Origin of the sequence: Janthinobacterium sp. UMAB-60 (assembly GCF_900095235.1) — a bacterium.
Classification (GTDB): domain Bacteria; phylum Pseudomonadota; class Gammaproteobacteria; order Burkholderiales; family Burkholderiaceae_D; genus Janthinobacterium.
In genome coordinates this window covers 1-230,686 of the sequence record NZ_LT607493.1, presented here as the reverse complement: position 1 = coordinate 230,686, position 230,686 = coordinate 1, and the positions used below count along the sequence as shown (strand labels likewise).

At 62.4% G+C, this 230,686-nt stretch carries 184 protein-coding genes, 4 tRNA genes and 3 pseudogenes (1 of these 191 cut by a window edge); 114 read left to right on the top strand and 77 right to left on the bottom strand.

Features of this window, described 5'->3' with window-relative positions; translation table 11 throughout:
* Positions 1-540, bottom strand: partial view of a nucleoside recognition domain-containing protein gene (locus K0F86_RS19445; RefSeq protein ID WP_219135896.1) — the start only. 699 nt of this gene lie to the left of the window's left edge; 540 of the gene's 1,239 nt are visible here — the first part of the coding sequence; its start codon is at positions 538-540; its stop codon lies beyond the left edge, outside the window.
* Between the two features lie 217 nt (positions 541-757).
* Between K0F86_RS19445 and K0F86_RS19440 the strand changes: the two genes are divergently transcribed.
* The 4 genes from K0F86_RS19440 (at position 758) to K0F86_RS19425 (ending at position 7,663) form a co-directional block, all read left to right on the top strand.
* Positions 758-2,560, top strand: a complete 1,803-nt coding sequence (locus tag K0F86_RS19440) for an ABC transporter substrate-binding protein (RefSeq protein ID WP_219135914.1) — start codon at positions 758-760, stop codon at positions 2,558-2,560.
* A 217-nt stretch (positions 2,561-2,777) separates the two neighbouring features.
* Positions 2,778-5,531, top strand: coding sequence for a TonB-dependent receptor (locus K0F86_RS19435; protein WP_257572244.1), 2,754 nt, complete (start codon positions 2,778-2,780; stop codon positions 5,529-5,531).
* Between the two features lie 73 nt (positions 5,532-5,604).
* Positions 5,605-6,684 carry an LD-carboxypeptidase gene (locus tag K0F86_RS19430; RefSeq protein WP_219135895.1) on the top strand — a complete coding sequence of 360 codons (1,080 nt, stop codon included), beginning with the start codon at positions 5,605-5,607 and terminating at the stop codon, positions 6,682-6,684.
* A gap of 85 nt (positions 6,685-6,769) precedes the next feature.
* Complete coding sequence (locus tag K0F86_RS19425; RefSeq protein ID WP_219135912.1) at positions 6,770-7,663, top strand: YihY/virulence factor BrkB family protein; 894 nt, start codon at positions 6,770-6,772, stop codon at positions 7,661-7,663.
* A gap of 463 nt (positions 7,664-8,126) precedes the next feature.
* On the opposite strand, the gene K0F86_RS19420 is transcribed toward K0F86_RS19425, so the two are convergent.
* From K0F86_RS19420 to K0F86_RS19395, 6 genes are all read right to left on the bottom strand, one after another.
* Positions 8,127-9,254, bottom strand: coding sequence for an acyl-CoA dehydrogenase family protein (locus K0F86_RS19420; RefSeq protein WP_219135894.1), 1,128 nt, complete (start codon positions 9,252-9,254; stop codon positions 8,127-8,129).
* Between the two features lie 39 nt (positions 9,255-9,293).
* The gene (locus K0F86_RS19415; RefSeq protein WP_219135893.1) at positions 9,294-9,962 is read right to left on the bottom strand and encodes an SDR family oxidoreductase; all 669 of its coding nucleotides are present in this window, start codon (positions 9,960-9,962) and stop codon (positions 9,294-9,296) included.
* Positions 9,963-10,040: 78 nt separating this feature from the next.
* The gene (locus tag K0F86_RS19410) at positions 10,041-11,237 is read right to left on the bottom strand and encodes an acetyl-CoA C-acyltransferase (RefSeq protein ID WP_219135892.1); all 1,197 of its coding nucleotides are present in this window, start codon (positions 11,235-11,237) and stop codon (positions 10,041-10,043) included.
* Positions 11,230-13,032, bottom strand: a complete 1,803-nt coding sequence (gene aceK / locus K0F86_RS19405) for a bifunctional isocitrate dehydrogenase kinase/phosphatase (protein WP_219135891.1) — start codon at positions 13,030-13,032, stop codon at positions 11,230-11,232. Before aceK ends, K0F86_RS19410 begins: the two co-directional genes overlap by 8 nt.
* A gap of 53 nt (positions 13,033-13,085) precedes the next feature.
* Entirely contained in the window at positions 13,086-14,270 is a 1,185-nt protein-coding gene (locus K0F86_RS19400) for an isovaleryl-CoA dehydrogenase (RefSeq protein WP_131689793.1), read from the bottom strand.
* A 126-nt stretch (positions 14,271-14,396) separates the two neighbouring features.
* The gene (locus K0F86_RS19395) at positions 14,397-14,801 is read right to left on the bottom strand and encodes a MerR family DNA-binding transcriptional regulator (protein ID WP_034753754.1); all 405 of its coding nucleotides are present in this window, start codon (positions 14,799-14,801) and stop codon (positions 14,397-14,399) included.
* 701 nt (positions 14,802-15,502) lie between these two features.
* Between K0F86_RS19395 and K0F86_RS19390 the strand changes: the two genes are divergently transcribed.
* Positions 15,503-15,910 (top strand): hypothetical protein, encoded by a 408-nt coding sequence (locus tag K0F86_RS19390; RefSeq protein ID WP_034753756.1) that lies wholly within the window; start codon positions 15,503-15,505, stop codon positions 15,908-15,910.
* 62 nt (positions 15,911-15,972) lie between these two features.
* Here the strand turns inward: K0F86_RS19390 and K0F86_RS19385 are convergent, their stop codons facing one another.
* From K0F86_RS19385 to K0F86_RS19365, 5 genes are all read right to left on the bottom strand, one after another.
* A complete protein-coding gene (locus K0F86_RS19385) occupies positions 15,973-16,308 on the bottom strand; it encodes a hypothetical protein (RefSeq protein ID WP_219135890.1) in 336 nt (111 codons plus the stop codon).
* A 167-nt stretch (positions 16,309-16,475) separates the two neighbouring features.
* On the bottom strand, positions 16,476-17,090 hold the full coding sequence (locus K0F86_RS19380; protein ID WP_219135889.1) for a UbiX family flavin prenyltransferase: 615 nt from the start codon (positions 17,088-17,090) through the stop codon (positions 16,476-16,478).
* A complete protein-coding gene (grxD, locus tag K0F86_RS19375) occupies positions 17,083-17,394 on the bottom strand; it encodes a Grx4 family monothiol glutaredoxin (protein WP_071074969.1) in 312 nt (103 codons plus the stop codon). Before grxD ends, K0F86_RS19380 begins: the two co-directional genes overlap by 8 nt.
* A 118-nt stretch (positions 17,395-17,512) precedes the next feature.
* A complete protein-coding gene (locus K0F86_RS19370) occupies positions 17,513-19,861 on the bottom strand; it encodes a Tex family protein (RefSeq protein ID WP_219135888.1) in 2,349 nt (782 codons plus the stop codon).
* Positions 19,862-19,953: 92 nt separating this feature from the next.
* Positions 19,954-20,319 carry a hypothetical protein gene (locus tag K0F86_RS19365; RefSeq protein WP_219135887.1) on the bottom strand — a complete coding sequence of 122 codons (366 nt, stop codon included), beginning with the start codon at positions 20,317-20,319 and terminating at the stop codon, positions 19,954-19,956.
* A gap of 267 nt (positions 20,320-20,586) precedes the next feature.
* On the opposite strand from K0F86_RS19365, the gene K0F86_RS19360 reads away from it, so the two are divergent.
* The 41 genes from K0F86_RS19360 to tatC all read left to right on the top strand — a co-directional run bounded on the left by K0F86_RS19360 (position 20,587) and on the right by tatC (position 74,662).
* Positions 20,587-21,240, top strand: a complete 654-nt coding sequence (locus K0F86_RS19360) for a secretin and TonB N-terminal domain-containing protein (RefSeq protein ID WP_219135886.1) — start codon at positions 20,587-20,589, stop codon at positions 21,238-21,240.
* Positions 21,207-21,800, top strand: coding sequence for an RNA polymerase sigma factor (locus K0F86_RS19355; protein ID WP_257572243.1), 594 nt, complete (start codon positions 21,207-21,209; stop codon positions 21,798-21,800). The genes K0F86_RS19360 and K0F86_RS19355 overlap by 34 nt, the downstream gene beginning before the upstream one ends.
* On the top strand, positions 21,793-22,740 hold the full coding sequence (locus tag K0F86_RS19350) for a FecR domain-containing protein (protein WP_219135885.1): 948 nt from the start codon (positions 21,793-21,795) through the stop codon (positions 22,738-22,740). The genes K0F86_RS19355 and K0F86_RS19350 overlap by 8 nt, the downstream gene beginning before the upstream one ends.
* A 160-nt stretch (positions 22,741-22,900) precedes the next feature.
* Positions 22,901-36,547: a filamentous haemagglutinin family protein gene (locus K0F86_RS19345; RefSeq protein WP_219135884.1), complete on the top strand. Its 13,647-nt coding sequence runs from the start codon at positions 22,901-22,903 to the stop codon at positions 36,545-36,547.
* A 198-nt stretch (positions 36,548-36,745) separates the two neighbouring features.
* Positions 36,746-38,371, top strand: a complete 1,626-nt coding sequence (locus K0F86_RS19340) for a ShlB/FhaC/HecB family hemolysin secretion/activation protein (RefSeq protein WP_257572242.1) — start codon at positions 36,746-36,748, stop codon at positions 38,369-38,371.
* Positions 38,372-38,427: 56 nt separating this feature from the next.
* Entirely contained in the window at positions 38,428-40,209 is a 1,782-nt protein-coding gene (locus K0F86_RS19335; RefSeq protein WP_219135882.1) for a DUF2341 domain-containing protein, read from the top strand.
* A gap of 13 nt (positions 40,210-40,222) precedes the next feature.
* Positions 40,223-40,633, top strand: a complete 411-nt coding sequence (locus tag K0F86_RS19330; RefSeq protein WP_034753784.1) for a biopolymer transporter ExbD — start codon at positions 40,223-40,225, stop codon at positions 40,631-40,633.
* A 10-nt stretch (positions 40,634-40,643) separates the two neighbouring features.
* Positions 40,644-41,360 (top strand): hypothetical protein, encoded by a 717-nt coding sequence (locus K0F86_RS19325; RefSeq protein ID WP_257572241.1) that lies wholly within the window; start codon positions 40,644-40,646, stop codon positions 41,358-41,360.
* A 36-nt stretch (positions 41,361-41,396) separates the two neighbouring features.
* Positions 41,397-43,130 carry a putative porin gene (locus K0F86_RS19320; protein WP_219135881.1) on the top strand — a complete coding sequence of 578 codons (1,734 nt, stop codon included), beginning with the start codon at positions 41,397-41,399 and terminating at the stop codon, positions 43,128-43,130.
* Positions 43,131-43,139: 9 nt separating this feature from the next.
* Positions 43,140-43,817 (top strand): hypothetical protein, encoded by a 678-nt coding sequence (locus K0F86_RS19315; protein WP_219135880.1) that lies wholly within the window; start codon positions 43,140-43,142, stop codon positions 43,815-43,817.
* Between the two features lie 30 nt (positions 43,818-43,847).
* The gene (locus K0F86_RS19310; protein ID WP_257572240.1) at positions 43,848-44,339 is read left to right on the top strand and encodes a YbjN domain-containing protein; all 492 of its coding nucleotides are present in this window, start codon (positions 43,848-43,850) and stop codon (positions 44,337-44,339) included.
* Between the two features lie 210 nt (positions 44,340-44,549).
* Entirely contained in the window at positions 44,550-47,654 is a 3,105-nt protein-coding gene (locus K0F86_RS19305; protein WP_219135878.1) for a DEAD/DEAH box helicase, read from the top strand.
* Between the two features lie 49 nt (positions 47,655-47,703).
* A complete protein-coding gene (locus K0F86_RS19300) occupies positions 47,704-48,831 on the top strand; it encodes a HAMP domain-containing sensor histidine kinase (protein ID WP_219135877.1) in 1,128 nt (375 codons plus the stop codon).
* Positions 48,832-48,968: 137 nt separating this feature from the next.
* Entirely contained in the window at positions 48,969-49,649 is a 681-nt protein-coding gene (locus K0F86_RS19295; RefSeq protein ID WP_099761503.1) for a response regulator transcription factor, read from the top strand.
* A gap of 155 nt (positions 49,650-49,804) precedes the next feature.
* A complete protein-coding gene (locus K0F86_RS19290) occupies positions 49,805-50,512 on the top strand; it encodes a transposase (protein WP_219135876.1) in 708 nt (235 codons plus the stop codon).
* A gap of 194 nt (positions 50,513-50,706) precedes the next feature.
* Positions 50,707-55,407: a glutamate synthase-related protein gene (locus K0F86_RS19285; RefSeq protein ID WP_219135875.1), complete on the top strand. Its 4,701-nt coding sequence runs from the start codon at positions 50,707-50,709 to the stop codon at positions 55,405-55,407.
* Between the two features lie 69 nt (positions 55,408-55,476).
* On the top strand, positions 55,477-56,940 hold the full coding sequence (locus K0F86_RS19280) for a glutamate synthase subunit beta (RefSeq protein WP_219135874.1): 1,464 nt from the start codon (positions 55,477-55,479) through the stop codon (positions 56,938-56,940).
* 259 nt (positions 56,941-57,199) lie between these two features.
* Positions 57,200-58,009, top strand: a complete 810-nt coding sequence (locus K0F86_RS19275; RefSeq protein ID WP_099764359.1) for an ABC transporter ATP-binding protein — start codon at positions 57,200-57,202, stop codon at positions 58,007-58,009.
* Positions 58,006-58,791 carry a lipid asymmetry maintenance ABC transporter permease subunit MlaE gene (gene mlaE, locus K0F86_RS19270; protein WP_219135873.1) on the top strand — a complete coding sequence of 262 codons (786 nt, stop codon included), beginning with the start codon at positions 58,006-58,008 and terminating at the stop codon, positions 58,789-58,791. The genes K0F86_RS19275 and mlaE overlap by 4 nt, the downstream gene beginning before the upstream one ends.
* A 79-nt stretch (positions 58,792-58,870) precedes the next feature.
* A complete protein-coding gene (gene mlaD / locus K0F86_RS19265; protein ID WP_100874915.1) occupies positions 58,871-59,341 on the top strand; it encodes an outer membrane lipid asymmetry maintenance protein MlaD in 471 nt (156 codons plus the stop codon).
* Positions 59,338-60,222 (top strand): VacJ family lipoprotein, encoded by an 885-nt coding sequence (locus tag K0F86_RS19260; protein ID WP_219135872.1) that lies wholly within the window; start codon positions 59,338-59,340, stop codon positions 60,220-60,222. The genes mlaD and K0F86_RS19260 overlap by 4 nt, the downstream gene beginning before the upstream one ends.
* 72 nt (positions 60,223-60,294) lie before the next feature.
* Positions 60,295-60,930 carry a phospholipid-binding protein MlaC gene (locus tag K0F86_RS19255; RefSeq protein ID WP_219135871.1) on the top strand — a complete coding sequence of 212 codons (636 nt, stop codon included), beginning with the start codon at positions 60,295-60,297 and terminating at the stop codon, positions 60,928-60,930.
* A 52-nt stretch (positions 60,931-60,982) separates the two neighbouring features.
* Positions 60,983-61,330, top strand: a complete 348-nt coding sequence (locus K0F86_RS19250; RefSeq protein WP_219135870.1) for a lipid asymmetry maintenance protein MlaB — start codon at positions 60,983-60,985, stop codon at positions 61,328-61,330.
* A 211-nt stretch (positions 61,331-61,541) separates the two neighbouring features.
* Positions 61,542-62,459 (top strand): ABC transporter ATP-binding protein, encoded by a 918-nt coding sequence (locus K0F86_RS19245; RefSeq protein WP_219135869.1) that lies wholly within the window; start codon positions 61,542-61,544, stop codon positions 62,457-62,459.
* Positions 62,456-63,217, top strand: coding sequence for an ABC transporter permease (locus tag K0F86_RS19240; RefSeq protein ID WP_070290316.1), 762 nt, complete (start codon positions 62,456-62,458; stop codon positions 63,215-63,217). The genes K0F86_RS19245 and K0F86_RS19240 overlap by 4 nt, the downstream gene beginning before the upstream one ends.
* Positions 63,218-63,263: 46 nt before the next feature.
* Positions 63,264-63,500, top strand: a complete 237-nt coding sequence (locus K0F86_RS19235) for a BolA family protein (RefSeq protein WP_034753824.1) — start codon at positions 63,264-63,266, stop codon at positions 63,498-63,500.
* 4 nt (positions 63,501-63,504) lie between these two features.
* On the top strand, positions 63,505-64,755 hold the full coding sequence (murA, locus tag K0F86_RS19230; protein ID WP_070257789.1) for a UDP-N-acetylglucosamine 1-carboxyvinyltransferase: 1,251 nt from the start codon (positions 63,505-63,507) through the stop codon (positions 64,753-64,755).
* A 20-nt stretch (positions 64,756-64,775) separates the two neighbouring features.
* Positions 64,776-65,444, top strand: a complete 669-nt coding sequence (hisG, locus tag K0F86_RS19225; protein WP_034753828.1) for an ATP phosphoribosyltransferase — start codon at positions 64,776-64,778, stop codon at positions 65,442-65,444.
* 26 nt (positions 65,445-65,470) lie between these two features.
* On the top strand, positions 65,471-66,796 hold the full coding sequence (gene hisD / locus K0F86_RS19220) for a histidinol dehydrogenase (RefSeq protein ID WP_219135868.1): 1,326 nt from the start codon (positions 65,471-65,473) through the stop codon (positions 66,794-66,796).
* Positions 66,793-67,731 (top strand): site-specific DNA-methyltransferase, encoded by a 939-nt coding sequence (locus K0F86_RS19215; protein ID WP_219135867.1) that lies wholly within the window; start codon positions 66,793-66,795, stop codon positions 67,729-67,731. Before hisD ends, K0F86_RS19215 begins: the two co-directional genes overlap by 4 nt.
* Positions 67,732-67,764: 33 nt before the next feature.
* The gene (gene hisC / locus K0F86_RS19210; RefSeq protein ID WP_219135866.1) at positions 67,765-68,859 is read left to right on the top strand and encodes a histidinol-phosphate transaminase; all 1,095 of its coding nucleotides are present in this window, start codon (positions 67,765-67,767) and stop codon (positions 68,857-68,859) included.
* A 19-nt stretch (positions 68,860-68,878) separates the two neighbouring features.
* The gene (gene hisB, locus K0F86_RS19205) at positions 68,879-69,469 is read left to right on the top strand and encodes an imidazoleglycerol-phosphate dehydratase HisB (protein ID WP_010402123.1); all 591 of its coding nucleotides are present in this window, start codon (positions 68,879-68,881) and stop codon (positions 69,467-69,469) included.
* Between the two features lie 38 nt (positions 69,470-69,507).
* Positions 69,508-70,146: an imidazole glycerol phosphate synthase subunit HisH gene (gene hisH / locus K0F86_RS19200; RefSeq protein ID WP_219135865.1), complete on the top strand. Its 639-nt coding sequence runs from the start codon at positions 69,508-69,510 to the stop codon at positions 70,144-70,146.
* 50 nt (positions 70,147-70,196) lie between these two features.
* Positions 70,197-70,970 (top strand): 1-(5-phosphoribosyl)-5-[(5-phosphoribosylamino)methylideneamino]imidazole-4-carboxamide isomerase, encoded by a 774-nt coding sequence (gene hisA, locus K0F86_RS19195; protein WP_219135864.1) that lies wholly within the window; start codon positions 70,197-70,199, stop codon positions 70,968-70,970.
* A 60-nt stretch (positions 70,971-71,030) separates the two neighbouring features.
* Complete coding sequence (gene hisF, locus K0F86_RS19190) at positions 71,031-71,792, top strand: imidazole glycerol phosphate synthase subunit HisF (RefSeq protein ID WP_096232613.1); 762 nt, start codon at positions 71,031-71,033, stop codon at positions 71,790-71,792.
* Between the two features lie 26 nt (positions 71,793-71,818).
* Positions 71,819-72,256: a phosphoribosyl-AMP cyclohydrolase gene (hisI, locus tag K0F86_RS19185; protein WP_070219635.1), complete on the top strand. Its 438-nt coding sequence runs from the start codon at positions 71,819-71,821 to the stop codon at positions 72,254-72,256.
* Entirely contained in the window at positions 72,253-72,624 is a 372-nt protein-coding gene (locus K0F86_RS19180; RefSeq protein ID WP_219135863.1) for a phosphoribosyl-ATP diphosphatase, read from the top strand. The genes hisI and K0F86_RS19180 overlap by 4 nt, the downstream gene beginning before the upstream one ends.
* 15 nt (positions 72,625-72,639) lie before the next feature.
* Positions 72,640-73,011: a histidine triad nucleotide-binding protein gene (locus K0F86_RS19175; protein ID WP_219135862.1), complete on the top strand. Its 372-nt coding sequence runs from the start codon at positions 72,640-72,642 to the stop codon at positions 73,009-73,011.
* Positions 73,012-73,091: 80 nt separating this feature from the next.
* Positions 73,092-73,328: a Sec-independent protein translocase subunit TatA gene (gene tatA, locus K0F86_RS19170; RefSeq protein WP_071075001.1), complete on the top strand. Its 237-nt coding sequence runs from the start codon at positions 73,092-73,094 to the stop codon at positions 73,326-73,328.
* A gap of 48 nt (positions 73,329-73,376) precedes the next feature.
* Positions 73,377-73,910, top strand: coding sequence for a Sec-independent protein translocase protein TatB (gene tatB / locus K0F86_RS19165; RefSeq protein ID WP_096232611.1), 534 nt, complete (start codon positions 73,377-73,379; stop codon positions 73,908-73,910).
* The gene (gene tatC / locus K0F86_RS19160; RefSeq protein ID WP_219135861.1) at positions 73,907-74,662 is read left to right on the top strand and encodes a twin-arginine translocase subunit TatC; all 756 of its coding nucleotides are present in this window, start codon (positions 73,907-73,909) and stop codon (positions 74,660-74,662) included. Before tatB ends, tatC begins: the two co-directional genes overlap by 4 nt.
* 84 nt (positions 74,663-74,746) lie before the next feature.
* On the opposite strand, the gene K0F86_RS19155 is transcribed toward tatC, so the two are convergent.
* From K0F86_RS19155 to K0F86_RS19135, 5 genes are all read right to left on the bottom strand, one after another.
* On the bottom strand, positions 74,747-75,379 hold the full coding sequence (locus K0F86_RS19155; RefSeq protein ID WP_219135860.1) for an apolipoprotein A1/A4/E family protein: 633 nt from the start codon (positions 75,377-75,379) through the stop codon (positions 74,747-74,749).
* A gap of 172 nt (positions 75,380-75,551) precedes the next feature.
* Positions 75,552-77,402, bottom strand: a complete 1,851-nt coding sequence (locus tag K0F86_RS19150) for a DUF885 domain-containing protein (protein WP_219135910.1) — start codon at positions 77,400-77,402, stop codon at positions 75,552-75,554.
* A 167-nt stretch (positions 77,403-77,569) separates the two neighbouring features.
* Entirely contained in the window at positions 77,570-78,058 is a 489-nt protein-coding gene (locus K0F86_RS19145; protein WP_219135859.1) for a hypothetical protein, read from the bottom strand.
* 69 nt (positions 78,059-78,127) lie between these two features.
* Positions 78,128-82,309: a DEAD/DEAH box helicase gene (locus K0F86_RS19140; RefSeq protein ID WP_219135858.1), complete on the bottom strand. Its 4,182-nt coding sequence runs from the start codon at positions 82,307-82,309 to the stop codon at positions 78,128-78,130.
* A complete protein-coding gene (locus K0F86_RS19135) occupies positions 82,306-84,249 on the bottom strand; it encodes a S9 family peptidase (RefSeq protein WP_219135857.1) in 1,944 nt (647 codons plus the stop codon). Before K0F86_RS19135 ends, K0F86_RS19140 begins: the two co-directional genes overlap by 4 nt.
* A gap of 199 nt (positions 84,250-84,448) precedes the next feature.
* On the opposite strand from K0F86_RS19135, the gene hemE reads away from it, so the two are divergent.
* Positions 84,449-85,534 carry a uroporphyrinogen decarboxylase gene (hemE, locus tag K0F86_RS19130; protein WP_072457493.1) on the top strand — a complete coding sequence of 362 codons (1,086 nt, stop codon included), beginning with the start codon at positions 84,449-84,451 and terminating at the stop codon, positions 85,532-85,534.
* Between the two features lie 573 nt (positions 85,535-86,107).
* Here the strand turns inward: hemE and K0F86_RS27645 are convergent.
* Positions 86,108-86,242 (bottom strand): hypothetical protein, encoded by a 135-nt coding sequence (locus tag K0F86_RS27645; protein WP_257572239.1) that lies wholly within the window; start codon positions 86,240-86,242, stop codon positions 86,108-86,110.
* 134 nt (positions 86,243-86,376) lie between these two features.
* On the opposite strand from K0F86_RS27645, the pseudogene K0F86_RS19125 reads away from it, so the two are divergent.
* Positions 86,377-88,436 (top strand): annotated as a pseudogene (locus K0F86_RS19125) (primosomal protein N').
* Here K0F86_RS19125 and K0F86_RS19120 read toward each other — a convergent pair.
* The gene (locus K0F86_RS19120; protein ID WP_219135856.1) at positions 88,437-89,327 is read right to left on the bottom strand and encodes an ArgP/LysG family DNA-binding transcriptional regulator; all 891 of its coding nucleotides are present in this window, start codon (positions 89,325-89,327) and stop codon (positions 88,437-88,439) included. It abuts the pseudogene before it with no gap.
* A gap of 129 nt (positions 89,328-89,456) precedes the next feature.
* Here K0F86_RS19120 and K0F86_RS19115 point away from each other — a divergent pair, with 129 nt between their 5' ends.
* Positions 89,457-90,905 carry a dihydrolipoyl dehydrogenase gene (locus K0F86_RS19115; protein WP_219135855.1) on the top strand — a complete coding sequence of 483 codons (1,449 nt, stop codon included), beginning with the start codon at positions 89,457-89,459 and terminating at the stop codon, positions 90,903-90,905.
* Positions 90,906-91,069: 164 nt separating this feature from the next.
* Positions 91,070-92,191 carry an HD-GYP domain-containing protein gene (locus tag K0F86_RS19110; protein WP_257572238.1) on the top strand — a complete coding sequence of 374 codons (1,122 nt, stop codon included), beginning with the start codon at positions 91,070-91,072 and terminating at the stop codon, positions 92,189-92,191.
* A gap of 1 nt (position 92,192) precedes the next feature.
* Here K0F86_RS19110 and K0F86_RS19105 read toward each other — a convergent pair whose 3' ends face one another.
* Positions 92,193-92,678 (bottom strand): SRPBCC family protein, encoded by a 486-nt coding sequence (locus tag K0F86_RS19105; RefSeq protein ID WP_219135854.1) that lies wholly within the window; start codon positions 92,676-92,678, stop codon positions 92,193-92,195.
* 210 nt (positions 92,679-92,888) lie between these two features.
* Here K0F86_RS19105 and K0F86_RS19100 point away from each other — a divergent pair, with 210 nt between their 5' ends.
* Positions 92,889-94,949 carry a UvrD-helicase domain-containing protein gene (locus K0F86_RS19100; RefSeq protein ID WP_219135853.1) on the top strand — a complete coding sequence of 687 codons (2,061 nt, stop codon included), beginning with the start codon at positions 92,889-92,891 and terminating at the stop codon, positions 94,947-94,949.
* Positions 94,950-94,960: 11 nt separating this feature from the next.
* Here K0F86_RS19100 and K0F86_RS19095 read toward each other — a convergent pair whose 3' ends face one another.
* Positions 94,961-95,317: an addiction module antidote protein gene (locus K0F86_RS19095; RefSeq protein ID WP_219135852.1), complete on the bottom strand. Its 357-nt coding sequence runs from the start codon at positions 95,315-95,317 to the stop codon at positions 94,961-94,963.
* Complete coding sequence (locus tag K0F86_RS19090; protein ID WP_219135851.1) at positions 95,263-95,691, bottom strand: type II toxin-antitoxin system RelE/ParE family toxin; 429 nt, start codon at positions 95,689-95,691, stop codon at positions 95,263-95,265. Before K0F86_RS19090 ends, K0F86_RS19095 begins: the two co-directional genes overlap by 55 nt.
* A 161-nt stretch (positions 95,692-95,852) precedes the next feature.
* Here K0F86_RS19090 and K0F86_RS19085 point away from each other — a divergent pair, with 161 nt between their 5' ends.
* Positions 95,853-96,071 (top strand): SlyX family protein, encoded by a 219-nt coding sequence (locus K0F86_RS19085; protein WP_219135850.1) that lies wholly within the window; start codon positions 95,853-95,855, stop codon positions 96,069-96,071.
* Here K0F86_RS19085 and K0F86_RS19080 read toward each other — a convergent pair.
* Entirely contained in the window at positions 96,068-96,562 is a 495-nt protein-coding gene (locus K0F86_RS19080; protein ID WP_219135849.1) for a DUF6404 family protein, read from the bottom strand. The two genes, K0F86_RS19085 and K0F86_RS19080, sit on opposite strands and share 4 nt — an antisense overlap.
* 116 nt (positions 96,563-96,678) lie before the next feature.
* On the opposite strand from K0F86_RS19080, the gene K0F86_RS19075 reads away from it, so the two are divergent.
* The 21 genes and pseudogenes from K0F86_RS19075 to ahpF all read left to right on the top strand — a co-directional run bounded on the left by K0F86_RS19075 (position 96,679) and on the right by ahpF (position 121,806).
* Positions 96,679-98,808, top strand: a complete 2,130-nt coding sequence (locus K0F86_RS19075) for a M3 family metallopeptidase (RefSeq protein WP_257572237.1) — start codon at positions 96,679-96,681, stop codon at positions 98,806-98,808.
* 238 nt (positions 98,809-99,046) lie between these two features.
* A complete protein-coding gene (locus tag K0F86_RS19070) occupies positions 99,047-101,188 on the top strand; it encodes a M3 family metallopeptidase (RefSeq protein WP_219135848.1) in 2,142 nt (713 codons plus the stop codon).
* 118 nt (positions 101,189-101,306) lie between these two features.
* Entirely contained in the window at positions 101,307-101,519 is a 213-nt protein-coding gene (locus K0F86_RS19065) for a VF530 family DNA-binding protein (RefSeq protein WP_070219603.1), read from the top strand.
* 12 nt (positions 101,520-101,531) lie between these two features.
* Positions 101,532-101,810 (top strand): DUF4404 family protein, encoded by a 279-nt coding sequence (locus tag K0F86_RS19060; protein WP_219135847.1) that lies wholly within the window; start codon positions 101,532-101,534, stop codon positions 101,808-101,810.
* Positions 101,811-102,047: 237 nt separating this feature from the next.
* The gene (locus tag K0F86_RS19055; protein ID WP_219135907.1) at positions 102,048-104,309 is read left to right on the top strand and encodes a YgiQ family radical SAM protein; all 2,262 of its coding nucleotides are present in this window, start codon (positions 102,048-102,050) and stop codon (positions 104,307-104,309) included.
* 282 nt (positions 104,310-104,591) lie between these two features.
* A pseudogene (locus K0F86_RS27950) lies at positions 104,592-104,699 on the top strand (zinc-ribbon domain-containing protein); the annotation flags it as partial.
* A gap of 75 nt (positions 104,700-104,774) precedes the next feature.
* The gene (locus K0F86_RS19050; protein ID WP_257572235.1) at positions 104,775-105,572 is read left to right on the top strand and encodes a hypothetical protein; all 798 of its coding nucleotides are present in this window, start codon (positions 104,775-104,777) and stop codon (positions 105,570-105,572) included.
* A 47-nt stretch (positions 105,573-105,619) separates the two neighbouring features.
* Entirely contained in the window at positions 105,620-106,342 is a 723-nt protein-coding gene (locus K0F86_RS19045) for a hypothetical protein (protein ID WP_219135845.1), read from the top strand.
* 65 nt (positions 106,343-106,407) lie between these two features.
* Positions 106,408-107,520 carry a zinc ribbon domain-containing protein gene (locus K0F86_RS19040; protein ID WP_219135844.1) on the top strand — a complete coding sequence of 371 codons (1,113 nt, stop codon included), beginning with the start codon at positions 106,408-106,410 and terminating at the stop codon, positions 107,518-107,520.
* A gap of 8 nt (positions 107,521-107,528) precedes the next feature.
* Entirely contained in the window at positions 107,529-108,629 is a 1,101-nt protein-coding gene (locus tag K0F86_RS19035; RefSeq protein ID WP_219135843.1) for a zinc ribbon domain-containing protein, read from the top strand.
* Positions 108,630-108,795: 166 nt separating this feature from the next.
* Positions 108,796-109,677: an EamA family transporter gene (locus K0F86_RS19030; RefSeq protein ID WP_219135842.1), complete on the top strand. Its 882-nt coding sequence runs from the start codon at positions 108,796-108,798 to the stop codon at positions 109,675-109,677.
* A gap of 208 nt (positions 109,678-109,885) precedes the next feature.
* The gene (locus K0F86_RS19025) at positions 109,886-110,845 is read left to right on the top strand and encodes a sugar ABC transporter substrate-binding protein (protein WP_219135841.1); all 960 of its coding nucleotides are present in this window, start codon (positions 109,886-109,888) and stop codon (positions 110,843-110,845) included.
* Between the two features lie 84 nt (positions 110,846-110,929).
* Complete coding sequence (locus K0F86_RS19020) at positions 110,930-112,480, top strand: sugar ABC transporter ATP-binding protein (protein WP_219135840.1); 1,551 nt, start codon at positions 110,930-110,932, stop codon at positions 112,478-112,480.
* Between the two features lie 18 nt (positions 112,481-112,498).
* The gene (locus K0F86_RS19015; RefSeq protein ID WP_219135839.1) at positions 112,499-113,470 is read left to right on the top strand and encodes an ABC transporter permease; all 972 of its coding nucleotides are present in this window, start codon (positions 112,499-112,501) and stop codon (positions 113,468-113,470) included.
* 21 nt (positions 113,471-113,491) lie between these two features.
* Complete coding sequence (locus tag K0F86_RS19010) at positions 113,492-114,541, top strand: LacI family DNA-binding transcriptional regulator (protein WP_219135838.1); 1,050 nt, start codon at positions 113,492-113,494, stop codon at positions 114,539-114,541.
* Positions 114,538-115,449, top strand: a complete 912-nt coding sequence (rbsK, locus tag K0F86_RS19005) for a ribokinase (RefSeq protein ID WP_219135837.1) — start codon at positions 114,538-114,540, stop codon at positions 115,447-115,449. The genes K0F86_RS19010 and rbsK overlap by 4 nt, the downstream gene beginning before the upstream one ends.
* Positions 115,450-115,453: 4 nt before the next feature.
* Positions 115,454-115,846, top strand: coding sequence for a D-ribose pyranase (gene rbsD / locus K0F86_RS19000; RefSeq protein WP_071075034.1), 393 nt, complete (start codon positions 115,454-115,456; stop codon positions 115,844-115,846).
* A gap of 133 nt (positions 115,847-115,979) precedes the next feature.
* The gene (locus K0F86_RS18995) at positions 115,980-118,787 is read left to right on the top strand and encodes an EAL domain-containing protein (RefSeq protein WP_257572234.1); all 2,808 of its coding nucleotides are present in this window, start codon (positions 115,980-115,982) and stop codon (positions 118,785-118,787) included.
* 176 nt (positions 118,788-118,963) lie between these two features.
* On the top strand, positions 118,964-119,359 hold the full coding sequence (locus tag K0F86_RS18990; protein ID WP_219135836.1) for a DUF3597 domain-containing protein: 396 nt from the start codon (positions 118,964-118,966) through the stop codon (positions 119,357-119,359).
* A 188-nt stretch (positions 119,360-119,547) separates the two neighbouring features.
* A complete protein-coding gene (ahpC, locus tag K0F86_RS18985) occupies positions 119,548-120,111 on the top strand; it encodes an alkyl hydroperoxide reductase subunit C (protein ID WP_034780873.1) in 564 nt (187 codons plus the stop codon).
* Between the two features lie 99 nt (positions 120,112-120,210).
* Positions 120,211-121,806 carry an alkyl hydroperoxide reductase subunit F gene (gene ahpF / locus K0F86_RS18980; RefSeq protein WP_219135835.1) on the top strand — a complete coding sequence of 532 codons (1,596 nt, stop codon included), beginning with the start codon at positions 120,211-120,213 and terminating at the stop codon, positions 121,804-121,806.
* Positions 121,807-122,040: 234 nt separating this feature from the next.
* Here ahpF and K0F86_RS18975 read toward each other — a convergent pair whose 3' ends face one another.
* From K0F86_RS18975 to K0F86_RS18945, 7 genes are all read right to left on the bottom strand, one after another.
* A complete protein-coding gene (locus tag K0F86_RS18975; protein ID WP_219135834.1) occupies positions 122,041-122,667 on the bottom strand; it encodes an ATP-binding cassette domain-containing protein in 627 nt (208 codons plus the stop codon).
* Entirely contained in the window at positions 122,658-123,761 is a 1,104-nt protein-coding gene (locus K0F86_RS18970) for a hypothetical protein (protein ID WP_257572233.1), read from the bottom strand. Before K0F86_RS18970 ends, K0F86_RS18975 begins: the two co-directional genes overlap by 10 nt.
* A 101-nt stretch (positions 123,762-123,862) precedes the next feature.
* Positions 123,863-123,939: transfer RNA gene (locus tag K0F86_RS18965), tRNA-Asp, on the bottom strand.
* 57 nt (positions 123,940-123,996) lie between these two features.
* A tRNA-Val gene (locus K0F86_RS18960) sits at positions 123,997-124,072 on the bottom strand.
* A 217-nt stretch (positions 124,073-124,289) separates the two neighbouring features.
* A tRNA-Asp gene (locus tag K0F86_RS18955) sits at positions 124,290-124,366 on the bottom strand.
* A gap of 54 nt (positions 124,367-124,420) precedes the next feature.
* Positions 124,421-124,496, bottom strand: a tRNA-Val gene (locus K0F86_RS18950).
* A 99-nt stretch (positions 124,497-124,595) separates the two neighbouring features.
* Positions 124,596-126,734 (bottom strand): S9 family peptidase, encoded by a 2,139-nt coding sequence (locus tag K0F86_RS18945; RefSeq protein WP_257572232.1) that lies wholly within the window; start codon positions 126,732-126,734, stop codon positions 124,596-124,598.
* Between the two features lie 141 nt (positions 126,735-126,875).
* On the opposite strand from K0F86_RS18945, the gene dinB reads away from it, so the two are divergent.
* A complete protein-coding gene (gene dinB / locus K0F86_RS18940) occupies positions 126,876-128,057 on the top strand; it encodes a DNA polymerase IV (RefSeq protein ID WP_257572231.1) in 1,182 nt (393 codons plus the stop codon).
* Positions 128,058-128,173: 116 nt separating this feature from the next.
* Positions 128,174-129,070: a recombination-associated protein RdgC gene (locus K0F86_RS18935; RefSeq protein ID WP_099761624.1), complete on the top strand. Its 897-nt coding sequence runs from the start codon at positions 128,174-128,176 to the stop codon at positions 129,068-129,070.
* Positions 129,071-129,210: 140 nt separating this feature from the next.
* On the opposite strand, the gene K0F86_RS18930 is transcribed toward K0F86_RS18935, so the two are convergent.
* Both K0F86_RS18930 and K0F86_RS18925 read right to left on the bottom strand, forming a co-directional pair.
* Complete coding sequence (locus K0F86_RS18930; protein WP_257572230.1) at positions 129,211-131,856, bottom strand: TonB-dependent receptor; 2,646 nt, start codon at positions 131,854-131,856, stop codon at positions 129,211-129,213.
* A 612-nt stretch (positions 131,857-132,468) separates the two neighbouring features.
* Positions 132,469-132,954 (bottom strand): asparaginase domain-containing protein, encoded by a 486-nt coding sequence (locus K0F86_RS18925; RefSeq protein ID WP_034781194.1) that lies wholly within the window; start codon positions 132,952-132,954, stop codon positions 132,469-132,471.
* Positions 132,955-133,115: 161 nt separating this feature from the next.
* On the opposite strand from K0F86_RS18925, the gene K0F86_RS18920 reads away from it, so the two are divergent.
* Entirely contained in the window at positions 133,116-133,889 is a 774-nt protein-coding gene (locus K0F86_RS18920) for an L-asparaginase (RefSeq protein ID WP_219135832.1), read from the top strand.
* Here the strand turns inward: K0F86_RS18920 and K0F86_RS18915 are convergent.
* Positions 133,877-134,890 carry a D-2-hydroxyacid dehydrogenase family protein gene (locus K0F86_RS18915; protein ID WP_219135831.1) on the bottom strand — a complete coding sequence of 338 codons (1,014 nt, stop codon included), beginning with the start codon at positions 134,888-134,890 and terminating at the stop codon, positions 133,877-133,879. The genes K0F86_RS18920 and K0F86_RS18915 overlap by 13 nt on opposite strands.
* Positions 134,891-135,218: 328 nt before the next feature.
* Between K0F86_RS18915 and K0F86_RS18910 the strand changes: the two genes are divergently transcribed.
* A complete protein-coding gene (locus K0F86_RS18910) occupies positions 135,219-137,090 on the top strand; it encodes a phosphoenolpyruvate carboxykinase (GTP) (protein WP_219135830.1) in 1,872 nt (623 codons plus the stop codon).
* Positions 137,091-137,232: 142 nt separating this feature from the next.
* Here K0F86_RS18910 and uvrA read toward each other — a convergent pair whose 3' ends face one another.
* On the bottom strand, positions 137,233-140,082 hold the full coding sequence (uvrA, locus tag K0F86_RS18905; protein ID WP_219135829.1) for an excinuclease ABC subunit UvrA: 2,850 nt from the start codon (positions 140,080-140,082) through the stop codon (positions 137,233-137,235).
* 381 nt (positions 140,083-140,463) lie between these two features.
* Between uvrA and ssb the strand changes: the two genes are divergently transcribed.
* The 4 genes from ssb (at position 140,464) to K0F86_RS18885 (ending at position 144,260) form a co-directional block, all read left to right on the top strand.
* Positions 140,464-140,982 (top strand): single-stranded DNA-binding protein, encoded by a 519-nt coding sequence (gene ssb / locus K0F86_RS18900; protein ID WP_071075050.1) that lies wholly within the window; start codon positions 140,464-140,466, stop codon positions 140,980-140,982.
* 223 nt (positions 140,983-141,205) lie between these two features.
* Complete coding sequence (locus tag K0F86_RS18895; RefSeq protein ID WP_257572229.1) at positions 141,206-142,657, top strand: UbiA family prenyltransferase; 1,452 nt, start codon at positions 141,206-141,208, stop codon at positions 142,655-142,657.
* Positions 142,654-143,019: an EamA family transporter gene (locus K0F86_RS18890; RefSeq protein ID WP_219135827.1), complete on the top strand. Its 366-nt coding sequence runs from the start codon at positions 142,654-142,656 to the stop codon at positions 143,017-143,019. Before K0F86_RS18895 ends, K0F86_RS18890 begins: the two co-directional genes overlap by 4 nt.
* Positions 143,019-144,260 (top strand): glycosyltransferase family 39 protein, encoded by a 1,242-nt coding sequence (locus tag K0F86_RS18885; protein WP_219135826.1) that lies wholly within the window; start codon positions 143,019-143,021, stop codon positions 144,258-144,260. Before K0F86_RS18890 ends, K0F86_RS18885 begins: the two co-directional genes overlap by 1 nt.
* 20 nt (positions 144,261-144,280) lie before the next feature.
* Here the strand turns inward: K0F86_RS18885 and K0F86_RS18880 are convergent, their stop codons facing one another.
* The 3 genes from K0F86_RS18880 to K0F86_RS18870 all read right to left on the bottom strand — a co-directional run bounded on the left by K0F86_RS18880 (position 144,281) and on the right by K0F86_RS18870 (position 149,402).
* A complete protein-coding gene (locus K0F86_RS18880) occupies positions 144,281-144,697 on the bottom strand; it encodes a hypothetical protein (RefSeq protein WP_219135825.1) in 417 nt (138 codons plus the stop codon).
* Positions 144,698-144,893: 196 nt separating this feature from the next.
* A complete protein-coding gene (locus tag K0F86_RS18875) occupies positions 144,894-148,475 on the bottom strand; it encodes a M1 family aminopeptidase (protein ID WP_219135824.1) in 3,582 nt (1,193 codons plus the stop codon).
* A 9-nt stretch (positions 148,476-148,484) separates the two neighbouring features.
* Positions 148,485-149,402 (bottom strand): ABC transporter ATP-binding protein, encoded by a 918-nt coding sequence (locus K0F86_RS18870; RefSeq protein WP_219135823.1) that lies wholly within the window; start codon positions 149,400-149,402, stop codon positions 148,485-148,487.
* A gap of 257 nt (positions 149,403-149,659) precedes the next feature.
* Here K0F86_RS18870 and K0F86_RS18865 point away from each other — a divergent pair, with 257 nt between their 5' ends.
* On the top strand, positions 149,660-150,169 hold the full coding sequence (locus tag K0F86_RS18865) for a GNAT family N-acetyltransferase (protein ID WP_219135822.1): 510 nt from the start codon (positions 149,660-149,662) through the stop codon (positions 150,167-150,169).
* 6 nt (positions 150,170-150,175) lie between these two features.
* Here the strand turns inward: K0F86_RS18865 and K0F86_RS18860 are convergent, their stop codons facing one another.
* Positions 150,176-151,024: an OprO/OprP family phosphate-selective porin gene (locus tag K0F86_RS18860; protein WP_219135821.1), complete on the bottom strand. Its 849-nt coding sequence runs from the start codon at positions 151,022-151,024 to the stop codon at positions 150,176-150,178.
* A 228-nt stretch (positions 151,025-151,252) separates the two neighbouring features.
* Here K0F86_RS18860 and K0F86_RS18855 point away from each other — a divergent pair, with 228 nt between their 5' ends.
* Complete coding sequence (locus tag K0F86_RS18855) at positions 151,253-151,996, top strand: metallophosphoesterase (RefSeq protein ID WP_219135820.1); 744 nt, start codon at positions 151,253-151,255, stop codon at positions 151,994-151,996.
* A 6-nt stretch (positions 151,997-152,002) separates the two neighbouring features.
* Here the strand turns inward: K0F86_RS18855 and K0F86_RS18850 are convergent, their stop codons facing one another.
* The 6 genes from K0F86_RS18850 to K0F86_RS18825 form a co-directional block, all read right to left on the bottom strand.
* Positions 152,003-152,638 (bottom strand): hypothetical protein, encoded by a 636-nt coding sequence (locus K0F86_RS18850; RefSeq protein ID WP_219135819.1) that lies wholly within the window; start codon positions 152,636-152,638, stop codon positions 152,003-152,005.
* A 90-nt stretch (positions 152,639-152,728) separates the two neighbouring features.
* A complete protein-coding gene (locus K0F86_RS18845; protein WP_219135818.1) occupies positions 152,729-154,072 on the bottom strand; it encodes a sigma-54 dependent transcriptional regulator in 1,344 nt (447 codons plus the stop codon).
* A complete protein-coding gene (locus K0F86_RS18840) occupies positions 154,065-155,972 on the bottom strand; it encodes an ATP-binding protein (protein WP_219135817.1) in 1,908 nt (635 codons plus the stop codon). The genes K0F86_RS18845 and K0F86_RS18840 overlap by 8 nt, the downstream gene beginning before the upstream one ends.
* Positions 155,973-156,081: 109 nt before the next feature.
* The gene (locus tag K0F86_RS18835; protein WP_219135816.1) at positions 156,082-157,077 is read right to left on the bottom strand and encodes a porin; all 996 of its coding nucleotides are present in this window, start codon (positions 157,075-157,077) and stop codon (positions 156,082-156,084) included.
* Positions 157,078-157,185: 108 nt separating this feature from the next.
* Positions 157,186-158,499, bottom strand: a complete 1,314-nt coding sequence (locus K0F86_RS18830; RefSeq protein WP_219135815.1) for a dicarboxylate/amino acid:cation symporter — start codon at positions 158,497-158,499, stop codon at positions 157,186-157,188.
* A 374-nt stretch (positions 158,500-158,873) separates the two neighbouring features.
* Positions 158,874-161,207, bottom strand: a complete 2,334-nt coding sequence (locus tag K0F86_RS18825) for a catecholate siderophore receptor Fiu (protein WP_219135814.1) — start codon at positions 161,205-161,207, stop codon at positions 158,874-158,876.
* Between the two features lie 296 nt (positions 161,208-161,503).
* On the opposite strand from K0F86_RS18825, the gene nudC reads away from it, so the two are divergent.
* Complete coding sequence (gene nudC, locus K0F86_RS18820) at positions 161,504-162,343, top strand: NAD(+) diphosphatase (protein WP_219135813.1); 840 nt, start codon at positions 161,504-161,506, stop codon at positions 162,341-162,343.
* 74 nt (positions 162,344-162,417) lie between these two features.
* Positions 162,418-162,984 (top strand): GTP cyclohydrolase I FolE, encoded by a 567-nt coding sequence (folE, locus tag K0F86_RS18815; RefSeq protein ID WP_035822985.1) that lies wholly within the window; start codon positions 162,418-162,420, stop codon positions 162,982-162,984.
* A gap of 47 nt (positions 162,985-163,031) precedes the next feature.
* Here the strand turns inward: folE and K0F86_RS18810 are convergent, their stop codons facing one another.
* Positions 163,032-163,850, bottom strand: a complete 819-nt coding sequence (locus K0F86_RS18810) for a helix-turn-helix transcriptional regulator (protein ID WP_219135902.1) — start codon at positions 163,848-163,850, stop codon at positions 163,032-163,034.
* A 192-nt stretch (positions 163,851-164,042) separates the two neighbouring features.
* On the opposite strand from K0F86_RS18810, the gene K0F86_RS18805 reads away from it, so the two are divergent.
* Positions 164,043-164,477 (top strand): hypothetical protein, encoded by a 435-nt coding sequence (locus K0F86_RS18805; RefSeq protein ID WP_219135812.1) that lies wholly within the window; start codon positions 164,043-164,045, stop codon positions 164,475-164,477.
* Here the strand turns inward: K0F86_RS18805 and K0F86_RS18800 are convergent.
* Together K0F86_RS18800 and K0F86_RS18795 are read right to left on the bottom strand one after the other, a co-directional pair.
* Positions 164,471-164,836: a hypothetical protein gene (locus K0F86_RS18800; RefSeq protein WP_099761670.1), complete on the bottom strand. Its 366-nt coding sequence runs from the start codon at positions 164,834-164,836 to the stop codon at positions 164,471-164,473. The genes K0F86_RS18805 and K0F86_RS18800 overlap by 7 nt on opposite strands.
* A 73-nt stretch (positions 164,837-164,909) precedes the next feature.
* A complete protein-coding gene (locus K0F86_RS18795; RefSeq protein WP_219118720.1) occupies positions 164,910-165,338 on the bottom strand; it encodes an EamA family transporter in 429 nt (142 codons plus the stop codon).
* Between the two features lie 290 nt (positions 165,339-165,628).
* On the opposite strand from K0F86_RS18795, the gene K0F86_RS18790 reads away from it, so the two are divergent.
* Positions 165,629-167,263 (top strand): methyl-accepting chemotaxis protein, encoded by a 1,635-nt coding sequence (locus K0F86_RS18790; RefSeq protein ID WP_219135810.1) that lies wholly within the window; start codon positions 165,629-165,631, stop codon positions 167,261-167,263.
* Between the two features lies 1 nt (position 167,264).
* Here the strand turns inward: K0F86_RS18790 and K0F86_RS18785 are convergent, their stop codons facing one another.
* Positions 167,265-167,690: a hypothetical protein gene (locus tag K0F86_RS18785; RefSeq protein ID WP_219135809.1), complete on the bottom strand. Its 426-nt coding sequence runs from the start codon at positions 167,688-167,690 to the stop codon at positions 167,265-167,267.
* A gap of 190 nt (positions 167,691-167,880) precedes the next feature.
* On the opposite strand from K0F86_RS18785, the gene K0F86_RS18780 reads away from it, so the two are divergent.
* Positions 167,881-168,579 (top strand): glutathione binding-like protein, encoded by a 699-nt coding sequence (locus K0F86_RS18780; protein ID WP_219135808.1) that lies wholly within the window; start codon positions 167,881-167,883, stop codon positions 168,577-168,579.
* 14 nt (positions 168,580-168,593) lie between these two features.
* On the opposite strand, the gene uraH is transcribed toward K0F86_RS18780, so the two are convergent.
* Together uraH and K0F86_RS18770 are read right to left on the bottom strand one after the other, a co-directional pair.
* Positions 168,594-169,001, bottom strand: coding sequence for a hydroxyisourate hydrolase (gene uraH, locus K0F86_RS18775; protein WP_219135807.1), 408 nt, complete (start codon positions 168,999-169,001; stop codon positions 168,594-168,596).
* Between the two features lie 11 nt (positions 169,002-169,012).
* Positions 169,013-169,507, bottom strand: a complete 495-nt coding sequence (locus K0F86_RS18770) for a heme-binding protein (protein ID WP_219135806.1) — start codon at positions 169,505-169,507, stop codon at positions 169,013-169,015.
* A gap of 138 nt (positions 169,508-169,645) precedes the next feature.
* Here K0F86_RS18770 and K0F86_RS18765 point away from each other — a divergent pair, with 138 nt between their 5' ends.
* Both K0F86_RS18765 and K0F86_RS18760 read left to right on the top strand, forming a co-directional pair.
* On the top strand, positions 169,646-170,356 hold the full coding sequence (locus K0F86_RS18765; protein WP_219135805.1) for a heavy metal response regulator transcription factor: 711 nt from the start codon (positions 169,646-169,648) through the stop codon (positions 170,354-170,356).
* Entirely contained in the window at positions 170,353-171,753 is a 1,401-nt protein-coding gene (locus K0F86_RS18760; RefSeq protein ID WP_219135804.1) for a heavy metal sensor histidine kinase, read from the top strand. Before K0F86_RS18765 ends, K0F86_RS18760 begins: the two co-directional genes overlap by 4 nt.
* 156 nt (positions 171,754-171,909) lie before the next feature.
* On the opposite strand, the gene K0F86_RS18755 is transcribed toward K0F86_RS18760, so the two are convergent.
* The 4 genes and pseudogenes from K0F86_RS18755 to K0F86_RS18745 all read right to left on the bottom strand — a co-directional run bounded on the left by K0F86_RS18755 (position 171,910) and on the right by K0F86_RS18745 (position 178,241).
* Positions 171,910-172,641 (bottom strand): DEAD/DEAH box helicase, encoded by a 732-nt coding sequence (locus K0F86_RS18755; RefSeq protein WP_257572246.1) that lies wholly within the window; start codon positions 172,639-172,641, stop codon positions 171,910-171,912.
* Positions 172,642-172,782: 141 nt separating this feature from the next.
* Positions 172,783-172,854: pseudogene (locus K0F86_RS27635) on the bottom strand (hypothetical protein); the annotation flags it as partial.
* 2,576 nt (positions 172,855-175,430) lie between these two features.
* Positions 175,431-177,146: a methyl-accepting chemotaxis protein gene (locus K0F86_RS18750; protein WP_219135802.1), complete on the bottom strand. Its 1,716-nt coding sequence runs from the start codon at positions 177,144-177,146 to the stop codon at positions 175,431-175,433.
* Between the two features lie 204 nt (positions 177,147-177,350).
* Positions 177,351-178,241, bottom strand: coding sequence for a LysR family transcriptional regulator (locus K0F86_RS18745; RefSeq protein ID WP_219135801.1), 891 nt, complete (start codon positions 178,239-178,241; stop codon positions 177,351-177,353).
* A gap of 113 nt (positions 178,242-178,354) precedes the next feature.
* Between K0F86_RS18745 and K0F86_RS18740 the strand changes: the two genes are divergently transcribed.
* A complete protein-coding gene (locus K0F86_RS18740; protein WP_219135800.1) occupies positions 178,355-179,536 on the top strand; it encodes a serine hydrolase in 1,182 nt (393 codons plus the stop codon).
* Positions 179,533-180,723, top strand: a complete 1,191-nt coding sequence (locus K0F86_RS18735) for an MFS transporter (protein ID WP_219135799.1) — start codon at positions 179,533-179,535, stop codon at positions 180,721-180,723. Before K0F86_RS18740 ends, K0F86_RS18735 begins: the two co-directional genes overlap by 4 nt.
* Here the strand turns inward: K0F86_RS18735 and K0F86_RS18730 are convergent.
* The 3 genes from K0F86_RS18730 to K0F86_RS18720 all read right to left on the bottom strand — a co-directional run bounded on the left by K0F86_RS18730 (position 180,688) and on the right by K0F86_RS18720 (position 182,771).
* Positions 180,688-181,233 carry a DinB family protein gene (locus K0F86_RS18730; protein WP_219135798.1) on the bottom strand — a complete coding sequence of 182 codons (546 nt, stop codon included), beginning with the start codon at positions 181,231-181,233 and terminating at the stop codon, positions 180,688-180,690. The two genes, K0F86_RS18735 and K0F86_RS18730, sit on opposite strands and share 36 nt — an antisense overlap.
* 33 nt (positions 181,234-181,266) lie before the next feature.
* Positions 181,267-181,866, bottom strand: coding sequence for a MarC family protein (locus K0F86_RS18725; RefSeq protein ID WP_071075094.1), 600 nt, complete (start codon positions 181,864-181,866; stop codon positions 181,267-181,269).
* Between the two features lie 116 nt (positions 181,867-181,982).
* Positions 181,983-182,771 carry a helix-turn-helix transcriptional regulator gene (locus K0F86_RS18720; protein ID WP_219135797.1) on the bottom strand — a complete coding sequence of 263 codons (789 nt, stop codon included), beginning with the start codon at positions 182,769-182,771 and terminating at the stop codon, positions 181,983-181,985.
* 102 nt (positions 182,772-182,873) lie between these two features.
* Between K0F86_RS18720 and K0F86_RS18715 the strand changes: the two genes are divergently transcribed.
* The 3 genes from K0F86_RS18715 (at position 182,874) to K0F86_RS18705 (ending at position 187,521) form a co-directional block, all read left to right on the top strand.
* The gene (locus K0F86_RS18715; RefSeq protein ID WP_219135796.1) at positions 182,874-183,791 is read left to right on the top strand and encodes a DMT family transporter; all 918 of its coding nucleotides are present in this window, start codon (positions 182,874-182,876) and stop codon (positions 183,789-183,791) included.
* A 40-nt stretch (positions 183,792-183,831) separates the two neighbouring features.
* On the top strand, positions 183,832-185,442 hold the full coding sequence (locus K0F86_RS18710; protein WP_219135795.1) for a toxin-antitoxin system YwqK family antitoxin: 1,611 nt from the start codon (positions 183,832-183,834) through the stop codon (positions 185,440-185,442).
* 348 nt (positions 185,443-185,790) lie between these two features.
* The gene (locus tag K0F86_RS18705; RefSeq protein WP_219135794.1) at positions 185,791-187,521 is read left to right on the top strand and encodes a methyl-accepting chemotaxis protein; all 1,731 of its coding nucleotides are present in this window, start codon (positions 185,791-185,793) and stop codon (positions 187,519-187,521) included.
* Positions 187,522-187,531: 10 nt separating this feature from the next.
* On the opposite strand, the gene K0F86_RS18700 is transcribed toward K0F86_RS18705, so the two are convergent.
* Both K0F86_RS18700 and K0F86_RS18695 read right to left on the bottom strand, forming a co-directional pair.
* Positions 187,532-188,674: an AI-2E family transporter gene (locus K0F86_RS18700; protein WP_219135793.1), complete on the bottom strand. Its 1,143-nt coding sequence runs from the start codon at positions 188,672-188,674 to the stop codon at positions 187,532-187,534.
* A 165-nt stretch (positions 188,675-188,839) separates the two neighbouring features.
* On the bottom strand, positions 188,840-189,760 hold the full coding sequence (locus tag K0F86_RS18695; RefSeq protein WP_219135792.1) for a hypothetical protein: 921 nt from the start codon (positions 189,758-189,760) through the stop codon (positions 188,840-188,842).
* Positions 189,761-189,931: 171 nt separating this feature from the next.
* Here K0F86_RS18695 and K0F86_RS18690 point away from each other — a divergent pair, with 171 nt between their 5' ends.
* Positions 189,932-190,252 (top strand): hypothetical protein, encoded by a 321-nt coding sequence (locus K0F86_RS18690; RefSeq protein ID WP_219135791.1) that lies wholly within the window; start codon positions 189,932-189,934, stop codon positions 190,250-190,252.
* On the opposite strand, the gene K0F86_RS18685 is transcribed toward K0F86_RS18690, so the two are convergent.
* The 5 genes from K0F86_RS18685 to dnaA all read right to left on the bottom strand — a co-directional run bounded on the left by K0F86_RS18685 (position 190,231) and on the right by dnaA (position 197,864).
* Positions 190,231-191,292, bottom strand: coding sequence for a GGDEF domain-containing protein (locus K0F86_RS18685; protein WP_219135790.1), 1,062 nt, complete (start codon positions 191,290-191,292; stop codon positions 190,231-190,233). The genes K0F86_RS18690 and K0F86_RS18685 overlap by 22 nt on opposite strands.
* A gap of 205 nt (positions 191,293-191,497) precedes the next feature.
* A complete protein-coding gene (locus tag K0F86_RS18680) occupies positions 191,498-192,418 on the bottom strand; it encodes a bifunctional helix-turn-helix transcriptional regulator/GNAT family N-acetyltransferase (protein ID WP_219135789.1) in 921 nt (306 codons plus the stop codon).
* 144 nt (positions 192,419-192,562) lie between these two features.
* Positions 192,563-195,061 carry a DNA topoisomerase (ATP-hydrolyzing) subunit B gene (gyrB, locus tag K0F86_RS18675; protein ID WP_219135788.1) on the bottom strand — a complete coding sequence of 833 codons (2,499 nt, stop codon included), beginning with the start codon at positions 195,059-195,061 and terminating at the stop codon, positions 192,563-192,565.
* A gap of 152 nt (positions 195,062-195,213) precedes the next feature.
* The gene (dnaN, locus tag K0F86_RS18670) at positions 195,214-196,320 is read right to left on the bottom strand and encodes a DNA polymerase III subunit beta (protein ID WP_034754341.1); all 1,107 of its coding nucleotides are present in this window, start codon (positions 196,318-196,320) and stop codon (positions 195,214-195,216) included.
* A gap of 149 nt (positions 196,321-196,469) precedes the next feature.
* Complete coding sequence (gene dnaA / locus K0F86_RS18665; protein ID WP_219135787.1) at positions 196,470-197,864, bottom strand: chromosomal replication initiator protein DnaA; 1,395 nt, start codon at positions 197,862-197,864, stop codon at positions 196,470-196,472.
* 513 nt (positions 197,865-198,377) lie between these two features.
* On the opposite strand from dnaA, the gene rpmH reads away from it, so the two are divergent.
* The 9 genes from rpmH (at position 198,378) to K0F86_RS18620 (ending at position 203,989) form a co-directional block, all read left to right on the top strand.
* The gene (rpmH, locus tag K0F86_RS18660; protein ID WP_010401996.1) at positions 198,378-198,512 is read left to right on the top strand and encodes a 50S ribosomal protein L34; all 135 of its coding nucleotides are present in this window, start codon (positions 198,378-198,380) and stop codon (positions 198,510-198,512) included.
* A gap of 8 nt (positions 198,513-198,520) precedes the next feature.
* A complete protein-coding gene (gene rnpA / locus K0F86_RS18655; RefSeq protein WP_257572227.1) occupies positions 198,521-198,973 on the top strand; it encodes a ribonuclease P protein component in 453 nt (150 codons plus the stop codon).
* Positions 198,970-199,230 carry a membrane protein insertion efficiency factor YidD gene (gene yidD / locus K0F86_RS18650; protein ID WP_010401993.1) on the top strand — a complete coding sequence of 87 codons (261 nt, stop codon included), beginning with the start codon at positions 198,970-198,972 and terminating at the stop codon, positions 199,228-199,230. Before rnpA ends, yidD begins: the two co-directional genes overlap by 4 nt.
* 11 nt (positions 199,231-199,241) lie before the next feature.
* Positions 199,242-200,978 carry a membrane protein insertase YidC gene (gene yidC, locus K0F86_RS18645; protein WP_219135786.1) on the top strand — a complete coding sequence of 579 codons (1,737 nt, stop codon included), beginning with the start codon at positions 199,242-199,244 and terminating at the stop codon, positions 200,976-200,978.
* Between the two features lie 185 nt (positions 200,979-201,163).
* Positions 201,164-202,543: a tRNA uridine-5-carboxymethylaminomethyl(34) synthesis GTPase MnmE gene (mnmE, locus tag K0F86_RS18640; protein ID WP_219135785.1), complete on the top strand. Its 1,380-nt coding sequence runs from the start codon at positions 201,164-201,166 to the stop codon at positions 202,541-202,543.
* A gap of 9 nt (positions 202,544-202,552) precedes the next feature.
* A complete protein-coding gene (locus K0F86_RS18635; protein WP_219135784.1) occupies positions 202,553-202,852 on the top strand; it encodes a hypothetical protein in 300 nt (99 codons plus the stop codon).
* Positions 202,853-202,869: 17 nt separating this feature from the next.
* Entirely contained in the window at positions 202,870-203,073 is a 204-nt protein-coding gene (locus K0F86_RS18630) for a hypothetical protein (RefSeq protein ID WP_219135915.1), read from the top strand.
* A gap of 25 nt (positions 203,074-203,098) precedes the next feature.
* Positions 203,099-203,668: a hypothetical protein gene (locus K0F86_RS18625; RefSeq protein WP_219135783.1), complete on the top strand. Its 570-nt coding sequence runs from the start codon at positions 203,099-203,101 to the stop codon at positions 203,666-203,668.
* A gap of 120 nt (positions 203,669-203,788) precedes the next feature.
* Positions 203,789-203,989 carry a hypothetical protein gene (locus K0F86_RS18620; RefSeq protein ID WP_219135782.1) on the top strand — a complete coding sequence of 67 codons (201 nt, stop codon included), beginning with the start codon at positions 203,789-203,791 and terminating at the stop codon, positions 203,987-203,989.
* Between the two features lie 3 nt (positions 203,990-203,992).
* Here K0F86_RS18620 and K0F86_RS18615 read toward each other — a convergent pair whose 3' ends face one another.
* Both K0F86_RS18615 and K0F86_RS18610 read right to left on the bottom strand, forming a co-directional pair.
* Positions 203,993-204,628, bottom strand: a complete 636-nt coding sequence (locus K0F86_RS18615; RefSeq protein WP_219135781.1) for an Hpt domain-containing protein — start codon at positions 204,626-204,628, stop codon at positions 203,993-203,995.
* A 103-nt stretch (positions 204,629-204,731) separates the two neighbouring features.
* Positions 204,732-205,688 carry a CAP domain-containing protein gene (locus K0F86_RS18610; protein ID WP_306823212.1) on the bottom strand — a complete coding sequence of 319 codons (957 nt, stop codon included), beginning with the start codon at positions 205,686-205,688 and terminating at the stop codon, positions 204,732-204,734.
* Between the two features lie 265 nt (positions 205,689-205,953).
* Between K0F86_RS18610 and pssA the strand changes: the two genes are divergently transcribed.
* On the top strand, positions 205,954-206,694 hold the full coding sequence (gene pssA / locus K0F86_RS18605; RefSeq protein ID WP_257572245.1) for a CDP-diacylglycerol--serine O-phosphatidyltransferase: 741 nt from the start codon (positions 205,954-205,956) through the stop codon (positions 206,692-206,694).
* Positions 206,695-206,696: 2 nt separating this feature from the next.
* On the opposite strand, the gene K0F86_RS18600 is transcribed toward pssA, so the two are convergent.
* Together K0F86_RS18600 and K0F86_RS18595 are read right to left on the bottom strand one after the other, a co-directional pair.
* A complete protein-coding gene (locus tag K0F86_RS18600) occupies positions 206,697-207,623 on the bottom strand; it encodes an aldo/keto reductase family oxidoreductase (RefSeq protein ID WP_219135780.1) in 927 nt (308 codons plus the stop codon).
* A 56-nt stretch (positions 207,624-207,679) separates the two neighbouring features.
* A complete protein-coding gene (locus K0F86_RS18595) occupies positions 207,680-208,243 on the bottom strand; it encodes a TetR/AcrR family transcriptional regulator (protein WP_219135779.1) in 564 nt (187 codons plus the stop codon).
* 225 nt (positions 208,244-208,468) lie between these two features.
* On the opposite strand from K0F86_RS18595, the gene K0F86_RS18590 reads away from it, so the two are divergent.
* The 3 genes from K0F86_RS18590 (at position 208,469) to K0F86_RS18580 (ending at position 212,478) form a co-directional block, all read left to right on the top strand.
* A complete protein-coding gene (locus K0F86_RS18590; RefSeq protein ID WP_219135778.1) occupies positions 208,469-209,161 on the top strand; it encodes a gluconate 2-dehydrogenase subunit 3 family protein in 693 nt (230 codons plus the stop codon).
* 117 nt (positions 209,162-209,278) lie between these two features.
* Positions 209,279-211,066 (top strand): GMC family oxidoreductase, encoded by a 1,788-nt coding sequence (locus K0F86_RS18585; protein ID WP_257572226.1) that lies wholly within the window; start codon positions 209,279-209,281, stop codon positions 211,064-211,066.
* A gap of 14 nt (positions 211,067-211,080) precedes the next feature.
* Complete coding sequence (locus K0F86_RS18580; RefSeq protein WP_219135777.1) at positions 211,081-212,478, top strand: cytochrome c; 1,398 nt, start codon at positions 211,081-211,083, stop codon at positions 212,476-212,478.
* A gap of 64 nt (positions 212,479-212,542) precedes the next feature.
* On the opposite strand, the gene K0F86_RS18575 is transcribed toward K0F86_RS18580, so the two are convergent.
* From K0F86_RS18575 to K0F86_RS18535, 9 genes are all read right to left on the bottom strand, one after another.
* A complete protein-coding gene (locus K0F86_RS18575; RefSeq protein WP_219135776.1) occupies positions 212,543-213,688 on the bottom strand; it encodes a D-alanyl-D-alanine carboxypeptidase family protein in 1,146 nt (381 codons plus the stop codon).
* Between the two features lie 113 nt (positions 213,689-213,801).
* Entirely contained in the window at positions 213,802-214,455 is a 654-nt protein-coding gene (locus K0F86_RS18570; protein WP_219135775.1) for an alpha/beta hydrolase, read from the bottom strand.
* A 35-nt stretch (positions 214,456-214,490) separates the two neighbouring features.
* Complete coding sequence (locus K0F86_RS18565) at positions 214,491-214,808, bottom strand: ferredoxin (RefSeq protein ID WP_034781335.1); 318 nt, start codon at positions 214,806-214,808, stop codon at positions 214,491-214,493.
* A 40-nt stretch (positions 214,809-214,848) separates the two neighbouring features.
* Positions 214,849-216,036: a VanZ family protein gene (locus K0F86_RS18560; protein WP_219135774.1), complete on the bottom strand. Its 1,188-nt coding sequence runs from the start codon at positions 216,034-216,036 to the stop codon at positions 214,849-214,851.
* Complete coding sequence (locus K0F86_RS18555) at positions 216,033-216,647, bottom strand: ABC-type transport auxiliary lipoprotein family protein (RefSeq protein ID WP_219135773.1); 615 nt, start codon at positions 216,645-216,647, stop codon at positions 216,033-216,035. Before K0F86_RS18555 ends, K0F86_RS18560 begins: the two co-directional genes overlap by 4 nt.
* Positions 216,648-216,659: 12 nt before the next feature.
* On the bottom strand, positions 216,660-217,619 hold the full coding sequence (locus K0F86_RS18550) for an MlaD family protein (RefSeq protein WP_219135772.1): 960 nt from the start codon (positions 217,617-217,619) through the stop codon (positions 216,660-216,662).
* Positions 217,619-218,524, bottom strand: a complete 906-nt coding sequence (locus K0F86_RS18545; protein ID WP_219135771.1) for an ABC transporter ATP-binding protein — start codon at positions 218,522-218,524, stop codon at positions 217,619-217,621. Before K0F86_RS18545 ends, K0F86_RS18550 begins: the two co-directional genes overlap by 1 nt.
* Positions 218,524-219,657, bottom strand: coding sequence for an ABC transporter permease (locus tag K0F86_RS18540; protein ID WP_219135770.1), 1,134 nt, complete (start codon positions 219,655-219,657; stop codon positions 218,524-218,526). Before K0F86_RS18540 ends, K0F86_RS18545 begins: the two co-directional genes overlap by 1 nt.
* 57 nt (positions 219,658-219,714) lie before the next feature.
* The gene (locus K0F86_RS18535; protein ID WP_219135769.1) at positions 219,715-221,223 is read right to left on the bottom strand and encodes a B12-binding domain-containing radical SAM protein; all 1,509 of its coding nucleotides are present in this window, start codon (positions 221,221-221,223) and stop codon (positions 219,715-219,717) included.
* A gap of 134 nt (positions 221,224-221,357) precedes the next feature.
* Here K0F86_RS18535 and K0F86_RS18530 point away from each other — a divergent pair, with 134 nt between their 5' ends.
* From K0F86_RS18530 to K0F86_RS18510, 5 genes are read left to right on the top strand one after another with little or no spacing between them, the layout of a single operon-like run.
* On the top strand, positions 221,358-222,965 hold the full coding sequence (locus K0F86_RS18530) for a DUF2138 family protein (protein WP_219135768.1): 1,608 nt from the start codon (positions 221,358-221,360) through the stop codon (positions 222,963-222,965).
* Positions 222,962-223,627 (top strand): DUF1175 domain-containing protein, encoded by a 666-nt coding sequence (locus K0F86_RS18525; protein WP_257572225.1) that lies wholly within the window; start codon positions 222,962-222,964, stop codon positions 223,625-223,627. Before K0F86_RS18530 ends, K0F86_RS18525 begins: the two co-directional genes overlap by 4 nt.
* Entirely contained in the window at positions 223,624-228,177 is a 4,554-nt protein-coding gene (locus tag K0F86_RS18520; protein WP_219135766.1) for an alpha-2-macroglobulin, read from the top strand. Before K0F86_RS18525 ends, K0F86_RS18520 begins: the two co-directional genes overlap by 4 nt.
* A 23-nt stretch (positions 228,178-228,200) precedes the next feature.
* Positions 228,201-229,859: a DUF2300 domain-containing protein gene (locus tag K0F86_RS18515; RefSeq protein ID WP_219135765.1), complete on the top strand. Its 1,659-nt coding sequence runs from the start codon at positions 228,201-228,203 to the stop codon at positions 229,857-229,859.
* 29 nt (positions 229,860-229,888) lie between these two features.
* Complete coding sequence (locus K0F86_RS18510) at positions 229,889-230,617, top strand: DUF2135 domain-containing protein (protein WP_219135764.1); 729 nt, start codon at positions 229,889-229,891, stop codon at positions 230,615-230,617.
* Positions 230,618-230,686: the final 69 nt, after the last annotated feature.

Here is a 230,686-nt window from a genome sequence, read left to right as displayed (position 1 = left end):
GATCATGCAGGGGATAAAGATGTCGGACGGGTCGGCTGCGCCAAGGATCGAGCGCTGCGCCATGATGGCCAGCGGAATCAGGGTCAGGCCCGAGGTGTGCAGCACCAAAAACATGATTTGCGCATTCGTCGCCTCTTCCTTGTTCGGGTTCAGGGTTTGCAGGCTTTCCATGGCTTTTAAACCGAACGGCGTGGCCGCATTGTCCAGGCCCAGCAGGTTGGCCGAGAAATTCATCACCATGTGTCCGGTCGCCGGATGGTCTTTCGGAATTTCCGGGAAGATGCGCGAAAAGAAGGGCGCGATCACTTTCGCCAGCCAGCCGACGATGCCCGCTTTTTCACCAATGTTCATGATGCCGAGCCACAAGGTCATCACGCCCGCCAGCGGCAGGGCGATATCCATCACGCCCATGCGCGCCGTTTCAAACGTGCCGTCGATGATGCGCTTGAAGATATCGTTATCGCCGAGAAACAGCCACTGCAGCACCGCGGCCAGGAAGCCAACGAGGAAAAAGCCGGACCAGATGTAATTAAGTGCCATATGCGATCAGTTCTGTGTATCGGGAGTGAAAAATGTCTGCAAACAAAGTATAGGGGCAGCCCGATACGAGTTGATGAAAGAATGCAGCAATCGCATGCCAAAAAGTTATAAGCTGGCAGCCTGTTTTCATTGGCGCCCCGTCGCTTGCCCGCGTAGTGTGGGGGATGCCTGTCGCTTATCGCTGTTCGTTACCCTTGTCTGCACTGGATCACTGATGATGTTTTTCCGCAAAACCGCCTGCGCCGCCGGCCTGGCCCTGTTGACGCTTTTTAGCGTGCCCGGCATTGCCGCCACCGATGCCCGCGCGAACAAGACCCTGCACTTGTTCTTGAGCACCAGCGAGACGGGCCTGGACCCGGCCGTGGCCTCGGACCTGGCCAGTTTAAATTTGATGGAAAACATTTTTGACCCGCTCTTGCGCTATGACTACCTGGCGCGTCCGGTGCAGCTGCAGGGCAATACGGCGCGCGGCTTGCCCACCGTGGAAGATGGCGGACGCACGTATCTGTTTCACTTGCAGCCTGGTATTTTCTTCACCCCCGATCCCGCCTTCAAGGGCCAGCCGCGCGAAGTGACGGCGCAGGATTATGTCTACAGCCTGACGCGGCTGTATGATCCCGGCCTGAAGTCGCCGTGGCTGTTCTTGCTGGAAGACAAGCTGGTGGGCGATGCGGCCCTGAAAGCCAAATTCAGCTACGACACGCCGATCGCCGGCTTGCAGGCGCTGGACAAATACACCTTGCGCATCCGCCTCAACGCCATCGACCCGAACTTCCTGTTTTACCTGGCCATGCCGGCGACAGCCGTGGTGGCGCGCGAAGTGGCCGAAGCGTACCCGGCGGCCGGGCAGATCGGTAATCACCCCGTGGGCACGGGGCCGTTCCTGGTAAAAGAGTGGAAACGCAGCGACAAGATCGTGCTGCAAGCCAATCCGACTTTCCGTTCCACCGTGTTCCATACGGAAACCAAGGCGCTGGCCGCCTTGCCGGCCGACGCGCGCGCCATCGCCGCCGCGCTGGAAGGCAAGCGCTTGCCGCTGGTCGAGCGCATCGAAGTGCGCATCGTTGAGGAATATCAATCGCGCATGCTGGGTTTCCTGAAAGGCGAATTCGACTACCTGGAGCAAGTGCCGGAATCGATGACGGACATGGTGCTGGAAAACGGCGCCCTGAAACCGGCATTGGCCGCCAAGGGCTTGCAACTGACGCGCTTTCCCGTGCTGCAGACGTATTACATGTGGATGAATATGGATGACCCCGTGCTGGGCGGCTACACCAAGGACAAGCTGGCCCTGCGGCGCGCCATCGCCCTCAGCTACAACAGCCGCGAAGACATCGCCTTATTAAAAAAGGGGCTGGCCTTGCCGGCGCAGTCGCCGCTGCCGCCGAATGTGCTCGGTTACGACAAGGCTTACCGCAGCCCCGTCGGCTACGATCCGGTGCTGGCGCACGCCTTGCTGGACCGCTTCGGCTACAAGGTGGGGGTCGATGGTTTCCGCACGCAGCCCGATGGCACGCCCTTGCTGCTGACCATGCACACGGAGCCGAGCACGGTGGGCCGGCTGCGCGATGAATTGTGGCGCCGCAACCTGAACGCCATCGGCCTGCGCGTGGAGTTCAAAAGCGACAAGAAGACGGAAATCATCAAGGCGTCGCGCCTGGGCAAGGTGCAGATGTTCGAGACCAACTGGATCGCCGACTTCCCCGATGGTGATAACTTTATGCAATTGTTGTATGGCGGCAACGTTGGCCGCGCCAACTATGCCCGCTTCAACTTGCCCGATTACAATAAACGCTATGAGGAGGCGCGCCTGCTATCCGATACGCCGCGCCGACGCAGTCTGTACTTCGACCTGTTTCAGCTGATCCACGCTTACACGCCGTGGGTGCTGCTGACGCATCCCATCTCTGCCGACCTGCAGCAACCGTGGCTAAAAAACTACAGGCGCCACCCCGTGGAATTCACGTCCTGGCGCTATCTGGACGTCGATCCCGCCAAGGGCCGCCCCGCAGGCAAGTGACCACGTCGCTGAAAAGGGCATTCATTCCAAAAAGTTATGGTTAGGAAAGCATTTTTCATTGGCTGGGCCTGGTTGCATCGCGCTACTCTGAAAATGAAAACAAATAAAGTAAAGCGCTGGCGTCATAAAAAAATGTACTGCGAGACAGACGCCGCGACCTTACAAAACAGCCTGGACTTGAGAACTCAAGTTTCGATTGCCCAACAAGGAGAGACCAGTGAAATTGAAGAAACTAGCGCAGTTGGTGGCATTGATGGGGGTGGTGGGGCCGGTGATGGCACAGGACGCGGCGGCGCCAGCGATGCAACGGGTTGAGGTGACGGGTAGCAGCATCAAGCGCGTGGCCAAGGAAGGCGCGCTGCCGGTGCAAGTCATCAGTTTTGAGCAGATGGAAAAGCAGGGCATTACGACGGCCGAGCAACTGGTGCGTACCTTGTCGGCGAATGGCACGGGCGCCGAGAACATGACTTCGGGCAATAACGTCTTTGGCGCCGACGCGGACCGCCTGGCCGGCGGCGCTTCGTTCGCCTCGCTGCGCGGGCTGGGACCGGGCGCGACCCTGGTGCTGCTGAACGGCCGCCGCGTCGCCACGCATGGCGCCAGTGGCCGCGCTGTCGACTTGAATTCCATTCCGCTCGGGGCAATCTCGCGCGTGGAAATCCTCAAGGATGGCGCCTCGGCCATCTACGGCACGGACGCGATCGGCGGCGTGATCAATTTCATTCTGAAAACCAATTACAGCGGGGTGGAAGCCTCCGTTTCTACCAACGACACGCAAGCGGGCGGCGGCGCCACGCGCCGCGCTTCCATCCTGGCCGGCACGGGCTCGCTGGAAGAAGGCCGCTACAACATCATGGTCAGTTTGACGGTCGACAAAGCACAGCGCCTGAACGGCAGCGACCGCTCCTTCGTCAATGGCTACCAGCCGGGCCGCGGCCTGTCGCCCGATACCACGGGCACGCCGTTCGCCAACCAGCTGGCGGGGGCCGGCACGGCGTTGGGCACCGCGTTCCAGCTGCCTGGCGACCCGAATCAATACCTGCAAGCCAATCCCCTGAGCTTCCAGGGCAAGTGCGACAGCGTCGCCGGCATGTCGCAATACCAGACGGCACTGTGGAAAGACGTGACGTCGCCGTTGCGCACCAAGTATTCCTGCGCCTACGACTATGGCGCCGACTATGTGCTGCAATTCCCTGTAGAACGGGCCAATTTCCTGTCGCGCGGCACGTTCAAGCTGGCGCCCGACCACCGCATGTTTGTCGAAGCGCTCGGTTCGCGCACCAAGGCCACGGCGATTTTGACGCCGATGCAGGTGCAGACGAGCATTGCCAACAAGGCCGTCTACCCCGTGGGCGGCGCGTATTACCAGGATTTGTCGGCCTACATCCCGTCTTTCGACAAGACCAAGCCGATTGCCTACAAATGGCGCGCGAATGACGTGGGCAACCGCACGCAGGAAAACACCACCGACAATGCGCGTGTACTGCTGGGTTTTGAAGGCAACTTCGGCAAGTGGGATTACAAGACTGGCGTTTCCTACGCACAGAGCACCACCAAGACCAAGCTGACCGATGGCTATTCCTACACGGACAAGTTGTACGCGGCCCTGGGGACAGGCATCATCAATCCGTGGGTGGGCGCGGGCCAGAGCCAGACGGAAGCGGCCAAACAATTGATCGAGTCGACCAAGTTCCGTGGCGCCTTCCAGCATGGCAAGACGACTCTCACCCAGATCGATGGCGCCGTTTCCGGTGAGCTGTTCCAGCTGCCGGCTGGCGCCGTGGCGATGGCGGCCGGTTTTGATTTGCGCCGCGAGGGCTACAGCTTCGAACAGGATGTCGATGCCAACCTGATTCTGTTGGCGCCAGGAAATGCCGCATTGAAGGATGTCAGCCGCAACGTCAAGGCCGTGTATGCCGAGTTGCTGGTACCCATCATGAAAGACCTGGAAATGCAGCTGGCCGTGCGTCGTGATGATTACAGCCAGGTGGGCGCCACGACGAATCCGAAGATTGCCTTGCGTTACCAGCCGGCCGACTTCATCCTGTTTCGTGCCTCGGCCAGCAAGGGTTTCCTGGCACCGAGTTTCGACCAGCTCTATTCAGGTGTATTGACGCAGGAATTGCCGAATGGTGTGAAAGATCCGGAAGGCTGTATCAAGCATCCCGGCGTGAAGGAATATTGCAGCATCGATCGTCTCAGCTACACGACGGGCGGCAACCTGAACCTGAAGCCGGAGACGTCGAAGCAGGGCAGCGTCGGCATCGTCATCGAGCCGGTGAAAGGTTACTCCGCCTCGTTCGATTACTGGGCCATCAATACCCAGGACCAGCTCCTGAAACGCACGCCGAAAGTCGTGCTGGACAATTACCAGGCGCTGAACCAGTATATTTTCCGCAAGGCCGATGGCACCATCGATTACGTACAGGCGGGTTGGTTCAATGCGGGCGGTAGCCGCGTGCGCGGCCTGGACGTGAGCTTGCGCGGCGAAGGCAAGGTCCAGGACGTGAAATGGACGGCGACCCTGGACGGCACCTACATGGACAGCTTTAAATTTGCCGAATACAAGGGGCAAGAATACAAGGAGCTGGTCGGCAATTTCTACACGCGTGATTTGTACTTGCGCTGGAAACACAACGCCAGCTTTAGCGTGTCGCACGGCGACTGGAGCGGCTTGCTGGTGCAGAGTTTTGCTTCCGGCTACAAGGACCAGGTACCGAATGACGGCAAGGGCACGCCGCCGCCGGGCTTCAAGGCCGATGTGTCCAGCTACACCACGTATAACTTGTCGGGCACGTACACGGGCTTCAAGAATACGACCTTGACCCTGGGCATCCAGAACCTGTTCGACCGCGATCCACCATTCACCGCGCACAACGTGGATGAAGTGGTGGGCGCCGGCTGGGATCCGCGCGTGGCCGACCCGCGCGGCCGCGCCTTCACCTTCCAGCTGAAGTACAAGTTCCTGTAAGGCGGCCATCTGGCATGCTAACCTCGTGCGGCGGCGCCTGGCGTCGCCGTTTTTTATTTCAGGAAAGGGCCGCATGTCGAGTCAGACCAATCTCAGCCGGCGCCGCTTCGGCGGCTTGCTGGCCGCCACCGTGGGGGCGGCAGGCACAACGGCGTGGGCGGGCGCCGCGCAAGGGAAGGGCAAACGCATGCAACAACACCACGCATTGATCAAACCGGCGCGCCTGCGCGACGGCGACCTGGTCGCCATTATCGCGCCGGGCGGTTTTACGGATGAAGACGCCATCGCCCAGGCCGTGCGCAATATCGAATCGCTGGGGCTGCGCGCCAGCCTGGGCGCGAATATCCGCGCCGTGCACGGCAACTATGCGGGCACGGTGCGGCAGCGCCTCGACGATCTGCACGCGGCGTTCGCCGATCCCGAGGTCAAGGCGATCTGGGCCATCCGTGGCGGCTCCGGCTGCATTTCGCTGCTGGCGCTGCTCGACTACGCCTTGATCCAGCGCAATCCGAAAGTGCTGATCGGCTATTCCGACATCACGGCCCTGCACCTGGCCATCGCCAGCCAGACGGGCCTGGTGACCTTCCACGGCCCCGTGGCCTCATCCACGTTTTCCGACTACACGGTGACGCAGCTGCGTAACGTGCTGATGACGCCGCAAGACAGCTACACGATTCCGATGGCCTTGGACAACCATCGCCGCGCGCAGACGCAGCCGAACTTCGCCATCCGCACCGTGCACGGCGGTCAGGCGACGGGACGCTTGACGGGTGGCAACCTGTGCCTGGTCAGCGCGCTGGCCGGGACGCCGTATGCGGCCGATTTCCGCGAGCATATCCTTTTCCTCGAAGAAATCAATGAAGTGCCGTACCGCATCGACAGGATGTTATGCCAGCTCGACCTGTCCGTCGGTTTCAAGCACGCGGCGGCCTTGATGCTGGGCATCTTCGAGCATTGCGAGGCGGCCGAGGGCGATACTGCGCTGAGCCTCGATGCCACGCTGGACCAGCATTTGCAGCCCTTGAGCGTGCCGGCCGTCAGCGGCTATTCGTTTGGTCACATCCGCCACCAGTTCACGCTACCGATGGGCATATTGGCGACCCTGGATGCGGACCGGCAAACCTTGACCTTGCTGGAGCCGGCCGTCTGCTAGCGCACGGTGCGGCAGGGCGATTGTCAGTATGCTAGTGTGATAAGGCGTGGCACGAGGCCGCGCCGTCTTCCTCACCGCACCCGACATGATCAACCGCCACGCCAGTACCTACATCCTCAGCCACCCGCTGGCCTTCGCGCTGCAGGTGCTGAAGGGTTTCCGCGCCAACCAGGGCTTGCTGCTGGCGGGCGCCGTCGCGTATTACTCGCTGCTGTCCATCGTGCCCTTGCTGATGCTGGTGGTGGTGGCCCTGTCGCACGTGATCGCGCAGGACGAATTGCTGCAAACAATCGGCCATTACCTGGAGTGGCTGGTGCCGGGACAATCGAAGGCCATCGTGGGCGAGATCGCACATTTTCTCGACAACCGGGGCGTGATGGGCTGGCTGTTGCTGCTGACCATGCTGTTTTTCAGTTCCTTGGCGTTTACCGTGCTGGAAAACGCCATGAGCGTGATTTTCATTCACCGCGTCGCCATCCGCCGCCGCCATTTCCTCATTTCCGCCGTGCTGCCGTACTGCTACATCCTGTGCCTGGGCGTGGGTATCCTGCTCATCACGCTGGTGGCGGGCGGCTTGCAGGTGATGGGCGAGGAAAGCGTGCGCTTCCTGCGCCACGACTGGGGCCTGGAAGGCGTGTCCGGCGTGCTGCTGTATCTGCTGGGGCTGGGGGGCGAAATCCTCGTGCTCAGCTCGATTTACCTGGTCATGCCGGTGGGAAGATTATCGATTACGCATGCGCTGATCGGCGGCGTGACGGCGGCCCTGCTGTGGGAAATCGCCCGCCATGTACTGGTCTGGTATTTTTCCACCTTGTCGCAGGTCAATGTCGTGTATGGCTCGATGACGACGGCCATCGTCGTTATGTTCAGCCTGGAAATTGGCGCCACCCTGCTGCTGCTGGGCGCGCAAGTGATTTCCGAATACGAAAGAGTGGCGCGTGGCGGCGAAGAGGACAAGCCGCTGGCGCTAAGGACTTGATTTAAAAAGAGTATTGCACCGCACAAAAAGCTGTGCTATACTCCGTTCAGTGATTGAGATTTGGCAGCAAATCATCTCACCATCCAGTTTCAGCGCGGCGACCGACAGGTGTAATGTCGATGGCGTGACAGAGCGAAGAGTGGATTTTGTAATTCCGGATACGATGGTCGATTTACACCTTGGAGTCACCATGCAGATAGCATGGGAGTCCGAAAATCAGGAGGCACTTTGCAGATAGCACTGGCGTCCATGACACGATTAAAGCATTGGTAATACATTGGAACGAAGCCCGCGCTAGCGGGCTTTTTTTTCGTCTGGTGGGCGCGTTTATAAACCTACTGCGCAGCCCGCTCTCGAATCGGCGTTACTCGCCGTACCGAAGTACGGCTGCGTTACTCAATCCGATATCGGGCTTGCTCGCTACGGTTTCTAAAAGCGCTGAGACTGTTACTTCCAAATACTTTTACAAAGCTCTGGCGATCAGGATTTTCTGAATATCGCTGGTCCCCTCGTAAATCTGGCATACGCGCACGTCGCGGTAGATGCGTTCGACGGGGAAATCGGACACATAACCGTAGCCGCCGTGCACCTGGATGGCGTCCGAACAGACCTTTTCCGCCATTTCCGACGCAAACAGCTTGGCCATGGCCGCTTCCTTCAGGCACGGCAGGCCCGCATCCTTCATGGCCGCCGCGTGGCGGATCAGCTGGCGCGCCGCTTCGATCTGCGTGGCCATGTCGGCCAGGCGGAATTGCACGGCCTGGTGTTCATAGATGGGTTTGCCGAAACTCTCGCGCTCGCGCGCGTAGCTCAAGGCCGCTTCGTACGCGGCGCGCGCCATGCCGACGGCTTGCGAAGCGATGCCGATGCGTCCGCCTTCCAGGCCGGACAGGGCGATCTTGTAGCCTTGTCCTTCTTCGCCTATTAAATTTTCCGCCGGGATGCGGCAGTTGTCGAACAGGATTTGCGCCGTGTCCGACGAATGCTGGCCCATCTTCTGTTCCAGTCCCGCCACGATGTAGCCTTGTGTGTTCGTCGGCACCCAGAAGGCGCTGATGCCGCGCTTGCCGGCCGCCTTGTCGGTGACGGCCATGACGATGGCCACGTCCGCATACTTGCCGCTGGTAATGAATTGTTTCGTGCCGTTGATGACGTATTCATTGCCGTCGCGCGTGGCCGTGGTGCGCAGGGCCGAGGCGTCGCTGCCCGTGTGCGGTTCTGTCAGGCAAAACGCCCCCAGCATGGCGCCTTGCGCCAGCGGACGCAGCCACTGTTGTTTCTGTGCATCGTTGGCGTACATCATGCCGATGCTGCACACGGGGCAGTTATTCACGGAAATGATGGTCGAGGTGCCGCCGTCACCGGCGGCGATTTCTTCCAGCACCAGGGCCAGCGACACGTAGTCGAGGCCGGCGCCACCGAGCGCTTCCGGCACGGCCACGCCAAAGGCGCCCAGCGCGGCCAGTTCCTGCAATTCTTCTTTCGGGAAATGATGTTCCTTGTCCCAGCGGGCCGCATTGGGCGCCAGGCGCTCGCGCGAAAAACTGCGCAGCGCTTCCTGGATCATCGATTGTTCTTCATTGAGTATCATGGGACGTCGTCTCGGTTATTTTTATAGTGGATGCGGGAATTACCAGGCGATGGGCTTGCCATCGTAGTTGCGGAACACGGCCTTGTCCGTGGCCGGCAGGCTGGCCAGCGTGGCGCGGATACCGGCTGCGCTTTCCTCGGGCGAAATATCCGCACCGGCGCCGCCCATGTCCGTGCGCACCCAGCCTGGGTGGAAAGCCACGCAGCTGACGCCTTGCGGGCCATGCACGAGGGCTGTGTCGATCAGTACGGAATTCAAGGCGGCCTTGCTGGCGCGGTACAGCGAACCGCTGGGGTTGCCCCGTTCGCTCAAGGAACCCATGTGCGAGGACAGCACGGCGAGTTTCCCTTTTGCATTGGCCACCAGCGGTGCCAGGATAGACAGCAGCCGCATGGCCGCCAGCACGTTCGTGTGCATGACGGCATCGAAATCTTCTTGCGTGGGGGTACCGTCGTGACGGGGGCCATACACGCCCGCGTTGAGGATGGCCACGTCGAGCTTTTCATCGTCGAGCTTCCAGCCCAGGGCGGCACAGCCGTCCACATCCGTCACGTCGAGCTGGTGCGCTTCCAAGCCCAGTTGCGCAAGGGCGTCGCAAGCGTCTTGTGTGCGCGCCGTGGCGATGACACGCCAGCCGTCGTGGCGGTATTGACGGACGATTGCGTGGCCGATGCCGCGCGAGGCGCCGATGATCAATGCGGTAGGCATGTGTTTTCTCCTGGGTAATCAATGAAAAGGCGCGCCGCAAACGTGTCCACGCCGCGCGCCTGTCGTCAACAGAGCCGCTTATACCAGTTCGATCGCCATCGCCGTCGCTTCGCCGCCGCCGATGCACAGGGCCGCCACGCCGCGCTTGCCGCCGGTTTTCTTCAAGGCGCCCAGCAGGGTCACGATGATGCGCGCGCCCGAGGCGCCGATCGGGTGGCCCAGCGCGCACGCGCCGCCGTGGATGTTGATCTTGCTGTGCGGAATGTCGAGGTCGTGCATGGCGGCCATGGGCACGGCGGCGAACGCTTCATTGATCTCGAACAAGTCCACCTTGCTGCTGCTCCAGCCCGTTTTCGCGTACAGCTTCTTGATGGCACCGATGGGCGCCGTGGTGAACTCGTTCGGCGCCTGCGCATGCGTGGCGTGGCCGTGAATTTTCGCGATGACGGTGCAGCCGAGCTTTTTCGCCGTCGATTCGCGCATCAGCACCAGGGCGGCCGCGCCATCGTTGATCGACGAAGACGAGGCGGCCGTGATGGTGCCATCCTTCTTGAACGCCGCTTTCAGGGTCGGAATTTTTTCCAGGCGGGCTTTTTGCGGGCCTTCATCGATGCTGACGATGGTGTCGCCGCCGCGGCCGGAAACGGTCACGGGCACGATTTCCCATTCGAAACTGCCATCCTTGGTGGCCGCTTGCGCGCGTTTCACCGAGTCGATGGCAAACGCATCCTGCGCTTCGCGCGTGAAGCCGTACTGGCTGGCGCACTCTTCGGCAAATGTGCCCATCGAGCGGGCATTGCCCTTTTCATCGCGGCTGTAGGCATCTTCCAGGCCATCCATCATCATGTGGTCATAGATCATGCCGTGGCCGATGCGGTAGCCGCCGCGCGCCTTCGGCACCAGGTAGGGAGCGTTGGTCATCGATTCCATGCCGCCCGCCACCACCACGTCGGCGCTGCCGGCGAGCAAGGTGTCGTGCGCGAACATGGTCGTCTGCATGGCCGAGCCGCACATTTTCGACAAGGTCACGGCGCCCGTGGAATCGGGCAAGCCAGCCTTGCGCAAGGCCTGGCGCGCGGGCGCCTGGCCCTGGCCAGCCATCAGGCAATTGCCGAAAAACACGTGTTCCACGGCATCCGGCGCCACGCCGGACCGTTCGACGGCGGCGCGGATGGCCACGGCGCCCAGGTCGCTGGCGGTGACGTTGGCAAAATCGCCCTGGAAGGCGCCCATGGGGGTGCGCGCGGCACCGACGATTACGACTGGATCATTCATGTTGGATCTCCGGTTGGGGGTGGGAAGGTGCTTGCTTACAAAAACGCAGGTGCTGCGGATACGGGAAGACGTCCTCGATATGGCCGTCTTCGATGCGCTGCTTGCGCGCCTGCCAATATTGCGCCGTCAGCAGGTCGGCATGGTGCTGCATGAAATAGTTGCGGATGCGGGGATTGCCGAGCAGGAAGGTGCCGAATTGTTCGGGAAACACATCGTGCTTGCCAATGGGATACCACGGTTCGGCCGACATTTCTTCCTCCTCCGTGCGGGCTTGCGGGATGACGCGGAACTGGCAATCGGTGATGTACTCGATTTCATCGTAATCGTAAAAAACGACACGCTGATGACGTGTCACGCCAAAGTTTTTATACAGCATGTCGCCCGGAAAAATATTCGCCGCCACCAGTTCCTTGATGGCGTTGCCGTACTCGATGATGGCGTGTTCCACCAGGTCGTCGCGGCCTTCCTTCTCGGCATTGCTCAGCCACATGTTCAGCGGCACCATGCGCCGCTCGATGTACAGGTGGCGGATGATGATCTGCTCGTGGTCTTCCTCGATCAGCGAGGGGGCGAACTGTTTCAGCTCGGCCAGCAGTTCCGCAGTAAAACGGGCGCGGGGAAAGGCCACGTTGGAATACTCGAGTGTGTCGGCCATGCGGCCTACGCGGTCGTGGTGTTTCACCAGCAAGTACTTTTGCTGGACTTGCGCGCGCGTGGTTTCCTTGGGCGGCGGGAAAAAATCCTTGATCACCTTGAAGACATATGGAAACGACGGCAGGGCAAACACCAGCATCACCAGGCCGCGGATGCCGGGCGCGCTTTCGAAGTGGTCCGACGAGTGTTTTAAATGCTGCAGGTAGTCGCGGTAAAACAAGGTCTTGCCCTGTTTTTGCAGGCCCAGTATCGTATAAATTTCGCTGCGCGGTTTGCGCGGCAGCAAACTTCGGAGAAATTGCACATAGGCCGACGGCACTTCCATATCCACCAGAAAATAGGCACGCGTAAACGAAAACAGCACGGCGATCTGTTGCTGCTCGAACAGTACCGTGTCGAGTACCAGCTTGCCGTGGCGGTTGTGCAGGATGGGCACGACGAACGGGTATTCGCGGTTGCCGTTGATGCCCTTGCCGACCAGGTAAGCGCCCTTGTTGCGGTAGAACAAACTGGTCAAGACCTGGAGCTGGTGGTTCGGCTCCAGCTTGTCGCCGCCGAACAGCTGCCGCAGGCGCGCTTCCACCTGGGCCACGTCGCGCTCCAGGTCGGCAAATGCGCAGTCCAGCTGGAAGTTGCCCAGCATGCGCGTCAGGGTATGGCGCAAGCCATCCTTGCCCGGGTAATACACGCGGTAGGTGGGCACCGGGTCTTGCGTCTCGATGTATTCCGTGGAAACGACGGGACGCACGAAAATATAGTCGTTATTGAAATAAGTGCGGTGCAGGATGTTGCAGCAGACGGAATTGAAGAAGGTTTCCGCCAGTTCCGGCTGCTTGTGCTCCGTCAGCATGCCGATGTAGTGCAGCTTGAGTTCGCGCCACACTTCGTCGCTCAACTCCGACTCTTCGTACTCATCTTCGAGCATCTGCACGCATTCCTGCACGCGCTTGTCATAAAAGTCGATGCGTTCGCGGGCCGCCATCTGGGCCGCGCTCCAGGCGCCTTGCTCGAAATACCGCTTGGCGTGCTGGCTCGTTTCGCGGAACAGACGGTAATGCTTGTCGAAGCCGTCGCGGATGGTGCGCGCGATATCGAATGCAATCTGGGAAGAGAGCAATTTGGGGAAGGCAATTTGCGTCATAGTTGTGCTCGCATGAATGGCTCATCACCCAGTCGATAACCGCGCGCCCGTGCTTACTTGGTTTCCGCAAACAATTCGCGGCCGATCAGCATGCGGCGGATTTCGCTGGTCCCGGCGCCGATTTCGTACAGCTTGGCATCGCGCCACAGGCGGCCGGCCGGATACTCATTGATGTAGCCGTTGCCGCCCAAAGCCTGGATCGCTTCGCCTGCCATCCAGGTCGCCTTCTCCGCACTATACAGAATGGCGCCGGCCGCATCCTTGCGCAACTGGCGCACGGCTTCCGGCGTGGTGGCGCGGTCGCAAGCCTGGCCCACGGCATACACATAGGCCTTGCACGCCATCATGGTCGAATACATATCGGCCAGTTTGCCTTGCATCAATTGGAATTCGCCGATGGCCTGGCCGAATTGCTTGCGGTCATGCACGTAAGGCACGACCAGGTCCATGCAGGCCTGCATGATGCCCAGCGGGCCGCCGGACAGCACGGTGCGCTCGAAATCGAGGCCCGACATCAGCACATTGACGCCCTTGCCCAGGCCACCGAGCACGTTTTCGGCCGGCACTTCGCAATCCTGGAACACCAGTTCGCCCGTGTGCGAGCCGCGCATGCCCAGCTTGTCGAGCTTTTGCGCGATGGAAAAGCCTTTGAAATTCTTTTCGATCAGGAACGCCGTCATGCCGCGCGCACCCGCTTCCAGGTCGTTTTTCGCGTACACCACCAGCACGTCCGCGTCGGGACCGTTGGTGATCCACATCTTGGTGCCGTTCAGAACCCAGCGGTCGCCCTTGAAGTCGGCGCGCAGCTTCATGCTGACGACGTCCGAGCCCGCGTTCGGCTCCGACATGGCCAAGGCGCCGATGTGCTCGCCCGTGATGAGTTTTGGCAGGTACTTCGCCTTTTGCTCGGCCGTGCCGTTGCGCTTGATCTGGTTCACGCACAGGTTCGAGTGGGCGCCGTAGGACAGGCCGACGGAGGCCGAGGCGCGCGAGATCTCTTCCATGGCGATGATGTGCGCCAGGTAGCCCATGCCGGCGCCGCCGTATTCTTCGCTGACGGTGATGCCGAGCAAGCCCATGTCGCCCATCTTGCGCCACAGGTCCATGGGGAACTGGTCGGTACGGTCGATTTCGGCCGCGCGCGGCGCGATTTCGGCAGCGGCAAATTGTTGGATCGCTTCGCGCAGGGAGGCGATGTCGTCGCCGTGGTCAAAGGTCAAGCCTGGGAGATGGAGCATGTCGTCCTCGTCGTCGTTATAAGTGTGGCGGTCATGGGTGCCGGGTCAGTAAAGCTATGATACTCAGTTGTGACGTTTACGTAAACGTAAAGTGGCGCGCGCGGCAGCTGTCCGCTGCCCGCGCCTTTAGTTGGTTTGCGCCTTATCAAGGTTCAAGTCCGCCAGCATGCGCGCGCACGCGTCTTCATGCGCGCTGATTTCCGCCAGCGCCATTTCGATATCGATGCGCTGCTGTTCCAGCGTTTGCCGGTGCTGCGCCAGCACGCCCAGGAAGCGGTCCATCTGCGCGCGCGTGTCCTTCGGCGACTCGTACATGTCGACCAGGCTCTTGATTTCCGACAACGCCAGGCCCAGGCGCTTGCCGCGCAGGGTCAGTTTCAAGCGGGTGCGGTCGCGCGGCGTGTAGACGCGGCTACGTCCGCCTGCGCCTTCGCGCTTCGGACTGAGCAAGCCCTGGTCTTCATAGAAACGGATGGCGCGTGCCGTGATGTCGAATTCCCGCGCCAGTTCGGTAATGGTATAGGTCGTCATTGCTGCGGGCGGTGTCGGTTGCATGGGTGATCGGTCGATAGATGGGTGCTGCGGGGCAGGCGGGTGGCAAAGTGCCGTTTACGTCAACGTCAATACTATTGTAGCGTGCCTTGCCCGTGCTGCAACAAAGAAAAAAACGCCTGTGGACAGGGGAATTTGGCGAATAAGACAACAGTTACTGAAAATAAATTGATTCTTCTTGCGCAAACACGCTTAAGATCGAGAGTTGGTGGCCAAGATGACACCAAAAAGAGCTTTCCTGGCATAACTGCGACATTCTTTTCGCTGCGATGGCAGTAAAATTTTTTGGGTAATAGGGACGATCAAAAAACAACGTTTCACTATGAGTACGTTGTATTGATTGTTTCCATATTGAAAACAAAATGGCCCTTCTGAAAACTTTGTCTACAAGAAATTGTATGACATGGGCATTGCGTGTATCGGTAGAGCAGGGCATTATCCGATACCGTACGTTGTAATGCCAAACCGAGGCTTTGAATCGTGCTGCAGTGCGAAAATCAAGGCCAGCCGCGAATTTGAACCGAAGCCACACAGAATCACAAGAGAAAATTTGGACCACTTTTTCACCTGAAAAGCCTGGCCGGAGTGTTAATTGTTAATTTATACTCTTTTCAAATGTAACAATCTGTATGGTCATTCAAGAAACTGACTTTCATGTTACAACATGAAATAGTACACCTATGAATTCTTCTAACGAACGCGAAAGCTTCAGCCAACGACTTCAGTTGGCTCTCAAAAACGCCCATTATTCTCCAGACAGCCCGACCAGACTGGCCCGGGAATTCAACATCCGTTTCGACGGACGCCCGATTACCGTGCATGCAGCTAGGAAATGGTTAGTAGGTGAAGCAATTCCCACGCAAGAGAAATTGCGCATGATTGCCCAATGGTTGGGCGTTCCTGCGGAATGGTTGCGTTTTGGCGGCCCGGAAAGCGCCACGCCGAATGGCGAAGCGGGCAGCGCTTTATCACGTTTTGAGTCCGCCGATGTGAAATTAATTGCCGATTTGCAAAGATTAGATGAACATCATCGTCAAATCGCGCGTGAATTTATTCGCATGCTGGTCAGAGTCAACTACCAAAAGTAAGCATTCAGGCCCTCCCCGGCCGGCGCCGTCCGCTTTTTGCTGGCGGTGCTCTCCCTGTCCTCTTATTTGCGCAAGGTCATACTGGAGACATGATTTTGCCGCACAATAAGACTTCGCATGTTGCGCTGCAGCGGAATTATTTGACAATAATCCCGTACGCAGCGGCGCAGCGGCCAATACCAGCGCATAATCACAGCAGAAGCAGCCAGTTCATCCACTACGGAGCCGAGCATTTGAGCCGTCTTATGAAAAGTAACTACAGCAATACCGCGCAGCTGAAGGACTTGATGACCGTGCCTCCCATGACCGCCGCGCAACATGCGGAAGTGATGCGTAAACGGATCGCCCACCGCAGGATGGTTGAAGAAGCCAGGGATTTGAAGCAGGCCAGTGCTCATCAGTTCGACAAGAGATGAGGGATGCCTGACCAAAGCTACTGCGCGTCGGCATAGGCGGTCTGCGATGCTCACCGTGCTAGAGCACGGTTGCGCTTCTCGACCACCTCTTCCTTCCGCTCGTTACGCTTTTGTCAGGCATCGTGACGTGCGTAGTTTTCAGTAGTTTTTCAGTTTGTTGTTGATGGATCTGGGGTTTTCAAACCATTCCACCGCGGCGCCAGGGCGTGCTCGATGCCGAGCAGGTCGATGACGCGCGCCACCGTATGGTCGACCATCTCCGCGATGCTGTGCGGATGGTGATAAAAGCTCGGTAATGGCGGGAAGATGATGCCGCCCATTTCGGTCACGGCGGTCATATTGCGCAGGTGCGCCAGGTTGAATGGCGTTTCGCGCACCATCAGGATCAGGCGCCGGCGCTCCTTGAGCACCACATCGGCGGCCCGCGTAATCAAATTATCCGACAAGCCATGCGCCACGGCCGCCAGGGTCTTCATCGAGCACGGCGCGACGACCATGCCATCCGATTGAAACGAGCCGCTGGCGATCGACGCGCCGATATCGCGCAGCTTGTGCACGACGTGCGCCTGCGCTTCGATTTCCTTGCGCCCCACGCCCGTTTCCTGGTGCAGGGTCAAAACAGCGGCATCGGACAGAACCAGATGCGTCTCGACGCCGGGCGTGGCGACCAGCAATTGCAGCAGCCGCAAGCCATACACGGCGCCCGTGGCACCCGTGATGGCCACGACGATACGGCGCGGCCGCGCAAGCTGGCTATCAGGCATCGATCAGGGTTTTCAGTTCGCCCGATTCAAACATTTCATTCATGATATCGGAACCACCGATGAACTCGCCTTTCACATACAGCTGCGGAATGGTCGGCCAGTTCGAATAATCCTTGATGCCCTGGCGCACTTCCGGGTCGTCCAGCACGTTGACTGTAGCGATGTTTTCCACGCCGCATGCCTTCAGGATCTGGATGGCGCGGCCGGAAAAGCCGCACTGCGGGAATTGGGCGGTGCCCTTCATGAACAGCACGACTGGCGTGCTCGTCACGGTTTCTTTGATCCAGGTTTGTACGTCGCTCATAGCTGCCTCTGATGGGGAAATAAATAGATGCCGTCATTTTATAAGAAAACGACGGCACGGGTATGCGCTCAGGTCATAAATCGGGCAAGTCAGCCACGCCGGCAAGCCGGCATGGCGCTTAGCCGCGCAGCTTGGCGAACGCGGCGGCCATGCTGCCGGCCGGCTCGGGCGCATTGCGCGACTGCGACTGGTGCTGCGCCAGGCCGCGGCGGTCGTTGCGGTCGCCCTTTTGCTCCGGCTTGCTGCCCGCCTGCGGCGCGCTGTCCGTCAGGCGCATGGTCAGCGCGATGCGCTTGCGCTTTTCATCGACTTCCAGCACTTTCACACGCACGACCTGGCCCGCCTTGACCACCGTGTGCGGGTCTTTCACAAACGTGCTCGACAGGGCCGAGATGTGCACCAGGCCATCCTGGTGCACGCCGATGTCGACGAAGGCGCCAAAGGCGGCCACGTTGGTGACCACGCCTTCTAAAATCATGTCCGGGCGCAAGTCGCGGATTTCTTCCACGCCTTCCTTGAATGTGGCCGTGGTGAACTCGGGACGCGGGTCGCGGCCCGGCTTTTCCAGTTCCTTCAAGATATCGGTAATGGTCGGCACGCCAAACGTTTCATCCGCATATTTTGCCGGGCTCAAAGTTTTCAGCAGGGCCGTTTCGCCGATGACGGCCTGGATGTCCTTCTTGATGTCCGCCAAAATCTTTTCCACCAGCGGGTACGATTCCGGGTGGACGGCCGAGGCGTCCAGCGGGTTCTCGCCGCCCATCACGCGCAAAAAGCCGGCCGCCTGTTCGAACGTTTTGTCGCCCAGGCGCGGCACGGCCTTTAACGCCGCGCGCGAGGTGAACGCACCCTTCATGTCGCGGTAGCTGACGATGCTTTGCGCCACGCTGGCCGACAGGCCGGAGACGCGCGCCAGCAGGGGAGCGGACGCGGTATTGACGTCCACGCCGACGGCATTCACGCAATCTTCCACCACGGCATCGAGCGAGCGGGCCAGCTGGCTTTGGCTCACGTCATGCTGGTACTGGCCCACGCCGATCGATTTCGGATCAATCTTGACCAGCTCGGCCAGCGGATCTTGCAGGCGGCGCGCGATCGACACGGCGCCGCGCAGCGACACATCCATGTCCGGCAACTCTTTCGAGGCGAATTCGGACGCCGAATACACCGACGCGCCCGCTTCCGAGACGACGATCTTCGTCATCTTCGCTTCCGGGTGCTGCTTGATCAGGTCCTGCGCCAGTTTATCGGTCTCGCGCGAGGCGGTGCCGTTGCCGATCGAAATCAGCGACACATTGTGCTTGGCTGCCAGACGGCCCAGCGTGTGCAGCGAGCCATCCCAGTCGTTCTTTGGCTGGTGCGGGTAGATCACGGCCGTGTCGACCACTTTACCGGTGGCATCGACCACGGCGACCTTGACGCCCGTGCGCAGGCCGGGATCGAGGCCCATGGTGGCGCGCTGGCCGGCCGGCGCGGCCAGCAGCAGCGCTTTCAGATTGGTGGCGAAGACGTTGATCGCATCGAGTTCCGAGCGTTCGCGCAGCGCGCCCATCAGTTCCGTTTCCAGGTGCATGAAGCTTTTCACGCGCCAGGTCCAGCGCGCCGTGTCCGCCAGCCATTTGTCGGCCGGACGGCCTTGTTGCTTGATGCCGAAGCGGACGGCGATGCGGCCTTCGCACGGATTGTGCGGCGCATCCCATTTCGGTTTTTCCGCTTCCGTGTCCAGGCGCAGGGTGACGTCGAGGATGCCTTCGCGGCGGCCGCGCAGCAGCGCCAGCGCGCGGTGCGATGGCACTGTGGAAATGGTTTCCGAGTATGCGAAATAATCGGCGAATTTTTCGCCTTCATCCTGCTTGCCTTCCACCACTTTCGATTCGACGATGCCATGTTCCTGCACGTATTCGCGCAAGGTTTGCAGCAACGTTGCGTCTTCGGCGAAGCGCTCCATCAAAATCTGGCGCGCGCCGTCGAGGGCTGCCTTGGTGTCAAGCACGCCCGGGTTGTTGCCGTCGGCACTAGTAAACGCGTCGCGCAGGAACTTGCCCGCTTCCATTTCCGGCGTCAGCTCCGGATTGTCCAGCAAACAGTCGGCCAGCGGCATCAAGCCCGCTTCGATGGCGATCTGCGCCTTCGTGCGGCGCTTCTGCTTGTACGGCAGATACAAATCTTCCAGGCGCGTCTTGTCTTCCGCGTGCATGACGGCGTCGAGCAGCTCAGGCGTCATCTTGTTCTGTTCCGTGATCGAGGCCACGATGGCGGCGCGCCGCTCTTCCAGTTCGCGCAGGTAGCGCAGGCGCTCTTCGAGCAGGCGCAGCTGGATATCGTCGAGGCCGCCGGTTGCTTCCTTGCGGTAACGGGCGATGAAGGGCACGGTGGCGCCTTCGTCGAGCAGTTCGATGGCGGCGGCAACTTGCACCGGTTTGGCGGCAAGTTCAAGGGCAAGGCGTTGTTCGATAGTGGGCAGCATGGTTGTTTCCAGAGCGATCAAGCTTGGAATGATACGCAATCGGCGCGATTGCGCAATCTTGACAGCGCAAATGGACTGTGCGTTGACGACCGCTAACGGGCTGGCAGCAGCGGGCTGGCGGGCGGCGCTGGCGTTGGCCTCTGTGGCGTGACGGACTTGCCAAAGGCATTGCCCATGCGGTGTTCGAGGGCGGCGCGGTTGTACAGGCCCAGCTGGTTCGACGGACGCTGCACGGTCGCTTCCGCCCCGGACAGGCTAGGCGGCGGCCGGTTCACGGTGTTGCTGTTGGGTAATAATTTTTCACTCAAGCAAGACATCGATGGCGCGCGCTTGCCGTTCACTTCCACCTCCACGCAGCCTTTCTGCGGCGCGGCGGCTGTCACGACGACGGTGTGCTCGTCCGCCTGCGCGGCCAGGGCGGCGCAGGTCAACAGCAATAGCAAGAACAGGCGTGCCATGGCGGCTCCCGGAACGGTGGAACAAGCGTTCAGCATAGCAAGGTCATATGTCGCAGCGATGACACGCCAGCGTGATCGCTAATGCCCCATGTCATACAGTTGTCATTTTATGAAGTTACCATCCTGCCATTCTGCAGACAACATTGCAGTCAAGACACTTCATGAGCAGGCTCTCGTTGATTTCCCTGGACAATGACACGAATCCACCGCCGCACCGCAACGGGCAATGCCCTGTCCGCCTGCTTGCTGATGACATTGATGACATTCATGACATTCGCGCGACCGGCTGCCAGTGCGGACGGCGTCGACGCGGCCGCGCACGCGACCCTGCGCTTCGACTTGCCCGCCCAGCCGCTCGATGCGGCCCTGGTGGCGTTTGGCGAAGTGACCGGGTATTCCGTGCTGGTCAGCAGCCAGCTGGCGGCGGGCAGAGTGGCGGCCCCCGTGCGCGGTAACTACACGCCGGCCGAGGCGCTGCGGCGCTTGCTGGCCGGTACCCGGCTGGCGGCGCGCTTCAGCGGCAGCAATGCCTTCACCTTGCTGGCGCTGGCCGACACCCCCGTGGCACCCGTGCCCGCGCCGGCCGAAGCGGCGCCCGCCACGCCGCCGTTGCAGGGCTATGCGGCCATCCTGCAGCGCTCGCTCACGCGCGCCCTGTGCCGCTTGCATCCGGACGCCTTCGGCCGCTACCGCCTGGCCTTCCAGTTGTGGCTCGACGAGCGGGGCAAGGTGCGCGACGTGCACGTGCTGGAAGGGAGCGGCGTGGAACAGCGCGACCGTGCCGTGCTGCAACGCTTGCGCAGCCTGCTGATGGATGGCGCGCCGCCGGCGGGCTTGCCGCAACCGCTGACGATTTTACTGACGCCGCGCCCCGACCCCGGCGCCGATTGCGCGCCCTACCTGATGGCCGGGGCACCCTGAGCATGTCGGATTTGCTGAAAGCCACCTTGCGCAAGCTGTTCCTGGAACGCTATGGACAGTTTCGCCGCCACCTGCAGCGCCGCCTGGGCTCGGAAGACCTGGCCAACGATGCGCTGCATGAAACGTATTTGCGGGTGGAACGGATGAACGCGCCCGAGGCGATCAGCTATCCGTCCGCCTACCTGATGCGCATCGCCATCAACATTGCGGAAGATCAACGCCGCGATAATGCACGCCTGCTCAGCCTGCCCGATATCGATGACTTGTACGAGATGGCCGATGAATTGGCCGACCCGGCCCGCACCTTCAGCGCGCGCGCCGAGCTGGAAGAACTGGAGCGGGCCTTGCAGGAGTTGCCGAAACGCCGGCGCGCCATCGTCATCGCCGCCCGCGTCGATCAGTTGCCGCACCGCGATATCGCCGAGCGCTTCGGCATTTCCGCCCGCACGGTGGAGAAGGAATTGCGCGCCGGACTCGAACATTGTTGCGAACGCATGGGACGCGATTTCATCCAGCGCTTCGGTCCCGGCGCGGGAAAAACGTCTAAACATCATGATTGAACAAGCGGAAGACGACATGGGTGTCATCCAGAAGGAAGCGCAGGCGTGGGTCGTGCGCCTGGCGTCGGGCCAGGTCAGCGAGCGCGACGCGCAAGTGTTTCGCCACTGGTGCGCGCGCAGCCGCAGGCATGCCAACGCCTTTGCCGAGGCGCGCGCCGTGTGGGGCGCGATGGCGCCGGCCGCGCGCGCCGTCAAGCGGGCGCAGCGGCCTGTGAACATGGCGCGGCGCGCCTGGCTCGGTGGCGCCGTGGCCGCCTCGCTGGGCTTGCTGGTGCTGCGCCCGCCGACGGACCTGTGGCCGGCCGTGGCGGGTCTTGCCGCCGACTATGCCACGGGCACGGGCGAGCAGCGCGAAGTGGCGCTCGATGGCGGCGTGCTGGTGCAGATGAATACGCAGACGCGCCTCGATGCGTCGCCCGTGCAGGACGGCGCCGCGGCGCTGGTGCTGCTGGCGGGCGAGGCGGAATTCCAGGCCGGCTTGCGCGGCGCGGCGCGCGTGCGCGTGCAGGCGGGCGACGGCACGGTGTCGGCCGGCAGCGCGCGCTTCAATATCCGTTTATTTGGCCAGGAAGTGTGCGTGACGTGCCTGGCGGGCCGCCTGCGCGTGGCGCAGGCCGGCAACGATGCGGAGCTGGCGGCCGGCCAGCAGCTGCGTTACCGGCCCGAGCATTTCGGCATCGCCCGTGTGGTGGCAAAAAGCGACGTCAGCGCGTGGCGCCAGCGGCTGCTGGTGTTCAAGCAAAGCACCCTGGCCGAGGTGGTGGACGAGGTGAACCGCTACCGTCCCGGCAAGCTGATCCTCAATGGCGACGCCTTGAAACATACGCGCGTGCAAGCGAGCTTTTCGCTCGACCGGCTCGACGACGTGATCGCCCTGATCCAGGATGCGTATGGCGCGCGCGTGACGCGGCTGCCGGGCGGCATCGTGCTGTTTGGCTGAGAGCGAATTATGACATTTTCATGACCTTTTGCAGTCCCGGATCTTGTTCCCTGTCAATGCTGCTGGAAGCCGCGAATCTGTGCCTGCCGCCCGCCCCGTGCGTGCCGCGTGCCCTTTCGCGATATCGGTCAGCAACGGAACATGAAAAGGGAATGTCGCCATGCAGCGAAGCAAGTCGGTCACGAAACACGCATCCTCCTCCGCCATGGCGGGCAACCGGAGCGGTCGCCCGGTGCGATTGAAACCGCTGGCGCTGGCCATCGCCCTGCTGTTGCAGACGGGTGGCGCGCAGGCGCAGCAGCCGTTCAGCGGTGCCTGGTTTGCGGGCAAGGGCGCCAACCAGGGTGCCGCCGCCAGTTCGGGACGCTTGCCGAATGGCCAACCGGCCACATCGCTGAACAATCCTTTGTTGCAACAGCAGAAGGCCGAAGGCAAGCTGCAGCAATCGCTGAGTAACCTGTTGCTGGCCGCGCGCGGCATCGCCGCCGAACAGGCGGTGCAGGCGGCCGCGCGCCAGGCGGCGCTGGCGGCGGGCGGCGCCCCCGATGGCTTGGCCAAAGGCGGCTTGCAGGTCGACACTAACAGCCTGACGGCGGGCTGGCTCAATGCCCAAGGACCCGTGCAGACCCAGGCCGATGGCAAGACTGTCGTGAAGGTCGTGCAGAACGACGACAAGGCGATCCTGAACTGGGAAAGCTTTAACGTCGGCAAGAACACCACCTTGCAATTCGAGCAGAAATCGCACTGGTCCGTATTGAACCGCGTGAATGATCCGCTGGCGCGCCCCAGCCAGATCCAGGGCCAGATCAAGGCCGACGGCACGGTGATGATCGTCAACCGCAACGGCATCGTGTTTACGGGCAGCAGCCAGGTCGATACGCGCAATCTGGCCGCCGCCGCCATGGGCATGAGCGACAGCCAGTTCAAGAGCGGCCTGTACGGCAAGGCGCAGGGCACGGGCGCCGTGCCGACCTTCGCGAATGACTTGCTGTTGGACCAGAATACCTACACGCACGGCAAGGCCGAGGCCGATGTCGTCGTCGCCGCCGGCGCGCGCATCGACACGCGCAAGCCGCAGACGGTGACCGAGGGCGGCGGCTATGTCTTGCTGGCTGGCCGCAGCGTTGAAAACGCGGGCGCCATCACCACGCCGAATGGCCAGACGACCCTGGCGGCCGGCGACGCCATCGTCGTGCGCCCGGGCCAGGGTTCGGACAAGAACCAGTTTTCTAGCACGCGCGGCAATGAAGTCGAGATGCTGCGCGTGGCCGGCAGCAGCGCCGGCAGCGTCGTCAACAACGGCGTGATCCAGGCGGCGACAGGCGACATTACGCTCAGCGGCAATAGCGTGCGCCAGGATGGTGTGCTGCTGTCGAGCACGACCGTCAATGGCCGCGGCAGCATCCACCTGACGGCGGCAGGCGAGAACGCCGGCGTCACCCTGGCGCGCGGCAGCGTCAGCGCCGTTGTCATCGATGACAACGGCGCCACGGCGCTGGACGTGCAGCGCGATACCTTGCTGAAAGATGCGGGCAAGGGCACGGAAGGCATCGGGGACCGGCGCGACCAATCGCTGGTGCGCATCGTCTCCGCCGGCAACGTCGAGCTCGAAGGCGACTCGCTGACCCTGGCCACGGGCGGCCAGGTGCTGGTCGACGCGGCCCGCCGCAGCCACGTGGCGCGCGACGCCGCCATCGACGTTTCCGGCGCCGTCGGCGTGAAGGTCGACATGAGCAGCAACAATGTGCTGATCAACGTGCAGGGCAACGAGCAGCGCGATGCACCCGGCAGCCGCGATGCCAAGTACCTCAACAACAGCGACGTGTGGGTCGACCGCCGCGACCTGGTGCTGGTGCCGGCCGGCACGAATGGCTACGCCACGGACCGCTGGTACACGGCTGGCGGCTTGCTGGAAGTGAGCGGCTACCTGAACACCAGCGGCCACGGTATCGGCGAGTGGGCGGCCCAGGGCGGCACCGTGGCCTTTGGCGGCGGCGAAGTGGTGACGCAGGCCGGTTCGCGCATCAACATCGCCGGCGGTTCGCTGGATGTGCAGACGGGCATGGTCAAGCAGACGTGGCTGAAGGGCGCCGATGGCGTGATGGTCAAGCTGAGCACGGCCCCCGCCGACAACCTGTACACGGGCCTGTACCGCGGCTATGAAAGCACGCATGCGCGCTGGGGCGCGAACACGACGGAGACGTACGCGAATGCCTTGATCGGCCCGCGCGAACGCCTGGAAAACGGCTATACGGTGGGCCGCGATGCGGGCCGCCTGATCGTCTCCACGGGCGCCGCCGTGCTGGAAGGCGATATCGATACCTCCGTGTTCCAGGGCGAGCGCCAGCAGCGCAAGCGCGATGACGGCATGGATAGCTACAAGCAGGCGCAGACGGCGGCGGCGCGTGCCGGTCAATTGATCGTGGGCAAAATGACGCCCGTCTTCGATACCAGGACGGGCCAGCTGCGCGACAGCCCGCAAGCCGTGCTGGAAAAGGTCGAGATCGGCAAGGTGGCGCCCGTCGCCGATGGCCAGCTGCTGAGCGAAGCCTTGCCGGCCGCGCGCAGCAAAACCTTGCGGCTCGATGCGGACTGGCTCAACGGACTGGAGCTGGGCGCGCTGAATATCTACGCTTACGACAAGCTCGACGTCAATGCCGACGTGCGCGTGGCCGATGGCGGCGACATCGCCCTGCACGCCACCGATGTGGCGATCAAGGCCAATGTGAGCGCGCGCAGCGGCAGCATCGCCGCCGGCAACATGGTGTCGCGCTATCTGGCGAACACGGGCGCCGTGTGGCTCGATGCACCCGTGTCGCCGGAAGGGCGTCCCACGGGTCCGGCCGGCGTGCGCGTGGCGCCCGGCGTGCGCCTCGATGCGCGCGGCCTGTGGAGCAACCTGGAACTGGACCCGGCTGCCAGCGGCGGTTTGCCGTATGTCAATGGCGGCAAGGTCGTTCTGAAGAGCTCCGGCGGCATCGAGCTGGCCGGCGGCAGCGTCATCGACGTCTCGTCCGGCGCCGCCCTGATGAGCAATGGCAGCCTGCAGGGCGGGCGTGGCGGCGATATCACCCTGGCGGTCGATTTGCCGCGCGAAAAGGCCGCCACCGGCGCCTTGCTCAAGCTCGACGGCGAGCTGCGCGGCCATGGCGTGAAGGGCGGCGGGCGCCTGGCGATCGATAGCGGCACGGCCGTCAGCATCGGCGGCACACTGCTCGAAGGCGACGTGCTGCCAGCGGGAAGCAGCGCCCCCGTCGGCCTGCGCCTGAGCGATGAATTTTTGATTGCCAAGGGCGAGAAGGTCCCCTTTGATTTCGCCATCGTCACCAGCCTGATCAAGCCGGGCCAGACCCTGACCAAGCCCGTGACGGCGGATGTGTCGACGCAGAAACCGCTGGTGCTGGGGGCCGACTTGCTGGTACCGCAGGGCGCGAACTTCTTCATCAACGGCACGATGTATGTCCAGGGCGGTTCCATCGCGCCCGCCGGCAGCGTGGTAACGGCCATCAACGGTCTCAATGCGGGATTCGTGGTCTCGGCGGAGGCCTTTCCCAACGGCTTGCCCATCCTGCCGCTGACGACGCAGTATGCGGCCGGCAGTATCGCCGCTGCCGACGTGCGCACGCCGCGCGGCGTGCTGCTGCCGACTGGCACCATGCTGGGACGCGACGTTGCCGTGCAGCCCATGCTGGCGCTGGGCGCCAGCCTGTTCCAGAGCGGCTTTGCCGATTACGCCGTCACGGGCCGCGACGGCGTCGTGGTGGCCAACAATGCGCAGATCGATGTGCGAATGCCCGTGCTGCGCTTCAATCCCGCCACCGGTCACACGGTGGCGGGCGGCACCGATCCGGGGGCCGCGCTGGAAGTGTGGACGCCGCAGCTGTACCAGGAAGATGCGCGCAAGGGCCGCTTGACGCAGCGCGCCGGCGCCGACCTGACGCTGACGGCCGGCAGCCCGTACGTGAAGGGCGCCCTGGCGGTGGCGCAAGGCGCCGTCGTCACGGTCGATCCGGGCCGTCAGATCAGCCTGACTGGCAATGGCCAGGTGAGCATCGATGGCCGCCTCGACGCCTGGGGCGGCAAGATCGCCATCCTGCCGGGCAGCTTCGGCACGGGCAATGACGTGGATGTGCCGAACGGCAAGGGACAAGCCACCTCGATCTGGATCGGCGAACATGCCGTGCTCGACGTCGCTGGCCGCGCCACCGTGGCCACCGACATGCGGGGCGGGCGCTATGGCCGCGCCGACAAGGGCGGCAGCATCGAAATCGGCGCCCGCTACAAGGCTGACGCCGCCAGCGTCGATGCGGCCGATGCCTTTGTCGTGGTGCGCCCCGGCGCCCTGCTCGACGCCAGCGGTGCGCAAGCCACGCTGGACTTGCCGAACCAGGGCGCCGTCAACGTGGCCGGCGGCGGCGGTTTGATTTCGCTCAGTTCGTACAACGGCATCTTTGCCGACGGCATCATGCGCGCGGCGGCCGGTGGTGCTGGCGCGGCAGGCGGCACCCTGGCGATGGCGCTGGACACGCCCAACTATGGCCAGGTGGACCGCCAGACGCTGCAAGGCGCCGCCGTCGACAATGCGGTGCGGGTGCCGCGCGAATTCGTGCTGGCGCAAGTGCAGGGCGACAGCGTCCTGCCGGCCGATCTGCGTGCCGGCCAGCAGGACGAGGCCTTGCGCTACGGCAGTGCGCGCCTGGGCGCCGACCGCGTGCAGGCCGGCGGCTTCGATAACCTGGCCATGCATGTGAACGGCATGCTCAGCATGGACGGTGACGTCAGGCTGGCGCTGGGCCAGAGCCTGCGCCTGAGCGCCAGTTCGCTGGGGCTGGCGCAAAAGCAGGCGCAGTTGGATGGGGAGGGCCAGGACAAGGCGAGCAGTCTCGCCAGCCAGGTGCACCTGGCGGCGCCGTATGTGCGCCTGGGTACGGCCATGCGCGGACAGAAGGACAATTACATCGTGCCCAATGCCGTGAAAGGGTCGAAAAATTCGGGCAAGGGGCGCGGCATGCTGGGCGTGCCGCTGGTGGCCGACGGCTCCCTGCTGCAGATCGATGCGGGCATGCTCGATCTTGCGGGCGAGGTCAACATGGGCACGCGCGGCGAGATCGTGCAAAGCAGCGGCAAGCCGCTGGCCGTCGAACGCGATGCCTTCGAGCAACTGACCCTCAACAGCCGCGGCGACTTGCGCATGTCGAACAACGCCGCCCTGTACCAGCCGGGCAACCTCACCCTGGCCGCCGCGCAGATTTACCCTGCCACGGGCGACAGCGGCATGGTCATGGTGGGCCAGAGCAGCCGGGTCGACGAGTTCGGCAATATCCGCGTCACGCTCGATCCCTTGCGTACCTTGAATATCGAGCGCAGCGGCGGCAGCGCCACGCCGAACCAGCCGTTTTCCGTCTTCGGCAGCCTGAACCTGGTCGCGCCCACCATCAAGCAGCGTGGCGTGCTGCGCGCGCCGCTGGGCCAGATCACCCTGGGTGCCGAAGGCTATGAAGCCTACACGGGCCATGTCAAGCTGTTGCCGGGCAGCCTGACGTCCGTCAGTGCGAAAGGCTTGACGATGCCGTATGGCGGCACCCTCGATGGCCTCAGCTACCTGTATGACGGCAACGATGTCGTGTTCAAGGGCGTGGGCAACGGCCCCGAGATCGCCTTGACGGGCGCCGCCGTCGACGTGCAACAAGGCGCCGTGCTCGACCTGTCGGGCGGTGGCACCTTGACGGGCGCGGCCTTCCTGGCCGGGCGCGGCGGCTCCACCGATGCGCGCCTCAATCCGCTGGTACAGATGAAGCCGAATGGCGGTTTTACCTTGCCCGGCCTGAATACCAACCCCGTGTACGCCATTATTCCCGGCGTGCAGCCGGACGTGGCGCCTTTGACGGCCGAGCAAGGCGCGGGCAAGCCCGCCGTGGGACGCCAGATCACCATCGCCGCGGGCGTGCCCGGCCTGGCGGCCGGCACCTACACCCTGCTGCCATCAAATTTTGCCTTGCTGCCGGGCGCCTTCCGCGTGGAGTTGAATGGCCTGGCCGGCGCCGTCGAGGCGGGCGGCACGGTGGCCATGCGCAACGGTTCGTATGCCACGGCGGCGCAGACGGGCATCGCCGGCACGGCCATCCGCGACGCCGTGCCCGGCCAGGCCATCCTGACGCCGGCCGAGGTGCTGCGCAGCTATTCGCAATACAATGAAACGGGCTATGCCGCCTTTGCCATGGCGCAAGCCACGCGCGACGGCGTGCCGCGCGCCATGCTGGAACGCGATGCCAAGGCCGTGCGGGTGCAGCTGATCGCCCCGTCCTTGCACAGCGTCGAGGATAACCACACGCCATTGATGATGGATGGCAGCGCCCTGTACGCGCCGGCCGAGGGCGGCTTTGGCGGCTCCCTGCTGCTGGGCACGGGCGGCCATGCATCGACCCGCTACGAAGTGCTGGGCGACGGCACGGCACCGCTGGCGGACTTCAATGGCGTGTCCGTGCACGCCTCGCAGATCAACGCCTTTGGCGCCCAGCGCCTGGGCATCGGCGGCTTGCCACGCGTCAGCTACAACGATTTCCTTACGGGCAGCAACCAGCGCGCCAATATCGCCGCCATCAACGAATCGGCGGGCGGCATCGTGCTGCGCGATGGTGCCGTGCTGAAGGCGGCCGAGGTGTTCCTGGTGACCACGAAAACCAACGATGGCATCTTCCTGGAGCAAGGATCGGGCATCAATACGCTGGGCCGCGGCAAGGCGGCCTGGGATTCGCGCGACGGCTATGTGTACCAGCCGATGGGCAGCGTGCTGGCCGTCTCGAACGGCTGGCTGGACATGCTGCCGGCCGTGCGCACGCCGTCCGATTCGGATGGCCCCGGCATCATCGACATCGGCGCGTGCGCGAAGACGATAGTCGCCTGCGGCGGCACGACCTCGCTGTATTCGGAAGGCACCATCGCCGCCGTGACGGAGCGCGCCTTTACCCTGCGCGACAATGTGCGCTACGGCACGCGCAACCTGGTGCTGGCGATGGGCTCGATCAATATCGGCAGCGCAGCCTCGCTGGCGGACGCCAGCGCCCGCGGCGCCTTGCCGGACGGCCTGGCATTGAACCAGGGCGTGCTCGACCGCCTGCTGCGCGGCGACATCAGTACGGGTGCGCCGGCGCTGGAAAGCCTGGGCTTGACGGCGCGCAACTCCTTCAACTTCTATGATTCGGCGCAACTGTCGACCATCGACGCGGCCACGGGCAAGTCCTCACTGTCGCGCCTGGTGCTCAATACGCCCGCCATCTACGGCTATGGCGGCACGGACGCGCTGGCGCGCATCCATACCGACACCCTGGTGTGGCAGGGCGCGACGAATGCGCCCGGCGCCGTCGTCGCGGCTGGCCCCGGCACTGGCAGCGGCCGCCTGCAGGTCGACGCCAAGCGCATCGAGTTCGGTTTCACGCCGGACAGCCGTCCCGACACCATCCATAAGCTGGACCGTTTGATACTGGGCTTCGGCCAGGTGGCGCTCAATGCCAGCGAGCAAGTCACCGCCAATAACAAGGGCAGCCTGTCCGTCTACCAGTCGCAGGGCGCCTGGGATACGGCCATCAACGGCTACCGCTACAGCGGTGGCGATGTGCTGATCAATACGCCGCTGCTGACGGGCGCGGCAGGTTCCGTCAACCGCATCACGGCAGGTGGCGAGCTGAAGGTGAGCGCGCCCGCAGGCGCCGCCGCCGCCACGCCGACGAATGCGGCGCTGGCCGGCGCCTTGGGCGCCGAAGTGGCGCTCAGCGGCAACAGCGTCAGCGTGGATACGTCGGTGGTCTTGCCGAGCGGAAAACTGACCCTGTCGGCCGAGCGCGATGTGTTGCTGGGTGACAAGGCCAAGCTGGACCTGGCGGGCCGCAAGATCGATTTCTACGACACCAGCAAGTACAGTTGGGGCGGCGACGTGATCCTCGACAGCCGCGAAGGCGATGTGCGCCAGGCGGCCGCCTCCGTGATCGACGTATCGGCCGTGAACAACCGCGCCGGCAAGCTGAGCGTGATCGCCACGGGCGACGCGGCCGGCACGGCCGACTTGCGCGGTACCTTGCTGGGAGGCGCCAGCGGCAGCTACGACGCGGGCGGCACCCAGGTAGCCTACGCGGCTGGCGGCGTGGAGATCCGCGCCCGGCATCTCGGCGACTTCGCCGGCCTGAACCAGCGCCTGAACACGGGCAAGGTATTCGGCAGCCGCAGCTTCCAGCTCAAGCAGGGCAATTTGAGCATCGGCGACGAGCTCAAGGCGCGCGAAGTGAGCGTGTCCGTCGATGGCGGCAGCTTGACGGTGAACGGCCGCATCGATGCCAGCGGCGAACAGGTGGGCAGCATCCGTCTGGCCGGCCGCGACGGCGTCACCATCCAATCCGGCGCCGTGCTCGACGCGCATGGCACGCTGCTGCGCACGGACAGCTACGGGCAAGTGATCGAGGCGCCGAACCGCGCCGTGATCGAACTGGCTGCGCCTGGCGGACGCCTGACCCTGGAAAGCGGCGCGCGCTTCGACCTGCGCAGCGGAGACAAGGGCGGCAACTATGGCAGCATCGACCTGAACGCGCGTCGCCTGGGCGGCGCCACGGGCGACGACATCGATATCGATGCGGCTGGCGCGCTGAACATCGCCGGCGCGCGCAACATCAACGTCAACGCCTTCTGGCAATACAAGGATGCGCCCGCCGGCACGGGCAAGGATGCGGATGGCCGCAGCTATCAGAGCATCGACCAGGCTTACCTGGACGGCAAGCATGCGGACAGCCAAGCCTTCATGGCCCACGCGCTGGCGAACGGCAACTTGATGAACAGCAAGCTGCGCGGCTTGCGCGGCGACGCCAACGCCTTCCACTTGCGTCCTGGCGTCGAGATCGTCAGCGCCACGCCGGGCGGCGATCTGCACATCGATGGCGACATCGACCTGTCCGGCCACCGTTATGACGGCGTCAATCCGCTGGCGCGCCTGAGCGGCGTGTACGGCTCGGGCGAGGCGGGCGCGCTGGTGCTGCGCGCCGGCGGCAAGCTCAGCGTCTTTGGCAGTATCACGGATGGCTTCGATACCCGCAGCTTGCCCGTCACGCCGGATGACAAGGGCTGGCAACTGGTGAAGGGCCGCTTGCCGTGGGGCGGCGAGGTCGTCGTGCCGCAAGCGGGCCTGGTGACCCTGGCCGAAGACACGTATTTCAAATCGGGCACGAGCGTCAATTTCGCCGTGCCGATGAAGCCGATGCAGTTGCGCGGCGGCACCTTGCTGGCGACGCGCGCCACCTTGACGGATGAGCTGAACTTGCCTGCCGGTAGCGTGCTGGGCGGCGCCGTGCGCAATCCCGACGGCAGTGTGCTGTACGCGGCCGGCAGCGTCTTGCAAAAGGCGCTGACCTTATCGAGCGGCATGCAGCTCGATCCTGGCCTGCGCCTGCCGGGCGCGGCCAAGGTGGCGGCCATGCTGTGGCCGGCGAATGTCGCCTTGCCCTTCCCGGAAGGCAAGCCCATGGACACGGGCGATAGTGTCAACCTTGTCAACGGCGTGGTGCTGGCCTCGGCGCTGGCGCTGGACAAGGGCAGCGTGCTGCCCGCCGGCACGCTGGTCAAGCTGCCTGGCGACGCGACCATGGTGTCGCTGCGCACCGAGGATGGCACGGGCAACCAGGGCCGCAACTGGGCGCTGGCGCCCATGCTGGCCCAGGGTTCGCAAGCGTGGTCGCTGCGCCTGGTGGGCGGCGCCGATACGGCCGCCGCCGATACGCGCGCGCTGCGGCCGCATGCGAAAGACGCCCATCTGATGCTGGCCGATACGCATTACGGCATGGGCGAACGGACATCGATCAAGCCGGGCACGGGCTTGCCGGGTACCTATATCTTCAACGATAACGCCATCAGCCAGGGATACCCGGAAGGCGAGGTCGATATTGTGGCTTGGTTTGGCAGCGAAGAGCTCTTGCTGCTATATGGCGCGGATCTGGTAACCAAGGTGGCCGACGGCACGCCACCCGAGTATGTGACCAAGGTGGAGCCGGCGCGCCAGCCCCTGTTCAGCGTGCTGCGCACGGGCACGGGCGACCTCGACTTGCTCGCTGCCGGCGACTTCGACATGCGGTCACTGTATGGCGTCTACACGGCGGGCACGCAGTCGGCCTCGCCGCTGGTCGATGGCAAGGATCTGTTCAACCTGCCGCGCGGCCTGAGCGCCAAGGGCAAGTTGCTCGGCGCGCTCGATGACAAGCTGACGCGCTTCGTCGATGGCGGCAGCGAGAGCCTGTACCGCGCCTGGTATCCCGAGCACGGCGGCAACCTGCTGCTGCGCGCCCAGGGCGACGTCAAGGGCGACACCGTGGGCACCGCCCTGCAGCGCCGCGAGGATGCCATCGGCACCCTGAACGCGCAGCAGGACACCAGCGACATCGGCACCTGGCTGTGGCGCCAGGGCAGCGGCAGCACGGGCGCGGGCGTGCCGACGGCATGGTGGATCAACTTCGGCACCTATGTCGCGCGCCCCGAAGGCTCTGACCTGTTTGCCGGCTTGCCGATCGTGTCGGGCTTTACGGGCATCGGTACCCTGGGCGGCGGCAACGTGCTGCTGCAGGCGGGTGGCGACGCCGGCATGCTGACCTCGCGCGCCGATCCGGGCGGCGCATACACGCCGCGCAGCCAGGGCCTGAACGTGGCCGTGGGCAGCACGGGCAGGGTGACGCCAGACGGCAAGCTGCTGCTGACGGGCGGCGGCGACCTCGACATCCGCATCGGCGGCGGACTCAACCCTGTCGCCGAAGTACGCAGCTTCGATGCCAACAGCGACTTCCCGAATGCCGATACGCGCTTCGAGCGCCAGTATCCCACGCTCAACAGCACTTTCACCAATCTGCGCGGCGCACTGCGCATGGAAGCGGGCGCGGTGGGTGGCGTCGAGCTGCGTTTCGACCGCGCCGATCCGAAGGAATCGCGGCCGTATGAAACCTATACGGCGGGCACGGCGATTGCCAGCGGCGGACCGATCCTGGTGCCCGGTGACAGCGGCGTGCGCATCGATGCGCGCGGCGACCTGGTGCTGGGCGGCACGGCCGATGCGGGCCGCGTGAAGCAGCTGACCAACGGCTCGCCGTTCAACTACCAGGGTGTGGAGCGCAAGGGCGAGGGCTGGAGCTGGTTCTCGCTGTGGACGCCGGCCACGGCCATCGACCTGTTCAGCGCCGGCGGCAATCTGACGCCGACGTCCGCCTGGATCCAATCGGTGACGGGCGACAATCACGCGCCGACGGACGGACGGTATGTCATGCCATCCGTGCTGCGCGCCGTGGCCGCCAGCGGCAGCTTGTACTACGGCAATGCCAGCCTGGGCAGGCTGGGCGAGGGCAGCAAGGTTGACATGCCGCAAAACGGCGTGATCCTCGCACCGTCGCCGGTGGCGCCGCAATTTGTCAGGACCGGCGCGGGCCAGCTGGAAATGCTGGCGGCCGATTCCATCCATGCGGCCGGCTATCCGATCACGCCATCGGGCGCCGATCCGCGCCTGTTGCCGAGCCCGTTCAACCCCGGCTTCGTCGGCGCGCTGGACCCAGTCTGGTTCGGCCTGCTGCCGCTGCATAACGTCAGCGCAAATGCGCTGGCTCCCTCGCCATTGCTATCGTTTGGTTCGAATCCCAACGGCGCCGGCGAGGCCGCACAGACCTATCCGCTGTTCAGCATGACGGCGCCGACGGTGTCGGACTATGTGCCGGTGGGCCAGGTGCCCGCGCATTTCTATGCCAACAGCGGCGACATCGTCGGCCTGCGCACGGGCGGCATCGTGTACCGGGCGACACTGAAGGGCGAAACGGGGCCGCTGGGCGTGTGGTACGAGGGCGGCGGCGCCGTGGCCGTGCGCGCCGGGCGCGACATCGTCAATGCTGGCACGCCGCTCGGCAGCGTCGAGGGCGTGCCCGATGGCACGGCGGGATGGACCAGCAAGGGCTTCGCCGGCCGGCCCGACTACCCGGACAAACCGCTCGTCACCGGCAGCTCGTCCGCGCGCGGCAACCTGTTCGTGCACCGCCATGCCGCCGACGTCTCCGTCGTCAGCGCCGGGCGCGATATCCGTTACAGCACTTTCTATGTGGCGGGGCCGGGCCAGCTGAACGTGAGCGCCGGGCGCGACCTGTACATGGCCGACAAGGCGCAATTGCGCAGCCTTGGTTCCATCGTCGGCACCCGCCCCGGTGAACACGGCAATGGCGCCGGCATCAGCGTGGCCGCCGGCGTGGGGCGCAATGGTCCCGATTATGCGGCTTTCGCGGCGCGCTACCTGGACCCGGCCAAGCTGGCCGACCCAGGCCGGCCGCTGGCCGACCAGGCCGGCAGCGCCGTGTATGTCTACGGTGGCAAGCTGACCCTGGCCGACTGGCTGCGCGGCCAGTTTGGCTACAAAGGCGACGAAGCGGGCGCAGCCGCCTTCCTCGGCACGAAGCAGGTCGAACTGGAGAAGGCCGGCCAGCAGACGGGTGGCGTGCGGCGCGACCTGGCGCGCGAATATGCGCTGGTCAGCCAGTTGCACCTGGTGAACTGGCTGACGACGCGCTTTGGCGGCGACAGCGGCCTGGGCATCCGCTATGACCCGGCCACCGATGCGCGCAGCTTCTTTGCCGCCTTGCCGAAGGAGCAGCAGCAGGTGTACCTGAGCAATGTCTACTTTGCCGAACTGAAGGCGGCCGGGCGCGAGTACAACGACCCGGACGGCATGCGCCGCGGCAGCTACCTGCGCGGCCGGGAAGCCATCGCCACCCTGTTCCCATCGCAGGACAAGGCCGGCAAGAAGATCGAGTACAAGGGCGACCTGACGATGTTCAGCAGCGCGCTGTACACGGTCGATGACTACGGGGGCATTTACACCAAGCGGCCGCTGGCGGGCGTGCGCTACCTGAGTCCGCAGGAGTGGGCCGAGGCGGGGTATCCGACGGTCAACGTGCCGCACGTGATCGTCAACGATGCCGGCATCCACACGGATTTCGGCGGCGATATCGGCATCACGGTGCCGGGCGGGCGCGCGCTGATCGGCGTCGACGGCGGCTATGCGCCGGGCGAAGGCTCGGGCGTGCTGACGCAGGGCGCCGGTGAAATTCAGATCTACGCCCGGGACAGCATCCTGCTGGGCCAGAGCCGCATCTTCACCACGTTCGGCGGCAACATCCTGGCCTGGTCGGCGCAGGGCGACATCAACGCGGGCCGCGGCTCGAAGTCCACCGTCGTCTACACGCCGCAGCGCCGCGCCTACGACGGCATCGGCCTGGTCAGCCTGTCGCCGAGCACGCCGAGCACGGGCGCCGGCATCGCCACCCTGAATCCGATCCCGGAGGTGCCGCCTGGCGACATCGACCTGATCGCCCCGCTGGGCACCATCGACGCGGGCGAGGCGGGTATCCGCGTCTCGGGCAACGTCAACCTGGCGGCCTTGCAGGTGGTCAACGCGGAAAACATCCAGGTGCAGGGCAAGTCCACGGGCATGCCGGTCATTGCCGCGGTGAACGTGGGTGCGCTCAGCAATGCCAGCGCGGCCGCCTCGCAAGCCGTGACGGCGGCGCAGGACGTGCTGCAGCGCGAACGGGCCGCCACGCGCCAGGCGCTGCCGTCGCTGTTCACGGTGAAGGTGCTGGGCTTTGGCAATGACTCGGCGGACGAGGGCGGTGTCGGCAAGCACAAGGGCGGTGAGCCGCAGGCATCGAGCTACCAGCCAGCCGGCGTGGTGCAGGTGCTGGGCGCGGGACCGTTGACGGCGCCGCAGCTGCAGGCGCTCACGCCCAACGAGCGTCGCGGCCTGCAGCCGTGACCGCTGTACGAGCTTGACGGGATGCCATTCCGGCCGCGGCGCCAGCGCCGTGGCCGGAGTTTTATGAACATTTGATGACAAACGTCAGTTCGTGCGTGCGGCGTTCGTCTAGGTACTGTCTTGCCGAGCATAGCGTTCGGCGCCGCGATACCGGGTAGGGCAACCGTTTGATTTTGAGGTGAATGGAATATGCGTGAGATGAAGAAACGAGGTAACGGCGCGCCGCAGGCGCCCGCGACCGCCTTGAGCCTGCTGTGCCTGGCCATGCTGGCGTTGCCCGGCATGGCGCGCGCCCAGGACGCCGTCCCGGCGGCGGCCCCCGTGGCCGCGCCGGAACGGCAAGTGACGATCGAGGAATACCTGGTGCGCGGCAATACCGTGCTCGACGCGCGTGCCATCGAAGAGGCGGTCACGCCGTTCCTGGGGCCGGGCCGCACCCTGAAGGACGTGGAAGGGGCACGCGACGCCCTTGTTGCGGCCTATCAAGCCCGGGGCTATCAGTCCGTCTACGTCGACTTGCCCGAGCAGCAGGTGGAGCAGGGCGTGGTGGTGCTGCAGGTGAGCGAAACCAAGGTGGGCCGCTTGCGCGTGGTCGGCGCGCAATACAACTCGCCGCTCGACGTGCGCCAGCAAGTGCCGGCACTGACGGAGGGCAAGGTGCCCGACTTTACCCAGGCGCAAGTGGAATTGACGGCCCTGAACCGCGGTCCCAAGCGTCAGGTGATGCCGCTGGTCAAGCAGGGCAGCCTGCCCGGCACCATGGACGTGGACTTGAAAGTGGAAGACAGCAGCCCGTGGCGCGCCAGCGTCGGCTTGAACAACGATTACAGCGCCGATACGAAGAAATTGCGTACCAGCATGTCGGTCGGCCACGACAATCTGTGGCAGCTCGGGCATAGCGCCACCATCAGCTTTTTCGGCACGCCGGGCGACCTGAACCAGACCAAGGTGTGGTCCGCCTCGTACGTGGCACCGATCGGCACGCAGGGCTGGAGCCTGGAAGCGACCGGCTACCAGTCGAACAGCAACGTCGCCAGCACGGGCGGCACCAGCGTGCTGGGCAAGGGCCATGCGCTGGGCATGAAAGTCAACTATACGGTGCCCAACAGCGGCATCTGGTGGCACAGTTTTTCCGCCGGCATCGATTTCAAGGATAACCAGGAAGCGCTCAAGCTCAATGGCGCGGGCAGCAGCATTCCCCTGAAATATGTGCCGCTGAGCGTGTCGTATAACGGCTTTGCGCAGACGGAGGCGGCAACCTACGGCCTGGGCCTGTCGCTGGTGGCCGGCACGCGCGCCTCGTTCGGCTATGGCAGCGACAGCGCGGCCTACGACAACAAGCGCTACAAGGCCTCGCCCAGCTTCCTCGTCCTGAAGGGCGACGCCAACGCCACGTATACCCTGGGCAGCGGCGCGCAGCTGTACGGCAAGCTGGCGGGCCAGCTGGCCGATGCGGCGCTGGTGTCGGGCGAACAGATGGCCGCCGGCGGCGCCAATTCCGTGCGCGGCTACCTGTCGGCCGAAGCGACGGGCGACTTCGGCGTGTCCGGCAGCGTCGAATGGCGCACGCCGCAGCTGACGTATTTCAGCCGCCTGGAAAACTGGCGTTTGTTTGCCTTTGCCGATGGCGCGCGCCTGCGCCTGCGCGATCCGATGATCGAGCAGAAAGACCTGTTCGGCCTGGCCTCCGTGGGCCTGGGCAGCAGTTTCCAGTTCCTGCGCTACCTGAATGGCCGCATCGACTTTTCGTATCCGCTGCGCGATGGCCCGCGCACGCACAAACACGTGCGCCGCATCAATTTCAACCTGTCGGCCAGCTACTGACGGCCCAGCCAACCAGCACTGCACTTTTTTAGACTTTTCTTCGGAGAATCACTGTCATGCAACGTTTTCTTTTTCTGCTCACGATCCTGGGCACGCTCGTTCCCGGCCTGGCGCACGCCTGGTGGCAGCCCGACTGGGCTTACCGCAAACCCGTCACCGTCGATGCCGGCCCGAAGGCTGGTGCCGTGGGCGGCGATCCCGGCCGCATTCCCGTGCTGTTGCGCTTGCATTCGGGTAACTTCAACTTCGAAGGCGTCAGCGACAACGGCGCCGACCTGCGCTTCGTGGCGGGCGACGATAAAACGGTGCTGAACCACCAGATCGAGCAATTCAATCCGCTCTTGGGCATCGCCCTGATCTGGGTCGACGTGCCGGCCCTGACGGCCGGCACGCCGCAGCAGCTGTGGATGTACTACGGCAATCCGAAGGCGCCCGCTTCCGGCAATGGCCAGCGTACGTTCGATCCCGACTACAGCCTCGTGTATCACTTCACCGAACCTGGCGTGCCTTCGCGCGACAGCACCGCCTACGGCAACCATGCGCAGACGGCCGTGCCGGCGCTCGACGGTTCCGTCATCGGCGCCGGCGCGCGCCTGGGCACGACGCCGTTGATGCTGCCCGCCTCGCCATCGCTGGCGCTGGCCGCTGGCGCGCCATTCACCTTCTCGGCCTGGGTCCGCCCGGACAGCCTGGGCGCGCAGCAAGTGCTGTATGCGCGCCGCGACGGCGCCAATGAATTGCTGATCGGTATAGACCAGGGCGTGCCGTTCGTGCAGGTGAATGGCCAGCGCAGCAAGCCGGGCCAGCCGATTCAGGCCGCGCAATGGTCGCACCTGGCGGTGAAAGCCGACAAAGCCAACGTGGCCCTGTACGTGGGTGGCCGTCCGGCCGTCTCGCTGGCCACCGCCCTGCCGGCTTTTACGACTGCCGCTTCGGTGGGCGCCGATGCGCCGCCGGTCGCCGCCGGCGCCGCCGCCCTGGCCAACTTCACGGGCGCCATCGACGAACTGCGCCTGTCGCGCACGGCCCGTCCCGATGCGTTGTTGCTGGCCGATGCCGTCTCGCAAGGTTCCGAATCGCGCCTGGCCGTGTTTGGCGCCGATGAACAGCAGGCCGGCAAAAGCCATTTCGGCTTCATCATTGCCGCCATGCCGCTCGACGCCTGGATCGTCGTCGGCCTGTTGGGCCTGATGATGGTCTTGTCGTGGATCATCATGATCGGCAAGGGCCGCAGCTATGGCGCCATCGCGCGCGCCAATGCGCAATTCATGCAGTCGTTCCACGAAGCGGCCGGCGCGCCGCTCGATCACCTGGCGCGCAATGGCAAGCTGAGCGCCTCCGTGAAGACGGATTCCTCGCTGTGGCGTTTGTATGACGTGGCCATCGACGAGATGCGCCGCCGCCACGACCGTGGCTACGACCTGAACGCCGTCTCGAACGCCACCATCGGCGCCATCCGCGCTGCCATGGATGGCGTGATGGTGCGCGAAAGCGAGCGCATGTCGAAACGCATGATCTGGCTCTCGACCACCATCGAAGGCGCGCCGTACGTCGGCCTGTTCGGCACCGTGATCGGCATCATGCTGGTGTTCGTCGTGGCGGCCATGGCCGGCGCCGTGGACATCAACTCGGTGGCGCCGGGCATGGCGGCAGCGCTGCTGTGTACGGCTGCCGGCCTGGGCGTGGCGATTCCCGCGCTGTTCGGCTACAACTGGCTGTCCTCGCGTTCCGACGCCATCGTCGCCGATATGGCTGTCTTCGTCGATGAATTTGCCACGCGCCTGGCTGAAGAGCAGGGCGACGGACGCCAGATGCGTCCCGTGCTGCAACAGGCGTGAGGGGTACATAACCATGGCCACCTCCGCCAAGTTTACCCCCCGCAAGCGTAGCGGCGGCATCAACATCACGCCCTTCGTCGACGTGCTGCTGGTGGTGCTGGTGATCTTCATCCTGACCAGCAATGCCAGCATTCCCGGCATCAAGGTCGACCTGCCCAAGGCCAGCTCGGCCATGGCGCTGGAAAAACCGAAGACCAAGGCCATCACCATCGACAACGCGGGCCAGGTCTTCCTCGATGCCTATCCCGTCACCCTGCCCGAGCTGGAAGAGCGCTTGCGCACGGAAAAGGCCTTGACGCCCGACTTTCCCGTGATCGTGCGCGGCGATGCTGCCGTGCAGTACGCGAAAGTGGTCGAAGTGCTCGACTTGCTGCGCCGCATAGACCTGAACCAGGTGGGCCTGGTGACCGGCAAGCCGGCATGAGGAGCGCAAGGTGAAGCGTGACGACATGATGAAGATGGCCGCCTCGGAACCGTCGGGCGCGGCGCAGTGGTGGCGCCGCTGGGGCGGCGTGGCCGGCGGCGCGCTGCTGGCCGCTGGTCTGGCCGCGCTGGTCTGGTATTTGCTGTCCGACACGGCGGCCACGAAGCGCGAAGTGGCGGCCCCGCCGATGCTGATGCTGCCACCGCCGCCCCCGCCGCCGCCGGAACCGGAAAAATTGCCGGAACCGACGCCCGACAAGGTGGTGCCGGAAGTGTCGGAGCCGGAACCGACGCCGGCCGACAAGCCCATGGATGACGCGCCGGAAAGCCCGTCGCCGGACAAGGGCGACCCCGTCACCATCGATGGCGCGGCGCAGGCCGGCAGCGACGCCTTCGGCATCCAGGCCGGGCGCGGCGGCGGCATGAGCGGCAGCGGCGGTGGCGGCGGCCTCGGCGCGGGATCGTATGGCCGCTATGTGGCCAACGCCCTGCAGATGGCCTTTGCCCGCGACCCGCGCACGCGTCAATTGGCGTTCGCCGACATCCGCGTCGACCTGTGGCTCGATACGGAAGGCCGGACGTCGAAGGTCCACCTTGTGCAAGGCACGGGCAATGCGCAGACGGATGAGCAGGTGCTGGCCATGGTGCGCGACTTCCGCGCCGATGAGCGGCCACCGGCGTCATTGCGTTTTCCCGCGAGAGTATCGATCAAGGGCCGCCGGCCGTAGCGCCCACATTCATATTAATTTTTTTCGAAAGAAACAATGAATTCCTTATTTTCTCCCTCACAGCGCCTGCGTCGCCTTCCGCTGGCGCTGGCCGCCTTCGCCCTGAGCGTGGCGGCAGGCGCGGTACAGGCACAAGCACCGGCCGACAGCACCATGGTCAAGCTGATCCGCGGCCTGATCCAGAGCGGCGCCCTCAACAAGGATGCCGGCGAGGCGCTGCTGGCGCAGGCGCAGAGCGAAGCGCTGGCCGCGGCGCAAGCCCGTCCGGCCGCCGCCTCCGCACCGCTGGCGCAAGCCCAGGCGGGCGACGTGCGCGTGCCGTATATTTCGCAAACCGTGCGCGAGCAGATCCGCGACGAGATCAAGGGGCAAGTGCTGGCCGAGGCGAAGGCGGGCGGCTGGGCGGCGCCGAATGAAACGCCGGCCTGGACCAAGCGCATCCGCGTCGAAGGCGATGTGCGCGCGCGCTACGAATCGCGCTACTACGACATGGCCAACAGCAATATCGAGATCGACTGGCGCTCGCTCAACAGCGGCAGCGGCTATGACGTCAATGCGAACACCAACCTGGCCCTGCCGGCGCTGCTGAACACGCGCCAGGATCGCAAGAATTTGCTGCGCGCGCGTGCCCGCCTGGGCATCCTGGCGGACATTTCCGACAGCACGCAAGCGGGTATCCGCCTGGCCAGCGGCAATGACGACAGCCCGGTTTCCACCACGCAAACCCTGGGTGGTGGCCTGGGCAAGAAAAACATCTGGCTGGATCAGGCCTGGCTGTCGTACCAGCCCGCTTCCTGGCTGAAACTGACGGCCGGCCGCTTCGACAATCCGTTCGTGTCGGGCGACGAACTGTTTTCCAGTGAGCTCAATTTCGACGGCATAGCCGCCAAGGTGCAGCAACCGGTCGGCGACAGCAAGGACGTCACCGTGTTCGGTACGCTGGGCCTGATTCCGCTCGAATATTCGTCCGACAATGCGCCGAGCCGCAGCCAGGCAAAAATGTCCAGCGAAAACAAATGGCTGCTGGGCGCGCAGGCTGGCGCCTCGTGGAAAATCAATAGCGACCACCAGTTGCGTGGCGCCCTGGCCTACTACAACTTCCGCAACATCAGCGGAGAATACTCGCAGCCGTGTGCGCTGTACGCGGGCGCCGATGGCTGCAGCACGGACTGGTCGCGTCCATCGAGCATGCAAAAGGGCAATAGCTTGATGCTGCTGCGCAATATCGCCTTGAACCCGCTCGACCCGGCGAACACGCCGCAGCCGCAATTCGTGGGCCTGGCGTCGAAGTTCCGTTTGGCCAATATCAATGCGCGCTGGGATAGCAAGGTGGCCGGCGGCACGGACTTGCGCATCGAAGGAGATTATGTGCGCAACATGGCCTACGACAAGAGTGAAATGTGGGCGCGCGCCAAGGGCGGCATCATGAACAACTTCGGCGGCACGGGCGGCGTCTCGCAAGCCGATTTCAGGAGCGGCGGCAATGCCTACATGCTGCAGGCGACTCTGGGCAAGGCCAGCCCGGCGGCGCGCGGCGACTGGAACGTGCTGCTCGGCTACAAGCGCATCGAACCGGATGCCTTGCCTGACGCCTACAACGATTCCACCTTCCACCTGGGCGGCACAAATGCGCGCGGCTACTACCTGGGCGGCGCGTATGCGCTCGACAAGAATACCTGGTTGAACGGTCGCTGGACGTCGAGCCGCGAAGTGTTCGGTTCGGCGCTGTCGATCGACACCCTGCAAATCGAATTGAACGCGCGTTTTTAAGGAGCCATGATGTTGAGATTCAACAAAACGCGCTTGCCGCTCCTGCTGCTGATGCTGCTGGCCGGTGGCGCCGCCCAGGCGCAGGGACAGAAGGGGCAAAGCATGGAAGAGCGCCTGCGGGCCGAATTGCGCAATGTCACGGCGCAATTGCAGCAGACGCGTGGCGAGCTGGAAGTGCTCAAAGCCAAGGGCGGGCCTGCCGCCAAGGCGACGCCCGCTGCTGCCGCCGCGCCCGCCAGCGATGGCTTGAAAAAGGAGCTGGCCCGCAGCCAGTCGCAGCTGGCGCAAGAGCGCGCGCAGCGGGAAAAGTTGGCAGCCGAGCAGCAGCGCGGCGCCGCTGCCGCACAGGAGGCCAGCGCCAGCCTGGCGCAGTACCGCCAGGCCAGCGAACAGCTGGCCGCCACGGGCAAGCAGATCGAAGCGGAACGGGCGCGCCTGGACGGCGAAGTGACATCGCAGCGCGGCGCCCTGGCACGCTGCGAAGCCAAGAATGCCCAGCTGTATGCGGCCGGGCAGGAAATCCTGCAAGCGTATGAAAGCCTGGACGTGCTCGGTGTCATGCAGGCGCGCCAGCCGTTCGCCGCGCAAAGCAGAGTCAAGCTGGAACAAATCGCCCAGCAATATGGTGACCAGCTGTACCAGGGGCGCTTTGATGCGCGTCAAACCGAAACACCTGCACCCCAATAATTTTACTTCTTTGAAATGAATGGAATGACGATGGAACACACCAACACCAACTTGCTGAGCACCCTGAATGCGGAACAAACGGCCGAGGCCATCAAGGCGGCCGGCTGCGCCGTGACGAGCATCGAACACGACGGCGTCGTGCGTCTGCACAGCGCCAGCCATGGCATCGGCTTTCAAGTGCTGTGGGGCAATGAAACGGCGCCTGGCCAGTATGCGGACCTGACCCTGAGCTGCCCGCTGCGCGTGCAGGGCGGCGACTTGCCGGCCGGCTTGCTGGCCGAATGGCACCGCAGCAAGCGTTTTGCCCGCGTGGCCCAGCATGGCGATTTCGTCGTGCTGGAAATGGATGTGCTGGTCGCCGGTGGCGTCAGCCGCGAGTACCTGAATATCAATCTGCAACTGTGGACGCAGATGATGGGCCAATTCTTCTTGTTTTTGCGCAACTTTACGCCAGCCGATACGAGCACGGCACCGGTAGTCGAGGCCGCCAGCGTGGTGGAAGAAGAAACTGTGCCGGCCTGATAAGAAGCTTGCACGGGCGGCGAAGATGGCCGGTAACGGACCTTTTTTGCCGCTGGCGGGCTCCAAGTGTCGTATTACATACTTATTTTTTAGGCATCGCGCATTAAAACTGTTCAAAGAGCGTGTGTGAATCAAGCCAGCAACGCCTGTATGGCGGATAATATTGCCTGTTGCCGATTTGGATACGACCTTTACACAAAAATGCGCCCCATGGATTTTACCCGCGACGAAACCAGTGAAACCCCAGTTGCCCCGGCCAGCGCGCCGGGAGCGCCTTTGCCGTATGCCGTCGCCACCTGGCTGCAGCGGGTGGAGGCTGCCGCCCATCCGAAGGCCGTGCTGACGATTGCCGAGCCAGACCCCAAACTCAACCAGCATCGATTGATCTACGTGCTGGCGCCCACCAGCGGTGGCCGCCACGTGGCCCTGTGCCTGTACAAGGCGCGGCTGCGGCCGAATGGCGACGTGGCGGCCGCTACTCCCATCAGCGAAATCTTTTCCTTGCTGTCGGCGCCGCCCACGTTTTTGACGCCGGCCGACGAAGACCTCGTGCGTTTCTTCGTGGCCATGCGCAGCGGACAGAATTCGCAGACGGGCAGCGCCACGGAGCCGAAGGGCAAGGTGGGCGCTGCCCTGCTGAAAATGCTGGCCGAGCAAGATAAACTGTTGTGGGCCAATTCCTGGGCAGACGTCGGCAATGGCCTCGTGTATCCGTTGAAGGAAGGTCCCGTGCGTCCCGCGCGCCTGTTCTGGCGCGACGAAGGCAAGACCATGCGCCTGGGCTGGCAAGTGGACCCGCCGGAAGGCGCGAAGCACCATGGCGCCGACCAGATCGACTACATGCTGCCCACCGATCCGCCGTGGTACATCGACAACCTGTCGTGCGGCGTGCTGGAACTGAACCAGGGCGGCTCCGACATTTCCCTCGCCGATCTGCAGGCGCTGGTGGCGCAGGCGCCGCCGTTGAACGCGAACGACAAGGTGCGCGTGTCGCAATTGCTGCTGGCGCAGGGCTTGCAGCATTTGATGCCGCTGCCGCAACCGTTGCCGCAGCGCTTGCGCAAGGACGTGCCGGCGCAACCGGTCTTGCTGCTCGACAGCGCCATGCTGGCCGATGGCAGCGCGCAGCGCTGGAGCGACTTCGCCGTGCTGTCCTACGACTACGATGGCGAAAGAGTCTCGTTCGACCCGTCGCAGCGCGTGGTGCGGCAAGTGGGCGAGGTGACGGAAATTATCCAGAGAAATACGCTCGATGAAGCGCGCGCCTTGGCCACTCTGGCCGAGCTGCAATTCAAGAAGCCGGGCTCTGCCCCCCTGAGCGGCTTGAAGGGCGCCTTGCAACTGCCTTCCCAGGCGGAATGGCTGCGTTTTGCCGAGTCCGGCATCGATGCCTTGCGGAAGCAGGGCTGGATCGTGGAAAAGACGGCCAAGTACCGCTACGACGTGAGCGACGTGGGCGACTGGTACGCGGAAATCGACGACCAGGATCCGGACAGCGGCAACGCCTGGTTCGAGCTGGAACTGGGCATCGTCGTGAATCACGAAAGAGTGCCGCTGCTGCCCGTGCTGGTGCAGCTGATCCGCAACGCGCCCAACGATTTCAACCCGAAAGTCATCGAGGCGCATGCCGATGATGACCAGATGCTGGCAACCTTGCCGGACGGCACGCGCGTGGCGCTGCCGTGGGGCCGTGTGCGCCCCATCCTGAACACCCTGGGCGAACTGTATTTCAGCGACAAGATCAAACATGCGGTGCGCATGTCGACCCTGGACGCGGCGCGCCTGGAAGAGCTGGCGCGGGGGCTGGAATTGCGCTGGACGGGCGGCGAGCAGTTGCGCGCCATGGGCCGCAAGCTGAGCCAGTTCGGTTCCGTACAAAAAGTGGCGGCGCCAGCGGGCCTGCAAGCCACCCTGCGCGATTACCAGGCCGATGGTCTGGCGTGGATGCAATTCCTGCGCGACCATGACCTGGCCGGGATTTTGGCCGATGACATGGGCTTAGGAAAAACCGTGCAAACCCTGGCGCACATCCTGGTGGAAAAGGAAGCGGGACGCCTCACGCATCCGGCGCTGGTGATTGCACCGACGAGTTTGATGGGCAACTGGCAGGACGAGGCGGCAAAATTTGCGCCCAGCCTGAAAGTGTTGCTGCTGCAAGGCAAGGATCGCGCCCAGCAATTCGACCAGATCGACCAATGCGACCTGGTGCTGACCACCTACGCGCTGTTGCCGCGCGATGAGGAAACCTTGCGCGAGCACGATTTCCACCTGGTCATCCTGGACGAATCGCACTACATCAAGAATACGCGCAGCAAGGCGGCGCAAAGCGCGGGCCTGCTGCGCGCGCGCCACCGCCTGTGCTTGTCCGGCACGCCGCTGGAAAATCACCTGGGCGAACTGTGGTCGCAATTCCACTTCCTGCTGCCGGGCTTGCTGGGCGACGAGAAGACGTTTAATACGCAGTTCCGCCATCCGATCGAGCGCCAGGACGACCCGCTGCGCCGCATGCTGCTGAACCGCCGCATCAAACCGTTCCTGCTGCGCCGCACGAAGGACAATGTGGCCAAAGAGCTCCCGCCGAAGACGGAAATGGTGCGCAAGGTGGAATTGACGGGGCCGCAGCGCGACTTGTATGAAACCGTGCGTCTTGCGATGGATCAAAAAGTGCGCGAAGAAATCGACAAGAAGGGCGTGGCGCGCAGCCAGATCGTCATCCTCGAAGCGCTGCTGAAACTGCGCCAGGTGTGTTGCGATCCCCGTCTGGTGAAATCCTTGCCGGCGAAGAAGCAGTCGGCCGGTTCGGCCAAGCTGCTCGACCTGATGCAGATGGTGGAAGACTTGCTCGATGAAGGGCGCAAGATCCTCGTCTTCTCGCAATTTACCAGCATGCTGGAATTGATCGAGGAAGAGCTGGAATCGCGCGACATTCCGTATGCCTTGCTGACGGGCGAGACGAAGGACCGGGGCGCGCAAGTGGCGGCCTTCCAGCAAGGCGCCGTGCCCATCTTCCTGATCAGCCTGAAAGCGGGTGGCGTGGGCTTGAACCTGACGGCCGCCGACACGGTGATCCACTACGATCCGTGGTGGAATCCGGCGGCGGAAAACCAGGCCACCGACCGCGCCTGGCGCATCGGCCAGGACAAGCCCGTGTTCGTGTATAAACTGATCGCCAAGGGCACCTTGGAAGAAAAAATCCAACTGCTGCAGCAAAAGAAATCGGAGCTGGCGCAATCGATCCTGGCCGAAGGCGAAGCGCAGAAGATGGCGCTCACGCAGGAAGACTTGCAGCAGATTTTCGCCCCACTGGAAGATTAAGGGCGCCGCACGCTTATACTTGGCGCTTCTTTCTTGCCAGGTATAAAGCATGCTGCCCTTCCTCCTTCTGCTGCTTGCCGGCGCCATCCTCATGGCGCTGCGTTTCGTCCAGTTGCGCCGCGCCCTGCTGCGCGCGCGGGCGGGCGAAGCGCAGTTCCGCCTGCTGGCCGAGCACGGCCGCGACGCGGCCTTCCTGCTCGACGCCACGACCCTCGAATTACTCTACATCAGCCCCGCCGTGCAGCGCATGAGCGGTTACGACCTGTCCGCCCTGCAGAGCCACGCGGCGCAGCTGGCGGCGGATCTGCCGGCCCGCTTGCAGCGCTGGCGCGCTGGCGACGCCAGCCGTTTATCCCTGCTGCGCGAAGTGGAGCTGCCACATGCCGACGGGCATCTATTGGCGCTGGAAATCAGCTCGACCATCGTGCCTGCCATATACGGGCGCGGCGTGACTCTTGTCGGCACGGTGCGCGACGTCAGCGCCGTCCTCGCGCAGGAAGCCGAGCGGGAAAAGGAGCAGAAGCGCTTCGCCTCGATGCTGTCGCATGAATTCCGCACGCCGCTGGCCACCATCGACGGCGCCATCCAGCGCCTCGTGTCGACGTCGAAAGACGCCGACGAGGCCACGCGCAAGCGCTACGTGAAAATCCAGACGGCCGTCGACCGCCTGCTGGGCATGATCGACGACTATCTGTCGCCCGAGCGCATGGCGGCCATTGGCCGCGAGCGGGCCGCCGACGGCATCGCGCCGCTGGCCTTGCTACAGCAGGCGGCCGCCACCGTGCCGGCCAGCCACACCGTGCAGCTGGAACTGGATGAAGACTTGCCCGCCAGGCTGCGCTGCGACGTGCCCGGCATGGCCCTGTGCCTGAAAATCCTGCTGGACAATGCCGTCAAGTTCAGCCCGCCGGGGAGCAGCATCACCGTATCGGCCAGGCTGGCGCCCGAGGGCGGCGTGGAACTGTGCGTGCGCGATGCGGGGTCCGGCTTGCGGGAAGAAGAACTGGCCCAGTTGTTCGCAAAAGGTTTCCGTGGAATCGATGCCACGCATCCGGGTGCGGGCCTGGGACTGTACATGGCGCGCGCCGTTGTCGAGGTGCATGGGGGGAGTTTGCAAGGGCATAATCTGCCCGAAGGAGGGGCGCTTTTCCGCATTTGGTTGCCGCTTCCTGTCTAGACAAGGAAAAGCCTTGCTTCCGCTGAAGGCAACCGTGATAATTCCTTGACGTAAACCTATTGTGCCGTCCATCATGGTGCAGAAGTGAATGGCATGGTTTGCCCACGGTAGCTCACTAACGGAAGAATGGCGTTGCAATGACGAAAATACTGATCGTCGAAGACAATCTGGAGTACGCCGAAGACATGGCGGAGTTTCTCGTTGAGCTCGAACATGAAGTCCATATCACCAGCTCCGCTGGCGGGATGTGGACGGCGTTGAGCCATGGCAATGTCGGCGTGGTCGTGCTGGACCTGGGCTTGCCTGACGAAGATGGCTTCAACGTCATCCCCCGCATGCGCCAGCTGTATCCGCAAATTGGCGTGCTGGTGCTGACGGGCCGTGTCGCTTTCGACAGCCGCATCCTCGGTTTGCGCTTGGGCGCCGACCACTATCTGACCAAGCCGATCAAGTTTCCCGAACTGGCCGCCCACATCGAGGCGCTCGACCGCCGCGTGGGGCCGCAAGATCCCGTGCCGGAACCGGGCAAGTGGACCTTGAAAGTAAGCGCCCGCCAACTTGAACTGATGGGCGCCGTCATCGCGCTGACGGAAAAGGAATTCAACTTCCTGCACTTGCTGACCATCAACACCCGCCCCGTGCCGCGCGACGTCATCGTGGCCGGCATGGGCGGCGAAGATCCCGATGCGGGCCGCCGGGTCGACATGCTCGTGTACCGGCTGCGCAAGAAAGCCAAGACGGGCCTGGGCCAGGACTTGCCGCTGCGCAGTGCGTATGGCGAGGGCTACAGCCTGTCAGCCAGCTTTAATCTGTCCTGATCGTGGATATTGCGCCGCCCGCAAGCGGGCGGCAGCATATAAGGGACAGAGTCCATCATTTTTCCGCGTATTTTCAATAAAACAGGGTCAGAGTCGCGTCCTGCGCGCGCAAGTGTGTAAAATCAAGGCCTTAGCCTTCCTTTTGCGATTCTGTCATGGCCCGTTTGCCCCGCCTCATCATTCCAGCACTGCCCCATTACGTGATCCAGCGCGGCGGCAACCGTCAGAGCGTGTTCCAGGATGCCGCCGACTACGCGCAATTCCTGTCCTGGCTGAAAGCGGGCGCGAAAATGTTCAAGGTGGCCATTCACGCCTATGTTTTGTTGCCTGATCAGCTACATTTGTTGGCCACGCCCGGCGATGCGACGGGCCTGGGCCAGCTGATGCAGTGGCTGGGACGCTATTACGTGCCGTATTTCAACCAGAAATACGGCCGTGAAGGCGCTTTGTGGCAGGGACGCTACAAAACCTCCGTCATCGATCCCGACAATTTCTTCCTTGCTTGCTGCCGTTACCTGGAGTGCGTGCCCGTGCAAACGGGACTGGTGGGCCAGGCATTGGACCATGCTTGGTCCAGCTATGCCCACCATGCGGGCGTGCGTCCCGATCCCCTCATCACCGACCATGCGCTGTACTGGGCGCTGGGCAACACGCCGTTCGACCGCGAGGCGGCGTATCTGCGCCTGTTCGAGCAGGGACTGGGCAGCAGCCAGGTGAAAACCCTAGAACAGGCTGTATTGAAGGGCTGGCCGCTCGGTTCCGACGCTTTCAAGCAGGCGCTGGAGCAGAAAATGCAGCGGCAAGTACTGCCTGCCAAGCGCGGCCGTCCCCGCAAAATCGTGGCCGCTGCGGACGCGAATTGAAAAGTATTCGCATTTAAAACAAAAAATGGTTTCTTTCTGACGTTTTATTGAAATTGGTTCGACTATGTCCCTATTAAATTTTTAGAGCGACGGAATGGAATTTAATTCGACTCCGACCCTGATTGTTGTAGTTGAGTTTTTTGTTGCGTTGCACTACTCTAGGTTTTCGATAGTCATATGCAGCGGAGAAGCCCATGAAAGCGCAAGGCCTGTACGACCCAGCCAATGAACACGATGCCTGCGGCGTCGGTTTCGTCGCCCATATCAAGGGCAACAAGACCCATTCGATCGTCGAACAGGGTTTGCTGATTCTGAAAAACCTCGATCACCGGGGCGCCGTGGGCGCCGATGCGCTGATGGGCGATGGCGCCGGCATCCTGATCCAGATTCCTGACCAGTACTACCGCGAAGAAATGGCCAAGCAGGGCGTGGAATTGCCGCCGCCTGGCGAATACGGCGTGGGCATGGTCTTCCTGCCGAAGGAACACGCGTCGCGCATCGCCTGCGAACAGGAAATCGAACGCGCCGTGCGCATCGAGGGCCAGGTCGTGCTGGGCTGGCGCAACGTGCCCATCGATACGGACATGCCGATGTCGCCCACCGTGCGCGCCAAGGAACCGGTCATCCGCCAGATCTTCATCGGCCGCGGCCCGGACATCATGGTCACCGACGCGCTCGAGCGCAAACTGTATGTGATCCGCAAATCGTCGGGCCACGCCATCCAGGCCTTGAAACTGCTGCACGGCAAGGAATTCTTCGTGCCGTCGATGTCGGCGCGCACGATTGTGTACAAGGGCTTGCTGCTGGCCGACCAGGTGGGCGTGTACTACAAGGACTTGCAGGATGCGCGCTGCATCTCGGCCCTGGCCCTCGTGCACCAGCGTTTCTCGACGAATACCTTCCCCGAATGGCCGCTGGCCCACCCGTACCGCTTGATCGCGCACAATGGCGAGATCAACACGGTGAAAGGCAACTTCAACTGGATGCGCGCGCGCGAAGGCGTGATGAAGTCGGCCGTGCTGGGCGACGACCTGCAGAAACTTTTTCCGCTGATCTATGAAGGCCAGTCCGACACGGCGTGCTTCGACAATGCGCTGGAATTGCTGCTGATGGCCGGTTATCCGATCGCCCAGGCGATGATGATGATGATTCCGGAAGCGTGGGAAAACCACACGACGATGGATGACAACCGCCGTGCCTTCTATGAATACCACGCGGCCATGATGGAACCATGGGACGGCCCTGCCGCCATGGCGTTTACGGATGGCCGCCACATCGGCGGCACCCTGGACCGCAACGGCTTGCGTCCGGCCCGCTACATCGTCACGGACGACGACCTGGTGGTGATGGCGTCGGAATCGGGCGTGCTGCCGATTCCCGAGTCGAAAATCATCCAGAAATGGCGCTTGCAGCCTGGCAAAATGTTCCTGATCGACCTGGAAGCGGGCCGCATCATCGACGACCAGGAACTGAAAAACACCTACGCCAACGCCAAACCGTATAAAGCGTGGATCAACTCGGTGCGCATCAAGCTCGACGAGATCAAGCTGGCCGAAGGACAAGCCAAGCAAGACCGCGCGCAGGGCGAAAAAGAGCAGCCATCGTTGCTGGACCGCCAGCAGGCGTTCGGCTACACGCAGGAAGACTTGAAATTCCTCATGGCGCCGATGGCCGTGGCCGGCGAAGAGGCGACGGGCTCGATGGGCAATGACTCGCCGCTGGCCGTCATGTCGAACAAGCTGAAACCGCTGTATAACTACTTCAAGCAACTGTTCGCGCAAGTGACGAACCCGCCGATCGACCCGATCCGCGAAGCGATGGTGATGTCGCTGGTGTCGTTCATCGGCCCGAAACCGAACTTGCTCGATACGAATAACGTCAACCCGCCGATGCGCCTGGAAGTGGCGCAGCCCGTGCTGGGCTTTGACGACATGGCGCGGCTGCGCAACATCAGCGCCCACACGGGCGGCAAGTTCAAGTCGTATGAGCTGGACATCTGCTACCCGCTGGCCTGGGGCAAGGAAGGCGTGGAAGCGTGCCTGGCCTCGCTGTGCGCCGAAGCCGTCGATGCCGTCAAGTCGGGTCACAACATCCTGATCGTCTCGGACCGCGCCATTTGCGCCGACCAGGTGGCGATCCCCGCGCTGCTGGCCACCTCGACCGTGCACCAGCACCTGGTGAGCAAGGGTTTACGGGCCTCCACCGGCCTCGTCGTGGAAACGGGCTCGGCCCGCGAAACGCACCACTTCGCCCTGCTCGCAGGTTATGGCGCGGAAGCCGTTCACCCGTATCTGGCCATGGAAACCCTGGCCGAGATGGCGCACGGCTTGCCCGGCGATTTGTCGGCCGAGAAAGCCATTTATAACTACACCAAGGCGGTCGGCAAGGGCTTGATGAAGGTCATGTCGAAGATGGGCATTTCGACCTACATGTCGTATTGCGGCGCGCAGATTTTCGAAGCCATCGGCCTGAACAAGTCGCTGGTGGACAAATACTTCAAGGGCACGGCCTCGAACGTGGAAGGCATCGGCGTGTTTGAAGTGGCGGAAGAAGCGCTGCGGCTGCACGCGCTGGCCTTCGGCAACGATCCCGTGCTGATGGATAAGCTCGACGCGGGTGGCGAATACGCATTCCGCGTGCGCGGCGAAGACCACATGTGGACGCCGGATGCGATTGCGAAGTTGCAGCATTCCACGCGCAGCAACAATTTCTCCAGCTATAAAGAGTATGCGCAAATCATCAACGACCAGAGCCGTCGCCACCTGACCCTGCGTGGCCTGTTCGAATTCAAGCTCGACCCGACCAAGGCCATCCCGCTCGACGAAGTGGAACCGGCCAAGGAAATCGTCAAGCGTTTCGCCACAGGCGCGATGTCGCTCGGTTCCATCAGCACGGAAGCGCACGCGACCCTGGCCGTGGCCATGAACCGCATCGGCGGCAAGTCGAACACGGGCGAGGGCGGCGAAGATCCGAACCGCTACACGCAGGAATTGAAGGGCATCCCGATCCGCCAGGGCGACACCATGGCGTCCATCGTGGGCGCCGAGCAGATCGTCGTCGATATTCCGCTGCAGGAAGGCGATTCCATGCGCTCGCGCATCAAGCAGGTGGCGTCGGGACGTTTCGGCGTCACGGCCGCCTACCTGAACTCGGCCGACCAGATCCAGATCAAGATGGCGCAAGGTGCGAAACCGGGCGAAGGCGGCCAGTTGCCGGGCCATAAAGTGTCTGAATACATCGCCAGCCTGCGCTTTTCCGTGCCGGGCGTGGGCCTGATTTCGCCACCGCCGCACCACGATATCTATTCGATCGAAGATCTGGCGCAGCTGATCCATGACTTGAAGAACGCCAATCCGCGCGCCTCGATTTCCGTGAAACTGGTGTCGGAAGTGGGCATCGGCACGGTGGCCGCCGGCGTCACCAAGGCTAAGGCAGACCACGTGGTGGTGGCCGGCCACGACGGCGGCACGGGCGCCTCGCCCTTGTCGTCCGTGAAGCATGCGGGCACGCCATGGGAGCTGGGTCTGGCGGAAACGCAACAAACGCTGGTCTTGAACGGCTTGCGCAGCCGCATCCGCGTGCAGGCCGACGGCCAGATGAAGACGGGCCGCGACGTGGTCATCGCCGCCCTGCTGGGCGCCGACGAGATCGGTTTCGCCACGGCGCCGCTGGTGGTCGAAGGCTGCATCATGATGCGCAAATGCCATTTGAACACCTGTCCGGTGGGCGTGGCCACGCAAGACCCGGTGCTGCGCGCCAAGTTCTCGGGCAAGCCCGAGTATGTCGTCAATTACTTCTTCTTCGTTGCCGAGGAAGCCCGTCAATTGATGGCGCAGCTGGGTATCCGCACGTATGACGAACTGATCGGCCGCGTCGACTTGCTCGATAAATCGAAGGCGATTTCGCACTGGAAGGCGCAGGGCCTGGACTTTTCTGCCATCTTCTACAAGCCGGAAACACCAAGCGGCCAAGCCTGCCGCCATGTGGAATTCCAGGACCATGCGCTGGAGAAAGCACTGGACCACAAGCTGATCGCGCAAGCGCGCGCGGCGCTGGAGAAGGGCGAACGCGTCTCCTTCATCTCGCCCGTGCGCAACGTCAACCGCACGGTGGGCACCATGCTGTCCGGCGAAGTGGCGAAGAAATATGGCCACGCCGGCTTGCCGGACGACACCATCCACATCCAGCTGCAAGGCACGGCGGGCCAGTCGGCCTGCGCCTTCCTGGCGCACGGCATCACGATCGACCTGGTGGGCGAGGGCAACGATTACGTGGGTAAAGGCTTATCCGGCGGACGCATCATCGTGCGGCCGAATACGGAATTCCGCGGCTGGGCCGTGGACAACATCATCATCGGCAACACGGTGTTGTACGGCGCCATCGCCGGCGAAGCCTTCTTCAATGGCGTGGCCGGTGAACGCTTTGCCGTGCGCAACTCGGGTGCCACCACGGTGGTCGAAGGCCTGGGCGACCATGGCTGCGAATACATGACGGGCGGCACGGTGGTGGTGCTGGGCAACACGGGGCGCAACTTCGCGGCCGGCATGTCGGGCGGCATCGCCTATGTATATGACCCGGCCGGCGACTTTGCCACCAAATGCAACACGGCCATGGTCAGCCTGGACAAGGTCGTGTCGGCGGCGGAACAGCATCTCGACCGCGATGCCTGGCATACCCAGCACCGCGACGGCGTGCCGGAAGCCGACGAGGTCATCCTCAAGCGCCTGATCGAGCGTCACTTCAAGCACACGGGCAGCACCCGCGCCCGCGTCCTGCTCGACGATTGGGCCGCGGCGCGCGGCAAGTTCGTGAAAGTCTTCCCGAACGAATACAAGCGTGCGCTGATTGAAATGGCTGCCGATGCCGCCATGGAAGTACAAGCCGTCGCCGCCTGAGCCAGCCGAGATGAATGTGAAGGGAGCGGCCGCGCCGCTCCCGCCAGCTAAAAATACAAAGGAACTATCGTGGGTAAAATTACCGGCTTCATGGAATTCAAGCGCCAGGACGAGCACTATCTGGAGCCTGCCGCGCGCCTGAAGAACTACAAGGAATTCGTGCTGCACCTGTCGGATGCGCAAGCTACCGTGCAAGGTGCGCGCTGCATGGATTGCGGCATTCCCTTCTGCACCACGGGTTGTCCCGTGAATAACATCATTCCTGACTGGAATGACCTGGTGTACCGCGGCGCCTACCGCGAAGCGCTCGACATCTTGCATTCGACCAACAACTTCCCGGAATTTACGGGCCGCATCTGCCCGGCGCCGTGCGAATCGGCTTGCACTCTGGGCATTCACGAAGATCCGGTCGGCATCAAGTCCATCGAGCATAAAATCATCGACATGGGCTGGGAGCACGGCTGGGTCACGCCGCAGCCGGCCCCTTTCAGCACGGGCAAGAAAGTGGCCATCGTCGGTTCCGGTCCTGCCGGCCTGGCGGCGGCGCAGCAGCTGGCGCGCGCCGGCCATGCCGTCACCGTGTTTGAAAAGAGCGACCGGGTCGGTGGCTTGCTGCGTTATGGCATCCCCGACTTCAAGATGGAAAAATCGCACATCGACTTGCGCGTAAAACAAATGGAAGCCGAAGGCGTGGTGTTCCGCACCAGCGTACTGGTTGGCAAGGATTTCCCTGCCCATGTGAACAACTGGGCCAAGGAAACCATTTTCCCGGAAGACCTGGAAAAAGAATTTGACGCCGTCATCATGGCCGGCGGCGCCGAGCAGCCGCGCGACTTGCCCGTGCCGGGCCGCGACTTGAAAGGCGTGCACTTCGCCATGGATTTCCTGCCGCTGCAAAACAAGGTCAACGCGGGCGACAAGCTCAAGGACCAGATCAAGGCGACGGGCAAGCATGTGGTGGTGATCGGCGGCGGCGACACGGGGTCCGACTGCGTGGGCACCTCGAACCGCCATGGCGCCGCCTCGGTGGCCCAGTTCGAACTGATGCCGCAGCCGCCGGAACAGGAAAACAAGCCGCTGGTGTGGCCGTACTGGCCGACCAAGCTGCGCACCTCGTCCTCGCACGAGGAAGGCTGCGAGCGCGACTGGGCCGTGGCCACCAAGCGATTCGAAGGCAAGGGCGGCAAGGTGGAAAAGCTGATCGCCTGCCGCGTGGAGTGGAAAGACGGCAAGATGAGCGAAGTGCCGAACTCGGAATTCGAGATGAAGGCCGACCTGGTCTTCCTGGCCATGGGTTTTGTTTCCCCTGTGCAACAAGTGCTGCAAGCGTTCGGTGTCGATACGGATGCGCGCGGCAACGTCAAGGCGACAACGGATGGCGCCGGCTGCTACCAGACTTCGGTGGCCAAGGTGTTTGCGGCCGGCGACATGCGCCGTGGCCAGTCGCTGGTGGTCTGGGCCATCCGCGAAGGGCGCCAGTGCGCGCGCGCCGTCGATGAGTTCCTGATGGGGGCATCCCTGCTGCCACGCTAATTAACGAGCAATTGTTCGTTTTTTTGACAGGGCCACGCGCGGATTGCGACGTGGCCTTTCTTATTTTTACTGCTCAAGTCGACAGCCGTGAACGCCATCGCAGGGGGGCACGATGCACAGGTCAAATTTCCACTACAATATCTGACTTTCGATTCATTAGTGTTGTATTCTTCCCCTTTCCGGTGCTGTCCCAAGGGGGGGCTCAGCAGAGGTTGGCGTTTCTGCACTACAATACGCCATTAAAATAGCGAGCTTCGTCGTGCCAAATCTTGTTGAGATCCGTGATTTACACTTTGCCTATGGAGAACGTTCGATTTTATCGGGCCTTCAAATGGATTTCCCACGTGGAAAAGTTGTGGCCGTCATGGGTGGCTCCGGCAGTGGCAAGACGACGGTATTGCGCCTGATCGGCGGGCAGCTGCGCCCCAGTTCCGGCTCCGTGAATATCGACGGCCAGATCGTGCATACGCTCAAAACCGACGAGCTATATCAAATGCGCCGCAAGATGGGCATGCTGTTCCAGCACGGCGCCCTGTTTACGGACTTGACGGCGTTCGAGAACGTGGCGTTTCCCCTGCGCGAACACACGGATCTGAATGAAGAGCTGATCCGCACCCTGGTGCTGATGAAGCTGCACGCCGTGGGGCTGCGCAACGCGGCGCAATTGAAGCCGGCCGAAATCTCGGGCGGCATGGGCCGCCGCGTGGCGCTGGCGCGCGCCATCGCGCTCGACCCCGAACTGATCATGTATGACGAGCCGTTCGCCGGCCTGGATCCGATTTCCATGGGCGTGACGGCCAATTTGATCCGCAATCTGAACGATGCGCTGGGTTCCACGTCTATCCTGGTATCGCACGACGTGAAGGAGTGTTTCGCCATCGCTGATTATGTGTATTTTCTATCATCGGGCAAGATCGTGGCGCACGGCACGCCGGCCCAGATGGCCGTGTCGACGCATCCGTACGTCAAGCAGTTCGTCAATGCCGAGGCCGATGGCCCCGTACCGTTCCACTATCCGGGCAAGTCGCTGGCTGACGACCTGGGCTTGCACGCGGGAGCAGGCCGATGATCGCGCGTTTCCTGGCGGCGATCGGAGCATGGTTGCGGCGGTCGGTACAAGACCTCGGCTTTGCCGTGCGTTCGTTTTTTATCATCATCGCTTCCTCGGGGGGCCTGTGGCGCCGTCCGGGCCTGGTAATCGAGCAACTGTTTTATCTCGGCAGCCGTTCGGTGGTGATCATCGCCGTGTCCGGCCTGTTCGTCGGCATGGTGCTGGGTTTGCAAGGTTATTACACACTGAGCACCTTTGGCGCGACGCAGTCGCTGGGGCAGTTGGTGGCGCTATCGTTGATGCGTGAACTGGGTCCGGTCGTCACGGCGCTGCTGTTCGCGGGCCGCGCCGGCACCTCGCTGACGGCGGAAATCGGCCTGATGAAGGCGGGCGAGCAATTGTCGGCCATGGAAATGATGGCCGTCAATCCGATCCAGCGCGTGCTGGCGCCCCGCTTCTGGGCCGGCGTGATCGCCATGCCTATCCTGGGCGGCATCTTCACGGCCGTCGGCGTCATCGGCAGCTACCTGGTGGGCGTCGTGCTGATCGGCGTCGATGAAGGCTCGTTCTGGTCGCAGATGCAGGGCGGTGTGAATGTCTGGAAAGATATCGCCAATGGTACCTATGTCAAAAGCATGGTCTTCGGCATCGCGGTGACGTTCATCGCGCTGTTCCAGGGGTATCAGGCACAGCCGACGCCGGAAGACGTCTCCGGCGCGACCACGCGCACGGTGGTGATTTCGTCGTTGATGGTGTGGTGGCTCGATTTCATGATGACGGCGTTGATGTTTAGCAAGTAATTTCCGATCAGCGACAAACAGCGGGCCTGGGCAGGATGTTGCGCAGGCGGCAGCAAGTAAAAATTATTTAGGATTGTTTATGCAACGCAAATCTATAGATGTCTGGGTCGGCTTGTTCGTCTTGCTCGGTGTGGCGGCATTGATGTTTCTGGCGCTTAAGGCCGGCAATATGAGCTCGCTGTCTTTCAGCAAGACGTATACCATTAGTGCCAAGTTCGACAATATTGGCGGCCTCAAGCCGCAGGCGCCCGTCAAGGGCGCTGGCGTGGTGGTGGGGCGCGTGGCGGAGATCCGCTTTGACGACAAGACGTACCAGGCGCTGGTGAAACTCGATATCGAAGATGGCTACAAATTTCCGAAAGACAGCTCGGCCAAGATTTTGACGGCCGGTTTGCTGGGTGAGCAGTATATCGGCCTGGAAGCAGGCGGAGATCTGGCGAACCTGGCAGAGGGCGACAAGATCGCCCGTACTCAATCGGCCACAGTGCTGGAAGACCTGATCAATCAGTTCATCTACAGCAAGGCAGCGGAAGGAAAGGACAGCAAATGAGCGAGTCGACCAAACAATATCAAGGCAGCCTGGCGCGTATCGGCCTGGCCCTGGCCATCGCCGCCAGCGTGAGCGCTTGCGCCACCGGCACCAATCCGCGCGACCCGCTGGAAGGGTATAACCGCGCCATGTTCAAGTTCAACGACACCGTCGACCAGGTGGCCCTGAAACCGGTCGCCACGGCCTACAAGAAGGTCACGCCATCGTTCGTGCAAACGGGTGTGGGCAACTTCTTCGGCAACTTGTCCGATGTGTGGAGCGCCGTGAACAACTTGCTGCAAGGCAAAGGCGAGGCGGGCTTGCAGGACGTCGTGCGCGTCGGCATGAACTCGACTTTCGGTATCTTCGGCCTGATCGACTTTGCCTCGCAGGCGGGCATTCCGAAGCATAACGAAGACTTTGGCCAGACCCTGGGCTGGTATGGCGTCCAGCCTGGTCCGTACGTGATGCTGCCGCTGCTGGGCCCATCGACCGTGCGCGACACGGTGGCCCTGCCGCTCGATATCACGGGCGACCCATGGCGCTACAAGGATCCGGTCAATGTACGCAATATCGGTACGGTGACGCGCGTGGTCGACAAGCGCGCCGCGCTGCTCGACGCGACCAACCTGATGGAAGCGGCCGCGCTGGACCGCTATGAATTCATCCGCGATGGCTTCCTGCAGGCGCGCGAAAGCAAGGTGTTCGATGGCGATACGGACCGCCGCGACCGCAAAGTGCCAAAAAACGACAGCAGCGATTATGCGCCGGGGTACGATATGAAACCCCAGGCGGCCCCTGTGGAAGCCCCACCAGCCACCGCTGCGGCCGACGTCGCGCCTGCGGACCTCGTAACATCTGGTAGCAATACCGTGGCCGCCGAGGCCAGGCCCCAGGAGTAAACTCCGGTACAGAAACACCACGGCTGCGATCAACGCCAGCCGGTGCATAGCAACACCATGAAAGGTAGAACCATGAAATTGATGAAACAACTGCTGGCGATGGCGACCATCGCCTTTGCCACCGCCGCCCAGGCCGCCCCCGCGACGGAAGCGCCGGACGTGTTGGTCAAACGCATCAGCCAGGACGTGATCGACACGGCCAAGGCCGACAAGGCGATCCAGGCGGGCGATATCAAGCGCGTCACCGAATTGGTGGAAAGCAAGATCTTGCCGTACGTGGATTTCCAGCGCATGACGGCCCTGGCTGCCGGCCGCTTCTGGCGCGACGCCACGCCGGACCAGCAAAAGCAGTTGTCTGCGGAATTTCGCACCTTGCTGATCTACACGTATTCGGGCGCCCTGTCGCAGATCAAGAACGAAACCGTGGAATTCAAGCCGATGCGCGCCGACCCTGGCGACACGGAAGTGGAAGTGCGCTCGCAGGTCAACGTGGCGCGCGGCGAACCCGTGCCCCTGAACTACCGCGTGGCGAAAACCCCGTCCGGCTGGAAGATCTATGACATCAACGTGCTGGGCGCGTGGCTGGTGGAAACGTATAAAAGCAGCTTCGCCAGCGAGATCAGCAAGGGCGGCATCGATGGCCTGATCAAGACTTTGCAGGCAAAAAACAAGGCCCTGGCCAGCCGTCCGACCGTTAAAGCCAAATAATCGGCTATCATATAGCTCCTGAACCAGCTCCAGACCAGCGCAGCCCGACGCCATGCCCGACTCTCTCGACACCTTGCAATCCCTGACTTCCCTGACCGTGCACAATGCCACCTCGGCATTGGAGCAGGGTCTGGATGCCATCCGCTCGGGTCAGACCAAGTTCGACTTGCGCAACATCAAGGCTGTCGATTCGGCCGCCGTGTCCGTCATGCTGACGTGGCAGCGCGCCGCGCAGGATGCGGGCGCCGTGCTGGAACTGAAAAACCTGCCGAACAACCTGAAAAACCTCACCAAGCTGTATGGCGTCTGCTCGCTCGTCTCGAGCACACTGAGCGCCGACGACTGCGCCAGCGCCGACGGCCACGCCGAACGCAGCCCGTCCGACCTGCATCATCATTGATCCTGTCCCACTCCCCGCATCAGTAGTAGCTTTCAAGCCGGCAGGCCAGCAGCGCCGCCGGATTGATCTCCAAGTGTTCCACGAATTTTCCAACTATAATTGACTGTTGCGCCGCCCTCGTCTGAAGGGGGCGCCCTGCACCGGCCAGCCGGCCTGGATGTCTCCGGCAACTGGCGCATCACACCTGACGCATTACACTTGAAACAAGCACATGACCGCAATTCAAATCACGAATGTAGAAAAGAGCTATAAATCGCTCAAGGCGCTGGGCGGCGTGTCGCTGGCCATCGAGGAAGGCGAGTTTTTCGGCCTGCTCGGCCCGAATGGCGCCGGCAAGACCACCCTCATTTCCATCATCGCCGGCCTGATACGCCCCGACGCGGGCACCGTCAAGATCCATGGCCACGATGTGGTCAAGGACTTCCGCAACGCGCGCCGCAACCTGGGCGTGGTGCCGCAGGAGCTGGTGTTCGACCCGTTTTTCACCGTGCGCGAAACCCTGCGCCTGCAGTCCGGCTATTTCGGCCTGCCGAACAACGACAAGTGGATCGACGAGGTCATGGAAAACCTCGACCTCACCGGCAAGGCCGACACGAATATGCGCGCGCTGTCCGGCGGCATGAAGCGCCGCGTGCTCGTGGCGCAAGCGCTGGTGCACAAGCCGCCCGTTATCGTGCTCGATGAGCCGACGGCCGGCGTCGACGTGGAACTGCGCCAGACCCTGTGGAAGTTCATCTCGCGCCTGAACCGCGAAGGTGGCCACACGGTCGTCCTGACCACCCACTACCTGGAAGAGGCGCAAGCCATGTGCCAGCGCGTCGCCATGCTGAAAACCGGCAAGGTGGTGGCGCTCGACACCATGTCGGCCCTGATCCGCCGCATCGCCGGCTCGCAGCTGCAGGTACACCTCAAGCACGGCAGCCTGCCGGCCGACCTGCGGCACCTGGTGCTGCACCCGGAAGAACAGCAGGCGCCGAACAAGTTCAGCCTGCGCGTCAACGAATACAGCGAAGTCGAGAAAATCCTCGCCCGCCTGCGCGAAGCGGGCGTCGAGATCGATGAAATGCAATTGCAACAAGCCGACCTGGAAGATATCTTCTTGCAGATCATGGATAAAGGTACCGTATGATTTCGACAGGATTTCGCACCCTCGTCTACAAAGAGACGCTGCGCTTCTGGAAAGTGGCGACGCAAACCGTGGCCGCGCCCGTGCTCACGTCGATGCTGTACCTGCTGGTGTTCGGCCATGTGCTCGACGGCCGCGTCGAGCCTAGCCCCGGCGTCAGCTACACGGCCTTTCTGATTCCCGGCCTGGTGATGATGAGCGTGCTGCAAAACGCGTTCGCCAATTCCTCGTCCTCGCTGATCCAGTCGAAGATCACGGGCAACCTGGTGTTCGTGCTGCTGACGCCCCTGTCGCACTGGGAAATCTTCTCGGCGTATGTACTCGCTTCCGTCGCGCGCGGCCTGGCCGTGGGCTTTGGCGTGTTTGCCATCACCTGCTGGTTCGCCGACCTGTCGTTTGTCGCACCGCTGTGGATCGTCATCTTCGCCTTCCTGGGCGCCGCCATGCTGGGCACCATGGGCCTGATCGCCGGCATCTGGGCCGAGAAATTCGACCAGCTGGCCGCCTTCCAGAACTTCCTGATCATGCCGGCCACCTTTTTGTCGGGCGTGTTCTATTCGATCCACTCACTGCCGCCGTTCTGGCAGACGGTATCGCACCTGAACCCCTTCTTTTACATGATCGACGGCTTCCGCTACGGCTTCTTCGGCGTGTCCGACGTCAGCCCCTGGCTCAGTCTTTCCATCGTCGCCGGCTTCCTCGTGATCCTGGCGCTGGCATCGATCCGCCTGCTGAAGAGCGGCTATCGTTTGCGCCACTAATTACGGCACATCACATCACTACATTATTCAATATCAAGGACTTATCGTGACCACCACTCCAGAACTGATCCACGGCTACCTGTCGGCCGGCCTCGAATGCACGCACCTCGAAGTGGAGGGCGACGGCCAGCACTTCCAGGCCGTGATCGTCTCGCCCGCGTTCGCCGGCAAGCGCCTGATTCAGCGCCACCAGATCGTCTATGCGGCGCTGGGCGACCGCATGCGCGAAGAAATCCACGCGCTGTCGATGAAAACCCTGACACCTGAAGAATTCCAAGGATAAGCACATGGACAAGCTCCTCATCAACGGCGGCAACCGCCTGAACGGCGACATCGCCATCTCCGGCGCGAAGAACGCCGCCCTGCCGATCCTGTGCGCGGGCCTGCTGACCGCGGGCGACCTGGACCTGACCAACGTGCCGCACCTGCACGACGTCGCGACCATGCTCAAACTGCTGGGCCAGACGGGCCTGAAAGTGCAGCAGGACGGTGACCGCGTGGTCTTGAACGGCAGCGCCATCGACACCCTGGAAGCGCCGTATGAACTGGTGAAAACCATGCGCGCCTCGATCCTCGTGCTGGGTCCCATGCTGGCGCGCTTCGGCGAAGCCAAGGTCTCGCTGCCGGGCGGCTGCGCCATCGGTTCGCGCCCCGTCGACCAGCACATCAAGGGTTTAGAGGCGCTGGGCGCCGAGATCCGCATCGAGGCCGGCTACATCTACGCCAAGTGCGCCAAGCTGAAAGGCGCGCGCATCGTCACCGACATGATCACCGTCACCGGCACCGAGAATCTGCTGATGGCCGCGACCCTGGCCGAAGGCGAGACCATCCTGGAAAACGCCGCCTGCGAGCCGGAAGTGACCGACCTGGCGCACCTGCTGGTGGCCATGGGCGCGAAGATCGACGGCATCGGCACCAGCCGCCTGGTGATCCAGGGCGTCGACGCCTTGCATGGCGCCTCGCACGCGGTGATCGCCGACCGCATCGAGACGGGCACTTTCCTGTGCGCCGTGGCGGCCACCGGCGGCGACATCACGCTGCGCAATGTGCGCACCGACATCCTCGACGCGGCGCTCGACAAGCTGCGCGCCATGGGCCTGACGATGACCTTCGGCGCCGACTGGATCCGCGCCGAGATGTCGGCCCGTCCGAACCCCGTCAGCTTCCGCACCACGGAGTATCCGGGCTTCCCGACCGACATGCAGGCGCAGTTCATGGCCGTCAATACGATCGCCAATGGCGCCAGCCGCGTCACCGAGACGATTTTCGAGAACCGCTTCATGCACGTGCAGGAAATGAACCGCCTGGGCGCCGACATCACCATCGAGGGCAACACGGCCATCATCGCCGGCGTCAAGCAGCTGCGCGGCGCGCCCGTGATGGCGACCGACCTGCGCGCCTCGGCGTCGCTGGTGATCGCGGCCCTGGCGGCCGATGGCGAAACGCTGATCGACCGCATCTACCACCTCGACCGCGGCTACGACCGCATGGAAGTGAAGTTGTCGGCCGTGGGCGCGAACATCGTGCGCATCAAGTAAAAACAAGAAAAGGAACGAGCATGAACGGATCGAACAACGGTGACAGCTCCCAGCTGATTTTGGCGCTGTCAAAAGGCCGCATTTTTGAGGACACCATGCCGCTGCTGGAAGCGGCCGGCATCAAGGTGCTGGAAAACCCGGAGACCTCGCGCAAGCTGATTTTGGCCACCAACGATCCGAACGTGCGCGTCATCATCGTGCGCGCCAGCGACGTGCCGACCTACGTGCAGTACGGCGCGGCCGATTTCGGCGTGGCGGGCAAGGACGTGCTGCTGGAACACGGCGGCGAAGGCCTGTACCAGCCGATCGACCTGAATATCGCCGCCTGCCGCATGTCGGTGGCGGTGCAGGCCGGTTTTGACTATGAAAAGGCCGTGCACCAGGGCGCGCGCTTGCGCGTGGCCACCAAGTTCGTGCACACGGCGCGCGAGCATTTCGCCGCCAAGGGCGTGCACGTCGACTTGATCAAGCTGTATGGCTCGATGGAGCTGGCACCGTTGGTCGGCCTGTCCGACGCCATCGTCGACCTGGTCAGCACGGGCAGCACCCTGCGCGCGAACAACCTCGTCGAGGTCGAGCACATCATGGAAATCTCGTCGCGCCTGGTGGTCAACCAGGCGGCATTAAAGCTCAAGCGCGAGCGCTTGCAGCCGATTATCGAGGCGTTTGAACGCGCTTCGCAAGCCTAGACACCTTCAGTAGCAGAAAGCCGATTATGCCGATACAGATACGCAAGCTCGATTCAAGCCAGGATGGTTTCCAACAATCGCTCGATACGCTGCTGGCGTTCGAGGCGGGCACCGATGCGGCGATTGAAACGTCGGTCGCGAAAATCCTGGCCGACGTGAAAACGCGCGGCGACGCCGCCGTGCTGGAATACACCAACCGTTTCGACCGCATCCCGCATGGCGGCGCGGCGGAAATGGCGGCCTTCGATATTTCGCAAGCCGAACTGCAGGCGGCCCTGAACGGCTTGCCGTCGGCGCAGCGCGAAGCGCTGCAGATCGCCGCGCAGCGCATCCGCGCCTTCCACGAACGCCAGCGCGAGGAATTGCGCGGTTTTAGCTACACCGAGCCCGATGGCACGGTGCTGGGCCAGAAGATCACGCCGCTGGACCGGGTCGGCATCTACGTCCCGGGCGGCAAGGCAGCGTATCCGTCGTCCGTGCTGATGAATGCCATTCCCGCGCATGTGGCGGGCGTGGGCGAAATCATCATGGTGGTGCCGACGCCCGATGGCGTGAAAAACCAGATGGTGCTGGCCGCCGCCGCGATCGCCGGCGTGACGCGCGTGATCACCATCGGCGGCGCGCAAGCCGTCGGCGCGCTGGCCTACGGTACTCAGACGATCGCCGCCGTGGATAAAATCGTCGGCCCTGGCAACGCCTATGTGGCCGCCGCCAAGCGCCGCGTGTTCGGCATCGTCGGCATCGACATGATCGCGGGGCCGTCCGAAATCCTCGTGCTGTGCGACGGCACCACGGACCCGGACTGGGTCGCGATGGATCTGTTTTCGCAGGCCGAGCACGACGAACTGGCGCAGGCGATCCTGCTGTGCCCGGACGCCGGGTACATCGCGCAAGTGGAAGAGAGCATCGCCAAGCTGCTGCCGACGATGCCGCGCCAGGCCACCATCAGCACCTCGCTGGCCGACCGCGGTGCGCTGATCAAGGTGCGCGACATGGAAGAAGCGTGCGAGATCGCCAACTCCATCGCCGCGGAACACCTGGAAATCTCGGCGGAAAACCCGCAGCAGTGGGCCGAGCGGATCCGCCATGCGGGCGCCATGTTCCTGGGTCGCTTTTCGTCCGAATCACTGGGCGACTATTGCTGCGGCCCCAATCACGTGCTGCCGACCTCGCGCACGGCGCGCTTTTCGTCGCCGCTGGGCGTGTACGACTTCCAGAAGCGCTCGTCCATCATTCACGTCAGTGAAGCGGGCGCGCAAACCTTGGGCCGTGTCGCCGCCACGCTGGCGTACGGCGAAGGCTTGCAGGCGCACGCGCGCAGCGCCGAACTGCGTCTGAAGCCGCAGCCATGACGCAGGTGGCGGAGCGGCCGGACTGGGTCAACCGGGTCTATTGCGAAGACGCGCTGGCGGGGCTGGCGCGCATTCCCGATGGCTCGGTGGACCTGATCCTGACGGATCCGCCGTACAACCTGGGCAAGGATTACGGCAACGCCTCGGACCAGCAGTCGGTGGCCGACTACCTGCGCTGGACGGAAGCGTGGATCGACGCGGCGCTGCCCAAGCTGAAAGCCAACGGCAGTCTGTATATCTTTTTGACCTGGCGCTATTCGCCGGAGATCTTCGTCATGCTGAAACAACGCATGGCGATGATGAATGAAATCATCTGGGACCGCCGCGTGCCGTCCATGGGCGGCAGCGTGCGCAGCTTTTCATCGGTGCACGACACCATCGGCTTCTTCGTCAAGCGCAAGGATTACTACTTCGACCTTGACGCGGTGCGCATCGCCTACGACGCGGCCACCAAGAAAGCCCGTTCGCGCTCGATCTTCATCGGCGCCAAATGGCTGGAAGTGGGCTACAACCCGAAAGACTTGTGGAGCGTCTCGCGCCTGCACAAGGAACACCCGGAACGGGCCGACCACCCGACGCAAAAGCCGCTCGAAATCATCGAGCGCATGCTCAAGGCGTCGTGCCCGCCCGGCGGCGTGGTGCTCGACCTGTTCATGGGCAGCGGCACCACGGCGCTGGCGGCCAAGCGCTGCGGGCGCGATTTCGTCGGTTTTGAACTGAATCCCGATTACTGCGCCATCATCGAACAGCGATTGGCGGCATTGGCGCAGGAGCTGGCCGAACCGGCTGCTCTCGCGCCGAAGGCCGCCAGGGCTGCGGCGAAGAAGCCGGCGGCGGTCAAGAAGCCTGCGGCGGCGAAAAAGCCGCCCGCCGTGAAAAAAACGCCGGCCCGCAAGGCGCGCAGCGCTAGCGTGCCGGAAGACGTCGTCATTTAGTCTCCATTTCATTTCATCAGGAGTGTTTGCAGCATGTCTTTCCTCGATCAGTTAATCAGCAACACCGTGCGTGCCGATGTGCGGGCCGTCAAGAGCTACCAGGTCGCCGATGCCAGCGGTTACATCAAGCTCGATGCGATGGAAAACCCGTATCCGCTGCCGCCGCATCTGCGCGAGGAACTGGGTGCGCGCCTGGCCGGCGTGGCGCTGAACCGCTATCCGCCGTCGTACGCCAGCCTGCAGGCGGCCATCTGCGCCAGGCTGGGCGTGCCCGCCGGCTACGACGTCATGCTGGGCAACGGTTCCGATGAACTGATTTCCATCCTGGCCATGGCCTGCGCCCGCCAGGAGCCGGGCCAGCGCGCCGTGCTGCTGGCGCCCGTGCCGGCCTTCGTCATGTATGCGCGTTCGGCGCAGTTTGCCGGCATGGATTTCGTCGGCGTGCCCCTGCAGGCCGACTTCAGTCTGGACATGCCGGCCATGCTGGCGGCGATTGAACAGCACCGCCCGGCGCTGGTCTTCCTCGCGTATCCGAACAACCCGACGGGCAACCTGTTTGCCAGCGCCGACATCGAACGCATCCTCGCCGCGCTGGGCGACACGGGCATCGCCGTCGTCGACGAAGCGTATGAGCCGTTCGCGCAGCACAGCTTCATGGGTCGCCTGCCTGAATATGAAAACCTGGTGGTGATGCGCACCGTGTCGAAACTGGGCCTGGCCGGCATCCGCCTCGGCTACATGTCGGCCGCGCCGGCCCTGCTGGCGCAATTCGAGAAAGTGCGTCCGCCGTACAATGTGAATGTGCTGACGCAGGCGGCGGCCGAATTCGCGCTCGAGCACCTCGACGTGCTCAACGCGCAGGCGGCACTGCTCAATAGCGCGCGCGACGCGCTGGCGCTGCGCCTGGCGGAACTGCCGGGCGTGACCGTGTTTCCGTCGAAGGCAAATTTTCTTCTGATTCGTGTGGCTGATTCCGACGATGTTTGTGCAAAACTGCTTGCCCGCAGGGTTTTAATTAAAAATATGAGTAAAATGCATGCTGCGCTGGCCAATTGCCTGCGCATCAGCGTCAGCACCCCGGAAGAGAATTCCCTTTTTTACGATGCCTTCACGGCATCCCTCGTTTAGCCTATCGCCAGAGCCTCCCATGAACCGCACCGCAGAAATCACGCGCAACACCAATGAGACGCAAGTTCGCGTCGCCCTCAACCTGGACGGCACGGGCCAGCAAAAGCTCAATACCGGCGTGCCCTTCCTCGACCATATGCTGGACCAGATCGCCCGCCACGGCTTGATCGACCTCGATATCGAAGCGACGGGCGACGTGCATATCGACAACCACCATACGGTGGAAGACGTGGGCATCACCCTGGGCATGGCCGTGGCCAAGGCCATCGGCGACAAGAAGGGCATCCGTCGCTACGGCCATGCGTATGTGCCGCTGGACGAGGCGCTGTCGCGCGTGGTGCTCGATTTCTCGGGCCGCCCGGGCATCGAATACCACATCCCGTTTACGCGCGCCATGATCGCCGGCTTCGACGTCGACCTGACCTTGGAATTTTTCCGCGGCTTCGTCAACCATGCGGGCGTGACCTTGCATATCGACAACCTGCGCGGCACGAATGCCCACCATCAGTGCGAGACCGTGTTCAAGGCCTTTGGCCGCGCGCTGCGCATGGCTGCCGAGCTCGACGAGCGCGCGGCCGGCATCATTCCATCGACCAAGGGCAGCCTGTAAGCGCCGCTCTCGCTATACTGTAGATTCCGGGATCAAACATGAATAAAATTGTGGTGGTGGATTACGGCATGGGCAATTTGCGCTCGGTGGCGCAGGCGCTGCGTGCCGTGGCGCCGGAAGCCGACGTGCGCATTTCCGGCCTCGCTGCCGACATCGACAGCGCCGACCGCATCGTCCTGCCGGGCCAAGGCGCCATGCCCGACTGCATGCGCAGCCTGCGCGAATCGGGTGTATTGGAGGCGCTGCTGCGCGCCGCCGACAGCAAGCCCGTGCTGGGCGTGTGCATCGGCGAGCAAATGCTGTTCGACGGCAGCGAAGAGGGCGATGCGGCCGGTCTGGGCTTGTTGCCAGGCAAAGTCGTGCGCTTCCAGCTTGACGGCCAGGTGCAGGAAGACGGCTCGCGCTTCAAGGTACCGCAAATGGGCTGGAACCAAGTGCGGCAAACGGCGTCCCATGCGATGTGGGAGGGCATTGCCGACAACGCCTATTTTTACTTTGTGCACAGCTATTTTGCTCAACCTCAAGAGGCGGCGCACACGGTGGGCGAGACTATCTATGGCGCGCCGTTCGCTTGCGCCGTCGCGCGTGATAATATTTTCGCGACACAGTTTCACCCTGAAAAAAGTGCTGCCGCTGGCTTGCAGCTATACAAGAACTTTGTTCACTGGCAACCTTAACGTTGGCTCTCCGGCTTCCGCCTCTCACTCACTTTTAAATCACACCGACCATGCTGCTTATTCCCGCCATCGACCTGAAAGACGGTCACTGCGTACGCCTGAAACAAGGCGATATGGAACTTGCCACCGTATTTTCCGAAGACCCGGCCGACATGGCCCGCCATTGGCTCAAGCAAGGCGCGCGCCGGCTGCATTTGGTCGACCTGAATGGCGCTTTTGCCGGCAAACCGAAGAACGAAGGCGCCGTGAAAGCCATCCTGAAGGCGGTGCAGGATTTTGCCGTGGAAAACGACATCGAGGAAATCCCCGTGCAGCTGGGCGGCGGCATCCGTGACCTCGACACCATCGAGCGCTATCTCGACGCCGGCATCACGTACATCATCATCGGCACGGCGGCCGTGAAAAGCCCCGGCTTCCTGCACGACGCCTGCAGCGCCTTCCCGGGCCACATCATCGTCGGCCTCGATGCCAAAGATGGCAAAGTGGCAACCGATGGCTGGAGCAAGATGTCGGGCCACGAAGTGATCGACCTGGCAAAAAAATTCGAAGCCTACGGCGTCGAATCGATCATTTACACGGACATCGGCCGCGACGGCATGATGGGCGGCATCAACATTGAAGCCACCGTCAAGCTGGCGCAAGCCGTCAAGATCCCCGTCATCGCCTCGGGCGGCCTGCACAATATCGGCGACGTGGAAGCGCTGTGCGCGGTCCAGGCCGAAGGCATCGAAGGCGTGATCTGCGGCCGCTCCATCTATGAAGGCACGATCGACCTGGCGCAGGCGCAGGAACGCGCCGACGCACTGACCGACGCCGCCGTTTAAGCCTGCCCGGCCGGGGCGCGCGCACACGCTCCCTGGCCTGGCGACAATCTGGAACCCATCATGCTTGCAAAACGTATCATCCCCTGCCTCGACGTGACCAATGGCCGCGTCGTCAAAGGCGTCAACTTCACGCAATTGCGCGACGCCGGCGATCCGGTGGAAATCGCCCGCCGTTATGATGAGCAGGGCGCCGATGAAATCACTTTCCTCGACATTACCGCATCGAGCGACAACCGCGGCCTGATCTTCGACATCATCGAAGCGGTGGCCTCGCAAGTGTTCATTCCGCTGACCGTGGGCGGCGGCGTGCGCGTGGTGGAAGACGTGCGCCGGCTGCTCAACGCGGGCGCCGACAAGGTCAGCATCAACACTTCGGCCGTGACGAATCCCCAGCTGGTGTTTGAGGCATCGCAAAAGCATGGCTCGCAATGCATCGTCGTGGCCATCGACGCCAAGCAGGTGTCGCCCGGCAAGTGGGAAGTGTTTACCCATGGCGGGCGCACGGCCACGGGCCTGGACGCCTTTGCATGGGCCAAAAAGATGGAAAGCCTGGGCGCCGGTGAAATCTTGCTCACCAGCATGGACCGCGATGGCACCAAGGTGGGCTTCGACCTGGGCCTGACGCGCGGCGTGTCCGACGCCGTCAGCATCCCCGTCATCGCTTCGGGTGGCGTGGGCGGCTTGCAAGACCTGGTCGACGGCATCAAGGTGGGCCGCGCGGACGCCGTGCTGGCCGCCAGCATCTTCCACTATGGCCAGCACACGGTACAGGAAGCCAAGCGTTTCATGGCGCAGCAGGGCATTCCCATGCGTCTGGCGTAAACAAAATAGTACCCAGGATATAGAACATGCAAAACGGAACCATCGTAGCAAGCAATGCGAAGTGGCTGAAAAAGGTCAAATGGGACGAGCACGGCCTGGTGCCCGTGATCGCGCAGGAAGCGGGCAGCAATGACGTGCTGATGTTCGCCTGGATGAACCGCGACGCGCTGGCGCGCACGGTGGAGCTGGGCGAAGCCGTGTACTGGAGCCGTTCGCGCAAGAAACTGTGGCACAAGGGCGAAGAATCGGGCCACACGCAAAAGGTGCTGGAAATCCGCCTCGATTGCGATGAAGACGTGGTCTTGCTGAAGATCGAGCAAGCGGGCGGCATCGCCTGCCATACGGGCCGCCATTCGTGCTTCTTCCAGAAATTCGAAGGCGACGAAAAAACGGGCGAATGGCAGATTACCGACCCCGTGTTGAAAGACCCTGAGACGATTTATGCGGAAAGCAAGAGCAAATGAGTGAAACGTTAAAACGCCTGGCCGCCGTGATCGAATCGCGCAAGCTGGCCAATGGCGGCGATCCCGCCACCTCGTATGTCGCGCGCCTGTTTGCCAAGGGCGATGACGCCATTTTGAAAAAAATCGGCGAAGAAGCGACGGAAACCGTGATGGCCGCCAAGGATGCGCGGCGCGACAACGACCCGTCGAAGGTCCTGTACGAATGCGCCGACCTGTGGTTTCACTCGCTGGTGATGCTGGCGCAGTTCGACCTGACGCCGCAGCAGGTGCTCGACGAGCTGGCGCGCCGCGAAGGCCTGTCCGGCCTGGAAGAGAAGGCGGCACGCAAGGATGCGCTGCGCGACGTCGGCGAAACAGACAAACACTGACCTACTGGAGCGTGCGTGGATAACTGTATTTTTTGCAAAATTGCTGCGAAACAAATTCCTTCTTCCATCGTGTATGAAGACGACGACTTGCTGGCCTTCAAGGACATCAACCCGGCCGCCCCCGTGCATTTGCTGCTGATTCCGAAGCGCCACGTGGCCAGCCTGTCCGACTGCGACGACAGCCACACGGACCTGCTGGGCAAGCTGCTGCGCCTGGCGCCGAAACTCGCTGCCGAATTCGGCTGCGCCGTCACGTATGAGGCCGATGGCACGCCCGCCGGCGGCTTCAAGACCATGATCAACAGCGGCCCGAACGGCGGGCAAGAGGTGTATCACTTGCACATGCATGTGTACGGCGGTCCCCGTCCCTGGCGCGGCCAGCACTGATTTCGCCGTGCGCCGGGTTCGCGTGTATACTACCGGCATTGGTTGATGCTATTCGGGCACCGTCCCGCAAGGAGAATGTGATGGGTTCATTGAGTATTTGGCACTGGGTGATCGTTCTGGTCATTGTGATGCTGGTCTTCGGCACCAAGAAACTGGGCAATATCGGCGGTGATATCGGCAAGGCCGTCAAAGGCTTCAAGGATGGCGTCAAGGGCGACGATGACGCTCCGGCAGCCAATACCCCTCCTGCTGCGCCATCGCAAGTGGCCGACAAAAGCACCATCGACGTCGAGACGAAAGAGAAAAGCAAGTTCTGATAGCGCGGCGGCGCCCCTGGCCCGCCCGGTAGACGCACTTGGACGCTTATGATCGATCTCGGTCTCTCTAAAATCGCCATCATCGGCGTGGTTGCGTTGATAGTCATCGGCCCTGAAAAGTTGCCGAGAGTGGCGCGCATGGCCGGTACCCTGTATGGCCGCGCGCAACGCTACCTGAACCAGGTGAAATCCGAAGTCTCGCGCGAAATTGAAATGGAAGAGCTGAAAAACCTGCAGAAGGAAGTGCAGGAGGCAGCCCATTCCGTCAAGCAAAGCGTGGAGAAATCCATGCATGGCGTGGAAAACTCGATCTCCGGCAACCTGGCCGAGGTGGAAAACGCCTGGCGCGGCGATTCCAGCTCGTATGAGGGGCACCACGATGCCCATGAAGCCATGCTGCGCGCCACCAATGAAGACCTGGCCCGCAAGGCGCGTGAATTCCGCCGCAAGAAGCTGGTGCGCAATTCCGCCATCCCTGGCTGGTACAAGCAGCGCCATGGCGGCAAGCAGCACGTGCAGTCGGCGGCCGCCCGCGTGGCACGTTTCCGTCCGCGCGCCAGTTCCTCCTCCTTTTACTCATGAGTAGCAAAGCCCCGGTGGAAGAAACCTTTATCTCGCATCTGGTCGAGCTGCGCAACCGCCTGGTCAAGGCCTCGATCGGTATCGCCGTCGTCTGCGCCGTGCTGTTCTATTGGCCCGGCCCTTCGCATATCTACGATTTTATTGCCGCGCCGATGATCGCCTCGCTGCCGGCCGGCTCGAAAATGATCGCCACCGGCGTCATCTCGCCGTTCCTGGTGCCGATGAAAGTGACGTTGGTGATCGCCTTCATCGTCGCCTTGCCCTGGGTGCTGTACCAGATGTGGGCGTTTATCGCGCCCGGCCTGTACGCGCATGAAAAGCGCCTGATCGCGCCGCTGGTCATTTCCTCGTCCCTGCTGTTCATCGCTGGCGTGGCCTTCTGCTATTTCTTTGTGTTTGGCCGCGTGTTCCACTTCATCAGCGATTTTTCGCCGTCGTCGATCGCGGTGATGCCCGATATTGAAAACTACCTCGATTTCGTCATGTCGATGTGCCTGGCCTTTGGCGCGACGTTCGAAGTGCCCGTGGTGGTGGTGATTCTCGTGCGCATGGGCCTTGTTTCCATTGCGAAACTCAAGGAAGTGCGTCCCTACATCATCGTCGGCGCCTTCGTGATTGCCGCCATCGTCACGCCGCCGGACGTCGTCAGCCAGTTCTCGCTGGCCATTCCGATGTGCCTGTTGTTCGAGCTGGGCCTGCTGGTGGCGCCCATCTTCGTCAAGGCCACCCAGGCGCCGGAAGAAGCATCCTAGGCTCTCTACTATACTCGCAAGCAAAAGCCGCTGACCTCTCCCGGGAGCAGCGGCTTTTTTATCGCCGGATGGGGAGGTGAGTGCTTACTGCAGCATCAGTTTGCTGAGGATGCCCAAGTTGAGCAGGATCAAGGTACTCATCATCCAGTAGACGTGTTTCATGTCCGCGCCCTGGCGCAAGTCCAGGCGTTCCAGGCGGGCGTCGAATTTTTGCTCGGAGTGATCGAATCTGGCATCGAATTTCTGTTCCAGGGTATCTATCCGAGTATTGAATTTGTGTTCCAAGGTATCTATCCGGGTATCAAATTTGTGTTCCAGGGTATCTATCCGGGTATCGAATTTCTGCTCCAATGCATCGAGCTTGGTATCGAATTTGTGTTCCAATGTATCTAATTTGGTATCGAATTGGCGTCCCAGCGCATCGATCCTGGTATCGAGTTTCAAGTCCAGCGCGTCTATCCGGGTAGCGAGTCTGAGCTCCAGCGCATCGATCTTCAACTCCAGGGCGCCAAACTTGGTGTCGACCTTTTGCGATACCAGCTTGATTTCCCCCAGCAGATTGCGTTCCAGCGCCGCCAGCTCACTATGCACGACGACAGCCGACCCCAGCACATCGCCCAAGGCCGCCGCATGGGCTTCTGCCTGCTGCGTGGGCACGCCTGCCGAGGCGAGGCGTTTGGCGTAATCGAGGGTGTCGAACTGGATGGGCATATGCATGGACGCTCCTGAAATCCAGCCTAGCAGGAAAATCGGCAATTGCCAGTGAGGAGAGCGGTGGCGCTTGCCTTCCCATCAGCCTAATGGACAAGGCAGCGAATCGTTTGCGGCGGCGCAAACGGATGCAAAAAGGGCGCCGCAGCGCCCTTTGCAAGGTGAGGATGCGTATCGCTTAATTCATCAGTTCCTTGATGACTTTCACGGGCGCGCTGCCGTAGCTGAGGAATTGCTCGTGGAAATCCTTCAGCACGAATTTGCTGCCCAGCGCTTGCTTGCGCTGTTCGCGCAAGTCCATGATTTCGCTATAGCCGCTGAAATAGCTGGTCAGTTGCACCGAACTCAGCTGCACGCGACGCCATTTTTCCGTCGCTTCACGCTTGGTCTGGAAGGCCTGGCGCGTCAGCAGGTCCAGCGCCTGCTCCTGCGTCATGCCCTGCACGTGCACGCTGTAGTCGAGGATGGTGTTGGTGACGCTGCGCAAGTTCCACTTCGAATACATCAGCCACATTTCCGGCGCATTGTTGCCATAGCCCGATTCCAGCATCATGCGTTCGCCATACACGGCCCAGCCTTCGATCATGGCACCGTTGCCGAAGATGGACTTGACCAGCGACGGCGATTTGTTGGCATACACGAGCTGCGTGTAGTGGCCAGGGATGGCTTCGTGGATGTTCAGGATCTGCAAGATCCAGTGGTTGTACTCGCGCAAGCTGCTTTCCGCCTGTTCCGCCGTCTCGCCGTCGAGCGGCGTCACGTTGTAATAGGTGCGGTCCTGCGGACGGTAGGGGCCGGGCGCCTCGATGCTGGCGCCGGCCACGCCGCGCTGGTAAGCGGGCGTTTCACGCACGACCAGCGGTTTTTTCGGGTCCATCGTCAGCAGGTTGTGGCTGGTCACCCATTCCTGCAATTCCGGGATCTGGCGGCGGATTTCCGGCACGAAATCGGCGGGCGCCACGTGATTGCTGGACAGCTTGTCGATCACCATGCCGATCTTCGCCGTGCGGTCCGCCGGCTTGGCCGTACTACCCATGGTTTTCACCCACAGCTCGTCGGACAGGCTATCCATGTGCTCAAGCAACTTTTCGCGGGCGGCCAGGGCTTTCTGATACATCTGCTCGGCGCTCACGCTGGCCTGGATATCGTAGGCGAACTTCTGTTCATATAAATCTTTGCCAATGCGGAAGGAACGCGCGTTGCCGTTCTGCGCCAGCGCCGCATCCTGCTCCGTCAGCCAGGTCGCATAGCCTTGCACGGCCGAGCGGGCCGCGGCGATGCGCGCGTTGTACAGCTGTTTTTCGAGCGGCGTCAGGATGGACGCCTGTGCCGTCTTGTTCAGGTCGTCAAGCACGCTGAGCACGCCGGCGCTCTGGGCGATAGCCAGCTGCGTGTGTTCGCGCGTGGGGTGATTGATACTGGCGCGCGCGGCCGCATAGTATTGCGGCACGCTGGCGATGCGCTTGAGCAGGGTGCGCAGGCGCTGCGGCTGCGCCGCGTATTCCGTGTTCAGGATGAAGTCGATGGAGCCGGCCACGTTGTACTGGGCGGGATTCCATTCGAATTCGCGGAAGGTGGTCAGATACCAGCGGTCCGATTGCAGTTTATTCGTCAGCAAGGCCAGGTCGGTACGTTGCTTGTCCGACATTTTGCTGGCATTCAGCTTGCCGAACTTGCCCAGCCATTCTTCGATGAAGGCCAGTTGCTTCTGGCGGCTGGCCGCGTCGGGAATGCTCAGGTTGGCGGCGCCATCGTACTTGCCGACCGAAATCGCGCTTTCCGGGTCCAAGCGCCACAGGGCCGTGAGGAACTGGCCACTCAGGTTATTCATGGAGCGGTCGCTGCTGTTCTCGCTGGCGACGGCGGCGACCGTGGCTGCCGTGACGACGGCCGCTTTCTTGGCGACGGTTTTTTTCTTACTGCTGCTGGTACTGGCCTTGCCGTTCTTCTGCGGCTTTTTGGCGGCGCTGGCCGGTGTCAGGGTAAAGGCCAGCATCAATGCGGCGAGCGCAACTTTATTTCTTGTCAGCATAGTTTATCTCTTGAATATTTTGTTGTTTGCTCTCATCAGAAAATAATAAACTGATAATATAAGTAACAAACAACTATTGAAAGGTTGGCTTTGCTTGCCAGGGCGGCCAAAGATTAGCATTAATTACCGCGCTTGCGCAGTTTTTTGCCAGCAAGCCAGCCTCGCTAGACGACGATGGCGCTGCCGTGCAGCAGCTCCTGATGGCGCGCATTGATGGCCGCCACGGCATCCTTGCCGCGCGCCATGCCGGTGGCGTGGATTTCGATGTCCTGCGTGTAGCGCTGGCTGACGCGCACCGTGTAGGACTGGAACAGCCAGCTCCAGAAATTGGTTTCGTAGACGGCTTCATCCATGTCGCGCCATTTGACGCCCATGAGTTTCTTTTTCCACGGCAAAATGCCGGACGCCAGCCACACGCCCGCCTCGTCGTAGTACAACTGATAGCTGCGGATGGTCAGCAGGCGGTAGCCGACGATCAGGGCCGAGCCGATCAGCACCACGAAGGCGGCGCGCGCGTTGTACTTGAAAGCCAGCGGCAGGGCGGCAAAGAACAGCAGCACGGCAATGACGAAAGTGCTGACATAGGCCGTCCAGGATTTGCCGCACAAAAAGGTGGCGCGCTGGCCGGCGCTGGTGGCGATGTAGTCGGTCATGGGGCAAGAAAGTAGAGCGGAAAAACGATCATCGCATGGAACGCGGTTTCCCCGTGCATTTTTTCAAGCTCATCGCTTCAACCCTTCCTGCAGCATGCCCAGCATGTCATTGGCCGACATGCGCGCTGCCGCGTCGCTGCCTTCCAGCAGACTGTCGGCCAGGTCGCGCTTGTGCTGGTGCAATTCGACGATGCCTTCCTCGATCGTGTGCTTCGCCACCAGCCGGTAGATGGTGACGGGACGCAATTGCCCCATGCGGTGGGCGCGGTCCGAGGCCTGGTCTTCCACGGCCGGATTCCACCACGGGTCCATGTGGATCACATAGTCGGCCGCCGTCAAGTTGATGCCCATGCCGCCCGCCTTCAGGCTGATCAGGAAAACATCGCCCTCTCCCGCCTGGAAGGCATCCACGCGGCGCTTGCGCTCCTGCATGGGCGTGCTGCCGTCCAGGTACTGATAGCTGACGCCATGCTGCTCCAGGTGCTTGCGGATGAGTGTTAAATGGTCGACGAACTGGCTGAAGACGAGCACCTTGTGGCGGTTTTCCAGCAAGCCCGACAGCAGCTCGGCGAAGGCCGCCAGCTTGCTGCTGGCCAGGCCCAGTTCCGGCGCCACCAGCTGCGGATTGCAGCAGGCGCGGCGCAGCTTCATGATTTCCGCCAGGATCTGGATGGCCTTTTTCGACGCCGGCCCTTCCACCATAGCCAACTTTTCCAGCGCTTCGCGGCGCAGCGATTCGTACAGCGCCGTTTCCGGCGGCGACAATGCCACTTCCAGCACGATTTCCGTGCGCGACGGCAATTCGGACAGCACTTGCGTCTTCGTGCGGCGCAGGATGAATGGCGCGATCAGGCGGCGCAAGCGCAGGCGCGCGCCGGCCGCCGCCCGCTTGTCCTGATCCTTTTCGATCGGTCCCGCAAAGCGCAAATTGAACTGGTCGAGGGTGCCCAGCAAACCCGGGTTAATGAAGCGGAACAGATTCCACAGTTCGCCCAAATGGTTTTCCAGCGGCGTGCCGCTGGCCACCATGCGGAAGTCCCCTTGCAAGGCCATCACGGCTTGCGAGCGCTTGGTGGCGCCATTCTTGATCGCCTGCGCTTCGTCGAGCACGATCGTATGCCAGCGCACGCCGGCAAACAGGGCCGCTTCCTGCTGCAGCAAGCCATAGCTGGCCACCACCACGTCGAACGGCTGCAAGGTATCGAGCATGTCGGCCCGGTCGCCGCTGCCGAACAGTTTGATGTTCAAGGTGGGCGCGAAGCGCTGCGCTTCGCTGATCCAGTTCATGCACACGGACGTGGGCGCGACCACCAGGGTGGGGCCGTTGGGCGCGCGCGCCAGGATCAGCGCCAGCGCCTGTAAAGTCTTGCCGAGTCCCATGTCGTCGGCCAGGCAGGCGCCCACGCCCCAGTGCGCCAATCGCGCCAGCCAGTTAAAACCGGCCAGCTGGTAGTCGCGCAGGTCGGCCTGCAGGGTGCTGGGCAGTTGCGGCTGATAATCGTCGAGGGCGCGCAGGCGCAGCAAGTGTTCGCGCCAGAGTTTGTCGGCTTTCACGCCGCCCGCATCGTTGGCCAGCTCTTCCAGCGCGAAGGCGGCCAGCGGGTGGATGTGCACGCCATCGGCATGCGCCTCGCCATACGCGGCCAGCTCGGACAGGCGGCGGTGCAATTCGTCGCTGAGCGCCAGGAACTGGTTGTCGCCCAGGGCCACGAAGCGGCTTTTATTGTTCTGCATCAAATCGAGCAGGGCACGCAAATCCATCACCTTGTCTTCGTCGATCTGCACTTCGCCGCTGGCGGCAAACCAGTCCTTTTCGCTCTTGATATTGAGGCGCATCTGGCCGCTGTCGATGCGTTTCGACACGCGCATGGTTTCACCCTCGGGCCAGGCCAGCACGATGCCGTTTGGCTCCAGCGCCTGTAACTCCACCAGCAACTGCAAGCCCAGGGCAGGCTGGCCCAGCAGCCACTCGCCGTGTTCCTCTTCCGCCTCTTCCAGCACCAGGCAACGTCCGATCAGCTGGCGCTGCGCTTCGCGTTCCGCATTCAGGTCGCGCCGCGCTTGCACGGCCCGGCCCGCCACATCGGCAAACACGCTTTCGGCACCGCTGCCCGGTGCGTAATAGGCGCCGTTGTCGAGCAGCGGGCGCACGAGAATTTGCATCTTCAAACCCTGCTGGTAGGGCAGCAGGTGCACGTGCAGGCGGTGGTCGGCCGTGATGACTTCCGCGTCGCCGGCGCCGCCGCCGATATCCGATTGCACGGTGACCATCGATGAAATGGCGCCGATCGCCTGCATCACCTGTTTTTCCGCATGCAGCGGCACGGACAGGCCCAGGCCCACGATGGCGCCGATGCGCCGGTGCTCGTCGAGGATGTGCACCACGCGCAGGCGCGTCGGCGTTTCACGCTGCACCACGACGTTGCCGCCGTTGTCGGGCAATGGCGGTTGCATGCCCAGCCACAGCTGCCCCTCGTGCGACTTGATGAGCAGCTCGGGCGCGCCGGCGATCAGTTCCACGCGGGTGTCGGGATGGTCGAGCCAGAACACGAGCGGGTGGCCCACCAGCAAGATGGCGGCCTTGTCCAGCTCGATTTCATAGCGCGGCGCCGACGAATAATACTGTTTGAACGGTGCGATGCTGCCCGCCGCGCGGGCGTCTTGCGGCGTGAGGAAATCGATGTCGCCCGCCTCTTCGGCCAGGCGTTTGAGGCCCATGGCGCGGCCCTTGCTCCAGCCACCGCGCGCGTCGCGTTTCTGCTCGCGCACTTCCACGGCCGTCAGGCCGAAGCGCGGGTCGAACGCCACCAGCCACACGAGGCGCGAGACGCTGCCGATGGCTTCGGCGGGCGCGTTCTGCTGCAGGTTGATCAGCGCGCTCAGCTGGCGCTGCCACGCTTCCTGGCGCTCGAACCACGGCGCCATGTCCGTCAAGCCGTGTTGCGCCCGCTTGGACGTGGCAAAGCGCTCCTGCTGTGGCTCGCCCATCAAGCCCAGCAAGCCGGCCGCCTGCGCCGCGATCAAATCATAGCCGGCCGCGTCGGCTTGCTGCACCAACAGGCGCAGTTGATCCTTGCGTTCGCTCAATTGCGGTAGCGCCAGCCAGTAGTACAGCAAGGCCTGGAACAGCTGCGCCTGCAAGCCCGTTTCCCAGCTGCGCGTGGGGATCGCATCGGCTTGCAGCACGCCCGCACGCACCAGGCGCAAGGTATTCAACTGCTGGTAGACGATGCTGTCGTGGTTCGGCTGCGCATGCAGCGCGATATCGAGATAGGTTTCCGCGCTTTTCAGCAGCTTGGCGTCGTTGCCGCGCAGCAGGGCCAGCACGTACAGGTGGCCGCCGATGCCCGTAAAGCACAGCTTGCGCTTGCCCGCCTCCTTGCGCAGTCCTTTCAGGGCCGTGTCGAAGCCCGCCACGGCGTGCGCATGTTCGCCGCGCAACAGGGCGATGCTGCTGTCGACAAACAGCGCCTGCGGCCCCTGCTGGCCCGCCAGGTAGCGCGCGGCGGCGTCGAGTTCGCCGCACAGCAGGGCGTCTTCCGCCAGGGCCAGCGGCAGGGCGGCGCCGATATGGTCGCCGGCCGCCGTCTGGCGTGCGTGGTGCGCGCGCGCATAGCTGCGGATGGCGTGCGCCGTGGCCGGCTCGCGCGGGGCGTTGCCCAGCAGCACGGCGAGGATGTCATCCTGCAGTTGCGGCATGACGAAAGACAGCATTTCCGGCTCGAACGGGCGGCCGAAAATCTCGATCAGCGGATGCAGCTGCTGCGCTTCATAGCACGCCATGCAGGCGGCCAGGATGGCGGCCACCTGGCGCACCTCGTCGTTGCGCAACAGGGCGATGCGCAGGCGCGCCACGCCTTGCCGGTAGCTGCGCAATTCCACATAGCCATCCCAGTTGCGGCGCACGGGGTTGATGGTTTCGATCGCCTGGCACAGGTCGCGGAACGCCAGGTGCTCGATGGCGGCGCGCATGGCGGGCCAGCGCAGCTTGGCTTCGCAGGCATAGCCGCGCCCTACCACCTCGGACGCCAGCGCGTGCCGCGTCAAATGCTGCAGCATGCCCGTGACGGTGAGCAGGGCAAACGGCGTGCCGTCCGGCTCGACGATATTGGCGCGCTGCAAGTGTTCATACACGGCATGCTTGCCCACCGGCTCGCCCGCGATGGCCAGCAAGGCCAGGATCATTCGTTCGTGCTGCTCCAGGGCGGCGAATTCGTCCAGCAAGAGCTGGTCTGCATGCGGATCGGTCATGCGGGCAAGTTGGCGATATGCACGGGAGGCTCGCCGGCCGCCACGGGCAGGCCGAACACGCGCTGGTAGAAATACAGTTCCGCGTCCAGCGTGCGCACGATGTTTTCCGCCTTGCGGAAGCCGTGGCCCTCGCCTTCGAGCGGCACGTACGCGACGGGCACGCCGCGCGCCTGCAGGGCGTCGACCATCTGTTGCGACTGCTGCGGCGGCACCACCTTGTCATCGAGGCCCTGGAAGAAGATCATCGGGCGCGACAGTTTGTCCGTGTGGTGGATGGGCGAGCGCTCAAGGTACAGCGCCTCGGCTTGCGGCTGCGGGGCGATCAGGTAATCGGTATAGCGCGATTCGAACTTGTGCGAATCGTCGTCCAGGCCCTTCAGGTCGGATACGCCATAGTAGCTGGCGCCCGCCTTGAAGACGTCGTGGAAGGTCAGCGCGCACAGGGTCGTCAGGCCGCCCGCGCTGCCGCCGCGCACGATCAGGCGCTCGGGGTCGGCCAGGCCGTTGGCGGCCAGATAGCGCGCGCCGGCGATGCAGTCTTCCACGTCGACGATGCCCCATTGCCCGCGCAGCGCGTCGCGGTATTCGCGGCCGAAGCCGCTGCTGCCGCCATAGTTGACGTCGAGCACGCCGATGCCGCGGCTGGTCCAGTACTGCGTCGCCAGTTTCAAGGTATTGCTGGCCATGCTGGTGGGGCCGCCATGGCTGATGACGATGACGGGTGGTAATGTGCCTGCGGGCGCTTGCACGTCGTCATTTTTCGGCGGATAAAAGAAGGCGTGCGCCGTGCGGCCGTTGCTGCTAGGAAAACTCAAGCTGCGCGGCACGGACAGGTAAGCCAGCGCGGGCAATTGCGCGATCGACTGCGCCAGCACTTCCAGTTCGTGGTTCGACAGGTCGATGCGCGCCAGTTCCAGCGCGATGGTGGGGCTGCCGCCCAGCAGCGCGACGAAGCCGGGCCCCACGCGCAGTTCGCGGATTTCCTGGTACGGATGCGGGATCGGCTCGAGTTTCGCCTCGGCCACGCTCAATTGCGCCAGGTAGCTGATGCCGGCCTGGATATACGTGCAGACGATCTCGTCGTTGGACAGAAAACCGTACATGCTGGCGCCGAAGGTCCAGTGCGGCGTGGCAAATTCCGCTTCCATCGGGCACAGCGCCTCGATGTCGGCGCCGTGCAGGCGGTACAGATTCCACCAGCCGCTGCTGTCGGAAACGAAGTGCAGCAAGCCGTTCGGCGACCATTCCGGCTGGCAGATCGACTCGCGCGCGCCGCCGGCGATCAGGCGTGGCGAACCCAGGCTGCCATCCGCGTGCACGTCGGCCAGCCACAGTTCCGTGCCTTGCCACGGCAGGCGCGGGTGATCCCAGCTGATCCAGGCCAGCTGGCTGCCGTCCGGCGATAAACGCGGCGCCGCATAAAAATCGTGGCCGCGCGCCAGCACCGTGTCGCGTCCGTCGAAGCCGACGGCGGCCAGGCAGTTTTCCGGATGCGCGTGGCCTGCATCCGGGTGCTGCTCGCGCACGGCGATCAGGCGGGAACGGGCCGCATCGACGACGAAGTCCGCATGGCGCGTGTTGCCGCCCGTGGTGAACGCTTCGGGCGCGGCGTCGCCGCTCACGCGGTACAGGCAATTGTCGGCGAAATGCGAAAAATACACGGTATCGCCGGCCACGGCATATGCGCCGCCGCCGTATTCATGCACGCGGGTGCGCACATTGAACGGCGCCGGCGTCAGTTCATCGACCCGCGCGCCGCGCTGGCGCAGCAGGGTGTTGCGGCCCGCCTCGCTGGCGCGCCCGGCCAGCCAGAACACGTCGGCGCCATCCGCGCCGCCCAGGGCCAGCTGCGTCAGCGGCGAGGCGCCAGCGGCGACGATGGCCGCGCTGATCGGCGATGGCCAGATGCCATAAGGGGTGCTGGATGCGGTCGAGGTCATGCGGGCTCCGTGTCGTGGTGGAAAGAGGGGGCCTCCAGGCGGCGTCAGGCAGCGCGGCGGCGTGCATCATCATAATGGAAGGGCAGGCACAACGAAAGTCATCGCTGTGCGTGGCAAATGCTGCAAAGCGGCACTGGAATCAATGAAATGGCAGCGATTGGATGCGATAATACCGCTTCTCCAAGCTCGATTGCCTGCCATGCCACAATTTGCTCCGCTCCAGAATGACACTTTCCTGCGCGCCCTGTTGCGCCAGCCGACCGAGCACACCCCTGTCTGGCTGATGCGCCAGGCGGGCCGCTACCTGCCCGAATACCGCGCCACGCGCGAGCGGGCCGGCTCCTTCCTGGGCCTGGCAAAGAATCCCGATTACGCCACCGAAGTCACCTTGCAGCCCCTGGAGCGCTTCCCGCTCGACGCGGCCATCCTGTTTTCCGACATCCTGACGGTGCCTGACGCGATGGGCCTGGGCTTGTATTTCGCCGATGGCGAAGGCCCGAAGTTCGAGCGTCCGCTGCGCACGGAGCAGGATGTGAAGGCCTTGCAAGTGCCGGACCTGGAGTCGCTCGACTACGTTTTCAAGGCCGTCACGCAAATCCGCACGGAACTCAATGGCCGCGTGCCGCTGATCGGTTTTTCCGGCAGTCCGTGGACCCTGGCGTGCTACATGGTGGAAGGCGGCGGCTCGAAAGAGTTCCATACCATCAAGAAGATGCTGTACAACCGCCCTGACCTGATGCACCACATCCTGGCGATTAACGCCACTTCCGTGGCGCAGTACCTGAATGCGCAAATCGATGCCGGCGCGCAAGCCGTGATGATTTTCGATTCCTGGGGCGGTGCGCTGGCCGATGGCGCCTATCAGGAATTCTCGCTGGCCTATATGCAGCAAGTGGTGGCGCAGCTGAAACGCGACAAGGATGGCGTCAAGATTCCCGCCATCGTGTTTACCAAGGGCGGCGGCCAGTGGATCGAGCAGATCGCCGATATCGGCGCCGATGCCGTGGGCCTGGACTGGACCGTCAACCTGACGCGCGCGCGCCAGCTGGTCGGGCATAAAGTGGGCTTGCAGGGCAATCTCGACCCGGCCATCCTGTTCGCCAGCCCGGAGCAGATCCGCGCCGAAGTGGCGAAAGTGCTCAACGCCTTTGGCGCGCCGTCGGCCGGTACGGGCCACGTATTCAACCTGGGCCATGGCATTTCCCAGTTCACGCCGCCGGAATCGGTCGAAGCGATGGTGGAAGCCGTGCACAGCATGAGCCGCGCCATGCGCAGCGGTCAGTAACGCAATACCGCTTCCCCTGGCGCAGGGGCAGAAAAGGCAGGCTTCCCAGCGGAAGCCTGCCTTTTTCTTTGCTGCGCCTTAGCAGGAAATACCGACTTATGCACAATTTTTTTTGCTGCGGAAATAAGAGGCAGTTGAAAAGCCATGCCCGGGGATGCTCTGCAAGTACTTGATTATTAAGAAATAAAAAATGTCTTGTCGGACGGACTTTGTTGCAATTGATAAGGTTATTCTTCCGTTTGCCAGCCTTATTCCTTCATTGTCCACAAAGTTATCAACAGATTCTGTGGATAAAATTGAAAAGTATTTTGTTAACCGATACTTAGCGTCGATGTTCAGGTTTCACCTGAAGTGCATGTTGCACTGCATGATAATTGAACAATGTTTCGCCGCCCCGCGGGTAAAACCGAACGCTTGCCCGGCAATTGTCAACTTTGCCTCATATGGTGGCGTTTTTTGCGCAGGGCATGCATCAAAACGGTGCTTATTCCTGTATAAAAAAATCAGAAATGGTTCAGTTATGCACAGCGGCGGAAATGCCCCACGGATTTATCGCCTTCCGGGGATCAATTTTTAAGTCATTGATTTTAAATAGTTAATTTTTCTTGCGTGCCCCTCTTGACGGCGGTCAAAATTTTCTGTCCACATTTTTATGAAAGTTAATTTTGCTTTGTCCACAAAGTTATCCACAGAATTTTCTTCAGGCATGATGGCACGCTGTCCTGCCTGCTGTTAGGCGTTTGACGGACGAAACAAGTATCATGGCCCGCTGGCTTGATGCCTGACATCGCGCCGCGCCATTGACCCTGCCGCGCGCTTTTTTATAAGATAGGCCAAACCCCATGTCGCAGTGCATTTTGACGTCGTGCATCCTGAAAATCGCGCTCGACACGCCCCTGAACGCCCTGTTCGACTACCGCTGGAATGCGGCGGCGGATGCGGACGTTGCCGTGCCGCTGCCGCAAGTGGGGCAGCTGGCGCTGGTGCCGTTCGGCCGGCGCGAANGCGCGAAGTGATGGGGCTGATCGTCGGCGTGTCCGACAGCACGGATGTGCCCGCCGCAAAATTGAAGGATGTGCTGGCCGTGCGCAGCCAGCTGGCGCCCTTGTCGGAACAGTGGCTGGCGCTGGCCGCCTTTGCCGCCGATTACTACCAGCGTCCGCTCGGTGAAGTGGCGCTGCCGGGTTTACCGAAGAACTTGCGCGTGCTCACCACCGTGGCGCTGGACCGCGCCATCAAGAAGCTGGCGAAGCTGGCCGACGCGCACGACGGCACGCCGCTGAACATGCCGGCGCTCAACCCGGCCCAGCAAGAGGCGGCCGACGCCATCGGCGGCGCCTTGGGTTTCAAGCCGACCCTGCTGTACGGCGTGACGGGCAGCGGCAAGACGGAAGTGTATCTGCAAGCCTGCGCCCAGGTGCTGGCGCGCGACGAGGCGGCGCAAATCCTGATTTTGGTGCCGGAAATTAACCTGACGCCCCAACTGGAAGGCAATATCCGCGCGCGCTTTCCCGGCGTCATGCTGGCCACCCTGCACAGCAGCCTGTCCGAAGGCGAGCGCATGCTGCACTGGCTGGCGGCCCACCAGGGCCAGGCGCGCATCGTGCTCGGCACGCGGCTGGCCATCCTGGCATCCTTGCCGAAACTCAAACTGATCGTCATCGACGAGGAACACGATCCTTCCTACAAGCAGCAGGAAGGCTTGCGCTATTCCGCGCGCGACCTGGCCGTGTGGCGCGCCTGGCAATTGCAGATTCCCATCGTGCTGGGCTCGGCCACGCCGTCGCTGGAAAGCTGGCACCACGCGCAGACGGGGCGCTACCGCAAGCTGGAATTGCGCGAGCGGGCCGTCAAGAATGCGGTGTTGCCACGCGTTAAGATCCTCGACATGGAGCGCGACAAGCCGAAGGACGGCCTGACCTCGCACCTGATCGCCGCCCTGAAACTGCGCATGGAACGGGGCGAACAGTCGCTGCTGTTTTTGAACCGGCGCGGCTATTCGCCCGTCATCTGCTGCGAATCGTGCGGCTGGATCAGCAATTGCACGCGCTGCACCTCGTTCATGGTGCTGCACAAGCCCGAACACCGCTTGCGCTGCCACCATTGCAGCCTGGAACTGCGCATTCCCCGCCATTGCCCCACCTGCGGCAACGTCGATTTGCAGCCGCTGGGACGCGGCACGCAGCGCGTGGAAGAGGGCTTGCAGCAATTGTTTCCAGAGGCGCGCATCTTGCGCATCGACGCCGATTCCACGCGCAAGAAGGGCAGCGCGCAGGAAGCGTTCGACACCGTGCACCGGGGCGAAGTGGACATTTTGATCGGCACGCAGATGGTGGCCAAGGGCCACGATTTCAAAAAGCTGACCTTGGTCGGCATCTTGAATCCGGACACGGCCCTGTTTTCCCAGGATTACCGGGCCAGCGAACGGTTGTTTGCCCAGCTGATGCAAGTGGCGGGCCGCGCCGGGCGGGCCGCGCAGACGGAAGGGGGCAGCGTCAGTGAGGTGCTGATCCAGACGCGCTATGCGCGCCATCCGCTGTACGACGCCGTCGTCCACCACGATTACGACCATTTCGCCACCACCTTGCTGGAAGAGCGGGCGCAGGCGGCGTTGCCGCCGTATCTGTTCCAGGCCCTGCTGCGCGCCGAGGCGCCCGAGCTGGCGACCGCCATCGAGTTCCTGCAGGCGGCCAAGGAATGCATGGCACACCCGCAGGTGACCATCAACGACCCGATTCCCATGAGCATGACGCGCGTCTACAACGTGGACCGCGCCCAGCTGCTGCTGGAATCGCCCTCGCGGCCGGCCCTGCAGGCGTTTTTGAAAGAATGGTTAGCGGAGTTGCGCGCCATGAAGTCGCGCGTGAAATGGTCGCTGGAAGTGGATCCGCTGGATATCTGATTAGTTCAGGTAATCGCGCGCCGACTTGACGATCTGCTCGGACAGCAGCTTGGTAAACGGCGTGTCCAGGGTCCACGCATGCCAGCTCAGCGGTACATCCAGGGTGCTGCCCGGCAGCAGATCCACGAGGCGGTCCGTCGCCAGCGCTGGCGCGGCCAGGCGCTGCGGCATCAGGCCGTAGGCCAGGCCATCCTGGACGCAGCCGCGGCGCGCCGTTTCCACCGGTAAGGTGTGGTGCGGAAACGGTTCACGCATATTGAGTTGTTCAGCAAGAAAACGCGCCAGCAAGCCGTGCTGGCCCACGACGGCGGGCGCCAGTTGCACCGCCTCGGCACTAAAACCATCGCCGAACCAGTGGCCCGCAAACACGGGCGTGGCCACGCAGACATAGCGCAGCATGCCCAGCGGCGTGACGCTGGTGGCGGCCGCCGCGTCGATCGCCGTGCCCGATTCTGCCGCCACGCAGCCGAACACGGAGCCGTCGCGCACCATCTGCAGGGCGCTGTCGCTGTCGGCCAGGCGCACGTCGAGCTGGCAGCGCGGCGGCGCCAGCAGGGCCGATAAAGTGTCGGGGAACCACGTGGCCAGGCTGTCGGCATCGATGGCGATGGCGATTTCCGGCATGCTGACGCTGTTGCCCAGGTCGATGTCGAGCGACGCTTCCATCAGCTTGACGTTGCGGTGATGCACGATCAATCGCTGGCCCAGGCCCGTCGGCACGGCCGGCTGGCCACGGATGATCAGCAGGCGCCCGCTGGCGTCTTCCAGCGCCTTGATGCGCTGCGAGACGGCCGACTGGGTGATGCCCAGCGCCAGGGCGGCCTTGTCGAAACTGCCATGGCTGGCCACGGCGTCCAGCACGGCCAGCGCGCGATAATCGAGTGATCCCATTAGCTCAGCTTATAAATTTTGAAAATGATTAGTTATACTAATACATATATTGCTGCAAAGTAAAACCTTATTTTCGGCAAACGGGTAGTATCGAATGCTGTGAGCAACCTCAGTGGGATGGACAGCACGATGAAAACGATACAAGTGGACGTGGCCGTGATCGGTAGCGGCACGGCCGGCATGACGGCGCACAAGGCGGCGCGCATGCAGGGCAAGCGCGTGCTGATGATCGAAAGCGGGCCGTACGGCACGACGTGCGCCAGGGTCGGCTGCATGCCCAGCAAACTCCTGATCGCGGCGGCCGAGGCGGCCCATGCGGTGGCCGCCGCGCCCGCTTTTGGCGTGCACCCAGGCCCCGTGCGCATCGACGGCCAGCAAGTGATGGCCCGGGTGCGCAGCGAGCGCGACCGCTTTGTCGGCTTCGTCCTCGACGGCGTCAACGCCATTGCCGACGAAGAAAAGCTGCGCGGCCATGCGCGTTTTATTTCCCCCGGCACATTGCAGGTGGATGAACACACGATTGTCGAAGCGGCCAGCGTGGTCATCGCCACCGGTTCCACGTCCATCGTGCCGCCCGAGTGGCAAGCTGCCGGCGACCGGGTCATCACCAGCGACGCCGTGTTCGAGTGGACGGACTTGCCGCGCTCGGTCGCCGTGGTCGGCGGCGGCGTCATCGGCCTGGAGCTGGGCCAGGCGCTGGCGCGGCTGGGCGTGCGCGTGACCCTGTTTGCGCGCGGCAATAAGGTCGCGCAGCTGACGGACCCGCTGGTGCTGCGGGAGGCGGGCGCCGTGCTGGCGCGCGAACTCGACATCCGCTTCCAGACCACGGTGGCGCATGTGGAAAAAACGCCGGATGGCAGCGGCATCGTGCTCACCAGCCGCGATGGCGATGGTCAGGAAAAAACCGAGCAGTTCGAGTATCTGCTGGCCGCCATCGGCCGCCGTCCGAACGTGGATCACATCGGCCTGGAGACGGCGCAAATCGAGCTCGACCGCCACGGCATTCCCCTGCATGACCCGCACACCATGCAGTGCGGCAAGAGCGCCATCTTCATCGCCGGGGATGCCGACAACGCCTTGCCGCTGCTGCCCGAAGCGGCCGACGAGGGCCGCATCGCGGGCGACAACGCGGCGCGCTTTCCTGACGTCAAACCGGGCTTGCGCCGCACGCCCTTGACCATCGCCTTCACGGAACCGCAGATCGCCACCCTGGGCGCCACCTACCAGCAACTGTGCGTGAGCCACGCGGGCCGCTTTGCCGTCGGTGCCGTGTCGTTCGGCAACCAGGGCCGCAGCCGCGTAATGCTGCAAAACCAGGGCTTGCTGCGCGTGTATGCGGAGTTCGGCAGCAAGCGCTTTCTCGGCGCCGAGCTGATCGGCCCACGGGCGGAACACCTGGGGCACTTGCTGGCCTGGGCGTGCCAGGCGCAGCTGACGGTGCCCGCCATGCTCGACATGCCGTTCTACCACCCCGTCATCGAGGAAGGCGTGCGCACGGCCTTGCGCGAGCTGGCGCTGCACCTGGAAAAAGACCCGGAACACGCAGCGGGCTGCGCCGATTGCTCGCCTGGCGTCTGATGCAATTTTGATATTTACACAATTTTGTAGACAAGCGCACATGATTGCGCGATCATCGCTGCCACATTGAAATATTGATTAAAAGCAAAAAACATTTCAATTGGTACTCGCCGCTGATGCCAGGATGGTAAAAACAAGCGGGTGAAGGCGATGATGGAGACGATGTGAAAATTCGGCGCATTTACGCGGGAGAACTCGCCCTGGGCGTGGCCCTGCCCTGGGACGTGCATGGCGAGACGGGCAGTTTGCTGGCCAGGTTGGGGCATGTCATCAGCAGCGAGAACCAGATCGCATTGCTGCTGGCGCGCGGCGTCATCGCCGATACCAGCGCCGACGTGCCGCGCACGGCCACGGAAGCACCGTCGGCCCTGCGTATGCTGAACCTGGTCACGGCTGGCCTGGCCCGCGTCTTGCCGGCCATTGCCGCCGGGCAGGCGGGCAGCCACGCATCGCTGGCGCTGCTGGCGCAGCTGGTGGAAGAGGCGGTGGCACTGGACGCCGACGTGGCGCTGGCCTGCATCCTGCACAACCAGGGCGCGGGCGACTTTGCCGTGCGCCACAGCGTCGACACGGCCGTCATCACGGCCCTGCTGGCGCGTGCCCTGAAACTCGATGACGATGTGATCCGCAGCGTGCTACTGGCAGCGCTGAGCATGAATGTGGGCATGCTGGAACGCCATGCGGATTTCCAGCACAAGGCGGGGCCGCTGGACGCGCAGGAACGCGCTTATTTGCGCGCCCATCCGCAAGCGGGTGTCGACTTGTTGCGCGCGGCCGGCGTCACGGACGCCGTCTGGCTGCAAGCCGTGCTGCAGCACCATGAAAATATCGATGGCAGCGGCTATCCGCTGGGCACGCAAGGCGAGGCGATCGGCATCGGCGCGCGCCTGATCATGCTGGCCGACCGCTATTGCGCGCGCGTGTCAAGGCGCAGCTACCGCCAACCCCTGCTGCCGAATGTGGCCCTGCGCGAAATGCTGATGGCCGACAAGGCCACGCTGGATGCGCCGCTGGCCTCGCTGCTGGTGCGCGAGCTGGGCATCTACCCGGTCGGCACCTTCGTCAAGCTGTTGAATGGCGAAATCGGCGTCGTCACGCGCAAGGGTTTGAATGCCACCACGCCCCACGTGCAGTCGCTGATCGGCCCGCGCGGCGCGCGCCTCGACGTGCCGCTGCGGCGCGACACGCGCGTGGACTTGCACGCCATCCGCGAAGTGCTCAGCGCGGAGCAGGCGGGGCTGCAGTTTCGCCCCGACCAGCTGTGGGGCCGCAGCGCACGAATTTAATCTAGTTCAGCAAGCCCGCATCCAGCCGTCCTTCGAGCGCCAGTTCGCGCATGATGCGCACCGTGTCGATGTCGGATTCCTTGTAGGCGGAGCGGCGGAAGTCGTCGTACAGGGCGTTGGCCGCATCGGTGGCCGCGTCGTGGCCGTCGTCGTACTGGAAGCGCACCCACAGGCTCGCCTCATCGGGCATCTCGATGGTCATCACCAGCGAGGAGGCGCTGATATCCTGTTGCGCCGGCACTTCGTAGCGCACTTGCAGTTGCGGCACCAGCACCACCTTGTCGTTGATGACCAGCTCGCCATAGCGCAGGCTGCGCGCGAAGCCGGCATCGCAGCGCTCGCTGATCCGGCACTCGTCCAGGTGCGGCACGAACAGCCTGGGCGATTCGGCGCGCAAGACGAGGCCGCGCCAGACCTGTTCCAGGCTCAAGGTGTCGATCAGCGGGTTCAAGGGATCGTTGATTTCAATCAGGTGTTCAAATTTCATGGGACTGTCATTCGGTAAGTGGGCGCGCACGGGCGATACAGGCGGAATGGTACTCCAGGCTTGGCATCGCCGCACGCATGGCATGGGCCAAGATGGCGGCAATTAGCGAGATATCAATGCCATTGCCTGTTTTTCAGGCATGGCCCGCCATGCAATTTGCCCATGCGACGCTGTTACAATGGGCTGCTGTTCCCTGCGGAAATACCCTCGATGTCCAAAGCACCACAGTTCGGTCTGAATGCGCCCCAAAGCGAAGCGGTTACCTACCTCGACGGCCCTTGCCTGGTGCTGGCGGGCGCCGGTTCGGGCAAGACGCGCGTGATCACGCAAAAGATCGCTCACCTGATCGAAGACCGGGGCTATGACCCGCGCACCATCGCCGCGCTGACCTTCACCAACAAGGCGGCGCTGGAAATGCAGGAACGCATCGCCAAACTCTTGAAGCAACCGCGCCAGGCCAAGCAGTTGACGGTGTCGACCTTCCACTCGCTGGGCGTGAAAATCCTGCGCCAGGAAGCCAATGGCGTGGGACTGAAGGACCGCTTTTCCATCATGGACAGCGACGACTGTTTTTCCCTCGTGCAAGACCTTGCCATTACCACCGATAAACAGGTGATACGCGGTATCCAGGGCGCCATGTCCTTGTGGAAAAACGGCCTGATCGACCCGGACATGGCGCTGGCGCAAGCCAAGGACGAGGACGAGGCGAACGCGGCGCGCATCTACCGCAGCTATGTGGCCACCTTGTCCGCCTACCAGGCCGTCGATTTCGACGATCTGATCCGCCTGCCCGTGGAACTGTTCCGCAACAACGGCCCCGTGCGTGACAAGTGGCAGCGCCGCCTGCGCTATCTGCTCGTCGACGAGTACCAGGATACGAACACCTGCCAGTACGAACTGGTGAAACTGATGGTGACGGGCATCGGCAAGAAGCCGATGTTTACGGCCGTGGGCGACGACGACCAGGCCATTTATGCCTGGCGCGGCGCCACCGTGGAAAACCTGAAAACGCTGGAGACGGATTTCCCCGACTTACGGGTCATCAAACTGGAGCAGAATTACCGCTCCACCATGCGCGTGCTGAACGCGGCCAATGCCGTCATCGGCAACAATCCTAAATTGTTTGAAAAGTCGCTGTGGTCGGAACACGGCCTGGGCGAGCCGATCAAGGTGCTGGGCATGCAGACGGACGAGCAGGAGGCGGAGCAGGTCGCCATCATGATCTCGGCCGACCATTTCGAACGGAAAAATAAATTTTCCGATTATGCGATTTTGTACCGGGGCAATCACCAGGCGCGCATCATCGAGCAGTGTCTGCGCAAGGAACGCATCCCGTACACGATCTCCGGTGGCCAGAGTTTCTTCGACAAGGCCGAGATCAAGGACATCATCAGCTACCTGCGCTTGCTGGCGAACGAAGACGACGACCCGGCCTTCATTCGTGCCGTGACGACGCCGCGCCGCGGCGTGGGGCAGTCGACTTTGGAAGTGCTGGGCGCGTTTTCGGGGCAGTGGCAGTGCTCGCTGTTCCAGGCCGTCTTTAAAGGCGGCATCGAGGCCAAGCTGACGGACCGCCAACTGGGGCCGCTGCGCGATTTCTGCAACTTCATCAACGATCTCGAATCGCGCGCCAGCCGCCCGGGTGCGGCAGGCAGCGGCGACAACGCGGCCGAAGTGCTGGACGACATGATGAAGGAAATCCACTACGAATCGTATCTGTACGATGCCTTCGAGGAACGGCAAGCGCAAAGCAAGTGGCAGAACGTGCTGGAATTCGTCAACTGGCTGAAGGAACGGGGCCGGGGCGGCAAGGACCGCGACGGCGAAGAAAAGAACGTGCTGGAACTGACGCAGATGGTGGCCCTGATGACCATGCTCGAAGGCAAGGACGAGGAGCAGGACGCCGTGCGCATGTCGACCCTGCACGCGTCAAAGGGTCTGGAATTTCCGCACGTGTTTCTGGTGGGCGTGGAAGAGGGGATCTTGCCGCACAAGGGCGACCCTGATGCGCCGGCCGAAACCATCGCCGCGCGCATCCAGGAAGAGCGGCGGCTGATGTATGTGGGCATCACGCGCGCCCAGCGCACCTTGCACGTCACCTGGTGCAAGAAGCGCAAGCGGGCGGGCGAGCAAGTTCATTGTGACCCGTCGCGTTTCATCAAGGAAATGCAACTCGATGTGGGCGACGCCGTGCCGACGGAAGCGGAAATCATTTCGCCGAAAGAACGTCTGGCGCGCATGAAGGCCTTGCTGGCCACGCCGAAAGTTTAATTAGAGAACGTTCAGGCTTCCACGGCGCCGTCCGGCGTGGTTTTGGGCACGATGGTCAGCTGCATGCCCAGCGCATCGAGCATCTTCAAAATGGTTTCGAAACGCGGCTTGCTGCCTTCGCGCAAGGCTTTATACGCGCCTTCGCGCGTGATGTCGGCCCTGGCCGCCACCTTGCCCATGCCGTAGGCGCGCACCACGTCGTTCATGGCGGACTGGAACAGCTCGGCGTTGCCGGTGGCGACGATTTCGCTCATGTAGGCGGCCACGGCGGCTTTGCTGGTCAGGTGTTGCGTTGGGTCAAATTTGCTCAGGCCTAATGCTTCCAGGTCGTCGAGGTCGAAGGTGTCATGGTCGCTATGTCGGTGCATTTTTTTCGTGCTCCTGTGGATGCCGCCGCCGCTTTCTTCAGGGCCGCCTGCCGGGCTTTCAAGTCCTTGAGTATCGCTTGCGCCTGCTTGATGTCGCGCCGCTGGCTCGATTTGTCGCCACCCAGCAGCAACAAGATCAGGGTGCCCCGATTGGTTTCGTGAAAGTACACGCGCCAGCCCGGTCCCGTCTGTAAAAAGTGCAGTTCGCACACGCCTTCGCCCACTGGCCGCCAGTCGCCCTTTTTACCATGTTGCAAATGCTTGATGCGCGCATCAATGGCGGCGGCCGCCACGTCATGCAGGGAATCTTCCCAGCGCCGGTATTCGGCCGTCTTGCGCGTATCGATCAGGTCAGGCAAAGTGGATACGTCCATTGTAATCGTTTGTTCTCATTCGTCAAGCGGTTTGATTCAGCCATCAGGGAAGAATAGGCAGAAATGGCCACCTGACCGATGGGGAATGGACGAGGTTTGTGCTGGCTCACGCCGCTGCGGCGGTAGAATGCCGCTTTCAGTCAGGAATCACCGAGAGCACCATGGACAATGCAGAACAGATGGAAACACGTTTCGTCGATATCGAAATCAAGCTGGCGCAGCAGGAAGACCTGGTCGAGTCGCTGAACCAGATGGTGTACCAGCAGGGCAAGCGCATCGATCAATTGGAAGCGATGCTGCACAAGCTGGGCGAACACGTGCGCGACGGGGCGCAGCAGGCAAACGGCGGACTGGTCAACGACCGTCCGCCGCACTATTAATCAAGGGAATTGCCTGGGGACTGTTGCTCGTCCAGCGCGATCCATGCCGGCAACTGGTGCTTGCGCCGGTCGCGGGCATAGACGCTGGCCATGGCGATGCCAAACAGGCTGCCTGCCGCACAGGCCGCCATCAGCGCCGCCAGGGGTGATAACGGGGTGGCGGCATCGGGCCGCGACCAGAAAAAAAACCACATGATCAGGCCCCAGAACATGCCGAACCAGAGTCCCATGCCGAGCGCGGTACGCAGGAAAGACTGGAAATGCGGCGGCGGAACCTGCACGCTGGCCTTCCACAACAGGCGTATCAGCGGCGGCGCATAGTGGCTGCGGGCCATGCCCGTGTTGCTCAACAGTTCCAGGGCGCGTGTCTTGCGCTGCTCAAAGCTCATGGATTCTCCGGTTGCCGAATGGATACTATATGCGATACAGGTCAGCTGAGTATTGATATTTTGCATTGCATATCCGGAGAGCCGGGCATGAAAACCTTTCATGTATGGGCGTATCGCTACCATCGGTAGTTGCGGGTGACGCAAGTGTGTCAGGCTGTTATTATTTCAGGCTGGCCCGCGACACAATCGCGGCTCTCTTGCGTTTCTTGAAAGAAGACATGACCCGTCCAACAATGCTCGTCATCGCCGCCAGCCTGATGCTGGCGCCAGCCGCCGCCGCTTTTGCCGCTACCGCGGCCTTGCCTGCCTCGAACCCGTTTGCGCAGGCCAGCAGCCTGCCATTTCACTATCCACCGTTCGACAAGGTGCAGGATGCCGATTACGCACCCGCCTTTACGGCAGGCATGGCCGCCAACCTGGCGGAAATCGACGCGATTGCGAATAACCGGAAGCCGGCCACGTTCGATAACACCATCGTCGCCATGGAACGCTCGGGCCAGCTGCTGAGCCGCGTGCGCACCGTGTTTTCCGTGATGTCCGGCTCGAACACGAATGAGACGATCCAGGGCCTGGAACGCGAACTGGCGCCGAAGATGGCGGCCCACAGCGACGCGGTCATGCTCAACGACAAACTCTTCAAGCGCGTCGACAGCCTGTACGCCAAGCGCGACAAGCTGGGCCTGGATGCCGAATCGAAACGCCTGCTGGAACGCTATCACACGGACTTCGTGCGCGCGGGCGCCAAGCTGTCGGCGGCGGACAAAGAAAAGCTGCGCGCCTACAACGGCCAGCTGGCGGCCCTGTCGACCAAGTTCGCGCAAAATGTACTGAAGGAATTGAACGCCTCGGCTGTCGTCGTCGATACGCGCGAAGAACTCGACGGCCTGTCGCCGGCCGCCATCGAAGTGGCCGCCGGCCTGGCCAAGAAGCGCGGCCTGGATGGCAAATACGTGATCGCCCTCGTCAACACGACGGGCCAGGCGCCGCTGTCGCTGCTGACCAACCGCGCCGTGCGCGAACGCATCATGGCCGCTTCGCAAGCGCGCGGCAGCCGTGGCGGCGAGTTCGACAATACCGCCGAAGTGCTGGCACTGGCAAAGCTGCGCGCCGAACGTGCCGCGCTGATGGGCTACCCGAACTACGCGGCGTATTCGCTGGAAGACCAGACGGCGCACGACACCACCGCCGTGAACGCCCTGCTGGGCGAATTGGCGAAGCCGGCCGTCGTCAATGCGCGCCGCGAAGCGGACGATATCCAGAAGGTCATCGATGCAGGCAAAGGCGGCTTCAAGGTGGGCGCCGCCGACTGGGCTTTCTATAGCGACAAGGTACGCGCCGAACGCTACAACTTCGATGAGACGCAATTAAAACCGTACTTTGAAATGCACAGCGTCTTGACCCGTGGCGTGTTCTTTGCCGCCGGTAAATTGTACGGCTTGACCTTCAAGCAGCGCACCGACTTGCCCGTCTACACGGCCGACATGCTGGTGTACGACGTCTTCAATGAAGACGGCACGCAGCTGGCCATTTTCACGCTGGACCCTTACGCGCGCAGCAACAAGCGCGGCGGCGCCTGGGCAAATGCCTACGTGGGCCAGTCGAGCTTGCTGAACCGCAAGCCGGTGATTGCGAATAACCTCAACATTCCGAAGCCGGAAGCGGGCCAGCCGACCCTGATGACGTTTGACGAAGTCAACACCATGTTCCACGAATTCGGCCATGCGCTGCATGGCATGTTTTCGAACGTGAAATACCCGCGCTTCGCCGGCACCAGCGTGCCGCGCGACTTCGTCGAATACCCGTCGCAAGTCAACGAAATGTGGGCGCTGTGGCCGGAAGTGCTGCAAAACTACGCCAAGCACTACCAGACGGGCGCGGCTATTCCCGCCGAACTGCTGGCCAAGGTGACGGCGGCCGACAATTTCAACCAGGGCTATAAAACCACGGAATACCTGGCGTCGGCCCTGCTGGACCAGCGCTGGCACCAGCTGACCCCGGCACAGATCCCCACCGACGTGCTGGCGTTTGAAAAAACCGCCTTGACGGACGCGGGCGTCGATTTCGCCCCGGCGCCGCCGCGCTACCGCACCACGTATTTTTCGCACGCGTTCGCGGGCGGTTATTCGGCCGGCTACTACGCGTATCTGTGGTCGGAAAAGCTCGATGCCGATACGGTCGAGTGGTTCAAGGAAAACGGCGGCCTGACGCGCAAGAATGGCGACTGGTTCAGAGCCAAGTTGCTGTCGCGCGGCGGCAGCGCCGATGCGCTCGACATCTACCGCAACTTCCGCGGCCGCGATGCGAAGATCGAGCCGCTGCTGCAACGCCGTGGCCTGAGCGTTAAATAAGCCGGCAAGTAATCGGGTGATGCCGGCGTCAAGGCCGGGTCAATGAAAAAATGGCTGCCAAGCAATTGGCGGCCATTTTTATTTGGCGATTTTAATTATAAACCGTGGTAAACCGCGCATTTGGCGTGCTGCACCACAGGATCACCCATGTTGGATGACGCCTGTGTAACAGACTGCTATGATCTGCCACTGGCCCGCGACGCGATCGCGGTTCTTCCCGCGCTTCCTGAAAGATGTCATGATCCGTCCACAACTGCTCGTCATCGCCGCCAGCGTCATGCTGGCCCACGCCGCTCCTTCCGCCCTGGCCGCCGCCGCACCTGCCGCCGCCATCAGCGCCCAGAATCCTTTGCTCAAAGTCAGTCCGCTGCCATTCCAGATGCCGCAGTTCGGCCTGATCAAGGATGCTCACTATGCGCCGGCGTTTGCCGAAGGCATGAAACGCCAGTTGGCCGAAGTCAACGCGATTGCCAGCAACCGCCAGCCGGCCACGTTTGAAAACACCATCGTCGCGCTGGAGCGCACGGGGCAGCTGCTGCACCGCGTACAAAGCATCTTCAGCAACATGACGTCGACCAATACCAATGCCGTGCTGGAAGCGGTGGAAGTGGATGTGTCGCCCAAGCTGGCCGCGCATGGCGACGCCATCACCCTGAACCCGAAACTGTTTGCCCGCATCGACACCCTGTACGCCAAGCGCGACAAGCTGGGCCTCGATGCCGAATCCTTGCGTCTGCTGGAACGTTATCACACGGATTTCGTGCGCGCCGGCGCCAAGCTGTCCGATGCGGACAAGGAAAAACTGAAAGCCTATAACGCCGAGCAGGCGGGCCTGGAAACGGCCTTCGCGCAAAACGTGCTGAAGGAAACGAATGCCAAGAGCCTCGTCGTCGACACCCGTGCCGAACTGGCCGGCATGACGGACAGCGATATCGATACGGCCGCCGCGGCCGCCAAGGAACGCGGCTTGACGGGCAAGTTCGTCATCGCCCTGGTCAACACCAGCGGCCAGCCGCCATTGGCCGTATTGACGGATCGCAAGACACGCCAGCGTTTGATGGACGCTTCGCTGAACCGGGGCAGCCAGGGCGGCGAGTTCGACAACCGCGCCATCGTGCTGAAACTGGCCAAATTGCGCGCCGAACGGGCCACCTTGCTCGGTTACGCCAATTACGCCGCCTATTCGCTGGAAGACCAGACGGCCAAGACGACGACCGCCGTCAACACCTTGCTGTCGGAACTGGCGAAACCGGCTGTCGCCAATGCGCGCCGCGAAGCGGCCGACCTGCAGCAAGTGGTCGATGCGGAAAAAGGCGGTTTCCAGGTAGCGGCGGCCGACTGGGCCATCTACACGGACAAGCTGCGCAAGCAACGTTTCAACTTTGATGAAAACGAGCTGAAACCGTATCTGGAACTCAACAGCGTGCTGAACAACGGCGTCTTCTTTGCCGCCAATAAACTGTACGGCATCAGCTTCAAGCAACGTACTGATTTACCGGTGTACAACCCGGACGTGCGCGTCTACGACGTTCTGGATGCCAACGGCAAGCCGCTGGCCCTGTTCATCGCCGACTTCTATGCGCGTGGCAACAAGCATGGCGGCGCGTGGATGAATGAATACGTGTCGCAATCATCGCTGATGGGCACGCATCCCGTTGTCGCCAACCAGTTGAATATTCCGAAGCCACCGGCCGGTCAGCCGACGCTATTGACGTTCGATGAAGTGACGACGATGTTCCACGAATTCGGCCATGCGCTGCACGGCATGTTCTCGAACGTGAAATACCCGCGCTTTGCCGGCACCAGCGTGCCGAGCGACTTCGTCGAGTATCCATCGCAAGTCAATGAAATGTGGGCCGTCTGGCCGGAAGTGCTGCAAAACTATGCCAAGCACTACCAGAGTGGCGCGGCCATGCCGCAGGAATTGCTCGACAAGGTCACGGCGGCGAAGAAATTCAACCAGGGCTTCATGACGACGGAATATCTGTCGGCGGCCCTGCTGGACCAGCGCTGGCACCAACTGGCGCCGAGCCAGATTCCGACCGACGTGCTGGCCTTTGAAGCGGCATCGCTGAAAGACGCGGGCGTCGACTACGCGCCCGTGCCGCCGCGCTACCGCACCAGCTACTTCTCGCACAGCTTCTCGGGCGGCTACTCGGCGGCATACTATGCCTACCTGTGGTCGGAAAAGCTGGACGCCGAATCGGTCAACTGGTTCAAGGAAAACGGCGGCCTGACGCGCAAGAATGGCGACTGGTTCCGCAGCAAATTGCTGTCGCGCGGCGGCAGCGTCGATGCGCTGCAACTGTTCCGCGACTTCCGCGGCCGAGATGCCACCGTGGAACCATTGCTGGAACGCCGCGGCTTGAACGCGAAGTAAGCCGTCCTCATCAGAAGCTTGCGTTGCGTTGACATGGCGCACGCAAGCTTTCTGTGCCGGCGGCGTAGAATTGAGTAAGATGTAAATGAAGACGTAACCAAGGCAGTCGAAAGAGTATATGAGTCAGCAAGATTTGAATGGCATCACCCTGGAAGGTATCGTGACGCGCCTGCACGCCCACTACGGTTGGGACGGCCTGGCCAAGCACATCGATATCAATTGCTTCATCAGCGATCCCAGCATCAAGTCGAGCCTGAAGTTTTTGCGCAAGACCCCGTGGGCCAGGAGCAAGGTGGAACAATTGTTCCTGGACACGCAATTTACTGACTGACAGGAAAAAGATATGGATAGCAAACTCAAGGAATCGCTGCAACAGCTGCATTCGACACTGGCAACCAGCGGCCCCGTCGATGAAGAGCTGCATGGTTTGCTGCAAAAACTCGATGTCGACATCAAGTTGCTGATGGAAAAGCGCGCCGCGCAGGCACAGGACGAAGAGTCGACCACGTATGGGCTGGCCGAGCGCAGCCAGGAATTGTCGGCCAAGTTTGCCGTCAAGCATCCGAAACTGGAGCCGGCGCTGCGGGAACTTGGCGAGATTCTCGCCAATATGGGGATCTGATGTAACCCGGGGAAAAGCTGGGGTCAGACCCCCGAAGGGTCTGACCCCAAGGGCCTTCTTTCCCCAAGTGATTGAAAAATAAACGTTTTTTGTACTGAAATCCAACAGTAAAAAGCAGGCCGTCAGGTTGGAAATGGCCAATTCCGGTACAATCCGTACCCTATGAGCTCCCCTACCAATTTATTCGCGACCGTTCCCAAGCGGTCTGCCCGCGCTGCCGTGGCGCCTTTCCTGCCGATGTCGCGTGCCGAGATGGACGTGCTGGGCTGGGACCAGTGCGACGTTATCCTCGTCACGGGCGACGCCTACATTGACCATCCGAGTTTCGGCATGGCCCTGGTTGGCCGCCTGCTCGAAGCGCAAGGTTACCGCGTTGGCATCATCAGCCAGCCGGACTGGCTGTCGGCCGACGCCTTCCGCATCCTCGGCAAGCCGCGTTTGTACTATGGCATTACCGCCGGCAACATGGATTCCATGGTCAACCAGTACACGGCCGACCGCAAGATCCGCTCCGACGACGCCTACACGGCGAATGCCGAACCGAATAAACGCCCGGACCGCGCCGTCACCGTGTACGCCCAGCGCGCGCGCGAAGCGTATCCCGACGTGCCGGTGGTCATCGGCAGCATCGAGGCGTCGTTGCGCCGCATCGCCCATTACGATTACTGGTCGGACAAGGTCCGCCGTTCCGTCTTGCCCGATTCCAAGGCCGATCTGTTGATCTTTGGCAATGCCGAACGGGCGCTGGTCGACCTGACGCACCGTCTGGCCGCCGGCGAAAACATCAAGGATATCCGCGACTTGCGCGGCACGGCCTTCATGGTGCCGGCCGGCTGGCTGCCTGGCGACGACTGGGGCGTGCACAACTCCACCCGCGTCGACGTGCCCGGCAAGGTCGATCCGCACTACAGCCCGTATGAGATGGTGCAGGAAGACAAGACCGCCTGCGCCACGGAAAATGCCTCGAAATCGGCCGAAGTCATCAAGCCTATCCGCATCATGAGCCGCGAAGAGCGCCTGGCCATGGCCAAGGAAAAGCATGACAAGACCGTCGTGCGCCTGCCTGCGTATGACGTCGTCAAGGATGACCCCGTCATGTATGCGCACGCGTCGCGCGTGTTCCACCTGGAATCGAATCCCGGCAATGCGCGCGCCATGGTGCAGGCGCACGGCGAACGCGACGTGTGGCTCAACCCGCCGCCGCTGCCGCTGGCCATGGACGAGATGGATGGCGTGTACGACATGAATTACGCGCGCGCCCCGCACCCAAGTTACGGCAAGGCGCACATTCCCGCCTGGGAAATGATCCGCTTCTCCGTCAACATCATGCGCGGCTGTTTCGGCGGCTGCACCTTCTGCTCGATCACGGAGCATGAAGGCCGCATCATCCAGAGCCGTTCGGAACCGTCGATCCTGCGCGAAATTGAGCATATCCGCGATAAAACCAAAGGCTTTACGGGCACCATTTCCGATATGGGTGGTCCGACGGCGAATATGTACCGCCTCGCTTGCAAGGACAAAGAGATCGAAGTGTCGTGCCGCCGCCTGTCCTGCGTGTATCCATCGATCTGCGTCAACCTGGGCACCGACCACAGCAAGCTCATTTCCCTGTACCGCAAGGCGCGCGCCATTCCCGGCATCAAGAAAGTGCTGATCAGCTCGGGCTTGCGCTACGATCTGGCCGTGCGTTCGCCCGAGTACGTGAAGGAACTGGTGACGCACCACGTCGGCGGTTTGCTGAAGATCGCGCCCGAGCACACGGAAGAGGGCACTTTGTCGAAGATGATGAAGCCCGGCATCGGCGCGTATGACGAATTCAAGGAAATGTTCGACCGTTTCTCGCTGGAAGCGGGCAAGAAGCAGTATTTGATCCCGTACTTCATCGCCGCCCATCCGGGCACGACGGACCTGGACATGCTGAACCTGGCCCTGTGGCTGAAGAAAAACAATTTCAAGCTGGACCAGGTGCAAACCTTCATGCCCACGCCGATGGCCATGGCCACGACCATGTATCACACACGCAAGAATCCCTTGCGCAAGGTCACGGCTGACTCGGAAGTGGTGGAAACGGCGCGCAGCGGCAAGATCCGCCGCACGCACAAGGCTTTCCTGCGCTACCAGGATCCGGCCAACTGGCCGATCCTGCGCGAAGCGCTGGTCAACATGGGGCGTGGCGACTTGATCGGCAATGGCGACAAGCACTTGATTCCTGCCTGGACCTCGTCCGAGTCGGGCGGCCTGGCCGCAGGCGAACGCAGCCGCCAGACGCATGGCGCCGGCACGCCGGACAAGTTCAAGGTCACGCCAGGCAAGAACCGCATCGCCCTGGGCGGCACGGCTGCCGCGCCGAAAGCCTCGGCTGCCGAATCGAAAGTGCGGCCCTCGATTTTGTCGACCATCAAGACGAAGGCCAAGCCGGCCGTCGTGCCGATGGGCCGTGGCAGCAAGCCGCCCGCCAAGGGCGGCCATGCTGCGCCGGCACGGGGCGGGCGCAAGTAAACTGCCCTCTGCGCCTCGGGCATCGCCTGAAAACCCGGCAACGCGGACTGCGTTGCCGGGTTTTTTGCTTTCCGCGCACCAAGGTGGTGCGCGAGATGTCCTTGGCGGCAGGATTTTTACCAATATTTAAAAATTGAATAGAGCAAAAGGCAATTTTCTCTTGTGGCAACTTGCTGTTTGAAAATATACTCGTTGCATATTTAGCCGTACGGCAACAAAGCTGCCATTCTGGCAAGCGATACAGGCGTACGGCGTCAGCGTTGATATGAAAAGAGATGCCAATTGAAATGCCTTTCCTGCCAGGCCGAGAATAAACCGGGCGCAAAATTCTGTTCTTCCTGTGGCACGACGTTTGCCGTTGCCACCACCGTTGCCGCCCCGATGCCAGGCAAATCCTGTGGCCAGTGCGGCCATGATTGCAAGGCCGATGCCAGATTCTGCCCCAAGTGCGCGTTCAGCTTTGCCGTGGCGCCGGTGACGGCGCCGGAGCCGGTCGCCGTACCAGTGGAAGACGTGGTCGCCGAAGCTGCCCCGGAACCCGTTCCCGTTTTCATCCCGGAACCGGTCGCGCCGCCACCGCCGGTGCTGGAAAAGCGCCGTGCCGATCCTGTGCCCGCCCCTGCGCCGGAACCGGAAGCCATTCCCGCACGCGTGCCGGACAGTGTTCCCGACACGCCGGTTGACAGCCCGACAGGCGGCAACCGCATGAAGCTGATCGCCGCGGCGGTCGCCGTGGTGGTGCTGCTGGGCGGTGCGGGCGCTTACTATTTCTTGTCAGGCAAGCCGCCTGTAGCGGCGCCGGAATCCGCGCCAGGCTTGCCGGGGCAGGAGGACGCCGCGTCTGCCGCCGAGCAGCCGCTGGCCATCAGCGACCCTGTGCTCGATGGCGCCGCGACGGCTGACTTTGCCGCGACACCTGCTGCGGCTGCGGACGAACCCGCGCCAGTGCCGGAGGCCGTTCCCGTTCCGGCGCCCGAGCCAGCACCCGAGCCAGCACCGGCACCCGTCGCGGAAAAGCCGGCAAAACCCGTCAAGGTGACACCGCCGGCCGCGCCTGTGAACAAGGCTGCCGGCCTGGAAAGCGTGATCACGGAGAGCCTGTCGGAAGCGAGCCACTGCATGAGCCAGCGCAAGTACGACTGTGCCATTGCCAACGCGAATGCCGTGTTGCGCATGGACAAGGGTAACCGTTACGCGCTCGACATCAAGCGCAAGGCGAAAGACGCGCAAGACAAGGCGCTGTCGCAAATCCAGATCGAGTAAGCCGCGCTGCTTGCCTTCCCCCTATTTTGTTCCTCCCGGAGAATAACGTGAAAAACTTGAAACAAATTGCCAAGCCCATGGTAGCCCTGCTGGTCGTGTCCTCGATGCTGGCCGGCTGCGCCGCGCCGGGTGGCCCTGGCGCCACCGGCACCACCACCGCAGGCACGGAAGCGGCCAGCGGTGAATGCAATACGGCCATGCTGGCCGGCATCGGCGCCGTCGTGGGCGGCTTGCTGGGCGGTGGCACGAATACCGTGCGCGGCGCGGCCCTGGGCGCCAGCCTGGGCGCACTCGCCTGCGTGGCCTTGAATTATCAAAGCCAGCAAGTCAAGACGTCGCAGCAAGTGCAGGCCGACTACAAGGTGGCCAACAAGGGCAAGCTGCCCGAGCAGTCGACACTGGTGAAGTATGAGACGGCCTTTACGCCGTCCTCCGTCCGTCCGGGCCAGAAGGCGCAGACCAATTCGTATATCGAAGTGGCCGCCGGCACGCGCGATCCGAATCCGCTGGTGGAAGAAGAATTGAGCCTGTACAAGCCAAATGGCGACCTGATCAAAACTGTGCGCAAGGTCGTCAGCAGCAATAATGGCAGCGGCGCCTACAAGGGCGGCTTCTCGATTCCCATGCCCGAAGGCGTACCGCAGGGCATTTACCCGGTGCGCACGGCCCTGTACCTGAATAGCAAGCGCGTCGGCGGCCAGGACGTCAAGCTGCAGATCGTCCAGCGCCAGGCGCCTGCGAGCGAGCTGCAACTGGCGCTGGCCTACTGACACATCAATACCACGGGACGGCCAGGCAGGCCGTCCCATCCCGATTTCCCCCTTCCAGGCCAGACATGACTATTTCCACAGAAGCACATAAACCTCTTCCCTTTTCCTCCGCCGTGGGTTCGCTGATCGAAGCGACCGATGCCATCAAGAACTTCCGCGCGATTGTCCTGCTGGCCCTGACCTTCATCGGTGCCGTGCTCGTCGGTGGCGTGCTGATGATGCTGGCCGGCGGCATGAACAGTGCCGTGCTGGCCTTTCTGGGCGGCCTGATGGCCTTCCTGGTGATGTTTTACGGTTCCAACGCCGTGGGCATCCTGCTGATGCGCGATGCGCAAGGCCAGCCTGGGATGAGCCTGGTTGATGCCGTGCTCGTTTCGCTGTACACCAGCCACCGCCTGATCGCGGTCGTCTTCCTGGAATTTCTGATCGTGCTGGCGGCCATGTTCGCCATCGCCATCATCTTGTTCGTTTGCAAGATTCCCGTGCTCGGCCCCGTGCTGTACGCGGTCGTCTTCCCCTTGTCGGCCATCGTGCTGGGCGTGCTGGTGTTTGCGCTGTTCTACGTGATGCTGCCGCTGGCCGGCCCTGCCGCCTGGTCGGGTGCCAGCGTGTTCCAGATCATTGCCCGCCTGAACCAGATCGTGCGCACCAAGCTGGTGTCGGTGATCCTGCTGGAAGTGCTGCTGTTCATGATGACCTCGTTTGTGGCCCTGCTGATCTTTGGCGTGCTCGGTGCCGGCGTGTCGCTGACCACGGGCATGTCGGCTGGCATCCTGGGCCTGGGCAGCCAGATGAACATGTACACGCTGGCCTCGGGCCTGGGTGGTGGCGGTGGTTCCGGCTATATCATCGCTGCCGGCCTGGGCGGCGGCTTGCTGATGGCGGCCGCGGCCGTTGTGCCTGGCCTGATTTTCACCAAGGGCGTATGCATCATTTACCTGAACGCCACGCGCAATGTCGATTTCAGCGCCTCGGAAGCGAGCCTGAACGAAGGCCTGGCCGTGGTCAAGAAAAAGGCCGAGGAAGCGCGTGAACGTGCGCGCACCCTGGCCGAGCAGGCGACGGCCCCAGCCGCTCCGGCAGCTGCGCCAGCTGACAGCCTGCAATGCCCGAACTGCAAGGCACCGGTCGCGTCCGATGACGTGTTCTGCGGCGAATGCGCGCATAAACTCAAGTAAGGCACACCATGGCTCACTTCTGCACCAAATGCGGCACCGCCCATGCCCCGGACGCGCGCTTTTGCGATGAATGCGGCAAGGCCGTCAACGCGGCACCGGCGCCTGCGCCCGCACCAGTACCGGCATCTGCAGCAGCCGCGACGCCGGTGCTGTCCGGCGTGAAGCGGCGCCACATCATGATCGCCGGCGGCGTGCTGGCGGTGGTCATCGTGGCCGGCGGCGCGCTGGCGTGGCTGCTGGCGCCGGAAGCGGCCTCGGCCGGCAGTTTCAGCCGCGCCATCGATGCCCATCTGGCGGCCGACGAGGCGGTGCGCGACAAGTTGCTGTGCCTCACCAACTTGCCGTACCAGAAGGAAGAGATCCGCGTGGCCTCGTACGACAGTTCCACTCGGCAATGGCTGGATATCCTCGTGCGTAGCGGACTGTACAGTGCACCCGTGGAACAAGGCAGCGGTGGTTGGGTTGCGCAATCGCAATTTGTCTACGCGCTGGCCGCACCGGGCAAGGCGGCTTTGCGCGGCGACAAGCTTTGCGTGGCCAAGGGCGTGAAAGTGGCCAAGGTCAGCGGCTACGATCAGGTGCGCGACCTGGGCGCACAGCACGTGGCGATGGCCAAGGCCACGCTGACGCTGACCGATGAGGCGGCGTGGTTCGCCAAATCGCCGGACCGCGCACTGATCCTGCAACGCCTGCCGGACGGCGACCTGGAAGTGCGGTTGCCGATGGCGCTGGTCGACAAGCAGTGGCAAGTCATCGACGAAACGCAGATGAGCCAGGCGGCCTTGACCGGTGCGATAGGCAAATCGCCGGCCGTGCAGGGCGCGGGCATGCTGGACAAGCTGAAAAGCGCGTTCAGCTTTGGCGGTCACCCGGCGGTGGGGAAATGGCAGGCGGCGATGGGCAATGTCCTGGAATTTACGCGCGACAGCGTGATCAATAACGGAACCTCGACCAAGGCCACCTTCACCACCAACGGCAATACCGTGACGATCACGCCGCAAGGCGCGGGCGATGCGGCCATGGATATTATCGTCAGTGACGATGGCAGCACGGCGCAGATCAGCATGGGCGGCATGCGGGTGACAACCCTGCGGCGCATGCGCGATTAAACGGCGAGCCAGGCGGCGCAGCGTGCCGCTTGGCAGCGTTCCTGAGCCCGGCCATGCCGGGTTTTTTTTCGCCCGCCCGCAGGCAACGGCGCGCACGCCAATTTATCTTGACATCAAGATAGTTCGCGCCCACACTGGACTTTTATCTTAATGTCGAGATAGTTGCATGGCCTCTTCTTCTGCCCGTCCCGCCTGGGGCGACATTCTGCTCACGGCGCTGGCGCCCCTGATCTGGGGTTCCACGTATATCGTCACGTCCGAACTGCTGCCGCCCGACCGGCCCTTCACGGCGGCCCTGATCCGCGTGCTGCCGGCCGGCCTGCTGTTGCTGCTGCTGATGCGGCGCCTGCCCGCGCGGCGCGACTGGGGCCGCGTGCTGATTCTTTCCGCGCTCAATATCGGCGTGTTCCAGGCGCTGCTGTTCGTCGCCGCCTACCGCTTGCCGGGCGGCCTGGCGGCTGTGGTGGGCGCCATCCAGCCGCTGCTGGTGATGGGCCTGGCCTGGGGCGTGGAAGGGCGCCGTCCGGCCCGCCTGGCCTTGCTGGCCAGCGTGCTGGGCGTGGCCGGCATGGGCGTTCTGTTATTGTCGCCGCGCACCGTGTGGGAACCCGTCGGCATCGCCGCCGCGCTGGGCGGCACGGCTTGCATGGCGGCCGGCACGTATCTGACACGGCGCTGGAAGCCGGACTTGCCCGTGCTGGCGCTGACGGGCTGGCAATTGCTGCTTGGCGGCCTGATGCTGGCGCCCGTCGCCTGGCTGGCCGACGCGCCGCTGCCGGCGTTATCCGTGCAGCAAGTGCTGGCCTACGCCTACCTGTGCCTGGCCGGCGCGCTGCTGGCGTATGCCTTGTGGTTCCGCGGCATCAGCCGCCTGTCGCCCGTGGCCGTGTCCTCGCTGGGCTTGCTCAGCCCCCTGATGGCTGTCGTGCTGGGCTGGGCCTTGCTGGGCCAGGCCATGACGGGTTGGTCGATGCTGGGTTTGCTGTTGGTGCTGGCCAGCGTGCTGGCCGTGCAGTGGGCCAGCGCCCGTCCCGCAACAAACGCCTGACCTCTGCGCATTTCCCCTCGGCAGGCCGATCGCATCGGCCTGCCTGCTTCCCTCTGAACGTATCCCTTTTGCTGCACCGCACATACTGTTTTGCTTGCACTGATGTGTGGCATTGAGGCACTATTCGCTTCGCGCAAACGTTTGCGCGCAATGAAATTCCATAAAAGCATGCTCTACACGTGCTTGACCAACAACTCTGGAGACGCCCATGACATCCCGTATTCGCCTGAAAATGATTGCCGCCGCTGTCCTCGTGTGTGCCTTGCCCGCCGTGCCGGCGATGGCGCAGACACCTGCCAAACCGAAGGTGGCGCTGGTGATGAAGTCGCTTGCCAATGAATTTTTCCTGACCATGGAAAATGGCGCCAAGGCGCACCAGAAGGCGAATGCCGCCAAGTACGACTTGCTGTCGAACGGCATCAAGGATGAAACGGATACGTCGAGCCAGATCAAGCTGGTCGAGCAAATGATCGTCTCGCGCGTCAACGCGCTGGTGATTGCCCCGGCCGACTCGAAAGCGCTGGTGCCGGTGCTGAAAAAAGCCATCGACGCGGGCATCATCGTCGTCAATATCGACAACAAGCTCGACGAGGGCGCCCTGAAAGAGAAGGGCATCAGCGTGCCGTTCGTCGGCCCGGACAACCGCAAGGGCGCCAAGGTGGTCGGCGACTTCCTGGCCAAGCAGATCAAGAAGGGCGATCCCGTCGGCATCATCGAAGGCGTCTCCACCACCTACAACGCGCAGCAGCGTACCCTGGGCTTCCAGGATGCGATGAACGCGGCCGGCGCCAAGGTCGTCAGCGTGCAGTCGGGCCAGTGGGAAATCGCCCCTGCCAACACGGTGGCCGCCGCCATGCTGAACGCCAACCCGAATATCAAGGCCTTGCTGTGCGGTAACGACAACATGGCCATCGGCGCCATTTCCGCCATCAAGGCGGCCGGCAAGACGGGCAAAGTGCTCGTCGTCGGCTATGACAACATCAACGCCATCAAGCCGATGCTGGCCGATGGCCGCGTGCTGGCCACCGCCGACCAGTTCGGTTCGCAGCAAGCCGTGTTCGGCATCGAGACCGTGCTGAAAGCCCTGGCGCAGAAGAAGAAACAGGCCGAGCTCGGTGGCGCCATCGAAACCAAGGTCGAACTGGTCGCCAAGGGCGCCAAGTCCTGATCGTTTGATCCCGCCGGGGTTGGCGCCCGCTTGCTCACCGAGCAGGCGCAGCCGGCCCCGCCGCCACTACCGCGGAGTTTTATCATGCCCATCGACATACCCCCGGCGCCAGCCGCCATTCCCCTGTTAACGCTCGATAACATCGGCAAGTCCTATGTCGGCCCCGTGCTGGGCGGCGTGGGCTTGCGCTTCGCCGCTGGTCAGGTGCTGGCGCTGACGGGCGAGAACGGCGCGGGCAAGAGTACCTTGTCGAAGATCATCTGCGGCCTGGAGCAAGCCACCACGGGCACCATGCTGCTCGACGGCAAGCCTTACCAGCCCGCCTCGCGCGGCGCCGCCGAGGCGCTGGGTATCCGCATGGTGATGCAGGAACTCAATCTGATTCCCACGCTGTCGATCGCGGAAAACCTGTACCTGAAAAACCTGCCGCAGCGTTTCGGCTTCATCGACCGCACCCGTCTTGAACGCGACGCGCGCGAACAGATGGACAAAGTGGGCCTGGGCGGCCTCGACCCGTGGACCTTGGTCGGCGAGCTGGGCATCGGCCACCAGCAAATGATCGAGATCGCGCGCAATTTGATTGGTTCCTGCCGCCTGCTGGTACTCGATGAACCGACGGCCATGCTGACGCACCGCGAAGTGGAATTGCTGTTCCTGCAAATCGAGCGCCTGAAGGCCGACGGCGTGTGCATCATCTATATTTCCCACCGCCTGGAAGAACTCAAGCGCGTGGCCGACCGCATCGCCGTGCTGCGCGACGGCCAGCTCGTGTGCGACGACGCTATCGCGGGCCACTCCGCCGCCGACCTGGTCAGCCTGATGGTGGGCCGCTCGGCCGACGATGCCGTCGACCTGAGCGGGCGCACGTTAGGGGCGCCGCTGCTGCGCGTGCGCGGCCTGGCGCGCGGCAAGGTGGTCAAGCCGACGTCGTTCGACTTGCGTGCCGGTGAAATCCTCGGCATCGCCGGCCTGATCGGCTCGGGCCGCACGGAATTGCTGCGTTTGATCTTCGGCGCCGACCGCGCCGACGCCGGTGACGTATTCCTCGGCGACAGCGAAGTACCCGCTGCCTTGCACTCGCCGCAGGCGGCCGTGAAAGCGGGCATCGCCATGATCACGGAAGACCGCAAGGGCCAAGGTTTGTTGTTGCGCCAGTCCATCGCCGTCAACACGACCCTGGCTTCGCTCGATACCGTCAGTGGCGCCGGCTGGCTCAACGACGCGGCCGAAGCGACGGTGGCCGACGATTACATTGAGCGCCTGGGCATCCGCTCGCGCAACAGCGCGCAAACGGTGGCGGAATTGTCCGGCGGCAACCAGCAAAAAGTGGTGATCGCCCGCTGGCTGTACCGCGACTGCCCCGTGATGTTGTTCGACGAGCCCACGCGCGGCATCGATATCGGCGCCAAGTTTGATATTTATCAGGTGCTGGCCGAACAGGCGCGCCAGGGCAAGGGTCTCGTCATCGTGTCGAGCGACTTGCGCGAACTGATGCTGATCTGCGACCGCATCGCCGTGATGAGCGCGGGCAGCATCGTCGACACCTTCGAGCGCGGCGCCTGGAGCCAGGACGCGCTGCTGTCGGCCGCCTTCTCCGGCTATTTGACCCCCACTTCCACTCCAGCTGCGGCCTGATCCGCCGGAAAGATTCCCATGACCACCCATTCCTCTCCTTCGTATCTGCAGCGCAGCCTGGCCGACCTGAAAAACTATGCGGGCCTGATCGGCGCCCTGGTCGCCATGTGCGTGCTGTTCTCGTTTGCCAGCGAAAACTTTTTTACTTTGGCTACCCTCAGCACCCTGTCGAACAACATCCCGACCCTGGTCGTGATGGCGGTCGGCATGACGTTTGTCCTGATCATCGGCGGCATCGACCTGTCCGTCGGCTCCGTGATGGCGCTGGCCGCTTCCGTGCTGTCGCTGGCCGTCGTGCACTGGGGCTGGCCCGTGTGGAGCGCGGCCCTGCTGGGCATGTTCGTCGCCGCCCTGTGCGGCGCGACGACGGGCCTCATTTCCGTCGGCTGGCGCATCCCCTCGTTCATCGTTTCGCTGGGCGTGCTGGAAATGGCACGGGGCTTGGCCTATCAAGTGACCAATTCGCGCACGGAATACATCGGCAGCGCCGTTGACGGCATCAGCTCGCCGATCGCCTTCGGCCTGTCGCCCGCCTTCATCGCTGCCATCGCCATCGTTGTGATCGGCCACCTGGTGCTCACGCGCACGGTGCTGGGACGCCACTGGATCGGCATCGGCACGAATGAAGAAGCCGTGCGTTTGTCCGGCATCAATACGAAGCCGTCAAAAGTGCTGGTGTTTGCATTGATGGGCTTTCTTGCCGGCGTGGGCGCGCTGTTCCAGGTCTCGCGCCTGGAAGCGGCCGACCCGAATGGCGGCGTGGGCATGGAATTGCAAGTGATCGCCGCCGTCGTGATCGGCGGCACCAGCCTGATGGGCGGGCGCGGTTCCGTCATCAGCACCTTCATTGGCGTGTTGATCATTTCCGTGCTGGAAGCGGGCCTGGCGCAAGTGGGTGTATCGGAACCCGTGAAACGCATCGTCACGGGCCTGGTGATCGTCGCCGCCGTGGTGCTCGACACTTACCGACGCCGCGGCGAACGCGCATAATCGCAACAGAAGGCGCGTTTCATGGCAACCATCAAGCAAGTGGCGCAGGCGGCGGGGGTGTCGTTTACCACCGTGTCGCACGTCCTCAACAATACCCGCCCCGTCAGCGACGCGGCGCGCCGCGCCGTGCTGGCGGCGGCGGAGCAATTGCATTACGTGCCCAGCGCGCTGGCGCGCTCCTTGCGCAGCCGCAGCACGGGCACCATTGGCCTGATCATTCCCAATAATACGAATCCGTATTTTTCGGAAGTGGCGCGCGGCATCGAGGACAGTTGCTACGCGGCCGGCTACAGCGTGATTTTGTGCAATTCCGATGACGACCCCGTCAAGCAGCGCGATTACCTGAACGTGCTGCTGACCAAGCGCTGCGACGGCCTGATCCTGTCCGCGCTGGCCGACAGCGATGGCGAATTGCTGCGCAAGATGAAGGTGCCGGCCGTGCTGCTCGACCGCGCGCCCAGCGACCTGTCCATCGATGCCGTGGCCGTCGACAACCGCGCCGGGGGATCCTTGGCCGCGCGCCATTTGCTGGGGCTGGGACGCCGGCGCCTCGCCTGCATCGCCGGTCCCCGCGAGGTGAGCATTTCCAACGAGCGCATCGCCGGCGCGCGCGGCGCCATGGCGGACGCGGGCGTGATCCTGGCCGATGCCCTGTGCCGCCATAGCGATTTTACGAGCGCGGGCGGTTATGCGGCGGCGCTGGACTTGCTGGCACTGCCCCAGGGCGAGCGCCCCGACGCCTTGTTCTGCTGCAATGATTTGATGGCCTTTGGCGCCTTGCGCGCCGCCGCCGAGCGCGGCATCGCTGTGCCGGCGGAACTGGCCGTCGTCGGCTTCGACGATATCGACCTGGCCAGCTTCGTGCATCCGGCCCTGAGCAGCGTGGCGCAAAATACGCGCGAGCTGGGCCGTATCACGGCCGCCTGCCTGCTGGCACGCATCGCCGACCCCGCCTTGCCGCGCCAGCAGCGCAGCATCGCCCCCGCATTGCACGTGCGCGGCTCCAGCGCGGCCGCCGCGCCTGTACCTTTTACTTCTCCTGCAACTGAACTGATGGGAATGACATCATGATCGTGGTTATCGGCAGCATCAATATGGACCTGGTCTTGCGCGTGCCGCGCATGCCCCTCCCCGGCGAAACCCTGACGGGCGGCGCGTTTCGCACCATTCCTGGTGGCAAGGGTGCCAACCAGGCCGTCGCTTGCGCGCGCCTGAGCGGCAAAGTGGCCGCCGGCGGCCAGCAAGTGGCCATGGTCGGCTGCGTGGGCGACGACGCGTTCGGCGCGACGTTGCGCGCGGCCCTCGTGGGTGACGGCATCATCGACAGCCACATCACCACCTTGCCGGGCGTCGCGTCCGGCATCGCTTCCATCCTGGTCGACGACAACGGCCAGAACAGCATCGTGATTGCCGGCGGCGCCAACGATTTACTGAGCCCCGCGCACATCGATGCGGCCAAAGGGCTGATCGAACAGGCGGACATCGTCGTGCTGCAGCTGGAAACGCCGATGGCCACCGTTGTGCACGCCATTAGACTGGCCCGCTCGCTGGGCAAGACGGTGGTGCTGAACCCGGCCCCGGCCGCCAGCCTGCCAGAAGGCGTGCTGGAACTGGTCGACTACCTGATTCCGAATGAAATCGAAGCGGCCATGCTGGCCGGCGTCAGTCCGGACGGCGCGGATGCCAAGGCGCTGGCGGCCGCGCTGCAAAAGCTGGGCAGCGACAACGTCATCATTACCCTCGGTTCCAAGGGCGTGCATGCGGCCCTGTATGGCGGCGATTTCACGTTCCCGGCCGAGGTGGTGCAAGCGGTCGACACGACGGCTGCCGGCGACACCTTCATCGGCGGTTTTGTGGCGGGCCTGGCGTCCGGCATGGACGAGGCCGAAGCGATTGGCCAAGGCCAGCGCGCGGCCGCCTGGAGCGTCACCAAGCCCGGTGCGCAAACCTCGATTCCCCACTTGCACGAGCTGTTCTGAGACCATGAAAAAAACACCGCTGCTCAATATTGCGCTGTCGCAACTGATCGCATCGCTCGGTCATGGCGACATGCTCGTCATCGGCGACGCGGGCTTGCCCTCGCAGCCGGGCGTGCCCCTGATCGACCTGGCCCTGACGCGCGGCATTCCCGGCTTCATCGATACCGTCAACACGGTATTGAGTGAAATGCAGGTGGAATACCATTTGCTGGCCAGCGAATTGCCGCAGCATAATCCGGCCATGGCGGCGCAGGTGGCGGCCCTGGCCTTGCCCGATGCGCGCCAGGTGACGCACGAGGAGTTCAAGCAATTGAGCAAGGGCGCGCGCGCCATCGTGCGTACGGGCGAATGCAGTCCGTATGCCAACATCATATTGGTGGCAGGCGTCGTGTTCTAGCGCAAACAAATGCCAGATTGTTTGCCAAAAACATCAACGTTATTGTTTTTAGTGAAATAATTATCCATCGGCAAAAGGGGCGGCTACAATAGCCGTACCCTGCCAGCCCGGCAGCTTCCTGTGGTGTCCTGCCATGCCGATGAAAGCATTCGACGCTTTCCGCTGCTGTTTCATTCTGCTGCTGTGCCTGGCCACACAAGCCCGCGCGCTGGAGCCTATCTCCCTGCAGCTCAATTTCACGCACCAGTTCCAGTTTGCCGGCTATTACGCGGCCATCGAGCAAGGTTATTACCGCGAGGCGGGCCTCGAGGTGACATTGGTCGAAGGCAGCGGCGTGCCGCTTGCCGAGGCGGCCGTGCTGACGGGCCAGGCCGACTATGGCGTAGGTAACAGCACCTTGTTGCTCAGCCGCATGGCCGGCAAGCCCGTGGTGGTGCTGGCCGTGGTGTTCCAGCATTCGCCCAGCGTGCTGCTGATGCGCCAGCATGGCGGTGCGCCCGATGTGCGCAAGCTGGTGGGGGCGCCCGTGATGATCGGTGCGGCCAGCGACGTGGCAGGCGCATTCGATGAAGTCTCGCTGTACCTGCGGAAAATGGGCGTCGCGCCGCAGCAGATGCGCCACTTGCCGCCCAGCTACCGGATCGGGGATTTGATCGATGGCAAGGTCGACGCGATTGCCGCCTATTCCACCAACGAACCGGACTACCTGGACCGGGCGGGCTTTCCCTATTACCAGTTTACGCCGCGCACGGCCGGCATCGATTTCTACGGCGACAATTTGTTTACCAGCGAGTACGAACTGCGCCGGCACCCTGAGCGCGTGAAAGCGTTCCGCGCGGCCAGCCTGCGCGGCTGGCAATACGCGATGGCGCACCGCGAGGAAATGGCGGATGTGATTCACGTCAAATACAGCCAGCGCCATGACCGCGATCACCTGCTGTACGAGGCGCAGCAGATGGAATTGCTGCTGCAGCCCGTGCTGGTGGAGCTCGGCTACATGAATCCCCAGCGCTGGCAGCACATTGCCGACACCTATGCCGCCATGGGCGTGCTGCCGCGCAATGCCACGGACAGCCGCGCCTACCAGGGTTTCCTGTACCACCCTGTGCCGGGCGCGGATCTCGGCTGGTTGTACCTGTCGCTGGGCGTGGCGGGCAGCTTGCTGGCCGTGTCGGCTGCCTTTCACTTCAGCAACCTGGCGCGCGAGCGCCGCCGTACCGAGGAAACCATCCGGCAAGGGGAATTGCGCTTTCGCACCATGTTCGAGGAAGCACCGATGGGCATCGCCCTGATCGATACCGTGAGCGGACAGTTTCTGGATATTAATCCGCGCTATCTGGCCATCGCCGGGCGCAGCCTGGAAAACATGAAGCAAACGAGCTGGATGGAGATCAGCCATCCCGACGACGTGGCGGGCGAGCAGGCACACGTGGCGCAGCTGCTGGCGCGGCGCATGCCGGGCTTCCGCCACGCCAAGCGCATCGTGCGTCCCGATGGCGACGTGGTGTGGGTCGATGCCTCGGTGACGGCCATCGCCACGGCGCGCCACGGTGGGCCGCACCACCTGTGCATGCTGGAAGACGTGACGGACAAGCGGCAAACGGAAGCGCTGATCTGGCAGCAAGCCAATTTCGATACCCTGACGCAACTGCCAAACCGGCGCATGTTCCACGAGCGTTTGCGCCTGGCGCTGGCCCAGGGCCGGCGCGATACGAGCCGCGTGGCCATCCTGTTCATCGACCTCGACCATTTCAAGGAAGTCAACGACACCCTCGGTCACCACCAGGGCGATATCTTGCTGATCGAAGCGGCGCGGCGCATCCGCGTGGGCGTGCGCGAGACGGATACGGTGGCGCGCCTGGGCGGCGATGAATTCACGGTGATCCTGTCCGATCTCGATGATCTGCAGCAAGTTGACCGCATCGCGCGGCAGATACTCGACGGCTTGCTGGCGCCGTTCTTGCTGGGGCAGGAGCAGGCGTTTGTCTCCGCCTCGATCGGCATCACCTTGTATCCGGACGACGCGGGCACTATCGAGGACTTGCTCAAGCATGCGGACCAGGCCATGTATGTGTCGAAAGGCGCGGGGCGCAACCGCTACAGCTATTTCACGCCCGCCATGCAGGTGGCGGCCGTCAACCGCATGCGCCTGGGGGCGGACTTGCGCACGGCCTTGCGCGAACAGCAGATGCAGCTGCATTACCAGCCCATCGTCGAGCTGCACAGCGGCAATATTGCCAAGGTGGAAGCCTTGCTGCGCTGGCACCATCCGCAGCGGGGTGTGGTATGCCCGCCGGATTTTCTGGCGCTGGCCGAGAGCAGCGGCTTGATCGTCGACATCGGCGACTGGGTGCTGCGCACGGCGGCCGCGCAACTGCTGCGCTGGCGCGCGCAGGGGCAGGCCATCGGCTTGCCGGGGCTGCAACTGTGCCTGAACCAGTCGCCGCTGGAGCTGCAGCGCGAAGTGGAGGCGCCCGGCACCTGGCTGCGCCAGTTGCTGGCGCTCGATGTGCCGGCTTCGGCCATCGTGCTCGACATGCGCGAAGATGCGCTGCTGGGCGCCGGCAGCGGCAGCGGCATGGCGCAGCGGCTGCAGCACTTGCGCGAGGCGGGCCTGCAGATCGCCTTGGACAACTTCGGCAGCGGCCCCGCTTCGCTGACCCAATTGCAGCAGTGCGGCATCGATTACCTGAAGCTCGACGGCGTGCTGGTGCGCAAGCTGGCGCCCGGGGCCAGCGAACTGGCGCTGTGCGAAGCCATCGTCACCATGGCGCATAAACTGGGCTTGCAGGTGATCGCCGAAGGGGTGGAGACGCCGGAGCAGCGCGCGCGGCTGCTGGAAATCGGCTGCGATTTTGCGCAAGGCGAGCTGTTTGCGCCGCCGCTGGCCATCGAAGCGTTCGATGCGCTGCTGCACGCCCGGCGGCCCTTGCACCCTTGAAACAGGCATGTCCTGCCACCAGATGTCCACTGGCCCTGCGGGACAGGGCTTCCGGTCTGAACGGGCTTATACTCGACGGGCTGGCGCCTGCACCCGGCTCCAGCTGTCACCGGTTCGCGTCATGAACCGGGCGCGCAGGCAACTCTTCTTCCATTCACTCAACTCGAGGTGACCTCATGGGCATTTTCAGCAATATCTACAATAAAATCTTCCACCATGCGTCCGACGCTGCCCCGGCAGCCACGCCAGCGGCCGCTACCGATGCGCCAGCGGCACCAGCAGCAGTTGCTGCTGCACCAGCGGTTGCCGTGCCGGTGGTGGACGTGGAAGTGGTGCTGGTCGACCTGGCCAGCAAGAACGCGGAAACACTCAATTGGCGCACGTCCATCGTCGACCTGATGAAACTGCTTCAACTCGATAGCAGCCTGGCTTCGCGCAAGGAACTGGCGCAAGAGCTGCACTTCACGGGCGACACCAACGATTCGGCCAGCATGAACATCTGGCTGCACCGCCAGGTGATGATCAAGCTGGCGGACAACGGCGGCAAAGTACCGGAAGAACTCAAAAATTAAAGACCCGGCGGCAGGAAGGGGAACCCTTTTTGTCGCTGTTCAATCCTGTGGGAACTGCCTATCATGGAGTTCCCATCATGTAGCGATAGCTAAAACCAATTGAAACTATTGTTACAATCAATTTTGCATATGGGCTAAAACCCCTTACACTAGAGTCTTACTGATTCACCACACGAGAGGAAATGATTATGTCGCTCATCAATACCCAAGTTAAACCATTCAAGGCAACCGCATTCCACAATGGCAAATTCGTCGACCTGACGGAAGCATCGCTGAAAGGCAAGTGGTCGGTATTCGTGTTCTACCCAGCCGACTTCACCTTCGTTTGCCCAACCGAACTGGAAGACCTGGCCGATCACCACGCTGAATTCCAGAAGCTGGGCGTCGATGTCTACGGCATCTCGACCGACTCGCATTTCGCGCACAAAGCATGGCACGATACCTCGGACGCGATCAAGAAAGTGCAATACGCACTGATCGGCGACCCGACCGGCACCCTGTCGCGCAATTTCGAAGTCATGATCGAAGAAGAAGGCATGGCACTGCGCGGTACCTTCGTCATCAATCCAGACGGCTTCATCAAAGTGCTGGAAGTGCATGACAACGGCATCGGCCGTGACGCGTCGGAACTGTTGCGCAAAGTCAAGGCAGCTCAATACGTTGCCGCTCACCCAGGCGAAGTTTGCCCAGCCAAATGGACGGAAGGCGCAGCAACGCTGACCCCATCGCTGGACCTGGTTGGCAAGATCTAAATCTTGAAGCAGCAAGCAGCAAACAAGTAGTTACCGCGATGCCGGACCGGGTGTCCGGCCCGGCATTCGCCTAAATATTTGTAGAAAAGGAAAAAAATCATGTTAGACGCAACCCTCAAAACCCAACTGAAATCCTACCTGGAAAAAGTGGTGTATCCGCTTGAGCTGGTCGCTTCTCTCGATGACAGCGCAAAAGCCCGCGAGATGAAGGAATTGCTCCAGGAGATAGTCCTGTTGAGCGACAAGATCACGCTGGTCGAGCGCCTTGACGCCGGCGTACGGGTCCCGTCGTTCAGCATCAACCGTACCGGCTCCGATATCGGCGTGCGTTTCGCCGGTGTGCCGTTGGGCCACGAATTTACCTCGCTGGTGCTGGCGCTGCTGCAAGTGGGCGGCCACACCATCAAGTTCGACGATGCCGTGATCGAGCAGATCCGCAACCTCGACGGCGATTACGAGTTTGAAACGTTTATTTCGCTCTCCTGCCATAACTGCCCGGAAGTGGTGCAGGCCTTGAATGCCATGGCGGTGATCAACCCGCGCATCAAGGTCACCACCATCGATGGCGGCGTGTTCCCGCAAGAAGTGGAAGAACGCCAGATCATGGCCGTGCCGATGATGTTCCTGAATGGCCAGCACTTCGGCCAGGGACGCACGAATGTCGAGGAAATCCTCGCCAAGCTCGACACCAATGCCGGCGCCCGCCAGGCGGAAGCTTTGAGCAAGAAAGATGTCTTTGATGTACTGATCGTCGGTGGCGGTCCTGCCGGCGCGGCAGCGGCCATCTACGCGGCCCGCAAAGGCATCAACACGGGCGTGCTGGCCGAGCGTTTCGGCGGCCAGACCCTCGACACCATGGCCATCGAGAATTTTATTTCCGTCAAGGAAACCGATGGTCCGAAGTTCGCCATGGCGCTGGAACAGCACGTCAAGACCTATGACGTCGACATCATGAACACCCAGCGCGCCACGAAGTTGACGCCGGGCAAGCTGATCGAGGTCGAAACGGCGAATGGCGCCGTGCTGAAAGCCAAGACCGTGATCCTGGCCACCGGCGCCCGCTGGCGCGAAATCAATGTGCCGGGCGAGAAGGAATACCGCAACCGCGGTGTCGCCTACTGCCCGCACTGCGATGGTCCCTTGTTCAAGGGCAAGCGCGTGGCCGTGATCGGCGGCGGCAACTCGGGCGTGGAAGCGGCGATCGACCTGGCCGGCCTGGTAAAACACGTGACCCTGATCGAGTTCGGCGCGGAATTGCGTGCCGATGCGGTGCTGCAACGCAAGCTGCACAGCCTGCCTAACGTGACCGTGATTACCTCGGCGCAAACCACCGAGATCCACGGCGACGGCAAGATCGTCAATGGCCTCAGCTACACGGACCGGGTCAGCGGCGAGTCGAAGAAGGTCGAGCTGGAAGGCGTCTTCGTGCAAATCGGCCTGGTGCCGAACACGGAGTGGCTGAAAGGCACGGTCGCGTTGTCGCGCCACGGTGAAATCGAAGTGGACGCCCGCGGCCAGACCTCGATCCCCGGCGTATTTGCGGCCGGCGACGTCACCACGGTGCCGTACAAGCAGATCATCATCGCCACCGGCGAAGGCGCCAAGGCAGCCCTGTCCGCCTTTGACCACCTGATCCGCTCGGACGACGAGGAAGTGGTTGAAGAAGCCGCAGTGAAAGAAGCGCTGACGGCGTAAGCTGTCCAGCCGCAAAAAAAACCGGAAGCACCGCAAGGCGCTTCCGGTTTTTTTACGTGTAGAGGGAACTTGGCTGCCCGCGTACAGGGGATTGGCGGCTACATACACCTGAACGCCGTCGACGGGCATGTCCTTCGGCGCCGTGTTGTGGTCGTGGCTGCACCGGGATCGCCGGTTTTTGCAACACGGCATCGTAAGCGGTCCTTGGCCGATCTGCAAAGTTGTATTTCCTGTCTATATTTCCACCGTGGCCGCCAGCGGCACGTCCGGCGCCAGGTGGCTGCTCAGCACGATGCACTGGCGCGCCAGGCGGGCCGGGTCGGACAGGCGCGCGCGCAGGTACGCCATGGCGGCCGCGTCTAGGCCATTGAACGGCTCGTCGATCAGCAGCAGGCGCACGGGCAAGGCCAGGGCCAAGGCCAGTTGCAGCTTTTTGTGCTGGCCCAGCGAGAGGGCGGTGATGCTTTGCTGCAAGGTTGGCAGCATGGCAAACGCGCTCAGCTCGTCGTTCAGCAGCGACTGGTCGCTGCCAGGGTACAGGGCCAGGTGCAGGTCGAGAAACTCGTGCACTTGCAGCCAGGGCAGGGTGGGTAGGTCGCCGCCGCAATAGAACGCTTGCGCGCGGTAGGCCAACGGCCTGAAACCGCTGTCGATGTCGTCCAGGCGGATGGCGCCGCGCGCGGGCAGCAGGGCGCCTCCCGCCAGCTTCAGCAGGGTCGTCTTGCCGGCCCCGTTCGCCCCCCGCAGCCAGGTGACGCCGGGGCCGAATTGCTGGTTGAACCCCTGGAAGACGCTGTGCGTGGGGAAATGAAAATCGAGGTGTTCGATGTGCAGCACGGGAGAAGAAACATTCAATTCCATAATTCGCTTCCGATGGCGCTCAAGGCAAGGATGGAGAAAACGATGAGGGCAACGCGGCCGCGCGCCGTGAGGCGGGGCAGGCCGACGATGGCCAGCAGGGCCGCGCTGGCCGTGAGGGCATACACGCTGGTGACGCGCTGCTGCAAGGCGGCGGGGTTCATGTTGTACAGCAAGACAGCGCCCGCCAGCAGCACGGCAAACGGCGGCAGCAGGCTGGCGGCGCAAGCCAGGCGCGTCAGGGCCGTGCTGGCCAGGGGCCAGGCGTTCAGCACGGGGCGCAGCACGGCGATCTGCTCGCGCACGGCCTTGTCGCCCCGGTCCGTCACAATGATCAGGCTGGCGCTGGCCAGCAAACCGAGCAGCGGCGCGGGCACCAGGGGCACACGCAGCAGCCAGGCCAGCATGCTGGCGCCAGCCATGACCAGCAGCACGCTTTGCTGGATGCCGATCACATTCTCGTTGCGCCAGAACGGCAGCCAGAACAGCTGGCGCCACACGAATACGCCGCGCCAGCGGGGCCGTTGCGGCACATAGGCCGTCATCGTGGGCGGGCGTGCGCCTTGTGCGGGACGCGGTGCGCGCAGGCGCTGCGCCACGATGAGCGTGCTCAGCAGCCAGGCCAGCAGCCAGGCGCCGATGGTGGCGGCCATGCCGGGCGCGACAACCGGGCGTAGCCAGGGCGGCGACTGCAGCAGCCAGATGCTGGCCGAGACGGCATAGGCGAGGCCCAGCGGCAGCATCAGCAGGCCGGCCACGGCGAAATCGGCTTGCCAGCGCAGGCGCGGCGGCAAGGGCAGCTGGCGCAGCCAGGCGGCGGTATGCGCCGGCAGCAATCGCTTGCGCAGCAGCCAGGCGGGCAGGCAGGTCAGCAGGACTTGCGCGCTGACCACGCCCAAGACGGCAGGCCAGGGCAGGCTCACGGCAAGAAAGCCGGGCAGGGCGATGACGCTGAGCAGACCCAGCAGGACGGGACCGGCCAGGAACACGAGGATTTCCATGGAACTGGTCACGCTGGCGGCAAATTGCAGCAGGGCGTGATGGGCCAGGCGCAAGCGCAGGGCGAGGTAGGGGGAAAAGCTGCGGGGCAGGCGCATTGTGGTGTAGCAAAGTCGGCGGTGCGACAGATTCTAGAGCATTTGCTGTCCAGAATGGGAAAAGCCCTTCGGTTCCAGGAACCAAAGGGCTTTTCTTTTATTGGCGGAGCGGACGGGACTCGAACCCGCGACCCCCGACGTGACAGGCCGGTATTCTAACCAACTGAACTACCACTCCAAGCTCGTATGATCTGTGTTGCTGATCCATGAAGCACTGGATAATTTTCTGTATTGGTGGTGGGTGCTGAGAGGCTCGAACTCCCGACCTACGCCTTGTAAGGGCGCCGCTCTACCAACTGAGCTAAGCACCCGCATACCCAGAAAACTATCCCGACGTTTGTCACCACGTCTGGAAGAGGCACTATTATAGGGGGCGCTTTCCTGCTTGTGCAACTATTCTTGGGGGCGAAAAGCAGTTTTTTTGCTGAAAAGCGCAAAAATGTTCAAGGGAGCGAGTATTGACGTGTTTTCTGGTTCGGAAATGGGAAAAGCCCTTCGGTTCTGGGAACCAAAGGGCTTTTCTTTTATTGGCGGAGCGGACGGGACTCGAACCCGCGACCCCCGACGTGACAGGCCGGTATTCTAACCAACTGAACTACCACTCCAAGCTCGTATGATCTGTATTGCTGATCCATGAAGCACTGGACAGTTTTCTGATTTGGTGGGTGCTGAGAGGCTCGAACTCCCGACCTACGCCTTGTAAGGGCGCCGCTCTACCAACTGAGCTAAGCACCCGTTGCTTGTCTCAGAAAACTATCCCGACGTTTGTCACCACGTCTGGAAGAGGCGCTATTATAGGATGGCTAAAATCCTTCTGCAAGCGCTTTTTTTACATTATTGGGTAATACCCCATTGCGACAGCATCCACGCCATATTGAACGCATTCTCGGCAATCGCGTTATAGCGCCCCGACGCACCGCCGTGGCCGGCGCCCATATTCGTTTTCAGCAGCAGGGGATTGCCGTCCGTTTTATACGCGCGCAGCTTGGCCACATATTTTGCCGGTTCCCAGTACATGACCTGGCTGTCGTTCAGGCCCGTCGTCACCAGCATGGCAGGATAATTCTTGCGCGCAATGTTGTCGTAAGGCGAGTAGCTGAGCATGTAGTCGTAGGCCGCCTTCTGGTTCGGGTCGCCCCATTCCAGGTATTCCCCTGTCGTCAGGGGCAGGCTGGCGTCCATCATGGTGTTCATCACGTCGACGAAGGGTACGGCCGCGTGCACGGCGTGGAACAGCTCGGGGCGCATGTTGACGACGGCGCCCATCAGGAGGCCGCCGGCGCTGCCGCCCTGGATGATGAGGCGATTCGGGCTGGTCCATTTTTCGCGCACCAGGTAGTCGGCGCTGTCGATGAAGTCATTGAAGGTGTTTTTCTTCTTCATCAGCATGCCGTCCTCATGCCAGGCTTCGCCCATGTCCGTGCCGCCGCGGATATGCGCTTGCGCATAGATGACACCGCGGTCCAGCAGACTGAGGCGGGCGAGGCCAAAGCTGGCTTCCGTCGAGATGCCGTAGGAACCATACGAGTACAGCAGCAGCGGCGCGGAACCGTCGAGCTTGACGCCTTTTTTGTAGATGACCCACAGCGGCACTTGCACGCCATCACGCGCCTTCACCCACAGGCGTTGCGTGGTGTAGCGGCTGCCATCATAGCCGCCGACGATTTCCTGCTGTTTCAGCACCGTGCGCTTGCCATCCTGCATGCTGACGTCAAGCACCGTGGGCGGCGTGACGGGCGACTGATACGACATGCGAAATTGCGTGGCGGTAAACTCTGGCGTGCCGGCCGCCGTGGCCAGGTAGACGGGGTCGTCGAACTGCACCGTTTTCCAGTTCTTGTGCGCAAAATCATAGATGCGCGCGCGGTTCAGGGCACGCGCCTTTTCCATCACCACCAGGTAGCCCTGGAACACGTCGATGGACTGGATCACGGCGTCCTTGTTGTGCGGCACGACGGGCTTCCAGTGCTTCGGCTGCGGGGCGCTCAATGGCGCGCTGACGACGCGGAAATTTTTCGCCTCCTTGTTGGTCAACATATACAGCTGGCCGTCGCGGTGCTCGACGACGTAGCGGTGGCCTTTTTCGCGTTTCAGCACACTCTGGAAACTGCCATCAGGCTTGTTCGTTGGCAACAGCAGCACTTCGCTGGTGTCCGTGCTGCCCGAGGTCAGCACGAAGAAGCGCTGGTCGTGCGTGCGGCCCACGTTGATGGCGAACTGCTCCACCGGCTCGTGGTAGACCTGCCGCGGTGTGCCACCCAGGGCCAGGCGGAACAAACGGTCCGAACGCTTGGTGGTGGCGTCTTCCTGCGCCAGCATCAGGGTGGCGTTGTCCGCCGACCAGGCCAGCGACGTCACGCGCGGCATGGTATCCGTGAGCAACTTGCCCGTCTTCAAATCCTTGACATGCAGCTCGTACTGGCGGAAACCCGTCGTGTCGGTGGTGTAGGCCAGCAATTGTTCATTCGGGCTGATGGCAAACGCGCGCACGGCAAAGAATTTGTGGCCTTCGGCCAATTGATTCTGGTCCAGCAAGATTTCTTCGATCGCCTGCGCATCGTAGGCGCCGCTGGCGCCGACAGGGCGGCGGCAATGCAGCGGGTATTGCTTGCCTGCTTCCGTGCGCGTGTAATAGTAGAAATTGCCCTGGCGTGCGGGCACGGACAGGTCCACTTCCTGCATGCGGCCCTTGACTTCCGCAGTCAGCTTGTCGGCCAGCGGCTGGATCGGGGCTGTGACGGCCGCCGTGTAGGCGTTTTCCGCATTCAGGTAGTCGATCACGGCAGGATCGGTCTTCTTTTGCAGCCAGCGGTAGTCGTCCGTGACGACCGTGCCGTGGCGTGTTTCCTGCCAGGCCGTCTTGGCGGCGACTGGCGCGGTGGCATCGGCGGCCAGCGCGGATGGCGCCAGCGTGGACAGCAGGATGGATGAGCAGACGGCCATGTGGCGCAAAGCTTGATGTGCTGTAGACAAGGCAACTCCTTTTATAGTCGTGTCAGGATTGTAATATTGCCATTGAGAAAAGCAACTATGGCGCGCATGCGTTTCAACTTGCATCCACGGGCATTTCCAGCGATACTGTATATAACTACAGTGTCCTGCCGCGAGGTGTCCTTGACCACATCTGCCTCCCCACTTCCCGAGCCACCCGCCCGCCGCTGGATAGCTCACCTGGACATGGATGCCTTCTTTGCCTCCGTGGAACTGCTGAAATATCCCGAATTGCGCGGCGAAGCCGTCGTCATCGGCGGCGGCCGGCTGCAGCAACCGGTGCTGCAGGAAGACGGTACGCGGCAGTTCGCGCGCATGCGCGACTACGTGGGGCGCGGCGTCGTCACCACGTCGACGTATGCGGCGCGCGCGTTCGGCGTGTTTTCCGCCATGGGCATCATGAAGGCGGCGAAACTGGCGCCCGACAGCATCCTGCTGCCCGCCGATTTCGAGGCCTACCGTGAATACTCCGCCCGCTTCAAGCAAGCCGTGGCCAATCTTGCCCCCATCATCCAGAACGTGGGCATCGATGAAATCTATGTCGACCTGACCGAACATGGCGAGCAGGCGCCGGCCATGGCGGCGCGCCTGAAGGCGGCCGTGTTCGAGGCGACTGGCCTGTCGTGCTCGGTCGGCCTGGCGCCCAACAAATTGTTGGCAAAAATCTGTTCCGACCTGGAAAAACCCGACGGGCTGACCATTTTGTCGCCCGAGGATGTGGAAACGCGGGTCTGGCCCTTGCCGGCAAAAAAGATCAATGGCATCGGCCCGAAGGCCACGGCCAAGCTCGAAGCGCTGGGCATCGTCAGCATCGGCGAGCTGGCGCAAGCCGACATGGCCATGCTGCGCACGCAGTTCGGCGACCTGTACACGGGCTGGCTGCGCCAGGCGGCGCTGGGCATCGACGAGCGGCCCGTGCAGACGAGCCGGGAAACCAAGTCCGTCAGCCGCGAGACGACGTTCGAGCGCGACTTGCAGGTGGTGCGCGACCGCGCCACCCTGTCGGAAAAGCTGGAAAGCCTGTGCACGCGCGTGGCGGGCGACCTCGATAAACAATCGCTGGCGGGGCGCACGGTGGGCATCAAGCTGCGCTTCGAGGATTTCAGCACCGTCACGCGCGACATCACCCTGCCCAGCGCCACGGCGGACGCCGCCGCCATCCTGCGCGCCAGCCGCGATTGCCTGCGGCGCGTGCCATTTGACAAGAAAATCCGCCTGCTGGGCGTGCGCATCTCGACCTTGTCCGATCCGGCCGTCGTGACGCGGCAGGCGCCGGCCCAGGCGGAGCTGTTTCCCGCCCTGTAGCGGCGTTTCCTACAAGATACATACCGCGCCAGACCGCGCTTTTGACGGCATTTTCACGTCGAAAGTGTAGAATGGCGTTCCCCTGGCACTACTGAAACAAACGGAAGACAAAAACTATGTGGTTCAAGAATCTTCAGATTTACCGCCTGCCCGCACCATGGGCTTATACGCCAGAACAACTGGAAGAGGCCTTGTCCTCGAACAAATTTACGCCGGCGACCAGCATGGATCTGATGCGCCAGGGCTGGGATACGCCACGCCCGAACGGTGGCCTGGTCCACGTGGTCAACAAGCAAATGTTGATCTTGCTGGGCACGGAAAAGAAACTCTTGCCAGCGACCGTCATCAACCAGGTGGCCAAGGCCCGCGCCGCCGAGATGGAAGAAGCGCAAGGCTTTGCGCCCGGTAAAAAGGCCATGAAGGAATTGAAGGAGCGCGTGGCCGACGAGTTGCTGCCGCGCGCCTTCAGCATCCGCAGCAACGTCTGGACGTGGATCGACCCCGTCAATGGCTGGCTGGTGGTCGATGCGGCCAGCCCGGCGAAAGCCGATGAAGTCATCAAGCTGCTGCTCAAAGCCGTGGATAAATTGCCGCTGGAAAGCCTGCGCGTGCAGCGCTCGCCCGTGGCGGTGATGACGGAATGGCTGCAGGCCGACGATGCGCCTGCCGGCTTCACGGTCGACATGGACACGGAATTGCGCGCCACGGGCGAAAGCAAGGCCACCGTGCGCTATGTGCGCCACACCCTGGAAGCGGACGACGTGCGCCGCCACATCGCGGCCGGCAAGCAGTGCACGCGCCTGGCCATGACGTGGAATGACAAGATCTCGTTCGTGCTGACGGAGTCGCTGGCCATCAAGAGTGTCAAGCCGCTCGACGTGATCAAGGAAACGGAATCGAGCACGAAGAACGACGACGAGCGTTTCGACGGCGACCTGATGCTGATGACGGGCGAGCTCTCCAAGCTGATGGCCGACGTGGTCGAAGCTTTGGGTGGTGAAGCAACTGCATAAAAGCAGCTGTGCAGGTACGAAAAAGGAGCTGCGGCTCCTTTTTTTTCGTCTCTCGCCTGGCATGGCGATCTTTGGACGAAAAAAAGGGCCTTGCGTTTGCAAGGCCCTTGGTCGGCTCAGCCTAGGTTGACGAGGTCAACTTAGAACTTGTACTGGGCCGTGAAGTAGAACGAACGCATCATTGGATCGGCATAGCGTGGATCGTAACCAACCTGGTGACCACGCGAGCTGCGCAGCGACAGTGGCGGTTCACGGTCGAACAGGTTTTTGATACCCGCGCGCAAGGTCACCGCTTTGCTGTAAGCATAGCGGCCCTGGAAGTCCACCGTCGTGTACGAAGGCACGTGCAGGCGGATTTTTTCCGTTGCACTGGTGGCCAGGTTGACCACTTCGGCCGAAGCGTCGGTGTAGCCATTACGGTAGCTCACGATGACCGTGTTGGTCAGCTTGCCCGATTCCAGGCTCATGTTGAGCTTCATCAGGTTACGGAACGTCACGGCATCGGAAATGCCGTAGTAGTTCATGTTGTTGGTCCACTGATTCTTGGTGCCTGGCACGGTGTAGTCGGCCTTGAGCATATAGGTGCCGCTCAGGTTAGCCGTGAAGTTACCGATATCAAGCTTCTTACGTGCCGTCGTGTCCCAGTCGATACCGCGGTTGTGCGTCTGGCCGATGTTCATCGACAGCGATTTGAACGCATAGTAGGGCTTGTTTGTCGTCGGTTCGATGTAAATACCGAACAGGTCGCGGTACATGCCTGGGTTGTTGAACGCTTGCGCTTCACTTACGGCCGAGACCGCGTCGGTGATTTTTACGTCCCACAGATCGGCGCCGAACGAGAATGCCGAGCTAGGTTCGATACGGAAACCGACGGTGAACTGTTTCGATTTTTCCGGCTTCAGGTTTTCGTTACCACCAGCCATTTTATTGTATTGGCTGTTAGGAGCACGGCACAGCGCATCGCCTGGGAATGGGCAATTCCAGTTAGCACCGGTAAAGCCGTTGTTGACCAGAGGCTGACCAATGCTCAGCATGTCCGGAGCCTTGAAGCCCGTGCCGTAGGAGCCGCGCAGCAACAGTTGCTGCACTGGCTGCCAGCGTGCCGTGACCTTGTAGGTATTGGCGTTGGCATCTTTGCCGATGGTCTTGTTGATGACGCCATTGTCGATCGCCGATACGGAGTCATAGCGGCCAGCCAGGCTCACTTCCACCGTTTTGGTGATCGGTGCCAGCAATTCGGCGAAGACGCCGTAGGTTGAACGGCTCAGGTCGTAACGTGGCGAGGTGTTGAAGCCGTAGATGGTGCTGGTGCTTGCGCCCGCATCCGGCGTCTGGCCGTAGTTGTACTCGCGGTAGTCGGCGCCGATACCGATGTTGGCTTTGCCGCCTGGCAAGGTGAACAGTTCACGCGAGCCGTGCGCATCGATGCCGCGCATGGTGGTCGATGCCGTGCGGATCGAGCCGTTGAATTGCGAATTGTTGATCAGCGCTTGCATTTGCGGCGTTGGTGTGCCGGCCGGCAGGAATGGGTCGAACGCCGGATTTTTCAGCAGGGCCTTCATATCGGCCGTTTTCGCATAGCCACCGATATAGTGTTCATTGATGGCATTTTGCGACCAGGTCAGGCCCGCATCGATGTTCCACGCGCCAATTTCGCCTTCGACGCCGACGACGAAGTGCTTGGTCTCGGTGACGGTGTTGGTGGTGCGGTTGCCCCAGTCGCTCATGCGATAGTTGGCCGTCACGGAGGTGATGTCCTTGACTTGCTCTGGTGTCAGGTAAGGCAGGACATACTTGTTGTACTGCGCACCGTCAATCTCAATCGGGATGGACACCGGATTGGCCGAGATGCGCGCGGTCAGGTCATAGCGCGAGTAGGCGACTTCGGCAAACGCGTTCAGCGAATCGTTGAGTTTGTAGCTGGCGCGGGTAAACAGGCTGTCGCGCTTCGATTCCGGCACGATTTCCACCGTCGAACCGCCATCGAAACCGCAAGCGAGCCGATTGGCTGCCAGTGGGGCATTGGTCACGGCGCCACAATTATTCTTCTTCGCCAGGTATGGATTGAAGAGGTAATCGTCTTTGCCTTTGACGGACACGGTGGCGTTGGCCGGTGCCGTGCCTATGGCGGTCTTGTCGTAGACGTATTGTTTGCCGTTAAAGCTCACTGGAATACGCGACGAACGGGCGAATGTGCGGTCGGTAGCGCGCAAGTTCGATTGCTCGTCATGGCGGTACGATACCAGCACGTTGAAACGGTCTTCGTCGATGTCGCCGAAGCCATAGGTCACGTTGGTGTTCCAGGCGTTGCCGCCCTTGTCTTCCGGGCCGCCGTAGGTGGCTTCCAGCGAGCCGCCTTGCTGGTTCTTCTTGAGAATGAAGTTAATCACGCCGGCGATGGCATCCGAGCCGTACAGGGCAGAAGCGCCGTCGGTCAGCACTTCGACGCGTTCAACGGCGCTCATCGGAATGGCGTTCAGGTTGACGGAAGTGCCCGAGCCTTGTGGCGCGATGCGGCGGCCGTTCAGCAGGACCAGGGTGTAGTCTTCGCCGATATCGTGGATCGACGCGCTGGTGCGGCCGCCCGAATTGGTGCCAGCCGCGGCGGCACCGACGGTAAAGCCTTGCATGGCGGGCAGGGCCTGGAGCAGGTCGGCGACCGTGGTGGCGCCCGTCTTGGCGATCGCTTCTTGCGTCAGGCGCTGCACTGGCAGTGCGCCTTCGACGGCGATACGCTTGATACTCGAACCGGTAATTTCAACTTTTTGAATTGCTTCGTCCGCCATGGATTGGCCAGAGAACAAGACGCTACCTGCCAGGACGGTCAGGGCCAGGCGTACGCTGCGTACGCCAATTTTTTCTTTAAATGCCATTGTAACAATTACTCCGTAGTAGTTTTAATAACGACAAGCGGTACACGAGCACCGATACAGCCATCGGATAGATGGCTTGCGGTGCTCGTGTACGGTAGGTGGAACCACGTCGGTGGGAGGTGGAAGACTACTTAGCGCAATATTGTTATAAATGCACTTATTGCTTGTCGAGGCGAACATTATGTCGTCTCAGCAAGAAAAAATGCACATCAACCGTGTCGGATTTGGCAATAAATTATAGATACAGAAGAATATTTAATTTAATTGTTAAATTACAGTTTTATATTTAACAATATCGGTGTTTTTAAAAATGATAGCTGGCGTTTTTTTACAACATAAAATTATTATATTGGCAATTCGATGTTTTACCTGCAATAATTCGATGAAAGCCGTTGCTTTGCAGAATTTATGAAAGGTCAGAAAACAAAAAAAAGCCCGTTGAAAACGGGCTGCTTGAATTGTGAAAAAGTGCTGATCAGAGCATTTGCCGGTCTGTGGTTTGCACCCTGCCTGCCATCGGCTCGCTTACAAGGGCTGGAACACGCCGGCGGCGCGGTTCTTTTGCACATTGTCCCAGGCGAAGATCTGGCCATTCATGGCCACGTACACCCCGGCTGGCAAGGTTTGCGCCACGCCGCAGGCAAAGCCCAGGTTGAACAGGGCATCGGAGTTGTCGATTTCGTAGGGAATCATCGCGCCCGTCAAAATCACCGTTTGCTGCAGGTTCGCCGCGCCCAGCACTTGCGCCGTTTCGCGCATGGTGTCGGTGCCGTGGATGATGACGATGGCTTTCTCCTGTGCCGCGCGGCACGAGGCCAGCACGCGCTGGCGGTCCGCATCCTGCATGTCGAGCGAATCGAGCAGGGGCAGTTGCTCCAAGGCCACGGGTGCCGTCATGCGCGCGCGGGCAATCGCTGCCGGCAAATGACTGTCGGAAAAGCCCAGGGTACCGTTCAATTCGTTGTAGTGTTTGTCGAAAGTGCCGCCAGTGGCGAGTATGCGCAAAGTCATGATGTGGTCACGATGTCAGTGGAGAATGACGCGCATGATAGCGTGGATTGTGTGCCTTGCGTGAATGGCGGGTCCGCTGCGGGCCGTTGCAGATCGCATCTGGAAAATTTGGCCATCTGTGAGTACACTGGTTTCTTTGTTTGCTGCCATCCCGACTCCGTATGAAAGCGCTCGCTCCCGGCACCGTCATTTTTCACCGCCACCGCGGCTATGGCGTCATCACGTCCGTCAATCTGCTGACGGGCTGGATCGCCGCCCGTTTCGGCAGCGAAGCGCGCACCCTGGACCTGAACCTGTCGACCGACGATGTGCAGTTTGCCGATGGCGAAGCGATCCTGTTTCGCCGCGCGCCGCCCGACCGCATGCCGCATGCGCGCCTGATGACCATGGTGCGCGAGCTGCACCAGGCCGGTTATCAAAAACTGTATCTGTATTCCTGGCCCAAGCCGTCCGGACTGCACTGGCGCTGGCATTTGTTTACGGGGCCGCGCGACTGGATGCAACGGCCCTGGCGCGAAGGCTGGTACGGTTCGGGCGCCGATTACAACGTCAACCCCGTGATGGGCTGGGGCGATACGCCCGGTGCCACCACCGGCGAGCTGATCGATGCCCTGGCGCGTTTCGATCCACAGGGGCTGGCGCAGGCGCTGGGGCGCGACGACGACCATAGCGCGTGGTTTGGCCGCGTCTGCGACGCTCTATTACCCAACTACATGTACAGCCTGGACATGCAGCGTACCCCCGGCGAGCCCTTGCAGGACATGCCGCCCGTGCCGGTCGTGGCCGTGCGCACCGGCGTGGCGCCGTACCGTGGACCGGACATCGCCTGGCCACCCGGCTGGGCCGGCCTGTGGCGCGGCCGGCACGCGCTGCCCGCGCCCGCCATCCGCATCACGGGCGAGCCTGACCTGCTCAAGGGGTTTCAGCGCTCCTGAGCGGTTTGCCGCGCGTGCTGCAACACCTCGGGATTGAGCAGGCGCGTGCATTCATGCTGCGCAAAATCGACGATGTTTTGCAAGGCGTAGCGAAAATACAGCTCATAGCTGTCACGCTCGACGTAGCCCAGGTGTGGCGTGGCCAGCACGTTCGGCAGCAGCAGCAATGGCGCGCCGGGCGGCAAGGGTTCATCCGTAAACACGTCCAGCGCGGCGGCGCCCGGACGTCCCATCTGCAGCGCCGCTTCCAGCGCGCCCTCGGCGACCAGTTCGGCGCGGCTGGTGTTGACGAAAAGCGCGTCTGGTTTCATGCGCGCCAGGTCTTCGCTTGTGACCAGGCCGCGTGTCGTTTCGGACAGGCGCAGGTGCAGGCTCAAGACGTCGGCCTGTTCAAAGAACGCTGCGCGTGAAACCGCCGCCGTATCGCCGGCCGCCACGGCCGCCGCGCGGCTCGCTTCGCTGCCCCACACGAGGATGGTCATGCCGAAGGCGCGGCCATAGCCGGCGATCAATTGACCGATCTTGCCGTAGCCCCAGATCGCCAGGGTGCGCCCTTTTAATACCGTCCCCAGCGTATTGCGCTTTGCTTCCAGCGACGAGGTCTGCCACAGCCCTTCCTGTAAATGTTGCGCGTATGGCACGATCTTGCGCTGCGCCGCCATGATCAGCGCCCACGTCAGTTCGGCCGGCGCCGTGGGTGAGCCGATGCCTTCCGCGATGGCGATGCCCAGTTCCGTGGCGGCCGCCACATCGATGTGGCCGCTGACCTTGCCCGTCTGCGAAATCAGTTTCAGGTTCGGCAGTTTCGACAGCAAGGCACGGTTGAAACTGCTGCGTTCGCGGATCAGCACCAGCGCGTCGAATGGCGCCAGGCGGATCGCCAGCTGACCCAGTCCCCGCGCCGTATTGCTGAACACTTTGACCTCGTGGCCATCGAGCAATTTGAAACAATCGAGGCTGCGCACGGCATCCTGATAATCATCGAGTATGGCAATTTTCATGGGAGATGGCCGATTTTAGTAAGAATTTGGTAGGGAAATAACAGGATACGGGAAATGCTGAATAGCCTACTACATTAGTCAAGCTATTCTCCTACATTTTTGCGAGAATAGCTGTTTTGCGGGTGTACAATCGCCGGCACTTTTGAAGCTTCCTGAGTATAGTTATAGCGCAAACTGTTCCCGCAGCCTGGGTGCATGATCCAGGTAAACGACACCAGAGCCCTGCCCGCGTGAAGACGCCGCCCGCAGTGAGCCGCAGCCACCTCTCAACGATGCTGCCTGTCTTGCCGGAATGACCAGAATTTCTTTTATTGGTATTGGAGGTAATATGAATCAGCCCGTCATGGGTGGCGTCGCCGCACTCAACGTCCCAGCTTATATTAAACAACAGAAACTGATCAACTGGGTGGCCGACATTGCCGCGCTGACCAAGCCGGAGCGTATTTACTGGTGCGATGGTTCGCAGGAAGAATACGAGCGCCTGTGTGCCGACATGGTTGCCAGCGGCACCATGAAAAAACTGAATGCCGACAAGCGTCCGAATTCCTACCTGGCCTGCTCGGACCCGAGCGACGTGGCCCGCGTCGAAGACCGCACGTATATCTGCTCGGCAACAAAAGAAGCGGCCGGCCCGACAAATAACTGGACCGAGCCTGGCGAAATGCGCCACACCCTGAACGGCCTGTTCGATGGCTGCATGCGCGGCCGCACCATGTACGTCGTGCCATTCTCGATGGGCCCGCTGGGCTCGCCGATCGCGCATATCGGCGTGGAACTGTCCGATTCGCCGTATGTCGCCGTCAACATGAAGGTCATGACCCGCATGGGCCGCGCCGTGTATGACGTGCTGGGTACCGATGGTGCATTCGTGCCGTGCGTGCACAGCGTGGGCGCACCGCTGGCTGCCGGTCAGCAAGATGTGAAATGGCCGTGCAACAGCACCAAGTACATCGTGCATTTCCCGGAAACGCGCGAAATCTGGTCTTTCGGCTCCGGCTACGGCGGCAACGCTTTGCTGGGCAAGAAATGTTTCGCCCTGCGCATCGCCTCGAACATGGGTTACCAGGAAGCGCAAGCGTCCGAGAACAACCCGGGCTGGCTGGCCGAACACATGCTGATCCTCGGTGTGGAATCGCCGGAAGGCAAGAAGCATTACGTCGCGGCAGCGTTCCCATCGGCTTGCGGCAAAACCAACTTCGCCATGCTGATCCCGCCGGCAAGTTTTAATGGCTGGAAAGTGACCACCATCGGCGACGATATCGCCTGGATCAAGCCCGGCGCCGATGGCCGCTTGTACGCGATCAACCCGGAAGCCGGTTACTTCGGCGTGGCGCCGGGCACCAATGAAAAAACCAATTACAACTGCATGGCGTCCATGCGCGACAACACGATTTTCACCAACGTGGCGCTGACGGACGACGGCGACGTCTGGTGGGAAGGCTTGACGAAAGAAGCGCCAAGCCACCTGATCGACTGGCAGGGCAAGGACTGGACGCCGGCGTCCGGCACCAAGGCGGCACACCCGAACGCACGCTTTACTGTTGCTGCCACGCAAAACCCCGTGATCGACGCGGCCTGGGACGATCCGGCCGGCGTGCCGATCTCGGCCTTCATCTTCGGTGGCCGCCGCTCCACCACCGTGCCGCTGGTGACCGAAGCGCGCAACTGGGTCGAAGGCGTCTACATGGCCGCCACCATGGGTTCGGAAACGACGGCCGCGGCCGTGGGCCAGATGGGCGTCGTGCGCCGCGATCCATTTGCCATGTTGCCGTTTATCGGCTATAACATGAGCGATTACTTCCAGCACTGGCTGGACATGGGGGTCAAGGTGGGCAAGGTCAACCCGGCCGCCCTGCCGAAGATCTACTGCGTCAACTGGTTCCGCACGGACGAGGCAGGCAAGTTCGTCTGGCCTGGCTTCGGCGACAATATGCGCGTGCTGAAGTGGATGCTGGAGCGTATCGAAGGCACGGCGGGCGGCGTGGAAAACCTGTTCGGCACGACGCCGCAGTATGACGACCTGAACTGGGATGGCTTGCCATTCACGCAGCAACAGTTCGATACCATCACGTCGATCGACAAGGCGGCGTGGCGGGAAGAATTGAAATTGCATACGCAGCTGTTTGAAAAACTCGCGTATCATCTGCCGCAAGAATTGGCAGATCACAAGGCTGCGCTGGAAAAGCGGCTGAGTGCATAAAGTTTAGTAGTGGGGGAGAAACACGCTGGCAAAGACTGGCGTGCGATAAATGACACGCCGGCAATGACTGGGGTGCTAGCAAAAAGAGAAACGGCGCGGATTGCATGAGCAATCCGCGCCGTTTTTTATGGCGCTGCCGTCGTTATTGCTTGAGCAGCGGCCCCAGGTATTTCCCCGTCACGCTGGCCGGGTTCAGCGCCACGTCTTCCGGCGTGCCCGTGGCGATGATCTGCCCGCCGCCGGCGCCGCCTTCCGGGCCCAGGTCGACCAGCCAGTCGGCCGTCTTGATGACGTCCAGGTTGTGCTCGATGATGACGAGGGTGTTGCCCTGGTCGCGCAGGCGGTGTATGACTTTCAGCAACAAATCGATGTCGTGGAAGTGCAAGCCCGTCGTCGGTTCATCGAGGATGTACAGGGTGCGGCCCGTGTCGCGCTTGGACAGTTCCAGCGACAGTTTGACGCGCTGCGCTTCGCCGCCGGACAAGGTGGTGGCGCTCTGGCCCAGCTTGATGTAGCCGAGGCCCACGTCGAGCAGGGTTTGCAGCTTGCGCGCGATCAAGGGCACGGGCTTGAAGAATTCATGCGCCTCTTCCACCGTCATGCCCAGCACTTCCGTGATGCTCTTGCCCTTGTAGTGCACTTCCAGCGTTTCGCGGTTGTAGCGCTTGCCGTGGCACACGTCGCACGGCACGTAGACGTCGGGCAAGAAGTGCATCTCGACCTTGATCACGCCATCGCCCTGGCACGCTTCGCAGCGGCCGCCCTTCACGTTGAACGAGAAGCGGCCCGCGCTGTAGCCGCGTTCCTTGGCCGTCGGCACGGTGGCGAACAGATCGCGGATCGGTGTAAACAAGCCCGTGTAGGTGGCGGGGTTCGAGCGCGGCGTGCGGCCGATCGGTGCCTGGTCGACGGAAATGACCTTGTCGAAGTGTTCCAGGCCGCTGATCGATTCGTGCGGCGCCGGTTCCGTCTGCGAACCATATAAATGGCGCGACAGGGCAGGGTACAGGGTATCGTTGACCAGCGACGATTTGCCCGAGCCGGATACGCCCGTCACGCACGTCATCAGGCCCACCGGCAAGCTCAGCGACACCTTCTTCAGGTTGTTGCCCGTCGCGCCAGTAATCACCAATTGCTTTTCCGGATTGCTGACATGGCGCTTGGCCGGCACGGCGATTTTCAGCTTGCCGTTCAGGTATTGCGCCGTCAGCGACTTCTTGTTCTTGAGAATGTCTTGCAGGGTGCCTTCGGCGATGATTTCGCCGCCGTGCACGCCTGCGCCGATGCCCATGTCGACGATGTAGTCGGCCGTGCGGATGGCGTCTTCATCGTGCTCGACCACCAGCACGCTGTTGCCGATGTCGCGCAAGTGTTTCAGCGTTTCGATCAGGCGGTCATTATCGCGCTGATGCAGGCCGATCGACGGTTCATCGAGCACATACATGACGCCCGTCAAACCGGAGCCGATTTGCGATGCCAGGCGGATGCGTTGTGCTTCGCCGCCCGACAGCGTGTCGGCGCTGCGGTCCAAGGACAGGTAATCGAGGCCCACGTTGTTGAGGAATTTCAGGCGCGAAATGATTTCCTTCACGACCCTGTCGGCGATTTCCTTCTTGGCGCCCGTCAGTTTCAGCTTTTCAAAAAATTCCAGCGTCTCGCGCAGCGGTTTGCCCGCCACTTCATAGATGGCGCGCTGCTGCTTGCCCGTGCCGACCTTGACGAAGCGCGCTTCCACGCGCAGGCGCGCGCCATCGCATGAGGGGCAGCATTTTTCATTGATGAACTTGGCCAGTTCTTCCTTGACGGCCATCGAGTCCGTCTCGCGGTAGCGGCGCTGCAGATTGTTGACCACGCCTTCGAACGTGTGTTCCTTGATGACGGTGCGGCCCCGCTCGTTGACATAGGTAAACGGAATCACTTGCTTGCCGGAACCGTACAGCACGGCTTGCTGTGCATTCAGTGCCAGCTGCTCGAACGGCATGTCCAGGTCGAATTCGTAAAACGCGGCCAGGTTCGACAGCATCTGGAAGTAAAACTGGTTGCGGCGGTCCCAGCCCTTGACGGCGCCCGACGCCAGCGACAGGTTCGGGAACGCGACGATGCGTTTCGGGTCAAAGAATTCAATGTGTCCCAGGCCGTCGCATTCAGGGCAGGCGCCCATCGGGTTGTTGAACGAGAACAGGCGCGGTTCCAGTTCCTGGAGGGAATAGCCGCACACATTGCAGGCGAATTTATTCGAATACACGTGTTCCTGGGCGGTATCCATTTCGTAGGCAATGGCGCGGCCATCGGCCAGGCGCAGGGCCGTTTCGAAACTTTCCGCCAGGCGCTGCTTGATTTCCTGGTTTACCTTGACCCGGTCGATGACGACGTCGATCGTATGTTTTTCCGTCTTCTTTAATTTCGGCAGGTCATCGACTTCATAGATCTTGGACGCATGCGTGCCGCTCTGTACGCGAAAGCGCACGAAGCCCTGCGCCTGCATCTGCTCGAACAGGTCGACGTGTTCGCCCTTGCGGTTGGCGACGACGGGCGCCAGTATCATCAGCTTGGTGTCTTCCGGCATGGCCAGCACGGCATCGACCATTTGCGACACGGACTGGGCGGCCAGCGCGTTTTCCGGGTGGTCGGGGCAGTACGGCGTGCCCACGCGCGCGTACAGCAGGCGCAGATAATCGTGGATTTCCGTCACGGTGCCCACCGTTGAACGCGGGTTGTGCGACGTTGCCTTCTGTTCGATGGAGATGGCCGGCGATAAGCCCTCGATCAGGTCGACGTCGGGCTTTTCCATCAGCTGCAAAAACTGGCGCGCGTAGGCCGACAGCGACTCGACATAGCGGCGCTGGCCTTCCGCGTACAGGGTGTCGAAGGCCAGCGACGACTTGCCGGAGCCGGACAGGCCGGTAATCACGATCAGCTTATTGCGCGGCAAATCGAGATTGATATTCTTGAGGTTATGCGTGCGAGCGCCGCGAATGCGGATCTGTTCCATGTGATTGCCTTGCTTTCAGTGAGTGGTGCGGCCGGCGCATTGTGCCTGGGTGCGGATGAGGAGCCACAACGGGTCAACCTATAACTATAGCCGGGTTTTGCTCTGCATGCCTGAGGCGTTCATGGGCGGATTGCGCCGCCAGGCGAACGTGCCCCGACAAAGTTTGATACAGATGCGTGCAGACGTTTAAACACTGTATATAATACCAGTATTCAAGTTTCTTGTTTTCACCTGCCGTGAAAAAAACGTGCTGCCGCGCGGGAGAGGGCGTCCGCCAGAAAGCGGATGCTTTGCGCCGCGTGGTCGCTTATAATCCTCGTTTAGTACACTAAACTACCGCGCGGGACACCGGCTCCCGCTGCAGTTCATCAGGAGTTATTCATGGCATCAGTCAACAAAGTCATCATCGTCGGCAATCTGGGCCGTGACCCGGAAATCCGCTACATGCCTAGCGGCGACGCGATCGCCAACATCGCCGTGGCCACTTCGTACAAATCGAAGGACCGCAACACGGGCGAACAAAAAGAATTGACAGAGTGGCACCGTATCTCGTTCTTCGGCCGCCTGGCGGAAATCGTCGGCCAATACCTGAAAAAAGGCTCGTCCGTCTACGTCGAAGGCCGTCTGCAAACCCGTAAATACACGGACAAGGACGGCGTCGAGAAGTACGCAACCGACATCATCGCGGAACAGATGCAAATGCTGGGCGGTCGCTCCGGCATGGGCGGCGACGCCGGCGGTGGCGATGACAGCTACGGCGGTGGTGGCGGTGGCGGCGGCTACGACGCCCCGGCCCCGCGCCAGGCGCCAGCCCCGCGTCCAGCTCCGGCCCCGGCACCACGCCCGGCACCGAAGCCAGCACCGAACTTCTCGGATATGGATGACGATATTCCGTTCTAAGACGCAATACGGCTCATCTGTAAATAACGCCTCGCGAATCTTTGATTTGCGAGGCGTTTTTATTGGATGTTTGGGTCTCTTTTCGGTGCTACCGGCCTTCAGTTCAAGCGGATAACCGCTCTCTTCCTTGATCTATGTTGGTGATCGCCATCATGGCCCCCCCTATAATTTAAGGACTGCTCTCAGCACGCCATCTGCAATGCCACACCAGAATAGGGAGACCATGGTGGCTATTTCGACCAAAGCGCCCCTGGTTGTCGATCTTGACGGCACGCTGACGCCAACCGATACCCTGCTTGAATCCGTCGTCAAGGTGGTGAAACAATCCCCGCTCAATGTGCTCCGCATGCCGTTCTGGCTCATGCGAGGGCGGGCAGGCTTCAAGGAAGCCATTGCGGCGCGTGCCAGCATCTCGGGCGAAGGCCTCCCTTACCGTGCGTCCCTGCTGGATTACCTGCGCGAGGAAAAGCGGAAGGGCCGCATGATTGTCCTGGCGACGGCGGCCCACCATTCGATTGCCTGCAACGTGGCCAGGCACCTGGGCCTGTTTGACAAGGTGCTGGCGACGCAAGCCGGTCACAACCTCAAGGGCAGGGCCAAGCTGCAAGCCATTCAGGAGCAGGTAGGGCCATGCTTTGTCTATGCCGGCGACAGCAAGGCAGATGTCCCCATCTGGCAAGCCGCCAAGGCGGCGGTGCTGGTCGATGTCGCCTGGCGTACGGGCCAGACCGTCCGACGGCATGTCCCGATTGAACGCGAGTTTCCAGGTGAGCGCTGCGGGCCTGGCGTGTGGATGAAAGCCCTGCGTGTCCACCAGTGGTTAAAGAATCTGTTGCTGTTCGTCCCCCTGCTGACGGCATTCTCCTTCCTCGACCTGGGCAAGATGCTCACCATGGCCGTGGCCTTCATGGCTTTCTCCCTGGCGGCCTCCGCCACCTACATGGTCAACGACCTGTGGGACCTGGAAAGCGACAGGGCACACCCCCGCAAGCGGCTGCGCCCTTTTGCCAGTGCCCGCCTGTCGATTCTGAAGGGCCTGGTCGTGGCGGCGGCGGCGTTGCTCCTGGCCCTCGTTCTGGCCTTCTCGGTGTCCCATGCCTTCCTCCTGATGCTCCTGCTTTACCTCGTGCTGACCAGCGCGTATAGCTGGGTGCTCAAGGAATACGTGCTGATTGACGTGCTCATGTTATCCCTGCTGTATACCTTGCGCATCCTGGCAGGTTCGGTTGCCATTGGTACCGCCACCAGTTCCTGGTTGTTGGCTTTCTCGGTCTTCATGTTCCTCAGCCTCGCCCTGGTGAAGCGCTGTGCGGAGCTGCTCACCCTGGAAGAGAATGGCAAGGCAGCCGCGCGTGGACGCGATTACCGGGTGACCGACCTGGCGGTGTTGTGGCCCCTGGGGGGCGGGGCGGCCCTCTCTGCCGTGGTGGTGTTCGGGCTGTTCATCAATGCGCCGGAAACGCAGGGGCGTTATGGCACCCCGCAGATGCTGTGGCTAGTCGCCCTGGGATTGATTTACTGGCTTGCGCGCCTGTGGGTGAAAACATCGCGGGGTGAAATGCACGATGACCCGGTGATTTACGCCCTCAAGGACCACGCTAGCCGCATGACCGTCTGCGCCATGGTGGCCATCATGCTGGGAGCGCATTTCCTCGTATTGGGTAGCTACCCATGAAAACGCTCTGCATTGCCATCCTGAGCATTGCGCTATCCGTCATGGCGCAGTTCTCATTGAAGACCGGCATGTCCGGTGCCGGGGTGAAGGCAATGATGGCAGAGCCCAAGTCCGTCATGACCCTCATCAATATCCTCACGGACAAGTATGTCCTGGGGGGCTTCCTCCTGTATGGCCTGGGAGCGCTGGCCTGGCTTGGCGTGCTGTCGCAATGGGATGTGAGCAAGGCCTATCCCCTGGTGGGCCTGGGATTCGTGCTCACCCTGCCAATCGCTTATCTGCTAGGCGAGCAGATAAGCATGCCCCGTGTGATTGGCGTGGCGCTGATTTGTACAGGGGTGCTGTTGGTGGGGAGGAGTTGATGAATGACAAATCTGATACCCAACAACAGCAAGATTGGCTGTGGCTGGCAATCATCGCAGGCCTCGGTTTTGCCCTGAGGGTTGCGGCGATGGCCTACTTCCAGCATGTGCCAGAAAGCGATGAACTTGCCTACAGGAGTATGGCGCTCAACTTGCTTGGCGGACACGGAATTGTCGACAGCATGGGCAACCATGCGATGTATAACGCGGGCTATTCCCTGTTTATCCTCGCCCCTGTCTTTTTCCTCTTTGGCGAAGACCTCCTGGCGGTTCGCCTGGTAAACATGTTCCTGGGAGCGGTGGCAATCATCCTGTGCTATCTGCTGGCCAAGGAAGCGGGCGCAGGCAGGTTGGGGCGTCTCATCGCCGCACTCGCCTGGGCGCTATACCTTCCGAACGCCATCTATGGGATGTATCTGGCCAAGGAAAACTTGATGATTCCCCTGATGCTGGGTGTCATGTGGTGCGCACTGAGATTGGCGCGTCAGTCCTCGAATACAGTGGCGATCGGCTGCGGGGCACTCTTGGGTCTGCTGGCATTGACTGGCAATGCCGCCTTGTCATTGCTGGCGGTCCTTGCCTTGGCGTTGCTGCTGTCTCCCGCATCGATGGCTCAGCGGCTAAGCATGGCCATGCTCGCGCTGTCAGTTGCGTTGGTGATGTCTGGCCCATGGCTGCTCAGGAACATGCAAGTGATAGGCGCACCTGTCTTGAACACCAATGGCGGCTTCAATCTGTATTTGGGTAACAACCCGGCTGCGACAGGCATGTTTGTTTCCATCTCGGAGACACCATGTGGCCCTACCTGGGATGCCCTTCGGAAAACGGGAGAAGTCCAGGCCTCCGAGACCTTGAAACAGGAAGCTATTTCTTGGGTGCAGGCCCATCCAACAGCGTTCCTGACGTTGGCCGTGAAGAAAGCGGCTTACTTCTGGACGCCGCCCTTCCATGAGGGCAAAGGAGATCCGTCGCCGGCAGAAAAGCTGGTTCGTCTCTTGTGGGCGCTACAGTTCCTGGTCCTGCTTGCCGCTGCGATTGGGACGCTGCTGATGCCAAGGCTCAGAAATCGGCAGGTCGGCCTGCTCTGGCTGGCGCTTGCGTGCTACACCGGCGTTCACATGTTGTTTTACGTGATATTCCGATACCGTGAACCCATCATGCCGGTCCTGGCAGTGATGGCGGGCCTGGTGCTTGAATCACTGGTGGCGGCCCGCCCCCCGGCGGCGAATCGGGCCAGATAAGCTGTCATGCTGCCGGAGACTCAATCGCGCAGCCGCATCTCCAGGCTGTAATTCGCCACCGCATTCCTGCGCGCCGCGTTGCGCATCAAATACACCTGCACCGTGTACTCGCCATCGGCCGGCAGTTTCGCCTGGTAACTGTTGCCGCTGGTCGAGCCGATGAACAGGGCTTCTTCCTGGCCTGGCTGGCGGATATTGAAGTAATTCGATGGCTGATTGGTTTTCAGCTTGACGCTGAGGGTCTGGCCGGCCTTGCCAGTGACCGTGTACTCGGCCGTGGCGTAGCCCTTGATCTTGCCTTTCACGCTGTGCGCGCTCTTGCCTGCCGTCAATTCGACGTTTTCCTTGTGGACAGGATCGGCGCTCCAGGCGGGCGTGGTGAAAACGAGGGCCGCCAGCAGCAGGCTGGCGCGGAGGGATAGTGGACGACGCGGCATAGGGCATTTCCTTTCAACGTGGACGAATAAGCTGGGATGGTGATGCCGCCCATCTTACGCCAGCGCTTGCCATGCGCCTGTACGGCAGCGCGCGCATGGCCAGTATTGCCCCGGCTTGATTGCACATAAAAAAACAGGCCGCGCACTCGTCGAATGCACTGCCTGTTTGCGTAGCATCAAGCGCCTTGAATCTAGCTTAATTGAAAGTGATTTCCTTGCGGTTATCGCGCGGGACGCGGTCGATCATTTTGTTGTAAGGATCAACACCTACTTCGAACGGTTTGTCCTTCACGGTGATGGTAATCACCGGGTCGCTGCCCGACACCCTGCGCTTGTCCGTGAACAGGACTGTTTCATCCTTTTCTTTGGCGCCAGGGGCGCGCGCGAAGATGGCGATTTCCACCGGCTCGTCATAGGCGCGCGCGCTTTCCTTGCCCTTGCCATCGGACTCCAGCTTGGCCAGGTGCAACTGCATGGTGACATCCCACTGGCCATCCTTGCGCTGTACGGCCGACGCTTGCGTCACGCGGTTGTCGTAGAAGACGATCTTCTCGAACAGGTCCGTGATCAGCGCCTGCTTGTCCTGCGGCGCTTCGGCGCGGATGTAGGCCAGCAGTTCCAGGGTGGTGGTGAACGGCGCCTGCTGATAGCCCTTGTCTTGCAGATAGCGTTTCAGGGCACGGTTCAGGGCTTCCTCGCCGAGCTCGTCGCGCAGGCGGTAGAACACCAGGCTGCCTTTGTTGTAGTGGATGTATTGCTGTCCTTCCACGCGCGCCAGCGGCTGTTCCTCGATGGCTTCGCCGCCGCGCCCGCTCAGGTAGCGGTCCAGTTCATAGCGCAGGAAGCGGCGCATTTTTTCGCGGCCATATTCCTTTTCCATCACCATCAGCGCCGAGTACTGCGACAGCGATTCCATCAGCATGGTGGCGCCCTGTACGTTGGCGCCGATCACCTGGTGGCCCCACCACTGGTGCGCCATTTCATGCGCCGTGACGTAGAACACGTAGTCGATGTCATCCTTGTCGCGCAGGTCGGCGATGAAGCCGATGCCTTCCGAATACGGAATCGTATTGGCAAACGACTGCGCGAAGCTCTGGTAGCCCGGAAACTCCAGGATGCGCACCTGCTTGTGCTGGTAGGGCGTGAACTGGGTGGTGTAGTAATCGAGCGACTTTTGCACGGAGGTAATCATGCGGTCCGTGTTGTAGCCATGCTTTTTATCAAAGTAAATTTCGATCGGCACGCCATGCCAGTCGCCTTTTTTGACTTCCCAGCGGGCCGACAGGTAGGCAAAGAACGGCATCATCGGCTGGTCCATCTTGTAGCGGTAATAGCGGCGGCCATCCTTTTCCCAGCTTGCCTGCAGGTAACCAGGCGCCAGCGCGATCTGCTCGCCGCTGGTGGAGACGGTGGTGTCGAAATTGATCCAGTCCGCTTCATTGCCAAAAACGGTGTTGCCGTAGGCCGACTTGTCTTCCAGCTTGGCCATGCGCTGCGGTTCGCCCAGGCCCCGTTTGCGCCGTTCGTTGCGATCCGTCAACTCCATTTCCTTCGCGTAGCCGAAGTGGGGGAAGAAGGCCTGGTTGTTGAAGAAGCTGCCGTTCAGGTTGACCTGGTCCGGCGCGCCGTCGTTGGTGAAACCCTGATGCGTGACGGCCACCGTGAAGTCCAGCGGCAGGGTGGCGCCCGGCACCAGGGGCCGGGCCAGCTTGAGGATGCTGAAGCCGAGTTCCTTGTCATCGAGCGCGACCTTGTGCTCAGGCAAGTTCAACCAGTGCGTTTCCAGGTCCGGGTTGAGCTGGATGCGCAGGGTGTCGAGCGGTTGCTGCGTCTTGTTTTGCAGCACGTAGTGACCCTTGATCAATACCTTGCGTTGCTCAGGATAGATATCCACATCGGCCTGGACGTCGGTGATCTTCAGCTGCGGCAAGCCCTTGTATTGCTTGTACAATTTCTCGTAGCGGGCTTGCTTGTCCATGCCGATGTCCGACGTCTCGTACTTGTTCAGCACGTTCGTGTTGTAGAAGATCCAGCCGCCCGTGCCTGCCCAGCACAGCACGACTACGGCCAGGGCGGCGCCGGCGCGGCCTTGCAGGCGCTGGCGGGCCAGGCGCACGCGCGCGCGCCAGTCGACGGACAGGCCGCGTACCCAGAACGCACGGGCCAGCATGACGAGGGCCACGGTAAACAGGCTCCAGTACAGCGCAAACCAGGACCAGCCAGCCAGGAAGTGGCCATAGCCATTCATGTCCGAATACTTGATGGCCGGCGTGCCGCCGAAGGCGTACAGATTGTGTTCCAGGTGCAGCATGCCCAGCACGGCTTGCGCCACCATCAGCAGGATCACCAGCAGGTAGCCGATGAACTTGTTATTCGACAGCACTTGCAGGGTGAGGGCGCACAATCCCATCAACACGAAGAAGAGGGAACCGAGCAGGGTGCCTTTCAGGTACAGGCCCAGTTCCACGGGCGCGCCGCCCTTGACGAGTTGGAAACCGATGGCGGTGATGACGCCCACCAGCAGGTAGCCGGCGATGACGCCGACCAGGGCCGTGCACTTGGCCAGCAGGGGCACCCAGCCGGGTACGGGCATGGCATCGCTGACGTCGGCGATCTTGACCTGGCGCTCCTTGAAGATCAGCTCACCCGCATAAAAGGTGACGATGATGATCAACAGGAAGCTGAAGCTGTTGTTGATACTTTGCAGCATCAAATGGGTCATCGGATACACGGCCGTGCCGTACATGTTCTTGCCCACGCTGGAGCCGGCGATCAGGTTGATGATGCCGAACAGCAGCATGACGAGGAAGGGCACGCTCTTGAAGACGCCGGCGGCATCGAAGCGCAGGATCTGCCACCACTGGCGCCAGGCCGTTGCCGGGGTAAAGGTGGGAATGCTGCGCGGCAGGTGCAGCGGCGCGGTGACGGCCGGCGCGGTCGCAGGCGTCTTGTGCTTGCCGAACAGGCGCTTGCCCGTGCCCGTGCGCTGCGGCTTGAAGAGGATAACGGTGGCGGCAAACAGCACGACGGTGATGCCCAGCCACAGCAAGCGGTTGGCCAGCAGGAAACCGGACAGTGGCGGCAGGCTGGCATTCGACTCGGCGGCCGTGAAGTAGCGCGTCATGCGGCCAAAGGCGCGCACGCCGAAGGGGTCGAGCAGCACGGCATACCATTCATTGTTGATGTCGCGCGTAAACACCCCGGCCATGGCCCACAGCACGAAAAAGCCCAGCACGCCCACGTACACGAGCATCATCGAACGCGTGGTGGCCGCCAGCAGCATCAGCAGGGCGCCGATGAAGAGCAGGTTGGGGATCACGATGACGGCGAAGCTCCAGGCATACGCCTGCAGCGAGAACGCGCCCACGCGCTGCGCATCGACCCAGGGCATGACGGGGCCGAGCATGGTGGCCAGGGCAATGGCGACGAAGATCACCAGGCAGGCGACAAAGCCGGCGGCGAAGCGGCCGAACAGGTAATCCCACTTGCGCATGGGCGTGGCGAACAGCATGTCGGCCATGCCCACTTCGCTGTCGCGCAGCACGGCGCCGGCGATGAAGACGGTGACGAGAAACATCGCCAGCAGGCTGAAGATGCCCAGCATCTGCGCCACCACCGTGGGAGCGTTGCGGTTGATGTTGCCGATGGCGCCACCGATCTGCACCGAGTCGCTGGTGGTGGCGCCAAAGGCCATCAGGGCCATGATGACGGCAAAGACCCACAGCAGCGGCTGTTTCAGCTGGTAGACGAGGTCAAACTTGAAAAATTCCTTCCACATGGCGGCCCCTTACGCTGCCACGGCGGACGGTGCCGCAGCGGGAGCCGCGGCGCCGTGGCGGGCGGCGTTGCGCACGTGCAGGAAATACACGTCTTCCAGATCGGCGGCGATCTGCACGAAGCCGCTGTCGGGCTGGCTGTCGGCATACACGTTGATTTGCGGCTTGCCGCCCACCAAGCGCGTCGACAGCACGTTCAGGGTTTGCTGGTACTGCGTCAGTTCTTCCGTCGTGACACTGCGGCGCCACACCTTGCCGTGCAAGGTATCGATGGCCGCCTGCGGCTCGCCCTGCACCAGCACCTGTCCCTTGACGATCATGGCCATGCGCGGGCACAGGTCCGTCACGTCATCGACGATGTGCGTCGACAGAATCACCACCACTTGCTCGCCGATCTTCGCCAGCAGGTTCAGGAAGCGGTTGCGTTCGTCCGGGTCCAGGCCGGCAGTGGGCTCATCGACGATCACCAGGCGCGGCGCGCCCAGCAGGGCCTGGGCGATGCCGAAGCGCTGGCGCATGCCGCCCGAATACGTGCCCAGGTTGCGCTTGCGCGCTTCCCACAGATTGGTTTGCTGCAGCAAGGCTTCCACGGCTTCCTTGCGCGGCCCCTTTTCCGTCAAACCTTTCAAGACGGCAAAGTGGTTGAGCAAGGTTTCCGCGCTGACCTTCGGATAGACGCCGAAATCCTGCGGCAAATAGCCGAGCTGGCGGCGCAGGCCGGCCTTGTCCTTGAGCACATCGAGGCCATCGAAATGGATGCTGCCGCTGTCGGGATCTTGCAAGGTGGCAATGGTACGCATCAACGAGGACTTGCCTGCGCCATTCGGTCCCAGCAAGCCGAACATTCCGTTGGGAATCTCCAGGCTGACATCATTGATGGCCTTGACGCCATTGGCATACGTTTTGTTCAGCTGTTTGATCGATAGCATGTGCGGCACTCTCCAGAGCTTGGGTCTAAAAAAGCCGGCAGATACCTGTCTGCCGGTCTGTGTAAGGGGATCGCCCTTGTTTGCGGTCAACCGCGATGGCGGATATTACTTAAAGGCAATAATATATAAGCAATTAGAAAAAAAGTAAGCTTTTTGCGACCGGAGGTGGAAAGACGGGCATGAAATGCCCCAGGCGGGGATGAGTGACGGTGATACCATCGCGCACTGGATCGACGCCACCGCGGAGGAAAGCTTTCATGCATGTCATAGACAAGATCATCGCCTTGCGCGCCATTGCCCCGGGCGAAGAGGAGGCACTGGCGCGGCTGTTTCAACTGTACTGTTATGACAATGCCGCCTGGAGCGGTGAGGCGCTGCTGGCCGATGGCCGCTACGACGTGTGCGATGCGGGGCTGGCGTCGTATGTGCATGCAGCCGGCCACACGGCCAGCTGGATCGAGGTCGATGGCGAACTGGCGGGCTTTTTCCTCACGGAGCCTGGCATGGCGGGCGGGCTGGCGGTGCAGGAGTTCAGCGACTTTTTTATTCTGAAGCAATACCGTCGCCGGGGCGTGGCGCTGGAAGTGGTGCGCAGGGTGCTGCTGGACAGCGGGCGGACGTGGCTGGTGGCAACGTTTCGCGACGATACCGCTGCCTGCGCGTTCTGGCGGCAGGCGTTTGCGCGCCTGCCGTTTGCCAGGGTCGAGGCGTACGATGATCCGGCCTTGCCGCAGTTCCAGCTGACCTTGCTGAAACCGGCGGCCTGAGCGCGTTTAGAAGCGCACTTTCACATACGCCGACGGTCCCGTCAGGCGAATGTTCAGGTCGGCATCGCGTTCGCTGTCGCGGTGCAGCTTGATTTTCGAGATGCCGTAATCGGCCACGAATCCGATGTTCTTGAACGGAAACCATTCCACGCCGACATTGCCGCCGTAGATGTGACCGTTGATGCGCCCGCCATTTTTCTTGATGCCCGACGCTTCCGCATACATGCGCAAGTCCGGCGTGAAGGCGTGGCGCCAGCCCACTTCCAGCAGCGGCGCAAACGCATGCTCGCCGATGGAATCGCGCGCCGTGGCCGTTTCGCCATTGACGACGCCGGTGGCCGTGCCGTTCAGGTTGGCATGGTAGTAGGCGGCGCCCAGGCCGATGCCGAAGGTGTCGTTGCCGCTGCCCAGCCACCATTTATAGGCCAGCTTGGCCAGGTCCAGCTTCAGATCCGCATTCGCCGTGGCCGTGCCCGTGACGGGCTGGCCATTGATGATGGTCTCGCCCGTCAAGCTTGGCGTGTAGGATTTGTCGTAACGGTAGTAGTCGAATGCCAGGCCATGGCGGTCGCCGATCAGCAAATCCGCCTTGATGCGGGGGATGGTCGTGTGGCTTTGCTTCGATTCGGGCGCGTCGATACGGCCAAACTGCGTGTCGGCGCCGATATTGATGCGCGGATCGGCGGAAAATGCGCCCACCGAGATGCTGACACGGTCCAGCGTGGGCGATGGCTCGGCCCGCGCCGTGGCGGCCGCCGTGGCCATGCCCAGCACACCCAGCATCATGGCGCCGCGCAAGGCGAGATGCTGAAAACGGAGTGGGGACAGGCGGGCGGGGACGGACGTAACAACCATGGGACAACTCCTCAAGATAAAGTGAAAACTGTTGCGACACATGGGTGGTCCACGCTGGGCAACAGTGCAATGTGGAAATGGTAGCAATTGTTACTTTTGGATTACGTAGCCGCACGGCGCAAATTCCCGTCGGATTTGTCCTACCGTGTGTAACAGCTGGTACACACCCCGGCATTGCCTGCAACGCGGGACGCGGGCAGAATGGTGTGCACAAGGAGGAGACATCGCATGAAAATCGCCGCCATTTCCGATATCCACGGCAACCTCGACGCGCTCGAGGCCGTGCTGGCCGACATCGCGCAACGGGGCGTGGACCTGACCGTCAACCTCGGCGATATCGTCTCGGGCCATCTGCAGCCGCGCGCCACGGCGGCGCGCCTGATGGCGCTGGACCTGCCCACCATCCGTGGCAACCATGAGCGCCAGTTGCTGGGCGACCCGGCCCGCATGGGCGCGTCGGACGCCTTTGCGCGCGCGCAACTGTTGCCCGAGCAACTCGCGTGGATGGACGCGCTGCCGGCCACCTTGCGCTTGCGCAAGGACGTGCTGCTCGTGCACGGCACGCCGACAAGCGACCTCGTGTATTTTCTCGACAGCGTCACGCCGCAAGGCAGCCGCGCCGCCACGCCGCAGGAGGTGGCGGAACGGGCCGGGACGGCCGACGCGGCCCTGATCCTGTGCGGCCACACGCACATGCCGCGCATGTTGCGCCTGGACGATGGGCGGCTGGTCGTCAATCCTGGCAGCGTGGGCTTGCAGGCCTACGATGACGATCACGGCTATCCGCACGTGATGGAGAACGGCACGCCGCACGCGCGCTACGCGATTGCCGAGCAGGGCGCGAACGGTGCCTGGACGGCGCAGTTGCACGCGGTCGAGTATGACTGGGACAAGGCGGCGCGGCTGGCGCTGGCCAACGGCCGGCCCGACTGGGTCACGCCCTTGCGCACGGGCTACGTCGGCACCGCCTGAGGTATATCAGCAGCTTGGCGCGCGGGTGACGGGCACGGGCACCAGTTCCGTCTTGCCGTCCCTGGCGATCACCCGATTGATGCTGATGCTGCAGCGCTTGCCTTCCCACGAGAACGCCGCTTCGTAATCCTCGCCGGCGCGCGGCGTGAAGGTGATGTCGCCACTGCAGCTGGGCGAGACGGTTTCATAGTTGATGCCGTTGACCACATAAAATGGCGAAACGTCCCGGAAGCCAATACGCAGGCTACTTGGCTTGTCGGCTGGAACTTCATATTCACGGAAATAGGCTTTCGAGAAAATCCCATCTTTGCGCGACAGGTTTTTCGACGTTTCCGTCTCGGCGATGCCCAGGCTGGTATTGCTGACGCTGCCGATGAAGGAGCCGAAGGCGGAGCTCATGCCGCCGCTGGCCTTTTCCACGCCATCGCTGAACATGCCGCGGATGCAGCTGCTGTCGCGGTACAGGAAGGCGGTGGCGCCATTCTGGCCGAACAGGCGCAGACGGCTGACGGTGGATATTGCCGGCGCCGCTGGCGTGCTGGCCGCCTCGGCAGCGGCAGCGGGTGTTTCGGTGGTGGCGATATCCTGGGCAAAGCTGGTGGCGCTGAGCAAGAGGGAAAAAAGGAAAGCAGGTTTTTTCATTGGTTTAAAGAAATTATCAAAAAGAAACAATATATACCATAAGGCAATACATTACTGCTCTTTTTAACAAGCTTGTCACCGTGCCTTACCTTAGCGGAACTCTTCCGCCACCAGGTTGTACTTCTGCATCTTGTGATACAGGGTTTGTTTCGGCAAGCCGAGCACCGTGCTCACTTCGCTGACGTTGCCGGAATATGCGCGCAGTTCCTGTTCGATCAGCGCGCGTTCGAAGCCGTTCACCTGCTCCGCCAGCGACAGGGGGCTGGCCTGATTGCCCGCCAGCAGGCTCGAAGCGCCGCCGGCGATACCGAGCACGAAGCGGTCGGCGATATTGCGCAGTTCGCGCACATTGCCGGGCCAGGAATGGGCCATCAGGTTGCGCATCTGTGCGCTGGAGACCACGGGCGCGGCGCGGTTGTAGCGGGTGGCGGCGGCCAGCACGAAGTGCTCGAACAGGATGGGAATGTCTTCGCGCCGTTCGCGCAAGGGCGGCAAATGCAGCACGATCAGATTCAGGCGGTAGTACAGGTCGCTGCGGAATTTCTGCTGCTGCGACAAGTCTTCCAGGTCCAGCTTGGCCGCCGCGATGACGCGCACGTCGACGGGCGTGGGCACGTTGGAACCAAGCCGTTCGATATAGCGTTCCTGCAGCACGCGCAGCAATTTGACTTGCAGGGACAGGGGCAGGCTTTCGATTTCGTCGAGGAAAAAAGTGCCGTGGTCCGCGTGCTCGATCTTGCCCACCTGCCGCTTGGCCGCGCCCGTGAATGCGCCCGGTTCGTGGCCGAAGACTTCGCTTTCAAATATGCTTTCGGGAATCGCGCCGCAGTTGACGGCGACAAAGTTGTGCTTGCGGCGGTGGCTGAAGTCGTGCAGGCAGCGGGCCACCATTTCCTTGCCCGTGCCCGTGTCGCCATAGATCAGTACGTCGGCCGGTTCGTCGGCAACGTCGAGTATCAAACGCCGTATGTCGCGCATCGCCACGGAATTACCCAATAAGCGCGCCTCGATGCCACCGCCGTCTTCCAACTGGCGGCGCAGGCTGTGCACTTCCAGCGTCAGCCGCCGTGTTTCCAGCGCGCGCAGGATGACGTCGACCAGTTGCTCGGACGAATACGGCTTTTCGATGAAATCGTAGGCGCCCGTGCGCATGGCGTGCACGGCCATCGTGATGTCGCCGTGGCCCGTGACGAGGATCACGGGCAGGTTGGCATCGAGCGTCTTGACCGCTTGCAGCAATTCCAGGCCGCTCATGCCGGGCAGGCGCACGTCGCTGACGACGATGCCGGGGAAATCCGGCGTCAGCAGTTTATAGGCCAGCTCGGCCGAGTGGAAGGCCAGCACGTCCAGGCCGGCCAGCTGCAGTGCCTGCTCGCTGCCTTCGCGTACGGTGGGGTCGTCTTCGACCAGCAAGACCTTCAAGCCGTCAAACATGTTTTTCCTCCTGCGTTGCAATCTGTAGTTCGATGGTGAAGATGGCGCCGCCGCCGGGGGCGTTTTCGGCGCGCAGCATGCCGCCGAACTGGCGCGTGATCTGTTCGGAAATGGCCAGGCCCAGGCCCAGTCCCAGTCCTTGCGGCTTGGTCGTGAAGAACGGTTCGAACAGGTGTTCGTACACTTCCGTCGACAGGCCCGGCCCCGTGTCGGCCACATGGATCAGCACGTGCTCCGGCGTGCATTCGACGGCCACGCGCAGGCTGCGCACGTCGCTGCCGTTCATGGCATCGAGCGCATTCGCGTACAGGTTCACCAGCACCTGCTCCAGGCGGTTGCTTTCGCACATGGCGAAGATGTCTTCGGGCGGCAGTTGCAAAGTGAAACGCACATTTTCCACCTGCAGGCGGCGCTCGACCAGGAACAGGGCATTGCTGATCGCCGTGGGTATCGAGACGGAGGTCAGGCTGGTCGTCGATTTGCGCGCGAAAATCTTCAATTGACCCGTAATGGTCCCCATCCTGGCCGCAATTTGCGAGATCTTCGCCAGGTTGCGCCGCGCATCGTCGAGCCGTCCCCGCTCGAGCAGGATGACGGCATTGTCGGACATGGTGCGCAGCGCCGTCAGTGGCTGGTTGAGCTCATGCGTGATGCTGGCCGACATTTGTCCCAGCACGGCCATCTTACCTGCTTGAAACAATTCGTTTTGCGTGATGTGGAGCTTTTGCTCGGCCTTGCTGCGCACCTCGATTTCCTGGCTCAGGCTTTGCGTCATGGCATTGAGTTCCGAGGTGCGTTCCTCGACCATGGCTTCCAGGTTGTCGTAGGCATGTTGCAAGTCTTCGCGGGCGCGCAGTTTTTGCGCCACGGCTGCGCGGCGCTGGCGCAGGTAAAAGAACAGCAGCATGAAAAAGCCCAGCAGCACGCAAGAGAAGGCGGCCGCCGCGCGCGCGCTGGCTTTCGCCTGTGCCAGGTCGGACAGGTAAATGAAAGTCCAGCCTTGCGGCGACTTGAGCTTGATCTGCGTCATCACGCTGGAGCTGATCTTCGGTGGCGTGTCGGCGTGTTCCTGCTCGCGCACGCTGATCACGCGCGCGCCATTGCCCAGCTGGCGGTCCGAGACGAAGGGGATGGCTTCCAGCTGCTTCGAGTAATACTGGCGCGTGCGGTTGAGTTCCTCAACGATGGCGGGCGACAGCGGCGCCAGGGTCTTGTATTTCCAGTCGGCCATGGAACTGAGGAAGATCACGCCGTGCTCGTCGGCCAGCATCACCTTGTCGGCGCCTTGCACCCAGCGTTTTTCCAGGGTTTCCAGGTTCACCTTCACCGTTGCCAGGCCCAGCATGTGGCCATTCTGGTAGATGCCATGGGCAAAGAAGTAGCCGGGCTCCAGCCGCGTCGTGCCGACGCCATAAAAACGTCCCGGCGTGCCCCGCAGGGCGTCCTGGGCATACGGGCGGAACGAGATATTGTCGCCAATAAAGCTGTCGGGCCCCTGCCAGTTGCTGGCGGCCCGCGTGTTGCCGTCGAGGTTGCTAATGAAAATGGTCGACGATTTCGCCTGGGCATTCATCTGCTCCAGGTAATGGTTGACCGTATCGACCAGCACCGGGTCTTCCGGGTGCTGCAGCAGGCGGATCACGTCGCGGTTCAGCTCCAGCGTCTTGGGCAGGAAGTCGTATTTCTCCAGCGCATTTTCCAGGCTGCTGACATACACTTCCAGGCGCTGTACGCCGCTCGCCTGCAGCTTGCCGATGGCGATGCGCTCCGTCCAGAAATACACGAGCCAGACGGTCGTCAGGCAGGCGGCCAGCACCACGCCCCAGGCCAGCGTTTCGCGGCCCGACCGTTGCGCCAGGCGCTGGCGCCAGGAAAGGGAGGGTTTACTACTGCTATTCATAAAATCAGCTGCCAACTTGCAAGAACCCACAGTATCGCATTTAAGTAATCGCGGAAATAAAAAAGCCGCCGGACATGCATCCGGCGGCCTGCGCTGTAACTAGCCGCGATCAGAATGTATGACGCATGCCCAAGTTGAAACCGCTGTTACCGGTGCCATCGTCGGTGGCATTGCCGACCTTGTAGGTCGCGCCATTCTTGTTGCTGATGTGGCCGTAACCTGTGTACAGGTCGCTGCGCTTGGACAGCGCATAGAAGGCGCCGATGGCCCACTGCTGGGCGTCACGGTTGGCACTGCTCTTGTCGTTGTGGTGGATGTACGACGCGACCAGCTTGGTGGCGCCGAACGGGGCGCTGAAGCCGACCAGGATGTCGTTGCTCTTGCTGTTGTCCAGGGCGCGGTTGTCGGCATAGCCGAAGTTGCCTTGCACAACGCCAAAGTCGTAGCGCGTGGCCAGCAGGGTGTTGCGCGTTTGCGCGGTCGCCAGCGGATTTTCCTGGCGGTGGTGCGTCAGGGTCACGTTCAGCGGACCGTCGATGTAGTGCACGGCGCCGCCCATGCTGCGGCTTTTCGCATTGTCGCCGGGCACTTCGCCAAAGCCATACGCCAGGTCGGCCGACAGCTTGCTCCAGGTCGGCGTGCTGTATTGCACCATATTATCGACGCGGTAATTCGTCGTCGACATAATGTTCGACGCCGTGCCGGCCAGGCCGATGACGAACGGATCGGCCACGTCGCGCAGGGCCAGGTAGTACGGCGTGTATTGGCGACCCAAGGTGACGGCGCCGGCGTTGCCGGTCAGGCCGACGTACGACTGGCGGCCGAACAGCCGGCCGCCCTGGCCCGAGGTGCCGGTATCGATGTTGAAACCACTTTCCAGCACGAAAATGGCGGCCAGGCCACCACCCAGGTCTTCCTTGCCCTTGAAGCCGATGCGCGAGCCGGAAGCGACGCCGGAAGCGACGCGGTTCAGGCGGTTTCCAGCCGCATCCTTGTCGAACACCAGGCCGGCGTCAGCCACGCCATACATGGTGACGCTCGATTGGGCCATGGCGCCGGTGGAGGCTACGCCAAGGGTCAGCAGGGTAAACAGGACTTTTTTCATGAAAATCTCTCTAATAAGTTGGAATGACTACTGATCGCACTACCTGACTGCTTGTTACTCAACATGGACAACAAATAAATGGCCCGCTTGTGGCGGGCCATGGCGCTATCAGGCTTTGCTAGCGTGATCCGCTTCGCCCCAATGGCTTTCCGTGTTCTGGTTGGCGGCGTTGGCCGCGGCGGCTTCTTCCTCGGTGGCCAGGCCACCTTCCCACTTGGCGACGACGGCCGTGGCGACGGCATTGCCGACCGCGTTGGTGGCCGAACGGCCCATGTCGAGGAATTGGTCGACACCCATCAGCAGCAGCAAGCCCGCTTCCGGGATATTGAATTGGTTCAGGGTCGCGGCAATTACCACCAGCGAGGCGCGCGGCACGCCGGCCATGCCTTTCGAGGTCAGCATCAGCAGCAGCAGCATGGTGATCTGCGTGCCGATCGACAGGTCGATACCGTAGGCTTGCGCGATGAACAGCACGGCAAAGGTGCAGTACATCATCGAGCCATCGAGATTGAAGGAGTAGCCCATTGGCAACACAAAACTGGAAATCTTGCGGTCCACGCCGAACTGGTCGAGCGCCGTCAGCAGTTTTGGATACGCTGCTTCCGAGCTGGCCGTCGAGAATGCCAGCAGGAATGGTTCGCGGATCAGGCCGACGAGCTTGAAGATGCGCGGGCCGATGACGACGAAGCCGGCGCCGATCAGCAGGGTCCACAGGCACAGCAGGCCCAGGTAGAAACCGCCCATGAATTTGGCAAACGTGACCAGCACGCCCAGGCCGTGGGTGGTGATGACGGAGGCCATCGCGGCGAACACGGCCAGCGGGGCCAGGTTCATGATGGTGCCGGTGATGCGCAGCATGACTTGCGCCAGCTGGTCGACGACGGCCGTCAGGGTCTTGCCCGATTCGCCCAGGCCGGCCAGTGCGCCGCCGAAGAAGATCGAGAATACCAGCACTTGCAGGATTTCATTGTTGGCCATGGCCTCGATCGGCGACTTCGGCACCAGGTGCGTGAAGAAATCTTTCAAGGTGAAGGCGGCCGTTTTCAAATTGGTCGAAGCGTGTACGTCCGGCAGTGGCAGGCCCAGGTTGGTACCCAGTTGCATCAGGTTCGACAGCACCATGCCCAGCGCCAGCGAGACCAGCGAGGCGACGACGAACCAGCACATGGCTTTCAAGCCGATGCGGCCCGCCGTCTTGCCGTCGCCCATGTGGGCGATACCGACCGTCAGGGTGGAGAACACCAGCAGCGCGATGATCATCTTGATCAGGCGCAGGAAGACGTCGGTGACGATGGAAATATTGCCAGCGATCTGAGCGCTGAGCTTGGCATCAGGGAAGGCGGTGTTGCATCCATAGCCCACGGCAATGCCGAGGATCATGGCAATCAGGATGTACAGGGTTAATGGCCGTTTCTTTTTCATTTTGACTCCTCCGGTGAAACGCCGCTGTGAGCGGATTATTGATAGCGAGCAACTCAAGCTTGGAGTCAGTATTTCTCAAAAACAAGCCTTTGCGTGCCAGCGATTATTTGCAGCAAAACCTGTACATAGCAAAGGATATGCCTGAAATGGGAATTTGCGACCTAACTTCTTAAGTTGTTGATTTAAGGAAGCTTTTTTGTTGCTTAGATGTCGCAATTTTGCACGCTTGCGCGAAATATTGGACGGGGCGGGCTATCGCTGTATGACTTTTCATACGCTAGTCGCGGCAGGGTGGCGGTGCGGCAAAAAGACAAGATTATCAGGACAATAAAAAAGCCCCTCCGAAGAGGGGCTTGAAATGGCGCAATGCGTGTTTAGAACTTGATATTGGCCGTCAGGCTGAACGAACGGGGCTGGCCCGGGGTGTAGCGGAAGCCGGACTTGTTGATGGCTGCCACATAGGTCTTGTCGGCCAGGTTGTAGGCGTTCAACTGCAAGTCGAGGTTCTTGTTGACGGTGTAGGTTGCCATGGCGTCGAAGACCCAGTAGGCATCCACGCGGGCCGGCGTGCCGACGGCGCCATCGGTGCCGCGCAACATTTCACCCACGTAACGCGCGCCGCCACCGATCTTCAGGCCAAACGGCAAGGTGTACGAAGTCCAGCTGGTGAACGCCTGTTTAGGCGTGTAGGTGAGGTTATTGGCGCCGCTGGCCGTGAAGACCTTGTTCGACTCGACCTTGGTATTCATGCGCGTGTAGCCGGCGCTGACCAGCCAGTTCGGCATGATCTCGCCCACCATGCCAATCTCGACGCCTTGCACGCGCTTCTTGCCGGTCTGGTAATAAATGGTCGAGATGACAGGATCCTGTTCCACTTCATTCTTGACGGTGGTCTGGTAGACGGCGGCCGACAGCGACAGTTTTTGCTTCAGGAAGTCCCACTTGGTGCCGATTTCCTTGGTGGTGGTTTCTTGCGGGTCATAGTTCGGGTTTTGTGCGCTGCTGGCGCCCGTGCTCAGGGCGAAGTTGGTGCCCGGTGGCGCCTTCGACGTGGCCAGCAAGGCGTACACGCTGCTGTCCGGCGTCGGCTTGTACAGGGCCGAGATCTTGCCGTTGGCCAGGGTGTCGCTCAGGGTCAGGTGAGTGGGAATTGGTGTGCCCACTGGCAATGGCTGTACCGCCGGCGGCTTGACGGCTGTTTGCAGGGTGACGGCGTCATAGGTGGTGTTGAAGTGGTCGAAGCGCACGCCGCCATTGAAGATCCACTTGTCGCCGAACTTGATGGTGTCAAAGACATATGCGCTTTGCGTGTTGACTTCGCCTTCGGTGAAGGCGCCGCTGCGCACGGGCTGGTAGCCGGTGACGGGGTCGCGCGGGTTCGGGTGGTACAGATTGGCGTCCGGCAAGGTGCCCAGGCTGGCAGGCACATAGCCGTAGTTGGTCTGTTTTTCGCTGGTGAACTCGGCACCGGCCACCACGGAGTGTTTCAGCACGCCCGTGTCGAATTGCGCGCTGACGACGGTCTGGTTGGTCAGGATCGTGTTTTCCTGGTCCTTCACGGTGCGCAGCGAGCGCGCCAGGGTCCAGGTCGACGGATCGGTGACGACCGGCGTCTTCAGGTTGTCCATGCTGCCCATGAAGGCCGTCAGCAGGTAATCCTGCTTGGTCTTGCCGTAGCGCGTGGTGTTTTGCAGTTGCAGCGTAGGCGAAAAATCATGGTCGATGCGCAAGGTGCCCATGTCGGCCTTGACCTTGTCGTGGTCTGCGGTGGAACCGTAGAAATTCTTTGGATCGACCCGCGCCGCGCTGTTCAGGAAGGTGCGCACGACCGGTTTCTCTTTCGTGGCGACGTCCGGCGCCGAGTAGCCTGGCAAGCCGATGGTCGGCACGAAGCCGTCGGGTACGTTGTTTTGATCCACGTGCAGGTAGCTGGCCGTGATGCGCGTCGGCTTGCCGATGCCGAAGGTGACGGTAGGCGCGAAGGCCCAGCGCTTGTTGGTGACTTCATCGCGCGCCGGGTTGCCGCTGTCCTGCGTCATCAGGTTCAGGCGCAAGGCCGTGCCCGAGTCGCTGTCGAGGATGCGGTTCCAGTCGGCCGTGGCGCGTTTCTGCTTGCCGCTGCCCACCGTCAGCAGGGAATTGAATTTGTTTTCCATGCTGGCCGTTTTGCTGACCAGGTTGATCGAACCGGTGGGCGAACCGCGGCCGCTGTCCGTGCCCGCCGGGCCCTTCAGCACATCGATCTGTTCGATGTTGAAGACGTCGCGCGAGATGGAACCCACGTCGCGCACGCCATCGACATAGATGCTGCCCGAGGCATCGAAGCCGCGCATGTAGACGGCATCGCCCGTGTTCGTGTTGCCGTTTTCGCCGAGGAAGAAGGTACCGACGCCTGGCGTGTTGCGCAGCGCATCCGTCAGGGTCAGCGCGCCTTGCTGTTCGATCAATTCCTTCTTGATCACGACGATGGTTTGCGGCGTATTGACCAGCTCTTCCGTGTATTTCGGCGACGAGGCTTTTTCGGCCTTGAAATCATTTTCCTTGGAGCCCACGACCTTGATTTCGTTCAGGGTTTGCTGCGATGCCGGGGCACTTTGGCCGGCCGGGTCGGCCGCCTGGGCGGCGACGGGCAGCAGCATCACGGCCAGGGCGGCGCCGATGTGCTGGTTGAAACGGGTTGGGGCGTGTTTGCGGCTCTTGATTGCCATCTTGCTCTCTCGATAAGTTCAGGGTGGTGGTTCCTGGCTGGCTCTGCGCCGCTGTGCTTGGGCACGCGGGCAAGTGGCTGGCGATGGAGACGGAATAGGCGGTATTGTAATAACTGGGCGCTATTTCGTAAATGAGAATCGTTATCAGTATCGTTTACGCAACGGATTGGGCGTGCCGCAAAAAAAATACGCGCATGGCGCATGAATGCTTGCTTTGCGGCCCCGCCGCTGCTATGCGCGCAAGCGTCCGGCGGCGGGAGTATGATGAGCAACCTTTACAAATTTCTTCCCAGCACATGCTGCACACTCCCCTTGCCTTCGTTCCCCTGATCGACACGCCCGAACCGGCCCCGGCCGCCACCGAGACGCTGACATTCGTCTTTCACCGCGGGCGTTTATTGTTGCGTACGCCCGGGCTGACCTTGCCCACGGCCGCCGAGGCGGCCGCGCTCGATATCGACCTGAGTCGCGCCCAGCCCGTGGGCCTGTGGCAAGGCCGCTATTGCCAGACGGTCTGGACAGATGCGGAGTTGTTGCCCGCCGATAGCGGCTTGGCGTATCACGGCATGCGTTCGCTGTTCAACGCCGTCGACGATGGCTTCCTGGGCCTGGCCAGCCGCGCCGTGCAGCTGGCCGAGTGGGCGCGCACGCACCGCCATTGCGGCGTGTGCGCCACGCCCATGCAGCGCACGCGCGGCGAACGCTGTTTTACGTGCGCCGCCTGCGGCATGCTCGCGTATCCGCGCATCTCGCCGGCCATGATGGTGCTGATCCGCAAGGGCGACCAGGTGCTGCTGGCCATGCATAAAAACTCGCCATCGCAGCGCTTCAGCCCGCTGGCCGGTTTCCTGGAAGCGGGCGAATCGATCGAGGAAGCCGTGCACCGCGAAGTGATGGAAGAGGTGGGCTTGCGCGTGCATAACTTGCAGTACTTCATGAGCCAGTCCTGGCCGTTTCCCCATTCGCTGATGATTGCGTTTACGGCCGATTACCTCGACGGCGAGATCCGTCTGGACGAGAACGAGATCGCCGAGGCGCGCTGGTTCGGGCCCGGCGATGCCTGGCCGGAAGCGAGTTCCAGCGTGTCGATCTCGGCGCTGCTGGTGAGAGCGCACCGCCCGCCGGCAGTGTCGTAAAGCGGGGGCTGCTCAGGCAGCTTGCCGCATTTTCTATATACTGGCGGCAATTGAAAATTTTAGGGTGGTGTAGCATGTCTCAAGAAGAATTCTCCGAAAACGACTGGCGCCGGCTGATCAGCAGCTTTGGCGAAGACCCGCAGCGTCCTGGCCTGCTGGAAACGCCGGCGCGCGTGGCCAAGGCGTGGAAGCACTGGACGTCCGGCTATGGCCAGGACCCGGTGGACTTGCTGAAAGCCTTTGAAGATGGCGCGGAACAGTACAACGAGCTGATCGTCGTGCGCGGCATCCCTGTCTACAGCCATTGCGAACACCACCTGGCGCCGTTCTTTGGCAAGGCCACCATCGGTTATGTGCCCAACGGCAAGATCGTCGGCTTGTCGAAATTGACGCGCCTGGTCGATTGTTTCTCCAAGCGCCTGCAAGTGCAGGAACGCATGACGATGCAGATCGCCAATGCCCTGATGGAAGTGCTGGAACCGAAATCGGTGGGTGTGGTCGTACGCTGCCGCCACCTGTGCATGGAAAGCCGCGGCATCCGCACGCCGGGCGAAGAAACCATCACCTCGGCGATGCTGGGCGAGATGCAGCCGAACCTGGCGCTGCGCACGGAATTTTTGGCCCTGGCGCGCGAAGTTTGATTATTTCGGCGACGATGCGGGACGAAGGCGGCTGATGCCGCCTTTTTTTATATTCTTCCGGATTCCCGTTCCGCCAGATAACGCGCTGGCGGCTTGCCCACTGCCTTGCGGAACATGGTGACAAAACCGCTGGTATTTTCATAGCCCAGTTCCAGCGCCACCGCTTTCACGCTGCGCCCTTGCGCCAGCCGCTGCAAGGCAAGGATGACGTGCAATTGCCGGCGCCAGCGGCCCACGCTCATGCCCATTTCCGCCAGTGACTGGCGGGTCATGCTGCGCTCGCTCATGCCGATGCGGCTGGCCCACTCGGCCAGCGTGCTTGTATCGGCTGGTTGCGCCAGCAGCAGGGCCGCCAGGCGGCGCAGGCGCGCGTCGCGCGGCATCGGCAAATGCAAGTCTTCCACCGGCGCCGTGGCCAACTCATCGAGCAGTGTGGCCACCAAGCGTTCCTGCGCGCCGTGCAGCGCGGTCAGGGTGGGGAAGCAGGCCGCCTTGGCGATCAGTTCGCGCAGCAGGGGCGAGACGGCCACCGTGCAGCAGACGGCGGGCAAGGCCGGCGCCATGGCCGGCTCGACAAACAGGCAATAGCACTCGGCCTCGCCCACGCCGTGCGCCGAATGCATCAGGCCGCCCGGTATCCACACGGCGCACTGGGGCGGCACGATCCACACCCCGCTTTCCACTTCGCAATGTATGACGCCCCGCGTGGCGTACAGCAGCTGCCCCTTGCGGTGCTGGTGCGGCGCATGCTCCTCGTCCTCGTGCACACTGGCCAGGCCCACGGCCAGCAGCGGACGCAGCACGCCGTCGACGTCGAAATCGATGATGGAGGCGCCGGCGTCCAGCCCCAGATGGGCCGTCAGCATGCTGGGCAAGAGAGGATGGGGCATGGGAGTATGTTGGCCGGATTGAATAATATTGTGGCTATTGTATGCAATGACGTCCGGCGCCGCCATCGGTATCGTATGCTTATCCGCAGCCCCGCTTCAACGGCAACCGCCGCCGCCAGTGTTCTGATGAAGGTAAGGAGGAACGGCAACCCCCGAAGGAGTCACACCATGCAACTTGATTTATCCACTTTCCCCCTCGTCTGGATGCGCCGCGAGGCAGCGCCTGACCAGCCCGATATGCTGTTTGCCCAGTTTGACGCCTTGCTGGCGCGCCGCCAGGCATGTGTCATCCTCAGCGAGGAAGGCTTGGCCGAGGACGGGCATGCGCACCCGCAGGAAGAGCGCAAGCGGGCCGCGCTCTGGATGAAGCAGAACAAGGCGGCCATCCGCGCGTATATCCAGGGCATGGTGCTGGTCGAACCGAGCGCCGCCAAGCGCCTGGCCGGCAAGGCCTTCGCCGTCATGTTCGGCAAGTTCTGGGGCTATCCCCTGCATTTCGGCACCAGCCGCGACGACGCGCTCGACATCGCGCAGCATTTGATCAAGGCGTGGCTGCCGCCGCGGCTACCGCCAGGCGACGGCAGCACGGCCGCGCATCAGTAACGATAATCGTTGACGAAATGCTTGGTGAAGTTGTACTTGCTGCCGCCGTCGAGCAAGTCGACCAGGCGTTTCGGTGCCGAGGCCGACATGAAGGCGTCGGCGGCACCGCCCGTGCTGCGGAACCTCATGCCGGGGCTGAGGATCTGGCTGGCGCCGATTTTCAGGTGCTGGAAGCTTTTCGTTTTCTCATTGTTGAGGATGAAATGCAATTCCTGCTTGAAGGTCAGGAAGGGAATCTTCAGCCACCAGCCTTCGTCCGTGCCATAGCTGGCGACGCTGGCAAAATGCGTGTTCTTGTCCGTCAGCGTGGGTTTGCCCAGGCGGTCGTTGATGCGTTTCATGGCTTCATTCTTGGTCATGCTGTTCTTTCGTGATTCGATCTATGCGGCGTGCATTCTGACACAGGCGCGCCGCCGCGTGCCATCGAATGCCTCACAGTAGCAAAATCAGCGAGCCGAGCACGATCAAGCCACCGCCGAGGGCCGCTTTCACGGTGAACGGCTCGCCCAGCACCAGCCAGCCGGCCAGCATCACCAGCGCCACGCTGAGCTTGTCGACGGGCGCCACCAGCGAGACGGGGCCCAGTTGCAGCGCGCGGAAATAGCAGAGCCACGACAGTCCCGTGGCCACGCCCGAGGCGATCAGGCAAGTCCAGCCCACCCAGTTGCCGCCGCTGGGGCGCTGCCACTCCGCGCGCAGCGAGATGATGGCTGCCGTCACCAGGAGGATGACGCCCGTGCGTATCAAGGTGGCCATGTTGCTGTTCAGATGGGCCACGCCCAGCTTGCCCAGGATGGCCGTCAGGGCCGCGAATACGGCCGACAGGATGGCAAAGCCTTGCCAGGTAAAGGTGGTCGACACGGGACTCCCTGCGCGCTGAATAATTGCAGTGACTGTAGCGTAAAAGCATGGCGGCCGCTGCCAATAATTTTTATTGCAACGCAGCATCAATTCTCATCAATTGTCGCAGCCCATTAACAACACTGTGTAAAAAACATTGCTTCCCGGCATTGTAAATATCGGTAGTTCGAGCGTATGCTGGAGTCGTCTGAACGGTGCCGCCAGAGCACCGTCGCCGCCGCATTCCTGGCCTGTCGAGCTGGAAGCGGGATACGCCCCACCGCCGCACAATAGAGAGTTGGAGACATAGAATGAAGAAATTGACGTTCCAGCAGAAGTTATGGATCCCCCTGCTTTGCAGCCTGTTGTGCATCACCGTTATTTTTGTCTATAACGCCCTGGAAATTCGCAAGATCCGTATCGAAGAGCGCAGCGCCGACCTGAGCAATGCCGCCGACCTGGGCCTGGGCGCCGTCAAGATGTTCGGCGACCTGGCCGCCAGCGGCGCCCTGACGCAGGAAGAGGCGCAGAAGCAGGCCACCGCCGTCATCAAGAGCATGCGCTTTGGCGAGACCGGTTATTTGTCCATCATCAACCTCGATGCCGTCGTCGTGATGAATCCCGCCGCGCCGCAAACCAACGGCAAGAACATGGCGGATTTTAAAGATGCCAATGGCACCTATCTGTACCGCGACATCGTTGCCGTCGGCAAGAGCGATGCGGGCAAGGGCTTCGTCCACTATTACTTCCCCCGTCCCGGCCAGAAGAACGCCGAACCGAAGATGAGCCGCGTGGTGGCCTACAAGCCGTGGAGCTGGACCATCGTGGTGGGCGTGTACATGGACGATATCGACGCGGCCTTCCGCCAGTCGCTGATCACCTCGCTGGGCGTACTGTTGCTGGTGTGCGGCTTGCTGGCCGCCGTCGTCGTGGCGATCAACCGCAGCCTGCGCCATGCGCTGGGCGGCGATCCCGAATATGCGGCCGACGTGGCTGCCCAGATCGCGAATAACGACTTGAGCGGCGCCGTGCGCACGCATGCCAACGACCGCCACAGCGTGCTGTACGCGATGAAAACCATGCAGGCCAACCTGGTCGATGCGATCAGCGAAATCCGCCACAGCGCCGAAACGATCGCCACGGCATCGAGCGAGATTGCCAGCGGCAATATGGACTTGTCGGCACGCACGGAAATGCAGGCCAGTTCGCTGGAAGAAACGGCGGCCTCGATGGAGGAATTGACCTCCACCGTGACGCAAAACGCGGGCAATGCCGTGCAGGCGAATGAACTGGCACAGTCCGCTTCCGCCGTGGCGCGCCAGGGCGGCGCCGTGGTGGCGCAAGTGATCGGCACCATGGACACCATCAACGCCTCCTCGCGCAAGATCGTCGACATCATCGGCGTCATCGACGGCATCGCCTTCCAGACGAATATCCTGGCACTGAATGCGGCGGTGGAAGCGGCACGCGCGGGCGAGCAGGGCCGCGGCTTTGCCGTGGTGGCGTCGGAAGTGCGCAACCTGGCGCAGCGCTCGGCGGGCGCGGCGAAGGAAATCAAGGAACTCATCGGCGCTTCCGTCGACAGCATCGCGGCCGGCAGCGCCCTCGTCGCACAGGCGGGCACGACCATGGATCAGGTGGTGGCTTCCGTGTCGCGCGTGACCGACATCATGGCCGATATCACGGCCGCCTCGCACGAGCAAAGCACGGGCATCGGCCACGTCAATCAGGCGATCACGGAAATGGACAGCGTGACGCAGCAAAATGCGGCACTGGTGGAAGAGGCGGCGGCAGCGGCGGCCAGCATGCAGGACCAGGCGGCCGTGCTGGCGCAGCTGGTGGCGCGCTTCAAGCTGTCGGCGCAGGAACCGGCGACGGCGTCGCGCTCGGCTGGCGCGCCACGCGCCGTGGCGAAAAAGCCGCTGCGCAGCCTGGCGGCGCGCTGAGTTACTGGGCTGGCGCCGCCGTTGGCGGCGCCGGCTCGAATTCCAGCTTGTCATCGACGACCACGAATTGCCCGAGCGGCTGGCCCAGGTCGGCTTTCGGGTCGTTTTCCATTTCCGTCAGCGCATTGCAAGTCGTCGTTTCCGCCTGCCACAACTGCTTGCCCATGCGGATATTCCACAGGCCATCACCGGCCGCAAACAGCTCCACCTTGATGTCGGCCGGCGCATCGGTGGACAGGATATGCAGGCGCTGGCATTGCGGCAAGTTGGTCGCCATCAGCTGCACTTCCACGGTATCTTGCCAAAAATAACGCTGCTGGCGGCGCACGGTCAGGGAATGGTCCTGGCCGTCGAACATATAGATGGCGAAGTCCTGGACACAGCCTGACAGCAGGACGGACAGCATGACGATCAGGAGTTTGCGCATGGTCGGCTTTCTTTGGTGGTTCTCGGGAATGGCGGAGTTCAATTCTTGCGGCGAGAGTGGGCGCTTGCTGGCATGGCAAGCGGGGCACGCGCCGTCTTGTTTTTCGCTTACGTGGCATTATATCCATGCACACCAGTTGCGGCGCGACAATAGTTACGCCCTCCCTATGCCAACGAGCTGAAAGACGACGATGATCGACCTGTATTACTGGACCACGCCCAACGGGCACAAAGTGACGATGTTCCTGGAAGAAGCGGGCATCCCCTACAACATCATTCCCGTGCATATCGGCAAGGGTGAGCAGTTCACGCCCGAGTTTCTTGCCATCGCGCCCAACAACCGCATCCCCGCCATCGTCGACCAGGCACCGGCAGATGGCGGCGCACCCCTGTCGCTGTTCGAGTCGGGGGCGATTTTGCAATACCTGGCCGAGAAAAGCGGGCAATTCCTGCCGGACGACGTGCGCGGCCGCGCCGAGGTGATGCAATGGCTGTTCTGGCAAATGGGCGGCCTTGGCCCGATGGCCGGACAAAACCACCATTTCGTGCAATACGCGCCCGAGCCCATCGACTACGCCATCACGCGCTACGTGAACGAAACGAACCGGCTATACGGCGTGCTGAACAAGCGCCTGGCGGACCGCGCATTCGTTGCTGGCGACACGTATTCCATCGCCGACATGGCGATCTACCCATGGATCGTGCCGCACGAACGCCAGCGCCAGAAGCTGGAAGATTTCCCGCACCTGGCGCGCTGGTTCGCGGCCATCGCCGCCCGTCCCGCCACCGTGCGCGCGTATGCCCGCGCGGCCGAAATCAACGTGCAGCCCACCGTCAGCGGCGACGCGAAAAGCGTGCTGTTCGGCCAGACGGCGAAGACACTCGGCTAAGTTTCAGTTGCCCCTCAGTTACCCCGATACGTGGAAAAGCCGAAAGGACTGAGCAGCAACGGAATGTGATAGTGCTGCTCGGTCTTTTCCACATGAAATTGCACGGGGATTTCCGGGAAGAAGGTTTCCTGTTTCAGCCGCGCATAGTGTTCTCCCGTCTTGAACACGATGCGGTAGTCGCCCGCCTGCATGGCTTGATTTTCCGGATACATGGCCGCGATGCGCCCCTGCGCATTCGTCACGGCGCTGCTTAATTGTTTCCAGTCGTTGTCCTTCTTTTGCTCCAGGGTCACCGTCACGCCCGCCGTCGGCTGGCCGCTCTGCAAGTCGAGGATGTGCACGCTCAAGGGATTGGCGGCCAGCGCCATGGCAGACAGGCTGGCGAACGCCAGGGCGGCAGCGGTTTTTTTCAAATAGCTCATCGTCGTTGCTTTCACAGGGTGGGGGAATCGAGTTCAGGGATGGCGGCCAGGGCGGCCAGGGCGCAGGCGCGGTCTTGCAGGGCGCCACCGCCGCCAGCCACGCCGATGGCGCCGACGACTTCTCCCTTGGCGCGCAAGGGCAGGCCGCCGCCCAGCAGCAGCAGTTCCGGCAGTGTCGTCAAATTGGCCATGTCAGGATTGCCGCGCGCGGCCACGGCCAGCGCCTGGGTATCATTTTTCGTCGACAGGGCCGTGTAGGCCTTGCGCCGGCTGGCCTGCGTGTTGTGCGGCCCGACGCCATCGGCGCGCTGCACGGCCACGACATTGCCGCCACGGTCCAGCACGCTGACGACGATGTGCCGGCCTTGCGCCTGGCAAGCGGCGATGGCCGCATTCGCCAGCGTGTTGGCCATTGCCAGAGAAAGGTCATCGACCTGGCGCAACTGGGCGTGGGCGGGGCTGGCCAGCAGGCACAGCAGAGTACTGCCGAAAAGTAGGGTTTTCATGTGGCGGTCCGTTGATAAGGTGGCGCCAGTATGGCCAGTGTTACCCTACGAGAAGATGATCGACGCATGACATTTTTATCATCCGCAGTACCCGGCGCGCGGCGTAGAATGGTTTTATATTCTACTTAGAAAGCGGCCATGCGCATCCTGGTAATCGAAGACGAGCCGAAGACGGGCGACTATTTGCTGCGTGGCCTGGCCGAGTCCGGCTTTACGGTGAGCCTGGCACGCAATGGCCGCGACGGCTTGCACATGGCAAGTACGGAGTCACCCGATCTCATCGTGCTCGACGTGATGCTGCCCATCATGGATGGCTGGCAAGTCTTGCGCGCGCTGCGCCTGCAAGAGGGCGGTGCGGATGTGCCCGTGATTTTTCTCACGGCGCGCGACGAGGTGCAGGACCGCGTGAAAGGGTTGGAACTGGGCGCCGACGATTACCTGGTGAAACCGTTCGCCTTTGCCGAACTGGTGGCGCGCATCCGCACCCTGCTGCGGCGCGGGCCACCGCGTGAAGACGACGTCATCCGCATCGGCGACATGGAAATCGATGTGATGAAACGCAAGGTCAGCCGGCAAGGCCAGCGCATCACCCTGACGGCCAAGGAATTCGGCTTGCTGCATTTGTTGGCGCGGCGCCAGGGCGAGGTCTTGTCGCGCTCCATCATCGCCTCGCAAGTGTGGGACATCAATTTCGAGAGCGACACCAACGTGATCGACGCGGCCATCCGCCGCCTGCGCAGCAAGCTCGACGACCCGTTCGAACCCAAGCTGATCCACACTCTGCGGGGCATGGGCTATGTCTGCGAATTGCGCGCGCCATCCGCTCCAGACAGCGGCGCGGCCGCATGAAGCTGGCGAAACTGCGGCGCTCGCTGACCCTGCGCGTCACGCTCGTCTTCGTATTGATCGTGGCGCTCGTGTCGGCGGGACTGGGCATGCATCTGTACCGTTCATTCGTCGCGGAAATCGAGCGCCGCGACGATATTTTATTGCTGGGCAAACTGCGACAGATCCAGCAATTACTCGGCAATGCGGGCACGCTCGATATCATCCGCGAGCGGCCCCAGTATTTCCGCGACACCATGAGCGGACAGGAGAACTCCCTGGTGCGCATCGTGCGCGCCGATGGCACGCGTTTGATCGATGTCAATCCGCATGGCGAGACGGTGGCGCATCCTGTTCCCGTGGCCGTCGATGCGCCCGTCACTGCCAACGACATCGCCAGCTGGACCAGCCGCGACGGCTATCCGGCCCGGGTCGTGGCGGCCAGCGCGCGCATCGGCGATCCGGCGCAGATGGCCGACATTTCCGTCGCCCGCGTCTACGGCGACCGCACGGCCATGTTTGCCGCCTACCGCTGGCAGATTGTCGTCTCCGTGGCCGTCAGCGCGCTGGTGGCGGCCTTGCTTGCCAGCGTGATGCTGCTGCGGGGACTGCGGCCGCTGCGCAATATCGCCGCCCATGCGGCTTTGGTGCGGCCCGGCAAACTGGGCCAGCAGCTGGAGGCGCGCGATGCGCCCACGGAATTGTTGCCCCTGATCCAGGCCTTGAACGCCATGCTGGCGCGGCTGCAGGAAGGGTATGCGCGGCTGTCGCAGTTTTCCGCCGACCTCGCGCATGAATTTCGCACGCCCGTCACGAATCTGCTGGGACAAAGCCAGGTCATGCTGGCCCGCCCCCGCAGCGCGCACGAGTATGAACAGCTGGTGTCGTCGAACGTGGAAGAGCTGGAACGGCTGTCGCGCATGATCGACAGCATGCTGTTTCTGGCGCGCGCGCAGCAGGACGAGATGATCCTTGTCAAGCAAGCCTTGCCCGTGCAGGACGAATTCTTGCGCCTGGCCGATTTCTTTGAAGGCCTGGCCGAAGAGCGCGAGCTGGCGCTGGCCTGCCACGGCAGCGGCATGGTGACGGCCGAGCCGCAACTGCTGCGCCGCGCGCTCGGCAACCTGCTGTCGAACGCGATCCGCCACGCGGCGCCGGGCAGCACAATTTTATTGCGTTCGCACGCGACGAACGAGGGCGTGGAACTAAGCGTGAGTAACCTCGGCCCCGCCATCCCCGCGCGCCACTTGCCCCACCTGTTCGAGCGTTTTTATCGCGCCGACCCGGCCCGCAGCGACTCGGCCGCCTCCACAGGATTAGGGCTGGCCATCGTCACGGCCATCATGCAATTGCATGGCGGCAGCGCGAGCGTGGCGTCCGACGCGGCCGCCACGACGTTTACCCTGGTTTTTCCGGCGTAATTGACTGGGGTGGTGTCGGATTACGCTACGCTAATCCGACCTACGCCGCATTCCGGCGCAGGGTAGGTCGGATTCGCGAGGCGAAGCCACGCGTAATCCGACAAGAGCCGTCAATAATATTGTCGGATTACGTGGTTCCGCATGGTCTCGGGGCCGTCAGCCCATCTCCACCAAAAACTCATGCATGCCCGTATGCGGCAATTGCGCGCAGGCGGGCGCAAAGTGCGGCAACTGTCCCCACAGCAAGGGGTTGCCGACGATGTACACATAATGTTGTGCGCGCGTCAGGGCCACGTTGAGCAAATTCGGCGTGGCCGCCGCCCATTGCGCGGCGCCGGCCGTGCTGTCGTCGGCGCCCAGGACCAGCATCACCACGCTTTGTTCCTTGCCCTGGAAGGTGTGCACGGTGCCCACCATCTGGCTGCTCCACTGGCGCAATTCGCGCGCCGTCGGCGCCTTGCCATAGCCGAGGCGGCGGTCCCAGTCCATGTCGACGATGCGCGAGCGCAATTCGTTGCGCACGGCCTTGAACGGCGTAATCACATACATGTCGGGCAGCTTGCCATCGCGGCGATACAGTTTCAGCAGCACTTCCAGCACGAAATCGAGCTGCACGGGCACCACCTGCTTGTAGCTGACGGGGCCAGCAGCGTCGATCCAGCGGCTGGGCCCCCGCGTCAGGCCGCGCGCGCCGGCCGGCGGCGTGCGGTCGGTTAGCCCGTAGACCATCTTGTCTTCGTAGGCGATGCTGTTGGCCAGCGAGAACATCGGTTCCACGCAGCGGCGGTGCACGCGCAGGGGGCTGCCGATCCACAGCGGCTGCGCGCTGCCGGCACCGACGACGGCGCCATAGCGGTTGGCCTTGTCGGCCAGGGTCTGCACGGACACGGAAGTCGGCGCGTAACTGCCATCCTGCGTATGCGGCGACAGCGCGGACAGGGCTTGCACGAGGCGGCCCGGCACCGTGAACACGGGTTCGATCTGCAGCGGGTCGCCCACGATGACAGCACGTTTGGCGCGCCACAGGCTGCCCAGCGCCGCTTGCGGCACGGCCTGGCCCGCTTCATCGATGAACAGCCAGCCCAGCGATTCGGGGCCCATGCCCTGGAACTGGCGGGCGAACGAGGCGAACGTGGTCGACACGACANNACGACAGGCACCACCATGAACAGGCTGTGCCAGACCATGGCGATGTGCGACTGGTCATACGCGCGCTTGTTTTTCAGCAATTTCGACACGGCCAGCAAGTTGCCGCCAAAGCCGGGGCCGCCCTTTTTCGCCACTTCCGCCAGCCACGCTTCATGCAGGGCCAGTGCCTTGGCGAACAGGCGCGAGCGCAGGCGCGCCAGCGCCGGTTCATGCCACAGGCCGCCAATTTGCAGCGCGTCACCGTCCAGCTCGTCCAGGGTGGCCGGGGCGATGATGGTGGGGAAGCGCATGCGCGCGCGGCGCAGCAGTTCCGTGCTGTCATCCCATTCGCGCTGGCGCGATTGCGCCGTGCGCAGGGCGATGTGCAGGCTGTTGCGGGCGCGCTCGCAGCGTGGCTCCAGCTCGCCCTTCAGCAGCAGTTTGATGGCGGACACGTCGCGCGCGGCCTGGCGCTGCGCCTCGGCGTTGGCGATGACGGCCTCCTTGTAGGCGCGCGCCGGGGCCGTGCGGAACAGGCGGGCGAAAAAGCCGGGCTGCGTCAGCGCCACCAAGCGTTCCTCTTCCAGCAATTCCTTCTTGCTGGCGAGCAGGGTGTCCTGCTGCGCCAGCGCGCCGGACAGGGCGCCATTCGCCGTATCCATTTCTTGCTCGGCTGCAATCAACGCCTGCTGGCTGGCCTGGATAAAATCGGCTTCCGTGCACGTGCCCACGGCTTGCCACAGGGCAGCGTACTGGGCGTGTTCGGCCAGCGCTTTTTCCACCACGTGTTCCGTCTCGCGAAATTCGCGCGCGGCCTGGGCGAAGCTGACGCCCTGGTAGCTGGCCAGCCACTGGCGGATATTTTGCGCGTTCGGCGTCTTGCGCGCCGTGGTTTTGTCCCAGTCGTCGTCATAGAAATTGCTGATGAAGCGGCGGCGGTTGGCGCTATTGCCCAGCGCGCAGGACATCAAGCCCCATGGCGCCTCTTGTTCGGCCAAAGCGCGGTTGGCACCATTGCCGTCGGCCACGACCCGGCGCGCCACGCTTTCAAAGTAACGCGTGCGCGCCCATTCCTTGCCCAGCTGTTTCGGTTTCGGGAGGTCGCCGGAAATGTTTTCCACCGCCGCATTGTTCGACGAGGCGACGACCATTTCAAAGCCCGTCAGTTCGGGCCGCAAGCGGGCAATGGTGATGGGGTCGCGCACGCCTTCGAAGGCCACTGCCACCTTGCCGATGAAGGCATCGCCGGCACGGTCCAGGCAGGACAGCACGGCCGCGCGGCGCACGATGTTGTCGGCGAATAATTCGCGCAACAAGGTCGTCTTGCCCGTGCCCGGCGGACCGTTGACGGAAAAGATGCCGCGCTCGCTCAAGCCCGTGCGCGCGCCGTGGATGGCGAACTGCTGCATCAGGCTCATGGCGTAGCTGGCGTCTTCCAGCCAGTGCCCGCGGTTCATATTGCCCGGATTGAGCATGGCGGCCAGCGCCTGGCGTCCGGCCGGGCTGTACAGGTCGATGCGCTCATCCTGCGCCAGCGGCGTCAGGTAGGCGGCGACCGTGGCCGGCAGCTTGCCGCCGCGCACGGCGCGGATGATCTGTTCCAGGTCATCGAGGTAAAAACTGTTGAGGATATCGATCGACGGTTCCACCGCGTCGTCGAAGTTCAGGCTGCGGTTCTGGCTGGCCTCAGCCAGGTTGCCTTCCGCCACGGCGGCGCGTTTCTTGCGCGTGCGCAATTCCAGCACGGCCAGCGGCTGGCCGGCGGCCGGGTGGAAACCGGCCCAGTCGCGCAACAGGTCGGCCAGGGCCGCGATTTCCATGCCCGACAGGGGAGACGACACATTGCCCGCCTCGTCCGTCACTTGTTGCGGGGCGCGGCTTGCCGCGAAATTGCGCAAACTGTCTTGCAGCACCAGCTGGCTGTCGCTGAAGGCGTCCAGGCTCAGGCCCGACCAGTCCGGCGTGCGCGCGCGGCCCAGCGCCCACGGTAACGTCGACACGGAGACGGGGTCGAACTGCGGCTCGCCCAGCGCATTGAGATTCAGGCGGGCAAAGCACGAGCGTCCCAGCAGCTCTGTTTTTTCTGTTTCGGCGATGTTTTCCGGGCCGTTGGCCGGCGGACAAGCCTTGTTGATTTCCGCCTTGTCGAACACGCCGAGGAACAGCGAAAAGCCGTCGATCTCGCGGTCGGACGGCACTTGCCATTGCGTGGCGAACTGCAGCGGCAATTGCGCCAGCTGTTCGCGCTGCAGGAGACGCACGGTGGACTGGTCTTCAACGTCCGTGATTTGATTCAGGTCAAACGGGATAAAGAATTCGATCTTGTGCCAATACTCCAGGATAGCCAGGAGGCGCTGCTGTTCTGCCTGATTCATGATGACCAATATTTTGTAAAGCGAGCGGGGATTGTAAAGGGTATGCGCGGCGCGTGTTTTGCACTTTCGCCTATTGCGCGGGCTTTGCGGCAAAAAAAGTGGCGATTGCGGACGAAAAAAAGCCAGGCAGCAACTTCCTGCCTGGCTTTCGTGTGGCGAGGATGTTGCTATTAGTTAAAACTCTTCCCATTCGCTTTCGGCGCCGGCATTGCTGCGGCGCGCCGGCGCGGCCGGCGCGGCCGCCACGGCCTTGCGCACGGGCGCTGGCCGGGCCGCAGGGCGTGCGATGGCTGGCGCTGGCGCTGCTGCGCGCGCCGGGCTCAGCTTGCTTACGCTGGCAACATGGTTGCCCGTCTTGAAGAAGCCCACCACGTGCGCCAGCTCGCCCGCCTGTTCCTGCATGCTTTGCGAGGCGGCCGCCGCTTCTTCCACCAGGGCCGCGTTTTGCTGCGTCACTTCATCCATCTGGGCAATGGCCATGTTGATCTGCTCGATGCCGATGGTTTGCTCGTGCGTGGCGGAGGTAATCTCTCCCATGATGTCGGTCACGCGCACGATGCTGTCGACGATGTCGCCCATGGTCTGGCCCGCTTCATTGACGAGGCGCGAACCCGTGTCCACGTTGGCGACGGAGGCGGCGATCAGTTCCTTGATTTCTTTTGCTGCGCCAGCCGATCTTTGGGCAAGATTACGCACCTCGGTGGCGACGACGGCAAAGCCGCGTCCCTGCTCGCCCGCGCGCGCCGCTTCCACGGCCGCGTTCAAGGCAAGAATGTTGGTCTGGAAGGCGATGCCGTCGATGACGCCGATGATGTCGACGATTTTCTTCGACGACGCGTTAATGGTGCCCATGGTGTCGACCACTTGCGAGACAATGCTGCCGCCGCGCACGGCCACTTCCGATGCGCTTTTCGCCAGCTGGTTCGCCTGGCGCGCGTTGTCCGCGTTCTGTTTCACGGTGGAAGTCAGTTCTTCCATGGCCGACGCCGTTTCTTCCAGCGAACTGGCTTGCTCTTCCGTGCGGGAAGACAGGTCGAGGTTGCCGGCGGCAATTTCGCTCGATGCCGTGGAAATCGCCTCCGTGCCATGGCGCACCTGCGCCACCACGCCCAGCAGGCTGGTGTTCATGGCTTTCAGCGCGCCCAGCAGGCGTCCCGTTTCATCGCTGGAATTGACGACGATGTGCGACGACAAGTCGCCGGAGGCCACGGTTTCGGCCACGCTGACGGCCGCATTGATGGGCTGGGTGATCGAGCGCGTGATGATCCAGGCAACAAAAGCGCCCAGCAGCACGGCCACGCTGCCCAGGATGATCATGTAGGCGCGCGCGCTGGCGCTCAGCGTTTCGGTATCCGTTGCCGCCTGCGCCGCCTGTTCGCCTTCATACGCGACCAGGCTGTCGAGCGCGCCCAGCACGATCTTCAGGCTCGGTGCCGCCTGCTGCGTCAAAAAGGCGATCGCCTCTTCCGTCTGGCCCGCATTGCGCAGCTCGATGACCTTGTTGTTCAGCGGCGCGCCCGATTTCAGGGCCGCGTCGAGTTCGGCCATCAGCGCCGTTTCCTTGTCCGTCGAGATTTTCTTTTGCAAGGTTTCCTTGGCGGCACCGTATTTCTTGCGCGCTTCGCCGATCTTTGCCAGTTCCGCCTGCACCAGCGCTTCCGTCGGCGCCACTACAATGCTCGTGATCGCCAGGGTAATGTTGCGCACGTTGTCGCTCATGGTGTTGGCGGCCGCCATCTTGACGTTCTTGTCGGCCACGATGTCGTGGGTGCGCGCGCTCAGTTGACCCATGGAATACAGGCCGACGAGCAAGACGGCCACCAGCAGGCCGAGGACGACAGCAAACCCGATTCCGAGACGGGTGCCGATTTTGAATTGTGTGAGTGACATGATTGCTTTCGTGGTGCGGAAGTGAGGGAAAACGTCGACAGGCCAAGGCTACGGGTTTGTACGTAGGGGCGACCAGCCTGTAATTGTTCCTCAAAATTTCGCACCGCAATACAAAAACTTGTATCAAGTCCTCAGAAATTTGAAAATTGGTAGCAAATTGAATAAGTTGTCGTGTGGAAACAACGAGCGCAAGCGCAGGAAACATCAGCGCTGGGGAAACACGTGGGCAGTGAGGAAGTCGATGAAGGCGCGCAGTTTCGGCGTCAGGTGGCGGCTGCTGGGCCACAGGATGCGGAAGGCGCCGTCGTGCCGGTGGTGCGCATCCAGCACCGGCTGCAAGCGGCCCGCGTGCAGCGCCGCGCGCACGGCAAAGTCAGGCAGGGCGGCGATGCCCAGGCCGCTTTCGGCAAAGTGCAGCAGGGTCTCGACATTGTTGCAGTTCAGTAGCGCCGGCAAGCCCGCCGCATGCAGGGCGGGCCACTCGGGCAGCGGCCACGCTTCGACCTTGCCGCTGCTGGGAAATTTGTACAGCAAACAAGTGTGCTGCGCCAGGTCGGCGGGCAGCGCGGGCGTGCCGTGCTGCGCCAGATAGGCGGGCGCGGCCACCAGCTGCAGCTGGAACTGGCCCAGCTGGCGGCTCATCAGGCGGCTGTCGGCGCTCTCTCCCGCCCGCACGACGGCGTCGTAGCCTTCCTCGATCACGTCGACCCGGCGGTCGCTGAAATCGAGATCGAGTTCCACCTGCGGATAGGCACGCGCAAAGGCCGCCAGCACGGGATTGAGCAAGCTGCCCACCAGCGGCAGGCTGACGCGCAAGCGGCCTTGCGGTGCGCTCTTGCTGTTGGATAACTCCAACTCGGCCGCTTCGATCTCGCCCAGGATGCGACGGCAGCGTTCGAGAAACACCGTGCCTTCGCTGGTCAGCGCAATGCTGCGCGTGCTGCGGTGAAACAGGCGCACACCGAGGCGCTCTTCCAGCCGCGCGATGCTCTTGCCCACGGCCGAGGCGGAAATGCCCAGCACGCGGCCCGCCGCGACAAAACTGCGCAGCTCCGCCGCCTGCACGAAGGCAGTGAATCCCGCCAGGTTATCCATATTTTCCCTTTTGATTGCGGATGCCAACGTCCGCACAGACAGAAACTATAGCCTGTTTTTCTTTGATCGCGCCTGCCTTACCTTGGCAGCCTGATCATTTGAAAGGCTACGCCATGATGTACCACTTCTCTCCTGCGGCCTTGTCCGCCCGCATCGATCCCTTGCTCGATGCCGTCTTGCAGCAGCAACGCCTGGTGGGCGCCGTGGTGCTGGTGCGCCAGCGTGGCCAGGAAATCTATCGGCGCGTCGCCGGCCACCTGGACCGCGAGGCGGGCACGCCCATGGTTGAAGACGCCGTCTTCCGCCTGGCGTCCGTCAGCAAACCCATCGTCTCCACGGCCGCGCTGGCGCTGGTGGGACAGGGGTGCCTGGGCCTGGACGACCCGGTGGCGCGCTGGCTGCCGTATTTTGCGCCGCGCCAGCCGGACGGCACGGTGGCGGCGATGACCGTGCGCCACTTGCTCACGCACACGGCCGGGCTCGACTACGGCTTTTTCCAGCCGCCGGGCGGCGCGTATGCGCAGGCGGGGGTGTCGGACGGCATGGATGCGTCCCGTACTTCTCTGGAAGACAACCTGCGCCGCCTGGCCACCGTGCCGCTTGCATACGCGCCAGGCACGCGCTGGGCGTATTCGATCGCCACCGACGTGCTGGGCGGCGTGATCGAAGCGGTGACTGGTTTGCCGCTGGCGCAAGCCGTGGCACAGCTGGTGACGGCGCCGCTGGCCATGCGCGACACGGGTTTTATCAGCACGGACGGGGCGCGCCTGGCCGTCGCGTATGCGGACCGCGCAGCGGGAGAAGCCCGGCCGCGGCGTTTGCTCGATGCGGGGGAAGACCATCTGCCGTTTCTCGACGGTATGGCAGGCTTTACGTTATCTCCGGCAAGGGCGCTCGACGCGCAGGCGTACCCGTCCGGCGGCGCCGGCATGCTCGGCTCGGCCCCCGACTTCATGCACCTGCTGGAAACCTTGCGCCTGGGCGGCGCGCCGCTGCTGCCGCCAGCGCTGGCGCGCCAGATGGGAGAAAGCCAGACGAACGGCTTCGACTTGCCGTTCTGGCCCGGCCGTGGCTTCGGCCTGGGGTTTACGGTGTTGACCGATCCGCAACTGGCCGCCACGCCGGAATCGGCGGGCAGCTGGCGCATGGGCGGCACGTATGGCCACTCGTGGTTTGTCGACCCGGCGCAGGAATTGTCGGTGGTGGCGTTCACGAATACGGCATTGGAGGGCATGGCGGGGCCGTTTGTGACGGAACTGTGCCAGGCCGTGTATGGCGCCAAGGAAATGCCATGACGCGCCCGCATCCCATCGTCTTTCTCGCGCTGGGCCTGTTTGGCGTGTATTGCATCGAGTTTGGCGTGGTCGGCATCTTGCCGATGATCATGCAGCGCTTTGGCGTGACGGCCGCGCAGGCGGGCTCATTGGTGAGCCTGTTCGCGCTGGTGATCGCCGTGGGCGGTCCTTTCCTCGTGCTGCTGGCCACGCGCTGGCGCCGCAAACCGGCGCTGATCGTCTCCCTGCTGGTGTTTGCGCTGGCCAGCGTGGCCTCGGCGTATGCACCGCGCTTCGGGTTGCTGCTGGCGCTGCGCGTGGTGCCAGCCCTGTTCCACCCCGTATATTTTTCGCTGGCCATGGTGGCGGCCGCCGCCCTGTATCCGCCGCAGCAGGCGGCGCGGGCGGGCGCGCATGCGTTTACGGGCACCAGCATGGGCATGGTGCTGGGCATCCCGCTGACCACCTGGATCGCCGCGCAAGTTGGCTATGAGGCATCGTTTTTGGCTTGCGCCCTGGTCAACGTGCTGGCGGCGCTGGGGCTATACCTGTTCTTGCCGGACACGCCGCGCGAGGCGCCGCTGGCGTATGGCCGTCAGCTGGCCGTGCTGCGCAAACCCGCCCTGTGGTTCACCATTGCCGCCGCCGTGCTGGTGTTTGCCGCCATGTTTGCCGTGTATGCGTATGCGGCCGCGTATCTGCAGCAGGTGGCGGGCTTGTCGGCGCGCAAGACGGGGCTGGCGCTGGTGGTGTTTGGCGTGGGTGGCGTGGCGGGCAATCTGTTCGCGGGGCGCCAGCTGGGCACGCACGTGCTGCGCACGGTGTTGCTGCAACCCCTGCTGCTGGGACTGGCGTACTGGTTGCTGTACCGGCATGTGGGCAGCGACATCGGCTGGCTGGCCCTGGCCGTGTTGCTGCTGTTCTGGGGCGCCGCGCATACGAGCGGACTGATCGTGACGCAAGTGTGGCTCAGCAGTGAAGCGCGCGAGGCACCCGCGTTCGCCATCGGCGTGTATATCGCCGCCATCAACCTGGGCGTGACGCTGGGCGCGCTGGCCGGTGGCATGGCCATCGAGTCCTATGGCATGCGGGGGGCGCTGGCCTGCGGCGCGCTGCTGGTGGTGCTGGCGCTGGCAGCGATTGCGGTGAAAGCGTGGCTGTACCGCCCGCCGTCAGTCCTCGATATGGTTGGGGATGCGAAACAGTAAATCCGTATCGCCGATGTCCACGCCCGCCTGCGACAGCAGGGTACTCGCCTGGCCCCGGTGATGCGTCTGGTGATTGAAGAAATGCATGAGCAGGCTGAAGAACTCGCGCCGGTTCGGCCCCTTGCTGTTGCGGTAGTCGAGCAAATGGTCGAGGTCTTCTTCGCGGATGGAGGCGGCCCAGTCGATGATGACCTGGTCCAGCCACAGCCGGTGCGCGTGCATGGCGGCAAAATCCTCGGCCGCGAACAGCGGGTGTGTCAGCGAGGTGGGCGGCGTAATGGCGCGGATGGGGTCGAGCAGGGGAAAGCCGGCCGGGTGTTTGGCGTAGCGCTGCAGCCACAGGGTGTCGCCCACCATCAGGTGGTTCAAGGTGGCCAGCAGGGAGCCGAAAAAGGCGCCCCGCTCGCGTTGCAGCTCGCCGGGCGGCAGGCTGGCCGCCGCCGCGTAGACCTTGGCATTCATCCACTGGTTGTAATCGGCCATCAGGCAAATGTGGGCGCAACGGCTCATGGACAAACCTCCGTGAATGAATGAAAGGCTATTTTATACAGACTTCAAAAACGCGCGTATGCCGGCCAGCAGCATTTCAATCGCCATCGCCGTCAGGATCAGGCCCATCAGGCGCTCGAACGCCGTCATGACCCTTGGACCGAGCGCCCGCTGCAAGCGTTCGGCGCACAGGAAGACGGCCAGCCAGACGACGGCCACGGCCGTCAAGCCCGCCACGTGGGCGATCACTTCATTGACTTCATGCGAGGAAAACAGCAGCACGGTGGCCAGGGCCGACGGGCCGGCCAGCGCGGGGATGGCCAGCGGCACGATGAACGGTTCGCCGCCCATCTCGTGGTCGCTATTGCCCGCGTTGGGTTGTGGAAACACCATGCGCATGGCGATCAGGAACAAAATGACGCCGCCGCCGATGCGCAGCGCCACTTCCGACAATTGCAAGGCGTTCAGGAAATGGCGGCCAAAGAACATGAACAGCAGCAAGATACCGAAGGCGATCATGCATTCGCGCACCACGACTTTCCAGCGCCGCTCGACCGGTACCCGTTTCAGGGCATTGACGAACAGGGAAACGTTGCCGAACGGGTCGGTGACGAGCAAGAGCAGGATAAAAGTCTGGAAGAAATTCTGTGTCATGGTGGTGTGATTGAGGTCAACACCGCTGCCAGGATGGGCGCGGTGCGATAAGGCTTGCGATGATAACAAGAGCGGCGACTCTCGCCCATGATTATTGATGCATAGCAGCATTTTTTTTACGCGGCGATGACTTTTGCCTGGTAAAACGCCGTCGGCGTGGTGCCGAAATGTTTCTTGAACATGGCCGTAAACGCACTCTGGCTGGTGTAGCCATTGTCCATGGCCACATCGATGACCTTGCTGCCGCGCGCCAATTGCTCCAGCGCCCGCAGCAATCGCGCCTGCTGGCGCCACTGGCCGAAGCGCATGCCCGTCTGCTTCTGGAACAAGCGGTGCAGGCTGCGCTCGGTGATTGCCAGTTCCTGCGCCCAGTGCGCTACCGTCTGCTGTTCGCCCGGTTGCGCCATCAGCCGCGCGCAAATGCCGCGCAGGCGCGCGTCAAAGGGCAGCGGCAGATGCAGGGGCAGCACGGGCAGGCTATTTAGCTCGTGCAACAGCAATTGCAGCAGATGCCAGTCGCGGCTGCCTTCCGTGAAATCGGGCGCGATGTCGACGGCCGCCACGATCAGTTGCCGCAGCAGCGGGCTGATGTCGAGCACGCAGCTGTGGTCAGGCAGCAATGGAGAATTGGCGCAGTTGACGAACACCGTGCGCATCTTGACGGCGCCGCTCATGCGCACCTGATGCGCGATGCCGGGCTGCAGCCATACGCCGCGCGTGGGCGGCACCACCCAGCGCCCGCCCTGCGCCTCGATGGTCATCACGCCCTCGATGGCGTACAGCAATTGCGCATGCGTGTGGCGGTGCACGGAAATCACGTGACCGTGCGCATAGTCGACGGCCAGCGCCATGGCGCGCGCTGTGACGGGCAGCAATTCCTGAAAGGCGGCGGAGGTGCAATCCATAAAAGAGGGTCAGTTTTGCGATAGGTATGGACATCTTAGCGCGAGAAAGCGCGGCGCGCCTGCGGCATGATGGTTCTCCCGCAATTATTTATGGAGCTACGCATGCCTGTGCGCGCCTATCTGTATCCGTTTCTGGCCATGCTGCTGTGGGCTGGCAACGTCGTCGTCTCGAAGCTGGCCGCGTCCAGCATCGCCCCCACGGCCATCACCTTTTACCGCCTGGTGCTGGTCTTGCTGGTGATGACGCCGTTTATCGCCCGCCCCCTGTGGCGCAACCGCGCCGCCATCCGGCGCCAGTGGTGGCAGCTGGCGCTGTGCGGCGTGATGTCGATGGCGCTGTTCCAGAGCCTGTCCTACCGCGCTGCCGAATCGACGACGGCGACGAACATGGCCATCGTCACGGCGCTGGCGCCGCTGATGACGGCCATGCTCAGCGTGCTGCTGCTGGGCGAGCGCTTGACGGTGGGCATGGCGGCCGGCGGCGTGCTGTCGTTTGGCGGCTTGCTGTACCTGGTGGGGCGCGGCGACGTGCTGGCCTTGCTGCAGCAGGGCGTGCATGCGGGCGACGCGCTGATGCTGCTGGCCTGCCTGATCTTCGCTTTGTACGGCGTGCTGCTGCGCCGCTGGCGTTTAACGATTCCCGCCTGGCAAGCCATTTATTGCCAGGCGCTGGCCGCCCTGGCCTGCATGCTGCCGCTGTTCCTGCTGCTGCCGCCCGGCAGCGCCAGGCTGGACGCCACCACCGTGCCCCTGATCGGCTATGCGGGCATCGGCTCGTCCATCGTGCTGTCCTATTTGTGGATCGAAGGCGTGAAACTGCTGGGGCCGAACCGTTGCAGCATCTACGTCAACCTGCTGCCCCTGCTGACGGCCTTGCTGGCCATCGTCTGGCTGCATGAGCGCATGCATATATATCACCTGGTCGGCGGCGGTATCTCGCTGCTGGGCGTGCTGCTGGCGCAGACGGTGCAGCGGCCCCTGTTTGGCCGCTACCGTCCTGGGGTGTCCGGGATTGCCTGAATGGCCATGCATAATGGCGGTTTTCGGCAGTGGAGTTGACATGCGGCAAACATTTTGGATGAGCACGATGGCGGCGCTGCTGGCGCTGGGCGCCCTGGCCCCGGCACAGGCGGCGCCGCGTTTTTATGCAGGCGTCCCCATGGCCACCGCCAGCGCCATCGAGCGCCGCGATGGCGGCGTGGTGCTGGCCTTCCTGCGGGAAAATGGCGAGGTCAACGGCTACTACTGCCAGTGCAACGAGGGCAGCGAGAAACGCATGAACCTGGACAGGTACGGCAAGGCCAGCATCGAAGCCGTATTCCAGCTCGACCTCGACAGCGAAGGTGAAACCACCTTGGTGCTCAGCCGCAGTGCGAATGCCTATGGCTTGCATGCCTACCGCTACGAGCGCAGCGGCGGCAAGATGTTCAAGGTGGCCACCTTGCAACCGGCGCTGGACGCCATCGTGCACGGTGCCAAGGTCATGGATGAAGCGCGGGTACGCGCGGCGCTGACGTCCCTGCAACTGATCGATTACAGCATCGCGTATGCGCCCTCGGGCGTGGCCGAATTCGACGCCATCGAGCATGCGCACGGCGCCCTGGTCGGCTATTTCAATATCGATGGCGAGTTACTGCCGGGCAAACCGGCCGACGCGCCCGCGTTTGCCTATAAAAAGACGTACCAGGAAAAGGATGGCCATTCCCTGACCGTCACGTATCTGCTGGGCAAGGGGTGGGAAGGGGGCCATGCGCCCAGTTATCACGTCAAGTGGATCACCTGGGAAACGCAGCCGCAGCGCTTTGCCGCCAGCCAGGATGGCTTGTTTATCGAATATGACGTCAACTGCTGCGTGGGCAGCATGTTTGCCCGCGGCCTGTATGCGCAGGGCAAGCGCACCGGCGTATGGCACTTCGAAGAGCCGGAGACCATTCGCTCGTCTGGCGCCTTTGTCGACGACAAGGCCGAGGGGCCATGGACGTATGAAAGTGGCGACGAAACGACCACGGGCATGATGCAGCGGGGCCAGCGCACGGGCCGTTGGGAAGTGAGCCCGGGCGTGGCCGAATGGCGCGCAGCGGACATGCACAGCTTCACCGGTTACGACCATTTTGTGAAAGACCGTTTGAACGGTCCCAGCGAGCGCCGCGTCGATGGTGTGGTGCAATGGCAGGGCAACTATGTGAATGGCAAGAAGCAGGGCCTATGGGTCGAACCTGGCGGTGGCGGCAACTACGTCGATGACATCAAGCAGGGGCCATGGAAGAAGGCGACGCCGGATGGCGGCCGGCAAGTGCTGACCATGCTCGATGGCAAACCGGAAGGCAAGCTGGAACAATATGCGGCCGATGGCCAGCTGGAGCTGGTCGAACATTACCGCCTCGGCGTGCTTGAGGGGCCGATGGAAAGTTTTTATCCGGATGGCAAGCGGCGTTACCAGGGCAGCTTTGCCGACGGCAAGCGCGATGGTGTGGAAACCCTGTTTTATCCCGATGGCGAAGTGCCGCAATTTCACCGCAATTGGCACAAGGGTGTGCTGCATGGCGTCAACATCGAACATTTCCAGAACGGGAAACCGAAGCAGATCGGCGCCTACAACATGGGCAATAAAACGGGCCGCTTCCAGTATTTTCGCGACGACGGCCAACTGATCGAAGAAACCGTCTATTAACATAATTGGCATTCCGGTGCGACCGCGCACGTCAGCGGAATGCCAGTTCTGCGCAAAAAACATCATCCGCTTGTTACAAAGTGTGAAAATTCCAGACGGATATTGCTACTGGTAATCTTTCCCTGTATCTTGCAATCAGGAAATTAAAAAGTACAGGAAACCTCAACCCTGTTGCCCTGTATTTCACTCCTGACGATGATGAGCGGGCCGCCTTCCCCCCAGCCGCCAGTCACGCTCCATCGACCAAATTTTGTCCTGAACAATGAAGAACTGCCTCGCCCATCTGGCGCTTGCCGTTATCCGTCCGGCATGCACAGGCACGGTCGCGCCCTTACCAAGGAAAACTGCATGCTGTCCAATTTAACAATAAAAATGCGTCTGATCGCCACCATGAGTGTGCTGGGCGTGTTGATCGCCTTGCTGGGTGTGATGAGCATCATCAGCCTGAAATCGGCCAACAACAGCCTCAACGAGGTCTACAGCAATCAGCTGGCATCGACGCAAGCGATCGGCGAATCGCAAATTGCCCTGGGCCGTGCGCGTTTCACGATGGACCGCGTGATGGTGCACCCGGATGCGTCCGATGCCAAGGATACCCTGGCGCGCTCGGAACAATTCCTGGAAGCGTCCAACAAGGCCTGGAAGGTGTATCTGACCTTGCCGCAAAGCACGGACGAAAAGCGCCTGTCCGACGACATGGACAAGAAACGCAGCGACTATATCAATAATGGCGTGCTGGCCATGGGCAAGGCTTTGCGCGAAAATAATATCGAGCAGGCGGACAAGCTGATGATGACGGGCCTGTCTCCCCTCTACCGCACCCTGGACCAGGCCGCCGAAACTTTGACGCAATACCAGGTCAGCTCGGCCGCCAGCATGTATGCGGAGAGCCAGTCCAGCTATCACACGCAAGTGACCATGGCCATCATCGGCATGATAGTGGGCGCCTTGCTGACGATTATTTCCAGCTTCTTGCTGCTGCGCGCCATCTTCGGCCCGCTGGACCAGGCCCTGCGTCATTTCGGCGCCATTTCGGACGGCAACCTGGCCAACGACATCGTCATCACGCGCAACGACGAAATGGGCGCCCTGCTGGGCGGCCTGAAACAGATGCAGGAACGCCTGTCGAACACCGTGCGCGGCGTGCGCGACGGCAGCGGCGCCATCGCCACGGCCAGCAACGAAATCGCCTCGGGTAACCTGGACCTGTCCAGCCGCACGGAACAGCAGGCGTCCAGTCTGGAAGAAACGGCCTCGTCGCTGGAAGAGCTGACCTCGACCGTCAAGCAGAATTCTGACAATGCGCGCCAGGCGAATCAGCTGGCCGTCTCCGCCTCGGACGTGGCGGTGAAAGGGGGCGCGCTGGTGGCGCAAGTGGTCGATACCATGGGCACCATCAGCGAATCGTCGAAAAAGATCGCCGACATCATCGGCGTGATCGATGGCATCGCTTTCCAGACGAATATTTTGGCTCTGAACGCGGCCGTGGAAGCGGCGCGTGCCGGTGAGCAAGGCCGTGGCTTTGCCGTCGTCGCCACGGAAGTGCGCAACCTGGCGCACCGCTCGGCTTCCGCCGCCAAGGATATCAAGGTGCTCATCGAAGCGTCGGTGCAGAACGTGGGTGCCGGCAGCGCGCTGGTCAGCCAGACGGGCACGACGATGGACGAAATCGTTTCCAGCATCCGCCGCGTGACGGACATCATGGGCGAAATCAGCGCCGCCGGTCGCGAGCAGGAACTGGGCATCGGCCAGATCAATCAAGCCGTGGCGGAAATGGATACCGTGACGCAACAAAATGCGGCACTGGTGGAAGAAGCGGCAGCCGCTTCGGAATCGATGCAGGAGCAGGCGGCGGCGCTGGCCGAAATGGTCAGCATCTTCAAGCTCGACGCCGCCCATAGTGGCCCGGCTGCGGCCAAGCCCGCCTTGCGCAAGCCTGTCGTGGCCGCCGCCAGCACGGCCTTGAAACGCCCGGCGTTGCGCCTGACGCCAAGCCGCAGCGCCTCGGCAGCCGCTCCGGCCCAGCCACGTACTGCCAAGCCCGCCGCCGACAGCAGCGGCGAATGGGAAGAGTTTTAATCTAGCGAGGTTACAGGGCCACCTTGCTGCCCTGTTCCTGCAATAGCGCCGCCTCGGCCAAGGCCTGGGCGCGCGCTTCCTCCGCCGCCTGTTCCGCTTTCTCCAGCGCATCATGGCGCGCCTGCAAGGCCGCTCGCGCACGCACGAAGACGATCTTGATGGCCGCCATCACGGGCACGGACAGGAAGATGCCCACCACGCCCCCCAACTGGTCGCCGGCCAGCAAGCCGACGATCACCATCAGCGGGCTCACTTCCACGCCTTCGCTCATCAAATACGGGTTGAGCACGTAATCCTGGAACAAACGGTAGGCGGCGATAAAGCCGATCAGCCAGAACACGTGATCGAAGCCGCTGAAACCGGCCACGACCACGGCGATGACGGCGGCCGCCAGCGGGCCGGCAAACGGGATGAATTCCAGCAAGGCGGCGGCGCCCGCCAGCAGCAGGCTGTACGGCACGCCCATCAGGGAAAAGGCGATGCTGTAGGAGACAAACGTGGCGATCGACAGCAGCAGCAGGGCGCGGACATAGCGCGACAGCAAGATGTCGAGGTCATCGATGATGGCGCCCCAGAGCTTCTTGTTCGGGCGGTTCAGCAGGGACAGCAAGCCGTCGCGCATGTCCGGCCCCTCCTTGATCAGCAAAAAGCTCAGCACGGGTACCAGCACCAGATAGATCAGGTTGCTGGCCGCATGCATGACGGTCAAGCCCAGTTCCTTCGCCAGCGGCATGGCTTGTCCCGTACCGCTGCTCAGCTGTGTCTGCATGAACGACAGCAGGCGCGCGCGCAGCGGTTCCATGAATTCCGGCAAGGGGATGCGCTCGGCAAAATTATTGCCTTTAAGTAGTGTTGGCAATTGATCACTGAGCTTGATCGCCTCTTCCTCGATGCGCGCCCCGAAGATGGAGCCCAGTATCGCCACCAGCAAGATCACCACCAGAAAAACGATGCCGATATTGGCCGTGCGCGGCAGGCGCTTCGGCCCATGGCGCTCCAGCAGCCCGATCAGTGGATACACGAGATAGCTGAAGAAAATGGCAAAGACCACCACGATCAGGGTCGAGGAGACCTTATAGGTGAGAAAGAGCAGGAAGGCGATGAGGAAAGCCGTCCACACCATCTTGGCAACACGCAAGTTAAAACCGAACATATGAATTCCTTAGGGCAGGATGCTACGCAAGCGTGGCAGGCTTGAAGGGCAAGGTGGGCAAGGCAGGGATGAGGCCGCGCCGCACGGCCGGAAATCATACCGCAAAATGCCAAAATGCCATGCTCTTGTGCGTAATGGCAATGCTTTCCTTCTGTTTTCGCTTGCTTACTTTTTCTGCCAGCTGGCCACGGTGATCAACACGCCGTTTTCCTTGTCGGGCTCGCGCAAGGTCACCGTGTAGCGGCCGCTCGTATCGTTGCCCGTGAACACGACCTTGTCGTCATGGCCCTGCACTTGCGCACCCTTGGCCAGCTTGGCGTAGGTGTTGAGCACCCAGTGGAAATCGGCATAGCTGCGCAGGGTGATGCTGGTGGCATCGGGCATGGCTTCGTCGCCGCTGGAACTGCTGTTCAGTTCCGCATTCGGCAGCAGCAGGTGCAGCAGGCTGGCGGGAAAGCCGGGTGGCACGTCGCGCTGTTCCCAGCCGGGCTGGCCGGGGCGCGTGGTGATGTATTCCACCGCAGCAATGCTTTGTCGCTGCTCCGGCGCAGCCTGTGCCAGCATCGGTGGCAGTTGCCGCGCCCACACCAGCAGCGGCGCGGCCATCTCGTCCTCCGCGCCCGGCGGCAGGAACAAGGTCAGCACGGCATGCGTGGACGGCAGGCAAGCGGGGGCGCAATGGCCATTGACGAGGCCCAGCGCCAACAGCTTGCGTTGCGGATCGAACAGCATGGCGGCGCGCCATGCACCGCGCGTGCCGGCATCGATGGAGGCCAGCACCGAGCGCCCGTCGGGCAGCAGGGTGCGCGAGATGTCGTCCAGTGACTGCATGCTGTCGAGCACCTGGCGCGCGATCAGGGTGTTGCCCTGCGTATAGCTGCCGCGCGCATAGCCGAGCAGCCTGAAGACGTCGGCGCGGATCTCGGGATGCGCGCTCAGACGCAGCGGCGGCGAGGGCACGGGCACGGTGGCGGCCACGAAGGCGGCATCCTCGGCAGACATGGCTTGCGCGATGCTTGAAAGCGGCAGGCACAGGGTAGCGCACAGCGACAGCATGCGCAGAGTGAATTTTCCTCGGGTGTTCAATGGCAATCCTTGTCGAGACGCCATGCCGATCCGCTTGCCGGCATGCGCACGCCGCGATCTTAGCATTCCAGGAATGAAACGCTTTCTGCTAAGCTAGACTATTGAATCACGGTCCCTCTTGCCATGGCCAAGATCACCATTTCCTGCAGTATTCCCGTTGACGATGAAGTCGTGACTGAGTTCTTGCACAAGTACGTGCTCTACTCGCGTGTCGGCGCGGCCAGGAGATTGCGCATGGGAGAGAAGGGCTGCTTCTATACCTGTTCCTTGTATACGGACGAGCACGCCAAGGTGAGCCGTTTGATTCGCCGCATGCTGGCCTTCTTTGAAAGCAAGGACATCCCCTTGACCATCCTCAAGATCGGCGCCCTGGACAGCTGGTACGAGGTGGACCCCGAGCAGCGCGATCCCTGGAAGATTGCACCGCAAGCCTTGCTGGCGCTGCTCGATGCAGCGCCGGACGGCGTTGTTCAGGCGGCGTTGAGCACGTAGCGGTTCTTGCCGCTTTTCTTGGCCTGGTACAAGGATTCATCGGCACGCCGGTAGCTGTGCGACAAGTCCGTTTCCTTGAGCATTTCCGCCATGCCGATGCTGACGGACACCTTGCGTTCCGGTACGAAAGCCGCCTCGACGCTATCGACCAGTTGCGCGGCAAAGGCGCAGGCCGCGTTCTTTTCGCCCAGGTAAATGATGGCAAATTCCTCACCGCCCAGGCGGCCGCACAGGTGTTCGCCACACAGCCCCGCGATGACATCGGCGATCTTTTTCAGTACCTCGTCGCCCGCGTCATGGCCGTACACGTCGTTGATTTGCTTGAAGTCGTCGATGTCGATCATTAAAAAATACGCGGGTGTGTGCGCCGTGCGCTGCAGGATGCGGGCGCTTTGGGTAAACATGCGCCGGTTGTTGAGTCCGGTCAAGCCATCCTTGTAGGCCATCGTCGCCAGTTCGCGCTGGGAACGGTAGTTATGGATGCGCAAGACGAGAAAATAGATATTCAGCGCCAGGCCGATGATCACGCTGATGGTGACGGCCAGCACGGGCCAATGCTGGTCGGCCTGGCCCGCATGCACGGGAAACTGCCCCAGCCCCACGATGGCCCATACGCCCAGCGAGACGCCCAGGTAATACGCGATGCCGCTGAAGATGGGTGCCGTCGTCAAGGTGATCATCACGCCCAGTGGCAACACCCAAAAAGCGGGGTCTTCCGTGCCCAGTATCAGCACGCGAAAGCCGAAAGCGATGAACAGCACGCTGATGGTGCCGCTGACGATGATCGCCTGCAGCGATCTGGCATAGACGGTCAGCAGCAGCCCCACCAGCATACCCGCCACGCCCAGCGCCGCCTGCGCATGATCGAGCGAAGCGCGCGACAAGGTCAGGCTGAACGTGACCAGCCAGCAAGCCAGGCCAAACGTCAGGATCGCTATCGAAATGAAATGCAGTTCCTTGAAAAAGCGCTGCTGCTGCTCCCGTTCTCCTGAAAAGAACAGGTAATAGAAGGCAGGAGACAGGCTGCGCGAAGTGAACATTGCATTTGTCCAGGCAGACAACAAGCCTTGCGGCAGGGAAGCCTCCCGGCAACGGCAGGCGGCATGGCGCGCGTACAAAAGTAGTTGCGCTCAGGAACTAGTGTACTGGTTTCTTGGGGGGATTGGTGATCCAGACGAGGAAATTGGCAGCCAGTGTCCTAGCGCCGCCACAGTCGCTGCCACGCCAGGGGGCAGCTGCACCTGCTTACAGCTCGCGCGCCAGCACCTGGCCGACCAAGTCCTTGCCAAAGCTGTGATGCGCCTCTTCCTCGACCAGCTCGAAGCCAGCCCTGTCGTAGATCCGGCGCGCACCGGTGAGGATGTTATTGGTCCACAACACCATTTTCGTGTAGCCCACCTGGCGGCTGAAGCGCAGGCATTCGTCGACCAGACGGCTGCCGATGCCCAGGCCGCGTGCGCAGGGATCGACATACAGCAGGCGCAGCTTGGCCGTCGTATCGTCCTGGCGCACGATGAAGACGGAACCGATCACCTTGCCGTCCTTCTCGGCGATCCAGCAGCGCTCACGGGCCGGGTCGAATTCCCGCACGAACTTGGCGAGGATGTCGGCAACGAGTGCCTCGTACTCGTTGTTCCAGCCATATTCCTGCGCATACAGCACGGCTTGCCGGTGGATGATCCAGCCCATGTCGCCCGGTTGCGGGTTGCGCAGGATATAACTGGGCGATGCTTCCCCCAGCAAGCCCTGGATTTGTCCCATGGCAGCGACCAGTTCCTGCTGCGCCGTTGGCGGCAAGCGTTCCAGCATGGCCGTCACTTCGCGCCGCGAGGCATCGACCAGGGGCGCAAGCGTGTGCTGTCCCTGTTCGGTCAGCTGCAATCGGGCCGCGCGCGCATCCGTGGGCGAGCGCGTCTTGGCGATCAGCCCCTGCTTTTCAAACCCGGCAATGACCCGACTCAGATAGCCAGCGTTCAAGCCCAGTTCGCGGCACAAGTCCGCACTGGTCAGTTGTTCCCGGTGCGCCAATTCATACAGGATGCGCACCTCCGTCAGCGAAAACGCGCTATCCAGCAAATGTTCATGCAGCACGCCAATCTGGCGCGTATAGAAACGGTTGAAACGACGCACGATCTCCGTGCGCTCGCTGAGTTGATCCGCCTGCATGTGACACCTCCCATTTGCTTGCTTATGGCAGATTATTGCTTGCTTTTAGCAAGTATGTCAATATGCTGGCAAGATACTGCCGTGCATAAAAAAGCGGCCCTGAAAAGGGCCGCCTTGGCAGACACGGAAACCAGGGAAGCTGGCTTATACGTCGATATTGCCCGCGCGCAGTGCGTTGTTTTCGATGAAGGCGCGGCGTGGTTCCACGTCGTCGCCCATCAACGTCGTGAAGATTTGATCCGCCGCAATGGCGTCTTCGATCTGTACCTTCAGCAAACGGCGCACGGTTGGGTCCATCGTGGTTTCCCACAGTTGATCCGGGTTCATCTCGCCCAGACCTTTGTAGCGCTGTTTCGAGACCGTGCGTTCGGCTTCGTCGCGCAGCCATTGCATGGCCTGGTGGAAGTCGACCACGGCGATTTCCTTCATGCGCTCGCCTTCGCCGCGGCGCACGAAGGCGCCTTCGCCGATCAGGCCTTCGAAGGTGGCGGCGCCGCTGCTCAGCACGGCGTAGTCGGGGCCTTGCACGAAGTCGGCGTCGATGGCCGTCACTTTGATGTTGCCGTGGTGCATGCGCTCGATGCGCAGCATGTGTTTTTCCGACAAGTCGTCGGAACGCACATGCACGCGCACGGCACTGTCGTTGATGGCCGTCTGCAGGGCCAGGGCGGAGGTTTCCGCCAGGTCCAGCGTCGACAGGTCCAGCTGCACGCCCGTCATGATGGCCGTCAGGGCGGCGCGGTCGATGACGCGCGTCAGACGCGTCATAATGGTGTTCGACAGGTTGAACTTGCGCACCAGTTCCGTCAGCGTTTCGCCGGAAATGCCTTCAGCGCCCGTGCGCGGCACCAGCACGGCCGTGTTCAGCGCCACCGTCATCATGTAGCTCGCTTCTTCGGCGTCATCTTTCAGATAGCGCTCGTCGCGGCCCGATTTCACTTTGTACAGCGGCGGTTGCGCGATGTAGATGTGGCCGCGTTCGACCAGTTGCGGCATCTGGCGGTAGAACAGGGTCAGCAGCAGGGTACGGATGTGGGCGCCGTCGACGTCCGCGTCGGTCATGATGATGATGCGGTGGTAGCGCAGCTTTTCGACGTTGAATTCGTCCGGTCCGATCGAGGTGCCGAGGGTGGCGATCAGGGTGGTGATCTGCTCGGACGACAGCATTTTCTCGAAACGGGCTTTTTCCACGTTCAGCACTTTACCGCGCAGCGGCAGAATCGCCTGGAACTTGCGGTCGCGCCCTTGTTTTGCCGAGCCACCTGCCGAGTCACCCTCGACGATGTACAGTTCGCACAGGGCCGGGTCTTTTTCCTGGCAGTCGGCCAGCTTGGCCGACAGGCCCAGGCCATCCATGATGCCTTTGCGGCGCGTCAAGTCGCGGGCCTTGCGGGCCGCTTCACGGGCGCGTGCCGCTTCGACGATCTTGCCGCAAATGATCTTGGCGTCGTTCGGTTTTTCTTGCAGGTAATCGGCCAGGGTCTTGGCGACGATCTCTTCGACGGGACCGCGCACTTCGCTTGATACCAGCTTGTCTTTCGTCTGCGACGAGAATTTCGGTTCCGGCACTTTGACCGACAAGACGCAGGTCAGGCCTTCGCGCATGTCGTCGCCGCTGATTTCCACTTTCGCCTTTTTGGCGAACTCGTGTTCATCGATGTATTTGTTGATCACGCGCGTCATGGCCGCGCGCAAGCCCGTCAGGTGGGTGCCGCCGTCGCGTTGCGGGATGTTATTCGTAAAGCACAACACCTGTTCGTTGTAGGCATCGTTCCACTGCATCGACACGTCGACCGAGATGTTCGTGCCCTGGTCCGAGAGGCGCTCGCCCGTGGCCTGGAAAATGGTCGGGTGCAAGACCGACTTGGCCTTGTTGATGTACTCGACGAAACCGCGCGTGCCGCCTTCGAAGGCGAAGATTTCTTCCTTGCCCGTGCGTTGGTCCGACAATTTGATCTTGACGCCATTGTTCAGGAAGGACAGTTCGCGGATGCGCTTGGCCAGGATTTCGTAGTGGAATTCCACGTGCGTGAAAATCTCTTCGTCGGCCCAGAAATGCACGTCGGTGCCGCGCTTGTCCGTTTCGCCGATGACCTTGATCGGCGAGGTGGCGATGTCGCCCACCATGACGATCTGGCGGTCTTGCGGCACGCCGCGCACGAATTCCATGTGATGCACTTTGCCATCGCGGCGGATGGTCAGTTTCAGCAATTTCGACAGGCCATTGACGCAGGACACGCCCACGCCATGCAGACCGCCCGATACCTTGTACGAGTTCTGGTCGAACTTGCCGCCCGCGTGCAGCTCGGTCATGACGATTTCCGCCGCCGAACGCTTCGGATCGTGCTTGTCGTCCATTTTCAGGCCGGTCGGCACGCCGCGGCCATTGTCGGTGATCGAGATCGAATTGTCGCTGTGGATGGTGACGTGGATGTCGGTGCAGTGGCCAGCCAGCGATTCATCGATGGAGTTGTCCAGCACTTCGAATACCAGATGGTGCAAGCCGGTGCCGTCCGAGGTGTCGCCAATGTACATGCCCGGGCGTTTGCGCACGGCTTCCAGGCCTTCCAGGATCTGGATGGAGGAGGCGCCGTATTCTTCCGTGATGGCCTGGATCGGGGTGTCTTGTGGATTCTCGGACATGGACTGCTTTCTCAAATAACGATTGCTGATTGATTCGGGGCTGCTCGCTGATGACGGTAGGTCGGGTTAGCCGGAACGGCGTAACCCGACAGACGGCGCTCAGCATGTCGGATTACGCTGCGCTAATCCGACCTACGTCACTGCTGTGGTCTTTAGATCCGCATCGGCATGACGACATACTTGAAGTCGGCATTGTCCGGGATGGAGATCAGGGCGGACGAGTTCGAGTCGCCCAGCGCGATGTTGACGTATTCGCATTTCAGGTTGTTCAGCACGTCCAGCAGATACGTCACGTTGAAGCCGATGTCGACGGAATCGCCGCCGTAGTCGATTTCCAGCTCTTCGACGGCTTCTTCCTGATCCGCATTGGTCGAGCTGATCTTCATGCTGCCCGGGGTGATGATGCAGCGCACGCCCTTGAACTTGTCGCTGGTCATGATGGCGGCACGTTGCAGCGAGCGCAGCAGTTCATCGCGGCCGATGGTGAAGTCGTTTTTGTAGCCTTTTGGAATCACGCGCGTGTAGTCGGGGAACTTGCCTTCCACCAGCTTCGAGATCAGCTCGATGTCGGCAAAGGTCAGTTTCACCTGATTGGCGGCGATGTCCAGCTGCACCGGTTCATCGTTCTCTTCCAGCAGGCGCTGCAGTTCGATGATGGTCTTGCGCGGAATAATCACTTCCTGGCGCGCAAACGTCTGCTCGGTGGCGACCTGGCAAAACGCCAGGCGGTGGCCATCGGTGGCCACGGCGATGACATTATTGCCATCCAGAACCAGCAGCAAGCCGTTCAGGTAGTAGCGGATGTCTTGCTGCGCCATCGAGAAATGCACCATGTTGAACAGGTGCTTCAGCGTTTTTTGCGGCAGGGTGACGGAAGCGTTGTAGCTTTCCGCCTGTTGCACGGTAGGAAACTCTTCCGCCGCCAGGGTTTGCAGCGCGAAGCGCGACTTGCCCGTTTGCACGGTCAGGCGCTTGTTCAGCAGGGTCATCGTGACGTCGCCCGATTCGGGCAGGGCGCGCAAAATGTCCAGCAGCTTGCGCGCGGCCACGGTGGTGCCGGTCACGTCCGCGCCGGAACCGATTTCCGCGTGCGTGGTGATCTGCACTTCGGTGTCGGTCGACAGGAAGGAGACATTTTCACCGTCTTTGCGGATGAGGATATTGGCCAGAATCGGCATAGTGTGCCGACGCTCGACAATACCGCTCACGATCTGCAGTGGCCGGAGAAGGGTATCTCGGGTGGTTTTGACCAATTGCATATTTATCCTCAATGTATAGGTTGAACAGTACGACGTTTAACGTATTAATTTAACAATTGTTGCCATAGGGAGCCCCGACAGACCGGCTGCGGCGCCCTCCCAGATGATAAGGGTAAAGCACGTTTTGAGCCAGTCTTGCCAAATGGTGCTTAGCCCTTCAACGTTTGCTCCAGCACATGCAATTCGTGGTTGCATTCCGGGTTCTTGGTGCGGTCCAGCGCGATCTTGCGCACGGCATGCAGCACCGTGGTGTGGTCGCGGCCGCCGAACAGCTCGCCGATTTCGGGCAGGCTCTTCTGTGTCAATTCCTTGGCCAGGTACATGGCGATCTGGCGCGGCCGGGCGATATTCGCGGGCCGGCGCTTGGAATACATGTCGGCGACCTTGATATTGAAGAAGTCGGCCACCGTTTTCTGGATGTTTTCCACGGAAATCTGGCGGTTTTGCACCGACAGCAAGTCCTTCAGGGCTTCCTTGACGATATCGATAGTTATATCTTTGCCATGGAAACGCGAGTACGCCAGAATTTTGCGCAGCGCGCCTTCGAGCTCGCGCACGTTCGAGCGCAAGTGCTTGGCGACAAAGAAGGCCACGTCGTCCGAGAAGGTCACGCCTTCCTGCTTGGCTTTTTTCAGCAGAATCGCCACGCGCATTTCCAGTTCCGGCGGTTCGATGGCTACCGTCAGGCCAGAGTCGAAGCGCGAAATCAGGCGGTCGTCCATGCCCGTGATTTCCTTCGGATAGGTATCCGAGGTGATGATGATCTGTTTCTTCGCAGCAATCAATGCCTCGAACGCATAGAAAAACTCTTCCTGCGTGCGGCTCTTGCCGCCAAAGAACTGGATATCATCGATCAGCAGCATGTCGAGCGAGTGATAGTAATGCTTGAAGTCGTCGAAACCCTTGCGCTGGTAAGCGGTCACTACGTCGCGAACGTACTGTTCCGCGTGGATGTAGCGGATCTTCGCGCCCGGATTGTCGGCCATCACCTGGTTGCCGATGGCGTGGATCAAGTGGGTCTTACCCAGGCCGACGCCGCCGTAGAAGAACAGCGGGTTGTACGACACGCCCGGATTGTTCGCCACCTGGATGGCGGCGGCGCGCGCCAGCTGGTTGGCCTTGCCCGTCACGAAACTGTCGAAGGTCAGGTCGGTGTTGATGCGGCTCTGCTCGCGGCGCGGCGCGGCGCCGATGCTCAGTTCCGGCACGCTGGGCTGCGGTTCCGCGGCGCGCGCGCTGGGCGCGCCGCCATTCGGATCGCTGGCCGGGGTGCTGGCGGTGACGGGTTTCTTCGGCAGGGCCAGGCGCGGGTCGAGCACGAACTGCACTTCCGTGGGCGCTTCGAAGTACTGTATGGCCAGCGCAGTGATGCGGTTGGCGAACTGGGTCTTGACCCAATCGAGCTTGAAGCGATTGGGCGCAGCAATGCGCAGCTTGCCCTCTTCGTAATCGAGAGGGATAAGCGGTTTGATCCACGCACTGAATTGTTGCGGTGTCAGCTCCAGTTCCAACTGCGCGGAACAGGCCTGCCAGAAATTATCCATGTATGTCTATGTGAAAAGGTGTGGGAGGGCGTATCGATTCTGCCCTGCGTTCACCGTGTTGCAAGGCCGGCGTCGCGCGAGGGCTCGCCACACGTAACGCGCTATTCTACTCCCGACTGCCAAAGTTATCCACAGGCACGGCTGTTATTTTTCTGTGGCGGGGTGGGGCGCCGTGTGTATAAGAGGCGACTTATCCCCCGGTTATCCCGTTGCAGGCAGTGCTGGCGCGGCCTGTGGCGGGGGCTTGCCGGCGGATGGGGTTCGATGCGAAAATTTCCGGGCGATCACGGCAATCCTTGACAAGAGGGGGGCATATGCTGAATAATTCAGGGTTCCCCGCCCGTATTCCGTGTTTATTCATTTGGAACGACAATATGGACTAAGCGTGGATTAAGCGGGCGATGAGATTGGCCAGCTTGTGCCTTGGCATAAGTGCGCGATTGTCATTGGCACCAAAAACTGACGGGACGTCAGACCCGATTTTGCATTTTTTTTGTTTTTAGCGAGACCAACATGAAACGTACTTACCAACCTTCCGTCGTTCGCCGCAAGCGTACGCACGGCTTCCGCGCTCGTATGGCTACCCGTGGTGGCCGTGATGTGCTCAACGCACGTCGCGCAAAGGGCCGCAAACGTCTGGCCGTATAGGCTTGTCGTTGACAGCTGATCGCGTGGCTAGCTGTACTCCAGTCGGCAATCAACGCGAAGGTTCACACGACTTCGCGCGCGTTCGGCGTATCGTTAAAACGGATGAATTTTCATCCGTTTTTCGTTTGCGCCCTTCGCAAAAAACAGCGCATTTTGTGCTGTACACCCGACACAATCAATTGCCGCATGCGCGGCTGGGCGTCGTTGTGGCGAAGCGTTTCGCGCCACGCGCGGCGACCCGCAACACGATCAAGCGCGTCACGCGCGAGCTGTTTCGCAACAGCGCGATGCCGCCGGTCGACTGCGTGGTGCGTTTATCGCGCGCCGTCAACAGCAAGGATGGCCCGGCCACCACGACTCGGCTCAAAGCCGAGCTGCGTGAAGAATTGGGCCGCCTGTTCGCGGCGCAAATCGCCGCCCAGGCCCGTTCTGTTGCTGCGCCACCACCGTCCGCGCCATGAAAACCCTGCTGCTGTTCCTGCTGCGTGCTTATCAGTTGCTGATCAGCCCCATGCTGGGACAGAATTGCCGTTTCTATCCGAGCTGTTCGCATTACGCGATGGAAGCGCTGCGCGTGCACGGTACTGCCAAGGGCAGCCTGCTGGCTGCCAAGCGGCTGTGCCGTTGCCACCCCTGGAATGAAGGGGGCGTCGACCCGGTGCCGCCGGCCGATTGCAAACAATCTTCAACGACCGCTTGCGGTTGCAACCACTCCTGACAAATACCCTAATGGATATCAATAAACGTACCATCCTGTGGATCGTGTTTTCCGTCTCGCTGGTAATTCTCTGGAACGAATGGATGATCTCGAACGGCAAGCCGTCGATGTTCTCCGCGAACACGGAACAAACCGCCAAGGCGCCTGCGACCCCTGCCAAGACGGATGCCCTGGCTGCTTCGGCTGCGGCAGGCGTGCCTGCCCTGCCGGGTGACGCTGTCGATCCCGCCGCGTTCAAGCGCGAAGTGATTACCATCACCACCGACGTCATCAAGGTCGATATCGACACCCTGGGCGGCCAGGTCAAGCGTCTGGAATTGCTGAAATTCAAGGGCGCGGGCAATCCGGGCTGGTTCGGCGGCTGCTTCGGCCTGTTCAAATGGTGCCAGCCTGACGAAGGCAAGCAAAACGAAGTGCTGTTCGACGAGGGCGCGAACCACACCTACCTGGCGCAATCGGGCCTGGTTGGCGGTCCTTTCCCCACCCATGCGAGCGGTTTCACCGTACAGCCTGGCGTGCGCACCATCGGTGACGGCAAGCAAGTGCAACTGGTGATGGAAGCGGTCGAAGGCGGCGTCAAGCTGACCAAGACGTTTACGTTCAAGCGCGGCGACTACGTCATCGACGTGCGTCACGACGTGGCCAACGTGGGCGCGGCGCCTGTCACGCCACAGCTGTATCTGCAACTGACGCATGATGGCAACAAGCCGGTCGGCGACTCGTTCTTCAACAGCAGCTTCACGGGTCCGACCCTGTACACGCCGCAAGACAAGTACCAGAAGCTGACGTTCGAGAAAATCGAAAAAGCCGCCGCGGAAGACGAGAAGAAGGGCAACGACAACGCCATGAAGGGCCTGCATCCGGCCACGGCGAATGGCGGCTGGTTTGCGATTTCGCAACATTTCTTCGTTTCCGCCTTTGTTCCGCCTGAAAACGTCAAGCGCGACATCTTCACCAAGAAGGTCGGCCCGAACCTGTACGCCATCGGCAACGTGCTGCCATTGCCTACCCTGGCGCCAGGCGCCACGGCCAGCATGGACAGCAAGCTGTACTCGGGTCCGCAAATCGCGCACCTGCTGGAAAACGTTTCGCCTGGCCTGGAACTGGTCAAGGATTACGGCTGGCTGACCATCATCGCCAAGCCGATCTTCTGGGTCATGGAACATATCCACAGCGTGCTGGGCAACTGGGGCTGGACCATCATCGCCTTCACGATCCTGATCAAGCTGGCGTTCTTCCCCCTGTCGGCCGCCGGCTACCGCAGCATGGCCAAGATGAAACTGGTCACGCCGAAGATGCAGGCGATCCGCGAGCGCTACAAAGGCGACCCGCAAAAGATGAACCAAGCCACGATGGAGCTGTACAAGACGGAAAAGATCAATCCGCTGGGCGGCTGCCTGCCGATCCTGATCCAGATGCCCGTCTTTATCGCCCTGTACTGGGTACTGAACGCGTCCGTGGAAATCCGCGGCGCGCCATGGATCGGCTGGATCACCGACCTGGCCCAGCATGACCCATGGTGCATCCTGCCGGTGCTGTACGCGATCTCGATGTACATCACGACCAAGCTGAACCCGGCCCCGGCCGATCCGATGCAAGCGAAGATGATGCTGTTCATGCCGTTGGCATTCTCGGTGATGTTCTTCTTCTTCCCGTCGGGCTTGGTACTCTACTGGGTCGTCAACAACGTCCTGTCGATCGGCCAGCAATGGGTGATCACCAAGAAATACGCGCCTGCCGCCAAGTAATTCTGGCCAGCGAACAGAAAGCCCGCCTAGTGCGGGCTTTTTAATTCTTGTAGGTCGGATTAGCGTGGCAAGGCCACGCGTAATCCGACACTATCGCCAGCGTGTGCTGCGTCGGCTTACGCGCTGCGCGCTAAGCCGACCTACGTTGCTGCACCTTCCCTTGCCGTACCTATTACAATATCCCCATGAAACTCGACTCTTCCCCTATCGCCGCCATCGCCACCGCCCCCGGGCGCGGCGGCATTGGCGTGGTACGCGCCTCCGGCAAAAACCTCGCGCCTTTGATGACGGCCCTGTTCGGCGCGCAGCAGCTGAAACCGCGCCATGCCACCTATCTGCCCTTCACGGAAAGTGACGGCAGCATCATCGACCAGGGCATCGCCATCCACTTCAAGGGCCCGCATTCGTACACGGGCGAAGACGTGCTGGAATTGCAGGGCCATGGCGGCCCCATCGTGCTGCAGCTGCTGCTGGCGCGCGTGCTCGAAGCGGGCAAGGACAACGGCTTGCGCCTGGCCGAACCGGGCGAATTCACGCGCCGCGCCTTTTTGAATGACAAGCTGGACCTGGCGCAAGCCGAAGCCGTGGCCGACCTGATCGACGCTTCCACGGAAGCGGCCGCCAAGTCCGCCTCGCAATCGCTGTCGGGCGCATTTTCGAAGACCATCCACGCGCTGGTGGAACAGGTGACGGGTTTAAGGATGCTGGTCGAGGCGACCCTGGACTTCCCGGAAGAGGAAATCGACTTCCTGGAAAAATCGAATGCGCGTGGTCAATTGAAAGCCGTCATCGAAGCGCTGAATAAAGTGTTTGCGCAGGCGGCGCAGGGCGCGCTGCTGCGCGAAGGCCTGAACGTGGTGCTGGCGGGCCAGCCGAACGTGGGCAAATCGTCGCTGCTGAACGCGCTGGCCGGTGCCGACGTGGCGATTGTCACGCCGATCGCCGGCACCACGCGCGACAAGGTCAGCGAAACCATCCAGATCGAAGGCATTCCGCTCAACATCATCGACACGGCCGGCATCCGCAGCGCGGGCGACACCATCGACGCCGTCGAGCGCATCGGCATCGAGCGCACCTGGGGCGAGATCGGCAAGGCCGACGTCATCCTGCACCTGTTGGATGCCGACCATGGCCCCACGCTGGCCGATGAAACCATCGTCGCCGCCTTCCCCGCAGGCGTGCCCGTGGTGCGCGTGTGGAACAAGATTGATCTTTCTGGCCACAAGCCCGGCGTGGATGCCTTGCCGGATGCCACGCACGTGTATCTGTCGGCGCACGAGCACATCGGCATCGACTTGCTGCGCGCCGAACTCTTGCGCATCGCCGGCTGGCAGCAGACGGGCGAATCGCTGTACCTGGCGCGCGAACGCCATTTGATCGCCTTGAAATCGGCCGGCAAGCACCTGGACATCGCCGCCGCGCACGCGGCGCAGGATGACCAGTCGCTGGACCTGTTCGCCGAAGAACTGCGCCTGGCGCAGGTGCAGTTGTCGAGCATCACGGGCGAATTCTCACCTGACGATCTGCTGGGCGTGATCTTCAGCCGCTTCTGCATCGGCAAATAAGGAGGTTCGATGAAGCTGGTGCCTGTTCTGCTGTTCAGTTGTCTGCCCCTGCTGGCTGGTGCGCAGGAAAAATTGCCGCAGGACGTGGCGCAGTTTGTCGATAACGCCCAGATGTGCGAGCATTTTGCCGGCGAGTGGGATGACAACGACAAGGCGCGCCAGCGCGAGATCACGCAAGCCATTGAACAATCGTGCGGCCAGGCGCAGAAGCAGTGGAAACGGCTGTCTGCCAAGTATGCTGGACAGCCGGCGCTTAAGAAACTCATCGCCGAGCATGCGAATGATGCCGTCAGGAGCTTTCGGAAATAAGTATCAGAGGTGTTTTTTTGCATACACCTCGAACGGCGAAAAGACCGGCGCTTGATCTGTTCGCCGAAGAGCTGCGCCTGGCGCAGATGCAACTGTCGAGCGCCACGGACGAATTTTCGCCTGATGATTTATTGGATGTGGTTTTCAGCCGGCTCTGTATCCGCAAGCAAATTCATATTGATTGCGGAACAGCAATAGCTTGCCATGTGACGGTTTTATAGTCGGAATTCCCAACCAGGAGTTCCTATGACATATCCTTCATTCCCGCGTAGCACCGCTATTGTTTTTTTCGCATTGGCGCTTGTTTCTCCTATCGCGGTTTTGGCTGCCGCCCCATTGCAATTGACGATCGACACTGTGCCACCACCTGATCCTGGTGCTGCTGGCAAACAAACGCTTGCCGGTATTGATAGCAATGATAATGGCGTGCGCGATGATGTCGAGTTGTTTCTGCTGCGGCATTTTTCGCGAGATGCCCGGCTTCTGCGAGGCATGGCAAATGTTGCCATCAGCAATCAGGCGGCTATTCTGGCAACCACACCCTGGGAATCGTCACATGCGCATTCGATGGCGATACGCAGCAGTGAATGCCTGGCTGGCCTTGGCGAACTGGTCCCCGAGGATGAAAACAAGGTAGGTCAAGTGATGGCCTTGCTTGTCAATACACCCCAGCGCAAGGAAGCCATCCAAGCGCACGGTGCGCGTCTTGCCAATATGACTTTCGTCATGCGGCAGGAGACAGCGTGGGAGCCTTACTGCATGGAACGGGCCGATCTTGTGGGGCCGAGTGTGCAAACCCAGCCTCGCCGCGAATAGCTCCATTTGCTGCCATGTATCCCACGGGAGCGCGGTCTATTGAGCATGCTCATACCGCCTCAACTTTAATGACGTAATCTTGCTGAGCGGCCTTGAAGTGCCGCTAGGAAAGGAAGCGCCATGGACAGCAAACAGCCGGATGTCGTGGAATGCGAGGATGAGGTAATGGCGCGACCACTGCCTGCCATGCCGGAATTGATCGCCTCCTTGCCGCCGAAAGGTGCATGTTGGTATTGCGACAAGCCGCTCGATGCCGTGCGCCGTTTCTGTTGCAAGAGTTGTGGCGTGGCGTATGCGGAAGAGGCGCAGTACAACAGCTGAGCGCTAGCGGCGCCGCAGCAGCGCCGCCAGGGCGCCGTCGAAATCGAACTCGTGCGCGGCGGCCGCCACTTCCTGGTAGACGTGCACGCCCAGGCTGGCGGCCAGCAGGCTGGCCGAGTTTTCCAGGATGTCGATGGCCGCGCCATCGCCTTCGCGCAGATGGCTGGCCAGGCGCGCCAGCAGCAGCTGGATGGCGGGCGCGGCCGGGTCGGGCGCCACGTCCTGCGCCGCCGTGTGGGTGCTCTCCGGCGTGCCCAGCATGCTGCTGACCGCGCCGAGCAATTGATCCTGCGCCAGTTCCAGTTGCAGCATCTGCCGGGCCAGGTCGGGCGCCTGCGCACGCAGTGCCGACTCCAGGGTTGTCGCCAGGCCGTGTACGTGGTGCGCGCCGATCATGCCGGCGGCGCCTTTCAGGGTATGCGCCTTCAGGCGCGCGGAAGCATAGTTGCCGGTATCGAATTCGGCGCGGATCTGGCACGGCGTGGTGCCGTGGTCATGCAGGAAGCGGCGCAGGATTTTCAGGTACAGGATGCGGTCGCCCATGATGCGGCCCAGTCCGTTCTCGACGTCGAGAATACGGACCATGTCGGATGCCGCTACGGCGGCATCATCATCGCAAGTGGCGTGTGGTTTCAGCATGCTGTGCAGAGAGCCCCAAAACTTGTCACTGTCGTAAAGCAGGAACCGCTATTTTACATCCTGTCGTGCTCGACACCGCGCCCGCTTGGCGCCAGCCTGCCGTCTAGCGTGTCGTGAAGGACCAGCTGCGCGTGACGTTCGCGCCATTGACTTTGCCGATGAAACTCACGTCATAGGTGGTGGCCGCCAGCAGGGGGGCCAGCGGGATGATGGCGGCCACCGAGCGTGATGTATTGCTGGCATCGGTTTCCTTGCTGAGCAGGCGTACCGTCAGGTCCGTTCCTGCGCCATGCTGGCGCACGGTGAACGCCGTCACGCTGAGGGTGGCATCGAAATTCGCATGGACGCTGATGGGGTAGCCGACCACGTCCTGGTTGGGCACGGGATCGGGTTCCTCTTCATTGCTGGAGAAACTGGTGGCGACCTTGGTCTGTCCGTTGAACGGGTAGCTGATGATCTGTCCGGCCGGCAAGCCGGGGCCATAGCGGCTATTGCCCGCCAGGTCGGTAGTGAAATAGGCGTAGCCGCTGTTGTTGACGGCCGCACCGGCGCCGCCTTCCTTGAACGTCGGTTCAAAGATGAGGAAGCGGTGGTACACGGCCGTGATCAGGTTTTCCGCCATGTAGAAACCGGAGTTGGTCGCCACGCCGGCGATGACTTCGCCCCAGACGGAAGTGACGCCATAGCCTGACGCGGTCAGGCGGTCGTACAGTGTTTCGCCGGTAAAGCCGGGTTTGCCTTTAGTTTGATTGTGCACCACCACATTATTGATGTTCAGATAATTGGAGTGGCCGAGTGCCGCGTTGTCGATCAGACTATTGCGCACCAGCGGCGCCAGCCCGATCTGGCCGCGCCGGTAATTGATCCAGTTGAAGCCATCGGTGGCGATATTGTTGCTGAGGACGGGAGCGCCCGGCTCCTGTACCAGCTGCCCGGCCGGGGTCGAGGTGCCTTGCGCAGCATTGCTGCTGTCGCTGCCGCCTCCGCCGCAGGCGCTCAACAGGGCTGCGCTCAGCAGGGCGGGTATCCAGTATTTCCAACGCAGTGACGAGACAATCAAGTTGACTCCTGTATAGGTAGGCGGACAGCGGTGGGGGCGGCGTGCTGCCCTGTAAAACGATTCTAAGGTATTTTGATAGCGCGTAGAGCATCCATGAAAAGATATGTCGCGCTCGTGCGGGGACGCTCCCGCCGCTGCGCAGGGTAGAATGGGCGTAGCGCAGCGTTTGCCGCTGCATTGCCTCATCCCGCTACTTTGATTGCCCATACATTTGAACACCTTGCCCAAGTCGCGCCTGCAGCGCGCCAAATACGCCTTGCCCAGCATGGTGACTTTGCTGTCGATAGCCTGCGGCTTTGCCAGCATCGTCATTTCCGTCGATAACGCCCCGGTGGGCGACGCGGATGCCTATCGTCTGGCGGCCGCGCTGCTGGTGCTGGCCGGCGTGTTCGATGCGCTCGACGGCTATGTGGCGCGCCTGACGAACACCAGTTCGCAGTTCGGCGTGCAGCTCGATTCCATCGCCGACGTGATGAATTTCGGCTGCGCCCCCGCCGTCTTGTTGTACTGCTATGGTTTTGTGCAGATGGGCGTGCACGATCCGCTGCTGCTGCGCTTTGGCGGCATGGCCAGCTTCTTCTTCGTCGCCTGCGGTGCCATGCGCCTGGCGCGCTTCAATGTGAACGTGGGACATACCGACCCCATGTATTTCGTCGGCATGCCGATCACGGCTGGCGCCGCCTGCGTGGCGGCCGTGGTGGTGGCCTGGCCGGCGCCCATCGATTCCATGCTGCACAGCTATCTGTTGATGCTGCTGCTGGTGGGCGTGGGCAGCCTGATGGTGTCGACCTTGCGTTTCCCCAGCTCCAAGCAAAAGAAAAGCCTGGCCGCGCTGCTGGTGCTGATCCTTGCCATCGCCCTGCTGGTGTGGCTGAAGACCAGTTTCTTCGCGCTGTTCTTCGCCGTCTACATCGCCGCCACCCTGGCGCTGAACCTGGCGTGGTATCTGGGCTGGCGCGGCATTGCGCTACCGCAGGTGTTCAACGACCCCGACGAGATCGATTAATCTCAGGCCACCTCGTGCCCGCGCGCGGCGCGCAGGATGGCGAACCAGTCGCTGCGGCTGAGCGAAAATTGCGTGCCTTCCACGGCCACGCCCACCGCTTCGATGCGGCCCGTGCCCGTCAGCGGCAGGGGGCGGCATGGCAATTGCATGATCCAGGCAAACACCACGCTGGCAAACGGCCGCTGCAACTGGTCGGCGATCTGCTTGATGACATTGCGCAAATTTTCCACATTCGCATCGCCGCCCTGGAACAGCCGGCCGCCGGCCAGCGGCGACCAGATCATCGGCGCCACTCCCACGTCCTGCAAGCCGTCGAAGGTTTCGTCGAACAGGGGCGCCACGTGCAGCGGCGAGCATTCCACCTGGTTCGTCACCAGCGGGAAGCGCCGGTGCAGGCACTCGAACTGGTGGCGGCTGAAATTCGATACGCCAAAGTGCAGTACCTTGCCATCTTTCTTCAATTGGGTAAACGCGCCGGCGATCTCGTCGAAATCCATCAGCGGATCGGGACGGTGGATCAGCAGCAAGTCCAGGCGGTCCGTGTGCAGCTGGCGCAAGGTCTGTTCCACGGAACTGGTGATGTGCGCCGCGCTCGTGTCGTAATGCTGGATGGCATGGCCGGGGCGGTGCGGCGACAGCAGCTTGATGCCGCACTTGCTGACGAGTTCCATCTTGTCGCGCAAGCCCGGCTGCAGGGCCAGCGCTTCGCCGAACAAGCCTTCGGCGCTGTAGTCGCCATAGATATCGGCATGGTCGAAACTCGATACGCCCAGCGCCAGACATTGCTCGATGAAGGCCAGGCGCTGCTGCGCCGACATATTCCACTCGCCGATGCGCCACATGCCAGCGACGATGCGCGACAGTTCGGGACCGTTGCTGCTTAAACGGCTGCGCGGCGCTTGCAGGCTGGCGGGAAATACATGGCTCATGGGCTGGCTTTCTGATGGTGGCGTGAGGGGATACGCCACGATTATAGCCAGCTAAGCTAGAGCATGCTGCGGATGAAGCGGCAGCACCGCTCCTGCAAGGCATCGTCGAGCTGGCCACCCAGTTGCATCTGGTACACCAGCGCCGACTGCAGCATGAAGGCGAACAGGCGCAGGTCGAGGTCGGCGCGCACGCCGATGTTGAGCAGGCGCTGCACCACCAGGGTGATCCACGGCGCGACGATCTGCTCGCGAAAGCGCAGTTGCGCCGCCGCGTCATTGTGGATCAGCACCAGCAGGTCGCAGGTGAAGCGGCCGTCGGCGTTCAGGTTGTCGAAGATGCGCGCGCAGATCGCCTCGATTTCCTGGCCGTCCGGCATGTCGAGCGCGCGTTGCAGCTTTTCCGCCGTGCGCTTGACGAGCGCGTCGAGCAGCATGTCTTCGCGCCGCGGCCAGCGCCGGTAGATCGTCTGGCGCCCCACGCCGGCCACGTCGGCCACCATCTGTATCGTCACCGCGTCGAGCCCATGCTGGCGCACCAGCGTGACGATCGCTTCCAGTACCGCATCTTCCACGCCCGCCTTGCGCGGGCGGCCACGCACCGCTGCCTCTTTTTTGATCACGTCCAACCTGTCTCTGAATGTTTCTTTTAATTATGGTACGATGCGCACCGTAAATGCAAAACAACTGCTTGTCAATCATCTTGGTCAATTAACCGACAGGCGGATGCGCCGCGATACCCCAGTCATCTCTACGTGAAATCTGCCATCTCAGCGGCGCGTGCCCGCATTTTCTTTCTGACTCCCACATCCATCACTGTGGCGGCTCGTGCCGCCCGAGGACAACCTATGAAAATCATCGGGATTTCGCCCCATCGGCGACACTTCCTGCGCAAGGCCGTTGGCGCAGCGCCTGCCGTGGCCTTGCTGGCCGGCGCCGGCGGCGGCCTGGCCATGGCCGTCTCCAAGGACCAGCCTGCCTACAAACCGCGCTTTTTCGACGCCACCGAGTGGGCCACCCTGAGCGCGCTGGTCGACCGCCTGATCCCCGCCGACGCCGAAGGGCCGGGCGCGCTGGAATCGGGCGTGCATGAATTCATCGATGCGCAGATGAACACGCCGTACGCATATGGCGCGCTGTGGTACATGCAGGGGCCGTTCGTGCCGTCGATCGAACAGTTCGGCTACCAGTTCCACATGGCGCCGCGCGAGCTGTACAAAAGTGCGCTGGCCGGCGTCAATGCGACCGTGCAGAAACAGTCCGGCAAGCCTTTCGTGCAGCTGAATGCGGCCGAGCGCGACGCCGTCATCACGCAATTGCAAAAGGGGACGTTGGACATCGGCGCAGTGCCGTCGAAAATCTTCTTCAACCAGCTGCTGCAAAATACGCGCGAAGGCTATTTTTGTGATCCCGTGCATGGCGGCAACAAGGACATGCTGGCCTGGAAGATGGTGGGCTTCCCCGGCGCACGCGCCGACTACATGGATTGGGTGGAGCAGTATGGCAAGAAATACCCGTTGCCTCCAGTATCCATCGCCTGAAAACGTCCATGGCGGCGTTGCACTGCCTGGTCGTACTAGCGTACTGCCTGCGGCAATGCGCCTTGCCCTGAACCTTTTCAGTTATTCGTAGCCGATCAAAGAAAAAGAAAAACCATCATGAGTGATATCAAACCCGATGTAAAAATGAAGCCTGTCGATGCCGTGATTGTGGGCTTCGGCTGGACCGGCGCCATCATGGCCAAGGAATTGACGGAAGCGGGCCTGAACGTGGTCGCGCTGGAACGCGGCGAGTACCGCGACACCTATCCCGACGGCGCCTATCCGAAGACCCTCGACGAGCTGACCTATATCCAGCGCAGCAAGCTGTTCCAGGATATGTCGAAGAGCACGTTCACCTTCCGCCACAGCATCACGGGCGTGGCCGTGCCCTACCGCCAGATCGGCGCCTTCAAACCGGGCACGGGCGTGGGCGGCGCGGGCTTGCACTGGTCGGGCATGCACTGGCGCGTCTTGCCGGAAGAGCTGGAAATCCGCAGCCACTACGAACGCCGTTACGGCAAGAAATTCATCCCCGAAGGCATGACGATCCAGGACTTTGGCGTGACCTACGCCGAGCTGGAGCCGCACTTCGATTTCGTCGAGAAAGTCTTTGGCACCTCGGGCCAGGCGTATAAAGTCAACGGCATCGTCGTCGGCGACGGCAATGTGTTCGAGGCCGACCGCTCCGACAATTACGCGCTGGCGCCGCAAAAAGTGCCGTACACGGCCGAACTGTTCCGCCGCGCGGCCAAGGCCGTCGGCTACCACCCGTTCGTCAACGCCTCGTCGAACGCCTCCGGCCCGTACACGAATCCGTACGGCTGCCAGATGGGGCCGTGCAACTTCTGCGGTTTCTGCTCCGGCTACGCCTGCTACAACTATTCGAAGGCCTCGCCCAACGTCAACATCATGCCGGCCCTGCGCATGGTGGCCAACTTCGAGCTGCGCGCCAACTGCAACGTCGTGCGCATCAACCTCGACGGCAGTAAAAAACGCGCAACGGGCGTGACCTATATCAATGCGGATGGCAAGGCCGTCGAGCAACCGGCGGACCTGGTCATCGCCAGTGCCTTTGCCTACAACAACGCGCATCTGTTTTTGCTGTCCGGCATCGGCAAGCCGTATGACCCCGTCAGCAATGAAGGCGTGGTGGGGCGCAATATCGCTTACCAGATGATGTCCACCATCCAGACCTTCTTCAAGGAAGACACGAACACGAATCCCTTCATCGGCGCCGGCGGCACCGGCGTCGCGCTCGATGACTGGAATGGCGACAATTTCGACCATGGCCCGCTGGGCTTTGTGGGCGGCTCGCCCGCCTGGTGCAACCCGGCCGGCTCCAAGCCCATCTCGGGGATTGCCACGCCGGACGGCACGCCCGCCTGGGGTTCGGCCTGGAAAAAGGCCGTCAAGAAGAGCTATTTGAACACGGTCTCGTTCGATTGCCACGGCGCCAACATGACTTACCGCGACTGCTATGTCGACCTCGACCCGACCTACACGGACAAGTTTGGCCAGCAATTGCTGCGCTTTACCTTCGACTGGAAGGAAAACGACATCAAGATGAGCCGTTTCGTCACCGACAAGATGATGAAGGTGGCCGAAGCCATGAATCCCGAGTCGATCAAGGTGTCCGTCAAGAACGTGGGCGACCACCTGGACTTGCGCAACTACCAGACCACGCACTGGGCGGGCGGCACGGCCATGGGCGCGGACCGCAAGACCAGCGTCGTCAACCGCTACCTGCAAAGCTGGGACGTGCACAACGTGTTTGCCGTCGGTTCCAGCGTGTTCCCGGTCGGCATCGGCTACAACCCGACGGGCCTCGCTTGCGCGCTGACCTACTGGTCGGCCAAGGCCATCCGCGAGCAATACCTGAAAGATCCCCGTCCCCTGGTCGCCTGATAAAGAACAAGAAGATGAACAACACATTCACCCAAACAGTGGGCGCGCTGCTGCTGGCGCTCGCCGCCATCACCCCCAGTACTGCCTGTTCGGCTGCCGCCACCGTCCCGAACGCCCAGCTGATACGCCAGGGCGAATACCTGGCCCGCGCGGGCGACTGCATCGCCTGCCATACGGCCGGCACGCAGGGTAAACCGTTCGCGGGCGGCCTGGGCATGGAAACGCCGATCGGCAAGGTGTATTCCACCAACATCACGCCCGATAAAAAGGCCGGTATCGGCGACTGGAGCTTTGCCGATTTCGACAAGCTGATGCGCACCGGCGTGACCAAACACGGCTATACCGTGTATCCGGCCATGCCGTATCCATCGTATTCGCGCCTGAGCGAGGCGGACATGCAGGCGCTGTATGCCTACTTCATGCATGGCGTGAAAGCGGACCCGACGCCGAACAAGGCGGCCGACATTCCGTGGCCGCTGTCGATGCGTTTCCCGTTGACCATCTGGCGCTGGGCGTTCGCTCCCACGCCGCAGCCATATAAAACGCCGGTGACGGGTGACGCGCAATTGCTGCGCGGCGCCTACCTGGTGCAGGGCCTGGGCCACTGCGGCGCCTGCCACACGGCGCGCGGCGTGGGCATGCAGGAAAAATCGCTGACGGATGAGGGCAACACGACCTTCCTGGCGGGCGGCGGCGTGATCGACGGCTGGTCCGTGCCATCGTTGCGCAATGAACATGGCGGCGGCCTGGCGCGCTGGAGCGCGGCGCAGATCGCCGAATTCCTGAAAACGGGCCGCAACAGCCATACGGCCTCGTTTGGCGCCATGAACGACGTGGTAGCCCATTCCATGCAGCACATGACCGATGGCGACCTGGCGGCCATGGCGAAATACCTGAAGTCCTTGCCGCCTTCGAACCCGGCCACGCCCGCCTTCGTGGCCGACGACAAGCTGGGCAAGCAGTTGTTCAGCGGCATCGTCAACTCCAAGGGCGCGCAGTTGTACCTGGACCGCTGCGCCGGTTGCCACCGTTCCGACGGCAAGGGCTACGACAAGGCTTTCCCTGCGCTGGCCGGTAACGCCGTGCTGCAGACCAACGATCCCACGTCGGCCATCAATATCGTGTTGTCGGGCGGCGCCGTGCCGGCCACGCGCACGGCGCCGTCGGCGCTGACGATGGCGCCATATGCCGACATTTTCAATGATGAGCAGACCGCGCAGGTGGTGACGTTCATCCAGACCAGCTGGGGTAACCGCGGCACACCGGTGACGGCGGCGCAGGTGGCCAAGGTGCGCAAGCTGTCCGTGCCGGTGGAGCCATCGCAGACGGAAGCGACGTTTGCGGCAGGCCGCCATGGCACCTTTCCGCCCGTGGCGCGCCAGCCGCACCTGAAGGATGCGCCAGCGAAGTAAAGTCGATGGACGAAAAAAATGCCCGCAGCATCTGCGGGCATTTTTTATGGAATACGAGAAATAATTACTTCATCCACAGGCGCATCGAATCCCAGGCACGGCCGAAGATCGTGGCCTGGTTGATGGTTTCCAGCGCCACGACAGGCAGTTCCAGCAGAACCTTGTCTTCAACCATCATTTTCAGTTTGCCGACAGGGGCGTTTTCAGCCAGAGGCGCGACCAGCGGGTCCTTGCGTTCCAGCACAGGTTTCATCTTGGCAGCCATGCCTTTTGGCACGGTGACGAGCACGTCGCGGGCGAAACCGATTTTCACGGTGCCTTTCGAGCCCTTCCACACTTCCGGCGTGGCCACGGCCTGGCCTTTCGAGTACAGCTTGACCGTATCGAAGTTCTGGAAGCCCCAGTTCAGCAGCTTCTGGCTTTCCTGCGTGCGCGCCTGGTCCGACGTTGTGCCCAGCACCACGGAGATCAGACGGCGCTCGCCGGTGCCGCCCGGACGGCGGGCCGAAGCGATCATGCAATAGCCGGCCGCTTCCGTATGGCCCGTCTTCATGCCATCGACGGTCGGGTCCAGCCACAGCAGGCGGTTGCGGTTAGGCTGGGTGATCTTGTTGTACGTAAAGCTTTTCACGGAATCGATTTTGTAGAATTCCGGGTAATCGGCGATCACGCGCTTGGCCAGCACGGACAGGTCTTGCGCCGTGGAATAGTTATCGGGGCTAGGCAAGCCATGCGGATTGGCAAAACGCGTGTTTTTCAGACCCATGCGTTGCGCTTCACGGTTCATCAGCACGACGAACGTGCCTTCATCGCCGGCAACGGCTTCAGCCAGGGCCACGGCGGCATCGTTACCCGATTGAATCATCAGGCCATGCAGCAAGTCGTCGATCGACACGGGCGTGGCCGGGTCGATGAACATCTTCGAGCTGCTCGAATCGACTTTCCAGGCGCGCACGGAGACATTCACTTTTTGGTCCAGCGCCAGTTTCTTTTCGCGGATGGCGGCAAACGTCAGGTAAGCCGTCATGATTTTGGTCAACGATGCCGGCTCGATGCGCGCGTCCGGATCTTGCGAAGCAATGATCTGGCCACTGGTGGCGTCAAGCAACAGCCAGGACTTGGCGGCGATGGTCGGGGCTGGAACGCTCTGGGCGAAGGCGGCGGAAAAGAAAAATACACTGGAGGCCAGTGCCGCTAAAAGTTTTTTCATGGAGGCTGGTCTGCGAAAAAGATGAAGGCTGAGGGCCATGTCGTTGCTGCTTACATGGCCGCGTGGAAAAAACGGATCAATTATAGCCGTGGAGGCGGTAGTAAGCCCACACTTCAATGATCATCTGCTGCTATTGCGGGTTTGTCACCATGCCACAGCGCAATCACGAGGTTCTTGATGTGGTTGAGCTTGCGGTGGAAAAAGTGGTCGGCGCCGGGGATCACGATCACGGGGATGTCCTGTGGACGGGCCCAGTCGAAGACGGCGGACAGGGGAATCGTGTCGTCCAGTTCGCCGTGGATCAAGATGGTGTCGGCGGGAATGTCCGCCATGGCCCACTTGCCGGCCGCGCTGCCGATCAGCGCCAGGCGCTCGACGGGCGTGCCGGCGGCGGCCAGGCGTTCCTGCAGTTTCGATTGCACGAAGGTGCCGAACGAGAAGCCGGACAAGGCCACGGGCAAGCCCGGATACAGGCCGACCATGTGTTCGTACAGCAATTGCATGTCGTCCGTCTCGCCCGCGCCATGGTCATGCACGCCTTCGGAAGCACCGACACCGCGGAAGTTGATGCGCGCCACCACGTAACCGAGGGCGACAAAGGCGCGCGCCAGGGTTTGCGTGACCTTGTTATCCATCGTGCCACCGTACAGCGGGTGCGGATGGGCAACGAGGGCGATGCCGCGCGGAGTGTCTGCCGGGAAATCGAGCAAGCCTTCCATGCTGCCTGCATGGCCGGCGAGGGTAAATTTTTCCGAATTTCTGTTCATGATGCTCATACTGGTGGCTATCTCTTAAATTGGCATTAAATCTTGAGGCGTTCGACTATTTTTCCGCCCACCAGGTGCGTATCGATGATTTCATCGATATCGCTGGTGTCGACATAGGTGTACCAGGTCGCTTCCGGGTAGATCACCAGCAGCGGGCCTTCCTCGCAGCGGTCCATGCAGCCGGCCTGGTTGATGCGGATCTTGCCCGCGCCATTCATGTCGAGTTCCTTGATGCGGCGCTTGCAATGCTTTTGCGCCGCTTCCGCGCCATGGTCGCCGCAACTGTTGCGGCCGTCTTCACGTTTGTTCATGCAGAAAAAAACGTGGCGTTCAAAATACGGTGCGTCGCTCATACTATGCTCCTGCTGATTCATCAATGCGCCATGATAACGCTTATGGGTGGTCTTCGCGACGCTGGCGCTGCACGTCATCTTGCCGGTTCAAACGATGCGAGGGCAGGCACAGGAACCACAGGGCCATGAAGGGCCACAGCAAGGCGAGGAATTGCGCCGCGCCATTGAAGTTCAGGAACTTGCCTTGTACCCAGCCTTGCAAGGTGGACATGAAGTACGGGTTGATCGGCGTCGTATTCACCATCACCAGGCTCAGCAGCAAGGTGGCGGCCGCGATGCGGCGCTGCGCCACATGGGGCGCGAAGGCCAGGCCGCCCAGCATGATCAGGCCGATCAAAAAGCCGCCCTGGGCACCCGGCGTGATCCAGACGAAGGCGTTTTCGGGCGAAAACAGCAGCGCGCTGGCCATCGAACGCACGATCAATGCGGCGGCGATGAGGATCAGCATCAGCGCGGCACGCGGTGCGGCGCGGCGCAGCAGGCATAGCAAAGTGAGCACGGCGCCTGTCATGCCGCAGGCCGTGATGATGGTTTCCGATAGCCAATATTGCTCAACCGTCAATATCACATCGGGACGCAGGAAGGACGCCAGGTCGATGTCCATGCCCATCAGGCTGGAGGCCCAGTCCGACAGGATGGGCAGCAATTGTCCCAGACCGAACAGATAGCCTTGCGGATAGATTTGCGCCAGCGGCCACAACGCCACCAGCACCAGGCCCTGGCTGGCATGTTGGGCAAACCAGCGCTGGCGCAGGCGCAGCAAATGGCTCTGGTCGAGCAGCTTGCGCGCCGTCAAGGCGCCGATGAGGGAACCGATGAAGCAGCCGGCCGAATTCGTATAAAAGTCGAGATTCGACGACACGCGGCTGGGCAGATAGGTTTGCACGGCTTCCATGCTGCCGGAAATCAACATACCGCACAGGCTGGCGATCACGACGGCAAAGAAACCAGTAATCCTTGGAAACAGCGAATACACGATCAGCGCACCGAGCGGAATGTAGCCGACAACGTTGATGCTCACGTCAAAGCCCGTCCAGTAACGGGGCATGCGCGTGTTTTCCAGGAAAGTCAGCGGCGACAAACCATTGCTGTGCCAGCCCGTGAACGGGAACCAGCTCGCGTACACGATCAGGAAGACGTAGGCGAGCAGGGTCGCGCGCGACACGGGCGAGGAACGGACGGGCGGCAGCGGCGCCGCCGGGCTGGCGGGGGTTGCGGGGTCGGTCATTCTTTCGGGATATTCAGCGTGCCCAGCCAGGTGAGCAGGTCGGCGGCGATGGCGTCCGAGGCCGCCGCCAGCGCCTGCGCGCCGCCTTGCGCATCGGCGCTGCCGGCCGGGCCGCTGCGGCTGAAGGTTTTCTGGTCGATCAGGCGGTGGCCGCGAAATAGCGAGGCGCGCAGCGACACATGGCCGCTGCTGTGCGTCTGTGTGTCAAACGCTTGCGAAAAATCATCGACATCGATGCGCAGCAGGGGCATGCCGGCGGCCGCGTCCGTGGTCGACAGCACTTTCACGCCGCTCTGCGCCACGCGCGTTTTCAGGCGCTGGCTCAACAGTTGCAGCGGCGGCGTGTTCCAGCGGTTGTAGGCGTACGGCCGCGATTGCTGCGCGTCGGCGTACAGCAGCCGGTAATACATGCGCTGGCTGTCCAGCCACGAAGGGCCGTTGGCGTCGGCGATTACCAGCACGGGCACGGCTGGCGCCGCCGCGGGTGCGGCCGCCAGCGGCGCGGTCGGGCCGAAATCATAAAACGTGGGCACGGGGCCGCGGCTGGCGCAGCCGCCCAGCACGAAGGCGCTGGCCAGGATGAGTACGCTGAGATGGCGTGGGATAGGCATGCGGTGTTCTCCTTATTTGCCCGGTGCCGAAAAACCGGGCTCGCCCGGGCCGGGCGGAATGTCTGGGGCGCCGAACAAGATGCTCTGCGGCTGTTCATTGAGCGTGCTCATGGTGGTTTTCAGGGCGCGCATCGAGGAGCGCGCCTCGCCGCTCAGCTCGATTACCTGCGGCAAGACTTCCAGCGACACGCCATTCGCCACCGTTTCCACCGAATTGCCGACCCGCTCAACCGTGCCATTGACCTTGTCGAGCACGCCGCCAGGCGCCTGGATGTCGTTACCGAGCTTTTTCCAGGTGGCCGTCAGGTCCGACACGTTCTTGCTGGCCGTGCTGACGGCCGTCAGGGTTTGGCGCGTTTGTTCCGTCAGTTGCGGCAATTGCGTCAGGGTCGGTTCCAGTTGCTGCGGAATGGCGCCGAAGGCCTTGGCCGCCTTGCCCACTTCATTGAAAGCGCCCAGCATGGCGGCCTGGTTGTCGGGGCTGAGCAGGTTGTTGACCTTGTTGGTGATTTGCTCGGCCTGGTCGAGGATGCGCTTGCCCCGTTTTTCCAGCTGGTCCAGCAAGCCGGCGCGCAGGGGAATCATGGAAGGCTTGTCCTTGCTGGTACCCAGCAACGTCGAACCCACATGCTCGTCGTCGAGCTGGATGTAGGCGATGCCCGTCACGCCCTGGTAGCCGAGGGTGGCAAAGGTGGTATTGGTGACGGGCGTGTCGGGCGCCACGCTGATGTGCACGAGGATTTGCCCCGCCTTTTGCGTGTCGAAGTCGATGGCGTCGACCTTGCCCACTTCCAGGCCCCGGTAGCGCACGGTCGCCTGCGGGTTGAGGCCCGGCACGGACAGGGTGGTGGCGAGCAAATACGGGACTCTTTCCACGCGGTCGCGGTTGAACCAGACGCCGAACAGAATGGCGGCCACCAGCAGGGTGAGTGTAAAAAATCCCGTCATCAGGGCATGCGATCTGTTTTCCATTACTTCTCCGCTTTCTTGTCTGTGCCGGCGTCAGCGCCTGGCTGTGCCGCATTGCTTGCTGCCGCCTGTTTTTCATCGAGGACGGCCAGCGCGCGCTTGCCGCGGTCGCCAAGGAAAAATTGCTTGATGAACGGGTGGTCCACTTCGATCACCTCGCGCGTGGGGCCGATGGCGATCACATGTTTTTCCGCCAGCACGGCGATGCGCGTGGACAGGGCGAACAGGGTGTCGAGGTCATGCGTGACCATGACGACCGTCAAGCCCAGCTCACGGTGCAGCGACTGGATCAAAGAGACAAAACTTTCCGACAAGTCCGGATCCAGGCCCGCCGTCGGTTCGTCGAGGAACAGCAGCTTCGGTTCCAGCGCCAGGGCGCGCGCCAAGGCCACGCGCTTGATCATGCCGCCAGACAAGTCCGACGGCATTTTCAGCGCATGTTCCGGGCCCAGGCCCACCATGTTCATCTTCAATAATACCGCGTCGTGCACCAGCGCCTCGGGCAGCACGCGCAATTCGCGCATCGGTTGCGCCACATTGTCAAACACGGTCAGGGCCGAATACAGGGCGCCTTGCTGGAACAGCATGCCCCAATGATTGCGCAATTGCTGCAACTGGTCGGAACTTGCCTTGTTGATATCTTCGCCAAAGACTTTGACGCAGCCCCGCGCCGGATGTTCCAGGCCCAGCATCTGGCGCAGCAGCACCGTCTTGCCCGTGCCGGAGCCGCCCACGATGGACAGGATTTCGCCCCGTTCGATTTCCAGGTTCAAGTCCTGGTGCACGACGGTGCGGCCGAACTTGGTCCACAGGTTGGTGATTTCCACCACGGGCGCGTTGCCATGCAGGTTGAACTGGCCGTCCTGGCCCTCGCTCGCCTTGCAGGCGATATCGGTGTCGTTCGCCATCAGTAGCCCACTCCATTGAAGACGATGGCGAATACGGCGTCGGCCAGGATCACCACGGTGATGGCCGTGACGACGGCGGTGGTGGTGCCGTGCCCGAGGCTTTCCGTGTTGGCCTTGATGCGCAGGCCGAAGTGGCAGGAGACGAGGGCGATCAGCATGCCGAAAATCACGCCCTTGCCCAGGCCGATCATGTAGTTGGCCAGCGGCACGGCGTCCGGCAGCTTCTGGATGAAATAGCGCGCCGACAGATTCAATTCCACCTTGGCCGCCACCATGCCGCCGATCAGCGCGGCCGTGTCCGTCCAGATGACGAGCAGGGGCATGGAAATGGCCAGGGCCAGCACTTTTGGCATGATCAGGCGGAAACCGTGCGAAATGCCCATCACCAGCATGGCATCGAGCTCCTCCGTGACGCGCATGACGCCCAGCTGGGCCGTGATGGACGAGCCGGAGCGGCCGGCCACCAGGATGGCCGCCAGGAGCGGCCCCAGTTCGCGGATGACGCTCATGCCCAGCAGGTTGACCAGGTAGATGTCGCCGCCAAAGGCACGCAGTTGCTGCGCGGAAAGGTAAGACAGCACGACGCCGATCAGAAAGCCGACCAGGGCCGTGATGCCCAGCGCCTGGAAGCCCGCATGGAAGATATTGGCGGAAATCTCACGCCATGGTCCGCGCATCGGGTGGCGCGCGAAGCGGCCGATATCCTGCGTCACCTGGCCGACCAGAGCAATAAAGCCCTTCAAATGTTCGAAAAACAGCAGGATGGTCATGCCCAGCTTCATCACGGGCGTGAGGCGATTGGCGCGCGAGGGCGGCGTTTCCAGGGGGCCAGTCTCTTCGATGCGCCGGAAAAACTCTTCCTGCGATGGCGCCAGGGTCAGCTGCGCGGGGCGCTGCTTGCCCCAGGCATTCCAGAACAGCTGGGCGCCGATATGGTCCATGCTGTCGATGGCCGACAGGTCCCATTGCGTCTTCGCATCGCCCTGCAAGGGCTTGAGCTGGGCGTCGATGGCCTTGATGGCATTGTCATGCGCCAGCGCGTGCACCTGCCAGGTGCCGCTGGCAGTGACAAGGGCTCCCTGTTGGGAGCTGGTCTGGGAGAGGGTCAGTTTCGGCGATTGTACAGTCGGCATCTTGCCAGTTTAAGGGAGAATGGCGCAGACCGCCACCGATGTTCAATCGTCACGCTTTCAGGAGGCCAGATGGCGCGCCTGTCGCTGCGGTATTGCCGCCTCCAGGTGCGCCTTCGGCTGGTCGCTGGTTTTGGCGTGGTTTGCCGCTTGCGCGCCGCCCGCATAGTCGCTGGCCACGAGGGCATTGGCCTCGACCGTGCTCATGCCGCGCGTCTGCAGCCATTGCGCCACCAGCTTGGCCAGGCGCTCCATGGCGATGCGGTGGGTGGCGTCCGTGTGGGCGTACAGCCAGTTCGAAAAGTCCATGAAGTTTTCAAACGGCGACTCGCCCAGCATCCATTGCACCGTATTGGCGAAGCGGCCCGAGTTGGCGACCAGGTCCCAGTAGCGGGCGAAGCGCACCAGGCGCTGCATGCTCATGAAATCGAGCTGTTTGTTTGCCAGGATGGTGTACGGCGGGTGCGGATCGAACACCATGCCATAGTTTTCCGTGTGGCGGATGATGGGCGTGCCGCGCAGCCGCTTTAATATGCCGAACTGGATTTCATGCGGTTTCAAGGCCACCAGCTTGTTGAAGCCGGCCGCGAAGCTCGCTTCATCCTCGCCCGGCAAGCCGGCGATCAAGTCCACGTGCAGGTGGGCGTTCGATTCTTCGCACAGCCAGCGGATGTTGTCGGCCGCCTTTTGATTGTCCTGCTTGCGGCTGACCAGCGCTTGCACGTCCGGATTGAAGCTCTGGATGCCGATCTCGAACTGCAGCGCGCCGGGCGGGAACTTGCTGATGCCTTCTTTCAAGGCGTCGGGCAAGTGGTCGGGCACCAGCTCGAAGTGGGCGTAGATGGGATCGTCCGGGTTGGCTTCGATCTTGTCCAGAAAGAACTGCATGATCTTCAAACTGGTCTTGATGTTCAGATTAAACGTGCGGTCGACGAACTTGAACAGGCGCGCGCCGCGCGCATGCAAGGACTCCATTTCGGCCAGGAAATTTTCCAGCGCGAAGGGCCAGGCCGTCTTGTCCAGCGCCGACAGGCAGAATTCGCACTTGAACGGGCAGCCGCGCGACGCTTCCACGTAAATCGTGCGGTGGCGGATATCGTCGTCTGTATACAAGGAGTAGGGCAGCTGCAGTTCCGCCAGCGGCGCTTGCACGCCGGCATGGATCTTCATCAGCGGTTTCGGCCCGTGGAGGATCTCGCCGCACAGCTTGGGGAAGGTGACGTCTCCCCAGCCCGTGATCAGGTAGTCTGCCAGCCTGACGATCTCTTGCTCGCCCGCCTCATGCGACACTTCCGGCCCGCCCAGCACGATGATGACCTCGGGCGCCACGCGCTTGAGCATGGCCACCAGTTTCGTCGTTTCCTCGACGTTCCATATGTATACGCCGAAACCGATGATGCGCGGCTTGTTGACGAGGATGCGCTCGACCAGTTCCGTGGTCTTGGTGCCAATGACGAATTCCTGCAACCGCGTCTGCGCTTGCAACGGCCCCATATTGGCCAGCAGATAGCGCAATCCCAGCGAGGCGTGGGTGTAGCGGGCGTTCAGGGTGGAGAGCAGGATGGTCATGGGAGCGATGGAAACGGCGAAACCGCTATTTTACGCTGTCGCGTCAGCTGTGCGCTGCGGCCACAAATGCCATGTTACCATTTGTCAATAATTACTAACTTGTCAATGCTACGGCTGGTAAAAAGGGATACAAGGTGCTGGCGAAAAAAGTACTCAATAAGAAAGTCCTGGTCGGGGCGCTGGCCGGGGTGGCGCTGGTGGCGGCCGCGCTGGTCGCTTACCGGGTCTTCGGCTGGGGCATGCTGGGGCCGGTTAACGGCCTGAAGCTCGATTTGTCGCGGCCCGATGCGCTGATCCGCACGAAAAGCCTGTCGGCCTTGCCACGCGACCTGTTGACGGTGCCGCTGGCGCGCGACGTGCTGCGCGAGGATTTTCTGTTCTATTACGAGCAGAGCGAAGACCGGCTGGGACTCAAGGGCAGCCTGCGCCGCATCGCCTACGAACATGAACTGGGCTGGGGCGACCAGCTGCTGCGCATGGTGCTGGACCAGCCGGCGGAAGTGGCCTTGTGGCGCGACGCCGACGGCTCGCTCAAGCATTTCGCCATCGCCGTGTCGCGCAGCCAGTTGACGCGCCTGCTGGAAGAAGCGGGCAAGATCGCCTTGAAGGATACGCAAATGCGCGTGGCCGGCAGCTTGCGCGTCGATGGCGGCCAGGTGCCCGTGTATGCGCTCAATTACGCCTGGCAGCGCACCTTGCTGTTTGCCGCGCACGGCCAGCGCCTGGTCATCCTTTCCCATCCCGGCATGCTGTATGGCGGCGGCGACGGCAAGCATGGCGATGGCACGGCCGAGAAAACGGTGGCCAGCCTGCTGGCGCCGGAGCCGGCGAAACAAAACGTCTTTCACGCGCAATTCCATCTCGATCCAGCCGCGCCCGAGGGCCACAGCATCGCCGTCAAGGCGGACTTCCTGTCGTTCGGCTACCAGCCCTTCTTTGGCGCGCTCGAAGCGCTGCGTTTCGATTTTCAACAGGGCGCCTGGCAATCGAAGGTGCTGCTCAATGCCGATAAACTGAAAAACGGTGCTTATGACAGCAGCGCCCTGTGGCCCGTGCTGCCGCATAACCCGAGCGCCTGCTTCAGCGTGCCGGTGGACTGGGCCGCGCTGCAGCCCGTGCTCAAGCGCCTGGGCGACAAGGCATCCGCACCGGTGGTGTCGCTGGCCGGGCACTTGCAAGGCCCCGCCGCCGCGTGCTGGTATGGCACTTCGCGGCTGCATACGCCGGTTTTTGTGGCCACGCGCAGTGCGCAGGCAGGCGACGACGCTGTATATGGCAGTTTGTTCGAGGCGGCCATCGGCGGCAAGGACCCCGTGCGCAAGACCACCGGCAAGGATGGCGCCATTCGCTGGGAGCGCAGCGTCGCCACAGCCCTCGGCCAGTCCACGCCGGCCCTGGCCGTGGCCGGCAATACGGTTGTCTTCTCGGCCGACGGCAAGCTGGTGGACCAGGTGCTGGTCGTGCGCCGCAAGCAGGCGCCGGCGGCCAGCGACTTGCTGCCCGATGGCGCGCGCACCATCGGCCTGATCGCGCCGGCCTCGCTGGCCCGGCTGATCCAGCTGGAAGCCTTCGATACCCTGCCGGCCAATAACGAACCGGTCTTGCGCGCAGCCGCCAACGAACACCTGGTGCCGCGCCTGGACGCCTTGAAAAAATATCCGCCGCTGCGCATGGTGCTCAAGCGGCAGCCAGCCAGCGGCACGTCGTGGGAAACGCTGGAATGGCAGGAGACGGCGCGATGATGGTGTCGCATGGGCGGCGCGCTGCGCTGGCGGTGTGTGTCGCCGCTGTTGCCGCACCTAAGGCCTGGGCCCTGCGTGCGGCCGCCGAGCCGCAAGTGCTGCTGTCGCAGGCCCAGAGCCGCGCCTTCCAGGCCTGGATGCTGCGCATCGTCAACGCGCAGATCGAACGGGGCCCGTCGCCGCGCTGGACGCACCGCGATTGCGCCGGCCTGGTGCGCTTTGCCGTCAATGAAGCCTTGACCGTGCATGACGCGAAGTGGCTGCGCGCGAACGGCATCGCCAGCGACCGGCGATTGCCGCCCGAGCTGGAACTGAGCGCGGACCAGGCCGCCTTGCGCAACCGCTGGGTGCAAACGGACGGCAGCATCGGCCCCTTCGTCACGGCGCTGGCGCTGGTGCAGCACAACAGCCGCTTCGTCGCCCGCGAGATCAGCCAGGCGCTGCCCGGCGACCTGCTGTTTTTCGACCAGGGGGACGAACAACATCTGATGGTCTGGATGGGGGCGCGCATCGCCTACCACACCGGCACCGTCACCCCCGACGACAATGGTCTGCGGACCGTCGATATCAAAGAACTCACGAGCTGGAAGGACACGCGGTGGCAACCTGTGGTCAACAATCCCAATTTCGCCGGGGTGTTCCGGCTGGCGTTTTTATCATGAAGCCGATTTTTCTCATGAAGCTGCTATTTGCCAGCCTGCTGGCGCTGCTGCTCATTGGCGGCGCCTCGGCGCAGCAACGCGAGCCTAGCAACTACAGCACCTTCAAGGGCGAACCCTTCTTCCTGCTGTCGGACGCCAGTTATGGCAGTCTTGATGAAGCGCGCGTGCGCCTGGAAGTGCCGGGCCGCGACATGGGGCGCATGAACCTGGAAGCGTATTCGGGCGCCGACATCGTCGTCTACCGCGTGCCCGAACCGATGGAATTCCTGAAAAAGCAGCGCAATCTGCACCGCATCCAGGTCGAGGGCAATTACCAGGGCGAAGGCCTGGCCAACACCTTGAGCTTTCTGTGGGATAGCTGGTGGAAGCAGTCGCGCCTGGCCTGGCGCAAGCTGTTTTCCGGCGAGGCGCGCCGCGCGGTTACGAAAGAGCAGCCGCAACTGGCGACGAACGATGCGATCCGCAAGCCGACCGTGTTCGCCAACCATCCGCAGTACAAACCGATCAAGGGCATGGAGCTGGTCGACAGCTTCCGTTATCCGATCTGGCAAGCCAAGGCCATCGCGCCGCCGAAAGGCGTCAAGCTCGATGGCTCCAGCAGCGACTTCATCGTCGCCGGCGCCGGCAATGTGATGATCCCGCTGGGCAAACGCAAGCCGGGCTTGTACCTGGTCGAAGCGATCATCGGTGAGCACCGCGCCACCACCCTGGTGTTCGTGTCGGATACGGTGGCCGTCACCAAGGTGTCGTCCGGCCAGATGCTGGTGTGGACGGCGCGGCGCGACAACAGCGCCGCCGTGGCCGGCGCCAGCGTGGCGTGGACCGACGGCACGGGCGTGCTGCAGTCAGCGGTCACCGGCGCCGACGGTGTCGCGTCGCTCGAACGCGGCAGCCCCGAACACACGTATGTGCTGGGCCAGGACCGCGCCGGCGGCGTGTTCGTGTCCGAGAATTTTTACTATGACAGTGAAATCTATAACACCAAGATTTATGCCGTGACCGACCGGCCCCTGTACCGGCCTGGCGACGAGGTCAACGTCAAGTTCCTGGGCCGTGAATTTACGTCGGCGCGCGCATCGCAGGCCGCGGCCAGCGCGCCTGTCAGTCTCACCGTGCTCAATCCGAACGGCACGCCGCTCTTGACGCAAACGCTGCAGCTGTCCGGCGACACGGGCGCCGATACGCGCTTCCGTCTGCCCACGGAAGCCACCGCCGGCGGTTATGAACTGCGCTTCAATTACAAGGACGACGTATATGGCGCGGCCTTCCGCGTGGCCGAATACGTCAAGCCGCACTTTGAAATCAACGTCCAGCCGTCCAAGCCCGAGTTCAAGACGGGCGAAGCGGTCAAGGGCAGCATCACGCTGCGCTACCCCGATGGCAAACCGGTGAAAAACGCGAAGATGATCCTGTCGCTGCGCGGCCAGCAAAACACCATGGTCGAGGGCGAGCTGCGTTACAGCGGCCTGTTCCCGGTGTCCCTGAAAACCGAGGAAGTGACGAGCGATGGCAGCGGCAATGTGGACTTCACTTTGCCGCCGGCCGCCGATCCCTCGCGCTACATATTGACCGTGCTGGCGACCGATGGCGCGGCCTACCGCGTCAAGGCGACGCGCGAGCTGATGATAGAACGCTCGAGCAGCAGCTATCAGTTGAAGGCCACGCGCCAGTTTTCCGATCCGGGACAAAACGTGCATTTCGATTTGCTGGCCGACGGCCAGGGTGCGGCCAAGCCCGTGCGCTGGCAGATGGTGCAGCTGGAAAAACAGAGCAAGACCGAGGGCGCCTTCGATCCCAACGCCAAGGGCTGGGATGTGACATTCCCGGCATCGGGTTCGTATCAGCTGGCGCTGCGCGACGAACGCGGCAACTTGCTGGCCGCCGCCAGCCACTGGGTTTCGGGGGATGGCGTGCAGACGACGCCGGGCAGCATCGAGATCGTGCTGGACCGCGCCCGCTATCGCCCGGGCGACACGGCCGAGGCGCTGATCACCTTTTCCGACAAGGTCGACCAGGCGCTGTTCACCTTAGAACGCGACAAGGTGGAACACCATGGCCTGATGGCCGGCGCCGCTGACTGGTACCAGGCGCAGCGCGTGGCGCCGCGGCAGTGGAGAGTGCGCATCCCGGTAAAAGAAGAGCATGGCCCGAACATGACGTTCTCGGTGGCGTACACGCGCAATGGCGACTTCGTCTTCGAGAACGCCGGCCTGCAAGTGATCGAGCCGCGCATCGCGCTGCAATTCAAGAGCGACAAGGAAGTCTACCAGCCGGGCGAGAAGGTCACGCTGGACGTCAAGGCGACGTTGGACGGCAAGCCCCTGAGCACCCTGTTGGCGCTGGGCGTGGTCGATGAAATGATCTATGTGCTGCAGCCGGAAATCGCGCCGGACATCGGCGACTTCTTCTATCACCCGCGCCGCAACAACGTGCGCACGACGGCCAGCCTGTCCTTCATCAGCTACGACATGGCGCAGGGGCGCACTGCCGGCGCGCCCGCGCGCCACAACTACAACGAGCGCGGCGTCAAGGTGCTCGAACGTCCGCGCCGCGACAATATCGACACAGCCTATTGGGCGCCATCGATCAAAACCGATGCGAATGGCATCGCACGCGTGAGCTTCACCATGCCCGACGCGCTGACCCGCTGGAGGATCACGGGACGCGCGATGGATAGCCAAGGTCGCGTCGGCCAGCGCACCGCCTATCTGCGTTCCGATAAAAATTTCTATGCCAAATGGACGGCGCCGGACTGGATGCGCGCCGGCGATGCGCCGCGCGCCTCGGTGGCCGTGTTCAACCAGACGGGCAAGGAGCAGGCGCTCGACGTCGTCCTCTCGGGCGGCGCGCAGCCGAAGACGGAAAAGCTGTCCGCCAAGCCGGGTGTCAATTACGTCGAGTTCCCGCTCGCTGCTGGCGCTAGCGGGCCGCTGCGCCTGGACGTGAAACAGAATGGCAAGCTGGTCGACGCGTTAGAGGCGACCATGCAAACCTTGCCCGCCGCCTGGAGCAGCCCGCGCTCGCTGGTGCTGCCGCTCGATGGCGCCACTGCTGATATTGCACTCAAGCTGCCGGCGGACGCGCGCAATATCCGCGTGGCGTTCGCGCAAGGCGCGGCCAGCCAGTTCGCGCGCATTGCCGACGACCTGATCGACTATCCCTATGGCTGCGTGGAGCAGACGGCCAGCCGGCTGATTCCGCTGGCGCTGGCCACCCAAAGCCTGGGCCCGGACGCCGGCGCGCCGTATGAACGCTTGCAGGCGACCCTGACCGCGCAGCGTTTGCGGCTGGTGTCGATGGCCGGTCCGAACGCCGTCTTTGGCTGGTGGGGCAACGCCACGGCCGGCAATGCCTTGATGACGGCGTACGCCTATTACGCCGACTGGTACGCGGCGCGCGCGCTGCACATCGAGCTGCCGCCCGAGCACTGGAACAAGCTGCTGGCCGTCTACAGCGAACATGGCTTGAAGGATGCGGTGGGCGACCGCGCGCTGGTGCTGTGGATGGCGCGTGAGATGGGCCTGCCCACGCAGACGCTGGCAGCGGGCCTGGTGGACGACAGCGCCATTGCCGTCCTGGGCGGCAAGCCGCGCCAGGCGGGCGACAGCGGCAGCCTGCTGCTGGGCGGCGCCCTTGATCGCGAGGCGCAAGCGATGGCGCTGGGTCTGGTGGCGCTGGTCGCCAGCCAGAACGGCATCGCCTTGCCGCATGGGCTGCAGCTGCAAGTGGCCAGCGCCTGGCAAGTCTTGCGCGAATCGAAGGCGCCGGTGGCGCAGGCCTTGCTGATGCTGGCCGGCGAAGTACCGCCATCGCAGGCCGACGCGGTGCTGGCCGGCGTGCGCGCCGAAATGCCGACCCTCGACCGTGCGATGACGTTGATGTGGGTGCAAAAGAAGCTGGGCGGCGCATCGTTCGGCAAGGGGCCGGCCGTCACGCTGGACGGCGCCTGGCAAAAACGCGAAAGCCGCAGCGGCCAGCCGCTCTGGCGCTGGCTTGACGCCAGGGGCTTGCCTGACAAACTGCGTCTCGCTGCACCCGCGCCTGCGGGCACGGTGGCCGTGCTGCAGTACGACAGTCACGCGGCAGAAACGCAGACCTTGCCGGTCGCCGTCGAACGACGCATCCTGCGCATGAAGCAAGGGAAGGGCGGCTACACGACGGAGCTGGTCAAGCCGGGTGAGGCGCTCAGCACGGACGCGCTGTACCTCGATGAAGTCACCTTGAAAGCAGCACCGGGCGCGAAGCACCGTTTTGGCTTGCTGGAAGTGGCGCTGCCGCCCGGTGCCGTGGTCGAATCGACCACCTGGGGCATGGTCATGGCGGGCGACAAGCCGGCCGCGCTGGAACGCGCGCGCCACACGGAGCGCCGCGACGGCTATGCTGTGCCGATCGAGCCTTTGGCCGGCGACGTGACGGTGCGCCATTTGCTGCGCTTCGCGCAAAAGGGCAGTTACGTGCTGCCGCCGGCGCGCTTTTACCGCATGTACCAGCCGGAGCAGAAAGCCCTCGAGGGCGGCGGCAAGACCACGCGCGCGCTGAAGGTCGAGTGATGGGCTTTGCATGTCCAGCATTGATGCTTGCCACGCTGCTGGCCATGCCTGCCTGGTCGGCTTCATTGGATGTGGCCTGGTGGCGCGACGGCAAGATGGAGGTGCGCCAGCTGCGTCAGGGCGGCACGGCGCCGCTGCCGTTTGGCGGCGCGCGGCAAGTGCCGCTGGCCAGCTTGTGGAAGCTGTTCGTCTATGTATACGCCAGCGATAACAAGGTGGCGATGCCGGACTACCGCTGCGGTGGCCGCGATCCGGAAGAAGTATATTGCTGCGATGCGGGCCAGAGCATTGGCCACGACGCGGCGCTGGCGCAGTCCTGCGGCCCTTTCTTCTCTCCCCAGCGCCTGATGATTACGGCCGCGCCGTGGCGCAAATACTGGACCACCCGTTTAGGTAGCGCCCCGGCAGGCGACTTTGCCTGGCTGGCGGATCCCGTCCAGCTGGCGCCGGGGCGCCTGGTACGGCTGGATAGCCTGCTGCGCGCGCTCGACAGCATACCGGCTGCCAGCCGGATGGATGCAGAAGCGGCGCTGTTGCGCGTGGTGCTCGATGGTCGAGGGGCAGGTACGGCGCGCTGGTTCGGCAGCCAGCTGCGCGTGAAGACGTATTCCTGGCACGAGCAGCGCCGGGCCGACGAACGTATCGGCGGCGCGGCCGGCTGGCTGGCCGACGGCACGCCGATCTGGTTTGGCGGCGCGGGCGGCAGCAGCAATGTCTTTGAACAGTGGGCGCCCAGGCTGGCCGCCAGCTTGCCGAAAGTCGGCGCGGCCGACGATGGCGGCTGCGTGGTGGTCGATTACTTCAAGCGCTATCCGATTCGTGCCGTGCGCGGCGAACGTGGCGTGGCCATGGCCGGGCCGCTGAATGGGCGCTACCATGTGCAATTCGAAAATGGCCAGAACCTCGCCTTGCGGAGCAGCGGCGAGTTGATGCTGTTGCAGGAGAAGGGCGGCCGCCCGCAAGTGCGCGGCCGCTTCGGCGTCAATGAATATGTGGCGCGCGTGCTCGATCGCGAAGCGAGTACTGATGAGCCGGAAGCGGCCAAGGCGCTGGCGATCGCCGCGCGCACGTATTTGCAGCAGAACGCGGTGAGCGTGGCGGGCTGCCAGCAGATCGCCGACAGCAGCGCGACCCAGCGCGTCAGTCCCAGCCCTGCCACGCCGGCGGCGCTGGCCATTGCGCGCTGGACCGATCAGCTGATCGTCGATGGCGTCACCGTGCGTTATCACAGCACCTTGTCGTCCGAGGGCACGATGGCGTGGAGCGAGGCGGTGCGCCAGGCCAGACAAGGCAAGCACTATGATGAATTGCTGGCGACGGCCTATCCCGGCGGCGCGCTGAGCACCTTTGGCAATACTGGCGCGCGTTGTCGGCGCCTGGCGCAGAACGAGGATTGGCTGGCGCGCTCCGTGCCGCGCTGGCAGCGCGTGCTGCTGCGCGAGGCCGGTTACGAAGCGCCGCCGCAAGCGCCGCTGGTCTGTGCCCTGTCCAGCGGCGCGCCGTATTCGGAACAGTCGCGCAACCGCATCTTCATGCGCCCGCTTGCCACGCGCGAAGACCGCATCACCTTGGCCCATGAATACTTGCACCTTGGCCTGCGCCGTCATCCGCGCGGCCAGGATGAAGAATATGTCGAGCGGCTGGCTCGCCGGCTCGTCGACCTTAACCTGGAGGCCCTGTGATTTTTTATATCCGTTGCTCGATTCCCCTGATGTTATTGCCAATTTGGGCGCAGGCCCAGGTCACCATCGACGCTCCCAGGAGCGGTTGGCGCAATTCGGCCGGTGCGACTGAGGAATACACGCAGGCGGTCAACTACCCCGCCGCGTCGGTCAACCTGCAGCCGGGCCAAGCCGAGACGGCGCAGATACGGGGGCGTATCGCAGGCGCTATCAAGGGCAAGCCCGCCACCCTGGTGGTCAACGGCGTGGCGATGCCGATGGAAGTGGGCGAGGACGGCAGCTATGGGCGACCGTATGGCTTCGGCAGCGGCTCGAACAGCGTGGAAGTGCGCTCGCCCGATGGCAAGAGCCGCGCGCGCACCCAGTTTGTCGATAGCTATCAGGGCAAGACCCAGGCGCGCTTGCGCATCGTGCTGTCCTGGGACAGCGCCGGCACCGACCTCGATCTGCATGTGGTCACGCCGGACGGTGGCCACGCCTGGTACGGTAATCGCGTCTTGAAAGATGGCGGCGCGCTGGATGTGGACGTGACCACTGGCTATGGCCCGGAAATCTTTTCCAGTGCCGCGCCCCTGAAGGGCAACTATCACGTTTATGTGAATTACTACGGCAGCGGCGAGAACACCGCCATGCTGACCGTCGCCCGCTTATCGATCATCACCAACGAAGGCACGCCGCGTGAAAAGCTGCAGAGCTTCCAGGTTCCGATGCGGGCCGCCGGCGAGCTGACCTTGGTCAAATCGTTTGTCTTGCCATAAAAAGGACCGAAAATAGCCCTTGCGGGGCGCGCGGGGCAGGGCTATAATTCGCCCCCTCGCTGAACGATG

Coding starts and splice junctions, on each gene's coding strand:
- K0F86_RS19440 (WP_219135914.1), top strand. CDS start 758: ATGTTTTTCCGCAAAACCGCCTGCGCCGCCGGCCTGGCCCTGTTGACG.
- K0F86_RS19430 (WP_219135895.1), top strand. CDS start 5,605: ATGTCGAGTCAGACCAATCTCAGCCGGCGCCGCTTCGGCGGCTTGCTG.
- K0F86_RS19425 (WP_219135912.1), top strand. CDS start 6,770: ATGATCAACCGCCACGCCAGTACCTACATCCTCAGCCACCCGCTGGCC.
- K0F86_RS19420 (WP_219135894.1), bottom strand. CDS start 9,254: ATGATACTCAATGAAGAACAATCGATGATCCAGGAAGCGCTGCGCAGT.
- K0F86_RS19415 (WP_219135893.1), bottom strand. CDS start 9,962: ATGCCTACCGCATTGATCATCGGCGCCTCGCGCGGCATCGGCCACGCA.
- K0F86_RS19410 (WP_219135892.1), bottom strand. CDS start 11,237: ATGAATGATCCAGTCGTAATCGTCGGTGCCGCGCGCACCCCCATGGGC.
- aceK (WP_219135891.1), bottom strand. CDS start 13,032: ATGACGCAAATTGCCTTCCCCAAATTGCTCTCTTCCCAGATTGCATTC.
- K0F86_RS19400 (WP_131689793.1), bottom strand. CDS start 14,270: ATGCTCCATCTCCCAGGCTTGACCTTTGACCACGGCGACGACATCGCC.
- K0F86_RS19395 (WP_034753754.1), bottom strand. CDS start 14,801: ATGACGACCTATACCATTACCGAACTGGCGCGGGAATTCGACATCACG.
- K0F86_RS19390 (WP_034753756.1), top strand. CDS start 15,503: ATGAATTCTTCTAACGAACGCGAAAGCTTCAGCCAACGACTTCAGTTG.
- K0F86_RS19385 (WP_219135890.1), bottom strand. CDS start 16,308: ATGAGCACTGGCCTGCTTCAAATCCCTGGCTTCTTCAACCATCCTGCG.
- K0F86_RS19380 (WP_219135889.1), bottom strand. CDS start 17,090: ATGCCTGATAGCCAGCTTGCGCGGCCGCGCCGTATCGTCGTGGCCATC.
- grxD (WP_071074969.1), bottom strand. CDS start 17,394: ATGAGCGACGTACAAACCTGGATCAAAGAAACCGTGACGAGCACGCCA.
- K0F86_RS19370 (WP_219135888.1), bottom strand. CDS start 19,861: ATGCTGCCCACTATCGAACAACGCCTTGCCCTTGAACTTGCCGCCAAA.
- K0F86_RS19365 (WP_219135887.1), bottom strand. CDS start 20,319: ATGGCACGCCTGTTCTTGCTATTGCTGTTGACCTGCGCCGCCCTGGCC.
- K0F86_RS19360 (WP_219135886.1), top strand. CDS start 20,587: ATGACATTCGCGCGACCGGCTGCCAGTGCGGACGGCGTCGACGCGGCC.
- K0F86_RS19350 (WP_219135885.1), top strand. CDS start 21,793: ATGATTGAACAAGCGGAAGACGACATGGGTGTCATCCAGAAGGAAGCG.
- K0F86_RS19345 (WP_219135884.1), top strand. CDS start 22,901: ATGCAGCGAAGCAAGTCGGTCACGAAACACGCATCCTCCTCCGCCATG.
- K0F86_RS19340 (WP_257572242.1), top strand. CDS start 36,746: ATGAAGAAACGAGGTAACGGCGCGCCGCAGGCGCCCGCGACCGCCTTG.
- K0F86_RS19335 (WP_219135882.1), top strand. CDS start 38,428: ATGCAACGTTTTCTTTTTCTGCTCACGATCCTGGGCACGCTCGTTCCC.
- K0F86_RS19330 (WP_034753784.1), top strand. CDS start 40,223: ATGGCCACCTCCGCCAAGTTTACCCCCCGCAAGCGTAGCGGCGGCATC.
- K0F86_RS19320 (WP_219135881.1), top strand. CDS start 41,397: ATGAATTCCTTATTTTCTCCCTCACAGCGCCTGCGTCGCCTTCCGCTG.
- K0F86_RS19315 (WP_219135880.1), top strand. CDS start 43,140: ATGTTGAGATTCAACAAAACGCGCTTGCCGCTCCTGCTGCTGATGCTG.
- K0F86_RS19310 (WP_257572240.1), top strand. CDS start 43,848: ATGGAACACACCAACACCAACTTGCTGAGCACCCTGAATGCGGAACAA.
- K0F86_RS19305 (WP_219135878.1), top strand. CDS start 44,550: ATGGATTTTACCCGCGACGAAACCAGTGAAACCCCAGTTGCCCCGGCC.
- K0F86_RS19300 (WP_219135877.1), top strand. CDS start 47,704: ATGCTGCCCTTCCTCCTTCTGCTGCTTGCCGGCGCCATCCTCATGGCG.
- K0F86_RS19295 (WP_099761503.1), top strand. CDS start 48,969: ATGACGAAAATACTGATCGTCGAAGACAATCTGGAGTACGCCGAAGAC.
- K0F86_RS19290 (WP_219135876.1), top strand. CDS start 49,805: ATGGCCCGTTTGCCCCGCCTCATCATTCCAGCACTGCCCCATTACGTG.
- K0F86_RS19285 (WP_219135875.1), top strand. CDS start 50,707: ATGAAAGCGCAAGGCCTGTACGACCCAGCCAATGAACACGATGCCTGC.
- mlaE (WP_219135873.1), top strand. CDS start 58,006: ATGATCGCGCGTTTCCTGGCGGCGATCGGAGCATGGTTGCGGCGGTCG.
- mlaD (WP_100874915.1), top strand. CDS start 58,871: ATGCAACGCAAATCTATAGATGTCTGGGTCGGCTTGTTCGTCTTGCTC.
- K0F86_RS19260 (WP_219135872.1), top strand. CDS start 59,338: ATGAGCGAGTCGACCAAACAATATCAAGGCAGCCTGGCGCGTATCGGC.
- K0F86_RS19255 (WP_219135871.1), top strand. CDS start 60,295: ATGAAATTGATGAAACAACTGCTGGCGATGGCGACCATCGCCTTTGCC.
- K0F86_RS19250 (WP_219135870.1), top strand. CDS start 60,983: ATGCCCGACTCTCTCGACACCTTGCAATCCCTGACTTCCCTGACCGTG.
- K0F86_RS19245 (WP_219135869.1), top strand. CDS start 61,542: ATGACCGCAATTCAAATCACGAATGTAGAAAAGAGCTATAAATCGCTC.
- K0F86_RS19240 (WP_070290316.1), top strand. CDS start 62,456: ATGATTTCGACAGGATTTCGCACCCTCGTCTACAAAGAGACGCTGCGC.
- murA (WP_070257789.1), top strand. CDS start 63,505: ATGGACAAGCTCCTCATCAACGGCGGCAACCGCCTGAACGGCGACATC.
- hisG (WP_034753828.1), top strand. CDS start 64,776: ATGAACGGATCGAACAACGGTGACAGCTCCCAGCTGATTTTGGCGCTG.
- hisD (WP_219135868.1), top strand. CDS start 65,471: ATGCCGATACAGATACGCAAGCTCGATTCAAGCCAGGATGGTTTCCAA.
- K0F86_RS19215 (WP_219135867.1), top strand. CDS start 66,793: ATGACGCAGGTGGCGGAGCGGCCGGACTGGGTCAACCGGGTCTATTGC.
- hisC (WP_219135866.1), top strand. CDS start 67,765: ATGTCTTTCCTCGATCAGTTAATCAGCAACACCGTGCGTGCCGATGTG.
- hisB (WP_010402123.1), top strand. CDS start 68,879: ATGAACCGCACCGCAGAAATCACGCGCAACACCAATGAGACGCAAGTT.
- hisH (WP_219135865.1), top strand. CDS start 69,508: ATGAATAAAATTGTGGTGGTGGATTACGGCATGGGCAATTTGCGCTCG.
- hisA (WP_219135864.1), top strand. CDS start 70,197: ATGCTGCTTATTCCCGCCATCGACCTGAAAGACGGTCACTGCGTACGC.
- hisF (WP_096232613.1), top strand. CDS start 71,031: ATGCTTGCAAAACGTATCATCCCCTGCCTCGACGTGACCAATGGCCGC.
- hisI (WP_070219635.1), top strand. CDS start 71,819: ATGCAAAACGGAACCATCGTAGCAAGCAATGCGAAGTGGCTGAAAAAG.
- K0F86_RS19180 (WP_219135863.1), top strand. CDS start 72,253: ATGAGTGAAACGTTAAAACGCCTGGCCGCCGTGATCGAATCGCGCAAG.
- tatA (WP_071075001.1), top strand. CDS start 73,092: ATGGGTTCATTGAGTATTTGGCACTGGGTGATCGTTCTGGTCATTGTG.
- tatB (WP_096232611.1), top strand. CDS start 73,377: ATGATCGATCTCGGTCTCTCTAAAATCGCCATCATCGGCGTGGTTGCG.
- tatC (WP_219135861.1), top strand. CDS start 73,907: ATGAGTAGCAAAGCCCCGGTGGAAGAAACCTTTATCTCGCATCTGGTC.
- K0F86_RS19155 (WP_219135860.1), bottom strand. CDS start 75,379: ATGCATATGCCCATCCAGTTCGACACCCTCGATTACGCCAAACGCCTC.
- K0F86_RS19145 (WP_219135859.1), bottom strand. CDS start 78,058: ATGACCGACTACATCGCCACCAGCGCCGGCCAGCGCGCCACCTTTTTG.
- K0F86_RS19140 (WP_219135858.1), bottom strand. CDS start 82,309: ATGACCGATCCGCATGCAGACCAGCTCTTGCTGGACGAATTCGCCGCC.
- K0F86_RS19135 (WP_219135857.1), bottom strand. CDS start 84,249: ATGACCTCGACCGCATCCAGCACCCCTTATGGCATCTGGCCATCGCCG.
- hemE (WP_072457493.1), top strand. CDS start 84,449: ATGCCACAATTTGCTCCGCTCCAGAATGACACTTTCCTGCGCGCCCTG.
- K0F86_RS27645 (WP_257572239.1), bottom strand. CDS start 86,242: ATGCCTGAAGAAAATTCTGTGGATAACTTTGTGGACAAAGCAAAATTA.
- K0F86_RS19120 (WP_219135856.1), bottom strand. CDS start 89,327: ATGGGATCACTCGATTATCGCGCGCTGGCCGTGCTGGACGCCGTGGCC.
- K0F86_RS19115 (WP_219135855.1), top strand. CDS start 89,457: ATGAAAACGATACAAGTGGACGTGGCCGTGATCGGTAGCGGCACGGCC.
- K0F86_RS19105 (WP_219135854.1), bottom strand. CDS start 92,678: ATGAAATTTGAACACCTGATTGAAATCAACGATCCCTTGAACCCGCTG.
- K0F86_RS19100 (WP_219135853.1), top strand. CDS start 92,889: ATGTCCAAAGCACCACAGTTCGGTCTGAATGCGCCCCAAAGCGAAGCG.
- K0F86_RS19095 (WP_219135852.1), bottom strand. CDS start 95,317: ATGCACCGACATAGCGACCATGACACCTTCGACCTCGACGACCTGGAA.
- K0F86_RS19090 (WP_219135851.1), bottom strand. CDS start 95,691: ATGGACGTATCCACTTTGCCTGACCTGATCGATACGCGCAAGACGGCC.
- K0F86_RS19085 (WP_219135850.1), top strand. CDS start 95,853: ATGGACAATGCAGAACAGATGGAAACACGTTTCGTCGATATCGAAATC.
- K0F86_RS19080 (WP_219135849.1), bottom strand. CDS start 96,562: ATGAAAGGTTTTCATGCCCGGCTCTCCGGATATGCAATGCAAAATATC.
- K0F86_RS19075 (WP_257572237.1), top strand. CDS start 96,679: ATGACCCGTCCAACAATGCTCGTCATCGCCGCCAGCCTGATGCTGGCG.
- K0F86_RS19070 (WP_219135848.1), top strand. CDS start 99,047: ATGATCCGTCCACAACTGCTCGTCATCGCCGCCAGCGTCATGCTGGCC.
- K0F86_RS19065 (WP_070219603.1), top strand. CDS start 101,307: ATGAGTCAGCAAGATTTGAATGGCATCACCCTGGAAGGTATCGTGACG.
- K0F86_RS19060 (WP_219135847.1), top strand. CDS start 101,532: ATGGATAGCAAACTCAAGGAATCGCTGCAACAGCTGCATTCGACACTG.
- K0F86_RS19055 (WP_219135907.1), top strand. CDS start 102,048: ATGTCGCGTGCCGAGATGGACGTGCTGGGCTGGGACCAGTGCGACGTT.
- K0F86_RS19040 (WP_219135844.1), top strand. CDS start 106,408: ATGACTATTTCCACAGAAGCACATAAACCTCTTCCCTTTTCCTCCGCC.
- K0F86_RS19035 (WP_219135843.1), top strand. CDS start 107,529: ATGGCTCACTTCTGCACCAAATGCGGCACCGCCCATGCCCCGGACGCG.
- K0F86_RS19030 (WP_219135842.1), top strand. CDS start 108,796: ATGGCCTCTTCTTCTGCCCGTCCCGCCTGGGGCGACATTCTGCTCACG.
- K0F86_RS19025 (WP_219135841.1), top strand. CDS start 109,886: ATGACATCCCGTATTCGCCTGAAAATGATTGCCGCCGCTGTCCTCGTG.
- K0F86_RS19020 (WP_219135840.1), top strand. CDS start 110,930: ATGCCCATCGACATACCCCCGGCGCCAGCCGCCATTCCCCTGTTAACG.
- K0F86_RS19015 (WP_219135839.1), top strand. CDS start 112,499: ATGACCACCCATTCCTCTCCTTCGTATCTGCAGCGCAGCCTGGCCGAC.
- K0F86_RS19010 (WP_219135838.1), top strand. CDS start 113,492: ATGGCAACCATCAAGCAAGTGGCGCAGGCGGCGGGGGTGTCGTTTACC.
- rbsK (WP_219135837.1), top strand. CDS start 114,538: ATGATCGTGGTTATCGGCAGCATCAATATGGACCTGGTCTTGCGCGTG.
- rbsD (WP_071075034.1), top strand. CDS start 115,454: ATGAAAAAAACACCGCTGCTCAATATTGCGCTGTCGCAACTGATCGCA.
- K0F86_RS18995 (WP_257572234.1), top strand. CDS start 115,980: ATGCCGATGAAAGCATTCGACGCTTTCCGCTGCTGTTTCATTCTGCTG.
- K0F86_RS18990 (WP_219135836.1), top strand. CDS start 118,964: ATGGGCATTTTCAGCAATATCTACAATAAAATCTTCCACCATGCGTCC.
- ahpC (WP_034780873.1), top strand. CDS start 119,548: ATGTCGCTCATCAATACCCAAGTTAAACCATTCAAGGCAACCGCATTC.
- ahpF (WP_219135835.1), top strand. CDS start 120,211: ATGTTAGACGCAACCCTCAAAACCCAACTGAAATCCTACCTGGAAAAA.
- K0F86_RS18975 (WP_219135834.1), bottom strand. CDS start 122,667: ATGGAATTGAATGTTTCTTCTCCCGTGCTGCACATCGAACACCTCGAT.
- K0F86_RS18970 (WP_257572233.1), bottom strand. CDS start 123,761: ATGCGCCTGCCCCGCAGCTTTTCCCCCTACCTCGCCCTGCGCTTGCGC.
- K0F86_RS18935 (WP_099761624.1), top strand. CDS start 128,174: ATGTGGTTCAAGAATCTTCAGATTTACCGCCTGCCCGCACCATGGGCT.
- K0F86_RS18930 (WP_257572230.1), bottom strand. CDS start 131,856: ATGGCGGACGAAGCAATTCAAAAAGTTGAAATTACCGGTTCGAGTATC.
- K0F86_RS18925 (WP_034781194.1), bottom strand. CDS start 132,954: ATGACTTTGCGCATACTCGCCACTGGCGGCACTTTCGACAAACACTAC.
- K0F86_RS18920 (WP_219135832.1), top strand. CDS start 133,116: ATGAAAGCGCTCGCTCCCGGCACCGTCATTTTTCACCGCCACCGCGGC.
- K0F86_RS18915 (WP_219135831.1), bottom strand. CDS start 134,890: ATGAAAATTGCCATACTCGATGATTATCAGGATGCCGTGCGCAGCCTC.
- K0F86_RS18910 (WP_219135830.1), top strand. CDS start 135,219: ATGAATCAGCCCGTCATGGGTGGCGTCGCCGCACTCAACGTCCCAGCT.
- uvrA (WP_219135829.1), bottom strand. CDS start 140,082: ATGGAACAGATCCGCATTCGCGGCGCTCGCACGCATAACCTCAAGAAT.
- ssb (WP_071075050.1), top strand. CDS start 140,464: ATGGCATCAGTCAACAAAGTCATCATCGTCGGCAATCTGGGCCGTGAC.
- K0F86_RS18895 (WP_257572229.1), top strand. CDS start 141,206: ATGGTGGCTATTTCGACCAAAGCGCCCCTGGTTGTCGATCTTGACGGC.
- K0F86_RS18890 (WP_219135827.1), top strand. CDS start 142,654: ATGAAAACGCTCTGCATTGCCATCCTGAGCATTGCGCTATCCGTCATG.
- K0F86_RS18885 (WP_219135826.1), top strand. CDS start 143,019: ATGAATGACAAATCTGATACCCAACAACAGCAAGATTGGCTGTGGCTG.
- K0F86_RS18880 (WP_219135825.1), bottom strand. CDS start 144,697: ATGCCGCGTCGTCCACTATCCCTCCGCGCCAGCCTGCTGCTGGCGGCC.
- K0F86_RS18875 (WP_219135824.1), bottom strand. CDS start 148,475: ATGTGGAAGGAATTTTTCAAGTTTGACCTCGTCTACCAGCTGAAACAG.
- K0F86_RS18870 (WP_219135823.1), bottom strand. CDS start 149,402: ATGCTATCGATCAAACAGCTGAACAAAACGTATGCCAATGGCGTCAAG.
- K0F86_RS18865 (WP_219135822.1), top strand. CDS start 149,660: ATGCATGTCATAGACAAGATCATCGCCTTGCGCGCCATTGCCCCGGGC.
- K0F86_RS18860 (WP_219135821.1), bottom strand. CDS start 151,024: ATGGTTGTTACGTCCGTCCCCGCCCGCCTGTCCCCACTCCGTTTTCAG.
- K0F86_RS18855 (WP_219135820.1), top strand. CDS start 151,253: ATGAAAATCGCCGCCATTTCCGATATCCACGGCAACCTCGACGCGCTC.
- K0F86_RS18850 (WP_219135819.1), bottom strand. CDS start 152,638: ATGAAAAAACCTGCTTTCCTTTTTTCCCTCTTGCTCAGCGCCACCAGC.
- K0F86_RS18845 (WP_219135818.1), bottom strand. CDS start 154,072: ATGTTTGACGGCTTGAAGGTCTTGCTGGTCGAAGACGACCCCACCGTA.
- K0F86_RS18840 (WP_219135817.1), bottom strand. CDS start 155,972: ATGAATAGCAGTAGTAAACCCTCCCTTTCCTGGCGCCAGCGCCTGGCG.
- K0F86_RS18835 (WP_219135816.1), bottom strand. CDS start 157,077: ATGAAAAAAGTCCTGTTTACCCTGCTGACCCTTGGCGTAGCCTCCACC.
- K0F86_RS18830 (WP_219135815.1), bottom strand. CDS start 158,499: ATGAAAAAGAAACGGCCATTAACCCTGTACATCCTGATTGCCATGATC.
- K0F86_RS18825 (WP_219135814.1), bottom strand. CDS start 161,207: ATGGCAATCAAGAGCCGCAAACACGCCCCAACCCGTTTCAACCAGCAC.
- nudC (WP_219135813.1), top strand. CDS start 161,504: ATGCTGCACACTCCCCTTGCCTTCGTTCCCCTGATCGACACGCCCGAA.
- folE (WP_035822985.1), top strand. CDS start 162,418: ATGTCTCAAGAAGAATTCTCCGAAAACGACTGGCGCCGGCTGATCAGC.
- K0F86_RS18810 (WP_219135902.1), bottom strand. CDS start 163,850: ATGCTGACGGCCCATCTGGGGCTGGACGCCGGCGCCTCCATCATCGAT.
- K0F86_RS18805 (WP_219135812.1), top strand. CDS start 164,043: ATGCAACTTGATTTATCCACTTTCCCCCTCGTCTGGATGCGCCGCGAG.
- K0F86_RS18800 (WP_099761670.1), bottom strand. CDS start 164,836: ATGACCAAGAATGAAGCCATGAAACGCATCAACGACCGCCTGGGCAAA.
- K0F86_RS18790 (WP_219135810.1), top strand. CDS start 165,629: ATGAAGAAATTGACGTTCCAGCAGAAGTTATGGATCCCCCTGCTTTGC.
- K0F86_RS18785 (WP_219135809.1), bottom strand. CDS start 167,690: ATGCGCAAACTCCTGATCGTCATGCTGTCCGTCCTGCTGTCAGGCTGT.
- K0F86_RS18780 (WP_219135808.1), top strand. CDS start 167,881: ATGATCGACCTGTATTACTGGACCACGCCCAACGGGCACAAAGTGACG.
- uraH (WP_219135807.1), bottom strand. CDS start 169,001: ATGAGCTATTTGAAAAAAACCGCTGCCGCCCTGGCGTTCGCCAGCCTG.
- K0F86_RS18770 (WP_219135806.1), bottom strand. CDS start 169,507: ATGAAAACCCTACTTTTCGGCAGTACTCTGCTGTGCCTGCTGGCCAGC.
- K0F86_RS18765 (WP_219135805.1), top strand. CDS start 169,646: ATGCGCATCCTGGTAATCGAAGACGAGCCGAAGACGGGCGACTATTTG.
- K0F86_RS18760 (WP_219135804.1), top strand. CDS start 170,353: ATGAAGCTGGCGAAACTGCGGCGCTCGCTGACCCTGCGCGTCACGCTC.
- K0F86_RS18750 (WP_219135802.1), bottom strand. CDS start 177,146: ATGTCACTCACACAATTCAAAATCGGCACCCGTCTCGGAATCGGGTTT.
- K0F86_RS18745 (WP_219135801.1), bottom strand. CDS start 178,241: ATGGATAACCTGGCGGGATTCACTGCCTTCGTGCAGGCGGCGGAGCTG.
- K0F86_RS18740 (WP_219135800.1), top strand. CDS start 178,355: ATGATGTACCACTTCTCTCCTGCGGCCTTGTCCGCCCGCATCGATCCC.
- K0F86_RS18735 (WP_219135799.1), top strand. CDS start 179,533: ATGACGCGCCCGCATCCCATCGTCTTTCTCGCGCTGGGCCTGTTTGGC.
- K0F86_RS18730 (WP_219135798.1), bottom strand. CDS start 181,233: ATGAGCCGTTGCGCCCACATTTGCCTGATGGCCGATTACAACCAGTGG.
- K0F86_RS18725 (WP_071075094.1), bottom strand. CDS start 181,866: ATGACACAGAATTTCTTCCAGACTTTTATCCTGCTCTTGCTCGTCACC.
- K0F86_RS18720 (WP_219135797.1), bottom strand. CDS start 182,771: ATGGATTGCACCTCCGCCGCCTTTCAGGAATTGCTGCCCGTCACAGCG.
- K0F86_RS18715 (WP_219135796.1), top strand. CDS start 182,874: ATGCCTGTGCGCGCCTATCTGTATCCGTTTCTGGCCATGCTGCTGTGG.
- K0F86_RS18710 (WP_219135795.1), top strand. CDS start 183,832: ATGCGGCAAACATTTTGGATGAGCACGATGGCGGCGCTGCTGGCGCTG.
- K0F86_RS18705 (WP_219135794.1), top strand. CDS start 185,791: ATGCTGTCCAATTTAACAATAAAAATGCGTCTGATCGCCACCATGAGT.
- K0F86_RS18700 (WP_219135793.1), bottom strand. CDS start 188,674: ATGTTCGGTTTTAACTTGCGTGTTGCCAAGATGGTGTGGACGGCTTTC.
- K0F86_RS18685 (WP_219135790.1), bottom strand. CDS start 191,292: ATGTTCACTTCGCGCAGCCTGTCTCCTGCCTTCTATTACCTGTTCTTT.
- K0F86_RS18680 (WP_219135789.1), bottom strand. CDS start 192,418: ATGCAGGCGGATCAACTCAGCGAGCGCACGGAGATCGTGCGTCGTTTC.
- gyrB (WP_219135788.1), bottom strand. CDS start 195,061: ATGTCCGAGAATCCACAAGACACCCCGATCCAGGCCATCACGGAAGAA.
- dnaN (WP_034754341.1), bottom strand. CDS start 196,320: ATGCAATTGGTCAAAACCACCCGAGATACCCTTCTCCGGCCACTGCAG.
- dnaA (WP_219135787.1), bottom strand. CDS start 197,864: ATGGATAATTTCTGGCAGGCCTGTTCCGCGCAGTTGGAACTGGAGCTG.
- rpmH (WP_010401996.1), top strand. CDS start 198,378: ATGAAACGTACTTACCAACCTTCCGTCGTTCGCCGCAAGCGTACGCAC.
- yidD (WP_010401993.1), top strand. CDS start 198,970: ATGAAAACCCTGCTGCTGTTCCTGCTGCGTGCTTATCAGTTGCTGATC.
- yidC (WP_219135786.1), top strand. CDS start 199,242: ATGGATATCAATAAACGTACCATCCTGTGGATCGTGTTTTCCGTCTCG.
- mnmE (WP_219135785.1), top strand. CDS start 201,164: ATGAAACTCGACTCTTCCCCTATCGCCGCCATCGCCACCGCCCCCGGG.
- K0F86_RS18635 (WP_219135784.1), top strand. CDS start 202,553: ATGAAGCTGGTGCCTGTTCTGCTGTTCAGTTGTCTGCCCCTGCTGGCT.
- K0F86_RS18625 (WP_219135783.1), top strand. CDS start 203,099: ATGACATATCCTTCATTCCCGCGTAGCACCGCTATTGTTTTTTTCGCA.
- K0F86_RS18620 (WP_219135782.1), top strand. CDS start 203,789: ATGGACAGCAAACAGCCGGATGTCGTGGAATGCGAGGATGAGGTAATG.
- K0F86_RS18615 (WP_219135781.1), bottom strand. CDS start 204,628: ATGCTGAAACCACACGCCACTTGCGATGATGATGCCGCCGTAGCGGCA.
- pssA (WP_257572245.1), top strand. CDS start 205,954: ATGGTGACTTTGCTGTCGATAGCCTGCGGCTTTGCCAGCATCGTCATT.
- K0F86_RS18600 (WP_219135780.1), bottom strand. CDS start 207,623: ATGAGCCATGTATTTCCCGCCAGCCTGCAAGCGCCGCGCAGCCGTTTA.
- K0F86_RS18590 (WP_219135778.1), top strand. CDS start 208,469: ATGAAAATCATCGGGATTTCGCCCCATCGGCGACACTTCCTGCGCAAG.
- K0F86_RS18585 (WP_257572226.1), top strand. CDS start 209,279: ATGAGTGATATCAAACCCGATGTAAAAATGAAGCCTGTCGATGCCGTG.
- K0F86_RS18580 (WP_219135777.1), top strand. CDS start 211,081: ATGAACAACACATTCACCCAAACAGTGGGCGCGCTGCTGCTGGCGCTC.
- K0F86_RS18575 (WP_219135776.1), bottom strand. CDS start 213,688: ATGAAAAAACTTTTAGCGGCACTGGCCTCCAGTGTATTTTTCTTTTCC.
- K0F86_RS18570 (WP_219135775.1), bottom strand. CDS start 214,455: ATGAACAGAAATTCGGAAAAATTTACCCTCGCCGGCCATGCAGGCAGC.
- K0F86_RS18565 (WP_034781335.1), bottom strand. CDS start 214,808: ATGAGCGACGCACCGTATTTTGAACGCCACGTTTTTTTCTGCATGAAC.
- K0F86_RS18560 (WP_219135774.1), bottom strand. CDS start 216,036: ATGACCGACCCCGCAACCCCCGCCAGCCCGGCGGCGCCGCTGCCGCCC.
- K0F86_RS18555 (WP_219135773.1), bottom strand. CDS start 216,647: ATGCCTATCCCACGCCATCTCAGCGTACTCATCCTGGCCAGCGCCTTC.
- K0F86_RS18550 (WP_219135772.1), bottom strand. CDS start 217,619: ATGGAAAACAGATCGCATGCCCTGATGACGGGATTTTTTACACTCACC.
- K0F86_RS18545 (WP_219135771.1), bottom strand. CDS start 218,524: ATGGCGAACGACACCGATATCGCCTGCAAGGCGAGCGAGGGCCAGGAC.
- K0F86_RS18540 (WP_219135770.1), bottom strand. CDS start 219,657: ATGCCGACTGTACAATCGCCGAAACTGACCCTCTCCCAGACCAGCTCC.
- K0F86_RS18535 (WP_219135769.1), bottom strand. CDS start 221,223: ATGACCATCCTGCTCTCCACCCTGAACGCCCGCTACACCCACGCCTCG.
- K0F86_RS18525 (WP_257572225.1), top strand. CDS start 222,962: ATGATGGTGTCGCATGGGCGGCGCGCTGCGCTGGCGGTGTGTGTCGCC.
- K0F86_RS18520 (WP_219135766.1), top strand. CDS start 223,624: ATGAAGCCGATTTTTCTCATGAAGCTGCTATTTGCCAGCCTGCTGGCG.
- K0F86_RS18515 (WP_219135765.1), top strand. CDS start 228,201: ATGCTTGCCACGCTGCTGGCCATGCCTGCCTGGTCGGCTTCATTGGAT.
- K0F86_RS18510 (WP_219135764.1), top strand. CDS start 229,889: ATGTTATTGCCAATTTGGGCGCAGGCCCAGGTCACCATCGACGCTCCC.